Raw genomic sequence first — 221,086 nt, forward strand, 5'->3', positions numbered from 1 at the left:
CGGCCCAGGGCCAGCAGGGCGGTGTAGGCACGGGCCTCGTACTCGGTCAGCCCGAGCGCTTGCAGGTGGATCACGGCGCTCATTACGCCTCAGCATACGGGATGCGCTGGCTGCGGCGCCCACGCGCGGCCCGCCGGGTCAGGCGCCGCGCAGCCGTTCCATCAGGCGCAGGTACGCCTGCGCGGTGACCTGCACGTCCCCGAACGAGCGGTGGCGGCCGCCGGGCGCGAAGTTCAGGCCCAGCCGCTCGGCCAGGACCGTCAGGTTGTGCGCGCGTTCCTTCGGGAAGGCGCGTCGGGAGAGCTGCACGGTGCAGAGTTCCGCCTGCGGGTTCCAGTTCAGGCCGGCACGGGCGGCGTTGGCGCGCATGAACCCGGCGTCGAAGCCGATGTTGTGCGCCACGACCGGCCAACCGTTCACGAACTCCAGGAATTCGGGCAGGACCTCGGTGATGGTCGGGGAGGCGCGGACCATGTCGTTGCTGATGCCGTGGACCTGTTCGGCCCGCCAGGGGATCAGCATGGTGCCGCCGTCGGCGGTGGTGGGGCGCACCAGCGTCTCGTAGCGTTGCGTCTCGTCCACCTGTCCGTCCACGATGCGCACCGCGCCGATCTCGACGATGCCGTCCCGTTCCGGCGAGAGGCCCGTGGTTTCCAGGTCGAACACGACAACATTCACGCCCCGCAGGGTAGCGCGTGCGGGGCGCGGGCGGGGGCGGGTCAGCGGACCAGCAGGGGTTCGTACGCGGTCTTGACCGCGCCGTTCGCGAAGGTCAGCCGGGCGATGGTGTTCACGCTGGTCACGCGGCGACCCGGCACCTTCTTCACGGCGAGGCTGACGTTCAGGTCGATCGCGCGGCCCTGCTGGGTCAGGCGCGGGTCAAGCGGGCCGGGCGTGCGGCCCGGGAGCCACAGTTCCTTCTCGGGCAGGAGTTTCTTGACGTACTGACCGTTCTGGACGTACTCGATCTCGTACTGGAGTTCGGCCTTCACGACGGCGCTCTGCTCGCCCTTGGTGGTGACGCGCAGGGTACAGCGCGCAGCCTCGCCCATGGTCAGGTAACTGTTCGTGCCGCCCGCGCCCACGCAGGTGGTGAAGGCCCAGGTGTTCAGCTTGGTGGGGCCGCTGCTGATCGTGACCGGGGCGGGCGCGGTGCGGGCCAGGTAGGCGCGGTCGGCCTCGATGACGAAGCGGGTGTAGGCCTCGTCCCAGTCGCAGTAGAGCTGCGCGGTGCGGTCGTCGGGCGCGGTGGACAGGACCCGGTAGGTGCTGCCGTCCAGGGCGTAGCAGGGTTCGGGGCGTCCGGCGTTGGACACGAAGCCCAGCGCGGCGCGCTGCATGTCCCCGAACAGGCGGCGGTCGATCTCGCCGTTGACGGCCCCGTTCGCGGACAGCAGGCTGACGCTGGTCACGCGGCTGGCGGGGTCGCTGGATTCGCGCTGCACGCGCAGGACGTGGCTGCCCGTGGCGCGCAGGTCGTAGTCCCAGGTGCGGCCGTACGCGTCGGGGGCGGCGCAGCGCTGCTGCTGGCAGAAGGCCGACTGCTGGATCTGCGTGGGGCTCGCGGAGGTCGCCAGCCATCCGGCGGCGCTGGCGGGGGCGAGCAGCAGGGCGGGGAGGTACCGGAGGAGTCGGCGCATGTCCGCAGCGTAGGTGGTGGGGTCGGGCGGCGCTGCCTCAGGTGACCTTGAGTGCAGTGAGGGCCTGTGCTAGCAGTCCAGCTGGGGTGGTGGTCGCCGTGACGGGCAGGGTGAGGATGTCGTGCTCGCCCTGCTGAGGGGTCTCCAGCGTGGCGAGCTGCGAGGGAAGCAGGTCCGCCCCGGCGTAGTGCCCGGGCCGCTGGCGCAGGCGGGTGGCCAGCAGGGGTTCGGGGACGTCCAGGTACAGGAACCGGGTGCCGGGGGCGCGCAGCGCGTCGCGGTAGGTGCATTTCAGGGCCGAGCAGGCCAGCACCACGCGCCCCTGTGCGTCCAGTTCGGCGCGGAGCCGGGCCAGCCAGGGGGCGCGGTCAGCGTCGGTCAGACCATGCCCGGCGCGCATGCGTTCGCGGGCCTGGGGGATGTGGTAGTCGTCGCCGTCCAGGAAGGGGGCGCGCAGCGCGGCGCCCAGGGCGCGGCCCAGGGTGCTCTTCCCGCTGCCGGACACCCCCATGACGACCACGCGCAGGGGACTGTCGGAGGGGGTCACGTGCTCAGTGTAGGGGCGCAGGCCCCCAGGGCGACCAGGGCTTCTTCCTTGCCCTTGGCTTCCACCTCGATCCAGGGGACGTCATGGTACGCGCTGGGCACCTGATCGATCAGCCAGCTGTGGCGGCGGTCCTGCGGGCCGTCCAGGCCGTTGCTGAGGTGCACGACCTGCCACTCCGGCGGGGTCCAGGTGCGGCGGGCGGCCAGGACCCACTCGCGCACGCTGGGGTCTTCCTGATCGGGCAGGCGGTCGTGGACGACGTGATGATGTGCGTCGAAGATCAGCGGGGTGCCGGTGGCCTCGCAGACGGGCAGCAAGTCGCGGGGGCTGTAGGCACGCTCGTCGTTTTCCAGGCCCAGCCGCAGGCGGACCGCGTCGGGCAGGTCGGGAATGATCGCCTGGAGTTCCCGGGCGCGGCCGCCCTTGCCGCCGTGCAGGAGGAGGAGGTTCCAGGTGCTGCGCTCCAGGTTCAGGGCGTCCATGACCTGCGCGTGGGTGGTGATGGCGCGCAGGCTGCTCTCTCTGACCTCGGGGCGGTCGCTGTTCAGCACGATGAACTGCTCGGGGTGCATCAGGACGCGGATGCCGTGGTTCTGGAAGGCGTGCCCGGCGTCCCGCAGCTGCGGGGCGAGGTGTGCGAGCACCTGCGCGCCGGTGTCGTCCCCATCCAGGTCCAGCATGGGAAAGAGACTGGAACTCAGGCGGTACAGGCGGATGCCGCGCGCGGCGCAGTAGTCGGCGGCGCGGCGCACGCGGGCGACGTTGTCGGCGTACAGGTCGAGCAGCGTGCCGTACCGCTGCGCGGGGGGCAGGGCGCGGTAGCGGGTGAGGGTGATGGTCCGGAAGCGGATCTCGGGCCCGGTCGTCAGGCACACGAGGCCGTAGGCGGGGGTGGTCATTCGGTCCTGCGTTTCGCGGCCGCGCGGCAGCGGTCGGAGCAGTACTTGACGGTGTCCCAGTCGCGTTCCCACTTCTTGCGCCACGTGAAGGGCAGGCCACAGTGGGCGCAGGTTTTGCTGGGGCGCTGGCTGGGCGGGCGTCCGCCGCCAAAGGTGCGTTCCGGGCGAGGCATATCTCCCAGCATGGCGCGGTGGGGGCCGGGCTTCCGTAGCCGGGGGTGAAGTTCTCTTTACAGCGGGGCGCTATTCGTTCGGACGGAGAACGGACTCAGCGGGAAGGGGTTCCATGACTCGTTGGAGTCCCGTGACCGCAGAACGGCGTCTGCGGTGCCCCGGAGCCCCTTCGCGCTGTCCTGCATGACGTCGCGCCCTGTCCGCTCGTCAGGGCCGCCCTCACGCCTCACTTTCAGGGTGTGCCCATTCGTTCACGCGACGACCAGATTTGACGGTCTGGCGCGATAATCCAGGGATCAAAGGAATTCTTGACAGCGCTTTCAGATTGGCTTACGCTCCGGTCAATCCACCGTCCGCCGACCCCCACCTGCCGGGGTCCACCATGCCGTCCGGCCTGCACCGGTCGGTGACGTCTCCCCTGTCCTGCGCCCGACGCGCCAAGGAGATCCCATGCCCCGCTCCACCCTGCCCTTCCTGCTGCCCCTGACCCTGCTCCTCGGCGCGTGTAACCTCACGAACGCCAGCACCGCCACGCCCGTCTGGCAGGACGAATTCAGCGGCAACAGCCTCGACACCAGCCGCTGGGGCTACCAGATCGGCAACGGCTTCATGGCCGGCAGCGACTACGTGGCCGGGTGGGGCAACAACGAACTGGAGTACTACACCGACCGCGCCAGCAACGTCAGCGTGCAGGACGGCAACCTCGTGATCACCGCCCGCAAGGAGAAGATCACCGGCCCTGCCGGCAGCACCACCGGCACCTTCGACTGGACGTCCGGCCGCGTCCGTACCGCCGGGAAGTTCAGCCGCACCTACGGCAAGTTCGAGATCCGCGCGAAGTTCCCCAGAGGCAAGGGCTTCTGGCCCGCCATCTGGATGCTGCCCGAGGAACCCAGCCCCTACGCCAGCTGGGCCGCGAACGGTGAGATCGACATCGCCGAGGGCTGGGGCAGCAAACCCACCGAACTCGCGCAGACCATCCACTACGGCGGCGTGTGGCCCAACAACGTGTACTCCGGCACCACCGTGAACTTCCCGAACGGCGGCACGATGGACCAGTGGCACACGTACGCGGTCGAGTGGACGCCCGGCAAGATCCAGTGGTTCATCGACGGGACACTCACCAGCGAGAAGACCCAGTGGTGGAGCGCCAAGAACAATCCCCCCACCAGCGACGCCGACCTGAACGCGTGGCCCGCCCCCTTCGACCGCCCCTTCTACCTGCTGCTGAACCTCGCCGTGGGTGGCAACTTCGACGGGAACCCCGACGCGACCACCCCCGACCAGGGCCAGATGCTCGTGGATTACGTCCGTGTGTACGGCATGCAGAACGAGACCGGCAGCGCCGGACCGCACCCCGACATGACCTACCCCTGGACGCCGAAACCTGCCCGCCCGGCCCTGAGCGACGGGAACCTCGTGTACAACGGGTCCTTCGACTGGTCCGACACCGACCCGCGCGTGACGCCCGACACGACCAGCCTCAGCGGCGCGGCGAACAGCAAGTTCTGGACGCTGTACACCAGTGACGGGCAGGTCACCCTGAGCAACGACGCGGGGGCCCTGAAGGCCGACGTCACCAACGCGGGCAGCGTGAACTACGCCGTGCAGGTCCGCCAGGACGGCCTGAACATCGAGTCCGGCGGCAAGTACGAGGTCAGCTTCGACGCCTGGGCGCAGAGTGCCCGCCCCATGATGCTCAAGGTGGGCGGCGGGCAGGACCGCGGGTACGCCGCGTACTCCGGCGAGCAGCCCGTGCAGATCGGCACCACGAAGGAACGCAAGACCGTCACCTTCGACATGAAGGCCACCACCGACGCCGCCGCCCGCCTGGAATTCAACCTCGGGAACGCCGGGACCGGCCCGGTGTGGTTCGACAACGTGGTCGTGCGGCGCGTCGGAACGGCCGCCGGGGCGCGCCCACCCGCCGCGGACGGCAACCTGCTGTACAACGCCGCGTTCACGCAGGACGCCACCGCCACCGTTCCCGGCATCCCGGGCGTGCCCGGCAGCGCGTACTGGACCACCTGGAGCAACGTGCCCGAACGCCTCACCACGGGTATCAGTGGCAGCGTGATCACCCTGAACGTCAAGGACGTGGACCCCGCGAACAACTGGCACGTGCAGCTGAACCAGGCCGAGGTGCCCCTGACCGCCGGGAAGTCCTACACCCTGACCTTCAAGGGCAGGGCCAGCGACGCCCGCGAGGTCGCCGTGGTCATCGGCGAGAACGGCGGCAGCTACGCCCGCTACCTGGACGGCAAGGCCGCCCTGGGCGCCACCGAGCAGACCTTCACGTACACCTTCACGGCGCCCGTCACCAACATCGGCGCGCAGTTCCAGATCCTCGGCGCGGTCGGCGCGGCGGGCAGCAGTTACGGCCTGAGCTTCCGTGACTTCCGCCTCGTGCAGAACCCCTGACCTGAGGGGCTCTCCCCCACCCCGACTGCGCGCCGGGGTGGGGGACGTTCGTCGCGGGATCAGCCCGTGACGCGCTCGCGGCCCAGCGCGGCGTGCGCCTCGAGCAGCAGGGCCTCGGTCTCGTCCCAGCCGACGCAGGCGTCCGTGACGCTCAGGCCGGGGACCAGGGTGCTCAGGTCACTGGGGATGCCCTGCTTGCCGGGGCGGAGGTTGCTCTCGATCATCAGGCCGCGCACGGCGTCCTGCCCGGCGGCGCGCTGGTGCAGCACGTCGCGCCACACGAGGCTCTGGCGGGTGTGGTCCGAGCCGCTGTTGGCGTGCGAGCAGTCCACCATGACCGCCGGGGGCAGGCCTGCGGCGGTCATGAGTCCGGCGGCTTCCTTCACGAACTGCGGGGCGTAATTGGGGCCGCCGCGGCCGCCGCGCAGGATGACGTGCCCGTCGGGGTTGCCGAGCGTATGCACGATGCAGGCCTGGCCGTCGTCGTCGATGGTGAAGAACGCGTGCGAGGCGCGCGCGGCGACGATGGCGTCTACGGCGAGCTTGATGCCGCCGCCCGTGCCGTTCTTGAAGCCCATTGGGGCGGACACGGCGCTGCTCATGACGCGGTGCGTCTGGCTTTCGGTGGTGCGCGCGCCCAGGCAGGCCCAGGCGACCGCGTCGAACACGTACTGCGGCGCGAACGGGTCAAGCAGTTCCGTGGCGACCGGCAGGCCCAGTTCACTGACCTGCACCATGAGCTTGCGGGTGAGTTCCAGGCCCTTGTTGATGTCGTTGGCGCCGTTCATGTCCGGGTCGAGCAGGTAGCCGCGCCAGCCGACGGTGGTGCGGGGTTTGTCCACGTACACCCTCATGTGTACTTCCAGGCGGTCGTTCACGCGTTCCCGCAGCCCCGCGAGGCGGCGGGCGTAGTCGAGCGCCTGCTCGTGGTCGTGGATGGAGCAGGGGCCCACCACCACGAGCAGCCGGTCGTCGCGGCCATGCAGGATGTCCTGCGCGGCGCGGCGGCCCGCGAGCACGGTCGCCTCGGCCTGGGGGGTCAGGGGGTGCCGGGCCTTCAGGGCGCGGGGGGTGATCAGGGGCGTGAAGCCGCTCACGTTCAGGTTCTCGGTGCGGCCAGCGTGGATGGTGGGTTCGGGGTGCGTCATGGCGGGGCTCCTGGGGTGTAAGGCAGCGCCCGGTGGCTTGTGGGCTCACCGGGCGTCGGGGGGTGGAATGCAAACGCGACTAGGCCCGGTGGGAACCGAACCAATAAAAGAAGCCGCGCGTCGTCATGGGCCGCAGTGTAGGCCCCAGCAGCGTGCGGGCGCCGGCAGGCGGTCTAGGGCACATGCAGACAGGTCGTATGCATTGCGGGGCGCGCCTCACGACAGGTAGGGGCGCAGCGCCTCGTGGATGGCGGCCGCGTCGGGCAGCAGGTTGGGGTTGAGGTGCAGCACCGTCACGATGGCGCGCTGCGCGCCGGCGTCCTCGGTCGTGGGGGTGGGTGGGCGGCGGCGGTCCCGGCCGTACGCGCGGGAAGACAGGATCAGACCGGCGAACGGCACCCGCGTGCGCGGGTTGATGAGCGCGAAATCCACCTTCACCTGCGCCAGATGCTCCAGCGCGCCTCTGGGCCGCTCGGGGGTGATCGTGAAGGCCAGCACGTCCCGCAGCACGACCGGGCCCAGCACCTCGACCTTCTGGCCGCGCAGCGCCTCGCGCAGGTCCTGCTCGAAGCGGTCCTCTCGCCGGGAGCGCTCGGTGCGGGATGTTTTCACGTCTTGGACGTCGGGCTCTCCTCGTTTCAGGAATCGCAGCGGCATGTGTCATGGTACGCGCTGCCTGCCGGGATTCGCGGCATCCGCCCGTCAGGGGCAGTGCACCCGGGGTAGCAAGCGACCATGGGCCGCCGCACCCTGAAGGCCGCGTTCCGGCCCTCATGCTCGCGGCCGCCTGCGTTCACCTCTGGGCTCAGGCGTCGGCGATCTGACGCAGTTTCTCCACGCGGGCGGCCAGGTCGGGCAGGTCCAGGGCGCGCAGGGCCTTGGTGGTGCGGGTCAGTCCGGCGTCGTCCACGCGCCCCTGGTTCCACCCGGCGATCAGCATGGCGCAGCCCTGCAGGGCGTCGCTGACGGTCTCCTTGTGGAACATGGCGGCCAGGCTGCCGCCCTGGGCGGGCGCGGTCTGCTGCGCCTGGGCCTGGACATCCAGGACGACCTGCATGAACACCTGATCCAGGCGGGCGCGGTCGTTGGGGGAAACGGGGGTTCCGGTCATGGGGGGCAGTGTAGCCCGGGTGCGGCTTTCTTCATGTCGCCTCTCATGACTCGCGGGTGCGGCGCGCGGCTGCGTATCTTGGTGCATCTCTATGGACGCGGGGGGCTGGATAAGCAATGAGGTACGAGCCGGGCAGCAGGTTCTACGATGAGATGTTCACGGCACTCGGCGCGGCGCGCGCCCACTATCAGGGCGTCGAGACGTACCTGAACGCGCTGGGCGTGGAGGAATTCCGGCGGCGGCATCAGCTGCTGGATCTGGCCTTCCGCAATCAGGGCATCACGTTCACGGTGTACGGGGACGCGCAGGGCACCGAGCGGACGTTCCCGTTCGATCCGGTGCCGCGCATCATCCCGGCGAGCGAGTGGTCGCACATCGAGTCTGGCCTGACGCAGCGGGTACGGGCGCTGAATGCGTTCCTGGCGGACATCTACAGCGGCGCGCAGATTCTGGGGGACGGGGTGATCCCGGCAGAGCTGGTGTACACCTCGGCGCACTTCCGGCGTGAGGTGCATGGCGTGCTGCCGCCCGGCGGGGTGTTCACGCACGTGGTGGGCACGGACCTGATCCGCAACGAGCAGGGCGAGTACCTCGTGCTGGAGGACAACCTGCGCTCGCCGAGCGGCGTGTCGTACCTGCTGGCCAACCGGCAGGCGATGACCCGCGTGTACCCGGGCATGTTCGAGGGCCAGGGCGTGCGGCCCGTGCAGCACTACGCGTCGGCGCTGCTGAAGCTGCTGCTGGCCAGCAGCCCGCGCGAGAACGGTACGGTGGTCGTGCTGACGCCCGGCATGTACAACAGCGCGTACTTCGAGCATGCGTACCTCGCGCAGCAGATGGGCGTGGAACTCGTCGAGGGGCGCGACCTGTTCGTGGACGGCGGGCGGGTGTGGATGCGCACGACCGGCGGGCGGCGGCAGGTGGACGTGATCTACCGCCGCATCGACGACGATTTCCTCGATCCGCTGGCGTTCCGCCGGGACAGCGCGCTGGGCGTGGCGGGGCTGGTGGACGTGTACCGGCAGGGGCGCGTGGCGATCGCCAACGCCATCGGGACGGGCGTCGCGGACGACAAGGCGGTGTACGCGTACGTGCCGGACATGATCCGCTACTACCTGAACGAGACGCCGATCCTGAACAACGTGCCCACGTACCTGGGCTGGAACGCCGAGCACCTGGAGTTCATGCTGGCAAACGCGCAGGATCTGGTGTTCAAGTCGGTGGGCGAGGCCGGTGGGTACGGCATGCTGATCGGCCCGGCCGCCACACGCGAGGAGATCCAGGCGTACCTGGAGAAGGTGCGGCGTGATCCGCGCGACTTCATCGCGCAGCCCGTGGTGGGCCTGTCACGGCACCCGACCTTCTACCCGGACAGTGGCGGCTTCGAGGCGGCGCACGTGGACCTGCGGCCATACATCCTGTTCGGGCAGGACGTGACGATCGTGCCGGGCGGCCTGACGCGGGTGGCGCTGCGCCGGGGCAGTCTGGTCGTGAACAGCTCGCAGGGTGGGGGCAGCAAGGACACCTGGGTGCTCGATCACGACGGTCCGGCGGCGCCGCTGGGCATGACGCAGCTGCTGCACGGCGATACGTCGCCCGGGCAGGCGCCCTCGCAGTCCCAGAGCCAGTCGCAGTCGGGTGGCGGTCAATCCCAGACGCAATCCCAGTCTCAGTCGCAGTGGCAGGGGGGCTTCGGCGCGGTCCCGCTGGGCGGCGAGGTCTCGGCGCAGTCGCTGGCGCAGCTGGCGGACCACGCGGCGCTACACCGCGCGCAGGCGGCGGACGAGGCCCAGGTGGCCGCGTACAGCGAGAGCCAGCGCGCAGCGGACGCGCCGCCCCCTCCGGCCCTGGCTCCGGCAGACAGTCCGGGCCCGCATTCCTTCCAGCAGCAGCTGGAGAAGGATCAGCTGGGCGCTGACGGGGAGGACCGCTGATGCTGCTGCTCTCGCGACTGGCCGAGAACCTGTTCTGGATGGGCCGCTACATGGAACGCGCGGAGAACACCGCGCGGCTCCTGAGCGTGAACTACTACGCGACGCTGGAATCCGCGGGCAGCGCCCGGGAACACTGGCGGCCGCTGCTGGACCTCACGGGCGGCGAGGAGGCCCTGCGTGCCCGCTACGGGCGGGTGGACACCCGCAGCGTGGGGTCCTGGCTGGCCTTCGACCGGGAGAACCCGTCGAGTATCGCCAGCAGCCTCGCGTACGCCCGGTCGAACGCGCGGGGGCTGCGTGACCGGATTCCCAGCGAGATGTGGGAGGCCGTGAACCGCGCGTACCTGAACCTGTGTTTCGAGACCGGGGACGTCCTTGACCGCGACGGGCTGTTTGAGTTCTGCGTGGCGGCGCGCGACGCGTCTCAGTTCTTCTTCGGGATCGCGTTCGCCACCCTGCCGCGCGACGAGGGCTGGTCGTTCATGCGCGCCGGGCAGATGCTCGAACGGGCCGACAACACGCTGCGGGTGTTGCAGGGCCGCCTCACGCCCGAGGCGCTGCGCGGCGCGCTGGAACCGGCAGCGGCCATGCAGCTCGAGCAGCGCTGGGCACAGGTCCTCAAGGGGGCGAGTGCCTACGAGGCGTACCGCAAGCGGGTGCACGCCGGGATCGACCCGCGCCTGATCGCGGGCTTCCTGCTGCTCGACGAGTACTTCCCGCGCAGCGTGCGCTACAGCGCGCAGAACCTGCACGACGCGCTGGAGCAGATCGACCGCTGCCACCCGGGCGAGCATCCGGAGGTGCTGCGACTGTCACGCTGGCTGGTGGCGCGGCTGGAATTCGCAGACGTGGACGACATCCTGCTGCGGCGTCAGCCGGGCCTGCCGGACCTGCTCACGGACGTGAACGGTGTGGGCGCGGCGATCACCGCGGCGTACTTCGAGCAGGAATGAGCGGCGCGCCTGCATGGGGGGGTCGCGGTGCGGTGTGAGATCCGGCACGTGACCGAGTACCGCTACCCGAAAGCCGCGTGGGATTCGTTCAATCAGGTGCGTCTACATCCCACGCAGGAGGCGCGGCAGTCGGTGCGGTCCTTTCACCTGCACGTGGTGCCCCAGGCAGAGGTGACCTCCCACAAGGATTACTTCGGCGCGATCGTGCATCACGTGCACGTGCATGAGCAGCACACGCAGCTGCGGATCGAGGCGCAGGCGATGGTGGACACGCACGCCCTGCCTGACCCGGTCCCCACGCCGGTCGCCGCGCTGCGGGGCGCGCGCGGGCCGCTGACGGAGTTCCTGGTGCCGTGTCCACGCGTCCCTGCCGGGGCGTGGCCCGAGGTGTTCGGCGTGACACGCCCGGAGGACCGCGACGATCTGGGCGAGTACCTGCAGAATCTGAATTCATTCCTGTACTCGCAGTTCACGTACGATACCGGCGCCACGGAGGTGGACACCCCGCTGGCGGAGTTCGCGCAGCACGGGCGGGGCGTGTGCCAGGACTTCACGCACGCGATGCTGGGCGTGACGCGTCAGCTGGGCATCCCGTCGCGGTACGTGAGCGGCTACCTGTACAGCGGCGGCGAGATGCGCGGCGCCGAGGCCACGCACGCCTGGGTCGAATGCTTCGTGCCGGACTACGGGTGGCTGGGCCTGGACCCCACGAACAACTGCGTGGCGCGCGAGAAGCACATCAAGATCGGGCATGGCCGCGAGTACAGTGACGTCTCCCCGGTGCGCGGCACGTACTACGGCGGCGGCAGGGGCAGCATGTCCGTGGCGGTGTACGTGTACGGCGAGTCCTAGCAGGACAGGAAGGGAGGCGGGCCACCGGTCGCCGGTCGGCCCGCCCCTGTGCGGTGAAGGTCAGTTGCCGGTGACGGCGCGTCCCGCGAGGAAGATCCCGGTGATCACGGTGCCGATCATGCCGACCACGACCATCTGGGCGATCCAGGCCAGGACCAGCGTGACGATCGCCTGGGTCTGATCGCGCAGGTTCATGCTGCTCTGTACGGCCAGGAACCCGAAGTAGATCATGGCCAGCCCGATCACGAACATGGCCAGCCAGCCCAGGATGGGAATGATGCCGATCAGGGTGCTGACGATGCTCAGGGGCACATAGAACAGCGCGAAGGAGTACGCGACCTCGGGGTAGGTGCCAGTGCCCCGGAAGAGGTTCCGGCCGATCAGGTACACGCCGCCGGTGAAGGCCAGGAAGCCCATCGGGACGCCAATCAGGCGGCTCAGGAGCTGCCCGAAGAAGGTCACGTCACTGTGCAGGCCCGCGAACAGCGCGGCGATCACGGCCGACACCCCGGCGGCGATCATGACGTAGATCAGGGCGCCGGTGAGGCCGCCGCGACGCTCGAAGCGTTCGAAGGTGGCGGGGCCGGGGCGGCTCAGGACGGCGACGCTCTGGGCGAACATGTCCTGCACGCTGCTTTCGGGACCGCTGGTCACTGGGCTTCTCATGGCACGGAGTACGCCTGCCGCGCCAGCGAAGTTGCCCCATCACGCCTTCACCCTCTCTTCATCATCAGGTCGGGCGGGGGCACCTTTGCCCACGGCCCGGCATGTCACAATGCTGCGCGATGACGGAACCTTCCATTACCTCCGGCGAGCAGACCCACTCCGGCTTCGTGGCCATCGTGGGCAAGCCCAACGTCGGCAAAAGCACCCTCCTGAACGCCTTCCTGGGCACCAAGGTCGCCCCGACCAGCCCCCGGCCCCAGACCACGCGCCGCGGCGTGCGCGGGATTCACACCAGCGGCGACCGCCAGATCGTGTTCGTGGACACCCCGGGCCTGCACAAGCCCAAGGACGCGCTGGGCAAGTACATGAACCACGAGGTGCACAGCGCCCTGGCCGACGTGGACGCCGTCGTGTGGGTCGTGGACCTGCGCCACCCGCCCACAGACGAGGACCAGCTTGTCGCCCGGCAGGTGCGCGAGCTGCCCAAACCGCTGTTCCTGGTGGGCAACAAGACCGACGCCGCCAAGTACCCCGACGAGGCCATGAAGCTGTACCGCGCGCTGCTGGAAGGCCGCGACGCCGACCTGAGCGACACGATGCTCAGCGCGCAGAACAACCCGAACGCCGTGGCGACCCTGCGCGAGCAGCTGCTGGAGATCCTGCCCGAGAGCCCCTTCTTCTTCCCGGTGGGCCCGGCCAGCGACCAGAGCCGCGAGCAGTGGGCCGCCGAGATCATCCGCGAGGAAGCCATGAAGAAGCTGCGCGACGAACTGCCGTACGCGGTCGCCACGCGCGTGAACCGCTGGACGGAACGCGAGGACGGCCTGCAGCGCATCGAGGGCGAGATCGTCGTGGAGAAGAACGCGCACAAGGGCATGGTGATCGGCTCGGGCGGCAAGCAGCTGCGAGAGATCGGTCAGGCCGCCCGCAAGCAGCTGGAGGTCTTCCTGGACCGCAAGGTGTACCTGGGGCTGGAGGTCATCGTGATTCCCGGCTGGCGCGAGGACGTCGAGGCCCTGCGCGAACTCGGCTACGAGTAACCGCTGTACGCACAGCAGGCCGCCCCAGAACAGGGCGGCCTGTTTTCAGTGGTGATCCGGCGTGTCAGCTGGCCTGCGCGCACTGCGGGCACTGGCCGTACAGCGTGACCTCGTGCGCCTCGACGATGAACCCGCCGGGGTAGACGGTGCCGCTGGGCAGCGCGACCGGGCAGGTGTGCAGCGTGAACACGCGCTGGCAGCGGGTGCAGGCGAAGTGGTGGTGGTGACCTTTGCCACTGGCCTCGTAGCGGGTCTCGCCGTCCAGGGTGACGGGGTGGATGCGGCCCTGGTCGGTCAGGAGTTTCAGGGTGCGGTAGACCGTGGCGACGCCCAGAGCGGGCAGGTCCGTACGGGCGCGTTCGAGCACGTCACCGACGCCCAGGGGTCCCTCGGCGTCGTGCAGGACGCGGGTGATCACGTCGCGCTGTCGGGTGCTGCGTGAGACGGTCATACCTGCCAGTCTACCATTTTTTGATACAGCCGGATCAATAACCGTGGCGGGCGGGAGCCCTGACGACCTTGAGACCCCTACACGAAGCCGCCTGCCTGACAGCGTCAGGGCAGACGGCGCAGAGAACGGCGGGCAACCTTACTGCTCGGTATCACCCATGTTGGTGCTGGGCGGGTCGCTGGCGTCCATGGTCTGGGTCATGGCGACGTCCTGCTTGTCCAGGCCTTCCTTGCGGTAGTCGTTGGGGGCCTTGTTCTCGGCGTCCACGGCGGCGTCGATCTCCGCTTCGGGGTTGCTGCGGCCCATGAACTGCAGGTCCACGTTGCTGATCTCGTCCTCGGTCCTGATCTCGCGCTTGTCGTCGGTCATGGGGTCACGCTACCGCCCGGGCGTGGGGCGCGCCTGAACGCGCCCTTCATGTCGGCTGGAGATTCACCCGGGCGCCGCTCAGCTGCTCAGGGTCCTAGATGCTCAGGGTTTTGGCGCAGCGGTACAGGTCGCGGCTGACGTCCTTGCGTTTCTCCCAGGTGTCGGCCAGGGGCGTGAAGCTGGTCTCGTGGTTCTGGCGGCCCACCATGACGTCGCTTTTTCCTTCCATCAGGGCGTACACGGCGGCCTCGCCCAGGCGGCTGGCCAGGATGCGGTCCGATGAGACCGGGCTGCCGCCGCGCTGGATGTGGCCCAGGATGCTCACGCGGGTTTCCATGCCGGTGCCGTCCTGGATGGCCTGCGCGACGCCGGTGGCGCCGCCGGGGTAGCCCTCGGCGACGATGATGATGCTGCCCATCTTGCCCTTCTTCACCGAGGCCCTGACGATGTCCAGCACGCCCGCGACCTCCTTGGCGTCCTCGGGGATGAAGACCTCCTCGGCGCCGCCCGCGACCGCGACGTCCAGGGCAATGTGCCCGGCGTGGCGGCCCATGACCTCGATCACGAAGATGCGTTCGTGGCTGGCGCCGGTGTCGCGCAGTTTGTCCACGGCGTCCAGCGCGGTCTCCACCGCCGTGAAGTAGCCGATGGTGTGGTCAGTGCCGTACAGGTCGTTGTCGATGGTGCCGGGCAGGCCGATGACGGGAATGCCGTGTTCCTCCTGCAGGAAGTGCGCGCCGTGGAAGCTGCCGTCGCCGCCGATGACGATCAGGGCGTCCACGTCGTGGGCGCGCAGGTGCCGGGCGCCGCGGGCGCGGCCTTCGGGGGTGCGCCAGGTGTGGCTGCGCGCCGAGAGCAGGATGGTGCCGCCGCGCTGGAGGGTGTTGGCGACGTCGCGCGGGCCGAGGGTGATGAAGTCGCCGCGGTGCAGGCCGGAGAAGCCGCGCCGGACGCCGATGACCTCGATGCCCTGGGAGGTGGCGGTGCGCACGACGGCGCGGATGGCGGCGTTCATGCCGGGGGCGTCCCCGCCGCTGGTGAGGACGGCCACGCGCTTGATGCCGGCGGGGTTGGGGTGGGGGTCGCAGTGGGGTTCGGTCATGCTGGGCCTCGCTGTCAGTGGGGGTAGGGGTGGCACCGTGGAAGCACTTCCAGGCTGCCGCGCCGCCCTGCCCGGTGAGGCGAGGGCCGCGCGCCGGGGTCAGGCGTCCGAGGTCGCCTGGAGCGCCAGTGCATAAGCGTCATTCTTACGCAAACCCTCCCGGATGAGAAGATCACGTATATCCCGAGTGCTCAGGCCCTGCGCCGCCAGCTCCCGCGCGCGCGCCGCGTGATCCACCTCGGCGCCCACCGGCTCGCCTTCCGGGCGGCCCGCGACAACCACCACGATCTCGCCCCGCACGCCCGACTCGAAGCGCGCGGCCAGTTCGGCCAGGGTGCCGCGCACCGTCTCCTCGAAACGCTTGGTCAGCTCGCGGGTCACGCTCGTGGCCCGGTCCGGTCCGCAGGCGCCCTGCAGGTCGGCCAGGGTGGCGTGCAACCGGTGCGGACTCTCGTACAGCACGGTCGTCTCGGCGCGGGCCGCCACCGCCGAGAGCCGCTCCTTGCGGTCGCGGCCCGAACGGGGCAGGAAGCCCTCGAAGGTGAACCGCCCGGTCGGCAGGGCCGACAGCACCAGCGCCGGAACGAACGCCGTCGCGCCCGGCAGGGCCTCGACCGGCACGTCCGCCGCCAGCGCCGCCGCGACCAGTTCCGCGCCCGGGTCACTGATGCCGGGCGTACCCGCGTCGCTCACGTACGCCAGCCGCGCGTACCGTTCGAGCACCTGCGGCGCGCGGCCCATCGTGTGCGCGTCCAGCCGCACGAGCGGCTTCTTGATGCCCAGATGCGTCAGGAGCGCCCCGGTGCGGCGGGTGTCCTCGCAGGCCACGGCGTCGGCAGCCCGCAGGACCTCCAGCGCCCGCAGCGTGATGTCCCCCAGGTTCCCGACCGGGGTGGGCACCAGCCACACCCGCGCGCCGTCCGGGATCGTCACCGGGGCCGCGTCCGGCAGGTCGGCAGGCAGATCCTCCGGCAGGTCGCCGTTCAGATCATCGGGCGGCCCGCCGGGCAGGTCGAAGTCGGGGGTATCAGGAAACTCCGGCTCAGTCATCGCTGCCGAGTATGCCGCCCGGACCGGACTGCACCAGTCCCTCCATCGCCAGGCCCGGCGTGGGCTTGAGCCGCACCCGGACCTTGCGGGGACGCTTGAGGACGTTCGTGATGCGCGCGCGCAGCAGTTCACCCTCACCGACCGTCACGGTCACCACCGTGCCCTCCGGCAGGCGGCCACCCACGATCACCACGACGCCATTTTCGACCACGCCCTTGTAGGCCTTCATGCTTCCCTCCCCTGCGCGCGGTGACGCCGCCGCTCCGCCGCTGACAGCGCCTCGCGCAGCGCCACGATCTCGGACTCCCGCGCCCCGCCCAGGCGCGCGTAACGGTCGATGACCTCCGCCGCCTCGCGCCGCCGGTCCAGGCGCAGCAGCAGCGTACCCAGGTGCTCGCCGCCCACGAAGTACGCCCGGGGGTTCTGCGGATCGGCCGCCACCTGCGCCCGCGCCGCTTCCAGCAGCGACAGCCGCGCCCGGTGCCGGTTCACCTGCCACCGGACCGTGAACGTCGCCAGCCCGAAGGTCCCCAGCGCGCCCAGCAGCGACAGCGCGACCGCCTCCGGCACACCGACCTGCGCGGCCAGCTGCACCGTCAGCGGGAAGCAGAACGCCAGCACGACCAGCACCGCCAGGGTCGCCGCGTAGTTCACGCTGCCACCCCGGCCCGCCGGACCTTCACGCCACTCATGCGCCACAGTCTAGCGGCACGGGCGCCCGCCGCACCGTTCATCCGGTCATGAAGTCCGCTGCGGGCCGTCCTGGCGCACGCGGTGGTAGGGTGCGGGATGTGCGACTGCACCTGATCACCGTGGGGGAACCGAAGCTGGCGTACGCGCGCGCCGGGTGGGACGAGTACGAGAAGCGGCTGCGCCGGTACCACAAGGTGCAGGTGACGCGCGTGACCGGCAAGACCCAGGCGCTGGAGAGTGAGGCGGTGCGCCGCGCCGCCGGGCGGGCGCCACTGGTGCTGCTCGATCCGCGCGGGCGGCAGTTCACGTCCGAGGGTCTGAGCGCGTACCTGGACGCGCAGGGCGTGGCGGGCGTGGGCGAACTGGCCTTCGCGATCGGCGGGCCGGACGGACACACCGACGAGTTGCGGGCCGGGGCGCACCTGTTGTGGGGGCTGGGGCAGCTGACCCTGCCGCACGACCTGGCGATGGTGGTGCTCGCGGAGGCGCTGTACCGGGCCAGCACGATCAGTGCGGGCGAACCGTATCACCGGGGCTGACCCGACGGGCGCAGAGGGATGCTGAGCGCAGGGGGATGGGCGTAGGGTGGACGGCATGAGCGAGATGACCCCTGCCCCCGCCGAACAGTGGTTCGACACGCCCGAGTTGTGTGGGCGGCTGGTGACGCTGGAAGGCCTGCGCCCGGAACACGGCGCGGACCTGAGTGCCGGGGCGACCCCGGAGACCATCCGGTTCCTGGCGCGTGGCGGCCCCAAGGAGAACACCCCGCAGGCCTGGGCGGCGTACGTGGAGCGACTGAACGCCCTGCCGCGCCGCGTGAACTTCGCGGTGCGGTCTCGGGCGTCGGGGCGGGTCGTGGGCCGCATCAGTTACAGCGAGGTGAACGCCGCCGACCGCTGGGTGGAGGTCGGGACGATGCTGCTGCCCGGGGCGCAGGGCACCGGCGTGAACGCGGACGCGAAGGTGCTCGTCATGGACCGGGCGTTCGGGGTGCTGCGCGCGAACCGCGTGCACTTCAAGGTGGACGCCCTGAACGAGCGCAGCCTGCGGGCCATGCGCCGCCTGGGCGCCACCGAGGAGGGCGTGCTGCGCGCGTATCAGGTGCGCCCGGACGGGTCGGCGCGGGACTCGGTGATGTTCAGCGTCCTGCGCGGCGAGTGGCCGGAGGTGCGCGCGGGGCTGCTGGCGCGGCTCCCGGGGGATTCCCCCCGTTCGGGGGAGGGACGCGCTTCATGAGAAATTCAGCAAGTTTGTCATAAAGCCCCGGGTAGACTGCCGGGCGTGACCCGCCGACCAGCTGCCAATCTCGTTGCCGCGCTGGCCGCGCTGCTGAGCCCGGCGCAGGCCCTGATCGTCCCCCTGACCGGCTGGACGCCCGTGAACGGCGACGCGAACTTCTGGACGGACGCCAGCGGCGCCTGCCTGATGCGCGAGGAACGCTCCGGGCAGGCCTTCCCGACCTTCACGAGTGCCGAGGACGCCCGCGCGTTCGCGCTGAAACTCCAGGGCAGCCTGGGCCGCAGCGTCCGGTCGGTCGTGACGCAGCCCGTGGACCGCGCCGGCGCGTGGGGTGTCCTGGCGGCGTACGACTACCACGAGGCCGGAACAACGTACCGCATCAGCCAGCTGTACCTCAGTGACCGGGGTGTGCTGCGGACCGTGACGGGCAGCGCCGCCGCGAAGCACGCGGGCACCTGCGTGAACGAGATGCGCGACTTCATCCGCTTCCTGGCGAACTGACCTTCCTCGCGGGCGCCCGCCGTGCCTGCGGTACAACAGGGCATGATCACACCCGGATCTGCCCCGCACCTGCTGGCCCGCCTGGACCTCATTGCCGCTGGCCTGGAGGCCTCGGGGCGGGCGCTGGCGCTGCTGGGTCTGGGGTCAGTGGGGGCGGAACTGGACCGCGCGGACCGCTTCTCGGACCTGGATTTCTTCGTCGTGGCCCGCCCCGGTCAGGTGGAGGCGCTGCTGGACGACCTGTCGTGGCTGGGGGGCGGGCTGATTCAGGCGTTCCGGAACACGCCGGACGGCTTCAAGGTGCTGTTCGCAGGCGGGGTGTTCGGCGAGTTCGCGGTGTTCGACGAGGCGGCCCTGCGCGGCGCGGCGTTCGTGAACGCGCGGGTGGTGTGGCGCGCACCGGACGCCCCGGCGGACCTGCCACTGCATCCCCGCCCACAGGCAGCGCGCACGGAACCCCTGAGCGCGGCGCAGCGGGCGCACCACCTGGGTGAAGCACTGACGAACCTGCTGATCGGCGTGCGGCGCTTCCGGCGGGGCGAGCGGCTCTCGGCATGGCAGTTCACGCAGGTGTACGCGCTAGGGCACGCGCTGGCGCTGGCCGCCGACGCGACGACCCCGCAGCCGGGCTGGGCCGACGCGTTCGGACTGGAACGCCGCTTCGAGGTGCGGTTCCCGGCCGTGGCGGCGCGGCTGGACGCCTGCCTGCCGGGTCTGGTCGGCACGCCCGGCGCGGCCCTGGCGATCCTGGACCTGCTGGAGTCGCTGGACCTCATGGGCTGGCAGGAGGCCGCGGGGCTGGCCGCGCAGGTGCGGCAGGAGGCCCGGGAGGCGCTGGCGGACCGGACGGCCTGAGCCGTGCGTGGTAGGCTCCGCGGTTGAGATGTCGAGACTGAGTGCGTTCCGGGCGGTGCGGCCATGATGGTCGTCACGGCGCTGCTGTCATGGTTCCTGGTGGGCCTGTTCGTCCGTATGAGCAGGGCGCGTGGCTGGGGGCAGCGGGTGCGGCAGGATGGCCCGCAGACGCATCTGGTCAAGGAGGGCACGCCCACGGCGGGCGGCGTGCCTTTCGTGCTGGCCCTGAGCGTGGTGTTCCTGCCGCTGTACCTGACCGGGAACGCCGGGGGGCCGCGCGAGCTGGTCATCTGGCTGACGGCGCTGGCGATGGGCGTGATCGGCGGCGTGGACGACCTGCTGAAGATCCGGTCGCGCATGACCGGCAGGGGCCGCTCGGAGCTGCTGGCCCGCGAGAAGTTCCCGCTGCAGTTCCTGGTGGGGCTGGTCTTCGCGTACTTCGCGGCGCCGCTGGCGTCGCATGAGCTCGTGCCGGGGTTCGGGCCGGTGGGGGACGTGATCCTGCTGACGCTGGTCATGGTGGGCAGCGTGAACGCCTTCAACTTCACGGACGGGCTGGACGGGCTGCTGGGGGGCGTGGCGATCATCGTGCTGCTGCCGCTGCTGGCGCTGTCCCCGGTCAGTGCGCTGCTGGTCGCGGCGCTGCTGGGTTTCCTGTGGTTCAACGCGCACCCGGCGCGGGTGTTCATGGGCGACATGGGCAGTCACGCGATCGGGGCGGTCGCGGCCGGCGCGTACGTGCTGTACGCGGATGTGTGGCTGCTGCCCATCGCGGCGATCATCCCGGTCGTGGCGGTGCTCAGCGTGGTCATTCAGGTCGCGTCGTTCAAGCTGCGGGGCAAGCGGGTGTTCAAGATGTCCCCGATCCAGCATCACTTCGAGCACAAGGACATCGGCTGGCCCGAGACGCACGTCACCATGCGGTTCTGGATGGTGTCGGCGGTGGCGACGGCCCTGGTGTGGTGGCTGCTCGGCGGCAGACCTTAAGGCGGTCCGGGCGGGCGGGGTGAGGGGGCGACCTCTCCCCCGTCCGCCTGTCTGGTGGGGCGGGGCCGCTAGACTCGGGTGTGACCGAGTTTCACCCCCTGCACCTGCCTGACCTGCCTCGCCTGTTTGCGGCGCGCGCCGCGCTGCCCGCATTGGGCACGACCGTGTACCGCGCCGCGCACCTGACCGAGACGGGCGGACAGTTCACGCTGGACGTCGCCGGGGACGCCGGGGTGCTCAGCCTGTACGTGCCGCTGACCCCGCCGGACGAGGCGGCGCTGGCGGCGGCCTGCGGCGCGGCGGGCGGGCTGGCCGGGGTGTACCTGAAGCGGCGGCCCGTGGAGGCCCGGCACGCGGCGAACGTGGCCCGCGAGGACCTGTCCCCCCCGGACCCGGTGTGGGGCGAGGCGCGGCCAGAACTGACGGCGCTGGAGGCCGGGGTGCCGCTGCTGATCCGCCCGGGCGCGGACCTGAGCGTCGGGGTCTTCACCGACGCCCGCCCCGCGCGGGCCTGGGTGCGCGGGCACGCGGCGGGGCGGCGGGTGCTGAACACCTTCGCGTACACCTGCGGCTTCGGCCTGAGCGCCGCGCTGGGCGGGGCGGCGGTCGTGAAGAACGTGGACCTGTCCCGCAAGGTGCTGGCCTGGGGGCAGGAGAACTACGCCCAGAGCGGCCTGGACGCGCCGGACACCGACTTCCTGTTCGGGGACGTGTTCGAGTGGCTGTCGCGTCTGGAGCGCCGGGGGGACACCTTTGATCTGGTGGTGCTGGACCCGCCCAGCTTCGCGCGCGGGAAGGGAGGCGTGTGGCGTTCGGAACGGGACTACGCGCGCCTGATGACCCAGGCGGCGCGCGTCACGGCGCCGGGCGGGCAGGTGCTGGCGCTGCTGAATCACGCGGGCGTGAACGGCGCGGCGTTTGAGCGGATGGCGGCGGCGGGCCTGGAGGCGGCCGGGCGGCGCGGCGCGGTCCAGGAGCGGTTGGGCGCGGGCGAGGATTACCCGGGCGCGCGGCACCTGAAGGTGCACGCCTGGACCCTGGACTGAGGGGGTGGACTGTGCGGGCAGGGGGCATCACGCGGCGGCTTGTGCTCCGCCTCACTTCGTTTTCTAAAGCGGGCGCTATGCTGGGGGTATGACGCAAGCTGCTCAGAACGAAGCGCAGGTGCTCGTGCCCCTGACCACCCCCGAGGAAGTCGATCAGTTCCTCACCGAGTACCCGCTGGCCGCGGTGTTCAAGGCCGGCACCTGCCACAAGACCATGCAGGGCTTCGGGGTGCTGGAGACCTTCCTGCAGCGCCACGACCTGCCCGTGGGGTTCATCCGCGTGGTGGACTGGCGCCCCGCGAGCAACCACGTCGCGCAGCGCACCGGCATCGTGCACCACAGCCCGCAGCTGATCCTGTTCCGTGACGGTCAGCCGCAGTTCGAGGTGAACAACTGGGACATCACCCCGCAGGCGCTGGGCCCGGTGTTCGAGGCGCAGGTGCCGGTCCGCGAGGGCGTGGCGAGCGTGGCGACCGACGACAACGTCGAGCCCTATCGCCGCCTGATGCGCGCCTACCTGGACGGGCAGCTGAGCGACTGGGCCTTCCAGGATCAGTACGTGAACATGTTCCGCGACGACGCGAGCCTGCGCAGCCAGCGCGAGTTCGAGCTGCTCTCGCGCCTGTTCGGGGACCCGGACGCGTACCACGGCGGGCTGCATCAGCTGGGCGCCCCGCAGGGCCGCGGGGACCTGAAGGCCCGCGTGCAGGAACTCCTGACCGAACTGGGCTGATCTCCTACCGGCCCGGCCGGGTCCGTGGCGCCGCATCCTTCATGGTTGGAGGGTGCGGCGTGAGGTTTTTTACAGGTGTAAGCGGCACGTAAGAGCCGCCGGGGTGTCATGATGCGGTATCCCTTAAGGAGTCCTGCCGGAGCCCAGATCGCCACCTCATCCTGACCTCACCCGGAAGTCGAATGTCTGACCCAACCCTGCCTGCCTCGCTCCCGAAACTGATGCACCCTGTCGCCGTGCCACTTGACGCGGCGGTGTACAGCGCCATCAGCACCGACCACTACCCCTGGACCGACGTCACCGCCGATCTCGCCGCGCGCCAGAGCCAGGGCTTCACCGGCGTCTTTGACGCGTGGCAGGGCAACCGCTGGGCGCGGTTCCTGCTCAGCCAGGGCGCGCTGCTGGGCGGCTACACGCACGCCGGGCAGCCCGTCAGCTGGACGACCGTCATGCAGGGCCTCCCGCGCGCCCGCGTGAGCCTCACGGAACTCTCAGCGCGGCTGGTGGACCTGCTGTGGACCACCCGCGACGTCGAGGGCCGCGCCGCGCCCGCCGCGTGGCCGCACGCGCAGGCCGAACTGGAACGCAGCCAGTACCACGGCCTGGTCGTCAGCGGCGCGGCGTGCAGCTACTGGCTGTCCGGCCGTGTCCTGACCGGCAGCCTGCCCGACACCGGCGCCGGCGCGTGGCTGTTCACGCCGAACTCCGAGGCGAACCGCGCGGGCCTGATCAGCTTCTGGCAGGACCTGCTGGCCGTCACGAACCGCGCGCAGCCGCTCGACACGGCGTGGCAGGAGGTCACGATGCGCCTCGCGGACGACCACCCATGCCTGGACCCCTTCGCGCAGGACGTCCGGCTGCACCAGGGCCAGCTGAGCATCGAGGACGAGGTCCCCGTCGACGAGTTCCTGCCGGCCCTGAGTGCCGCGCTGCGCGGCGTGCTGGCGCGGCTGGGCCTGCGGCTCGTGGACCTGCCCATCACGAACCTGCGTGACCGGCCCGAGTGGGCCGCGTCGGGCCTGGAGCAGCGGTGAGCGCCCCGGTCTGGCCCGACGGGCTGCAGGACGGCACGCCGCTGCCGTTCAGCGTGTGGCGCGTCATGCATCACGTGGACGGCACCCGCGACGTCACCGAGGTCGCCCGACTGGCCGGCATGACCGTCCCGGACGTGCAGGAACGCCTGAACGCCGCCGCGGCGTGGGTGGCGCGCGCCGCGCAGCGTGACCTGCCGGTCAGTGACGAACTGGCCGAACGGATCATCCAGTGCCTGACCGGCGTGGTCGGCCCGGTGGCCGCCGTGATGGTCGACGAGGTGCTCGACGACCTGGGCGAGCAGGCCACCCTGAACGCCACCCTCTCCACACTGGCGCGGCAGCTCACGCCGGAACGCGTGCAGCTGTTCGCCCGTCTCCTGCGGGACCGGGGCGTGACGTGACGCGCGCCGCTCACCCGGCCTCCCGCCCGCCCCTCACCGCCCGGCTTGCCGGCGCACCGGCCCCTGGAGCACACCCATGAAGTACACGGTCCTCATCCGACAGCCTGTCCAAAGCGAACGCAAACCGGAACTGGAGCAGCAGCTCCGTGAACGGTTCGGCCTGAATGGCGAGCAGGCGCAGCGCCTCAGTGACCGCCGCACCGGCCGCCTGATGAAACCCACCGGGCGCGCCCGCGCCGAACTGCTGCTCGCCATGTTCCAGTCGGTCGGTGCCGACGTGACCCTCGAGGAGGTCCGCGAGGAGACCAGCGTCATCAGCGAACCTTTCCAGACGCTCTCGGCGCCCGTCCGGCCCGCCGCGCCTGCCCGTCCGGATGACGCGCCGCTCGCCCCGGACCGCGCCGAGGCGCCCCTGTCCGTGTCGGGCATCTGGCCGGACGTGGATCTGACGCCCCCCGGCGGCGCCCTCCCCGATCCGTTCGCTGCGCCGGGGCTGTCTGCCGGAGCCTTCAGGGCAGAGACAGCTGCAGGAAGTGCTCTGCCGAACGAGTTCATGCCAGCCGTCGCCTGGAACGCTCCTGCACCCGGCCTGACGCCATCCGCGCCGGGTGTGGGCAGCACCAACCCCTTCGCAGGCGACGCGGCCACTGCCCTGATGCCGCCCCCCACGCCCGCCGGGCTGCCCGAACCGGACCCGGACCCGTTCGCAACGGCGTTCGGCGCACCCCTCGTGCCGAGTGCGCCCGCCCGGGCGGCCGATCCGGCGGCGGACGTCTGGTCGGACTTCACGGGCGCCCTGACCCTGACCGACGCGGCGCCCGCCCCCAGCGCGCCCGAGGTGGCGGCCGTGCCCAGCGCCGCCGGGATGGACCCCATCGTGCCGGGCCTGCCGGACAGCGACGCCCCGAAACTGCGCCGCAGCAGCCTGCGGAACCGCATGACCATCGGCGCGCTGGTGCCGCTGGGCGTGTCCAGCCTGCTGACGCTGGGCGTGCTGGCCGTGACCCTGCCGGGGCTGCAGCAGAACCTCGTGCAGCGCAACGCGCAGGCGGTGGCGGTCGCGGTGGCGAGCAACATCGACCCGACGCGAGGCGCGCAGAACATCACCCCGCAGCTCGAGGCGCTCGTGAAGAACTCCAGCGTGGGCTTCGTGCAGGTCGAACTGCGCGACGGGTCGCGTTACTTCTCCAGTCAGGTGCCCAAGGTCAGCGATCTGCTGAACGCGCAGGTCAGCAACTGGCTGATCGAAAATCCCAACAGCGCCGTGTTCCGCGACCGGATCTCTCCCGCAACGCTGTACCGCGATCAGGCGAACGAGATGCGTGCCATGGGCGGCACCGCCAACGACGTCGAGAAGCTGGAAAAACAGGCGGCGGACCCGGCCAACCAGTCGGTCACGAACGTGAACTACATCGTGCAGCAGATCACGGTGAAGCAGGAGAACGGCCAGCGCGCCGTGAGCAGCGAGCGCGCCAGTGAAGCCGACGCCGAGAACGTGCTATACACCGTCGCGGTGGGCGTGGAGAACGGGCAGCCGCAGGCGGCGCTGCGCCGCACACTGTTCCTGGTGATGTTCGTGTCGCTGCTGGCCCTGGCCATTGCCGCGTACCTGGCGCTGCGGGCCGCGCGCGCCGTCGTGCAGCCCATCGAGGACCTCGTGCGGGTGGCCGACGCGATCAGCATGGGTGACCTGAGCCGCCCGGTGCGCGCCGAGCGCAACGACGAGATCGGTGACCTCGCGCAGGCCCTGGAACGCATGCGCCTGAGCCTGGATTCCGCGATGGACCGTCTGCGCCGCCGCCGCCGCAGCTGACCGTTCCAGGCCATTGACCCCTTCAGGGCACGAGCACGCCCCCCGTAGACTGGCTGCGGGGGGCGTGCTCGTGGGGGTTCAGGTCCGCTGGATCAGCGGGCTTCCATGCTGTGCTTCAGGTCACGGATCTGGTCGTGGCTGGCCTTGACCTTTGCGTACTGGCCTTCGACGAAGCTGCGCACGTCGGCGGGCAGTTCGGTTTCCTTCAGCACGTCCTGATAGTTCTCGACGGCGACGTCCTCGCCACGCTCGGCCTCGGCGACCACAGCGGTGTCGTCACGGCCGGTCAGGGCGTCACGGACGTTCAGCCAGGTGCGGTGCAGGGCCGCGCCGACACTGCCGCCCTCGCGGGGCTTGTCGCCCAGGCGGCCGATGTGGGCCTCGACCTCGCTGGCCATCTGGGCGCGCTGGGCGCTCCGCTCGGAGAACAGGCTCTTGAGGCTGGGGTCGGTGGCGTGCTCGGCAGCGTCGGCGAAGCCCTTCTGGCCGTCGCGCAGGGTCCCGAGGAGGTACTGGAGCTTGTCGAGAACGTTCTCGTTGGTCATGGTCATGGTGGTGCCTCCTGTGGATGGGGTCTGCCCGCGCCGCCACCCCGGACGGGGCCTGCTGGGCGGGCTGAAAGTCAGACGCCGTCAGGTTAGAAGCTCAGCGGGGCCTGAACCTGATAACTGCACCAAGGGGGCGTTCACGCAGGGTTGGGCGGCCCTTGGCCGAGTTCACATGCGGGCCTCGCGCCCCTGGCGAGTGCGGGCGCGGGTGTGCTGCACTGGACGGGATGACGCCCCGGGTGCTGCGGATGCAATGGCTGGACCTCTGTTTCATGCACTGGCCGGTGCCGCCCGCCGCCGTGCAGGCGACGCTGCCCAGGGGAGTGGAGGTCGACACCCGGGACGGTCAGGCGTATGTCGGGGTTGTGCCGTTCCGCATGGCGGACGTGGCCCCGCGCTTCGTGCCTGCCGTGCCGGGCCTGAGTGCCTTCCCGGAGCTGAACCTGCGCACCTACGTGACCGTGAACGGCGAACGCGGGGTGTGGTTCTACTCGCTGGACGTGACGCAGCCTCTGGCGGCGGCGCTGGCCCGCACGTTCTTCCACCTGCCCTACCGGCAGGCACACATGTGGGTGGACCGGCAGGGGGACGTCACGCGGTACGCCAGTGTCCGCACCGACCTGCGTGCCGGGCCCGGCGCGTTCGCGGGTGCCTACCGCCCGAGCGGGCCGCTCCTGTCCCCCGCACCGGACAGTCTGGAGGCCTGGCTGACCGACCGGCTGCGGCTGTTCAGCGCGTCGCCGGACGGGCGGATCTTCCAGGGCCGCATCCACCACGCCGCGTGGCCGCTGCGGCGCGCGCAGGCCGAGGTGCGGGTCAACACCCTGGGCGAGCGGTACGGCTTTGACCTGAGCAGAGGGCCGCACCTGTTGCACGCCGGGCGGCTGGACGTGACCGCGAGGTGGCTGGACCGCGTCCGGTGACGCGCCCAGACGGCGCCGCCCAGCGACCGAGGCCGGGCGGGAGCGTCCCCCATGCCGCCGCGGTCAGGTCCGGCCCGCCGCCTTCCACGTGGGGAAGACCCCCGCTGAGGCGGACCGGGGGAAGAGGTTGAGCAGGCCCGCATCCGGGCCATCCCTGATCCCACCTGCCGGGCTCCGGATCAATTCAGGTGCAGCGCGAAGGCCTCGCGCAGCCCCTCCTCGGCGGCGGCGCGGGCTACCTGCGGGGCGTGGTTCAGGGCCAGCACGGCGCGGTAGGTGCGCTGCGCGAGTTCCCGGTCACCCAGCGCGTCGCGCACCTGCCCCAGCCGCGCCAGGACCAGCCCGGCGAGGCTGCGTGGCTGCCCGTCGTCCAGAGCGTGCGCGGCGCGTTCCAGTCGCGTGCGCGCGCCGGGCAGGTCACCCACCGCGAGGTGAATGCTGGCGGCGGCGGCGTCCAGTTCCGCGCGGGGCGTGACCCGGTCGCCCGCCTCGCGGTCCAGGGCGGCCAGCAGGGCGTTCAGGTCGTCCTCCTCTCGCAGCTGCCACGCCCGGTCGGCCAGGGCGCGCACGCGGCTCACCTCGCCCGGCTGGAAGCCGGTCAGGTCGGGCAGGGCCGCGCCGGGCAGGCGGGCCAGCAGCGTGGGCAGGTCATCCAGGGGAATCAGGATCACGCCGGTCTGCCCGTCCAGGCGCGCGGCGAGGTCATCCAGGCGGCGCTGACGCCAGCGGGTGCCGGGCCCCTCGTCCAGCGCGGCGCGGACCTCCGCGCGGGTAGCCTCCACCTCGGCCAGGAACCCGCGGGACAGCAGGCGGGCCGGGTCCAGCGGCGCGGTGACGAGCGCAGCCAGCGCCTGTTCCGCCGCCTGCGCCCGGCGCCGCCGCTCGCGGCCCTGCGGGTACTGGTTCAGGAAACCCAGCAGTTGCTCATGTTCCGCGTCCGCCCAGGCCCAGTCGGGCAGCGGGAGGTCGTGAATGTCGATCCCGGCGGCAGGCAGCGCGTCCCGCAGCGGGTGATCCGCGTCCGGGCTGGACGCCCAGCGCACCTCGCGGGCCCCCAGGTGCGCGAGGAGTTCTGTGACGGTGCCCGCGTTGAACTGCGGATGCAGCCGCAGCAGGTCGCCCAGGTCCGGCAGGAGCAGCAGCGGGGCCGGGCGTGGGCCGGGCGTGGATTGAGGCATGCGCGCAGTCTAGAGCAGTTCTCCGAATTACGGCATCAGAAAAACAGACTTCTGATGCCTCGATTCCCCGTCTTGCTCGGCAAAATTCACTCGATCCGCTCGGCCATGAAGACAGCATCCTGATGGCAACTGCTGTAGAGCAGCGGGTCAGGGCACGGAACGCCTGCCCCCCGGTCTCGTCGGGAGGCCCGGCGGGGACAGCGGCGGGTTACGCGCTGGCGCCGTTGCGCTTGCGTCCGCCCACGCGGATGACGTCCTGCACGCCCTTCACCGTGAGGATCGCGCGGCGGATGCCCTCCAGGTCGCCGTGTCCGGCGACGTTCAGGCGCAGGTGGATCACGGCGATCTCCTCCTGCCCGACCACGGCCTCCACCTTGGTGGGGCTGCGTTTCTCGCGCGCCAGGACGCCCAGCACGTCCGCGAGCAGCCCGGCGCGGTCGGGCGCGATGACGTCCACGTCCACCAGGACGCTGCCCGGCGTGCCGGCCTCCCAGGAGGCAGCCACGCAGCGCTCCGGTTCGTCCTTCAGCAGGCGGATCATGTTCGGGCAGTCGATGCGGTGCACGCTCACGCCGCGGCCGCGCGTCAGGTACCCCATGACCTGATCGCCCCGGATCGGGGTGCAGCACTGGCTGAGCTTGGTGTTCGTGCTGAAGCCCTCGACGTACACGCCGCCCGGTTCGGGGGCCTTCGGGACGGGCGCGCGGCGGGCCGGACCAGACGCCTGTTCCTGCGCCAGCTGCGGCGACAGGACCTTACCCACGGCGCTGGGCGTGAGCTTCCCGGCGTGCAGCGCCAGGTACAGGTCGTCCGGGTTGCGGGAGCCCATGAGTTTCTGCGCGGCGTCCTCCAGCAGCTTGGTCCGCATGAGCTGCCGCACGGCCAGCTGCCGCTTACGCAGGTAGCGTTCGAGCAGGTCGTGCCCATGCTGGAGCGCCTCGCTGCGTTCCTGCGCGCGGAAGTGATGGCGGATCTTCGTGCGGGCCGAGCGGGTCACGGCGAAGTTCAGCCAGTCCTTGCTGGGGTGGCCGTTCTTGCTCGTGACGATCTCGACCATGTCGCCGTTGCCCAGCCGGTGCGACAGCGGCACGATGGAGCCGTTCACGCGCGCGCCCACGGTCGTCTCGCCGATGCGGGTGTGGATGTGGTACGCGAAGTCGATCGGGGTGCTGCCCGCCGGGAGGCTGATCGCCAGGCCCTTGGGCGTGAACACGCGCACCCGCTGCGACAGGATGTCCACCTTCACGGCGTCCATGTAGTCCGAGGCGTCGTTGATCTCGTTCTGGAGTTCGCGCAGCTGCGAGATCCAGTTCTCGCGGTCACGCTGCGCGAGCTGACTGCCCTGCTTGTACATCCAGTGCGCGGCGATGCCGAATTCCGCGACCTCGTGCATGCGCCGGGAGCGGATCTGCACCTCGATGGGCTGCCCGCTGGGGCTGATCACGGTGGTGTGCAGCGACTGGTACCCGTTGGGTTTGGGCACCGCGATGTAGTCCTTGAAGCGGCCCGGCAGGGGCGTCCAGACGCTGTGCACGATGCTCACCGTGTGGTAGCAGATGCGTTTCTCGCGGGTCTCCTCGGCGCGTTCACGGCGACGGTCGTCCGTGCCGGGCGGCACCACCAGGTCACGCGGCGTGAGGATCACGCGGATGGCGAGCAGGTCGAAGATCTGCTCCAGACCCTTGCCCTCGCGCTGCATCTTGTTGTGGATGCTCCACAGGTGCTTGCTGCGCCCCGCGATGTCGATGTCCGACACCCACTCCGGCAGCTCCAGATCGTCCGTCAGGGAATCCTGGAGCTGCTGCACGGCATTCTCGATGAGTGTCTGCCGCTCCTCCTGGCGGGTACGCAGCCGCGACTGGAGGTACGCGTATTCATCGGGATACAGGTACTGGAAGCTCAGGTCCTCGAGTTCCCACTTGATCTGCCCGATCCCCAGGCGGTGCGCGAGGGGCGCGAAGATGTCCATGGTCTCGCGCGCGATCCGCTGCTGCTTCTCGGGTTTCATGGACCCCAGCGTGCGCATGTTGTGCAGCCGGTCGGCGAGTTTCACCACGATGATGCGGATGTCGCCCGTCATGGCGATCAGCATCTGCCGGAGGTTCTCGGCCTGCACGTCCCGGCCGGACTCGCGCACCTCGGCCGTCTGGGAGCCCTGCTTGCTGAGCTTGCTGACCTTCGTCTCGCCCTCCACGATGCGGCGCACGTCCGGCCCGAAGTCCCGCTCGACAAGTTCGAAGGTCACGCCGTCCACGTCCTCGACGGTGTCGTGCAGCAGCCCGGCCATCAGGCTGTCGGTGTCCATGCCCAGCCGCGCCAGGATGACCGCCACCGCCACCGGGTGGGTGATGTACGGCTCGCCACTCTTGCGGTTCACGCCCGCGTGCGCGTCACGGGCGAACACGAAGGCCGCCTCCACCCGCTCCCGGTCCTCTGCGGGGCGGGACGCGATCAGCGCCCTGAGTTCTCCCATTCCATAGTCGCTGTCCGCTGCGCCTGCCTGCACGCCCCGCAGCATAGCGTCCCCCGCCCCCCCGAATCTGACGCGGCGCAGACACGCTGCGACCACACGGGCAGCAGAACACCCACCGGGGAGCCGGTGGGCGGAAAGTCACGTCAGGAAGAAGAGAGAGGACGCTTCACTGCCCGTCAGCGGCGCTCACGCACGCGCACGGGAACCGGAACCGGCTGAGGTTGAGGGCCGCCAGTCAGCACCTCGCGCAGCCAGTCGACGAATTCACGCAGGCCTTTCATGCCCCCAGTGTACTGACCTGACCCTGACAGTTATGGCACGGGCCTTACCATGACTTCACGCGCGGGTCGCGCAGCGGGTCCCCCCGTGGGGGACAGTTGCGCTCATCAGCCCTCATGCGCGCTCGACGCCCACAGGCACGGCCTCGGGCCACCGGACAGCGCGCAACGCGCCCCCACCTTGTCACGCGCGCGACCTGACCAGGATGGTCGCCGTGAACGCTGACAGCGGTGCGCAGCAGAGGGGCGCGGCCGACCGCACACCCCTCGACTGCGCACCCAGCCACCGTCAGGCGCAGGTGTCTGACCCGCTCGTCCACACGGAACTCCGTTGAGGCCACTCACCCAGGGCCGATCCTCAGCCGCGCCGCCCGGCGGCGCATACTGACCCGCATGAGCGCACCCCGCCCCGTCATCCTGGACCTCGACCCCGGCCACGACGACGCCGTGAACATCCTCCTGGCGCTGGCCAGCCCGGAACTGCACGTCCTGGGCCTGACCACCGTGTTCGGGAACGTGGGCCTGGACCGCACCACCCGCAACACCCTGATCACCCGCCAGATTGCCCGCTCCGACGTGCCGGTGTACGCCGGAGCGGACCGCCCGCTGGTGCAGGAGCGGATCAGCGCGGAGGCCGTGCACGGCGAGAGCGGCCTGGACGGCCCCCACCTGCCCATCCCCACGCGCGGCACGGAAGACGAGCACGCCACCGCGTTCATCATCCGCGCCGTCCGCGCCCACCCCGGCCAGATCACGCTGATCCCCACCGGACCCCTGACGAACGTCGCGCTGGCCTTCCGCCTCGCACCGGACATCATTCCACTGGTGCGGGAGGTCGTGTGGATGGGCGGCAGTACCGACACCGGCAACTGGACGCCCGCCGCCGAATTCAACGCCCTGGCCGACCCGCACGCCGCGCACGTCGTCTTCGGAAGCGGCGTGCCGCTGACCATGATCGGCCTGAACGCCTCCCACCAGGCCATCGCGCACCCCGCCCGCGTGGCCATGTTCCGCGACCTGGGCACCCCCACCGGCGCGTTCGTCGCGGACCTGCTCGCATTCTTCGCCGAACACCACCTAGAACGCTACGGCTGGGACGGCGGCGCGCTGCACGACCCGCTGACCGCCGCGTACCTGCTGCGCCCAGACCTGTTCACCGTGCAGCCCATGCACGTCCAGATCGACCTGAGCGGCGGCCCCAGCCACGGCCGCACCGTCGCCGACCTCTGGCACGTCACCGGGAACGCCCCCAACGCACAGGTCATGACCCACGTGAACGCCGACGGCTTCTTCCAGTTCCTGCGCGACCGCATCGCGACGTACCCGGCGTAACCCGGGCCTCTACCGCGCTGTGACGCGCTGCCAGCCGCGCACCCACGCGACCTCCAGCGTCTTCGGCCAGGGGCCGCGCCGCTCGCCGCCAGGCAGCAGGTGCGGGAGTTCATAGATGTTCAGCATGAGCTGCATGGGGTACGCGGGCGACTGCGCCGCGACGCCCATGACCTGCCCGTCCACGCGGAAGGTGACGTCGTGCGGTGTCCACTCCACGCTGTAGACGTGCAGGTCGGCGGGACTGCCGGGAATCAGGGCGTCCCGCATGTCCAGGGTGAGGGTGGGGTCGTGGATGGGTTTCACGCCAAAGTGCACTTGGAAGGCATCGGGGGTGCGCTCATGGCCGAACACCTCGCAGATGCAGATCTCGCCGGACTGCGCGGGGTCGCGTTCCACGCCGATCATCCAGAAGGCGCCCAGGTAGCCGGGGGGCAGGTCGGCGCGCAGGGCGACCTCGAACCGGCCGTACTGCGGGGTGTACAGCCACGTCTCGGGTTGCGCCTCCGTGACCCGCAGGCCCGGGTGGAAGCGGTGCTGGCCCACCGGACTGCCCAACGGCCCGGCGTGGCACCCGGTCTGGAGGCTGGACACGCGCAGCGCTCCGTCGAAGGCAGGATTCCACGGCGGCTGATCCCCGGTGATCTGGAGGTGCAGGCCCGTGCCCGGCAGGGCGTAGCGTGCAGCGGACGCCTCGCGGCTGGCCCACTGCGGCAGGTAGTACGGCAGCCAGCGCTCACGGTTGAGGTCCGGCGCGCTGAACTCATCCTCGAAGGTCAGGACGTATTCCGGCACGGTCACGTCAGCCCCAGTCCGTGCCGGAGCGCGTTCAGGGCGGAGTTCGTGAAGTCACGCGAGACCGCGGAGTCCGGCGCGAAGCGTTCGAAGGCGTGGTACGCGCCGGGCACCTCCACGTACTCGCAGGGCACCCCGGCGGCCTGAAGTCGCCGGGCGTAGTCCCGGTCTTCTTCGTGGAAGAGGTCGAGGGTGCCCACGCCGATCCACGCGGGTGGCAGACCCGACAGATCGGCGCGTCGGGCGGGGGCGGCGTACTCGGGGGCACCGTCCAGGCGCGGTGAGCGGCCCAGGTACGACGTCCAGCCCAGTACGTTCGACGCGGGCCGCCAGATGAACTCGCCCCGCCCGGCGTGATCGGCATTCAGGGTGGTGCGGTCGTCCAGCATGGGGTAGTACAGCAACTGGAACGCGGGCGTGACGTCGCCCCGGTCATGTGCCAGTTGCGCCAGCGCGGCAGCCAAACCTCCCCCGGCGCTGTCTCCCACCAGCGCGATGCGGGCCGGGTCGATGCCCAGCACCTCCGCGTCGCGGACCATCCAGGTCAGCGCCGAGTAGCAGTCCTCCAGCGGGCCAGGAAACGGCGTGCCCGGCGCGAGGCGGTACTCCACGCCTACGACCAGCACGCCGAGTTCCCGCGCGTACGCCGCGCTCTGCGGGTGGTACGCCGCGGCCGACCCGGTCACGTACCCGCCCCCGTGAATATTCAGGATGGCCGCCGCACCCGCCGGGAGGTTCGGTGGCCGGTACATGAACACCGTCACGTCCGGCGCACCGGGCGGGCCGGGAATGCGCCGCTCCTCCACGTCCACCCCGTCCGGCAGCGCGGGCGCCTCCGCGCGGGCCTGCACCGCCTGCATCAGCGCCACGACGCCCCGCGTGAAGGGCGGCGAACGGAAGCGCACGAACGGAGAGCGCAACGCCGGGTGCAGCCGGGCGTACGAGGCGGCGCGTCTGGTCGAGAGGACCCACGCGCCTAGCGCCAGCGCCGCCCCCACCCCCCACAGTCTTCCAGCTTTCATGGCTGATTGTCGCACCAGAACATCACGCGTCGGCTGACCAATCTGCGGGTGAACTATGCACGGTGAGGGTGACGTTCCAGAGCTGCCCGTCTTGAAGAGCGGCCAGAGCTCCGGAGGGGGCTTCCCAGAGCTGCCCGCCATCTTCCTCTTTCATCAGGGTCAAAGGAATTCCCTGTGCCGCGCACCACCCCAGGAGATCGCCGGAGAAGGGGTCGAAGTCACACCAGTTCACGAGGTCAGACAGACCGTGATGCGCACTGGTCAGCACCTCGATGCTGTCGAGACGGCCATCAATGAACCAGAACACCAGATTGTTGCGCTGAAGGTGCGACGCGCCTTTCCCGGTGCGCATCGCACTGAAAGGCACCCGGAAACGCTCCAGCACATGTTCCATCTGATCCTCGGGACGGAGGGGGAGTCTCTCTCTGGCCGTGAGCAGTGTTCGGAGAGAAATGGTGTTGAGGCGCGGCACCCCTCCATGCTGGGCGCCGCGCCTCGGATTGTCATCCGCGCTCTGGCGGACGTGGGGTTCAGTCCGCGAATCTCTTCAGCACGTCGCGGCTGATCACCAGGCGCTGCACCTCGTCGGTGCCCTCGCCGATGCGGGTGAGGCGGTTGTCGCGCCACATGCGTTCCACGGGGTACTCCTTGATGTAGCCGTACCCGCCGAGCATCTGGATGGCCTCGTCACAGGCCTCGACGCCGACGGTAGTGGCGAACAGTTTGGCGCGGGCAACGGGCACCGTGAAGTTCATACCCGCGTCCTTGAGGTCGGCGGCCTTGCGGATCAGGAGGCGCGCGGCGTCGAGTTTGGTGTCCATGTCGGCGAGGCGGAACGCGAGGTTCTGGTTGTGCCCGATGGGTTTGCCGAACTGTTCGCGCTGGTTGACGTAGCGGGCGGCGTACTCGAACGCGGCGCGGCCCAGGCCGAGGCCCATGGCGGCGATGCCGACGCGGCCCCCGTCGAGGACTCTCATGACGTCCTTGAAGGCGTTTCCGCGCTCGCCCAGCAGGGCGTCGGCGGGCAGGTGGATGTCCTCGAAGATCAGCTGCGCGGTGTCGCTGCTGCGCAGCCCGAGTTTGTCTTCCTTGCGGCCGATGCTGAAGCCCTGCACCTCGTCGCGGTTGAACACGAAGGCGCTGATGCCGTCGTTCTTGCCCTTGCCGGGGCGGGGGGCGTCGGTGCGGGCCAGGATGACGTACGTGCCGCCCACGCTGCCCTGCGTGATGAAGTTCTTGCTGCCGTTCAGGAGCCAGCTGCCGTCGGGCTGCTCCTTGGCGTTGCTCTGCATGCCGCCGCTGTCGCTGCCGCTGCCGGGTTCGGTAAGGCCCCACGCGCCCAGTTTCTCGGCGCTGGCCAGGGCGGGCAGGAACTTCTGCTTCTGCGCTTCGGTCCCGCCGATCAGGATGTGGCCCTGGCACAGGCTGTTGTGACTGGCGACCGTGAGGCACAGGCTGCCGTCCACCGCCGCGACCTCCTCGATGATCATCGCGAACGTCGCCGTGTCCAGCCCGGCCCCGCCGTACTCCTCGGGCGTCTGCGCGCCCATGATGCCCATCTCGCCCAGTTCCCGGACGATCTGCATGGGGAACTCGCTGGTCTGGTCCCGCTCGGCCGCGCCGGGCTCGACCTTGTTCTTCAGGAAGCTGCGCAGCGCGCTGATGATCGTGCGCTGGTCGTCATTCATGGGCTGCGTGTTCGGGTTGCTGACGTCGGGACGGTTCAGGGTACTGGTCATGGGAGTCTCCTTCGGAGGGGGTAATGGGTGATGGTTGATAGGTGATGGAGGAAGGGGGTGATCTTTCGACCATCAACCTTCAACCGTAGGCGGCTTCACACCTGGAAGACGCCGACGCGGAATTCGTCCTGGTGGGGGTTCTGCGCGCAGGCTTCGAGGGCGCGGATGAGGCGGTCGCGGGTGTCGTGGGGGGGGATGATCTCGTCGACCCAGAGGCGGGCGGCGGCGTAGCGGGGGTCGAGTTCAGTGTCGTATTTGCTCTTGACCTCGTCGTAGAGGCGCTGGAGTTCCTCGTCGTCGGGCTGGTGGCCGCTGCGTTTCAGGGCGGCGAGCTGGATGTCGAGCAGGGTCTTGGCGGCGGCGTTGCCGCTCATGACGGCGTATTTGGCGCTGGGCCACGCGAACAGGAAGCGGGGGGCGTAGGCCTTGCCGTTCATGGCGTAGTTCCCGGCCCCGAAGCTGCCGCCGGTGATGATGGTGATCTTGGGCACGACAGTGTTGCTCACGGCGTTCACGAGTTTCGCGCCGCGCCGGATGATGCCTTCCTGTTCGCTGTCGCGGCCGACCATGAAGCCGGTCACGTCGCTCAGGAACACGAGGGGCACGCCCGCCTGGTTGGCGTCCATGATGAAGCGGGCGGCCTTGTCGGCGCTGTCGCCGTAGATGACCCCGCCGACCTCGATGCGGGTGCGCAGGCCGGGTTCGCCGCCGCTCTTGAGTTTCTTCTTGATGACCGTGCGCTGGTTGGCGACGAACGCGACAGGGTACCCACCGGCGCGGGCGAAGCCGCACACGAGCGTCTCGCCGTACTCGGGTTTGAACTCGTGGAACTCGCCACTGTCGACCAGGGCGGTGATGAGGTCGCGCACGTCGTAGGTCCTGCTGCCGTCGAAACCGACGAGGTCGGTGAGGTCGCGTTCCGGGGCGGGCAGCGTCTCCTTGCGGCGTCTGGCGAACGGGGCGGGGTCACCCTGGGCGTACAGGTCGGCCAGCGCGCGGATGCGTTTCAGTGCGGCGGCGTCGTCGGGTTCCTTGTAGTCCACGGTGCCCGCGATAGAGGCGTGCATGCCCGCCCCGCCGAGGTCCTCGCTGTCCACGACCTGTCCGATGGCGGCCTTGACCAGTGCGGGCCCGGCGAGGTACAGCCCGGAGCCCTCGGTCATGATCAGGGTGTCGCACATGACGGGCAGGTACGCGCCGCCGGCCACGCAGTTGCCCATGATGGCGGCGATCTGCGGGATGCCGCGCGCGCTCATGCGGGCGTTGAGGTAGAACACGCGGCCGAAGTCGTCCTGGTCGGGAAAGATCTCGTCCTGCATGGGCAGGTATACGCCGGCGCTGTCCACGAGGTACACGACCGGCAGGTGGTTTTCCAGGGCGATGGTCTGCGCGCGGATGACCTTCTTCGCGGTGATGGGGAAGAACGCCCCGGCCTTCACGGTGGCGTCGTTGGCGATGATCATCCAGGGGCGGCCCTGGATCTGGCCGATGCCGGTGACGGTCCCGCCGGACGGGCAGCCGCCGACGTCCTGGTACATCTCCCAGCCGGCGAAGGTCATCAGTTCGTCGAAGGGCGTGCCGTCGTCGATGAGCTGGCGGATGCGTTCGCGGGCGGTCAGGCGGTTCTTGTCGTGCTGGCGCTGCTGGGCCTTGGCGCCGCCACCGGCGTGGACGGTCAGGCGGTCGGTGGCGAGGCGTTCCAGGGCGTCCTGCCACGCGCTACGGGTCGGGGGCGCCGGGGGGGCGCTGGTGTCGGGCTGGGTCATTGTTGCCCCAAGTCTAACAAACGCTCGTTAGGGATGTGTGGGATGCCCGGACCCGGTCGGCCCTCCCCCGCCACCCGCACCGCCGACCGGGTGTCAGACTGGGGGTCACCGTGACTGCTCCCTCTCCCCTGCCGCCCGGCCCCCGCACCTCGCCGCTGCGCTCCGCGCTGGACCTGCGCCGCGACCCGCTGGGCTACCTGCGCCACCTGCGCGCCGCGTACGGGGACGCCTTCCGCGTGCGGATCGGCCCGCGCGAGGTGCTGATGGTCACGCACCCGGACGCGGCGCGCGAGGTGCTCGTCACGCAGGCCGCGCGGTTCCGCAAGGGACGCGGCATCCAGAAGATGCAGGACTTCCTGGGCACGGGCCTCCTGACCGCCGAGGGGCAGACGTGGCGCACCCACCGCCGCCTGATGCAGCCCTCCTTTCACCGCGCGGCGCTGAGCGGCATGGCAGACGACATCGTGCAGGCGGCCCGGCCCACCCACACGGCCCTGCTGAAGGCCGCCGACTCCGGCGTGGGGCTGGAGGTGGGCGGCGAGATGCTGCGCGTCACGCTGCGCGCCGTGGCGTCGGTGCTGTTCGGCACCGGCCTGAGCGACGGGGAACTGGCCGTGGTGGAGGCCGAACTGCCGCCCCTGCTGGACCACACGGCCAGTCGCGTGCGCTCGGTGGTGGACCTGCCGCGCTGGCTCCCCACCCCGGCCGGGCAACGCTCGGCGGCCGCCAGCCGGGCACTGGACGCCATCGTGGCGCGCATCATCGCCGCGCGGCGGGCCGAGCAGGAGGCCGGCACCCCGGGGAACGACCTGCTGGGCCTGCTGCTGGCCGCCCGCGACGAGGAAGGCGGCGGCCTGAGTGACCGCGAACTGCGCGACGAGGTCATGACGCTGTTCCTGGCCGGACACGAGACGACCGCGAACACCCTGACGTTCCTGCTGCTGCTGCTGGCCCGCCACCCCGACGTGCAGGCCCGCGTGCAGGCCGAACTGCGCGGGGTGCTGGGTGACCGCGACCCCACCGCCGCCGACCTCCCGCGCCTGCCGCTGCTGAACGCCTGCATCCAGGAGACGCTGCGGCTGTACCCGCCCGCGTGGCTGGTGCCCCGGCAGGCGACCGCCCCGGTCCGCGTGGCGGGCTTCGACCTGCCGGAGGGCGCGGCGGTGTCGGTGTGCATCTACCTGCTGCAGCGGCACGCGGCGTACTGGCCCGACCCGCACACCTTCGTGCCGGACCGCTGGCTGCGCGGCGAACGCACCCCGGACGCGTTCATGCCGTTCGGACTGGGGCCGCGCATGTGCATCGGGAACAACCTCGCCCTGATGGAGGCCGGGCTGATCGCGGCGCTGCTGCTGCGGGACGTGCACGTGACCGTCCCGGACGGCGGCCCGACCGGCCTGCACGCGGGCGTGACCCTGCGCCCGGACGGCCCGGTGACCGCCGTATTCCACCGCTGAACGACGCTCGGCCCCGGCGACAGACCGGGGCCGGAGCTCAGACGGGACTCCATTGATTCCAGGTCCATCAGGGCCGCCCGGTGGCCCCCTCACCCTTCCGTCGCTCCGTTCCTCCCTCCCTCTCCCTCAGGGGGGGAGGGGACAGCGGAACGCGATCACGCGGGAAGCAAGTCATTTCTATCCCGTACCAGACGGGCTTACGCGTGGATGGGCGCGCCGGTCTTCGCCTGCAACTCGTCCAGCGTCACGCCCGGGGCGAGTTCCACCAGCTTCAGTCCGTCCGGCGTGACGTCCAGCACGCCCAGGTCCGTGATGATGCGGTTCACGACCGCCTGCCCGGTCAGCGGCAGGGTGCAGTCGGGGAGGATCTTGTGCGCGTCCCCCTTTGCGACGTGCTCCATCAAGACCACGACGCGCTGCACGCCCGCCACGAGGTCCATGGCGCCGCCCATGCCCTTGACCATCTTGCCGGGAATCATCCAGTTCGCCAGGTCACCCTTCTCGCTGACCTGCATGGCGCCCAGGATCGCCAGGTTCACGTGCCCGCCGCGGATCATGGCGAAACTGTCCGCGCTGGAGAAGAAGCTCGCGCCGGGCAGCGCCGTGACGGTCTGCTTCCCGGCGTTGATCAGGTCGGGGTCCACCTGCTCCTCGGTGGGGAACGGCCCGATGCCCAGCAGGCCGTTTTCACTTTGCAGCATGACGCTCACGCCGTCTGGGATGTGGTTGGCGACCAGGGTGGGCAGGCCGATGCCCAGGTTCACGTAGTAGCCGTCCTGCAGTTCACGGGCCGCGCGGGCGGCCATTTCGTCTCGGGTCCAGGGCATGGGTGACCTCCTTGAAGTCAGTGGGGGTGGGATTGTGAAAGTCAGGGGCAGCTTGCGGCGCGGGTTGCCGGGGTGTCAAGCCGCCGGGCCCGCTGGAATGGACACCTGTATCATGCCCGGCGCCCATCACAGGCCCGTTTCAGGTGGGGCTTCCGCTTCCCGCGCCCGGAGCGCCGCTCGCTGCCTCCAGCATCCGCCGGAGGATGACGTGGTGGTCCTCGAAGAACTGCCTCGGGCGAACCAGAGCGTGCGCGAGGGGCACCGGGCGGGTCCCCGCAGGCGGCGCGTCCGCGAGGACGGCGTGCGCGGTGGTGGGCACGCCCAGCGAGCGGGCCGGGTGGGCGAACGCGGCGGCCCCTGCGGGCAGCGCCTCCGGGGACAGGGGCGTGGCGGGGAGTGTCCACAATCCCGCGCCGACCGGGCCGGAACGGCGGGCGAGCCACACGTGTTCCGGTGTGACGTGCAGGTCGAGGCGTTCGTGGCGGGGCGTGCCGTCCCAGCCGGCCCGTTCGGCCTCCAGAGCGGTCCACTCGGTGCGCAGGCGGGTCAAAGTGCGGGTGCCCAGGAAGCGGGCCAGGAACGCGGCGACCGCCGGGGGCAGGTGGGCGGGCACCTCGCCCCGTTCCAGGAGGGCGCGGCGCACCGCCGTGGCGTTCAGCACGCTCTCCTGCACCATCACCGGTGGGCTGGGGTCGAGGGTCCAGTCGGGGAACCAGTGCAGGTAGCTGCTGCTGGCGTCCTTCTCGAAGCCGGTCAGGTGGATGGGGTCGTTCCCGGCCTCTGCCCGCGCGAGGTGCCGCACGTGCGCCGCCCAGCGGGTCGCGTCGAACTCGTCCGGGAGGGGCAGCAGGGTCACGCGGCCCGGCGGGACTCCCGACTCGCGCAGGGCGGCGCGGATCATCCCGGCCCGTTCGCGCGGCGTGAACGGATTGCGGGCGCTGCGGGCGAGGTTCGCGCTGCCCAGCAGCACCAGCAGCCGGCCGTGCCGGTCCAGGGCCGCGTGCATGGTGTGCAGGTGCCCGGCGTGCGACGGCTGGAAGCGGCCCACGTACACGACCAGCGGGCCGGTCACAGCCCGTGGCGGTCGCGCAGGCGGGCGATCAGCGTGTCGCGCCGCGCCTGCAGGGGGGCGCCCAGGCTCACGTGGTAGCGGTGCGGGTTCAGGAGGCGGCGGGTACCTTCGGGCAGCGCGGCGATGTCCGCGCGGGCACGGGACTGGAGGTCGGTCAGCGGTTCGGGTGGCTGTCGGCGCACGCCGCCGTCCATGACGACCACGCGCGGGTCAACCCAGGTCAGTCCGGCGGGCACGCGGCGTGACCCGAGGGGGTTGGTGGGGTCGCTGACGCGCTCGCCGGGCTGCGGCGCGGCGTCGTGCAGGCCCGTGATGACGTCCATGACCAGTCCGCCCTGCCCGGTGTAGGCGCGCCAGACGCGTTTGTCGCCGGGCACGCTGGCCTTGGTGGGGTCTCCGGTGAGTTTCATGCGGCCCTCGCCGTTCAGCGCGACGAGCTTGAACACGCCGCCCAGCGCGCCGCCCCCCTCGCCGCCGCCCGTGGCGAGCTGCGTGCCGACGCCGTACACGTCCACCCGGCCGCCGCCCTTGATGACGCTCTCGATCACGAATTCGGACAGGTCGTTGCTGGCGACGATCTGCACGTCGGGGAAGCCCGCCCCGTCCAGCGCGGCGCGCACCTGCGCGGACAGGTACGCGAGGTCCCCGCTGTCCAGCCGCACGCCGCGCAGCTCGTGCCCGGCTCCGCGCAGTTCCCGCGCGACGGTCAGGGCGTTCGGGAGGCCGCTGCGCAGCGTGTCGAAGGTGTCCAGCAGCAGCGTGGTGGCGTCCGGGTACAGCCGGGCGTACGCGCGGAAGGCGTCCAGTTCGGTCGGGAACGCCTCGACCCAGGCGTGCGCGTGCGTGCCGGTGGCGCGCAGGCCGTAGCGGGCGGCGGCCTCGACGTTGCTCGTGCCGGTCGCCCCACCGATCACGGCGGCGCGCGTGGCGCCCAGCGCGCCGTCCGGACCCTGCGCGCGGCGCGCGCCGAACTCCACGACCTCGCCCCCGTGCGGGCTGGCCTGCGCGGCGGACACCAGCCGCGCGGCCTTCGTGGCGATCAGGGTCTGGAAGTTCAGGACGTTCAGCAGTGCCGTCTCGATCAGCTGCGCCTCCCACAGCGGCCCGCGCACGGTCAGCAGCGGTTCGTGCGGGAAGACCACGCGGCCCTCCGGGAAGGCCGTGACCTGCCCGGTGAAGCGCCACTCGCGCAGGGCGCTCAGGAAGGCCGGGCGGAACAGCCCGGTGCCCTCCAGGTACGCGAGGTCCCGGTCCGTGAAGCGCAGGCCCTCCAGCGCACTCAGGGCGGGGTCCAGTCCGGCCCACACCGCGTACCCGCCCTGGAACGGCGCGCGTCGGAAGTACAGGTCGAAGATGGCGGTCTGGGTGTGCAGACCGGCCTCGTGGTACCCCTGCAGCATGGTCAGCTGGTACAGATCCGTGAACAGCGCCGAGCCGAGCGGGGACGCACCCATCATCCGTGTTCTCCTTCCGGGACCGCCTGCCCGCGCGGTTCCAGCCCGGTGGCCCACACGCACCCAGCCGAGATGATGAACGACGCGGCGAACACCGTCAGCGCCTGCCCGAGATTCCCGCTGAGCAGCAGGCCGCCCGCGACCGGGGAGATCAGGCTGCCCAGCCGCGCGGCGGCACTGACGGTGCCCATGCCGGTGGCGCGCAGGGTCGTGGGGAACACCTCGGCGGCGAAGGCGTACAGCGCGCCCCAGGTGCCCAGCAGCGAGAACGACAGCAGCCCCGAGGCCAGCAGCGTCCAGGCGGGCTCGCTGGAGAGCATGAACAGGTACGCGCCCGCCGCGCTGGCCAGCATGAACCCCACCAGGGTCACGCGGCGGCCCACCCACTCGATCAGCAGGCTGGACAGCAGGTACCCGGGAATCTGCGCCAGGGCCAGGATCATGGCCAGGCGGTATGCCTCGGGCAGATCCACGCCCTGCGTGCGGAGGTACGTGGGCAGCCACGAGAAGATCCCGTAGTAGCCCAGGCTCATGCCGAACCACGCCAGCGCCAGCAGCAGCGTCCGGTCGCGCAGCTGCGGAGCCAGCAGCGCCCCCCAGCGGGGCGGGCGGGCCGGGACGCGTCGGGGCGGGGCCAGCGGAAGCACAGGCGGGGCCTGACCGTTCAGCTCCGCCACGCGGATCAGCGCGGCGTGCGCGTCCTCCACCCGGCCGCGGGAGAGGAGCCAGCGCGGCGAGTCCGGCACGCCAGTGCGCACGAGCAGCCCCACCACGCCGGGCAGCGCGGCGATCAGCACGAGCAGCCGCCAGCCCTCCTGCGGGGGCAGCAGCTGCCCGAGCAGGTATGCCAGCGCGGCGATCAGCAGCGTCCCGATCGCCCAGAACCCCTCGGTGAGCACCAGGAAGCGGCCCCGGACGCGCCGGGGGACGAACTCGGCCATCAGGGCGTAATCGACGGCCATGGTCCCGCCGATCGCGAAGCCCGCCAGGACCCGCGCGGCCACCAGCACCCAGATGTTCGGCGCCATGGCCCCCACCAGCCCGAAGATCACGCCTGCCAGGACCGTGATCAGGAACACCGGGCGGCGGCCGTACACGTCCGCCTGACGGCCCCAGAAGGGCGCGCCGATCAGCATGCCCGCGAACGTCGCCGAGAGCAGCATGGTGGCGCCCAGCGCGCCGGGCGGCAGGCCGAAGGTGGCGTTCACGCCGGGCAGCGCGAAGCCCATCAGGAGGACCTCCATGGCGTCCGCCGCGAAGGTCAGGCCGCAGATGAGCAGCAGCCGGATCTGGAACGCCCCGACCCCCAGGCTCTCGATGACGGCGTCCACGGTGGTGGTGCCGGGCAGCGGCGCGGCGGGCACGTCGTCCGGGAGGTACAGTCGGGTGGGCCGCTCGGTCACCCGTTCAGTGTAGAGCGTTCCTGCCCGCGCCCGGGCGCCACCTGACAGCGGTTTCCAGTTCCAGTGAAGGGCCAGCACCCCGCCCCGCAACTTCACTTCCAACCGCTGTCTTTTTCAGGTGCTCGCTCTGCGGCGCAGCTCTTCAAGTCCGCTCGATTCAGAGACCTCCAGGGTCCCCCTCAGGATCTCTGAATTCTGCGTGAGCGCATCTGGGATACTGCGCGGCATGAGCATGCAGCAGGCCATCATCAGGGAACTGGAGGTCCGCCCGGTCATCGACCCGGCGCAGGAGGTCGAGCGGCGCGTGGCGTTCCTGTGCGCGTACCTGCGGGCCTCGGGCACGCGCGGGTTCGTGCTGGGCATCAGCGGCGGGCAGGACAGCACCCTGGCGGGGCGCCTGTGCCAGCTGGCCGCCGAGCGCCTGCGCGCCGACGGGACCGAGGCGACCTTCGTGGCGGTGCGCCTGCCATACGGCGTGCAGGCCGACGAGGCAGACGCGCAGCGCGCCCTGGCATTCATCCGACCCGACCGGAGCGTGACGGTGAACGTGAAGGGCGCCGTGGACGCCGCCTCGGGTGCCGCCGCTGCCGCGCTGACCGGGGCCGCGCTGACCGAGGCTGGGGCGGGCGGCGAACTGCGCGACTTCGTGCGGGGGAACATCAAGGCCCGCGAGCGGATGGTCGCCCAGTACGCGCTGGCCGGGCAGCTGAACCTGCTCGTGGTGGGCACCGACCACGCCGCGGAAGCCATCACGGGCTTTTTCACGAAGTACGGGGACGGCGGCGTGGACCTGACCCCCCTGACCGGCCTGAGCAAACGCCAGGGCGCGCAGCTGCTGGAATTCCTGGGCGCACCCCGCGAGACGTGGCAGAAGGTGCCCACCGCCGACCTGGAAGACGACCGCCCCGGCCTGCCCGACGAGGTCGCGCTGGGCCTGACGTACGCGCAGATCGACGATTACCTGGAAGGCAAGCCGGTCGCGCCGGAGGTGGCCGGGAAACTGGAGCGCCTGTACCGCGTCACCCGCCACAAGCGCGCTGTGCCGGTCACGCCCTTCGACGGGTGGTGGCAGGAGGCGTAGACGGACCGGAGGTCACGCGGGGTAGAGGCTCCCGCGTGACCTCCCAGGCAGCCGGACCTACCCGGCGCGGACGGTGCGCTGCTCGATGCGCTTCTCGGGCGCCGCGTTGAGCACGACGCGCTGCACGAAGATGCCGGGGGTGTCCACGTCGTCCGGATCGATCTGACCGATCTCGACGATCTCCTCGACCTCCGCGACCGTCACCCGGCCGCAGGTGGCGGCCATCGGGTTGAAGTTGCGGGCGGTCTTGCGGTACACGAGGTTCCCGGCGCGGTCGGCCTTCCAGGCCTTCACCAGCGCCACGTCGGCCACGATGCCGCGTTCGAGGATGAACGTCTGGCCGTCAAAGTCCTTGTGTTCCTTGCCCTCGGCGACCGTGGTGCCCACGCCGGTCTTCGTGTAGAAGCCGGGAATGCCCGCCCCACCGGCGCGCATGCGTTCGGCCAGCGTGCCCTGCGGCGTGAATTCCAGTTCGAGTTCCCCGGCGAGGTACTGGCGTTCGAATTCCTTGTTCTCGCCGACGTAGGAGCTGATCATCTTGCGGATCTGGCGGGTCTGGAGCAGCAGCCCCAGGCCCCAGCCGTCCACGCCCGCGTTGTTGCTGACGGCGGTCAGGTTGGTGGCGCCGCTGTCGCGCAGGGCCAGGATGAGCTGTTCGGGAATGCCGCACAGGCCGAAGCCCCCCACGGCGATGGTCTGGCCGTCGGCCACGATGTCTGCAAGCGCCGCGTGGGCGTCGGGGTACACCTTATTCATGTTGGCTCCAGTGTAGAACGAACGGTCGTTAGGACGCGGGGAGGGTGTCCAGGAATCCCTCCAGCAGCGCGCGGAAGGCCGCCGGGTCCTCCTGCGGGAAGCCGTGCCCGCGCCCGGGCAGGACGGTGGCGGCCGTCCCCAGCGCCGCCGCCTGCGCCCGCACGAGGTCCGGGGTGATCAGGGCGTCCAGCTCGCCGCCCAGGACCAGGGTCGGCAGCCCGGCCAGCCGCCCGGCCTCCACCTGCCAGTCGGCGAGCGCACGGGCGTTCCCGCTGTAGTGCGCGGCGGCCATGCTCGCCCCGTCGGTCAGCAGGTCCGCGAAGTTCGCGGGTCGCCCGGAGGGGAAGAGCGCGCCCAGGCTGGCTTCCATCAGAGCGGGCGTGGTGCGCAGCAGTTCCAGCACCGGGTAGTGCTCCTCGGGCGTGACCAGTCCGCTCAGGGGCGCGCTGGCCGCCAGCACCAGCCCCGACAGGGCCTGCGGCCCTCGCGCCGCGACCTCCAGCGCCACCGCGCCGCCCAGCGAGTGCCCCAGCAGCACCGGCCGCGTGACGCCCTGCCCCCCCAGCCAATCCTGCACCCAGTCCGCATACGCCCGGATGGAGACGGGGCCCGAATGCGGCGTGCCCGCGAAGCCCGGCAGGTCCGGGGCGAGCACCCGCCACCCGGCTGGCGGCGCGGCGAGCAGGTCCACCCACCAGCGGGACGAGGCGAAATTACCGTGCAGGGCCACCAGCGTTCGGGTCACGCCTCCATCAGACATGGCGCACCTCCGCCGCGTCCAGGGCGGGCGGCAGTGTCGACGTGCCCAGCAGGTCCCGCAGGGCGTCCTCGAAGGCGGCCGTGTCGGCCAGGCCGCCCAGGTGCCCGCGCGGCGAGTCGAATTCCAGATGGGTGTGCGCCACGCCCGCCGCCTGCGTCTGCGCGGCGAAATCGCGCATCTCGGCGGCGGGGAAGAACTGGTCGCCGCGCACGTTCACGCTCAGCAGCCGCGTGCCCTGCTCACGCCAGCGGCGGCACAGGTCGTCCAGCGGGGCCACCTCCAGCAGGTCGTGCGTCTGCACGGCCCGGCCGATGTCCAGCACGTGCCGCAGGTCGGCAGTCGCGGTGCGGGTGCGCAGGTAGGCGTCCACGTCCGTGTCCCGGAACAGCAGGTCCATGCCGTCCGCGCCCAGCCCGAAGAACGTGATCAGGCGCAGCGTCTCGTGCACCGCCGCGTCCGGGTCGCCCTGCGCCGCCGCGTGCAGCAGCGGGCCGAACACGCCGCGCAGCACCGGCCCCGCGACCGGGCTGCTCACGACGGCCGCCACGCGCGGCGCCAGCGCCGGGGTGCGCGCCGCCCACTGCAGGGCCTGCATCCCGCCGAAGCTGGGGCCCACCACCGCGTGCCAGTGCGGCGCGCCCAGCGCGCGCAGCAGCCCGCACTGCGCCCCGTGCAGGTCCGCCATCGTCCACGCCGGGAAGCGCGCGCCCCAGGGCCGCCCGTCCGGGTGGAGCGTGGCGGGGCCGGTCGTGACGACCTCCGGGTCGCGCACCTGCACGTTCCCCAGGCTGTTCAGGCACACCACGTAGAACCGGCCCGTGTCCAGCGCGCGGCCCGGGCCGATCAGCGCGTCCCACCAGCCGGGCGTGCCGTCGGGCTGCTCGCCAGCGGCGCGCATGGTGCCGGTGTAGTGATGACAGACCAGCACGGCGTTGTCCCGCGCGGCGTTCAGTTCACCCCAGGCCCGCCCGCCCAGGCGCAGCGGCACCGTCTGGCCCGCCACGGTCAGGTCACCTCTCAGTTCAAAGGCGCCAGGGGATTCTCCTGGCATCCACGTCCACGGACTGTCTCGCATCGCGGTTCAGGCTAGGCGCGGGGCGTCACGGGCCGGTTACACGCCCGGTCAGCGGCGGGTGTAACGCGCGTGTGACGACCCGGCCCTACACTGCGCAGCGAACATGAAAACACTCCTGATGACGGGCGTTCTGCTCGCGCTGTCTGGCGCGGGCGCAGTGAAGGTCGGCGTACTGCTTCCCCTGAGCGGGGCGGGCAGCGTGTCCGGCCAGGCCGCAAAAAACGGGTACCAGCTCGCCCTGGACGAGATCAACCGGGCGGGCGGCGTGCTCGGCAAGCCCCTGGAACTGGAATTCGCCGATGACGGCAGCGCCCCCGCCAAGGCCGTGCCGGAATTCGTGAAGCTCGTGACGGTCGAGAAGGTGGACTTCATGGCGGGCGGCGTGAGCAGCGCCACCAGCATCGCCATCAGCGGGCCCGCCAAGCAGTACAACACCTTCATGGCCTGGATCGGCGCGGCCGCCGTGCCCGTCGAGGACGCCTTCGCGGACCACCCGTACTTCTTCCACTACCACCCCTGGTCGTACTACAACTTCGAGGCGATCCTCGGGTACTTCAAGTACCTCAAGACGTACAAGAAGGCCAAGAACATCGCCATCGCGTACGAGGACGGCCCCTTCGGCAGCGCGGGCATCGACGCGACCGTGGACGCCTTCAAGAAGGCCGGGTTCACCGTCGTCATGACCGAGAAGTTCAAGACCGGCAGCGGCAACTTCGGTCCGCTGGTCAGCAAGGCCAAGGCCGCCAAGCCCGACATCCTGTACTGGGTCGGCTACGACACCGACGCCCTGCCGCTGGCGACCGAGATCAAGCAGCAGAACCTGCAGCTGGGCCTGCTGTACGGCACGCCCCCCAGCTGGCCCGTGGGCTTCGAGAAGAACAGCCTTTCGGACAACGTGGCGGGTCTGAGCCTGTGGCTGTCCACCAGCCCCACCAAGGACAGCCGCGCGTTCGTCGCCGCGTACAGGAAGAAGTACGGCACGGTCACCGACGAGTACTTCGCGCCGCTGGCGTACGTGAACCTCAAGACGCTGGCCGCCGCGATCAACCGCGCGGGCACGACCGACAAGGCCAAAGTCGCCGCCGAGATGGCCAGGACGAACGTGTCCACGCCGTTCGGGCAGCTGACCTTCAGCCCCAGTCTGAAAACCAAGTACCAGGGCTTTAAGGCCGGGAACTGGCTGCACTTCCAGTACCTCGGGGACGCGCGCGTGCCGGTCTTCCCGATCAAGTTCGCGCAGAAACCCATGGTGTACGGCAAGTAACGAGGTCACTCGCCCGGACGTCCGGGTTCTGAGCGGGGGTCGTCCTGTGTCGCCTTGGACGACTCCCGACCTGTTGGAGGAACGAGATGGACTTATTTGTGCAGACGCTGGTCAACGGCCTGCTCCAGAGTGGCCTGTACGCGCTCGTCGCGTCGGGGCTGGCGCTGGCGGTGGGCGTGGTCGGCATCGTGAATTTCGCGCACGGGGAATACCTGATGATCGGGGCGTTCCTGGCGTGGGCGGGCAGCGCCTTCCTGGGCGTGGACCCGCTCCTGAGCCTACCGGTGATCGCCGTCGCCGTGTTCGCCATCGGGGCGCTGACGTACCGCGTGAGCATCCGGCACGTGCTGCTCGCGCCGGAACTGAACCAGATGCTGCTGACCTTCGGGCTGGGCATCCTGCTCCAGAACCTCGCGCTGATGCTGCTGGGCGGCAACACCCGCACGGTCACCACGCCGTACCAGGCGAGCAGCCTGCAACTGGGTGACCTGAGCGTGGGCGGCCCGAAGGCACTGGCGTTCGGACTGGCGGCGCTGCTGCTGGGCGCGCTGTACGTGGTGCTGTACCGCACGACCCTGGGCCGCCAGATGCGCGCCGTGGCGCAGAACCGCCGGGGCGCGCAGCTGATCGGTATCAACGTGGACCGCGTGTACCTGATCGCGTTCGGCGTGAGCTGCGGCCTGGCGGCGGTGGCGGGCGTGCTGGTGAGCGTGCTGCTGTTCGCGTCCCCGACGGTGGGGCTGGTGTTCGCGCTGAAGGCCTTCGCGATCATCGTGATGGCGGGCCTGGGGAACCTGACGGGCGTGCTGTGGGCGTCGGTGCTGCTGGGCGTCAGCGAGGCGCTGGTGCAGACGTACGTGCCGGGCGGCGGCGGCTGGAGTGACGCGGTGTTCTTCCTGATGATCTTCGGGACGCTGGTGCTGCGCTCCTTCCGGGGGGCCAAATGAGCGCCCGTCAGGCCGAGGCAGGCGCACCCGTGCGTGCGAAGCCGCGCCGCGAGATCACGCCGGGCGCCGCGCTGCCCCTGCTGGGGTTCCTGCTGCTGGCGGCGCTGTTCCCGTTCCTGCCGCTGGGGAGCCGCGCGGAGTTCCTGTTGCAGATCGCGTTCTTCACGCTGGTGGCGGGCATCATGGCGCTGTCGTGGGACATCCTGGCGCGCAGCGGGCAGGTGAGCCTCGCGCACGCGGCGTTCTACGGGCTGGGCGCGTACGGGTACGCGCTGCTGCTGAAAGCGGGCCTGCCGTGGCTGCTGGCCATGCCGGTCGCGGCCCTTCTGGCGGGCGGCGTGAGCCTGATCCTGGGCGCGGTCACGATGCGCCTGAGCGGCATGTATTTCGCGATCGCCACGCTGGCGTTCACAGAGGTCGTCCGTACGATCATCCAGAACCTCCCCGAGAGCGTGGCGGGCGGCGCGACCGGCCTGCTCGTGCCCGCGCTGCTGGGCGGGAACAGCCGCGCGCAGTACTTCCTCGCGTGGGGCCTGCTGGCCTTCACGGTGCTCGTCAGTCTGGCCGTGCGCCTGACGCGGCTGCACTTCGCGTTCGCCGCGATCCGGCAGGGCGAGGAGACGGCGCGGGTGCTGGGCGTGAGCATCGTGCGCTTCAAGCTGCTGGCGTTCTTCATCAGTTCCTGCTTGGCGGCGCTGGCGGGCGTGCTGTACGCCGGGAAGACGTTCTTCATCAATCCGCTGGAGACGTTCAGCCTGGCGAACTCGATTGCGCCGCTGACCACCTCGATCTTCGGGGGGCTGTACACGACGCTGGGACCGGTGCTGGGCGCGACTGTGCTCCGCGTGGCCGAGGAACTGCTGCACAACAGCGTGAAGAACGGGTACCTCGTCGTGTACGGGCTGGTGCTGATGCTGAGCATCCTGTGGCTCCCACGCGGCCTGATGGGCCTGCGCCGCAACAAGAAACACGGAGGTGACCTGTGACGGCCACTGCAACCGGGGGCACCCTCTCCCCCGCCCCGCAGGGCGTGGAGGTGCTGCGCGCCGAGGGCCTCTCGAAGCGCTTCGGGGGTCTGAAGGCTGTGCAGGACGTGTCGTTCACGCACCATCAGGGTGAGATCCTGGCGGTGATCGGGCCGAACGGGGCGGGCAAGACGACGCTGCTGAACCTGCTGTCCGGCGTGTACCGCCCGTCGGCGGGACGGCTGCACCTGATGGGCCGCGACGTGACGGCACTGCCCATGGAGGCCCGCTGTCACGCCGGGCTGGGCCGCGCGTTCCAGATCGTGCGGCCCTTCCCGGAGATGACCGTGCACGAGAACGTCACGGTGGGCGCGCTGTTCGGGAAGCCCGGTCAGCGCCTGCCCGAGGCGCGCGAGCGGGCGTGGGCGCTGCTGGACCGCACCGGGCTGGCCGCGCACGCCGACAAGGCCGCGCACGAGCTGACGCTGCTGCAGGACAAGCGGCTGGAGGTGGCGCGCGCCCTGGCGACGAATCCCAGCGTGCTGCTGCTGGACGAGGTGATGGCGGGCCTGCGTCCCGGCGAGGCTCAGGAGGCGGTGGCTCTGGTGCGCGGCGTGCGCGAGAGCGGCGTGAGCGTCCTGTTCATCGAGCACATCATGCCGGTCGTGCGGGATCTGGCGGACCGGGTGGTCGTGATGGATCAGGGGCAGGTGCTCGCGCAGGGCACCTACCGCGAGGTGACGGCCGACCCGCGCGTGGTCAGCGCGTACCTGGGCACGGAAGAGGGACTGCACGCATGAAAAGAATTGCGGTGAGTCGGAGACGAACCCGACCGGAGGGAGAAGCAATGACGAACGGACTTCAGGAGATGGACGGACTTCCGGTGGTGTTCCGGAAGGTCGGGAATCGGATGAATCCGGTATGACCGACACACTGAATCGGACGGCCCCCGCAGCGAATGACGTGGGGCAGGAACTCAGGATCGAGGGTCTGGCCGCCGGGTACGGGAAGGTGCAGGTGCTGTGGGACGTCTCGCTGCACGCCGCGCCGGGCGAGTTCGTGGCGGTGATCGGCGCGAACGGGGCGGGCAAGACGACCACGCTGCGCGCCGTGAGTGGCGTCGTGAAGCCCAGCGCGGGCCGCATCACGCTGGGCGGCGTGGACATCACGCGGGCCGAACCGAGCCGCGTGGTGGCGCTGGGCCTGGGGCACGTCCCGGAGGGCCGCGAGCTGTTCCCGCACATGACGGTGCGCGAGAATCTGGACCTGGGCGCGGCCATGAGCGCCGCCGCCCGCGCGCGCGCCGCCGAGACGCTGGGCGAGGTGTACGCGCTGTTCCCCCGGTTGCAGGAACGCGCGGGACAGCTGGCGGGCACGCTGTCGGGTGGGGAGCAGCAGATGGTCGCGGTGGGCCGCGCGCTGATGGCCTGCCCCAGCGTGCTCGTGGTGGATGAACCCAGCCTGGGCCTGTCGCCGCTGATGACGCAGACGGTGTTCGAGGCGCTGAAGGCCGTGAACGCACAGGGCGTGACGGTCGTGCTGGTCGAGCAGAACGTGAATCTCAGCCTGAAGCTGGCGCACCGGGCGTACGTGCTGGAGAACGGGCAGGTCGTCAAGGAGGGCACGGGCGCGGCGCTGCTGGCCGACCCGGCCGTGCGCGAGGCCTACCTGGCGCTGTAGAGGTCGCGTCAGGGTGGAGGCCAGGGGGATCCACACCCCCGGGCCTCCATCCTGCTCTTCCGGGATTGCCCCGCACCAGGACGGCACTGTACGCTAGATTGCGGGACGTGACCCTTCACTGGCGGGACCTGACGTCCGCGCGGCGGACGCGGCTGCCTGCGGTGCGTGGCGCGGTGGCCCGTCCGCGCCTGCTCTCCGCGCTGGACGCCCGCGTGCTGCTGGTGACCGCACCGGCCGGGTACGGCAAGACGACGGCGCTGGCCGAAGCTGCCGCCGCGCGCCCGGGGCCGGTGGCGTGGCTGACGCTGGACAGTGACGACGCAGACCCGCTGGTCCTGGCCGCCAGCCTGTCGCTGGCGGTGCAGGCCCTGCCGGGTGGAGCGCGGCCCGGGGACGCGCTGGGCACGGGGGCGTCCCCGCGGCGGGTGGCGGGACTGGTGGCGGACGTGCTGGACGACTGCGGGGCGCTGCTGGTGCTGGACGAGGCGCAGAGCCTGTCCGGGACGCCAGGGGCGGACCTGCTCGCCGAACTGCTCGCGCCCGGCGAGGGCCGCGTGGCGCTGCTGTCGCGCACGGCGCTGGACCTGCCGGACCTGACGCGGCTGGAGGTCTCCGGGGACGCGGCGCGCCTGTCGGCGGCGGAGCTGGCGTTCACACCGGCCGAGATCGCCGCGCTGTTCGCGGCGCAGGGCCTGACCCTGTCGGGCGCGGAGATCCGCGCAGCGCACGCCGCGACCGAGGGCTGGCCGATCGCAGTGCGGTTCCTGACGCAGGCGGCGGCGCAGGGCCGCGTGACCCTGGCGGACCTCGCCGACCTGGAAGGCGGGGACGCGCCGCTGGGGACGCTGTTCACGTACCTCGCGCAGGAGGTGCTGGGACCGCTCGATCCGGCGCTGCGGGGCCTCCTGACGCGCAGCAGTGTGTTCGAGGAGCTGATCCCGGCGCTGCTGGAGGACGCGCTGAACGAGCCGCGCTCGCGGACGCTGCTGGAGACGCTGGCAGGCAGCGGCACGTTCCTGACCCGCGCCGGCGAGGACACGTACCGGGCGCATCCGCTGCTGCGCGCGCACCTGCGCGGCCTGCTGCCCCCGGCGGAGGCGCGGGAGATCGCGGGGCGCGGCGCGGCGTTCTTCGAGCGGACCGGGCGGCTGCGCCGCGCGCTGGCCGCGCACCTGCTGGCGGGGAACGTCGCGCGCGCGGCGACCCTGCTGGCCGGGCGGGGCGGCGCATGGCTGGCGCAGGGGCGGGTGACGCTGGTGGACCGCAGCCTCGCCCGGCTGCCGCGCTCGGACTGGATGCCCACCCTGCACGCCCTGGCCGGGGACGCGCTGAGGCTGGCGAGCCGTTACGACGAGGCCCGCGCCGAGTACGCCCTGGCGGAACCGCTGGAGCGCGCGCTGGGCGAGGTGCGACTTGCCCTGGACACCGTGCAGCCCGAGCAGGCCTGGAGCCCCCTGGACGCTGCGGCGGCGCTGATCGGCGAGGACCGGCAGGCCGAACTGCGCCGCCTGCGGGCCGAGAACCTGCTGAATGCCGGCCAGCTGGCCGAGGCGGTGGCACTGGAACCCGAACTGCGGGGTGGGGCGCGCTACGCGCTGCGCTCCGGGGATCTGGACGCGGCGCTGGCCCGGGCGCTGGCCCTGGCGGACGGCGAGACGGGCGGCGCGCGGGCCGCGCAGAACCACCGTGAGGGCCTGCTGCTGGCCAGTTTCCTGCACGCGGCGCGCGGCGAGGTTCAGGACGCCGGGGCGTGCGCCCGCCGGGGCCTGAGTGAGGGCGAGCGGCTGGAGAGTCCGTTCGTGCAGTCACTCGCCCTGGCGCGGCTGGGGCACGCGCAGCAGGCGGCGGGGGACTTCGCGGCGGCCCGCGAGAGTTACGACGCGGCGCTGCGGCAGGCGCAGCCGGTCACGGGGCGCCTGCGGGTCGAGCCGCTGATGGGCCTCGCGGCGCTGGCAGGCCGGGCGGGGGACGTGGACCGCGCGCAGGCCCTGACCGCCGAGGCGCGCGGGCAGACCGGCGGGGACAGTTACATGGCGGGGTTGCTGATCCTGACGTCCGCGCTGGGACTGGCGCAGGGCCCGCAGGCGGCGCAGGCCGTCCCGGGGTTGCAGGAGGCCGCCGCGCTGTTTCAGGCGTGCGGGGACGCCTTCGGGCAGGCGGCCGCGGCCCTGGCGCTGTTCGCGCTGGACGCCGGGCCCGCCGATCAGGCTGCGGGGGCGGTGGCGGCGTATCCGTTCCTGCTGGGGCTTCCCTCCCTGCTCGCGCCGGTGGCGACCCGCGCGGGCCGCGCGGCACTGCTGGCCCGGCTGGGCGAGGCGCACCCCGGCGCGCGCCCGGCGCTGACGGGAGCCGCCCGCCTCCTGGGGTACGCGGTCGTGCCGGACCCGGCCGACACCCCGGGGTTCGAGGTTCGCGTGCAGGTGCTGGGCCGCGTGGCCGTCACGCGTGAGGACGGCCGGGTACGCGAGTGGGGCCGCGCGAAGGCCCGGGACCTGCTGGCCCTGCTGGCCGTCCACCCGGCCGGCCTGCCGCGCGAGGCGGCGCAGGAGGCGCTGTTCCCCGACGCGGACCCGGGCGTGGGTGAGCGGAATTTCCGCGTGACCCTGCACGCCCTGGGGCAGGTGCTGGAGGAGGGTGCGCGCAGCGGCGTGTTCCTGGAACGCGGGGACTGGCTGCGCCTGCGGCCGGGCGCGGACCTGCACGTCGATCTGGCGGCCGCCTGGGCGCGGCTGGAGCAGGCGGCGGGCACCCCGGGCCGCCTGGACGCCCTGCTGGGGCTGCCCCCCGCGCTGGCGGACGTGGATCTGGAAGACGTGGCCCGCGAGGCCGAACGCTACGCGGCGGCCCTGCCCGAGGCGCTGGCGGCCGAGGCCGACGTGGCCCTGGCGCTGGCTCGCCCGGACCGGGCCGCGCTGGCCGCCGGGCGCGCCCTGAGCCTCGACCCGGCGCACGAACCGGCGGCGCGGGCGCTGATGCGCGCGCAGCACGCGCTGGGGCGCGGCGCGGCGGCCGGGCGGGTGTACGTGGCCCTCACGGCGGCGCTGGCGGACCTGGGCCTGAAACCCCTGCCGGAGACGCAGGTGCTCTGGCAGGCGCTGTCCGGCGCGCGGTCCTGACCGCTTCCCACGCTGACTGGCTCCCCGACGGCCGTAACCGCCGAGTGACGCCTGCGGCCTACACTCCGCGCATGACGCAGGACACCCAGAAGCAGGGCATGGAAGGCAGGGCCGCGCTCGTCACGGGCGGCACGAGCGGCATCGGGCTGGCGATCGCGCAGCGGCTCGCGCAGGACGGGCTGCGGGTGGCGGTGCTGGACCTGGACCGCCCGCAGGCGCGCGAGGTGGCGCAGGCGCACGGCCTCACGTTCATCGGGGCGGATCTGTCACGCCGGGCGGACTGCCGCCGCGCGGTGGATGAAACGGTGGCGGCGCTGGGTGGGCTGGACGTACTCGTGAACAACGCGGGCTTTCAGCACATCGACCCCATTGCCGCCTTCCCGGAGGACACCTGGGACGCGATGCTGCACGTGATGTTGACTGCGCCGTTCCTGCTGAGCAAGTACGCGTGGCCGCACCTGACGCGCTCGGGGCAGGGCCGGATCGTGAACGTGGCGAGCATTCACGGGCACGTGGCCAGCCCCTTCAAGAGTGCGTACATCAGCGCGAAGCACGGCCTGATCGGCCTGACCCGCACGGCGGCGCTGGAGGCCGGGGAGCAGGGCCTGACCGTGAACGCCATCTGCCCCGGGTACGTGCGCACGCCGCTGGTCGAGGGTCAGATTGCCGATCAGGCCCGCACGCGCGGCCTGACCGAGCAGGAGGTCGAGCAGAAGGTCATGCTGGAACCCGCCGCGATCAAGCGCCTGCTGAACCCGGAGGACATCGCCGCGCTGGCCAGCTACGTGGTCAGCCCGGCGGCGTGGGGCATGACGGGCGCGGTGCTGGACCTGGACCTGGGCTGGACCGCCCGGTAAGCGTGGGGGGCGGGGCGCCCGTTCAGGCTCTCCGAACCGTCCAGCCAAAGCGAATGGGGGACGGTTTCATCAACCATCCTCCATCACCCATCGACCTTTACCGGGGTTGGCTGCTGAGGACCATCACGTACGCGGTGCCGCGCGAACCCTGGACGACGGCGGCGCCGACGTGGGTGTAGCGGCCCTCGTTCATCCAGAAGCAGTGCACGGGGGATTGAAGCCACCAGCGGATCGCGCTTTCCGGGTTCTGGCTGCCGCCCATGAAGACGATCTCGGTGACGCTGACGGCGTTCACGCCGGTGCTGGCGGCGCGCACGCGGGGGGTGCTGCCGTTGGCGCCGGTGTGGGTGATGCGGCCGGTGGCGCTCATGTATCCGGCCTGCTGGCGGGCGGCGGCGGCCAGGGCGGGCGTGAAGGTCAGGCTGCCCGCGACGGGCCGCTGGCCGCTGCCGGGGCAGGTGACGCCCTGGGCACGCACCTGATTGAGGCGCGCGACGAGTTGACCCTCGGCGGAGGACTGGGCCGTGGCGGGAAGTCCCAGGGCCACCAGGGCCGCCAGGGCTCCCAGCGTGCGCTGGGCGGTCTGCATGAGCATCGTGAACCGATCTTAACCTGAACAGCAGATGAAGGAGATGGGAAAATCGGCATCGGCTCTCATGCACGGCCTGGGCTGTCGTCCTTCGAAAGGGTGAGGGGGCCACGAGCTGCCGCCCTGGCCCCCTCACCCTCCGGTTTCCTGTGGTTCTTACAGCAGGCCGCTGCGGCGCAGCAGGGCGTCCGCGTCGGGGTCGCGGCCCATGAACTCGCGGTACAGCTCGGCGGGGTCGGCGCTGTTGCCGCGGCTCAGGACGCTGTCCACGAAGGCGCGGCCCGTCTCGCGGTTGAAGATGCCTTCCTGCGCGAAGCGGCTAAACGCGTCGGCGTCGAGCACCTCGGCCCACTTGTAGCTGTAGTACCCGGCGCCGTAGCCGACGGGGCTGCTGAACAGGTGGTTGAACGCGGCGATCATCGCGTAGTGCTCGGGCAGCGGGGTGGGGTTGAAGGTGGCCATCAGGTCACGGGCGTACGTGACGTGGTCGGCGTCGCCTTCAGGGTCGAATTCGACGTGCAGGCTCAGGTCGGTCAGGCCGAAGGAGTACTGGCGCATGGCGGCGTTCGCGGCGCGGTAGTTGCGCGCGGCGATCATGCGGTCGAACAGCTCCTGGGGGATGGTCTCGCCGGTCTGGTAGTGGCGGGCGAACAGGTCGAGCGCGCCGCGTTCCATGACCCAGTTCTCCATGATCTGGCTGGGCAGTTCCACGAAGTCCCACGGAACGCTGGTGCCGCTCAGGCTGCGGACCTCCACGCGGCTCAGGGCGTGGTGCAGCAGGTGCCCGAACTCGTGGAAGACGGTCTCGACTTCACGGATGGACAGCAGGGCGGGGGTGTCGCCGTCGGGGGGGGTCATGTTGCCGCACATCAGGCCCAGGTGCGGCTCAACGCCGTGCTCGCGGGGGCCGCCGGTGATGAAGGCGTTCATCCAGGCCCCGGCGCGTTTGCTGTCGCGGGGGAACCAGTCGGTGTAGAAGCTCGCGACGTGCGTGCCAGCCTCGTCGTGGATGGTGTAGTAGCGCACCTCGGGGTGCCAGCCGGGGGCCTCGCTCTGGGCGACGGTGATGCCGAACACGTGGCGGGTGATCTCGAACAGGCCCGCCAGGACGCCGTCCATGGGGAAGTAGGGGCGCAGGGCTTCCTCGTCGAAGTCGTACTTGGCCTGCCGCTGCTTCTCGGCCCAGTACGAGACGTCCCAGGCGTCCAGTTCGGGGGCTTCGGCGCCGACCTGCTCGCGGTGGAAGGCACGCAGTTCGTCGTTCTCGCGTTCGAAGGCGGGGCGGGTGCGGGCGTCCAGATCGCGTTCGAAGGCCAGGGCGCGCGTGCCGCTGCCCGCCATGCGGTCTTGCAGCACGTAGTCGGCGAAGTCCCTGAAGCCCAGGAGCTGGGCCTTCTCGCGGCGGAGCTTGAGAATCTCGCGGATCAGGGGGCGGTTGTCGCGGCCCTCCTGCTGGCCCACGCGGCTGTTCGCGAGCCACAGGTCGCGGCGCAGCTCGCGGTCGTCGGCGTACGTCAGGACGGGCACGAGGACCGGGGCGTGCAGGGTCAGGCGGTGCCCGCCTTGGCCCTTGCTCTCCGCGTCGCGGCGGGTGGCGTCCTGCACGCGCTGCGGCACGCCCACCAGCCGTTCGGTGGGGACGTACATTTCGAAGGCGGCCGTCTCATCCAGGACGTTCTTGCTGAACTGGCTGGTCACCTCGGCGAGGCGGGTGTTCAGGGCCAGCAGGCGCGCCTGCTCCTCGCCCTGCAGGTCGGCGCCCTCGCGGCGGAACTCGTCGATGGTGAGTTTCAGGTGCCGGGCGCGCACGGGGTCGAGCGCGGCGGCCTCGGGCGTGGCGGCGAAGGCCTTCAGCGCCGCCCACAGGCCAGGGTGCAGGCTGAGTTTGGTGTAGAACTCGCTGGTCTTGGGCAGGATCGCCATCTTCGCGGCGTGCCATTCGGGGCTGCTGTTCACGCTGTCGAGATGGTGCACGATGGTGTTCACCGTGTCCAGCTGCTCGGTCAGGGTGTCCAGGTCCGCCATGAAGTTGGCAAAGCCGCGCTCGCCGCTGCGGGCAAGGTCCTCGAGTTTCGCCTGCGTCTGCGCCAGGAGGGTGTCCACGGCGGCCTCGGCGTGCTCGGGGCGGATCTGGTCGAAGGGGATGCGGAAGCCGACGTTCAGCAGCGGGTTGCTGACGCCGGTCGCCTCAGGTTGGGTTGCAGTCATCACCCCGGAGTATAGAGAGGGGCACTGAGGGCACCGTAAGCCATTTGACGTGCCCGGCCCGGATGGGCGCGTGCTGTAATCACGCATGGACGCGATCCTCCCCCACCTGCACGCCATCGCGGACGCCGATCTGGCCGCGCTGCGGACCCTGGCCCACCCGGACAGCCCCGTCAGCGTGGACGACCTGACCCGGCAGGCGGCCATCCGCCGCCCGGGCGAGCACCACACCCAGCAGGCCGCCTTCGAACGCGGCGAGGCGAAGGGGGCCGTCACGACGGGCGTGCCGCGCATGGACGCGCACGACGGCTGGCTGGACCTGACCCTCCACCCGCAGGAGGCCGGGGGGCCACTGGCGGACGCGCTGCTGGCCACCGGGCTGGGCGTGCTGCGCGCGGCGGGCGCGACCACCGCCGTGACCCGCGTGCGTGAGGACTGGTGGGAGCACGACTTCCTGCGGGCGCGCGGCTGGCAGGAGGCGGACCGCATGTGGCTCAGCACCCTCGACCTGCGTACCCTGGACTTCGGCGCGTTCGCCGCCGACGAGGCCCGCGCCCGCGCGAGCGGCGTGCGGATCGTCCCGCTCAGTGACCTGGGCGGCTGGGACGCGCATCAGCGTGAGCATTACGACCTGATTCACGCGCTGCTGACCGACGTGCCCAGCGCCCGCCCCGTGCAGGTCTGGCCGTTCGAGGTGTGGCTGGAGCGCATGCCGACCCTGCTGCCCGACACGAGCGGCATCATGATCGCCGTGGCCCCGGACGGGACGTGGGTGGGCACCAGTCAGCTGTCACAGCCCATCGCGAACCGCCCAGGCTTCGTCCACAACGGCCTGACCGGCGTCCGGTCCGAGTGGCGCGGGCATGGCCTGGGCCTCGCCCTGAAACTCGCCGCCGCCCGCGCTGCCCTGGCGCGGGGCTTCACGCACTCCCGCACCGGGAATCACGTCATCAACCGCCCCATGCTCGCCATCAACGAGCGCCTGGGCTTCGTGCGCGAGGCGGCGACGGTCACGCTGACGCGGGAAGTCGGAAGTCGGGAGTAGGACGTGGAAAGAGAGGGTGGGCGCATCACGGTCACGCGCCCACCCTCGTTCTTCTGACTCCTTCCCACTCACTCCGGACTGCTGCCCGCCTCCGGCTCCCCGCGCACGTTGGTCAGCAGCATCGCGTCGCCCAGCGAGTAGAAGCGGTACTCGCCGTTCAGGGCGGCGTCGTACGCGGCGCGGATGCGGTCCTCCCCGGCGAACGCGGCGACGAGCAGCAGGAGGGTGCTGCCCGGCAGGTGCAGGTTCGTGATGAGCAGGTCCGGCACGTTGACGGGACGGCCGGGGGTGATGAAGATCTGCGTGTCGTCCTCGCCGGGCTGCACCTGCGTGCCGTCCCAGGCGCTTTCCAGCGTGCGGACGGTGGTGGTGCCGACGGCGATGACGCGGCGGCCCTCGGCGCGGGCGGCATTGATGGCCTGCGCCGTGTCGGGGGTGACGTGCCAGCGTTCGGCGTGCATGACGTGGTCGGCGACGCTGCCGCTGATGGGCCGGAAGGTACCCGCGCCGACATGCAGGGTGACGTGTGCGGTCTGCACGCCCAGTTCGGCCAGCCGGACCAGCAGTTCGGGTGTGAAGTGCAGTCCGGCGGTGGGCGCGGCGACGCTGCCGGGCTCGCGGGCGTACACGGTCTGGTAGCGTTCGCGCCACGTCTCGTCACTGTCGCCCGCGTCGATGTACGGCGGGAGGGGCAGGCGTCCGATGTCGTCCAGGTGCGGCAGGATGTCGTGGTCGAAGCGCAGCAGCCGCGCGCCGTCCTCCAGTTCCCCGACGACCTGGGCGCGGTGCCCGCCCTCGTGCGCCAGGCCGCCCAGCCACAGCTCGTTCCCGGCGCGGCGGGCGGGTTTCAGGTACGCGCTCCAGACGTGACGGCCCAGTTCCGGCCTTTCCTCGGCGCGCAGCAGCATGACCTCCACGCTGCCGCCGCCGTGCCCGTGGGCGTCCACGGGTTTGCGGGCCATGACGCGCGCGGGGATGACCTTGCTCTGGTTGAACACCAGCAGGTCACCCGCGCGCAGGAACGCCGGCAGGTCGCGGAACACGCGGTGCTCGATTGCTTCGCCCACGATCATCAGGCGCGAGGCGTCGCGGGGTTCCGCACCGGTCTGCGCGACGCGGTCCTCGGGCAGGTGGAAGTTCAGGCGGTGCAGGACGGCGTCCGCCCCGGCGTGCGGCGTGGCGTCGGTCATCGGGGTTAGTCCTCGGTTTTCGGAGTGGCGGCGCGGGTCTGGCGGGCGGGCATCAGGCCCCCGTCGATGTCGGGCAGGTGCGTGAAGCGGTCGGCGGCGTCCACGAGTTTCTGCGCGGTGTGCTCACGGAACGCGATGACCTCCACGCGCTTGCCGCGCTCCTGCAGCACCTCCACGATGTCGGTGAAGTCCCCGTCGCCGCTGCCGAGCACCACGATGTCGAGGTGGTCCATCAGGCGCACCATGTCGGCCACGATGCCCATGTCCCAGTTGCCTTCGTAGATGGCCTTGCCGCCGTCCGTGACGTGGTGCAGCGTGAGGTTCATGCGCCGCACCTTGAAGCCCAGGGTGGACAGCTTGTAGATGAACGGGCGGGCGGTGGCCTCGTTCTCGCGTTCCACGGTGTAGCTGATGGCGTGCACGAGTTCGCGGTCCTCGGTGGCGCTCTTCAGGATCGTCTCGAAGTTCACGGTGCGTTCCATCAGGTCGCGGGCCGAGTGGTAGAGATTCTGCGTGTCGATGAACACCCCGACGCGGGGGCGGTGCACTACGTATTGCATGTGGATTCTCCTGTTGTGGTGGAAGCTGGGTGGGAAAAGGCGGACACGGAAAGGCACGAAAGGGAGGCAAAAGCTGACCCGGCGGGCGCAGCGCTGGCAGTGTAACACCCGCTGCCCCGTCCTCCGCTTCCGGGTGTCCCGTCAGGGGTAGACACGCCCCTGCCCTGCCCGGCTGGGGGCGGGTACGCTGGGCGCATGACGAGTGACGTGCAGAGTGAGGCCCTGGCGCAGGCGCGCGCGGCGTACGACGCGGTGAAAGCGAAGGGTCTGAAGCTGAACATGCAGCGCGGCCAGCCCGCCGACGCGGACTTCGACCTGAGTAACGGCCTGCTGACCGCGCTGGGTGAAACGGACACGCACCTGGACGGCCTGGACCTGCGCAACTACCCCGGTGGCGTGGCGGGCCTGCCGTCCGCGCGGGCGATGTTCGGCGCGTACCTGGACCTGAAGCCCGAAAACGTGATCGTGTGGAACAACGCCAGCCTGGAACTCCAGTGCTACGTGCTGACGTTCGCGCTGCTGCACGGTCCGCGCGGCGGGCAGCCCTGGGCGGGTCAGACACCGAAGATGATCGTCACGACGCCCGGCTACGACCGGCACTTCCTGCTGCTGCAGACGCTGGGCTTCGAGCTGCTGACCGTGGACATGCAGCCCGACGGCCCGGACGTGGACGCCATCGAGCGGCTGGCCGCAGCAGACGCGGGCGTGAAGGGCGTGCTGTTCGTGCCCACGTACTCGAACCCCGGCGGGGAGACGATCAGCGCCGACAAGGCCCGCCGGCTGGCCGGGGTGAAGGCGGCCGCGCCGGACTTCACGATCTTCGCGGACGACGCGTACCGCGCCCACCACCTCTTCCCCGACGCGGCGGGGCAGGACACGCCGGTGAACTTCGTGACGCTCGCGCGGGACGCCGGGTACCCGGACCGGGCGTTCGTGTTCGCCAGCACCAGCAAGATCACCTTCGCGGGCGCGGGGCTGGGCTTCGTGGGCAGCAGCGAGGACAACATCCGCTGGCTGTCGAAGTTCCTGAACGCGCAGAGCATCGGCCCGAACAAGGTCGAGCAGGCCCGGCACGTGAAGTTCCTCCAGGCATACCCCGGCGGGCTGGAGGGCCTGATGAATGACCACGCGGCCCTGATTGCCCCGAAGTTCCGCGCGGTGGACGAGGTGCTGCGCCAGGAGCTGGGGGACAGCGGCGAATTCGCCACCTGGACCAGCCCGCGCGGCGGGTACTTCATCAGCCTGGACACGGCGGCACCTGTCGCCTCTCGCGTGGTGCAGCTGGCTGACGAGGCGGGCGTGAGCCTCACCCCGGCGGGCGCCACGTACCCCGGCGGGCAGGACCCGCATGACCGCAACATCCGCCTCGCGCCGACCCGCCCGCCGGTCGAGGAGGTCTACGAGGCGATGCGTGCCGTGGCGACCTGCGTCCGGCTGGCCACCGAGGAGTACCGCGCCGCCCAGCGCTGAGACCAGGCCCGGCAGGGAGGGGGTGCCGTCAGCTACGGACGCGACTGACCGATCGATCAGCTTGACTTCATGAAGCTCCCCCCCGACCATGAGGGTAATGCCGAACCGTTACGCTGGTTCCCCCGACGACCGCGCCGCGCTGGACGCCTACGTGAAGTTGTGGCGCGCCGCGCACGCGGTCGAGGTGAACGCCAACCGTCATCTCTCCGACCACAACCTCACCATCAGCCAGTTCGGTGTCCTCGAAGCCCTCTACCACCTCGGGCCCCTCAGCCAGCGGCAGCTGGCCGACAAGATCCTGCGCTCCAGCGGAAACCTCACCATGGTCATCGACAACCTCGAACGCGACGGGCTGGTGCGCCGCGACCGGGATGAACTCGACCGCCGGATCATGCGGGTGTCCCTGACCGACGCGGGCCGTGACCTGATCGGGCGGGTGCTACCCCGGCACGTGCAGGGCATCCGCGAGGTGTTCAGCGCCATGAGTCCGGACGAGCTGGCGCAGCTCAGTGCGCTGACGCGCAAGCTGGGGTTAGCCGTGAGCGACGCGCCCGCCGCCGACCCCACCGACCGGCGCTCCCGGCGCGCCCGCCCGGGCAGCCGGTAACGGGCGCGCCGGGTCAGCTGACCTGGGTGCGGCGCAGGTCCGCGAGGTGCACGTCGTTGCGGCCCTGCTCCTTGACGCGGTACATGGCCAGGTCGGCGCGCTGCACCACGGCCGTGGGGTCCTCGCCGGACGTGGCAGTGGCCACCCCGAAGCACGCGGTGACGCCGTTCACGGTGCCGTAGCGGTGGTGGCGCAGGTCGGCGCGCAGCCGGTCGAGCATGGGCCGCAGGTGCTTGTCGCGCTGTTCGGGGAGGATCAGCAGGAATTCCTCGCCGCCCCAGCGGGCCGCGAGACTCCCCTCGGGCAGGTGGCGGCGGGTGATCTCGGCCACGCCGCGCAGCACGAGGTCACCCATGGCGTGGCCGTGCATGTCGTTCACGCGTTTGAAGTGATCCAGGTCGAACAGGATCAGGGTGTACGTCTCGTCCGTGCGGGTCAGGACAGACAGGCGTTCCTCCGCGGCGCGGCGGTTGGCGAGTCCAGTCAGCGGATCGGTGAGCGCGGCGGCCCGCGCGGCCTGGAACTGGCTGCGCTGCACGCCCAGCGTGGCCTGCATGAGGGTCAGCACGGCGCCCATCAGGAGGAACTGCACGCACGGGCCGATCAGGTGGGCGCGCATGGGGGCGGTCATCAGCGCCAGGTTCGCGGCGCACACCACCGTGGCGAGCAGCAGGATCACCCCGGCGGCGCGGGTGGCCTGTCTGGGCTCGTACACCAGGAACGCGGAGACGTAGATCACCGCAAACCAGTAGGTGTTCTCCATGAGCGCCTGTGACTGCCCGGTCAGGACCGAGAACTGATGGTTCAGGGCCAGCAGCACGTATGAGGCGGTCCCGAGGAACGTGACCTGCACGGCGGTGCCGACGGAGATCATGCTGTTCGTGAGCATGAGTTGCAGGGCCAGCAGCACGACAACCAGGGTGGGCAGCGCCCAGAGGTCCAGCGGGTCGAAGTGCGGGTACTGCGAGCCGAGCGCGGCGGCGCAGGCCAGGGCCCCCAGCCCGACCAGCCAGGTGAACATGCGCCGCTGGCTGAGCAGCCACGGGAACGTTTCGGTGGAGGATGCGGGTTTCTGCAAGGGTCAACCCCGGAATCAGGACAGGCAGTCAGGACGGGACGCTTGTGGTGCGTTGCGTTGCGGGCGCTTCCCCGCAGTGTACCCTGCCCGGCTCACGGGACGCACACACTCCGGGGAGGTGGGGTCAGCCGCGCAGTTCGTGATGCACGCGGCAGCGGGCCTCGTAGCTCTCCTCGGCGCCGACGAGCACCACGGGATCGTCGAAACGGGCAGGCTGGCCGCCGATCAGACGCTGCGAGCGGGTGGCGGGCGCGCCGCACACCGTGCAGATCGCCGTGAGTTTCTCGACGCTCTCGGCGCGGGCCAGCAGTTCAGGCATGAACCCGAACGGCTCGGCCCGGAAATCCTGATCCAGCCCGGCGAGAATCACGCGCACGCCCGCGTCGGCCAGTTCCAGCGCCAGCGGGATGATCGCGGCGTCCAGGAACTGCACCTCGTCAATGCCGACCACATCGGGCAGCGTGTCGCCCTGCGCATGCAGCAGGGTGCCCTCGCCACTCAGGTGCGCGCGGATGTCGGCCGCGTCCCGCACGGCCACGGCATTCACAGTCCGCCCGGCGTGACTGGCGACGGCCGTATCGTGGTAGCGGTCGTCCAGGGCGGGTTTGAACACGGAGACGCGCTGCCGGGCGATCACGGCGCGGGTCACGCGGCGGATGAGTTCCTCGCTCTTGCCGCTGAACATCGGGCCGACGATGACTTCTAGGTGACCGCCGTGGTAGGGGGACTTCAGCACGCCCGCGAGTATCGCAGATCAGCTGAAGACGTGGCGGCCCGCCTGCCGGGGCCACATGAGAAACCGCCCCGGCCACTGGGGCGGGGGCGGCGCAGGCGTGGGGCGCTTACTTCTTCTTGTTGCGGTAGCTGTCGCCGAAACGCTTGTTGAACTTGTCGACGCGGCCTTCGGTGTCCACGAAGCGCTCTTCGCCGGTCCAGAAGGGGTGCACGCCGCTCCAGACGTCCACGTGGATTTCGGGCTTGGTGCTCAGGGTTTCCATCACGACTTTGCCCTGGTAGATGATCTTGGTGGGAACGACTTTGGGGTGGATGTCTTTCTTCATGGGTGCCTCCTCCGCCACGTCTGCGCCCCGGTCTCCGGTGCATGTGCGTAGCGGGCAACCCTGTCAGTGTACCACGCACGCACCGTTCAGGGTGAGGAGGTAGTGCCGGCTACGCTCCTGGCCGCGCGGGCCAGCACGTTCGGCAGATGTTGGGTGGCGATCCAGCCCCTGTCCCAGCCGGGCCAGCTGTGCCCCAGCCGCAACTCCGGCAGCAGTTCGGGCGGGGTGCTCAGGCCGCGCGCGCCCACGACCGCGCCGACCACGCAGGCGACCGTGTCGCTGTCGTCACCGCCCAGCACGGCGGGCTCCACGCACGCCCACCAGTCCGCGCGGCGGGCGTGGGCGACGGCGGCCTCCAGGGTATCCAGCACGTACCCGCTCTGGGAGGTGACCGTGCCGTCCAGCCCTGAGCGCACGCGGGCGCGGACCTGCGCGCGGGCCTCACGCTCGCGGCCCCGGAAGGCGCGGTGGGCGTCCTGCGTGTGCAGCCCCAGCACCCCGGCCTCCACGAGCACGTCCCGCGCGTCCAGGCTGTCCATGACGCCCAGAGCCGCCTGCGCCGCCGCCGCGTAAGCCTGACCGTCCGCCAGGGCCTCCATGAACGCCGTCAGGAACACCGAAGCGTACACGCAGCGCGGGTCGGCGTGCGTCAGGGCCGTCAGGACGGCCGCCTCACGCGCCAGCGCGGCGCCCCGGTGCCCGAGCAGCCACGCGGCGGCCACGCGCATCAGGCCGCCGTTCCCGGCGCCGTCGAAGCCCCCGCGTTCCCAGGCCAGGGCGCCCCCGTCGAGCCGCTGCGGTTCCGTGAAGGTCAGTCTCAGGGCCTGCCGGGTCAGGCCGCCCACGTCGGGTGGCGCGGCGGCCAGCCACTCCCGGAACGCCGCGAGGACACCCGCATGCCCCTCGCCGCGCGCCGCGCCGAGCAGGGTCGCGACGACCATCTGGCTGTCGTCGGTGGCCTCGCCGGGCGCGAAACCGAACACGCTGCCCGGCTGGTACGCGCGGAAGGCAGCGCCGTAGCGCGCCTGGATCACGTCGGGGGATTTGAATTCCGTGGCGGCGCCCAGCGCGTCCGCCGCGCACAGGGACAGCAGCACGTCCAGAGGTTCAGGCATGTGCCAATTTTCGCACGCGTTCGCCCCCGGCGGGGGTGACCCCTCGCGCGAGGCGCGGCGCGCCCCTACACTGAAGGTCACCTATGGTACGCGGCGATCTGGCAGTCTTCCCCTTCCTGTCCGTCATGCAGATGTTCCTCACGAGCGGACGCGCCGGGCGGCTCAGCGTGGACCACATCCGTGGCGGGCAGCTGTGGCTGGAACGTGGCGAGATCACCCACGCCGAGGCCGGACGCCTGCGCGGCGAGCACGCCCTGCAGTTCATGGCCAGCCTGGACGCCGGGGTGTTCACCTTCGAGGTGGACCAGCCGCCCCCCACCCGCAGCATGAACCTGCGCCGCGACCCGGCCCTGCACCGGCTGCTGGAGGAGAACGCCGCGTGGGAACCGCTCCTGCGGACCTTCCCCGACTGGAACCGGCGTCTGCGTTTCACGGCGAAATGGACCGAGGCGCAGCCGGTCACCCGCACCCAGTACCGCATCCTGAACCTGATCGCCGACAGCGGCAACATCCGCACGCTGCTGGAACGCACCGCCACGCCCCCCCGACTGGTCCTGGAGACCCTCAAGCCGTTCCTGCTGGCCGAACTGATCGAGATCAGCTGACCGCCACCCCGCGGGCCGGGGTCGGTGAACACGTTCACGGGAAGGGGCGTTCCCCTGGCGCGGTGTTTTCACACACGGCCGGTCATTTGCGGCATGATGGGCTCACCGGAGGACCCATGAGCGCCATCTCTCGCCCCACCAGCCGAACCAGTGACGCCCTGTCTCCCCGTGACGAACCGGCGCGCGAGCCCGCGCGGCCCGCGCAACAGGCGCACCCGTCCTGGCAGTTCCACGATCAGTTCGACCTGTGGATCGAGTGGATGGAACGCGATTCCAGCGGCGTGTGGCACGCCGCGCAGCCCGTGACGCACCGCACGTTCCGCACGCGCGAGGACACCCTGAAACACGCCGAGCGCGTGATCCAGCGGGGCGAATTCCCCATGGAGCGCGCCATGCCCGTCACGCTGGTCCGCAACCGCCGCGAGGCGCTCCTCTCGGCGTTCCGCGAGGCGGAGGGCGACGGCGTCACCCTGATCCGCGACCTGACCTTCCCGGTCGGCGAGTACGGCCTCATGGTCCGCGTGACCCGCGAGCGGCAGGCGCAGCCCGTACGCGCCGCGTTCGCCAGCGCCGCCAACCCCCTGCGCAGCCTGATCGGGCAGCCCGTCAAGCTGACCGTCCTCATCGAGCACCCCTACGACGTTCTGAGCCGCGCGCAGGGCCCGCTGGACGTCAGCGACCGCGCCGCCCGCATCGGCGAGGACACGCAGCTGTTCAGCGCGTCGGCGCAGGTCAGCGGGCTCCCCTACCAGAGCGCCACGGTGACCGTCCCGCGCGGCCTGCTGAAAAAACCCCTGCTGTACCGCTTCGAACGCCTCCCCGAGGGCGGCGAGGGTTAGAACCTCGCCTCGCCCAGCGCGCTCAGGGGCACCTCGCCCCGGTAGAGGACGTGCGGGACGTCCATCCAGAGGATCGGGGGCGCGCCGCCGGGCAGGACGCGCAGGCGGGCCAGGGTCGCCGGGGGCGCCACTGAGGTCTCCCGCAGCGTCTGCGGCGTGAACGGCAGCTCGTCCGCCGGGTCCGGCGCGGGCTTCACACCGCCCGGCCAGGGGCGCACCAGCCGGACGCACGCCCGCAAGGGATCGAGGTGCGTGGCGTCCAGCGTCCAGAACCGCACCGGGGGAATCGCCCGCCCGCTCTGCCGCGCGGCGTCCAGCAGCGGCCCCGGATTCACCGGGGAGAAGAACAGCACGTCGGTCCACAGGCAGTCGAGCCGACCGACCCGCTCCCGCATCAGCGCCTCGCGGCCCACGTACTTGGCGGCTTCACGGGCGTACACGTCCGGGTGCAGCTCACGCAGGGTGCTCAGGGGCAGCAGGTGATCGCCGCGCACGTCCCGCACGGCGCGGTGATACAGGGTCATATGGACTCCGACTGAATGGTTTGCCAAAACCGTTCAGTTCGAGCGGACGCGAGTTGGAGCGGAACGGGTTCCGGGCGTGGAGTGGACAACCCGGCGTCCTTCCGGGTTGTCCACGAAACAGACGGAATCCGCATCAGTCCAGTCAGGGGCACGCCCCGCAGGATGCCCGGCCCGCCCGCACCCCGCCAATGCGCCAGCGTGCGGATTGAAATGCGCCGCCCCCGGCGCGTACACTCCCGGATGCAGTGACCGGGAGGAGTACCCGGGTCAGGCCCCCACAGGAAACCCGCCCCGCGACTGAGAGGGCAGGTGGACCGGCCCCCGGCGAACGTCACCCGCGAGCACGACGGCAGAAACCCCCTCACGCGGGGGGCGTAGAGCCTCCGGGTGCGCCCGATACAGCGCGCAGCGAGTGCCCCCCATGCAGGCGGGGAAACGCGGTGGTACCACGGGACATCCTCGTCTCGTCCGCATCCGGAAGTTCATCCGGCGGACGGGACGTTTTTCGTTTCCCTCCCCGGTCAGGAGGTGGGAAGGATGGTCACGTTCTACGACACGCAACAGGAGGCCCGGCGGGACGCAGCGGCGCGCGGCCTGCGGGAGAAGGTCGTGTGCCTCGTCACGCGCGCCGGTCCCGGCGGCCCGGCGCTGCTGGTGTTCGATCACGTTCCGGACGGCGGGGCGGGCGTGCAGGTCGTCGCGGGCGGGGTCGAAGCCGGGGAAACCCCGGCGCAGGCCGCCACGCGCGAACTGCACGAGGAGTCCGGCCTGAGCCTGAACCGTCCCACCTTCCTGACCTCCTATCTGTGGGAGGCGCAGCTGCCGGAGCGGTTCACGCGGCAGGTCTGCCACGCCTACACCCTGACCGCGCCCGCTGGTACGCCGGACACCTGGGATCACCTCGCCGAGGGCCGGTACGTGTTCCGGTTCCGCTGGGCGCCGCTGCACGCGCCCGGCCTGGACTGGGAGCTGGACGCCGCTCTCCCCCACCTCAACCAACTGCTGCACAAGGAGCTTCAAGCATGACTGACCCCCATACCCCCGACCAGACCAGCACCCCTGATCAGACGCCGGAGAACGACGCGTCCGTCCTCGCCAAGCAGTTCGACCCGAAGGCCGTCGAGCCCGGCTGGGCCGCGAAGTGGCGGAACGAGCCCTTCCGCGCGGACGCGACGAGCGGCAAGGAACCCTTTACGATCGTGATCCCGCCGCCGAACGTGACGGGGAACCTGCACCTGGGGCACGCGCTGGACAACACGCTGATCGACACGCTGATCCGCTACAAGCGCATGGCGGGCTTCGAGGCGCTGTACCTGCCGGGCATGGATCACGCGGGCATCAGCACTCAGGTGGTCGTGGAGCGGCAGCTGCGCGAGCAGGGCGTCAGCCGCCACGACCTGGGCCGCGAGAAATTCCTGGATCAGGTGTGGGAGTGGAAAGCCGAGTCCGGCGGGATGATCCTGGAGCAGCTGTCGCGCCTGGGCGTCAGCGCCGACTGGACGCGTGAGCGCTTCACGATGGACGAGGGCCTGTCGCGCGCCGTGCGCCACCAGTTCGTGAAGCTGTACCACGAGGGGTTCGCGTACCGCGGCGAGCGGATCGTGAACTGGGACCCGGCCAGTCAGACGACCCTGTCGGAACTGGAAATTGACCGCGAGGTGCGCAAGGGCAAGATGTACACCCTGTCGTACAGGCTGCGTGACCCGCAGGCGGCGGCCAGCAACGGTGAAGCGGGCGAGATCCGCATCGCGACCGTGCGGCCCGAGACGATCTTCGCGGATCAGGCGATCGCCGTTCACCCCCAGGACCCGCGTTTCGCGCATCTGGTTGGGCAGGAGGCCCGCATTCCCCTGACGGACCGGTATGTACCGATCATCGCGGACGAGGCGGTCGAGATGGAGTTCGGGGTGGGCGCGCTGAAGATCACGCCCGCGCACGACCCGACCGACTTCGAGGTGGGCGAGCGGCATGGTCTCGCGCGGCCCAGCGTGATCGACCTGCACGGCAACCTGACCCGTGACGAGCTGGTGCCCGCCGAGTTCCAGGGCCTGGAACGCTTCGCGGCCCGCAAGGCGGTCGTGAAGGCCCTGACCGAGGGCGGCGACCTGCTGGAGGAGAAGGACCACGACACCGCCATCGGCCTGTCGGAGCGGACGAAGGTGCCGGTCGAGCCGATCATCAGCGAGCAGTGGTACGTGAAGATGAAACCCTTTGCGGAGCAGGTCCTCGCGGGGCTGGAGCGGGGCGAGATGCAGCTCGTGCCCGAGCGGTACGCGAAGGTGAACCGCGACTGGCTGGAGAACATCCGCGACTGGAACATCAGCCGCCAGCTGTGGTGGGGGCACCAGATTCCCGCGTGGTACGACGAGCAGGGCAACCTCTACGTGCCGGACCCCGAGCAGCCCGACCTGGACTGCGATCAGGACCCCCGCTACGCGCACCTGACCCTGCGCCGCGACCCGGACGTGTTCGACACGTGGTTCAGCTCCAACCTGTGGCCGTTTAGCACTCTGGGCTGGCCCGACACGGACAGTGAGGACTTCCGGAAGTTCTACCCCACCCAGGTCCTCGTGACCGGGTACGACATCCTGTTCTTCTGGGTGGCGCGCATGCAGATGGCCGGGTACGGCCTGACCGGTCAGGCCCCCTTCAGCACCGTGATGCTGCACGGCCTGTACCTCGACGCGAAGGGCCAGAAGATGTCCAAGAGCAAGGGCAACGGCATCGATCCCCTGGAACTGTTCGACCAGTACGGCGTGGACGCCAGCCGCTTCGCGTTCAGCTTCCTGTCCACCGGCGGGCAGGACATCAAGCACGACCCCCGGCGCTTCGAGCAGGGCCGCAACTTTGCGAACAAGCTGTGGAACGCCGCGCGCTTCGCGATGCTGCGCCTCGGGGAGGCCCTCCCGAATCTCCAGACCAGCGGCCATGAGGCCGACGAGGCCCTGATCCAGTACGTGCAGGGCGCGCTGGACGACAGCGTGGGCGAGACGCTGCGCAGCCGCGACGCCCTGAGCGCCGTGCGCGCCCGCGCCGACCTGAGCCTGGCGGACCGCTGGATCCTGTCGCGCCTGAACGCCGTGACCGCCGAGGCCACCGCGCAGCTCGACGCGTTCGACATCGGCGCGGCCATCCGCACGCTGTACACCTTCACCTGGGACGAGTTCTGCGACTGGTACATCGAGGCCGCCAAACCCGCCCTGAGTGAGGGCAAGCTGTCCACGCTGGTGACGCTGAAGGCCACGCTGGAACACATCCTGAAACTGCTGCACCCCTTCATGCCGTTCGTGACGAGCGAACTGTACGGCGCGCTCGGCCACCGCCGGCAGCTGGCCGTGCACTCCTGGCCGCAGCCGGACGAGGCCCTGCACGACGCGGACGCCACCCGCGCCTTCGACGCCCTGCGCGCCGCGGTCGCCGCCGCCCGCAGCCTCAAGAGCGAACTGGGCCTCAGCCCCCAGGACCGCTTGAGCGTCGCCGTGGAGGGTGACCTCGCCGCGACCGTCCACGAGAACGCCCGCGTGGTCGAGAGCATCGCCCGCGTGAACCTGTCGGGCGACCTGGAGGGCCGCACGCTGAGCCTCGTCGAGCAGGGCGTCACCGTCCGCGCGCCGCTGGAAGGCACCGTGGACCTCAATGACTGGATCGGCAAGCAGAAAAAACGCCTCGCGGAGTTCGACAAGCAGATCAAGCAGGCGCAGGGCAAGCTGAGCAACGAGGGCTTCGTCGCCCGCGCCCCCGCCGAGGTCATCGAGGAGGAAAAACGCCGCGTGGCCGACTTCGGCACGCAGCGGGAACGCCTCACGCAGGTACTCGCGCAGTTCGAATAAATCAGGACACAGGGGGCGGGGCGCGGTGGGAAACCACGGCGCCCCACCTCTGCTTTCATCCCGGCGTGCGTTATGGACGGGCGTGTGCTCTGCTCTGGACATGAGGCGAGGTCGGTGGCTGGTGGGATTGGGGGTCGGACTGGTGCTGGGTCAGGCGCAGGCAGTCACGTTGACGGTCCGGACGCACTTCACTGGTCAAGACCTCGCGTGGGTGCGGGCGCAGAGCGCCGGGTACGCGCGGGCGACGGGCGTGCAGGTGCGGGTCACCTCGGTTGCGTTCGGGGACCTGATCGAACGCTGGGAGGGCGCGCGTGCCCGTCCGGACGTGGTGGTGGGCGTGCCGGACCACTGACTGCCCGGGCTGGCCGCGCAGACGGCGCCGCTGGCCGGGGACGACCTGGGAGATCCGGCGGGCGTGGCGGCCCTGACAGTGGGCGGGGTGGTGCGCGCCCGGCCGCTGATGGCAGACGCCGTGGCGCTGGTCGTGAACCGGGCGCTGGTGCCGGGCGGGATCGGCAGCTGGGCGGATCTGGAACGCGCCGCCGCGGCGGATGGGCCGGGCGTGGCACTCGGGCCCCACGATCCCTACCTTCAGGCGGGGCTATTCCAGGCGTTCGGCGTGAACCTGCTTGCTCCTGCACCGGACCCGGCAGCAGTCAGCCGCGCGGGGTGCGCGCTGCGCCGCGTCGGTGGCCAGGCGCGAGCCTGAACGAGGCGCAGGCCCTTGAGGCGTTCGGGCAGGGCCGTCTGGGTGCCGTCCTGACCGGGCCGTGGAATCATCTGCCGCTGGTGACTTCAGGCGTGACGTACAGCGTGCAGCCGCTGCCAGCCCTCCCTGGCGTGCCGCAATCGTGGCAGCCCATCGTCGGGTACCAGAGTGTCGCGGTGGATGCACGGACCAGCGCCGGCCGCGAGGCCGAGGCACTGGCCCTGCACCTGACCCGCCCGGACGCGCAGCTGGCCCTGTACAGGGCGGGAGGCCGCCTGCCCGCTCACCCGGCGGCGCAGGAGCAGCTGCGTGCCCAGGGGGATCCCTGGGGCTTCATTCAGGCCGTCCGGGCGGGCCGACCCGAGGCTGCCTTCGGGAACGACGGCTCAGCCTGGGACCGGGCGCAGGCGACGCTGGACGGCGCGCTGGGCCGCCAGGGTTGCCCCTGATCCGCGTGGCGTCCGGCGCACGGTGCCAGTCTGGCCTCTGCTCGACCCTGTGTGGGTGCCGCTGGGCGCGCGGCCCAGATGGCGCAGCAGGTCACGGCGCGTGTCCCGCTGCCCTGCTCTATGATGGGCGGCATGGCGTATACCATTCTCGTCGCGGACGACGAACCGGCCATCCGGACCATGTTGGAGGTCATTCTGTCCGCAGACGGGCACGACATTGTGGCGGTGCCGGACGGCAAGATGGCCCTGGAGTTTCTCAAGGAGCACACGCCGGACGCGATGCTGCTGGACGTGAAGATGCCGTTCATGGACGGGTTCGAGATCTGCTCGCGGGTGAAACGGATCAAGCGGCTGCGGGACACGCCGGTGCTGCTGCTGACCGGTTTCGACGACGATCAGACGCGTGATCACGCGAAGTTGGTGGGTGCGGATGACATCGTGTACAAGCCACTGTCGGGGAAGAACCTGCGGGGCCGCGTGAATCAGCTCATCGAGGCGCGACGGCGTTGACGGGCGCAGTCAATCTGCTGGGCTCAGGCGACCGGGGGCGGGCGTGATCGTCCTGCGGTTCCTGAAATTCCTGACGTCGTTCGTGCTGGCGGCGCTCGTGGCGGCACTGGGCGTGGCGACCACGTACGGCCTGAAGTGGGGGCGTGAACTGCCGGATTACCGCGAGCTGGATAACCTGACGCGGTCGCTGGGATCCGAGACGCGGATCTTCGCGCGGGACGGCGCGCCGCTGGGCAGCCTGATTCCGAAGGTGGGAGATCAGGCGATCAGCCGCACGATCGTCACGCTGAACGAGATCAGTCCGTTCATGTTGGGCGCGCTGATCAGCAACGAGGACCGGCGGTTCTTCGAGCATTACGGCCTGGACCCGTACGGGCTGGGACGGCAGGTGCAGCGCGTGGCGCGCGGGGACAGCGTGCAGGGCGGCAGTACCCTGACGAACCAGCTGGTGAAAAACACGCTGCTGCTCGACGAGTACCAGCAAGCCCGCACACCGGACCGCAAGTTCAAGGAATGGATCCTGAGCGTGCAGGTCGAGCGGTCCTTCACGAAGTCGGAGATCCTGCAGACGTACCTGAACACCATCTACTGGGGAGACGGCGGACCGGTGGAACTGTACGGAATCTACTCGGCGGCGCAGGCGTACTTCCGCACGACGCCGAAGGACCTGACGCTGGGGCAGGCGGCGTACCTGACGGTGCTCGTGCCGAATGCCGGGCGGTATTTCCGGTACGAGGAGGTCCGGCCCCTGATGCGGGTGCTGCTGTCACGCATGGTCGAGGACGGCTGGATCACGCAGGCGCAGATGGACGCCGCGTGGCGGGAGAAGGTGCAGCCGCGCGGGTGGCAGGTCACGTATGACGACGCCGGGAACGTGAAGTCCGCGAAACTGGTGGACCGCACCGCGAAGGAACTCAAGGCGGTCGTCACGACGCGCGCGCCGCACTTCACGCAGCAGGTCGAGCAGGAACTCGTGCGGCGCTTCGGGCGGGACGTGGTGTACGGCTCGGGTGGCCTGCGGGTGTACACGACGCTGGACCCGAAGGTGCAGTCGGCGGCGGAAACCGCGAGTCGGGAGGCGACGGGCCTGCCGCCGGGCGCGACGCTCGCCGCGACGGTCATCAACCCGTACAACGGGGAGGTGCTGGGCATGATCGGCCAGAAGCTGCGCGGCACCGAGCCGCCCGCCGCGTGGAACAACGCCGCGCAGGGGCAGCGGCAGATCGGGTCGACCATCAAGCCGCTGCTGTACACGACGGCGCTGTCCACCGGCCTGAGCCAGTCGCACCGCGAGGAGGACCGCCCCGTGTCGTTCCCCTGCACGGGCTGCAAGAACGGCGTGTACGAACCGAAGAACTTCGAGGGCGCGACCACCTACCGCGACATGACGATCCGCGAGGCGCTGGACCGCTCGCTGAACCTCGTGACGGTGCGGCTCGCGGACCGGATCGGCCTGCAGACGTTCTTCGGGAAGATCCGTGAGATCGGCCTGCAGACGAACGACGGGACCGGACTGGCGGCGGCGCTGGGCGCGGTCGAGACGACGCCCGTGAAGATGGCGGCGGCGTACGCGCCGTTCGTGAACGGCGGCCTGTACCGCACGCCCCGGTACATCACGCGCGTGACGGACGCGCGCGGCGCGGTGCTGTTCGACGTGAACAGTCAGCCCATGCAGGGCAAGCGGGTGTGGACGCCGCAGGTGGCGTGGCTGGGGCTGGACATGATCCGTGGGGTCGTGAATGACCTGAACGAGGCGCAGGGCGGCCTGGCGGGCCGCGCGAAGTTCGGGGAGTGGCCGGTGGCCGGAAAGACCGGCACGAGTAACGGCCCGAAGGACTTCTGGTTCGTGGGCACCACGCCGCTATACACCGGGTCGGTGTGGGTGGGGCGGCAGCAGGGCGGCGACATGCCGATCAACTACTACTCCGGGTACGTGAACGCCCCGATCTGGCGGCGCATGATGGAACTCGCGCATCAGGGGCAGGCGCTGCGGCAGTTCAGTGAACCGCCCGGCATCCAGTACGTGGACGCGCCGGACCAGCAGTTCCTGCCGAACGTGAAACTGGCCGTCCTGGACCCGAACTACCGGGACGCGGCGAACACCGAGGTGCAGGCGGACGCGCCGCCGCCCACGCTGTACCGCGAGACGACCTACCGCCCGGGGAGCGATCCGGATTCGGTGCTGGTCAGCCTGGACCGCACCACGAACCGTCTGGCGACCGAGTTCACGCCGCCGCAGAACATCGTGCAGCGCCGCGTGCAACTGGAGGACCTGCCCGGGTACGCTCCGGACGAGAGCCCGGCGCCCCTGCAGGACGAGCAGCCCGACCCGGAGGCCGTGAAGGCCGCCAAGGGCGTGACGGGCACGACGCAGTCGGTGCCGCCGGCCGCGCCGTAATCCGGCCCTGACCTCCGCGCTTCTCCCTTTGCCCCCCGCACCTGCCGGGGGGCGACCTGTTGAGGCCTCGCTCACCACGCCGTCATGCAGTCGGGCGGCGGGCGGGGCATGATGTCGGGCATGAGGTTGCGCCGCGCTCCCCTGTTGACCCTATTGCTGACCCTGGGCATCTCGACCGCCGAGGCGCGCGTGCGCCTGGGGGAACCACTGCCGCAGCATCCGTGGACGGCAGCCGCGCAGGAGGTCGTGGTCGTGTACAGCCACGACTGCGGGGACCTGGGCGACCTGTGGTCGGCGGTGCTGGCGGCGGGTCTGCCGGTGCGGGCCGTGAACGCCGAGGGGTTCCCCTCCCCCGCCCCGGCGGGCGTGCAGGCCTGGACGGGTGAGGCCGCGACGACCTTCGCGCGGCAGCTGCGCGTGGGGACGTACCCGACGGTGCTGCTGGTCCAGGACGGCCGGATCATGAACGCCTGGGAGGGCACCTTCAGCGGCAAGCTGGAGTGATGCGGACTCCGATTGAATGGTGTGCCAAAACCGTTTGATCCGAGCGGATGCGACTCGGAGAGCTGCCCCGCAGACATGGCGCAAAGAGGATTCCGGGCATGGAGCTGGCGATCCGGTGGTGTTCCGGGTGGAGGGCGAAACAGACGGAATCCGTATGAGGCGGCGCGGCGGGACAGGCGGCCTGAGCGTGTGCCGCTAGACTGCCGGGCATGACGAGTGCTTCCCCCTCCCTGACCGTGGCGTTCCTGGCGGGGCTGGTGTCGTTCCTGAGTCCGTGCGTGCTGCCGCTGGTGCCCAGTTACCTGGGTGTGCTGGGCGGTGAGCGGCAGCCGTGGTCGCGGGCGCTGGGGTTCATCCTGGGGTTCGGGCTGGTGTTCATCGCGTTGGGCGCGACGGCCAGCAGCCTGGGCGCGCTGATCGCGCCGCACAAGGCGCTGCTGGGACAGGTGTCGGCGGCGCTGATCATCTTCTTCGGGCTGGTGATGCTGGGCCTGATCCGCCTGCCGTTCCTGATGCGGGACACGCGCGCCCTGGCCAACGCCGGAGGGTACGGGCCGGTGGCGCTGGGCGCGGCGTTCGCGTTCGGCTGGAGTCCGTGCCTGGGCCCGACGCTGGGCAGCGTGCTGAGTCTTGCCGCGAGCAGCGCCAGCCTGGGCAGCGGCGTGACACTGCTCGCGGCGTACACGCTGGGACTGAGCGTGCCGTTCCTGCTGGCGGCGGCGCTGTGGCACCGCGTGAACCTGCGCCGCCTGAACCGCTTCGCGGGGGTGTTCGAGAAGGTCGGGGGCACGCTGCTGGTCGTGGTGGGAGTGATGATGCTGACCGGGCAGTTCACGCGGCTGGCGACGTTCTTCTTTGGCATCATGCCCGAGTGGCTGCGCCTGTGACGGAACCGGCGGCATTCGCGGTGCAACTGCGGGATGTGTGGCTGCGCCTGGGCCGCGAGGTGATCCTGCGGGGCGTGACGCTGGACGTCCCCGCCGGGCAGGGCGTGACGCTGCTGGGTGAGAACGGCGCCGGGAAGACCACGCTCCTGCGCCTGCTGAGTGCCGGACTGCGGCCCACGCGCGGCGAGGGGCGGGTGCTGGGCTTCGACCTGCGCGACAGCCGCGGCGTGCGCGACGCCATTCACCTCATGCCGGTGGACGGCGGGCTGTACCCGGACCTGACGGCAGCGGAGAACCTGGCGTTCGCGCTGCGCATGCACGCGCGGACCGGGGACGTGCCGGGCGCGCTGCGCCGCGTAGGGCTGGAGGGCGCGGCCACCCGGCGGGCGCGGTTCCTGTCGGCGGGAATGCGTAAGCGGCTGGCGCTGGCCCGCGCGCACCTGCTGGCCCGCCCGGTGACGCTGGTGGACGAACCCTTCGCGAACCTCGACGACGCGGGGCGGGCGCTGGTGCAGGAGCTGCTGCTGGAGTTGCGCGGGCAGGGCTGCTCGCTGCTGATCGCCGCGCACGAGCCTGCGCTGGCGCAGGTGGTCGCGCCGCGCACGCTGCGCCTGGCGGGCGGCCTGCTGCACGAGGAGGTGCCCGCGTGAAGGGCGCGCTGAGGCAGGCCCTGACGGTCGCCGCGAAGGACCTGCGCGTGGCGGGCCGCACGCGCGACACGCTGCTCGCCACGGCGTTCTTCGCGGGGATCGTGCTGCTGGTGCTGGGCTTCGCCCTGAGCGGCGGCGTGGTGTCCCGCGACGCCCGTCTGAGCGCGCCACTGGCCGCCGGGGCGATCTGGACGGCGCTGGCCCTCGCGGCGGCGGTGGGCGCGCAGCGGGCTTTCGCGCAGGAGCAGGAGGCGGGCGCGCTGGACCAGCTCCTGGCGTACCCCGGGCCGCACGGGGCGCTGTACCTGGGCAAGCTGCTGGGTGTGCTGCCGCCCCTGCTGCTGGTCGCGGCGGTGACCGTCCCGACCGGACTGGTGCTGTTCGGCGCGTCCGAGGCGGTCACGGCGGCGGGCCGCGCCCTGCCGTGGGCGGCGCTGGCGCTGACGACCGCACTGGGCGTGCTGGGCTTCGCGGCCGCCACGACCTTCTACGGCAGCATCACCGTGAACCTCCGCGCGCGCGAGGCGCTGCTGCCCGCCCTGGCCTTCCCCATCCTGGTCCCGGCGGTCCTGGCGACCGTGCAGGCCACCCGCCTGCTGCTGGAGGGCGGCTGGAGTCCCGAGGTCGGCACCTGGCTGACCTTCCTGACCGCCTTCGACCTGGGCACGGTCATCCTGGCGACCCTGCTGTTCCCGGCGGCCGTCGAGGGCTGAGCCGACGCCCCTAGCTGTAATGGCCCGGCAGCTGTTTCAGGGTGGCCCACTGCGCCTGATCGTGCCCGAAGATCACCAGCTGGACCTGTTCCCGGCCGGTGATCGCCAGCAGTTTATGGAGGCCCGGGAGGGCGCGGTCACCGTCGGGCAGGCTGCCCTGGGGTGGGTCGGGGGTGAATCCGGCGGCGAACGGGACGGCGTCCACGGTCAGCAGCACCGGACCGGTCTGCGGCAGGTGAAGGAGGACCGATTGGTGGCCGGTTACGTGGCCGCTCGTTTCGATCAGGTCCAGGCCAGGGAGCAGGGTGGTGTCGCCGTCCACGGGGTCCAGTCGTCCGGTGGGCTGGTCCCACTGGTCGCGCAGCGGGGCGAAGCGCGGGTTGGTCGCGGCGTCCTCGTGGTGGGCGCGCTGCACGACGTACCGGGCGTTCGGGAAGGCGGCGTGCCGTCCGGCGTGGTCGATGTCGTAGTGCGTGGAGATCACCGTGTCGATGTCTGGCGGGGTCAGCCCGATGCGCGCGAGCTGCTGCACGACGTCCTGCCCGTTCCGGAAGTCGGCAGCGTCCTCTGGAAGGTGTTCGGGCAGGCCCGTGTCGATCAGGATGTTGCGCCCGTCGGTGGTCTGCACGAGGTAGCACACGATGGGAATGTCGTAGTCGGGCATGGAGCCGACCTGCATGAGGTACAGGCGCTGGACAGTGGTGTCGTTCATGGACCGCTCCGGGAGGGCCTTCAGGGGGTGGTGAGCAGCGCGGCCTGGCCGTCGTGGTCGCCGGTGGTCTCCTGGGGGGTGTCGAGGCGGTTGCCGAGGTCCACGTTCGCGGCGCGGCGGTACAGGCCGGTGGCGCTCAGGCGCGCGGCGAGGTCCTCGCGGGTGGCGGTGAAGCTGTTGTAGGTGTGGCCGGGTCTGGGGAGCCAGCGCATGTCCTCCAGGCTGAAGGCGGCGCTGAACAGGTAGCTGCCCTGCACGGGGGCGGGGCCAAACACGCGGCCGTGGTGGTTGCTGACGTACCAGGGGCCGTCACTGAACGCCAGGCCCTTCCCGGTGGGGGGCAGTTGCGGGTACAGGCGCCCCGCGAGCTGGCCGCTGTAGCCGTCGCTGTGCATGTTCTTCGGGCCGTACCCGGCGGCGGTCATGGCGGCGTTCAGGCGGGCGGTGGCGGCCTCGGGCGTGGTGGAGGTCCGGTCGAGGATCAGGACGTTGATGGGTTCGCGCAGGGTGCGTCCACCGACCCGCTCGCCCAGCCAGGTGGCGGGCTCCAGGGTCTTGGTGATCATCCAGCGGCCCACGGGGCCCAGGTCCGGCAGGGTCACGGTGTCCCCTGGGCCGGGGCGGTACGTGGCGGGGTCGGGCAGGGGGGCGGTCTGGGCGGGGGCGCAGGCGGGCAGCAGGGCGCTCAGCGCGAGCAGCGCGGCAGGCAGGATTCTTGGCATGGGTGCGTGCAGGATAGCGTGGCGGGGACACTCGCACTTGCCGGTTCAGGGCGCGGGGCACGATGCTGCGGGCCGGAATTGATCGCTGCGCGGCTGGCCTCACGGTTCCCCGCCCGGCGTTGACGGCACAATAGGAGCGATATGAAAAGAGACGTCACGACGACCGTGCTGGGCGCGGCCAGCCTCCTGGGCCTGGCGGTGGTGCTGGGCCTGAGCCTGACCTCTCCGCTGGACGTGAATCAGGGATCGCTGGTGCGGCTGATGTTCGTGCATGTGCCCGAGGCGTGGCTGAGTTACCTCGCGTACGGCGGCACGGGTCTGTTCGGGCTGCTGTACCTGATCCAGCGCCGCCGTCACTGGGACCGGCTGGCGATGGCCAGCGGCGAGATCGGGCTGCTGTTCACGCTGGCGACCATCGTGGGCGGGATGCTGTGGGCCAAGCCGACCTGGGGGACGTACTGGGTGTGGGACGCCCGGCTGACGACCACGGCGCTGAGTCTGGTGGTGTACGGCGGGTACCTGCTGATCCGGTCGCTGATCGACGATCCGGAGCGCCGGGCGCGCGTGTCGGCGGTGGTGGGGATCGTGGGGACGCTGTACGTGCCCGTGAACTACATGGCGGTGGAGTGGTGGCGCGGCGTGCACCAGACGCAGACGCTGAAGCTGCTGGGGGGCGTGCGCTGGGACGCCGCGCCGGTCTACCTGCCGACGCTGCTGCTCAGCGTGGCGTCGTTCACGGTGCTGTACTTCTTCCTGCTGCGCCTGCGCGGCATCCTGGCGGCCCGTGAGGAGGCGCGTGAGGAACGCGAACTGACCGGCGTGACCGGCCGGGTGGAGGTGGCCCGTGGATAAGTACTTCTGGTACGTCCTGTTCTCGTACCTGGCGACGTTCAGCGTGCTGATCGGGTATCTGGTGTGGATGTGGGTGCGGCTGCGGGCCGTGCGTGGCGAGGACGCCAGCGAGGCCCCCCGTTGAGTGCGCCTGGCCCTGATGCCCCCACGCCCCTGACTCCGCTGCCGCGGGCGCGGCGGCGCAGGCGCAGCCCGCTGCCGGTGGTGCTGGGCGTGGCGGCCCTGGTGGGCCTGACAGCCACCATCGCCTTCGGGAACCTGAACAGATCGCTGGAGTACTTCGTGACGCCCAGCGAGTACCAGCAGCAGCAGGCGCAGCTGCAGGGCCGCCCGGTGCGGATCGGGGGGCTGGTGAAGGCCGTGCAGTATGAACCCCAGACGCTGGACCTGCGCTTCACGGTCACGGACGGCAGCGTCAGCTACCCGGTGCAGTACCGGGGCGCGGTGACGGACCTGTTCAAGGAGGACCAGGGGGTCGTGGTGCGCGGCGAGTTCCAGGGGAACACGTTCCACGCAACCGATCTCGTGGTGAAGCACAGCGAGGAATACAACGTCCCGAAGACGCAGGCCGAGCTGAAGGACATGATCAAGTCGGCCGACTGAGGCCGGGGGTGGACCGCGCCCGCGCGGCGCGGTGGGAGTGAATGTGCTGAACCTGATCTCATGGACGTCCAGTGCGTCCGGCGCGCTGGGGCAGCTGAGCCTGCTGGGCGCGCTGCTGTTCAGCGTCGCCGGGCTGCTGCTGGCGCTGCTGGGCGGCGCGCGGCGTGACCCGCGCGTCACGGAGGCCGCGCGCCGGGCCACCTGGGCGGTCTTCGCACTCGTCAGCGTAGGTACGCTGGTGCTGCTCGCGGCGCTGCTGCGGGACGATTTCACGGTGCGCTTCGTCGCGGAGCACTCCATGCGCGCCTCGCCGACCTGGGTGAAGGTCACGGGCCTGTGGGGCGCGCTGGAGGGCAGCATCCTGCTGTGGGCGTGGCTGCTGGCCGGGTACGCGTTCATCCTGAGCGTCACGCTGCGCCGCGACGCGCTGCGGCCCTGGGCGCTGGCGGCGATGTTCGCCAGTCTGGTGTTCTTCGTGGGCGTGTGCGCCACGGTCGCCTCGCCGTTCACGCCGGTGGCGACGCTGGTCGCCGATGGGCGCGGCCCGAACCCGGCGCTGCAGAACCACTGGATGATGGCGGTGCACCCGGTGCTGCTGTACCTGGGGTTCGTGGGCCTGAGCGTGCCGTTCGCGTACGCTGTCGCGGCGCTCGTGACCGGTCGCCTGTCGGACCACTGGGTGGTGGTCACGCGCCGCTGGACACTGGTCGCGTGGGCACTGCTGACGGCGGCGATCGTGGCGGGCGGCTGGTGGAGTTACGAGACGCTCGGCTGGGGCGGTTACTGGGCGTGGGACCCCGTGGAGAACGCCAGCTTCATTCCGTGGCTGCTGACCACGGCGTTCCTGCATTCCATCCAGATTCAGGAACGGCGGGGGCTGATGCGCTCGTGGAACGTGTGGCTGATCGTGCTGGCGTACGCGAGCACCGTGCTGGGCACCTTCCTGAACCGCAGCGGCATCGTGCAGAGCGTGCACGCTTTCGCGGGCGGCCCGGTGGGCCCAGTGTTCCTGGGGTTCCTGGCGTTCCTGCTGCTGGCCGGGACGCTGCTGGCCGCGTGGCGCGCGCCGCACCTGCGCGACGACAACGACCCGCCCGCCGCGCTGAGCCGCGAGGGCGCGTTCCTGGCCGGGAACTGGCTGTTCGTGGTGTTCGCGGTGATGGTGCTGGTGGGGACGCTGTTCCCCACCATCGTGGAGGCCGTGCAGGGCCGCCGGGACGCCAGCGTGGGCCCGGCGTTCTACAACGCGTTCGCCATTCCGCTGGGTCTGGGCCTGCTGCTGCTGATGGGTGTGGGGCCGCTGCTGCCCTGGCGCCGCGCGGACGGGCAGGGCCTGTGGCGGGCGCTGCGGCCCCTGCTGATCGCGGGGGTGGGCGCGGCGCTGCTGGCGCTGGCGCTGGGCGTGCGGCACCCCGGCGTGCTGGCGACGGTCGCCCTGAGCGCGTACAACCTGCTGGGCCTGGGCCTGCTGACCGCCCGCGCGGCCCGGCAGGCGGGTGGGCTGGGCCGCACCCTGCGTGCGCAGCCGCGCCGCTACGGGGCGTACCTGTCTCACGCGGGCCTGATCGTGCTGGCGCTGGGGCTGGCGTTCAGCGGCACGTACCGCCGAGACGCGCAGGTCACGCTGAACATGAACCAGCGTGTTCACCTGCTGAACGAGGACCTGACCCTGACCGGCCTGGAGAACGTCACCCGGCCCGACGGGCGGTCCATCGTGGCGCGCGTGCTGATCGACGGTCGGCCCTTCAGCGCCCGCCTGAACACGTACACGCAGGGAGGCGACACGCCCTTCCCCTCCCCGGCGGTGCGCTACGGCCTGACCGGTGACACGTACCTCGTGATGACCGGCGTGGACCCGGAGGGTCAGTGGGCCAGCGTGCGCCTGATCGAGTCGCCGCTGGTGTCGTGGATCTGGTGGGGCACGCTGCTCGTGTGCGTGGGGGCCGCGTTCACGCTCGTCACGCCGCGACGCGCGCCTCAGGCCGCCCCCGCGCGAATGGCGCCCGCCACCGACTGAGCCCCTCCTCCATTTCCTGCCTGACCTTCCCGGAGCTGTGATGACCGAATCCACCCCCTCTGCCCCGAAGTCCCCTGCCCCCCAGACGCCCGTGCCCCGCGCGCCGCTGTGGCGCCGCCTGCTGCCCCCGGCCATCGCGTTCGCGCTGGTCGCCGTGCTGGCGGTCGCTCTGCGCACCCCGGCCAGCAACGACCAGACCGGCGGGCCGCTGGTCGGCAAACCCGCCCCGGCGTTCACGCTGACCAGCCTGGACGACACGCCGCTGTCCCTGGCGAGCCTCAGGGGCCGACCCGTCGTCGTGAACTTCTGGGCGTCCTGGTGCGGTCCGTGCCGCGAGGAAGCGCCGATGTTCCGCGAGTTGAGTGCCCGCCAGAGCGGCGGGGACGGACTGGCGGTCGTGGGCATCCTGTTCAACGAGACGAACGAGGGCAGCGCCCGGCAGTTCATTCAGGAGTACGCGCTGGCGTACCCGAACCTGCGCGACCCCGGCATCAACACGGGCCTGGAGTACGGCGTGAGCGGCATTCCCGAGACGGTCTTCATCGACCGTGACGGCGTGGTGCAGCACATGGACCGCGGCGGCCTGACCCGCGAGCGCCTGAACGTGGGCCTGGAGAAGATCGGCGTGCCCGGCCTATGACGCGCGCGCTGCTGCTCACGGGCGCGCTGCTGGGCGCAACCGTCACGCTTGCCCAGACGGCGCCCACGGCGTCCCTGACCCCGGCGCAGGAGGCGCGGGCCCTTGCGATCGAGAAGAACCTGCGCTGCCCGCTGTGCGACACCGGGGAGTCCATCGCGGATTCGCGCAGCACCATCTCGGGCAAGATGCGCGACTCGGTGCGTGAACAGGTCGCGGCCGGAAAGGGCGACACGGACATCTACGTGTACTTCTCGCAGCGGTACGGGAATTTCGTGCTGCTCGACCCGCCCAAGTCGGGCCGGAACCTGCTGCTGTGGGGCGCGCCCCTGGCGGCGCTGGCAGTCGGCGGGGGGGTGCTGTGGGCGTTCCTGCGCCGCAGCCGCCCCGCGGCGACCCTGCCGGACGAGCCGCTGAACGACGCGGGCGGGTTCGACCCGTACCTCGCGCAGGTGCAGCGCGACACCCGCCGGGGCGGGGACTCATGACGGGCGCGGCGCTGCTGAACGTGCTGCTGCTGGCGCTCGTGGCGCTGGCGTGCGTGTGGCTGGTGACCGAGCCGCTGCGGGCGCGCACGCCGGACGATCCGGACGAGGCGGAACGCGCGCGCCTGGGGGCCGAACGGGACCGGCTGTACGCGGAACTCGCGGCCCTGAGCGACGAGTCCCGCCGCCCGGACCTGGAGCGGCGCGCGGCGCTCGCCCTGCGTGGGCTGGACGCCCTGCCGCCCGCCCCGCAGGGCCGCTCCGGCACCCGCACGCTGGCGCTGGGGCTGCTGGGCGGCGCGGCGCTGCTGACCGCAGTGGGCGCCGTGACGTTCGTGCCCCGCTGGCAGCTGGCCAGCCTGAGTGCGAACGAGGCTGAAAACGTGCAGGCCGTCCTGAAACTCCCGGGCCTGAAGGCGCAGGCGGAACGCAGCGGCACGAAGGAAGCGTACCTGGCCTGGGGCAAGGCGGCCTTCGATTCGAACACCTTCGATCAGGCGGTCACGGCCTACGGCAACGCCCTGAAACTCGACCCGCGTCAGCCGGAGGCGCTGCGCCGCCTGGGCATCCTGCTCCTGACGCGCGGCGAGCAGACCGGGCAGGCCATCAGCGCCGAGGACGCCCAGCGGGCCGCGCTGCTGATCCGCACCGGGGCGCAGCTGGCCCCGCAGGAGCCCGAATCGCAGCTGCTGCTGGGCTTCGCCCTGGCCCGGTTCGGCGAGGATCAGGCGGCGCTGGCGGCGCTGGAACGCTACCGCACGCTGGACCCGAAGGGCCGCGACGCGGACGACCTGATCACGGCGCTGCGCGCCCGCCTGAACACCAGTGACCCGGGCCTGCGCGTGTACGCCGCGAGCTGCGCGTCCTGCCACGGGCCGGGCGGGGGCGGCGGCACCGGACCCAGCCTGCGGGCGTCCACCCTGACCCGCGCGGCGCTGGCGCAGGTGATCACGCAGGGCAAGGGCGCCATGCCCGCCTACCCGGACCTGAAACCCGCCGACCTGGACGCGCTGCTGACGCTGCTGGAAGGCTGGCAGCAGGAGGGCCGGTGAGCGACCCCGCAACCCCTCCCCCACGGGCGCGCCGCGTGACGCGCCGGGCGCTGCTGGAACGCTGGTGGCTGCTCCCGGTCGCCGGAACCGTCGGCACTTTCGGCTACATGGGCTGGTACGCGACCCGCGTGACGCTGGGCAAACGCACGCCCGGCGAGCCCGCCTTCGGGGCCGCGCCGCCGCAGCGCGTGGCGACCCTGGCCGACCTGGGCACCGACTGGGCCGAGGTGACCTTCACGTACGCCGGGCGGCCCTGCACGCTGCTGCGCCTCCCCGCCGCCACTCGGGGGTCGCTGGCGGTGCCGGGGGGGCACCTGGCGGGCTTCTCGCGGGTGTGCACGCACCTGGGCTGCAACGTGAACCTCGTGCGGGACGCCGAGGTGCTGGCCTTCGCGTTCAACTACCGCGCGCCGGGCGGGCAGGAGCACCCGCAGCTGGGCTGCCGCTGTCACTACTCGGTGTTCGATCCCCTGAAGGCCGGTGAGGCGGTGTTCGGCAAGGCCCTCGCGCCGCTGCCCCGCGTGCGGCTGGAACGGCGCGGCGCGGACGTCTGGGCCACCGGGATCGAACCCGCACCCGAGTACACCGGATAATGCGCGGCATGACCGGACCGCTGACGTTCACGCAGGGTGACCTCCCGGCCGCCGCCGGGGTCGTAGCAGCCACGGCGCGGCATCAGGAGGCGCTGGGCCGGACCCTCTGGCCGCCCGAGAGCGTCACGCCCGAGCGGCTGGCGCGGCACTACCCGGCCCCGAGCTGGCACGTCGCGTGGCGGGAGGGCCGAGCGGTCGGCGCGTTCAGTCTGCTCGACGCGGACCCGCCCTTCTGGCCGGACGACCCGCCCGGCGAGGCGCTGTACCTGCACAAACTCGCCGTTCACCCCACCTGCCAGGGGCAGGGGCTGGCGCACACACTCCTGGAGCACGCTGTTCAGGTCACGCGCGAGTCGGGGCGGCCCTGGCTGAAGCTGGATACTGCCGCCAGCCGCCCCGCCCTGCGCCGCCTGTACGAGACCTTCGGCTTCGAGCCGGTGGACGAACGGGAGGTCTCCGGCTTTCGGGTGGTGCGCTACCGCCTGCCGGTGAACCGGGCCTGACGGGCCCAACAGTCTGGCGGGTCCGGACCTGCGACTCCCCCCCGGAAGTGGTCCGAACCCCGCCTGATCACAGGGTGCCACCCGGGGCATGATCACGGCATGATCAGACCCGCGCGCTGCCCAGCCCACGCCCCTCCTCCCCCTGCCGGGCAGGTCAGACAGGCAGGCCGCAGCCCGGGAGTGGCCTCGTGACCACCACGGTAGGATGACAGGGTCATGTCCCTGCCCCAGAACGACCTGCCCCTGATTGTCAGCGCCGGTGAGGCCCTGACCGACCTCGTGACTGCTGGCGGGAACGCCTGGCACGCCCACCCGGGCGGGGCCGGATGGAACGTCGCGCGGGCCTGCGCGTCCCTGGGGGTGCCCAGCGCGTTCGCAGGCGCGGTCGGGCAGGACAATTTCGGGGATGACCTGCGGCGCGCCTCGCAGGACGCCGGGCTGGACCTGCGTTTCCTGCAACGCGTGCCTGCCCCCACCCTGCTGGCGGTCGTGTACTCCGCGAACCCACCCGCGTACCGGTTCCTGGGTGAGAACAGCGCCGACCTGCACTTCGACCCCACCCTGCTGCCAGACGGCTGGCTGCGCGCGGCCCGCTGGCTGCACGTGGGCGGCATCAGCCTGAGCCGCTGGCCGCTGGCAGACACCCTGCTGGGCCTGATCGAATCGGCCCGCGCGGCGGGCGTGCGCATCAGCTTCGACCCGAACGCCCGCATCACGCACCGCCACCCGGACTACCCGGCGGTGTTCGAGCAGGTGGCCCGCCGCGCCGACCTGATGAAGTTCAGTGACGAGGACCTCGCGTTCTTCTTCCCCGGTCAGTCCGAGGATGACGTCATGCGGCGCCTGCGCGGCCTGAACGCGAAGGCCCCGATCGTGATCACGCGCGGCGCGCAGGGCGCGAGCCTGTACCACAGTGCGGGCCGCGCCGACCTCCCGGCCGCGCCCGTACAGGTCGTAGACACCGTCGGCGCCGGGGACGCCCTGTGTGCCGGGCTGCTCGTCAGCGCCACCGAGCACGCAGGCGCCCTGTGGAGCGAGCACCTGCGCGTGGGTCTGCGGGCCGCCGCCGCCGCCTGCGCGCACGCCGGGGCGTACGCGCCCACCCGCGCGGACCTCGGCCTCGGCTGAGCCCGGACAGGAGGGCGGGGCCGCTGTCCAGCACGCGGCCCCGCCCTCCTGTCGTTCCCCGGTCACACCACGAGGTGCGCCTCGTCATGCTCGGCCATCATGCGCAGGAACGCCTCGACGTACTGCGGGTCGAACTGCCGCCCGGCCTGCAGGCGGATCTCGCTGACGGCCCGGTCGCGGGTCCAGGCGGGCTTGTACGGGCGGGCGTTCGTCAGGGCGTCGAACACGTCCACGATCGTGAACAGCCGCGCGGTGTCGGGAATGTTCTGCCCGCGCAGGCCACTGGGGTACCCGGTGCCGTCCCAGCGTTCGTGATGGTACCGCACGAGATCTAGGGTCTCGGCGGGCAGGAAGTGCAGGTCCTGAAGCATGTCGTACCCGATGGTGGTGTGCGTCTGGATCACGCGCCGCTCGTCGGGGTCCAGCGCGCCGCGTTTGTGCAGCACGGCGTCGGGGATGGCCAGTTTACCCAGGTCGTGCAGGTACGCGCCCCAGCGCAGCGCCTTGACCTGATCCTCGTCCCACCCCAGGCGCCGCGCGAGGCGCACGCTGAGGTTCACGACGCGGCTGGTGTGCCCGCCGGTGTCGTCGTCGCGGTGTTCGAGCGCGGCGCCCAGCGAGCGCAGGGTCAGGTCGTTCGCGTCGCGCAGGTCGCGGATGGCGTTCCACTGGCCCAGCTGCGCGCCCAGCAGCCGCGCGAAGGACGCCACGACGCTCTTCTCGGCATCATCGAACGGTTCTGTGGTGTTGCGGGTGATGATCAGCACGCCCAGGTGATTCGACGCGCGGCCGTACACCGGCGCGACGTGGTAGTGGCGCCGCTGGGGTTTTTTCAGCAGCGTCAGCGCCTCCTCAGCGACCCAGTGGTCCGCCTGGACGCTGCGGCTGTTGTTGTCGCTGGGATGGATGGGCCGCTCCAGGAACGGCTCGAAGGCCCCCTTAGCGGCCAGGATGTGCGGGGTGCCCTGCCGGTACGCGACGAACGCGAGGTTCGGGGCGACCTGCAGGCGGTCCAGAATGCCGATCCCGGCGCGGATGATCGCGTCGGCGTCGCGGGCGTCCGCGAGGCGCTCGCTGCCCGCGTGCAGCGCGGCGATGGTGTTGCGCTGCCACGCGAGCTGACGGGCGGTGACCTGCTCCCGCACGATCCGGAAGCCCAGCCCACCCAGCACGAGCAGCGCGGCGAGCAGGTCCAGGGGTTCCAGGCGCGGGCCGCGCAGGAGGAGGGAGATCAGGAAAGTTCCCGCAAACGCACCCAGGGGCAGCAGCCGGGTCAGGCCAGACGCGCCGACAGTGGCGGCGGCCATCAGCAGGGCGGCGCCAGCCATCAGGGCGGTGTGGTGCTGCCAGGCGGCGTAGCCCAGCAGGGCAGCAGCACCGATCAGCACCAGGGTGGACCAGATGGGCGAGCGGGGCACCAAGTCAGCATATCACCGGGATGAAGACCCGTTAACCATGAAACGCTCCCCCCTGATGCGGGGCATGGCAGGGCGGTCCCGCAGCGTGAGGACTTCTGACAGCCTAATTCAGAGGGAGTGAGTGACACCCCCTCCTCTTGTAAATAGAGCGGACTCGCAGAGCTGCGGAACAGAGCGAGGATCTGATGAACCAGCAGTGTTCAGTACCACCCTGGGACTAGCTGCACGCCCCACGGCTCTTCGTCCAACCGGTGTCTCTCGTACGGATGCTCACTGTTTCGTTCACCACCCGGAACTTCACCGATCTGCCCATGCCACGCCCGGAACCCCTTTCGCTGCTCCTCTGCGGGGCAGCTCTGCAAGTTGCGTCCAACTGGACTGAACGGTTGCGGTTGGGCGTCTGGATCAGGCAGGCTGCAGCTGGATCTGACGGTTGCGGGCGTCCACATGCACGACGTGCGGTTCCAGCGTGCGGGCTTCCTCGTCGCTGTAGTTGCCGTACGCGGCGATGATCACGAGGTCGCCGGGGTTCACGAGGTGCGCGGCGGCGCCGTTGATGCCGATCACGCCGCTGCCGCGCGGGCCGCTCAGGGCGTAGGTGCTCAGGCGGTTGCCGTTGGTGATGTTGTAGATGTCCACCCGTTCGTTCACGAGGATGTCCGCCGCGTCGAGCAGGTCCTGGTCGATGGTGATGCTCCCGACGTAGTCGAGGTCGGCCTGGGTGACGGTGGCGCGGTGAATCTTGGCCCTGAACATGATGCGTTCCACGACCGGCCATTGTACGCGGTGCCGCGTCGCGCACCGGGCGGCGGGACACGGTCGCGTGGCCGCGGGGCCTATTCGGGCAGGGTGCCGTCCACGAACACGGTCTTCTGGTCGGTGTAGTGCACCTGTCCGGCGGGCGCCCCGCGTGGTTTCCAGACGTGCTTGATGCGGGTGTAGTCCACGGGCACGTTGCTGCTGCCGCGCGCCTTGCTGTTCGCGGCGGCCAGCCGGGCGGCGTACAGGATGTCCGGCAGGTCCAGGTCGCGCCCGCCGCCGCGGACCAGCACGTGACTGCCGGGGTAGCCCTGCGCGTGGAACCACCAGTCCATGCTGCGGCCGACGCGGTGGGTCAGGGTGGCGTTCTCCTTGTTGTTGCGGCCCACCAGCGCCTCCAGGCCGCTTGGCGTGGTGAAGCGCGTGCCGTAGGGACTCTTCTCGGGCCGCTCCTGCTGCACGCGGGTGTTCAGGGCTTCGAGGTCGGGCAGGTCGGCGGTGTCGAGGGCCTGCACGCGGGCCTCGGCCTCGGCCAGTTCGGCCCGCAGGGTGTCCTCCCGCTCGGCGAGGCGCAGGTACACCTCCTCGCGGCGGCGGGCGCGGGCGTAGCGTTTCTCGGCGTTCTGCACGGCGCTCAGCTGCGGTTCGAGGCTGACCGGCTGCTCGCCGCTCCCGTCGAAGGCGGGCAGGGTGACGCTGCTGGCGCCGGTGGGCACGGTGTGCGCGTAGGCCATGAGCAGGTCGGCCTCCTGCCGGTCGCGGGCAGCATCGGTGAGGCCCGCCTCGGCGCGGGTGACGTCCGCGAGCTGGTTGCGCAGGAGGGTCACGCGCTTGTCGAGCGGTTCACGCAGGGCCTTGCGCAGCGTGGCGGCCTTCTCGCCCCGCGCGGCCTCGCGCGCGCCGTCCTGCAGGGCGCCCTCGCTGACGGTCGGGTCGGCCACCAGGGACTGCACGGCTGCCAGGACGCGCGGCCACGCCTCGCCGGGCACCTCGGCGGGGCCCAGGTCTGCCCGGCGCGCGAGTTCCGCCCCCAGCAGCGGCCCCATGCCGTCGAGCTGCTCGCGCCAGCGCCCGACGGGCATGTGCCGGAGGGTCTGCGACTGTTCGGACGTCAGGGTGCGCGGGTCGAGTTTCTCGTAGGGCGGCGGCGGCGTGTAGCGCCCCCCGGTGCGGATGGTGCGGAAGCGGTTGCGGCTCCCGGTGATCTCACGGGCGGCCATGACGATGCGGCCCTCGAAGCCCTCGCCCTCGTCCAGCACGAGGAGGTTGGCGTTGCGGCCTGTCACCTCGAACAGCAGGCGGGTGGGCGGCTGGTCCACGAACCCGGTCTCTCCCGCGAAGTGCAGGGTGATCACCCGGTCGAGTTTCAGCTGCTCGGCACGCAGCAGGTCACCCCGCACCCGCGCCGCCAGGAACCGCTGGAAGGGACTGCGGGGGTCGCCGCGCAGCCGTTCGCGCGACAGGTACACGACGGGCTGCGGGGGGCGGTACGCGAGCACCAGGTTCGTCTGCCCGCCCAGGCGCGGCCCGTCGAGGAGCAGCGCGGCGGTCGTCTCGTCCGGGAAGGCCCAGCCCAGGGTACGCAGGGGCAGCTGGCCGCTCAGGTCGCGCAGCACGCGCGCCAGCATCAGGCCTTCCACGGGCGGCCTCCGGGGGGTGGGGGGAACGTCATCCGGGCATGCTAGCGCGCGGGCCGCCCCCGGCCATGATGCTGGGGACGGCCCGCGCGGGGCAGGTCAGGGGATTACCAGAAGTTGCCGATGCGGAAGTAGAACTTCCCGCTGCCGGTCTGCGGGCTGAACCCGTAGTCGAAGCGCAGGCTGGGCAGCAGCGCCCCGCCGATCCCGAGGTTCAGCTGCGCGCCGGCGCCGAAGCCGTATTTCAGGCTTGGGTCGGTGTTCGTGGCGCTGCCGCCCCAGGCGGTCCCGGCGTCGGCGAACAGCACGCCGTACAGGCCCTGCGCGATCCCGGCTTTCAGGCCGAAGTCGTAGCGGTACTCGGCGCTGGTGGTGACGTAGTTCGTGCCGAACAGTTCGCCGTCCTTCAGGCCGCGCAGCTGGAATGGGGTGTTGACGCTGCCGCCGCCGATGGCGTATCCGGTGCCCGCCGGGGCGGTGTCCAGGCCCAGGACGGTCCCGGCGTTGGCGCGCACGGCGAACACCTGCTGCTTGTTGCTGACGCCCAGGTCCTTCTCGATGGTGCGCCCGAAGCCGTAGTAGGTGCTGGCCCCGCCGTTCAGGGTGGTCCAGTTCAGGGGCGCGTCGCCCTGACGGCCGAAGGAGTACGCGGCGCCGACGCTGGCGCGCACGCCGCTGTCGGGGAACTCACCGTTGGTGGTGCTGTCGTAGTTCAGGCCGGTGGACAGGCGGGTCGTGAGGTTCGTCTCGGGCACCAGGGCCTTGGCTTCGGCCTCGGTGAAGGTGCGGGTCTGGTCGGTTCCGGCGGCGTCCTTGTACGTGACGGTGTTCTTGTCGCCGCTCTGGAGGGCTTCGAGGTAGTACGTCTTGTAGCTGACGCCCACGCCGACGTTCGCGGTGAGGTTCTTCGCGAGGCTCCGTCCGGCGCTGACGCTGAAGCTGGTGTCGCGGGTCGTGTAGTCCCAGCCGGTGTCGGTTCTGGCGGGCGTGTCGGTGTCCTTGGTGAACAGGGCGTTGTTCCCGAACACGGTGGTGCCCAGACCGAAGCTGAGGCTGGTGGGCGTCTTGCGGAAGTCCAGGAAGTCGATGTCCAGCCAGGGAATGGTGTAGTTGACACTCCCGACGAGGTTCTGTCCGGCCTCGTTCTGCTGGCCGCCCAGGCTGGCGACCAGGGAGTGCCCCAGACCGAAGACGTTGTTGTTGCTGTACCCGGCGTTGCCGCCGAAACCGCCGTTGAACTGGTCGTAGCTCAGCCCCAGTTCGACCGGAATGCCGGTCTTGGTCTCGGCGACGCCGAGGACGTAGGTGATGTTCTCGGGGTTCTGCGGGTCGGCGCGGACGCTCTCGGTGGTGACGCGCACGAAGCCCAGGCGGGCGATGCGGCCGATCGCGGCGTTCAGGTCGTTGCGGTTGAAGGCGCTGCCGGGGGCGGGCAGTTCGCGGGTGATCACGCGGTCCTTGGTGGTGTGCGCGCCCTGCCACTGCAGTTCGTACGCGGCGACCTTCACCTCGCGCACGGCGAAGGTCAGGGTACCGTCCTTGAAGGTGATCGCGTCGCGGGTGCTGATCTCATAACCCTGCTTGCGGTAGGCGTCACGCAGGGCCAGGAAGTCCTGCTGGGCCAGCTGCGGGGAGTACACGTCGCCGACCCTGGTCTTCAGGGCGGCCTGCAGGGTGGCGGTGGGGATCAGGGTGTTGCCCTGGATGGCGACCGCCTTGACCGGGCCGGTCTCGACGCCGGCGGAGCCGAACAGCACGGTGACCTGCGCGGGGTTCTGCGGGTTGGGCTGGATGGCGAAGCCCACGGGTTTGCCGGTCTGGTTGGAGAGGGTGCGGACGTCCGCCTGGAGCCTGGTCAGGTTGACCGGCTGTCCGGGCTGGGTCTGCAGGGTCACCTGGGGGTTGCCGAGGTCGTCGAGATTCACGGTGCTCACGCGCCCCTCGATGACCTTGACTTTCAGCACGCCGCTCTCGAGGGTGCTGCTGCCGACATCCACGCCGGCCTGGAGGTACCCGGCGTCGTCGTAGGCCTGCTGGAGCTGCTGCACGGCGCCGTAGTACGCGTCGGGCGTGAAGCGCTTGGCGTCGTAGAGGGGTTTGAAGATGGCGGTGACCTGCGTGGCGGGCAGCAGGGTGACGCCGTCGACTTCCACGCGGGTGACGGGAGCGGTCTCGTCCACGACGAAGTTCACGGTGACGGTGCCGTCGGTCTCGGTCTTCACGTCAGTGCTGATGCTGGGCGCGAAGGGGTAGCCTTCCTGCTGGAAGTTCTGCGCCAGGGCGGTCTTGGCTTCCTCAATGCGCTGGTTGTTCAGGGTGGCGCCGGGGGCGATGTTCAGGAGGTCGGCGACGCTCTTCTTGAAGCCCTCGGCGGGCAGGAAGCTCAGGCCGGTGATCGTGACGTCCTTGATGGTGGGGTTGGGGACGACGGTGATGACCAAGGTGTCCTTGCCGCCCACGCTGCGCAGTTCGGCGACGGCGCTCTTGAAGTAGCCGCTGGCCACGACTTCCTGCTCGACCTGGCGGAGGTTCACGCCGCTCAGGGGCGTGCCGGTCTGGGTGGTGAGGGTGGCGCGGATAAAGTTGGCCAGCAGGTCGCTGGTGCCGACCACGGTCACGTCCTGCACGGTGCCTGCGGTCTGGGCGACGGCGGGCGCGGCAAGAAGGACGGTCACGGCGAGCGTCAGGGGGTGTCGCATGCTTCTCCTAGTGTGGCACACCCGTGGACCTCGTCCCCGGGCGGCTGGTGCTGGCCGGCAGACGGTGGGTGCGCGCATCCGCTCACAGTTGCGGCGCTCAGCCTGAGAAGGGTGAAGATTGGGTGCGGATGACTTGCGGGCTGGGCGACGCGTGCTGTGCGCCGCGCGTGAGCAGGCCACGCCCATCATGAGTGTTCCGTGGCGGCGTCTGGCGCGGGGTGCGCTTTCCGCTTGAGCCGTGGGGGGGCGGCGGGTGAGAATGCGCGGGTGAAAGCATCATGCAAGCGGGTGAGGCGCGGCCGCGCCGGGGTTCACCCATGAGTCTGCCCGAGGTTCTGGCGGGCATCCGGGCAGCGGAGGCGGCCGCCGGGCGCCCGGCGGGCAGCGCGCGACTGGTGGCCGTGACGAAGGGCCAGGATCTGGACGCCATCGACCGGTGCGTCCTGGCGCACGGGGCGTTCCCGCTGGGTGAGGGCCGCGCGCAGGAACTGCGGGACAAGTCGGCGCTGCGTCCGGACCTGGAGTGGCATTTCATCGGGGCGCTGCAGCGGAACAAGGTGAAGTACCTGCGGCACGTGACGCTGGTGCATTCCGTCGAGGCGGCGTGGCAGGCCGAGGCGCTCGCGCAGGCGGCGCAGGGCTGGGGGCACGCGCCGGACGTGCTGCTGCAACTCCACAACGGCGAGGCGCAGAAGCACGGCATAGAGGCGCAGGCGTTGCCGGGTGTGCTGCGCGAGGTCCGGGCGACCGGCCTGGACGTGCGGGGGCTGATGGTCATGGCGCCCGACCTCGACGACCTGCCGCCTCCCGAGCGGGAGGCGCGGCTCGCGGCGCTGTTTACGGACGTGGCGCGGCGGGCGCATGATCTGGGTCTGTCAGAGTTGAGCATGGGCATGAGCGGGGATTACCCGCACGCCGTCGCGGCTGGAGCCACCCTGGTTCGGGTGGGAAGGAGTCTGTTCACGTGAAATTCACCCCTCTTGATGTGCGCCACCAGGAATTCCCGAACCGCATGGGCGGCTACGAGCGCAGCAGCGTGCGCGCCTTCCTGAACGACCTGGCTGATGATCTGGAAACGCAGCTCCAGCAGCATCAGCTGACGCTGGAACGCGTGGCGATGCTGGAGAAGGAACTGGAGGCGCAGCGGCAGAACGAGGACGAGATCCGCCGCGCAGTGATCGCCGCCGAACGCATCTCGCACGAGTTGCGGGAGAACGCGGCGCGTGAAGCGGAACTGATGGTCGCGCAGGCCACCACCGAGCGCGACGGGCTGCTGCGCGAATCCGAGTCGCGCCGCGCGGAACTGGAGTCCGGGCATCAGGCGCGCCTGTCGGCGCTGGAGGCGGCGTTCCGGGGTCGTTTCGCGGATCTGGAACGCGATCACCACACCCTGACGCTGGAGCGCGAGCGGGCGCAGGCCGAGCGGCTGGCGGAACTGGAGCGGTCGTTCAGCGAGCGGCACGCGGACCTGAACGCGCGCCTGACGGCGGCGCGGCAGGAGTACGCGCAGTTCCTGAGCGGGTACCGGGCGCTGGTGGCGTCCTTCGCGGAACTCTCGGCGCGCCACGCCGTGCCTGAGGAAGTGGGGCTCCCCTCGGCGCGCCTGACCGTCACCCCGGCGCACGAACAGCCCGTGCCGGGCCCCAGCGCGAACGACCCGGCTGTGCGCGCCGCGCAGCCGGAGCCTGGTTCATCGGAGGCGTCTCCACCGGAACGGCTGGCCGGTCACGCCCTGGTGATCTCCAGCCCGGTCCCGGCCGAACCCGAGGAGCGGCCCCTGCGGCTGGAGGCGCAGCAGTTCCTGTGAGCGCCCTGACCTCTGCGCTGCCCACCTTCGCGCTGCCCGTGGCGGACCCGGCGTTCGTCCGGGACCCGTACCCGCTGCTGGCGCGGCTGCGGGAGGAGACGCCGGTGTTCTTCGATCCGGGCATGAACCGGGTGGTGCTCACGCGGCACGCGGACATCAGCGCGGTGCTGCGCGACCGGCGCTTCGGGCGCAGCGCCCTGCACCGCTTCTCGCGCGACGAGCTGGGCTGGCCGCTGCCGGACCCCCGGCAGGCGAACTTCGATGCCTTCAACAGCAACCACCTGCTGGACAGCGAACCACCCAAGCACACGCGCCTGCGCTCGCTGGTGGGGCTGGCGTTCACGCCCAGGCGCGTGGAGGCCCTGTCGGAGCGGATCGAGGTGATCCTGGAGGCGCAGTTGCGCGACCTGGGGCGAGAGGGGCCGTTCGATCTGGTCGAGGGCTACGCCGAGCCGCTGCCCGTGACGGTCATCGCGGAACTGCTGGGCGTGCCGCACGAGCACCGCGCCCGGCTGCGGCCCTGGTCGGCGTCCATCGTGAAGTTGTACGAGCCGGCTCCCACGGTGGCCGATCAGGACGAGGCCGAGCAGGCCGTGCTGGATTTCAGCGCGCTGCTGCGGGAACTGGTCGCGCAGCGCCGCGCCCGCCCGCAGGACGACCTGATCACGGCGCTCGTGCAGGCCGAGGAGGACGGCGACCGCCTGACCGAGCAGGAACTCATCGACACCTGCATCCTGCTGCTGAACGCCGGGCACGAGGCGAGCGTGAACGGCCTGACGGCGGGCGTGCTGGCCCTGCAACGCGACCGTCGGCACTGGGAGGCCCTCGTGGCGCAGGCGTACGCGCCGGACAGCCTGACCGTGTTCCGCCGGGCCGTGGAGGAACTGCTGCGCTTCGACACGCCCCTGCCGATGTTCGAGCGGATCGTGCTGGAGCCCCTGACGCTGCACGGCGCGGAGCTGAAGCCCGGGGACCGCGTGAGCCTGCTGTACGCCAGCGGGAACCGCGACCCGGGGCGCTTCGACGCGCCGGACGAGCTGCGCCTGGACCGCGATCCGAACCCGCACCTGACCTTCGGGCTGGGCATCCACTACTGCCTGGGCGCGCCGCTGGCCCGGCTGGAACTCGCCCTGAGCCTGCGGGCGCTGTGCCGCGCCCTGCCGGACCTGCGCCTCGTGGACCCGCGGGAGCCGGGGCAGTACACCGGGGGCTTCGTGATCCGGGGGCTGGCGCGGCTGGACGTGCAGGCCGGGTGACCCTCGCTGGCCGGATCGGACCGGCAGAGGTCGCGGCGCACTGGCCAGTCGGGGATATCCTGACGGTCACCCCGCTGGGCGGCGGAAGCATCAACGCCGCCTGGCGCGTGCAGGCAGCGGCGGGCGCGTTCCACCTGAGGGTGTACCGTGATCCCCGCCGCGAGCGGGCGGAGGTCGAACACCGCGCCGTGCGGCTGGCCCGTACCTGCGGGGTGCCCACGCCGGACCTGCTCGTCACGCGTGGGGGCGGCACGCTGGCCCGGCTGGAGGACCGCTGGGCGGCGCTGTTCGAGGTGGCGCCCGGCGCGCCGGTTGCGCGTCACGCGCTGAGCCCGGAGCACGCGGCGGGCCTGGGGGTGCTGCTGGCGGGGCTGCACGCGCGCCTGCCAGAAGCCGTCCCATTCGACGTGCCGCCCCTCGCTCCCCCTGCGGGCGTGGCGGTGACGCTGGAGCGCCTACGGGTCATCGAGACGGCGATCCTGGCTCTCCCCCATCCGGACGCCACGGACGGCTGGGCGCTGGACCGCACCCGGCAGCGGCTCGCGCACCTGCGGACATCGCCGCTGCCGGAGGACCTGCCCACGCTGCCCCTGCGCTTCGTGCACGGCGACTTCCACGACGGGAACGTCTTCTTCCAGGGGGGTGTGCCCGTCTCAGTGATCGACTGGGAACAGCCGCGCCTCGCCCCCTGCGCGTGGGAGGTCGTGCGGGCGCTCCACCTCAGCCTGCGGCTCGACCCGGCGCTGGGCGGGGCGTTCCTGCGCGCCTACCGGGGGGACCGGCCCCTCCCGCCGGAGGAGCTGCAGCTGGGCGCCGCCCTGTACGGCACCCAGCAGGAGCGGAACGTATGGGTCTACGAGAGCGTGTACCTGCGCGGCAACCCCGGCCCCCGGGCGTTCATCCGTCCACCGCCGTACGTGCCATTCCCGCAGGCGTGGACGGCGTCGGGGCTGCGGTGAAGGCCCACCAGCCGGGATGGAGGTTGCCCGCGCGGGCCTCGGCGAACGCCTCCCCGGGGCGGGCCAGGACCAGCAGCGCCAGCACCCGCGCGGGGCTGCGCGGCACGCTGCGCTCCAGGGCCTTCGCGGCGGTCGCCTGACCCTTGCGGGCGTTCAGGCGCGCCTGGGTGTGGGCCAGCACCGCCAGCAGGTGCGCGTCGGCACTCTGTCCGGCGATCTCGGCGACCTTCAGGCCCTCGGCGAGGGTCCGCAGGGCCGCGTATGGGTCCGCCCCCTGCCCCTCCGCACGGAGGGTCACGGCGGCGATCAGGGCGGCGCTGTCGCCCTTCTGGCGGGCCAGGGTCCTCGCGGCCTCGGCCTGCTGCCCTGCGCCTGGGTAACCGTCCAGCGCGGCGGCGCGGGCAAGCAGGAGAAGCACGCGGGCGCCATCTGCCTCACCTGCCAGTTCGGCGCGTGCGGCGGCGCCGTCACCCAGGCGCAGGTGCGCGGCGGCGCGACGCAGCGGGTCACGGCTCCAGGCGAGCGCCGCGCGGGGCGCCCCCCAGTGCAGGGCCAGCGCGGCGGCCTCCTCGGTCTGCGCGGCGGTCAGGCCCGCCGGGAGGGGCAGGTCCGCCGCGCTGAAGGTGGGGGTGGGCAGGCTCAGGGCAGCGCGCAGGTCATCAAGCCGGTGGTCTGGCAGCGGGGCGGTCACGCCCGCCATTGTGCCAGTCGCCGCTGGATTACGCGCTCAGGGCAAGGTCCAGCCCCAGGAAGCGCCACAGGGAGCGTCTGGGCACGCGCAGCCCACTGGGGTGCTCGACGGCGCTCAGGCGGCCGTCGCGGATCCAGCGGCGCACCGTGCGTTCGTGCGTGCCGGTGAAGTCGGCGACCTCGCTGACCTTCAGGAGTTTGGGCATGTTCTGGTACTGGTCGTTCAGGGTCATGGTCGGACCTCCTTCAACGCAGCGGGGCCGCCCGCAGGCAGCCCCGTAACAGATTCGGTGTCTATGTCAGGACGCACGCAGCGCGCCGCAAGGTGTTCGGGAGCGCCGCCCGGCCCGCCGCGCAGGAGCGGCTGAGGCAGGAGGATGTGCAGCGGACGGTTCAACTTGCGTAGAACGTACCACACCGCCTGTCAGCGGGACGTCACAGATCTTGGGGGCTTCTTGAGGCCCCCTGAAGGGGGCGTTGAGGCAGTCCTCACCGCGCCGCGGCCGGCGTGGGAGGAACCACCTGACCACCCGGGACCGCACGTGGAAGGTGCGCCCGGCTGGACAGTCCCGGCATGTGGGCCGCGCGGCGTGCTCTACAGTCAGCGGCGATGAGCGTCCTGTCGCAGCTGTCCGGCACCCTGGTCAACGTCGTCACCGTCCTGCTGGGCACCGCCGTGGGGCTCGCGGTGGGCGGCCGGCTGCCCGAGCGCACGCAGCGCACGCTGCTACAGACGCTGAGTCTGGTGACGCTGTTCATCGGGCTGGACATGGCGGGCAGCCTGAACCGCGTGTCGGGCGGCGCGGTACCGGGCGTGATCCTGGCGCTGGTCAGTCTGGCGCTGGGCGCCGTGATCGGCGAGGCGCTGGGGATCGAGGAGAGCCTGGAACGCCTGGGCGAGACCCTGAAACGCCGCTTCCGGGGCGGGGGCCGCTTCACGGAGGGGTTCGTGGCGGCCAGCCTGCTGTTCTGCATCGGCCCGATGACCGTGATCGGTGGCCTGCAGAACGGCCTGACCGGGGACAGCGCCACGTACGTCCTGAAGGCGACGCTGGACGGCATCGCGGCGCTGGCCCTGGCGGGCGCGTACGGGATCGGGGTGGGGTTCGGCGCGCTGACGGTGCTGGTCGTGCAGGGCGGGATCAGCCTGCTGGCGGGCACCTTCGCCGCCGGGCTGCTGGGCGGCGCGGACCCGCAGCTCCTCAAGACCAACCCGTACGTCCTGCTGATTACGGGGGCGGGCGGCCTGACCATCGTCGGGATCAGCTGGAACCTCATGCTGGCCGGGCTGGGCTTCGATGACCGCCGCGTTAGGGTCGGGAGCCTGCTGCCCGCGCTGCTCATCGCCCCGCTGGCGCTGTGGCTCGCCACCCGCCTGGGCTGAGACGGCCCCGGAGAGCTGCGCAACAGAGCGACCAGGAGAACGCCGGATGCCGGTCGGGCAGGGCCGGGGGTCAGCCTGCGGCGCGGCGGACCTGGGCCTGCCACCACCCGCGGACCCACCCGCGGAACAGCGTGTAGTCGGTGCCCAGCAGGCGGCGCACCTTACGGTCCTTCTCGGCGTTCATGGCAGCCAGTTTCACGTTCAGGGCCCGCGCGCCCGGCCGGTCGAGCGTCCGGGCGGCCTGCGCGTAGGCGCGTTCGCTGCCCGCGAGGCGTTCCAGTTCCCGCACCTGCGCGACCGTCAGGTCCAGCGTGCGGATTAGCCGGTCCCGGTCGGCCCGGCCGGACGGCAGTACGAACAGCCGCGTCAGGACGGGCGAGCCGGGCCAGGGGTCCGACGCGGCCTGCGCGTGCACGGGCAGCAGCGCCAGAAAGAGCAGAAGGGGGCCGCGCATGCCTGCAGGCTAGGCGATGAGGTCCGCCCGTTCACCCCCCGGGGGCTCACGCTGTCCGCAACCGATTCTCATGTTGGGGCGCCGAGGGTCAGGTGGGCTTGAGCAGGTCTTCAGCGTGCCTTGCAGGACGCGTTTTTATCAGCAACCGGTCAGAGAGGCGGGGTACGGTGCGCCTCACCACAAGGAGGCACCACCATGCTGAAACGAACCCTGATCCTGAGTACGCTGCTGCTCGGCGCGGCCAGCGCCAGCCCCGCCAAGATCACCGCGCAGAGCATCATCGTGAACCCCGTCGAGACGAAACTGAACGTGGAAGTCTGGGTGAACAAGGACGCCAGCGGCAAGGCGAACCCCACCTACCGCAAGGGCGAGCCGATCAAGATCGCCGTGAAGACCAACCAGGACGCCTACGTCTACCTGTTCAACATCAACGCGAACGGCGTGGTGGACCTGTTCTTCCCGAACAACTTCGAGGAGAGCAACTTCGTGCAGGGTGGCGTGACCCGCGTGTTCCCGCAGCAGAACGCGAAGTACGGCCTGAACGTCGGCGGACCGAACGGTCAGGACCGCCTGCTGGCGCTGGCCAGCACCAGGGAACTGGACCTGACAGACATCGCGAAATTCGCAAAGGACCAGGGGTTCGCGCAGGTCAGCGTGAAGGGGCAGGAGAACCTCGCGCGGGCGCTGAGCATCGTCGTGAATCCGCTGCCCGCCGACGGCTGGACGACCGACGTGGTCACCTTCAAGGTGGGCGGCACGCCGGTCGCCAACCCCACGCCGGCCATGCCCGGCAGCACGACCGGTACCGTGACGATCACGCCCGGCCAGGGCCAGCAGCCTGCCCCGGCCCAGCCCACACCTGCTCAGCCGACCCCGGCGCAGCCCGCCCAGCCCACGGGGACCATCCAGCCCGGCGAGCGGCAGAACGGCACGCGCGACCAGGCCATGGTGGACGCCTACGCCCGCCTGAAGGGCGACGAGAGCCTCGGTCAGGCCACCACCTACGCCAGCGGCTGGGGCGACGGCCTGTGGCAGAAGTTCAAGGGTGTCGGGGCGTACGGAGACGCCATCCTGCTGCACGCGAACGGCAGCAGCCGCGCCTACGCCGTACACGGCATGCTGCTGGAACGGTACCTGGCGCTCGCCAAGGCCGAGAACGGCGGCACGCGCCCCCCCAGCCGCCTGGGCTGGGCCGCCGGGGATGAGAAGGTCATCCCGCAGAACAGTCTGGGCACCAGCGGCCTGTACGGCTTCTTCCAGAACGGCGCGCTGTACGGTACCGAGAAGTACGGCACGTTCTGGCTGAGCGGGAACGTTCTGAAGACCTATCAGGGTCTGGGCGGCAGCGGGTCCTTCCTGGGCTTCCCCACCCGCGACCAGTACACGGTCAGCGGCGCGTGGGCGGCGGACTTCGAGGGCGGCACCATTCGCACTGTGAACGGCGTGACGAAGGTCTACCGCAAGTAATCCAGCTGTTCAGTGGAGGGACGTCCCGTGTGGGCGTCCCTTCTTCTGGCGGGGGGTTCAGCTCGGCGCGGTGAGCGTCAGTCCGTAGGTGACGGCGCCCGGCGCGCGGCTCAGTTCCCGGAAGCCCAGGTGCTGGTAGAACCCCTGGGCGCGGGTATTGCTCTCCCCCACGCCCAGGTGCACGCCGCGCGCCCCGGCCCCGCGCAGGGCGTCCAGCAGGGTGGTCATCAGCGCCCGGCCCTGGCCGCCTCCCTGAGCGGCGGGCAGCAGGTCGATGTGGAGGTGCGCCGGGTACCCGGTCAGCACGGCCTGCGGCGCGCGGGGCGGCCAGTGAATCAGGTGCGCGATCCGCTCGTCAGGTGTGCGATCGGCGCGGGGGACCCCGGCCGGGTCGGGGTACAGCTCGCGCAGGGGCGGCCACCACTCGCGGTCCAGGGTCGCCTCGAAGGCGGCCGTGTCGGGGACGCCCAGGACGTAGCCCGTCACCTCGCCGCTCCCCTGGTCCTCCAGCACGAACGCGAAACCCGGCGCGTGCGTCAGGTACGGCCCGGCGTACACATGCCCCAGGATCAGGGGGTCGGTGTACAGGTGGGTGGCGTCCTGGCCGCTCGCGCCGGTTTCCAGGCAGATGCGGTACAGCGCGGCGCGGTCGGTCTCGCGGGCGGGGCGCAGGGTGAACATGTCCCACAGTGCAGCACACCGGGCCCGGCCTGGGCCTGCCGGGTGGTGCGAACCTGCCCCACACCCGCATTCTGTTCACAGCGGAATGTAGAATGGGGGCAATGATCGCCTACCTGTCCGGCACTGTCCGGGAAGTCCGAGAGAACAGCGCCGTCGTCGTTGCGGGCGGCGTCGGTTACGAGGTCCAGTGCCCCGTCAGCACCCTGGGGAAGCTGACCGTCGGCGAGACCGCCGAACTGAACACCCGCTTCATCGTGCGCGAGGACGCCCAGCTGCTGTTCGGCTTCCATGACGCCGACAGCGTCCGCGTGTTCGACCTGCTGACCAGCGTCAGCGGCGTGGGGCCCAAGCTGGCGCTGGCGCTGCTGTCCGCCATGCCCGTCAGCGCCCTGGCTGCCGGGTTGCTCGGCGGGGACGTGAAGCTGCTGTCCAGCGTCAGCGGGGTCGGGAAGAAAACCGCCGAGCGGCTCGTGCTGGAACTCCAGGGCAAGGTCCCCGAGCACCTCGCCGCGCCTGCTACGGGGGGCGGCGCGAAGGCCGCGCGGGTCACGAGCACCGCCGGACGCGACGCCGTGGACGCCCTGCTCGCCCTGGGCTTCCGCGAGGCGCAGGTGCGCGGCGTGGTCGCCGAACTTCTCGCCAGTGATCCTGATCTGAGTGCCGACAGCCTGATCCGCAAGAGCCTGGGCAAGCTGCGGTAGCACGCTGGCAGACAGCCTCCTCTCAGGGGTCGGCGCATGGGCCGCTCACCTGCGACCTGATGCAGCCCCGGCCGGGTCAGCCTGGCTGCGGCGTGGACGGTGCCGTCAGCGTCTGGATCAGCCGCGTCCCGAGTTCCGGGGGGAGCAGGCCCGGCAGGGTCAGCTCCTCGAACACGAAGCCGCTGAGGAGGAGGTACCCGGTCAGGAACTCCTCGTCGCCCTGCGTGAAGCCGTGCGCTTCACTGAACTGGCGGCTGAGGATCAGGTTCTCCTGCACGGTGGTGCGGAAGGTGGCCTGGAGGTCCGGGTATCGCCGGGCCAGCAGCCGCAGTTCCAGCAGCGCCAGGGTCGCGTCACGTTCCCGCTGCATGCGGTCCAGCAGGTGCTGGAGGACGGCGGCGTGCCGCGTCGGCTGCGGGTGCTCCAGCGCAGCCGCCAGGGTCTGCGGCTCCGGGCCCAGACGGTTCAGGACGTAGCGGGTGACCTCAAGCAGCAGGTCCGCCCGCGTACGGAAGTAGTTCGCGGCGGTGCCGACGGGCAGGGCAGCCGCCTCGTCCAGGTTGCGGTAGCTCAGCGCGCCTGAGCCCCGCTCGGCCAGGAGGGTGATGGCGGCGTCCAACAGGGCCGCGCGGCGGGCAGGATTCTGTCGCATCACCCATATGCTACACTTGTACCGGTATAACTGTCATTCACAGGAGGTGTGTATGTCACTGACCGCCCTGAGCATCACTGTCCTCAGCGCCGACCTGGTCGGCAGCGCCCGCTTCTACCGCCGTCACTTCGGGTTCACCCCCACCGCCGAACTTGACTGGTTCGTCAGCCTGCGGCACCCGGACCTGCCCGGCCTGCATCTCGACCTGCTGCGCCAGGGCCACCCGGCGGCCGGACCGGTCCTGAGTCGACAACGGACGTCCGGGGTCATGCTGGCCCTGATCGTCCCGGATGTCGAAGCGGACGCCCGCCGACTCGAACAGGCCGGACTGAGCTTCGTTCTGCCCGTCACCACCGAACCGTGGGGGCAGAAACGCGTGCAGCTTCACGCGCCCGACGGCGTGACCGTCGAACTGCTGGAATTCGTGCCGCCGGATCCGGCATGGCTGGCACAACAGTCTGCCACCCCCACCTGACCGCACCCGGCCCCCGGCCCTTCAGAGCCTGTGCATCACTGGGCCCCTGTCCCACCCCGAGCAGGACGGGCACGCGGTCAGCTGAGTGTCTGCAGTCCAGTCCGGCTACTTCCCGACGCAGAAGTTGCGGAACACGGCGTCCACCACGTCCTCCTGCACGTCCCGGCCGGTCAGTTCAGCCAGGGCGCGCAGGGCTTCTTCCAGTTCGTACCCGGCCAGATCGTCCGGGAGGGTTCGGGCCGCCTGGATGTGGGCCAGGGCGCGGCGGGCGGCGTCGGCCTGCCGCTCGGTGGTCAGCCACGCCTCGCCGCGCGCCGTGTCGCCCAGCAGCGCCACCTGGATGGCGCCCCGCAGCGCGGGAAGGCCGGACCCGGTCACGGCGCTGACGTCCAGCGCGGCCGGGTCGCTCCACGCGCCCGGCAGGTCGGCTTTCGTCCGCACGCGGATGACGCGGGCGCCGCTCAGGTCGGCGGGCAGGGCCTCGCGGGGGGCGCTGCCGTCCTCCAGCGCCAGCACCAGATCGGCGGCGCCCGCGAGGCTCAGCGCCTGCCGCACCCCGGCGGCCTCAATGGCGTCCCCGGTCTCGCGGATGCCCGCCGTGTCCACCAGCGTGACGGGCACCCCGGCGAGTTCCACGGCGGCCTCCAGGTAGTCGCGGGTGGTCCCGGCGATGGACGTGACGATGCTGCGCTCGTAGCCCAGCAGGGCGTTCAGGAGGCTGCTCTTGCCGGCGTTGGGCCGCCCGATCAGCGCCAACCGCGCGCCGCGCGTGGCGACCTGCCCGGCCCGCGCGGACGCCAGCAGGTCCCGCAGGTCCGACTCGGCCTGCGCCAGGGGGAGGGTGCGGTCCTCGTCCGGGACGCCCTCCTCGGGGTAGTCCAGCAGGGCCTGGATGGCCGCCAGGGTGCGCGTGACGCCGCGCGCGACGCCGTCCACGCGCTCGCCCAGCGCGCCACTGAGGCCCAGGGTGGCCTGCCGCCGGGCAGTGTCGGTCTGCGCCTCGATGAGGTTCAGGACCGCCTCGGCCTGCGCGAGGTCCAGGCGGCCACTCAGGTACGCGCGCAGCGTGAACTCGCCGGGCCGCGCGGGGCGCGCGCCGCAGTCCAGGGTGGCCTGGAGGACGCGAGCCAGGACGGCGGGACTGCCGTGCGTCTGAAGTTCCGCGACGTCCTCCCCGGTGTAGCTGCGCGGGCCCTTGAAGATCAGGCACAGGCCCTCGTCAAGCACCTCGCCCGAGGCGTCCAGCAGGTGGCCGAACAGGAAGCGGCCGCCGGGCGTGCGCGAGGGGGCGCGTCTGCCCCGGAACACCCGGTCGGCGACGCTCAGCGCGTGGGGGCCGCTGACGCGCACGATGCCCACGCCCGCGCTGCCGGGGGCGGTGGCGATGGCGGCGATGGTGTCTTGCAGGCCGGAGCGGGTCACGCGGGCAGGGTAGCGCACCGCAGCCTCCGGTCACCGTGCCCCCCAGACACCGTGCCCAGCGTCATCGGGCGACGTGATGCCCCGGCGTCCCCGGCCCGGTCGCATCGGCAGGGCGGATACCATGCGGGCGTGAGGATCAACCCGGAGCATCTCGTCACGTTCAGTGTCGTCGCGGAACTGGGGAGTGTCAGCCGCGCCGGGCAGGCCCTGAACCTCAGCCAGCCTGCCGTGAGCGGTCAGCTGCGCGCCCTGCAGGACCAGTTCGGGCAGCCGCTGTACGTCCGCCACGGGCGCGGCGTGGCCCTCACCGAGGCCGGCGAGCGGCTGCTTCCGCACGCGCAGGCGATCGCCCGCAACCTCGCGGAGGTCGCCGGGCAGATCAGCGGCGCGCGGCAACGCCCGGCGGCGGCGCTGCGGGTGGGTCTCTCCTTCGCCCTGAGCGAGCACTCAAGCGCCCTAGTCCGCCGGGCCCGCACGGCCAGGCTGCACCTGCGGGTCGTGGCGCGGCCCGCCGGAACGCTGATCGAGGAGGTCCGCGCCGGGCGGCTGGGCGCGGCGCTGATCGTCACGTCGCCGCAGCGGGCGGTGGACGACCTGGACCTGCACCGCGTCGGGGAGGACCAGCTGCGGCTGGTCACGCCGCCCGGCCATCCGCTGTCGGGGCTGGGGTACGTGGCGCCGCACGCGCTGCGTGGCGAGACGCTGCTGTGGTCCGCGCGGGGCAGCGGCGTGCGCCGTCAGGCCGAGCGGCTGCTGGACGGCGTGGGCGTCAGTGCGGCGCAGGGTCTGGAACTGGGGAGCCTGTGGGGGGTGCTCGCGGGCGTGCGGGGCGGGGACGGCGTGGCGATCATGCCCGCGGGGTTCGTCGCGCGGGACGTGCAGCTGGGCGCGGTCGCCAGCGTGGGCCTGGAAGCCCCGGCCGTGACGGTCGCGCACACGCTGGTCACGGCGCCCGCCGCGCTGCTGTCCGCGGAGGTCCGCGCGCTCGTGGCGCTGCTGCGGACCTCATGAGGCGCCGCCTTCATGGGGCGGCCGGGTTTCTCATGCGGGCGCTCTAGCATGCCCGGTATGCGTCTTTCCCTGCCCGTCACCCTGAGCCTCGCCCTGCTCGGCCCGGCGTCCCTGGCCCAGACGGCACCTGCACAGTCGGCCCCAGCACAGTCGGCACCTGCGGCGCCCGCCAAGGCCCCGGCTGCGTCGGCCACCACGAACCGGGCGGTCAGTGCCCTGGCGGTCGAGGTGGGCGCGGTCGTGAAGGGTCGCCTCCTGGACTGCCCGGACAGCCTGAAACTCAGTGTGAACGCCGTGTGCCTGTACGTACAGACGCCCGCCGCGACGCTGCGCCCCCTGGTGAAGGGCAAACTGGCCGCGCGCGCGGGGGACTGGAAGACCACCGGGAAGGCCAGCGTGCTGCTGATGAAGGACGCCCCGGCGAACTTCGTGATGCTCAGCGCCCTGAACGACAAGGAAACGCTGGTCGTCGTGGATGCCGCGCCCACCGCGAAGGCCGCCGCCGCGCCCGCCAAGGTGGCCGTGCCAGCCGGGGTGGTCAAGGGGCAGCCGTACGTGCTGGGCAGCGATCTGGTCGGCGTGGTGAAGGTCACCGCGCTGGGCGGCGGGAAGTACCGCCTGTCGAACGCCGACCAGGGCACCCTGACCGTCACGGTGGGCGTGCGCGCCGCGCAGACCGACGCGGGCGCGGTGGAACTGCCTCTGGCGCCTGCCACGGACGGCAGGAATCTGATCTTCCCGCTGGCGGGCCTGCGCGCGCTGGGCTGCACGACCACCCCGAACGGCGGCGTGCTGACCGTGGCGTGCGGGTCGGACAGCGTGGGCCTGAAACCCATCGTGTTCTGAGCGACCGCAGCGCGAAGGGGGGGGAGGCCAGCGGGTCTCCCCCCTTTCGCGCCGCGGACGGGACCTTCACGTGTTCTTAGGGGTGGAACCTTCCGGGCTGCCACCGCGTTCTGGTGGGCGGTAAGCTTCGGCACAAGCCCCACTTTCCCCAGGAGGAACCACCATGAGCATCCTTGACCGCCTGTCGCGCCTGCTGCGCGCGAACGTGAACGACCTGATCAGCAAGGCCGAGGACCCCGGCAAGATCATCGAGCAGGCCCTGCGTGACATGCGCGCCGCGTACGCCGAGGCGCGCAGCGAGGTGGCCGACGCCATGAGCCAGAACGCCAAACTGGAACGCGAGGCGAACACCAACCGGCGCATGGCCAGCGAGTACGAGAAGAAGGCCGAGGAGGCCCTGCGCGGCGGCAGCGAGGATCTGGCGCGCGAGGCGCTGCGCCGCTCGCAGAACGCCAAGGACCTCGCGGCGGGCTTCGAGGAGCAGTTGCAGGTGCAGTCGGGCACCGTCGAGCAGCTGAAAACCCAGCTGCGCGCGCTGGAAGCCAAGATCGACGAGATGGAAAGCAAGAAGTCCCTGCTGGCGGCCCGGCAGAAGACCGCGCAGGCCGGGGCGACCCTGGACCGCGTGTCGGGTTTCGACAAGGCGGGCGGCGCCATGGACGCCTTCGAGGAGATGGAACAGAAGGTCTCCGGCATGGAGGACCGCAACCGCGCCATGCAGGATCTGCGCAAGGAGAACGACTTCGACGCGCAGCTCAAGGACCTGGGGCGCACCCAGGCGCTTGACGACGCCATGGCGGCCCTGAAGGCCAAGGTACAGGGCGGAGGCGGCAGCAGCGGCAGCTGAACAGGTCACGGTGGGGCGCGCGGGCGAGAGCTGGTGCGCCCCTCTCCTATGACGCAGGGCAGTCCAGGGGTCGGAGGACGATGATGCGGACACGGATCGGCAAGGGACGCGCGGCGCTGCTGGCCGCGCTGCTGGGCACAGGCGGCTGGGCTGCCGGGCAGACTGCGGGCACGGTGGCCACGTCGCAGGGCCCGGTGCAGGGCGTCACGAAGGGCGCCGTCACGCAGTACCTGGGCCTGCCGTACGCCGCGCCGCCCACCGGGCCGAACCGCTGGCGGCCACCCCAGGCGGGACCCACCTGGACGGCGCCCCGAGCGGCCGATCAGCTGGGTTCCGCCTGCGCGCAGGTGATCTCGGCGCTGTTCGCCGGTCCGGGCGAACAGGTGGGGGACGTGAAGGGTCAGGAGGACTGCCTGTTCCTGAACGTGTACGTGCCGCAGGGCCGCGCGGGGCCGCTGCCCGTGATGGTCTGGATTCACGGTGGGGCGTTCGTGAACGGCTCGGGCGGCGCGTACGACGCGTCGGAACTCGCGCGGCGCGAGGGCGTGATCGTGGTCACCCTGAACTACCGCCTGGGGCCGCTGGGCTTCCTGGCACTGCCGGAACTGGACGCCGAGTCCACGGACGGCACGAGCGGCAATTACGGCTTCATGGATCAGCAGGCGGCGCTGCGCTGGGTGCAGGCGAACATCGCGGCGTTCGGGGGCGACCGGCAGAACGTCACCCTGTTCGGCGAGTCGGCCGGTGGGTACAGCATCTGCACGCACCTCGCGTCGCCCGGCTCGGCGGGCCTGTTCCAGAAGGCCGTGATCATGAGCGGATTGTGCGGCAGTCCGGGCAACACGGTCTCCGCGTCCGAGGCGGCGCAGCGGAACGTGGCGTACGCCGCGCGCCTGGGCTGCCGGAAGGACACGCTGGCGTGCCTGCGCACCCTGGACCCGGCGCGGCTGGCCAGCATCAAGGTGCCGGGCGTGCGCCCGCTGTCGAATCTGGTGTGGGCCCCGGTGTACGGGGGTGAGGTGCTGCCCCGTCCGCTGCTGGAGACCTTCCAGAACGGGGTGTTCAACAAGGTGCCGGTCGTGGCGGGCACCACCCGGGATGAGGGGCGCCTGTTCGTGAAGGTCGGGGTGCCCGAGGGCCGCACCATGTCGCTGCCGCTGTACTGGGGCGCGGCGGGGCTGCTGACCGGCGCGCCGAACGTGACCCGCGCGCTGCGCGAGTACCCGGGCCGGGGCGAGGGCACGCCCGCGCTGGCGTTCTCGAACCTGTTCACGGACGCGGTCTTCGCCTGCCCGGCCGTGAACGTGGCAGGCGCCCTGGCGCGCTTCGTGCCGGTGTACGCCTATGAGTTCGCCGATCCGCAGGCCGCGACCGAGATTCCCAGCCCGCCGGACCTGCCGGGGATGGGTTCGGCGCACTCGGCTGAGCTGGTGTACCTGTTCCGCACGCGGCTGCCGGGGCTGGGCAACCCGGCGGCATTCACGCCAGCGCAGGCCAGACTGGCGGACGCCTTCGCGGGGAGCTTCGGCGCCTTCGCGCGCACCCGGCAGCCGGGCTGGACGGCATACGACGCGGCGCGGGGCAACGTGCAGGTCTTCACGCCGTCGGGCAACGCGCCGAGCACGACGTTCGCGCAGGATCACAGGTGTGACTTCTGGAATGGCCTGAAGCTGCCGTGACGCCGTCACGGGGGAGGTGGCCGCGCGTATGCGTCGCGGCTCCCTCCCTCTTTGGGGGGACGTTCGTCAGGGGAACTTCGTGTTTGCTGACAGAATGAGGGCAATGAGGCGTTCTAAGCTTGGTGCCATGCCCGCCCCCCGTTTCCCACGTGCAGCCGTCCTGGCCGGTGCGCTGTGCGCCGCGCTGGGGTCGTGCGCCCCGCAGGCGACCACCCCCGGTACGGTGCAGAGCAGCACGCCGCTGACCCGCGCGTCGTTCTACCCGCAGGAGACCGGGCTGGCGTGGGCGTACCTCCCGGAGGGCGAGGTGGCAGGCGGCGCGCCGTACGTGGTGCAGAACCTCGGCCCGACGCTGTTCGGCGGGGAGGCGGTGAGTGCCACGCGCATGACCGGGCGCGGGGCGGACCAGACGTGGTACCGCGTGACCGACGCGCAGGGCGTGAAGCTGCTGGGTATCCGCAAGCCGGGCGTGACCGTGCGGCTGCAACCGGCGTGGCTGGAGTACCCCGCGCCGGACGCGTGGCGGGCGGGCCTGACGTGGCAGGGGCAGAGTCAGGTTTCGCTCGTCGCGGACGACGGGACCGTGAAGGGCAGCGGCACGCTGTCGTACTCTTACCTGGTGCAGGAACGCCGCACGGTGAGTACGCCGGGCGGGCGTTTCGACGTGTGGGTGGTGACGCGCCAGATCAGCGACACGGTGGGCGGGCTGTTCCCGGCCACGCAGCAGCTGTGGTTCACGCCTTTCGTGGGCGAGGTGCGCACGCCCGAGGGGCTGCTCCTGACAGAGCGGAACTTCGCCCCGCGTTCAGGAGGACAACCATGACCGATTCCGTGAAACCGTCCGGCACGCCGCTGCTAGACCGCGTGAGCAGCCCCGATGACCTCAAGACCCTCTCCCGTGAGCAGCTGCCCGCGCTGGCGCAGGAACTGCGGGACGAGATCACGCGGGTGTGCTCGGTGGGCGGGCTGCACCTCGCGTCGTCGCTGGGCGCGACCGACCTGATCGTGGCGCTGCACTACGTCCTGAACTCTCCGCGTGACCGGATCCTCTTCGACGTGGGGCATCAGGCGTACGCGCACAAGATGCTCACCGGCCGCCGCGACCAGATGGCGACCGTGAAGAAGGAGGGGGGCCTGTCGGGCTTCACGAAGATCAGCGAGTCTCCCCACGACGCGATCACGGTCGGGCACGCCAGCACCAGCCTGGCCAACGCGCTGGGCATGGCGATGGCCCGCGACGCGCTGGGCCAGGACTACAAGGTCGCCGCCGTGATCGGGGACGGCAGCCTGACGGGCGGCATGGCCTTGGCGGCGCTGAACACCATCGGAGACATGAACCGCAAGATGCTGATCGTCCTGAACGACAACGAGATGAGCATCAGCGAGAACGTCGGCGCGATGAACAAGTTCATGCGTGGCCTGCAGGTGCAGAAATGGTTCCAGGAGGGCGAGGGCGCCGGCAAGAAGGCCATGGAGGCCGTCAGCAAACCCCTGGCGAGCTTCATGAGCCGCGCCAAGAGCAGCACGCGGCACTTCTTCGACCCGGCCAGCGTGAACCCCTTCGCGGCGATGGGCGTGCGCTACGTGGGGCCGGTGGACGGCCACAACGTGCAGGAACTCGTGTGGCTCATGGAACGCCTCGTGGATCTGGACGGACCGACCATCCTGCACGTCGTCACGAAGAAGGGCAAGGGCCTCAGCTACGCCGAGGCCGACCCCATCTACTGGCACGGTCCGGGCAAGTTCGACCCCAGCACCGGCGAGTTCAGCGCCAGCAAAGCGTACTCGTGGAGCAACGCCTTCGGGGACGCCATGACCGAACTGGCCGCGCAGGACCCGCGCTCGTTCGTGATCACGCCTGCCATGCGCGAGGGCAGCGGACTCGTCGGGTACTCGAAGGCGCACCCGAACCGCTACCTGGACGTGGGGATCGCCGAGGAGGTCGCCGTGACCGCCGCCGCCGGGATGGCCCTTCAGGGCCTGCGCCCCGTCGTGGCGATCTACTCGTCGTTCCTGCAGCGCGCGTACGATCAGGTGCTGCACGACGTGGCCATCGAGCACCTGAACGTCACGTTCGCCATTGACCGCGCCGGGATCGTGGGCGCGGACGGCGCGACGCACAACGGCGTGTTCGACCTGAGCTTCCTGCGCTCGATTCCCGGCGTCCGCATTGGCCTGCCCAAGGACGCGGTAGAACTGCGCGGCATGCTGAAGTACGCGCAGACGCACGACGGCCCCTTCGCGGTCCGCTACCCGCGCGGCAACACCACGCCCGTTCCAGAGGGCACCTGGCCGGAACTGGAGTGGGGCACCTGGGAGCGCGTCAAGGACGGCACGGACGTGGTCATCCTGGCGGGCGGCAAGGGCCTGGAGTACGCGCAGAAGGCCGCCACCGGACTGGACGGCGTAGGCGTCGTGAACGCCCGCTTCGTCAAACCCTTGGATGAGGCGATGCTGCGCGACGTGGCCCGCAGCGCCCGCGCGATCATCACCGTCGAGGACAACACCGTGGTCGGCGGCTTCGGCAGCGCCGTGCTGGAATTCCTGAATGCCGAGCGGCTCAAGACCCCTGTGCGCGTCCTGGGCATCCCCGACGAATTCCAGGAACACGCGACCGTCGAGAGCGTCCACGCCCGCAGCGGCATCGACGCGCAGGCCATCCGCACCGTGCTGGCCGAACTCGGCGTCGACGTCCCGCTGGGCGTGTAACAGGTCAAAAGTTGATGGTTGATAGAGGGCTGCTCCCTTCTCTCAACCATCAACCTTTGACCATCTACCCCCTGACCTCGCCGCTGCCTTGCACGACCCACTTCGTGGTGGTCAGTTCGCGCAGGCCCATGGGGCCGCGGGCGTGGAGTTTCTGGGTGCTGATGGCGACCTCCGCGCCCAGGCCGAGTTGCCCGCCGTCGTTGAAGCGGGGGCTGGCGTTCACGATCACGGCGGCACTGTCCACGTCCTCGATGAACCGCTGCGCCTGCGCGGCGTCGCGGGTGAGGATCACATCGGTGTGGTTGCCTCGCGCGGCGATGAAGTCCAGCGCCTCCTCGAAGGAGGCCACAGTTTTCACGCTGGCGGTCAGGGCCAGGAATTCCGTGCCGTAGTCGGCGTCCGTGGCAGGTTCGGTGGTGATCCCCGCAGCACTCAGGGCCGCGTGGGCGGGCGGGTCGGCCCGCAGGGTCACGCCGTGCGTCTGGAGATCGCGGGCGATGTCCGGCAGGGCGTCCAGGGCCTCCTCGTGAATCAGGAGGGTGTCCAGGGCGTTGCAGGCGCTGGGTTTCTGCACCTTCGCGTTCCGCACGATCTCCAGGGCACGCGCGCGGTCCTCGGGGTTGCGGGTGAAACTGGGGTCCAGGTACACGTGCACCACGCCGATGCCGCCCACGATGACGGGCACGGTGGCATTCTCCACGCAGTAGCGGTGCAGTCCGGCCCCGCCACGCGGGATGATCGCGTCCACCAGATCATCCAGTTTCAGGAGTTCCAGCATGCGCTCGCGGGCCGGGTCGCGGATGACCTGCGCGGCGTCTGCCGGCAGACCCTGCTCTCGCAGCGCGGCGTGAATGACGTCCTCCAGCGCGGCGTTGCTGCGCACCGTCTCCTTGCCGCCGCGCAGGATCACGGCGTTCCCACTCATCAGGGCCAGCGCGGCGACGTCCACGGTCACGTTGGGTCGGCTCTCGTAGATGACGCCCAGCACACCCAGCGGCACGCGGCGGGTGCTCACGCGGATGCCGCTCGGCTGCACCTGCGCGGGGGTGGTCTCCCCCACCGGGTCGGGCAGGCGCGACACGGCCTCCACGTCCGCGGCGATGCCGTCCAGCAGGCGGGCGTCCAGGCGCAGGCGGGCCACCATCGGCTCGGGTAGCCCGGCCTCCAGCGCGGCCTGCACGTCCTGCGCGTTCGCGGCCAGGATGCCAGCAGCGTTGGCACGCAGTCCGGCGGCAATGGTGTGCAGCGCGGCCACCTTGCGCGCGGTGGGCAGCGACCGCAGCACGCGGGCGGCGGCACGGGCCCGCACGCCCATCTCCCGGACGCTCAGGTTGTGGGGGGACGACTCACTCATCCCGCCAGCGTAGCGCGCCCCTCCCGTCCGGCCCGGCGCGCGGTGCAGACTTCCGACAGCTTCTGCGTTCAGTGTGCGCTGGGTTGCCCACGGGCCTCACGGGCCTCCGGTAAGGTGGGGGGCATGACCACCGAGTTGCAAGCTGCCCCTACGCCCGCGCCCACGGCGCATTCGGAGGCGCTGTTCGCGCGCGCGCGGGCCGTCACGCCGGGCGGGGTGAACAGTCCGGTGCGGGCCTTCCGCAGCGTGGGCGGCACGCCGCGCTTCATCGCCCGCGCGGACGGCGCGTACCTGACCGACGCGGACGGCACGCGCCTGCTGGATTACATCGGGTCGTGGGGGCCGATGATCCTGGGGCACAACCACCCGGCGGTGCGGGGGGCGATCGCGGACGCGCTCCAGTACGGCACGAGTTTCGGCGCGCCCGGCGAGCGCGAGGTGCTGCTGGCGGAGCTGGTGACGCGCCTGACGGGCGTGGACCGCGTGCGTTTCGTGAGCAGCGGCACCGAGGCGACCATGAGCGCGCTGCGGCTGGCGCGGGGCGTGACGGGCCGGAAGTTCATCGTGAAGTTCCGCGGGAACTACCACGGGCACGCAGACGGCCTGCTCGTGGAGGCCGGGAGTGGCCTGCTGACGAACGCGGACGGGGCGCTGGGCGCGGCCGCCCCGAGCAGCGCGGGCGTGCCCGAGGAGTACGCGGGCCTGACGCTGGTGAGCGAGTACAACGATCCGGCGGCGCTGGACGCCCTGATGGCCGCGCGCGGGTCGGAGGTGGCGGCGGTGATCTTCGAGCCGGTGGTGGGGAACGCCGGGGTGCTGATTCCCACGCCGGAGTTCCTGGCGGCGCTGCACCGCGTGAAGACCCACGGGGCGCTGCTGATCGCGGACGAGGTCATGACCGGCTTCCGCCTGTCGCTGGGCGGCGCGACGGGCCTGCTGGGTCTGCGTCCGGACCTGATCTGCTGGGGCAAGATCATCGGTGGTGGCCTGCCGGTGGGCGCTTACGGGGGCCGCGCCGAGGTGATGGATTTCGTGTCGCCGCAGGGCCCGGTGTATCAGGCGGGGACGCTCAGCGGGAACCCGCTGGCGATGGCGGCGGGCCTCGCGACCCTGAGTGCGCTGGAGGCCGACCCGGACCTGTACGCGCGGCTCGGGGCGTACACCACCGCTCTGGCCGACGGCCTGCGCGACGCGGCGTCAGCGGCGGGCGTGCCGATCAGCATCAACCACATCGGCAGCATGCTGACCGCCTTCCACCTGGACGCACCGGACGGCAGCGTGCGGACGTACACGGACGCCGCCGCCAGTGACACGAAGGCCTTCGCCCGCTGGTTCCAGGGCATGCTGGGCCGGGGCGTGTACTGGGCACCCAGCCAGTTCGAGAGCATCTTCGTGAGCGGCGTGCACGGCGACGCGGAACTGAACGCGACACTGGATGCCGCGCGCGCCGCTTACGTGGATCTCGGCCGGGAGTTGGGCGCGTGACCCTGGTCACCCAGACGGCGCAGGTGCGGCAGATCCTCACCGAGCACAAGGTGATCGCCGTGGTGGGCTTCCACCATGACGCGATGAAACCCGCGTACTACGTGCCGGAGTACATGCACCGCCAGGGCTACACGATCATCCCGGTGAATCCGGCGCTGGCGGCGCGCGGCGAGAGCTACTTCGGGCAGAAAGCCGTGGCGACTCTCGCGGAGATCACGACCCCGGTGGACATCGTGGACGTGTTCCGCCGCAGCGACAAGGTACGCGAGCACCTGCCGGACATCCTGGCCATGCCGACCCCGCCGAAGGTCGTGTGGTTGCAGCTCGGCATCCGCGACGACGTGACCGCCCGTGACCTCGCGGCGCGCGGGATCGACGTCGTGCAGGACCGTTGCCTGCTCGCCGATCACCGGGCGCTGCTCTAACGCATGCCGGACGTGCTGATGGTCGGTGCGGGCCTGGGTGGGCTGGCGGCGGCGCGTGACCTGGGCGCGGCGGGACAGAGCGTCACGCTGCTGGACAAGGCGCGGGGCGTGTCGGGCCGCGCCGCCACCCGCCGCGTGACCCTCCCCGACGGGCGGGAGGCGCGGCTGGATCACGGGGCGCGGTTCTTCACCGCCCGGCACGACCGCACCCGCGCGCTGGCCGAGGCGGGGGTGCGGGAAGGCTGGAACGCCGAGTGGACGCGCGGCATTCCCCGCTGGGAAGAAGGAAACGTCCATGGCGGTGGCGACGGGCACCCCCGCTACGCACCCCCGCAGGGCCTCAGCACCCTGGGCCGCACCCTCGCACGCGGTCTGGAGGTCACCACGGGCGTGACGGTCACCAGCCTGGAACGCCGCCCGGACGGCTGGCGTGTCCACACCCGTGACGGTGCCACCTGGGAGGCGGGGACGCTCCTCCTGAACCTGCCCGCGCCGCAGCTGGCCCCACTCCTGGCGGACCTCGACCTGCGCGGCAGCGACTCCGAGGGCACCGCCGAACGGGTCGCCACCGTCGAATACGCGCCGTGCTGGGCCGCGGGCGTCGTGCTGGAGCGCGAGCTGGAGGCCAGCTGGCCCGCCCTGCGCGCCGATCATCCCGTGCTGGAGTGGCTGGCCCGCGAGCACACCAAACGCCCCGCCGGGCACCCGCCCGCGCTGACGCTGCACGCCACACCCGACTGGAGCCGCGCGAACATCGACCGCACCCCGGACGAGGTGCTGCCCGACCTGCTACGCGCCGCCGCCGAGATCACGGGCGAACTCTCCCCCGCCCTGCACACCTTCGCGCACCGCTGGCGCTACGCCATCCCCACCCGCCCCGCGCCCGGTCCCTGCCACTGGGATCCGGAATTACGCCTCGGCTGGTGCGGCGACTGGTTCACCCCCGACGAGCACGGCCCCCGCGTGGAAAACGCACTCCTCAGCGGCTGGACCCTCGCCCGCCGCGTCACGGGAACGTGAAGGGCCGAGAGTCAAAAGGTCTGAGGGTCCAAGGCTTCGACGATTGGACCCTCAGACCTTTTGACCCTTGGACGCTGTTCAGTCGGCGCTGACCGCTTCTCGTTCCTGCACGGGTTCGCCGAGCATGGCGTGGACGCTGGCGGTCCAGCCGTCGTCGCTGAGGGTGCGCCAGTGGTGCGCCCACTGCCAGCGGCGGTAGGCGTCGGCGGCGGCCTCCAGGGTGCCGGGGTTCAGCAGGGGGTTGGCGGGTGGGGCGCTGAGGTGGTGGCGGCTGAGGCTGCCTTCGAGTTCCGCGAGGGTCTTGGGGCCGAACGCGAAGGCGAGGCTGGCCGCGGGGCGCGTCCCGGTGGCGTACAGCCAGCCGCGCAGGGTGTCCTCGGGCGGCAGGGCGTACAGGATGAGTTCCCCGCCGGGGTGTGCATCAGCAGTGGTGACGAGGGTGAGGCCTGGGACGTTGTCGCGCAGGTACGCGGCGACGGGACCCTCGGCGTAGGCGCTGGCTCCGGCGCGCAGGTGTTCCATGGCGGCTTTGGGGTTCAGGCGCGGGGTGGGCCGTTCCGGGGTGGGGGCGTCGAGGTCGATGGTGCCGGGGGCGCGCAGGGCCTGCCCGTGGAATTCCAGTCGGGTCTGGCCGCGCCATTCGCTGCTGACGAGGTGCGCGCCCAGGTCGCGTTCTCCGGCGGCGTCATCGGTCTCGTCGAATTTGATGCCGCGCAGGCCCGCGACCTTGAACTGGAGGCTGTTGCCTTTCTTGCCGACCAGCCGGGTCTCGGTGAGGGGTTCGCGCAGGTGCCACAGCGGCAGGGCGTGCCCCTCGCCGAAGGGCTCGAAAGTGTGCGTCTCCTGAAGCAGGTCGAGGCTGGCGGCCAGCGCGGGCAGCGGCGCGTCCAGGCGGACCCGCGGGGCGGGGGTGGGGAACTGCCGGGCGTACGCGTGGATGCGGTCGCGGAAGGCGCCGAGGTTCGCGTCGTCAATGGCGAATCCGGCGGCGCCGGAGTGCCCGCCGTAGCGTTTCAGGAGGTCGTGGCTGTAGCGCAGGCCCTCGACGGCGCTGATGCCGGGTGTGGACCGCACCGAGCCCTTGCCCTGCGCGACAATGAACACAGGTTTGTGGTACGCGTCCACGAGTTTGCTGGCGACAATGCCCATGACGCCCGCGTGCCAGTCGGGGTGCGTGACGACCAGCGCGGGTTCGCCTGGATCGGCGAGGGTTAGAGCGTGCTGGAACATGTCGTCCTGGAGTTTGCGGCGTTCCTGGTTGCGGATTTCCAGGTATTCCGCGAGGCGGCTGGCGTCGTGCGCGCTGGGGGTGGTCAGCAGGTCCAGCGCCACGTCGGCCTCGCCGAGGCGTCCGGCGGCGTTGATGCGCGGCGCGAGGATGAACGCCACGTCCCGCGCGGTGGGGCGCTTCACGCGGCCCGAGTCGAGCAGCGCGCGCAGGCCCGGCAGGGTCGTGTCCTTCAGCGCGTCCAGTCCGGCGCGGACCAGGGCGCGGTTCTCCCCGATGAGAGGCGCGACGTCCGCGACGGTGCCCAGGGTCGCCAGGGCGCTCAGGGCGCGCGGTTCCGGCAGCCCAAGTTCCTCATGAACGGCCCAGAGGAGGTGGTACGCGACGCCCGCCCCGGTCAGGTTGTGCAGGTCGTGGTCGTAGCCGTCGGTCAGGCGCGGGTGGACGACCAGCGCGTCCGGGAAGTCGTCGCCCGGCGCGTGGTGGTCCGTGACGATGACCTGCACGCCCCGCGCGACCAGGGCCGCGACCTCCTCGACGTTCGTCACGCCGCAGTCCACGGTGACCAGCAGGTCGCAGGCGGCCGCGTGCTCCTCGACCTTGTCCGGGTGAACGCCGTACCCCTCGTTCAGTCGGTGCGGGATGAAGCCGTGCACGTTCGCACCCAGGTCCCGCAGGCCCAGGACCAGGGTGGCGGTGGCGCTCACGCCGTCCGCGTCGTAGTCCCCGTGGATGCGGATGCGCTGCTTCGCCTTGACGGCAGTCACGATCCGCCGGGCGGCCTCGCGCAGCGCCGGGTTCGGCGTCAGCGTCAGTGGCGGGTCCAGCAGCGCGGGCGTGAGGTGCCGCCCGGTGAGGACCTGGGCCAGTGGAGGCGACACTCGCCACTCCTGCATGACGCGCAGCAGCTCCTCGCGGCTGGCGGGCGGCGCGAGCACCCAGCGGGGTGCGGTCACGGGGTGACCTCGACGTCACCCGCGACCTCGGTGGGCATCACCGAACCGAGGCGCGCCTGGAGGGTCGCGGTCAGGCGGTCCTCAGCCTGCCGCCTCAGGCGGGCCTCGCGGCCGCGGCGCACCCGTTCCCGCCACAGGCCGGGCAGCAGCAGCAGCGTCGCGAACAACACCCCCAGCGCCAGGAAGATCGCCACGCCCGCCCCGACCGGCACGGTCAGTTCGCCGCTGCCGGTGGGCAGGGGCAGGCGAACCACGCCGGGGTTCTCCAGCGTGACCAGCGCGAGGTAGGCGGCAATGCCCAGCAGCAGCAGCACCTGAATGAACGAAACGAGCCGCATCACCGTGCAGTGTAGCCCGCATGCGTGAGGGGCACCGTGCCGCGCCCGCCATGTGAAAACCCCCGGCCGCGTGGCCGGGGGTCGCAACCCTGGAGGGGCGTGGGCTTAGAAGTAGAACTTCACGCCGGTCTTGATGCCGTTGCTCAGGCCATTGCTGGCGCTGCTGTCAAGTCCGGTCGCGTAACCCTTGTTGCTGGTGTAGTAGCGTCCGTTGTACTCGGCGAAGACGGCGATGCTGTCAGTCACATTGAAGTCAACGCCCGCAATGGCATTCACGTACACGTCGCTGGTGTTCTGGGCAGTGTTACCGCGCTGCTGGCCGCTGGTCAGACCCAGACCCGCACCGACGTATGGCGTGATGCGGCTGCCGGTGTTCAGTGCGTAGGTAGCGTTGGCGTCCACGCTCACAGCGTTCCAGCCAGCCTGGTAGTCCGCACTGATGCGGGCACCCACCGGGCCAACGACGTTATTCTTGCCGACCACAACGCCGCCGTTCAGGCAGTAATTCACGTTGCTAGCCCTGTTGCTCAGGTCCTTGCACTCGGAGCCACTGCCGGCCATCTTCGCACCGACATTCACACCAGCGTAAATGTCGCGGGCGGGCGCGGTGGTGGGGGTGGGTTCACCGATCACGACGGTGGTGCCGGTGCTGGGAGCGGGGGTGGTGACGGTGCCCGTGGTGCTGGTGCTGGCACCGGCAGGGCCCTGGGGGCCAGCGGGGCCGGCAGGACCCTGGGGGCCGGTGGGGCCTGCGGGGCCCTGGGGGCCGGCGGGGATGTTGCGGATGGCGGCTTCCAGCGCGTCGATGCGGGCGTTCAGCGCGGCGACGTCGGTGCTGGCGGTGCCGCTTCCCATGCCGTTGATCTTTGCCTCGAGGGCGTCGATGCGGGCCTGCTGGTCGGCGGTGAGCTTCTCGAGGTCGGTGACGCGGCTGGCGATGGCGGCCAGCTCAGTGCTGACTTCCTGCATGCCGTTGGCGATGGTGGTCATGTCGGTCGCGCCGAAGCCGCAGCCGCTCAGCGCGCCGGTCTGCAGGGCGCGGTAGAAGATGAGGGCAGCCTGGTAGCGGGTGAGGTTCTCGTTGCCGCGGAAGGTGCCGTCGGGGAAGCCCTGGATCAGACCGCACTGGACGATCTTGTCCACGGCGTCCTTGGCCCAGTGACCGGCGGGCACGTCGCTCAGGGTGACCTGGGCGGGGGCGGCGGTCGTGGTGGTGGTCTGGGCGCTGGCTGCGCCGAGGCTGAGGGCCAGGGTGGACGCGATGATCAGTGATTTGCGCATGTTGAGTTCTCCTTCGGTCTGAATCGGAAACGACAGCACAATGTGACGCGTTCCTCTGCGCTTCACGGTAGGCAGGGGGGGTGAGGTCTTTGTGAACAGCTCGCCGTGCTTGGCTCGACATGGAGGGGTTATATGAGTCGAATCTGACATTTCTCTTCAACGTGAGCGTCCCGTGACAGAACGGCACTCCGGGATGAGGGGCGCCGCATGCGTGCCCAGCGACCTAGACCGGCTGCGTCGTGAGAAACCTGTCGGAGTGGTCATGCCCGGCGTTCATGAGCTTTCGCTCACGGTCTGTAGGCGCTCCTGGCCGGTAGGCGTGGCGGGGCGGTCCCCCTATACTCCGGCGCATGAGTCAGATTCACGTTCGTGCCCAGCCCGGCGACGTTGCTCCTTATGTCCTGCTTCCCGGTGATCCCAACCGCGCGCGGCACATTGCCGAGACGTACCTGGAGGGCGCCCGCGAGTACACCAGTCACCGGCAGCTGCTGGGCTTCACGGGCACGTATCAGGGCGTGCGGGTCAGCGTGCAGACGACCGGGATGGGCTGCCCGAGCGCGGCGATCGTCGCGGAGGAACTCGCGCGGCTGGGCGCGCGGACGCTGATCCGCGTGGGCACGCTGGGCGGCGCGACCCCCAGCGTGGCGCCGGGTGATCTGGTGATCGCCACGGCGGCCGTGCCGAACGACGGCACCACCCGGCAGATGCTGGGCGGCGCGCCGTACGCACCTGCCGCGAGTTTCGAGGTCGTTGAGGCCAGCGTGCAGGCGGCCCGCGCCAGCGGCGCGCCGCACCACGTGGGGCTGGTCATGACCGAGGATGCCTTCTACGCCAGCACGCCCGAGCATGCGCGGCTGTGGGCGGGGCGGGGCGTGCTCGGCTTCGAGATGGAGGCCAGCGCCATCTTCCTGGTGGCGGCGCAGCGGGGTCTGCGCGCGGCGTGCCTGACGGCGTGCAGCAACGACATCGGCGATCCGCAACTGGTGCCGGATGACGTGCTGGCCGCCGGGGTGGACCGCATGGTGCGCGTGGCTCTGGACGCCATCGTGACGCTCGCCGCGCGCGACTGAGCATTCCTGCTGCGTGGGGGGCCGTCCACCTGGGCGGCTCCCTTTCTGTTTCGATCGCCTTTGTGCGGGGAGCGCGCTGTGGCAGGATACTTGCATGACCCAACTGGATGAATTCGAGTTCAACAACGTGCAGATTGACCAGCATGGCCCCATCGCGGTCCTGACCATCAACCGCCCCCGCGCGCTGAACGCCCTGAGTGCCGACACCCTCTCGGAGATCGCGCAGGCCGTGAACCTGATCGTGGAGGACGCCGAGGTGGGCGCGCTGATCATCACGGGCGCCGGGGACAAGGCGTTCGTGGCGGGCGCGGACATCAGCGAGTTCGAGAACCTCGAGGGTGTGTACGACGGCCGCGAGCTGTCCCTGGCCGGGCAGGACGTCATGCATCAGATCTCCTCGCTGCCCATTCCGGTGATTGCGGCTGTGAACGGCTTCGCGCTGGGCGGCGGGCTGGAACTGGCGCTGGCGTGCGACGTGCGCGTGGCCGCCACGACCGCCCGGCTGGGCCTGCCCGAGGTGTCTCTGGGCCTGATCCCGGGATTCGGTGGCACGCAGCGCCTCGCGCGGCTGGTCGGCGCGGGCCGCGCGCTGGACCTGATGCTCACGGCCCGTCAGGTGAAGGCCGACGAGGCGCTGAGCATGGGCCTCGTGAACTACGTCGCGGACGACGCCCTGACCAAGGCGCGCGAGGTGGCCGAACTGATGCTGAAGAACGCCCCGATCGCGCTGTCCCTCGTCAAGGAGGCGGTGCGCCGCGGGATGGACACCACCCTGGAGGCGGGCCTGGAGGTCGAGGCGGACCTGTTCGGCATGACGGTCGCCACGAAGGACTTCCGTGAGGGGGTGGACGCCTTCATGAACAAGCGCCGCGCGGAGTTCCAGGGTGAATGAGGACGGCATGGGGGGAGGCGAGCAGAAGTTCCGCCTGCAGGTCGAGGGCGGCAAGGTCAGCGACGTTGCGGGCCGTGAGGACAGCGACGCGCCCGCTGCGAAGACCCGCGTGGTCGAGTTCACCACCCCCCGTTCGAAACTGATCGAGGAGGCCAATCAGGCGATCCGCACCGACCTGCGCGACTACCCGCGTGCGCTCGCCGCGTACGACGCGCTGCGGGGCGACCCGGAGGCCCTGGCGCACTGGGACATGGCGAACTACATCACCATGCGCAAGCTGGGCTACAACGACCACGGGCGCGTGCACGCGTTCATCACGGGCGCGGCGGGCATGGCGATCACGGAACTCCTGCTTGAAGGTGGCGTGCGCACCGACATCATGGAGAGTGGCGTCGGGGACGCGGACGACGTGTTCCTGACCGTCATCCTGGGCACGATGCTGCACGACATCGGCAACCAGATTCACCGGGTGGGGCACGAGGCGCACGGCGTGGCGCTGGCCCTGCCGATCCTTGACCGGATCATGACGCCGCTGTACCCCGACCCGTTCAAGCGCGTGAAGGTGCGCTCGTTCATCCTGGGTGCCATCAACTGCCACGACCTGAACCCCGCGCCGCTGACCATGGAAGGCGGCATCGTGGCCGTCGCGGACGGGACGGACATCACCAAGGGCCGGGGCCGCAAGGCGTTCAGCCTGGGCAGCGTGGACATCCACTCGATCAGTGCGCTGGCGGTGGATCAGGTGGTCATCGAACGCGGGCGGGACAAGCCGGTCCTGATCAGCGTGACCATGAACAACTCCGGCGGGATCTTCCAAGTGGAGGAGATCCTGGCGCCCAAGGTGATCCGCACGCCCATGCGCCGCTTCGTGGACCTGCGCGCCACCACCCGCCCCGAGGGCGAGGAGCAGATCCTCTCGCGCGTGCGGCTGGACGGCGACCACTTCGTGATGGACCTCGAGAGCGGCGCGCAGGTCGAGGTCGAGGTGATGGACACGCAGAAGCAGGTGCAGCAGGCCGTCGCGAATAACCTGGGCATCAGCAGCGAGACCCGCTGAACCAACCCGAGAAGAGGGGACCCCGACCGTGTGGCCAGGGCCCCCTCTTCTGCGGCGGGTTACTTCTTCGCGCCGGGCAGCGGTGTCGTGCGGGCCGGGCCGCCGTCGATGCCGCCGCTGCGGTGGGTGCCCTCGCCGCCTGCTGCGCGGCCCTCCAGGTCGCTGTCCCCGTCGTTGTTCGGGGTGCCCTGGCGGTCCTCGAAGTCACTGCCGCCCAGCATGCCGTCCTGGAAGCCCGGCTGGTCGTTCGGGTTACTGCTGTCGGCACTGGCGGCCCCGCGCAGCAGGTCCTCGGTAGCCATCTTGTCGTTCAGCAGTTCGCCGGTGGTGCCGTCGTCCCGGATCTCGCCTTCTGGGGCGTACTCGCGCGTGTCGTCTCGTGTCATGTTCCGGAGGGTACGGGCTGCGGGCCCCTGCGCGGGTGGGGAAAGCGGGGGGACGACCTTCATGATCCCGCCCTGCGCGACGGCCGGTCAGCTGCGCGCGCCGTGACCATCCGAAACCGCCTATACTTGACTGTCTATGACGAAGGATCGCATCACCATGACCCAGCGCGGGTACGACAAACTGGTCGAAACCCTGCACTTCCTGAAAACCACCAAACGCGAGGAGATCTCCGAGAACATGGGCCGCGCCATCGAGGACGGCGACCTGCGCGAGAGCGCCGCGTACGACGAGGCCCGCATGCAGCAGAGCGAGAACGAGGCCCGCATCTCCGAACTGGAGCGGCAGCTGGAACGCGCCCTGATCATCGAGGAGGACGCCACGGGCGGCGCCGGGCTGGGCGCGAAGGTCCGCGTGCGCGACGCCAAGGGCAAGGAGCACCACTTCGAACTGGTCGGCACGTACGAGGTGGACGTCCTGAAAGGCAAGATCAGCGACGCCAGCCCCATCGGCAAGGCCCTCGCCGGACGCCGCGCCGGAGAGAAGGTCACCGTGCAGCTCCCGAAGGGCAGCGCCGAGTTCGAGATCCTCAGCGTCGACTACCAGTAAGCGGCGCGCCGGGCCACGCCTCCCCCCCTACCGGGTGAAGGGAGGCGTCCGCGTTTGTGGGTACACTGACCGCACCGCATGCACCGCCTGATCCGCCCCCTGCTGCCGCTGCTCGTGTGCGGCGCGGCCCACGCCTCGCCTGCGTGGGTGGTGCCCGTCACGAAACTGTACCCGGTCCCCAACCAGACCAGCGCGCCGGTCCGCACCCTCAATGCCCGCACGGCGCTGAACCTGAACCGCTGTTACGCCCTGTGGTGCGACGTGCAGTTCGGCGCGACGCGCGGGTGGGTGCTGCGGGCCGCCGTGAACACCGCCGGCGACTGCCGCCGCCTCGTGCCGCTGGGCCTGAAGGACCTGCGGCGCACCGAGGCCGCGTACCACACCAACCGCGACCCGAACCGCGACGGCGTCGCGTGCGACGCGCTGGACCGCCCCCTGCTGGGACGCTGACCCCCTCGTATGGACTCCGGTGAACAGGTTGGGAAATCCTGTCAACCCGAGCGGATGTGCCTCGTAGAGCTGCGTAGCACAGGAGACGCAACGCGGGTTCCGGTCGTGGAGTGGGCAACCCGGTGAAGTTCCAGGTTGTCACCGAAACAGACGAAATCCGTATCACACGCCGCCCACACCGGACCTTGAGGGGGCGTTGAGGTACGTCCCACACTGCCAAAAGCACTACAAACAGCGCGGGGTCGCGCCGCGACACTGTGCGCGTTGCACCTGCTCCAATGACGCCCGGCGCGGTCAAACCCCGGGCCTCTGGCGGACCGTGCAACCTGATCCTCCATCCCCGCCCCTGCCCCGGCAGGGGTGTTTCCGTGTTGGTCGGCGCCGAATGAGGCCACAGGGGTAAGCGGGTACGCAGCGGGCGCCCCGGTCATGTTCCGGGCCGCAGGTGCCGGGGCGGGCGCGGCCCTGTACACTGTCAGGGTTGCCGCGCCGTGCCAAGTGGCGCGTGGAAGGAGTCTGTATGGGTCTTGCTATTGGTATCGTCGGTCTGCCCAACGTGGGCAAAAGCACGCTGTTCAACGCCATCACGCGCGCCGGGGCGCTCGCCGCGAACTACCCGTTCGCGACGATCGAGCCGAACGTGGGTCGCGTGACCGTCCCGGACGAGCGTCTCGCCGCGCTGAGCCGGGTGTTCACGAAGGGTGAGCGCGTCCCGCCGATCATCCCGACGTTCGTGGAGTTCGTGGACATTGCGGGCCTCGTGAAGGGTGCCAGCAAGGGCGAGGGCCTGGGGAACCAGTTCCTGGCGAACATCCGCGAGGTGGACGCCATCGCGCACGTCGTGCGCTGCTTCGAGGACGGGAACGTCATTCACGTCGCGGGCCGCGTGGACCCCATCGACGACATCGAGACGATCAACACCGAACTGATCCTCGCGGACCTGGGCGGCCTGGAAAAACGCCTCCAGAACCTCCAGAAGAAGGCCAAGGGGAACGACAAGGACGCAAAAGAGCAGGCGGATCTGGCCGAGCAGATCATCGCCGTGCTGGCCGAGGGCAAACCCGCCCGCGCCGGGACGTACGACGCGCCCATCCCCAAGGAGTTCGGGCTGATCACCACCAAACCCGTGATCTACGTCGCGAACGTCGGCGAGGACAACCTGACCGAGGACAACGAGTACGTGCAGAAGGTCCGCGAGTACGCCGCCGCCGAGGGCGCGCAGGTCGTGAAGATCAGCGCGCAGATCGAGGGTGAACTGGCCGAGATGCCCGAGGACGAGGCCCGCGCGTTCCTGGAGGAACTGGGCGTGCAGGAGAGCGGCCTGGACCAGCTGGTCACGGTCGGGTACGACACGCTGGGCCTGATCACGTTCATCACGAGCGGCGAGAAGGAAGTGCGCGCCTGGACGATCCGCCGCGGCGAGAAGGCCCCGGAGGCCGCCGGGGAGATCCACAGCGACCTGGAACGCGGCTTCATCCGCGCCGAGGTCATTGAGTGGGACAAGATGGTCGAGGCCGGCGGCTGGGCGAACGCCAAGAGCAAGGGCTGGGTGCGGACCGAAGGCAAGGAGTATGTCATGAAGGACGGCGACATCATGAACGTCCTGCACAACATGTGATCCCTCCGGTGGAACGGTCTGCGAGGACCGTTTCACCCGAGCGGATGCGAGCAGGAGTCGGGGGGGTTCCGGGCGTGGAGTGGGCAGATCGGTGGTGTTCCGATCTGCCCACGCAACAGACGGAATCCGCTTGCAGGCTGTGTGGAGGGGCGCCGGAGACCGAACCTCCGGCCCCCTCCTGCTTTATTGTCCTGGGGTGAGGCGGTCGGCTTCGCGCACGGTGACGTAGGGGATGAGGCCCTGGGCGCGGGCCTGGGCGTACGTGCGGGTGGTCAGGGCGGGCTGGTCGGCGTAGTCCACGGTGAACACGGGTTTCCCGGCGGCCTTCCACAGGGCGTAGTCGGCAAGCAGCGTGTCGCGGCGGACGGCCTCGGTGGGCTGGTTGGTGGCGTAGACGAAGGTTTCCTCGCTGCCCAGGGCGTCCACGCAGGCGGCGTAGCGGGGGTCGCGGATGAGTTCGGCGGCGTTCTGCGGCACGATCAGGAACCCGTCGCGGCGAGCGCGGGCATGCGCGGCGAGGCGGCACACCCACGCGACCATCTCGGCGCGGGCGGCGGGCCATTCCGGGTGCTGTTCGTAGGCGTCGATCAGGTCCAGGTACGCGCCGTGGAAGCCCTGGTCGATGACGCGGTCCAGTTCCCGCAGCGTCAGCGCCTGCCAGTCGGCGTCCCAGTAGGCCACGTCGTAGTTGCCGGGCCAGTCGGGCTGTTCGCTCAGCAGCCAGGCGGGGGTGCCGGGGCGCCAGCCGGGCTGCCAGTACGGGCGGTACGCCTCGGCGGCCCCGACGCTCAGGTAGCCCAGAAGGACGTGCGCGCGGGCGGCCTGCGCGACCTCCGGGGCGGGCCAGGGGCGGGTGTCGTCGTCCAGGGTGTCCACGACGATCACGTCGAACGAGGAGGCGGCCACGCGCGTCAGGCGGTCGGCGCCGTACCCGGTCAGCTGGTAGCCCCAGGTGCGGGCAGCGGTCAGCGGCATGGGCGCGGGCGTGACGGGCGCCCCGGCTCCGGGTGGGTTCTGTCCGGCCTGCGCGGGCGGGGAGGCGCAGGCGGACAGCAGGAGAAGCGCGGGCCACATGCAAGCCGGGAGCGTCATGCCGGGACCGCGCCCGGGTCCGGGTGGGCGTCCGGGTTCAGCAGGGCGTTCAGGGCGTCCGTGAAGGTGTGCCGCAGCCTGAAGCCGCTGGCGTGCAGGCGTTCCAGGCTGGCCTGCTGCCACGGCACGTCGCCACTGCGGGGGCTGCCGGGGGCGTCCTCCAGCACCTCGCCGTCGTAGCCGAGTTGCGTGGCGAGGCCGGTCACGATGTCGCGTACGGGCCGGGCCTCGCCGCTGCCGACGTTCACGGCGCCGCCCAGCGCCCCCTGCGGGAGAGCCGTCAGGGCGTGGGTGACGGCGCGGGCGACGTCGCGGGCATCCACGAAGTCCCGGTACGCGCCCAGCGGCCCGAAGCGCACGCTGCGCTGCCCGGCGGCCCGCGCGGCGCGCAGGGTGGCGGCGGCGCGGCCCGGCAGGGTTCCCTCGCCCAGCCCGGCGCCCAGTGGGTTCGTGAGGCGCAGCGCGGCCGCCTGCACCCGCCCGGCCCGCACGGCCTCCTCGATCAGGGCGGTGCCCGCCAGTTTGCTCGCCCCGTAGGGGCTGAGGGGCCGGGCGGGGTCGTCCTCGCGGCTGGCGTGCCCGTGCGGTGTGCGGCCATACTCGGCGGCGGAGGACAGGTGCACCAGGGGCAGGTCGGCGCGCGTGGCGGCGTCCAGCGCGCGCGCGACGAGCAGCACGTTCGCGCGGGTCAGGTCCGGGAGTGTGCCGGCGGTGAGGCCTGCCGCGTTCACGATGGCCTGCGCGCCGCGCGTCAGGCTATCCCAGGTGGCCTCCGGGGCGTCCGTCAGCGCCGCGCCGGACGCCGCACGGACGGTCCAGCCCTCGGCGCGCAGCTGCGCCGCGACGTGACGGCCCAGGAAGCCGCTCGCCCCGATCAGGAGGGCGGTGCGGGGGGTGGGGGATTCGGTCATGCACAACCTCCGAACTGGGAGAGGCGGGCCGGGCGGGGTGTGAAAAATCATACACCACCTCACCCGCCCGGCCCCGCTCAGCCGCGCAGGTCGTCCAGGGTCGCGTACCCGCCCACGAACAGCGCCACCCGCAGCTCGTGGATGAAGTTCGCCAGCCACGCCTCGGCGGCGTCGGCGCTGTGCAGCGCGGGCTCCAGCAGCGGGCGGGCCACCGCGACCACCTCGGCACCCAGGCACAGGGCGCGCGCGGCGTCCAGGCCGGTACGGATGCCGCCCGACGCGATCAGCGGCACACCCGGCGCGGCCAGTCGCGCGTCCCGCAGCGCCTGCGCGGTCGGCACACCCAGGTCGCACAGGTCCGGCGTGCGGACCTCCCCGTGATGCACGAGCTGCTCCACCCGCGCCCAGCTCGTGCCGCCCGCGCCCGCCACGTCCAGCGCCGCGAACCCCAGCGGGGCTGCCAGCGCCGCTGACGCGGCGTCCAGCCCGTGCCCGACCTCCTTGAGGATCACCGGGAAGTCCAGCGCCGGGATCACCTCCGCCAGTCGGTCGCGCAGGCCCGCCCAGCGGGTATCCCCGCCCGGTTGCAGCGCCTCCTGCAGTGGATTGACGTGAATGGCCAGCGCGTCCGCCCCGACCTCCCGCACCGCGCGCCGCGCCTGCTCCGGGCCGTAGCCCAGCAGGAACTGCGCGCCGCCCAGGTTCCCGATCAGGGGAATGTCCGGCGCGACGTTCCGCACCTGAAAGGACGCGGCCGACTCCGGGCGTTCCAGCATCACGCGCTGCGAGCCGAGCATCATGCCGATCCCCAGCCGCTGCGCCGCCACGGCGAGGTTGCGGTTGATGCGGCCCGCCGCCTCGGCCCCACCGGTCATCGCACCGATCAGGACCGGCGCGGCCAGCGGACGGCCCAGAAACGACGTGCGCAGGTCCACGTCCTCCAGGTTGCGCTCGGGCAGCGCCCGGTACGGCCACACCACGTCCTCCAGTCCGGTCGTCTGCCGCGCGTACTGACTGTCGGGCCGCAGGCACGCCTCGATGTGCCGCAGTTTGCGGGTCTGAATGGCAGTCGGTTCGGGCGTACTCACGCCGCCCAGCGTACCCGGCGCCCGGCGCCCGGGACTGTCGCGCGGCACGCCGAGCGCACAGGTGTTGACAGATCCGGAAACGGGAGATACTATTCCTGAGCACTGAACGCGGCAACGCGAAGAAAGAGCGAAAAGAAGAACCAGAGTAACGCAGGGTAGAGCAGTCTGGTAGCTCGTCGGGCTCATAACCCGGAGGTCGCAGGTTCAAATCCTGTCCCTGCAACCAAACGCCCCCACTTCGGTGGGGGTTTCTTCTGTTGTGCCTACCACACGGGACGGCCGCCCCGGGAACGAACGCGCCGCGTGTGGCGTACTGAGGCGCGTGAGTCTCGCGTTCCTGATCTTCCTCGTCGCGTGGGTGATCGGCATGATCGGCACCTTCGTGCCCGCCCTGCCCGCCACCGCCATCATCTTCATCGGCAGTGTCGCCGCCACCCTGGTGGACGGCTTTCAGCCCTGGCCGGACCTACCGTTCCTGATCACCTTCGGGGTCATCACGGTCCTGATCGGCATGATCGACAACGTCGCCTCCGCCTGGGGCGCCCGCAAGTACGGCGGCAGCAAACAGGCTGTGTGGGGCGCCATCATCGGCGGGATCGTGGGCATCCTGCCGATCATTCCCTTCGGCCTGATCGTCGGGCCGCTGCTGGGCGCCCTGACCGCCGAACTGCTGATCGTGCGCAAGGCGCCCATGGACGCGCTGCGCAGCGCCTGGGGCACCCTGATCGGCCTGCTCGCCGGGATCGCCGCGAAGGTCGTCCTGCACCTCCTGATCGGCCTGTACGAACTGTGGCGCCTGTGGGACCCTGCCAAGAGCGTGTTCTGAGAGCATCCCCCCTCTTCCCCGCCCCGCCCACCCGCGGGGCGGTTTTCTTTCAGCGGGCCAGGAGCACGGGGGTGAGCGCGATGAAGCCCACCGCCAGCGCGGGCAGCAGCGGCAACAGCGCGCCCAGCGCCGCGCGGCCCGAGTGGCCCGTCAGTTCGCGGAACGCGACGAACGCCAGCCCGGACTGCACCAGCGGCGCCACCAGCGTGACCACCAGCAGCAGGAACGCCGCCGAGGTCGTCTTCAGGCCCGCCAGCCCCAGCCGCTGCGCCGCGTTCGGGTCCTTCCCCACCGCTGCCAGCGCGTCGGCGGCCGGGCGCCAAGCGCCCTCCGGAATCAGGAAGCTCAGGACGATCACGAGCACGTACAGCGGCGGCAGCAGCGCGAAGGTCGCGCCGAACACCTCCGCCGGGCGACCCGCGCGGCCCGCACCCAGCAGACCCAGGCCCCACATCAACCCGAACGTGAACATGGACAGGAATGCCCCGCCGATCACGTTCAGCGCGTGCGATGCGAGCGGGGACGCGCCGCCCGCCACCTCGGCCGCGAGGTTCACCGCCGGGCGCACCAGCGCCGCGTACGCCCCGCCGGACAGCACCGCCGCGACCGCCACCACACCCAGGTACCGCCACGCGAGCGGCTCGGTCGGCGCGAGCGCACGGGCGAACAGGCGCGGCCCGGCCAGGATCGAGGCGGGCAGCGGCGCCTCGGGAACAGGGGCGGGAGGGGCAGTCGGGCGGGAACGGGCCATCCGCAGCATGCTACCCGCTGACCGGGGCGGGTGCCGGAGTCGGATGCCCTGCCGGTCCGCCCGTCAACCTCCGCCTGTCATACGGATTCCGTCTGTTTCGTTCACAACCCGGAACCACACCGGGTTGCCAACTCCACGCCCGGAACCCGCTTTGCTCCTTCTCGCATCCGCTCGGGTTGAAAGTTTTTGCAAACCTTTCAACCGGAGCCCTTATCAGCCGTTGCGGGCGCGCCACCACGCCCACGCCAGCACGACCAGCGCGACGTACACCAGCACGATCAGCGCCGCGCCCACCGCGCTGCGGGCCAGTTTCTGCGGGTGTGCCGCCGCCTCGCGCCGCGCGTCCGCGAGCACCTCTGGCGGAATCAATCGCAGCGCCACCCACAACCCCGCCGGGACGAGCAGCAGGTCGTCCAGCTGCCCCAGCACCGGGATGAAGTCCGGGATCAGGTCGATGGGGCTCAGCGCGTACGCGAGGACCAGCAGCGCCCACGCCCGCGCGTACCAGGGCGTGCGCGGGTCGCGCGCCGCGAGGCTCAGGGCGAGCAGTTCCGCCTTCAGGTGCCGCGCGAACGCCCGCAGCCGCGCCCACAGGCCAGCACGGGCCGGGTCGGTCATCGCAGCGCGCCGCGCAGGTCCGTGAGCCACTGCGCCACGCCTGGCAGGGTCAGCGCCCCCGCACTCAGGCCGAACAGCAGCATGATCACGAACGCGCCGCTCAGCCAGGGGCCGGGCGCGCTGCGCTCCTGCGGGTCCGCCTTCGGGGTCAGCCACAGGTGCAGCACGACGAGCACCACCGTCCCGAACAGCGCCGCACCCCCGGCCAGCGGCAGGCGCAGCGCCTCGTTCTTCAGCAGTTCGGTCGCCCGCTCCGGGTCGGACGGGAGGCGCCCGGCGAGCAGCGTGCCCAGTCCCACCGCGAGGGTGTTGTTCAGCGCGTGCACGATCACGCCGTTCCACAGGCTGCCCGTGTGCTGCACCACCCTCGCCAGCACGTACGCGAGCGGAATGATCCCCACGATGCTGGCGGGCACCCCGTGCGCCAGCGAGAACACCAGCGTGCTCGTGACCGCCGCCACCGTGAACCCCGCCGCCCGCTCGTGCCCGCGCATCAGCAGGCCCCGGAATGCGACCTCCTCCGCGAAGGGGATCAGGAGGCCCGCCGCGAGCAGCAGCACCCACACGTCCGCCCCCTGACTCAGGAACTGCGGCACCGCGTTCGCGGACGACGGCACCAGCGTCACGAACGCCAGCACGAACGCCCGCGACGCCAGGAACGCCAGCGCGAACGCCGCCAGCGCCACGCCCCATGCGGGCGGCGTCCGCCAGCGCGAATCCCGCAGCAGCGCATTCATCGTGTCCCGGAACGCCGTGAACGCCACGAGCACCACCACCGCGAACGCCCCCAGCAGCGCCAGCCCCAGCGGCGCCCCCACGCCCATCAGCAGCGCCGATACCACGTTCTGCACCAGCAGCAGCGTCAGCGCCGCCCGGTTCCCGCTGACCGCCCGCACCCCGGCGGGCACAGCAGGTGGAACGGGCGGCACACTGGGCGCGACAGGCTCTGGAACGGTCATGCCCCCGAGCCTACCGCGCCCACCCCGCACAGGGCGTCAACGGAAAGTTGAGAGGTGGGAAGTGGGAAGAGCGTGTCCGCGAACTGCGCCCCCATGTCAAGTGTCAAGCCCTCACCGCGCCCCGTCTCCCCTACGCCGTCAGCACGCGGATCGCACCGGCCAGCGCCTCGTCATCCACCTGATGGTGCAGCACGAACCGGACGCTGTCCGGGCCCAGCGCGTTGCACAGGACGCCCTGCTCGGTCCAGCGGGCGGCGTGCGCGGCGGCGTCCGGCACGGCGGCGTAGATGATGTTCGTCTGCACGGCGCTCAGGTTCACGTCGAAGCCCGCGTTCACGAGGGCGTGGGCCAGTTCACGGGTGCGGCGGTGATCCTCCGCCAGCCGCGCGGGGCCCTCGCGCAGGGCCACCAGCGCCGCCGCCGCCAGCACGCCCGCCTGCCGCATGCCGCCGCCCATCATCTTGCGGTAGCGGTGCGCCTGCCGCATCTGGGCCGCGCTGCCGACGAGCACACTGCCCACCGGGGCGCCCAGGCCCTTGGACAGGCACACGCTGACCGTGTCGAACAGGCCCGTCACGTCCCGCAGCGGCACATCCAACGCCACCGCCGCGTTCACCACCCGCGCGCCGTCCAGATGCAGCGGCAGCCCCTCCTCGGTCGCCACCGCGCGAATTCCCGCCAGGACATCCAGCGGGATCACGGTGCCGCCCGCCTTGTTGTGCGTGTTCTCCAGGCTGATCAGCCCGCTGGGCGACTGGTGGATGCTGCGGCGGATCGCGGCGCGCACGTCCTCCGGGGCGGGCACGCCCAGCGGCGCAGGCACGAAGCGCGGCACCACGCCACTGAACGTCGCCATCATGCCCAGTTCCCACTCGTAGATGTGCGAGCCCTCCGCGCAGATGACCTCCTCGCCCCGCCGGGTGTGCAGCGCGATCGCCACCTGATTCGTCATGGTGCCCGACGGCATGAACAGCCCCGCCTCGTGCCCGGTCAGGCGCGCCACCTCCGCCTGCAACTCGTTCACGGTCGGGTCCTCGCCATACACGTCGTCGCCCACCGGCGCCTGCGCCATCGCCTCGCGCATGGCAGGCGTGGGCGTCGTGACGGTATCGGAACGCAGATCGGCAATCAGGCGGGCGGGGTCAGTCATGCCCCGGATGCTACGCCCCGCCGCACCCAAAGTGGGACGCGCACCAGGACAGGAGGTGGTATGCCTGGACGATGCGCCCCTGGCTGCTCCTCCTGCCGCTGCTGGTCGCCTGTCACGCCCCGGCTGGCACCCTCCCGCCGGAACTGGCGCGGCTGGCCGGTCGGGACGCCTGGGTGTACGGCGGCGGCCCGCTGCGCTGCGTCCGGGGGAACGGCACCACCGAGTACACCGTGCCGCTGAGCACCCCGGTCCGGGTCACGCAGGTCGAGCAGACCGGCCCGCGCGAGGTTGAAATCGGCGTGAAAGGACACGTCCGCGAGCAAAGAACGCCGCAGGCCATCATCCTCACCCTCGAACCGCAGGACCCGGTGGAACCCATCTCAGGCAGCAGCGGGAACGGGCCTCTCCCCCGCTGGTGGCAGGGACTGGAGGTGAAGTCCTGCACGACGTTCCGTGTCGCCTTCGTGGACGAGACGCACCTGAACCGCACGCTGAGCTTCACGCCTCCACCAGGTGACGTGCAGCGCCTCAGCAGCCAGCCCCGCGCCTCCAGCGTCGGGCTGAGCGCCACGCAACTCCTGTGGCTGCGCGGCCCGCCCGACGAACCCCTGACCGACGTGGAGACCCTGCGGCGCGCCCCCACCTGGACGGTCATCGGCGGAGTGCCCTACGGAGATCAGGTCACCACCTTCCACAACGGCCGCGTCGTCCGGGAGACCTTCCCGGGCATGGGACCCTGAACGGCTCCGCTACGCCCCGGCGAGTTCGCCCTGCCGCGCCTCGATGATCTTCTTCGCGAGGGGTTCCGGGACGGGCTGGTACCCGTGGGGTTTGAGGCTGAACGCGCCGCGGTCGCCGGTCAGGGAGCGCAGGTCGGCGCTGTAGGTCTGGAGTTCCGCCTGGGGGACGAGGGCGGTGACGACGATGACGGTCCCTTCGGGGTCCATGCCCTGCACGCGGGCGCGGCGGGTCTGGAGGTCGCTGATGAGGTCCCCGGTGAACGAGGCGGGCGCGCGGACGCGCAGTTGCATGATGGGTTCCAGCAGGCCCGGGCGGGCGCCCGTGACGGCGTTTTTCAGGGCGAGGCTTCCGGCGGTGCGGAAGGCGATGTCGCTGCTGTCCACGTCGTGGTAGCTGCCGTCGAGGACGGTGACGTGCACGTCCTGCATGGGGTACCCGGCGAGTGCGCCGCGCTGCATGGCGTCCTGCACGCCCTTCTCGATGCTGGGGATGTACTTGCTGGGAATGGCGCCGCCCACGACGGCGGACCGGAACGCGAAGCCTGGGCCGGGCTCGATGCGGATGCGGCAGTCGCCGTACTGGCCGTGCCCGCCGCTCTGTTTCTTGTGTTTGCCCTGCGCTTCGGCGGGGGCGTGGATGGTCTCGCGGTACGGGATGCGGGGTGGGGTGGTGGTCACGGTGACGCCCTGCGCGGCCAGTTTCTCCACGGCGATGCCCAGGTGCATGTCGCCCATGCCGGACAGCAACTGCTCGCCCGTCTGCGGTTCGCGGGCGTAGTGGAGGGTGGGGTCCTCCTCGCGCAGCTTGGCGAGGGCCGCGCCGAGTTTGTCCTCGTCCTGGCGGGTGGCGGGGTGAATGGCGACGGTGTGGACGGGGTCGGGCAGCCACAGCGGGTCGTACGTGATGGGCCGGGCGGGGTCGGCGAGGGTGTCCCCGGCGTGCAGGTCCGGGAGTTTCGTCAGCACGCCGATGCTTCCGGCGGGCAGTTCGGGCACCTCGGTGAGGTCCTTGCCGTTCGGGACGTACAGGTGCATGGGGCGCACGTCCAGGTCCTGCGAGGTGTTGCGCAGCGTGTCGCCGGGGCGCAGAGTGCCGCTCCACACGCGGACGTACGCGACCTTCCCCACGAACGGGTCGATGGACACCCGCCACACCCGCGCGCTCAGGGGGGCGTCCGGGGTGGGCTCGCGGGTCTGGCCGTCCACGCCGGTCAGCGGGCCGCGTTCACGGGCGCTGCGCAGGCCCCGCACCATCAGGTGCAGCAGCGCGTCCAGGCCCACGCCGGTCACGGCACTGACGGGCAGCACCGGGTAGAGGGTGCCCGCGTGAACGGCCCGCAGGTACGCCGCCTCCAGCTCGTCGTCCCCGATGGGTTCGCCCTCCAGGTAGCGGCCCATCAGGTCGTCGTCCGTCTCCACGATGGCGTCGAGCAGTGCGTCCCGCGCCTCGCGCAGCGCGCCGGTCAGGGTGGGGGGCAGCTCCTGCGGGGGGCTCACCTCGCCGGTCAGGACGTTCACCACGCCCCGGAAGTCTGGCCCCTCCCCCACCGGCAGGAACGTCGCCGCGACCGGCCCCTTCAGGCTGGCCCGCACGTCGGCGAGCACCGTGAAGAAATCCGCCCGGTCCCGGTCCATGCGGTTGACGACCACCACGCGCGGCATGCCGAAACGGTCGGCGGTCGCCCAGGCCCGCTCGGTGCCGACCTCCACGCCGCCCACCGCGCTGACGAGCACGAGCACGCTGTCTGCCGCGCGGATGCCGCCGCGGATCTCCCGCACGAAATCCGCGAAGCCCGGCGTGTCCAGCACCGTCACGTCCGTGCCCTCGTGGGTCAGGCGCAGCACCCCGGTCTGGATCGAGAAGCCGTGCGCCTTCTCCGCGTCCGTGTGGTCGCTGCGGGTCGTGCCGTCCTCCACGCGGCCCATGCGCGAAATGACCCCGCTGCGGTGCAGCAGGGCCTCGGCCAGCGTCGTCTTTCCGGTGCCGCTGTGCGCGGCCAGACTCACGATGCGGTGAGGCACGAAAGATCACCATTCCTTTCCCGGAGACCCCCGGGACGGGCAGCAGCGACCGGCGAACGCACGCGGGCAACAGGGATTGTGGTGCGGCCAGTGTACACCCGGTCAGCGGGCCACCCCCGGCCTCCCCTGCCGCGCCGCCGGGTATCCTGCGCCCCATGAGTGAGGGTTCCGCTGAGGCGCAGGGTGACGTGCTGGTCACGCCGGACGGGTCGCGCACCGCCCTGAACGCCCGGTTCGGCGAGGCGTACGGGTCGCGGCACGGCGCGGCGTCGCAGGCGCGGCATGTGTTCGTGGAGGGCACCGGCACGCACGAGCACCCCGCCCCGCGCGTGCTGGAGGTGGGCTTCGGAGTGGGCGTGAACGCCCGCGCGACCCTGGCCCGCTGCGCGGCGCGCGGCGTGCCGCTGGTGTACCACGCGTTCGAGTTCGACCCGGCCCCCCGCGCCCTGCTGCGGGACGTGGCACGGGGCGGGGAGGCCGAGGCTCACCCCGCGTGGCGGGCGCTGCTGGACGCGTGGCCCGAATCGGGCGGCGGCAGCGGTGAGATCGAGGTCACGGCGGGCGGCGCGACCCTGCGCGTCACGTTCGCTGACGTCCTGACCGCCGACCTGCCCGGCGGCTGGGCGACCGCGCTGTACCTGGACGGCTTCTCGCCGAGCCGCAATCCAGACGTGTGGACGCCGGAATTCACCGCGCGGCTGGCCCACACCCTCGCGCCGGGGGGCGTGCTGGGCACGTACAGCGCCGCCGGGCACGTGCGCCGCTCGCTGGAGGCCGCCGGGCTGCGCGTGGACCGCCGCCCCGGCGCGCCCGGCAAACGCGAGTGCCTGCGCGCGATCCGGGAAATGGGCAGTGGGCAGTGGGCAGTGGAGGAAGGCACGCCTTGAACGTCATCGTGATCGGGGCGGGCATCGCCGGGGCGTCGGTCGCCTATTTCCTGGGCCGGGCGGGCGCGCAGGTCACGGTCGTGGATGCGGGCGCGCACCGCGCGAGCGACGTGCCCAGCGCCCTGATCAACCCGGTGCGCGGCCAGTCGGGCGGCGTGGACGCCCGCGCGCTGGACGGCATGCGCTTCACGTGGACGCTCCTGCGCGACCTCAAGGCAGCGGGGCACGCGGTCCCGCACGCGCAGTTGGGCGTGCTGCGGCCCATCCCGGACGACCGCGCCCGCGCCCGCTTCGAACGGAACCTCCCCGCCGCGCTGAATCACGCGTGGCTGAGCTCGGCAGACGCGCCGGAACCCCTGGCGCCCGGCTGGGGGCACGTCCTGCACCTCCCAGACGGCGGGTGGGTGGACGGCCCCGCCTTCACCCGCGCCCTCGTGCAGGCGTCTGGCGCGCAGGTCGTCACCGGACGCGCGCAGGACTGGACGGCCCGCACCGTCACCCTGGCAGGCGGGGACACCCTGAGCGGGGACGCCGTGGTGTTCTGCGGGGGTTCGGTCGGCGTCACGTGGCGCGGCGAGGCCGCCACGCACCGGCGCGGCACCCTCCTGACCCTCGACCGGGCCGTCACGCGCGTGCCCCTCAGCTTCGGCGCGTACCTTGCCCCGGACGCGCGCGGCGGGGTGCTCGGCGCGACCTTCGAGACCCCCTCCCCCACCTGGACGCCGGATGGGTTGCCCCTGGCGTCGCTGGGGTGGCTGCTCGGCAAGGGCGCCGCCCTGACCGACCTGCGCGGCGCGCGCGTCACCGGGCACTGGACCGGTACGCGCCTCTCCGGCCTGAACGCCGGACCGCAGGGGGGCGGCACGTGGTGGCTGACTGGTCTGAGCAGCAAGGGCTTCCTGCTCGGGCCCCTGCTCGCGGCTGAACTGGCCAGCGAATTGATGAGCGCGGCCCGGCCCGGCTGACGCTCAGGGCCCGAGGGGAGCCGGTGGATGGGTTGAGCCGTTCCCCTCAGTGGGTTTGCAGCTCCCGCTCACAGCGGTTTCCAGTTCCACCCTGGGGGCAGGAGCACGCCCCAGGGCTCCACGTTCAACCGCTGTCCTTCTCAGCTGCTCGCTCCGCTCGATTCAGAGGTCTCGGGAACCCCGTCAAGACCTCTGAATGCTGCCGTCAGTTCGCCAAGACGTTGCGGCGGAAGCGTTCGAGGATGGCGAGGCCGACAGCGCCACTTTTTTCCGGGTGGAACTGCGTGGCGTGGAGGTTGCCGTGGCTGAACGCGGCCCAGAAGGGCACGCCGTACTCGGTGATCGCCCCGGCGTCCACGTCCACGGTCAGGGGCACGTAGTAGGAGTGCACGAAGTACGCATACGCCGGGCACGCGAGGTCATTCAGCAGGGGGCTGTCGCCGACCTTGTCGAGGCTGTTCCAGCCCATCTGCGGCACCTTGCGCTGCGCGTCACCCTGGAAGCGCAGGACGGTGCCGGGGATGAGGCCGAGGCCCTGCACGCCGGGCGCTTCCTCGCTGCCCTCGAGGAGCATCTGCATGCCGACGCAGATGCCCAGGATGGGCGTGCCGCCCCGCGCAGCGTCGAGGACGGGCTGGCGGAAGCCGCTGGTGTCGAAGGCGTCCATGACCTGCCGGAAATGCCCCTGTCCGGGCACGACCAGCGCGCGGGCGCCGGGCACGTCGGCGGGGTCGCTGCTGACGCGCACGGTCATGCCTGCGCGTTCGAGGGCCTTGGCGGCGCTGCGGACGTTCCCGGCGCCGTAGTCGAGCAGCAGGACCTCGGGGCGGCCCTCGGTGATAGGTGCGCTCACAGGCTGCCCTTGGTGCTGGGCATGGTCTGGGAGGTGACCTGCACGGCGTCCCGCAGGGCGCGCGCGACGGCTTTCACGATGGCCTCGATGACGTGGTGCGCCTCGCGGCCCGCGAGGAGGCGGACGTGCAGGGTGATGCCCGCGTGGTTGCACAGGCCGCGCAGGAATTCGCGCAGGTGGTAGTGGGTCATGCCGCCCGCGTCGCCCCAGACGTTCAGCGTCTCGGGTTCGAAGGCGAGGTGCGCGCGGCCCGACAGGTCGAGGACGACGTGTGCGAGCGTTTCGTCCATGGGGACGAAGGCGCTGCCGTACCGTTCGATGCCCTTGCGGTCCCCGAGGGCCTGCCTGAGGGCCTGCCCGAGGGTGATGCCGGTGTCCTCGATCAGGTGGTGCGGTTCGATGTGCAGGTCGCCCGCAGCGCGCACCGTCAGGCCGATGCGGGCGTGGCGGGCCAGGGCGTCAAGCATGTGGTCCAGGAAGCCGTGCCCGGTCTGGGGGTGCTCGTAGCTGGTCGTGTCGAGGTCGAGCGTGACGGTGATGTCCGTTTCGCTGGTGGTTCGGGTGACGGTGGCCGTGCGGCTCATGCCCAGCATGCTAGGGGACGCGGAGGGGTGCGTGTGTGGCCTTGTCGATGGAAGGGGCGTGGTGGGACGGATCGGTCGGGGGAGATGAGACGCGGTGAGCCCTGTGCTGTCCGCTCATGGCTCAGAGCTGAGATCCGTGCTGGATGGGCTGTCACGCCGACTTGCTCCTCTGTCCAACCAGCCGGTTATTCTGTCTTGACCGTAATTCCATTCTGTTATAAACTAAACGCATGAAACTGAGCGATGTTCAGAAACGACTTCAGGCCCCGTTTCCCGCTCACATGGTGGCGTGGAAACCAGCGGCCTTCAACCGGGACCGCAGCCGCGCGCTGATGCTGGCGCACATCGACGCCCGCGCGGTGCAGGACCGCCTGGACGCCATCTGCCCCGACGCCTGGAGTTTCGAGATCGAGGTTGTCCCCGGCACCCGCCAGCCCACCGTGAAGGGCCGCCTGACCGTCCTGGGCGTCACCCGCGAGGACATCGGCGAGGCCCCCGAGGGCGACCTGGGCACCCTCAAAGCAGCCAGCAGCGACGCCCTGAAACGCTGCGCCGTGCACTTCGGCATCGGCCGGTACCTTTACGACCTGCCCAAGACCTGGGCCGACTGGGACGACGCCAAGCGCGCGCCCACGCAGACGCCTGAACTGCCCGACTGGGCCCGCCCGGACCACGAGCGCACGCCCGGCGGCGCGCACCTGATGCAGGCCATGGAGCAGCTGCGCTACGAACTGCCCGAGGATCTGGACCTTCAACGCGAGGTGTACAAGCACCTGAAGGCCGCGCTGGGCAGCCTGCACCCCGCCCCGCCGCAGCCCACGCCCCAGCACCCTGGACGGGCCGCGTGATCCGCCGCGACCGGGACGAGAACGCCCACGCGCAACCCGGTCGTCTGCTGACCGCGATCCTCAGCGTGCTGCTGCTGATGCTGCTGGGCGGCACCCTCGCCCGCCTGCTGTAACCCCCGACCTGAACATCGCCCGACCGCCCGCGCACCTGCTGCCGGGCGGGCTTTCCATCCACGCCCCGCGCACTGTCACCACTGCGGTACGCACATTCCGCACAGCGCCCCGCCTACGCTGAGCCCATGACGTGGAACCCCGACCAGTACCACCTCTTCCGCGAGGCCCGCAGCGCCCCCGTCCGCGACCTGCACGCCCTGATCCCCGATCAGGCCTACGACAGCGTCATCGACCTGGGCTGCGGCACGGGCGAACACACCCTCACGCTCGCGCGGCGCTTCCCACAGGCGCAGGTCACCGGCCTCGACCAGAGCGCCGAGATGCTGGAGCGGGCCCAGGCGCAGCAGGCCCCCAACCTCCGATTTCAGCAGGGCGACCTGGGCAGCCTGGACGACACGTACGACCTGATCCACGCGAACGCCTCGCTGCAGTGGGTGCCGGACCACCCCGCGCTGCTCGCGCACCTGTGGACCCACCTGCGCCCCGGCGGCGTACTGGCCGCGCAGGTGCCCGCCAATCACGACCACCCCAGTCACCGCCTCCTGACCGACACCGCGCTGGACTTTCAGGACGAACTGGGCGGGTACGCCCGCTTCGGCACCGCGCACGGCGCGTCCCCGGTCCTTCCCCCTGCCCACTACGCGGAACTGCTCGACGAACTGGGCGGCGTGGATATCACCGCCCTCAGCAAGGTCTACCCCGTCCTGCTGAGCGGCGCGGACGGTCTGATCGACTGGACGAGAGGCACTGCCCTCGTCCCGTACCTCAGCCGCCTGACCGACGACGGGCAGCAGCGCTTCCTGGCTGCCTACCGCGAACGCCTCCACGCCGCCTATCCCGGCGGGCGCGTGTACTACGCCTTCACCCGCACGCTGTTCACCGCGCGCCGGCCCGCCTGAGCGTCAGTTCAGGAAATCGGCGGGATCGGGTTCCTGCTGCGCCATCTGCGGCGTGAGCAGCATCAGGACGTGCATGATCTTGCCGCGCTTGTCCTTCACCTTGCCGTCCATCAGGTACAGGCCTCTGAACATGCCGTCCCCGAGCGTGTACAGGTTGGCCGTCTGACCGTCCCTCTTCGCGGCCCGCACGAACTTCAGGCTGCGCGCTCCGAAGAACTCACCGGGCTGCCCCTGCGGTTCGACCAGCATGACCGCCCAGTGGTTGGTGCTGAGCTTCGGCATGTAGATGAACATCAGCCCCTGCACGGGCACGCCCCGTGGCGCAACCCAGGCGCGCATAACCATCTCGCCCATCACGTTCGTGTCCATCAGGGGGGTCTGCCCCGACTGCCCCGAGGCGATGCTCCAGACCGCCTTCGAGTAGTCGGCGGCCTGGGACGCTCCGGTCAGGGTGAGCAGGCTCAGGGCACAGGTGAGAACGGCGCGGCGCATGAGGGGCAGCATGGCAGCGCGCCGCGCCGGACGTTGCCTCAGGTGCGGGCGCGTCGGGGGGAGGACACCCCCGTCACACGCCGCGTTTCTTGGTGCCTTTCATGGGGGCGTGCGTCCAGGGATCGTCCGGCCAGGGGTGTTTGGGGTAGCGGCCGCGCAGGTCCTTGCGGACCTCGAAGTACGAGGAGTTCCAGAACGACCTCAGGTCCTGCGTGACCTGCACGGGCCGCCCGGCGGGCGAGAGCAGGTGCAGCAGCACGGGCGTGCGGCCCTCGTTCACGGCGGGCGTGTCGGCCAGGCCGAACAGTTCCTGCAACTTCACGGCCAGGATGGGGGCCTCGCCGGGGCGGTACGTGAGGCGGATGCGGCTGCCGGTGGGGACGGTCAGGTGGGTGGGCGCCAGTTCGTCCAGCCGGGCTGGGAGGGGCCAGGGCAGCTGCGCCTGCAGGGCCGGGAGGAGGTTCATGCGCCCCAGGTCGTCGCGGCTGCGCACGCTGTCCAGGTGCGGGCCCAGCCAGTCCTCCAGGGTGCCGAGCAGCGCGGCGTCGCTCAGGTCCGGCCAGTCTTCCTCAGGCCTCCAGAACCGCACGGATTCCACGCGGTCGCGCAGTGCCTGCGCGTCGGGGCTGAAGGTCAGGAGGTGCAGGCCCTCGTCCCGGATCGCAGCGGCCAGAGCGTCCACGCGGGCGGCGGCCGGCAGGTCCCGCAGGGGCCGCGTTTCAAGGACAAGCGCGCCGAAACGCCGTTCCCGCTGCGCGACGAGGGTGCCGGTGCGGGTGTCCCAGCGCACGGCGTCCACCCACGCGGCCCCGGCGTCCAGCGCAGCCGCATCAAGGGGGGCGGCCAGGAAGATCCGGCCCTCCGCCTGCGCGGCGTCGAGGTGCGCGACGGCCAGGGCGCGCGCTCCGGCCAGGGCGTCCCCCTCGGGCAGCGCGGCGCCCTGCCCGCCCGCGAGCAGGAAGCGGCCCCGGCGCTGGCCGCTGGTCTCCTCGCGGGCCAGCGCGGCGCGTTCCGGGTACGCGCGGGCGACCAGCGCGCCCACCGCGAACGGGTCGGGGTCCCGGTCGTCGGCGCGGACCTTCAGGAGGGTGCGCCACTGGCGGGACAGCCGCTCGGTCCGCTCCAGCACGGCAACATCTCCTCCGCCCCCGTCCTTGCGGCGCCAGGAGCGCAGGGCACGCACCCGGTCGGTCAGGTCCGCGCCGGACCCGTTGGGCAGGGGGTCGCGTTCCTCCAGCAGCGCCGCCACGTCCGCCGCCAGCGCGGGGTCACCCGGCGCGGTCAGGAGGTGCGCCACGCGCGGGTGCGTGGGGAAGTCCAGCAGGCGCGCGCCCTCCGGCGTCACGCGGCCCACGTCATCCAGCGCGCCCAGGTCCCGCAGCACGCCCCGCGCGGTCTGCACGCGGCGTTCCGGGGGCACGTCCAGCCAGTGGAGGGTCGCGGGGTCGGTCACGCCCCACTGCGCGAGTTCCAGCGTCAGTGGCGCGAGGTCCGAGTCCAGCACCTCCGGCGGACGCGCGGCGGGCAGCAGCGGCTGCGTCCGTTCACTCCAGAGGCGGTACGCGACGCCGGGCGCGGTGCGGCCCGCGCGGCCCGCGCGCTGCGTGGCGGCGTCGCGCGTGACGCGGCCCGTGACCATGCGGGTCAGGCCGGTCGCCGGGTCGAACGCTTGCGTGCGGCTCAGGCCGCCGTCCACCACGACGCGCACGCCGTCGATGGTCAGGGACGTCTCGGCGATGCTGGTCGCCAGGACCACCTTGCGCCGCCCATCCGGGTCGGGACGCAGCGCGCGCGCCTGCTCGCGCACCGGCAGGTCGCCGTACAGGGGCAGCACCACGGCGTCCACGTCAGGCAGCAGCGCGGCCGCCGCGCGGATCTCGCGCACGCCGGGCAGGAACGCCAGCACGTCCCCCGGTTCGGCGTCCAGCGCGGCGCGCACCTGCCGCGCCACCAGCTCCTCCACGCGCCCCACCGGGTCGGTGGGCAGGTACCGGACCTCCACCGGGTAGGCCCGGCCCGCGCTCTCGACCAGGGGCGCGCCCAGCCGTCCGGGCAGCGCCGGGTCCAGCGTGGCACTCATGACCAGCACCCGCAGGTCGTCCCGCAGCGCGCCCTGCACCTCGCGCAGCAGCGCCAGCGCCAGATCGGCGTTCAGGCTGCGCTCATGGAACTCGTCCAGGATCACCAGCCCCACGCCGGACAGTTCCGGGTCGCGTTGCAGGCGGCGGGTCAGGATGCCCTCGGTGACGACCTCCAGCCGCGTCGCGGCCGACACGCGCGAATCGAAACGCACGCGGTACCCGACCGTGCCGCCGACCTCCTCGCCCAGGCCCTCGGCCAGCCTGGACGCCACCGCGCGGGCCGCGACCCGCCGGGGCTGGAGCATCACGACGCCCTGCCCGGCCAGCCACGGCTCGTCCAGCAGCGCCAGCGGCAACCCCGTACTCTTGCCCGCGCCCGGCGGGGCCTGCACGACCACCAGGGGATGCGCCGCGAGCGCCGCGCGCACCTCCCCCGTGACCTCCTCGATCGGCAACTTCACGCCCCGCATGGTACGCGCGGGGCGCAAGGACAGGCGCAGTGCGCCTCAGCGGGTCGTGATGCGGTCCACCTCGGCCAGCTCCTCGGGCGTGAGGATCCAGCTGGCCGCGCCCACGTTCGCGTCGATCTGCTCGGGTTTCGTGGCCCCGGCGATCACGCTGCTCGTCACGTCGAACGACAGCAGCCAGCTGAACGCGAGGTCCAGCAGCGTGTGCCCCCGCCCTTCCGCGAAGGCGCGCAGGTCCTCCACGACCGCCCAGTTCCGTTCGGTCAGGTAGCGGTCCTGGGCGCCCTGGCTGCCGGTGATGCGCGCCCCGGCGGGCAGGTCGGCCCCGGCGCGGTACTTGCCGGTCAGGAGGCCGCTGGCCAGCGGGAAGTACGGCAGCAGGCCCAGGTTCAGGTCGCGCATGGCGGGAATCAGGTCAGTTTCGACGTCCCGCACGAGCAGGCTGTGCTCGTCCTGGCAGGACGTGAAGTGCGCCCAGCCGTGCTGCCGGGCCAGGGCGTCGGCGGCGCGCACGTCGGCGGCGGGCATGTTGCTTACGCCTATGGCGCGCACGAGGCCCTCCTGCACCAGGTCGTTCAGGGTGCCCAGCGTGTCCTCGATGGGCGTCTGCGGGTCCGGGGTGTGCAGCTGGTACAGGTCCAGATGATCGGTCCCGAGGCGGCGCAGGCTGGCGTGCAGCGCCTCGCGGATGTACGCGGGCCGCGCGCCCCCCTTCCCGTCACCCATGTCCATGCCGAACTTGCTGGCCAGGACGATGTTCGCCCGCTCGGCGCCCAGCGCGCGGCCCAGCAGCTCCTCGCTGCCGCCGCGGTTGCCGTAGATGTCGGCGGTATCGAACAGCGTGATCCCGGCGTCCAGCGCGCGGCGCACCACGGCCGTCGTGCCCGCCTGATCCAGCCGTCCCCCGAAGTTGTTGCAGCCCAGCCCGACGACCGACACGGTCAGGCCGCTGTGTCCCAGCGTTCGCATTTGCATGCGTGCAGCCTACGCCTGCCGACATGAGCTGCACCCAAGGGTGGACGACCAACCAGGACCGCGTGAGGCATGCTGGGGGTATGCGCGCCCCACCAACCCGGCCTCCCTCCGCCCCGCGCGCCACCAGTCTGGGCCGCGCCGCCGGGATCACCGCCGCCCTGATCGCGGGCCTGTGGGTGCAGGAGAGCGCCGATCAGCTGGTGTTCCAGGGGCAGCTGGACCAGTTCGGCATCGAGCCGCGCTCGCCGGGTACGTTCTGGCACGTCCTGACCGCGCCGTTCCTGCACGTGGACTTCGGGCACCTGATCGCGAACACCGTGCCGCTGGCCGTCCTGACGTTCATGAGCGCCCTGCGCGGCGTGGCGCGGTTCCTGGCGGCGCTGCTGCTGATCGTCCTGATCGGCGGCGGACTGGTGTGGCTGCTCGGCCGGGGCGGCAGCGTGCATCTGGGCGCCAGTGAACTGGTGTTCGGGCTGCTCGCGTACCTGCTGGGGGTGGGCTGGTGGGAACGCACCCCTCTGGCCATCGGCGTGGCCGTGGCGGCCTTCCTGCTGTACGGCGGTATCCTCTGGGGCGTGCTCCCGGCGAACCCGGCGGTGTCGTGGGAGGCGCACCTGTTCGGCTTCGTGGGCGGCCTGATCGCCGCGGCGATCCTCCACCAGAAACGGCCCCCGGCGCGCCCCACGTCCAGCTTCCCGCGCTGACCCGCAGGACATTCTCACCTGGGGGCCGGGCTATGCTCGGCGCGATGCGAGCCCACCCCCACACCCAGCGCCCTGCCCCGATCCGGGTGGACCGCTGGGTGCTGGCGCTGCTCGCGGTGCTGGCGTCGCTGGCGCACCTGACCCGCAGCCCAGGGGCAGGCGGGCTGGGCCTGCCCCTGGGCACGCTGACCCAGGTGACCACCAGAGCCGGACACGTGCACGAGGCTGCGGCGGAGGCCAGGGTCCACGTGCATGTGGCGGGCGTCCCCTGCGACCCACCTGCTCCCCGGACGGCGGAGCCGGGTGCCTCGCACGCCGACAGGCACGCCCTGACGGACGCCGCACCGAACGCCCCGCCGCACCACGCGCACGGCGACACCCACTGCCCGTTCTGCCTGACGGCCGGCTTCGCGCTGGCCGCCGCCTACGGGCCCCGCGTCGGCCCACGGGCCCAGCGGGCCTCCCACGTGACCACCCGCACTGCCGGGCCGGTCACGTTTGCGCTGCGGCATGCGGACGCCCGCGCGCCACCGCTGGCCTGACCTCAGCCGCCACTGGAGTCCCCTGCCCGACCGGGCGCTGGGGTCCCGGCCCGGCGCTCCTCGCGGCCCGAGCCCTGTGGCCTGTGCCCCGTGCCCCCTGCGCCTTTCACCTTGCGACGACCGCGCCCGCGTGGCCTGCGGCGTCCCCTGATCAACCCTGGAGTTCACACATGTTCAACCTGAAAGCTGTCCTGCCCCTGGCCGCCGCCCTGTTCCTGTCTGTCGCGGGGGCGCACGCCACCGTCCGCACCGAGACCGGCCTGACCGAATCCGCCGCCGGGAAAAGCGAGACGTACCGCCTGAACGTCCCCACCGAGAAGGAGATCGCCACCACCCAGATCCGCCTCGTGGTGCCCGCCGGGGTCGTGATCAGCCGCTTCCAGGTCACGCCCGGGTTCACGCGCACCGTGAAGAAGGACGCGGCTGGCCTCGTGACCGAGGTCGTCTGGAAGGGCCGCGTGGCGCCCATGGAGTACGCCCGCTTCTTCTTCCAGGCGAAGAACCCGGCCGCGGCGGGTGAGGTCGTCTGGAAGGTCTACCAGACGTACAGCGACGGCAGCGTCGTCGCGTGGGACGACACGAACCCCGCCGAAGGACCGGCCAGCAGGACCACCGTCAAGTAACCGTTCTCTGGGGGGAGGTCCACTTCCCCCCTCTGCCCCTGCCCCACCCTGGAGGTTGTCCCGTGAAGAAGATCCTGCCCCTGCTGACTGCCCTGACCCTGTCCGTGGCTGCGGCCCACACCGCCGTGTCGGGCGTGACCCCGGCCCTGAACGCGGCCGTGACCGCTCCGAAGACCGTGACCCTGGCGTTCAGCGAACCTGTCGAACTGCGTTTCTCGACGTTCCGCGTGATGGCGGTCCCGGCGGGCGTGACGGTGGCCGAGGCCGCGCGGCGCGCCCTGGCCGAGAAGCCCGACTCGGTGATGCTGGCGAATCAGCCTGTCAGGTTGAGCGGCGCGGCGGCCCGGCTGGCCCTGACCCTGAAGCCGCGGCTGAAACCCGGTCACTACGTGATCGCCTGGAAGATCCTCTCAGAGGACGGGCATCCTGTGACGGGCAGCAGTACCTTCCGGGTCCGCTGAGCCCAGCCATCCCTGCGTTCGGGGGTGATTCCGTGCAGCCCGTCCAGCACGGAATCGCTTCCAGTTCGGTGGTCGGGCGTGCAGTCCGTCACGCTGCGGGTGACGCCTGCGGGAACCCCGCGCGGCCCCGCGCCGACGTGACTGGCCTTACACTGAACAGGTTATGGCGAAATATCGCATCTGCTTGATTGAAGGCGACGGGATCGGCCACGAAGTGATCCCCGCGACCCGCCGCGTCCTCGACGCCGCCGGCTTCGACGCTGAGTACGTCCACGCCGAGGCCGGGTACGAGTACTACCTCGACCACGGCACCAGCGTCCCCCAGGCGACGTACGACGCCGTCGAGAACACCCACGCGACCCTGTTCGGCGCGGCCACCAGCCCCAGCGGCGAGAAACCCGCCGGGTTCTTCGGCGCGATCCGTCACCTGCGCCAGAAGTACGGCCTGTACGCCAACGTGCGCCCCACCAAGACCCGCCCCGTGCCCGGCGCGTACGAGAACGTCGACCTCGTGATCGTCCGCGAGAACACCCAGGGCCTGTACGTCGAGCAGGAGCGCCGCTACGGCGACACCGCCATTGCCGACACGGTCATCACGAAAGACGCCAGCGACCGCATCGGCAAGTTCGCCGCGGACCTCGCCATGAAGCGTGGCAAGCGTCTGACGGTCGTGCACAAGGCCAACGTGCTGCCCGTCACGCAGGGCCTGTTCCTGAACACCATTCTCGACCACGCCAAGACGGTGGACGGCCTCAGCACCAGCACCATGATCGTGGACAACGCCGCCATGCAGCTCGTGCGCAACCCCCAGCAGTTCGACGTGATGGTCATGACGAACATGTTCGGTGACATCCTCTCCGACCTCGCCGCCGGTCTGGTCGGCGGCCTGGGCATCGCCGCGAGCGGGAACGTCGGCGACAAGTTCGGCATCTTCGAGTCGGTGCACGGCTCGGCACCCGACATCGCCGGTCAGGGCATCAGCAACCCCACCGCGACCATCCTCGCGGCCGTCCTGATGCTCGACCACATCGGCGACCACGAGACGGCCCGCCGCCTCGACAACGCCGTGAACAAGGTTCTCGTCGAGGGCCCCCGCACCCGCGACCTCGGCGGCACCGCCGGGACCGAGGAGTTCACGAACGCCGTCATCGCCGCCCTGGCGTAAACGCGTACACGGGAGAGGGCCGGACACGCTGTGTGTCCGGCCCTCTCTTTGTGCCCTTACAGTTTGACGATCATCTTGCCGGTGTTCTGGCCCCGCAGCAGGCCCATGAACGCGGCGGGCGTCCCATCGATGCCCTCGACGACGGTCTCGTCGAATTTCAGTTCGCCGCTGGCGATCCAGCCGCCGACTTCCTGCGCGAAGGTGTCGAACAGGTCGTAGTGGGGCGTGACGAGGAAACCGCGCAGCGTGAGCTGCTTGCCGATGATCTGCACGAGGTTGCGGGGCGCGGGGGTGGGTTCGGTGGCGTTGTACATGCTGATCATGCCGCAGAGGGCGGCGCGGCCCTGCACACGCATGCTGCCGATGGCGGCCTCCAGGTGCTCGCCGCCGACGTTGTCGAAGTAGACGTCGATCCCGTCGGGCGCGGCGGCTTTCAACCCCTCGGCGACCGGACCGCCTTTGTAGTTGAAGGCCGCGTCGAAGCGCAGGTCATCCACGAGGTGACGGACCTTATCGGCGCTGCCCGCGCTGCCAATCACGCGCGAGGCGCCCTTCAGGCGGGCGATCTGCCCGACGGCGCTGCCCACGGCTCCGGCGGCGCCCGACACGAACACCACGTCGCCAGCCCTGAATTCCGCCACGCGCAGCAGGCCCGCGTATGCGGTCAGGCCGGGCATGCCCAGCACGCCCAGGTACGCGCTGAAGGGCACGCCGGGCAGTTCCGGCAGCACCTTCACGCGCCTGGCGTCGATGTTGGCGTGGGTGCGCCAGCCCTGGTCGTGGAGGACGTGCGCGCCGACCGGTACGCTGGCGTCCTCGCTGTGCGTGACGACGCCCACCGCGCCGCCGGTCATGGTCTCGCCGATGGCGAAGGGCGCGGCGTAGCTCTTGGTGTCGTTCATGCGGCCCCGCATGTACGGATCGACCGTCAGGTAGAGGTTGCGGACCTGGATCTGCCCGGCGGCGGGCGCGGCCAGCGTCAGGTCCACGAGGTTGAAGTCGCTGTCCCTGGGGGCGCCGACGGGACGGGCGGCGAGTTGCACTTCGCGTGAGGTCGTCATGCGGGCCACTGTGCGCCCTCATGAGAGGGCCGGATGGTAAGCACGGTGACGTTGAAATGGTCACGGCACCCCGGACACCCGGCCCCGAGCCCCTGACTTACTCGTCCAGTGCGCGTTCGAAGTCGCCCAGCAGGTCGCCGATGTCCTCGATGCCGATGCTCAGGCGCAGCAGGTTCGGGGTGATGCCCAGGCGGCGGCGTTCCGCTTCGGGCAGGGGGCGGTGCGAGGTGCCCCACGGCCACGACAGCGTGGTGACGACGTCCGCCAGGGACGGGGCGAGCGGGATCCGCCCGGCGAGGGCCTTCACGAAGCGCGGGGCGTCCTCGATGTCGGCGCTGAGCATCCCGCCGAAGCCCTGCGGGAAGAGGTCCATGGCGAGGTGGAACTGCGGGTGGTCGCTGAGGCCCGGGTGGTACACGGCCTTCACGCGCGGGTGGTTCACGAGGACGTCCGCGATGGCCTGCGCGTTGCCGCTGTGGGCGCGCATGCGCAGGCCGAGCGTCTTGAGGCCCTGCATGGTCATCCACGCGTCGAAGGCGCTGATGGTGCCGCCCAGGCGCAGCAGGCGCGTGCGGGCCAGCGCCACGAGTTCCGCCGAGGCGCACAGCACGCCCCCGAACGCCGTGGAGTGCCCGCTGAGGTACTTGCTGACCGAGTGCGTGACCAGATCGGCGCCGTGCTCGGCGGGGCGGAACATGGCGGGACTGGCGAAGGTGTTGTCCACGCTCAGCAGCGCGCCGCGCTCGTGGGCCAGGCGGGCCAGGGCGGGCACGTCCGGCACGGTCAGCAGCGGATTCGTGAGGCTCTCGACGTGCACGACGCGGGTGTTCTCACGGAAGGCGGCCTCGACCTCGGTCAGGTCGCAGGCGTCCACGAAGGACACCTCGATGCCCAGGCGGGGGAATTCCTCGGCCAGCAGCGCGTACGTCACGCCGTACACGCGGGCGTCCGTGATCACGTGATCCCCGGCCTTCAGGACGCCCAGCAGCGCCGCGCTGATCGCCGCCATGCCGCTCCCGGCGACCAGCGCCGCCTCGGTGCCCTCCAGGGTCGCCAGGGCGCGTTCCAGCGTCGCGGCGTTCGGGGTGCCGTTGCGGTAGTAGAACGCGGCGGGTTCCGCGCCGCTCATGGCCCGGTCGAGGTCGTCCAGGTCCGCGAAGGCGTACACGGTGCTCTGGTAGATCGGCTCGACCAGCGCGGGCGCGCGGTTGGGGCGCGCTTCCTCGCCCGCGCGGGCGGCCAGGGTGGTCAGGTCGTAGGTGGGGGCGGGCTTGGGGTCGCTCACCCGCTCATTCTAGGGAGGTGAGCCGCCCCTCCCCTTCTGCTGCTTACTGCTTACTCCCCGCCGGCCCAGAGGCCCTGGCGTTTCAGGGCGGCGACGAGGCCGGGTTCGCGTTTTTCCATGCCGCCTCCCTGCCCGAAGTACATGGTCAGGAGGCGCGCCCAGTCGCCGGGCTGGCCACCCCGGGCGGCGATGGGGTTCATGACCTCGGTGGCGTGGCGGATCTCCTCGTCGGTGCCGTCGTGGTACGTGTCGGTGTGAATGACCAGCGGGCGCGGCACGCGGGGGCGGTACGGGGCGTGCTCGGCGGGGCGGCCGATGGTGAGCGCGGCGAAGGGCAGGACACCCTGCGGGAGCTTCAGTTCGTCGATGATGCCCTCCAGGCCATTCAGCACGCCGCCGATCCAGCAGCCCTGGTACCCGAGCATCTCGGCGGCGGTCAGGAGGTTGGTCCCGGCCATGACGGCGTCCCCGATGCCGAAGTGCACGGCGATGGCGGGCCACGTGCCACCCTGCTGCCCGGCCACCTCCAGCACCCGCTGAACGCGGCGCACGTCGGCACACACGACAAAGGCCTCGCTGGCGGTGGCGATGTGCGCGTTCGTGGTGAGGTCCGCCACGCGGGCGCGCAGTTCGGGTCGGGTGAGGCGGATCAGGGAGTACAGTTGCGCGGTCGCGTCGGTCGGGGCGCGCTGCGCGGCGTGCAGGATGACGTCCAGGTGCTCTGAGGGCATCGGCAGGGGCGTGCCGTCCTCGTGGGTCTCGTACTGGCGGACGGTGCGGTGCGCGTCGTAGAACGCGCGGACGTCCTCGGGGCGGCGGTGGCGGTCATCGGTCATGCGGGGCAGCATACCCGCCGCCACGCCGGGGCAAGTGCGGGAGGTGCGACAGAACGCCGCCCTCCCCGCGCGGGGAGGCGGAGGGTGGTCGCCGGGGGTGCGGCCGTGGTGAGCGGCCGTGGCTAGCGGCTGGCCTGCCACGCGAGCAGTACGGTCAGCACGGCGCCGACGCCCATGACGGTCAGGGCCTGCACGCGGGTCTTGTTCAGGTACAGCAGGATGCCCAGGCCGGTCAGGGAGATCACGGTCAGGAACACGCCGCTCAGGTCGATGACCCACTTCCAGGCGGGACTGGCGTCGCGTCCCTTGTGCAGGTCGTTCAGGACGGCCACCGCACCCTGTTCCAGGATGGTGGTCTCGTACGCGCCGGTCCTGACGTCGATGACGGTGTCGGCGCTGTAGCCGGGCGCCAGGAAGGAAATGTCGGCCTGCTGGTCGTCCGCGCGGGGATCGCTGGCGCGGCCCCTGAGGCCCTGCTGGGCGCGCAGTTCCTCCGCGACGGTCAGCCAGTCGGGTTGCCCATTCGTGATCCAGCCGCTCGGGAGGGTGCCGGTCACGGTCCGGTTGACGTCCTGGGTGCCGAACACCCAGTCCGGATGATTCAGGGTGATGCCGGTCAGGCTGAAGAACAGCACGACGAGCAGGCTGATCATGCTGGTGTACGTGTGCGCCCAGCGCAGCCAGACGTTCGTGCGGGCCTTCAACGTGCGGCGGCGCGGGGCGGGGCGGGCGGCTCTCTCCCCTGCGCCCTGCACCTCAGGCTTTGCTGAGAGCGACACTGGCCGCCTCGATGTCGTTGTCGGCGCTCAGGGTCTTCTTGAAGGCCGCCGTACCCACCGTGATCTTCTCGCGCACCAGCGAGTACGGGCCGTGTTCGCGGGCGGCTTCCACGCACACGTGGTACGTGCCCTGCGTGGCCAGGGCGCCCCTGTCGGTCTTGCCGTCCCACGCGACCGCGTACGTGCCGGGGTTACGGGTGGCGCTGCTGACCGTGGTCAGGAGGTCGGCGTTGCCCCGGGACCAGCGGCGCAGTTCGCTCAGCCAGCGGGGGTTCATGCGGGACTGCTGCACCCACACGGTCAGGTTCCGGACAGTATTCCCGGCCTCGTCCTCGATCCACACGGCGACGTAGGGGCGTTTCACGCGTCCGCTGGCCTTCGTGGCGACCGTGAAGGTCACGTCCAGGCTCATGCCCGTGGGCCACTTCTTCGTGGTGGCAGCGGCGGCCTGGGCAGGCGTGAGGCGGGAGACGGTCAGGGCGGCAGCGGTCAGGCCGAGACGGTGCAGGAAGCGGCGGCGCGTGTGGGTCATGGGATGGATCCTCCTGCGGGCAGGGTGCCGCCACCCCGTTAGCGGGCGGTTAACAGGAGCCGCGCGCCCCGCGACGGCCCACGCGTGAGGTTCACGCCGCGCCACCCGGGCGACGCGTGCCGCTGCCCGTCGGCGGTGACGATCAGCGCATCGCACTCGGGCAAGCCCGCGAGCAGGTGCAGGCCCGCGCGGACATCCAGCACACTGAGGATGGTGGCCAGCGCGTCGGCCGTCACGCACTCCGGCGCGGTGACGGTCACGCCCGGCACGTCCTGCACCGGCTGCCCCGAGCGGGGGTCCATGACGTGCGAGTAGTGCGTGCCGTTCAGTGTGAAGCCCCGGTGCGCCTGCCCACTCGTGGCGAGCGCCCCGCCGCGTACCTGCACCCGCGCGGTGGGCGGCGCGTCATCCCGCGCGGTGAAGGGATCGGCGACCTGCACGTTCACGCGGGCCGGGCCGGTCACGCGCAGGTCCCCCCCGACGTTGATCAGGACACTGCGCACGCCCACGCAGCGGGACGCGACGAGCGCGGCGCGGTCCACGACGTACCCCTTGGCCAGCGCGTTCAGGCCCAGTGGGCCTGCCGCGTGCAGGGTGGCGCTGCCGTCCGCGTGCAGCGTCCACGGCGCGGCGCGCAGGGCACTCACCTGCCGTTCCAGCGCCGCCGGGCTGGGCCGCTGCCCGGTCGCGGCGGCCTGCTGCCACAGTTGCCCCAGCGCGTCCGCACCCGGATGGAACGCCCCGCCGCTCAGGGCGCGCCAGTGGTCTGCGAGACGCAGCACATGCAGCAGTTCCAGGCTCAGCGGGACGTGAGCGTCGCCGGGCCGGGCCTGCCAGCGGCACAGTTCACTGCCCGGATCGAAGCGGTTGAAGATCCGCGTCAGGCGGTCGATCTCGGCCAGGGCGGCCTGTTCGGCAGCCTCGGCCTGCGCGGCCGTGCGGGCCACCACCTGCACCTCGACCTCGGTGCCCAGCAGGCGCTCGTAGGTGGAGTGCAGCCGGTGGGGGGGCCGCAGGACGTGGCGCAGGATTGTGGGGATCACGCCCCGTATGATGCACCGATTTTGTGACGGCTGCGTTAAAACCTGTCCGGCCGCGTCGAGTGAGCAGCACCCACCACCCCTGACCTGCTGGTCAGGCGGGCTGGCGGCTGGCCACGTTGAAGATCAGCGCGATGATCAGCAGGTCCAGCGCCCAGCTGACCGGGCGGCGCAGCCGCGGGTCGCGGCGGGCACGCAGGAGTTGCACCCCCAGCCGCGCGAGCAGCAGCCCCCCGATCAGGTACGGACTGGGCGCCGCGCCGCCCGCGAGCAGCGGCCAGAGCAGCAGCGCGGCCAGCGCCGCCAGCAGCAGGAAACTCACGGCGGTCAGGGCGTCCGGGGCGGGGCGGGGGCCCGGCTGGTCAGGCGTGGGGTCGGGCGGGGTCATCACGCGCTGCATTCAAGCACAGGCCACCCCACCCGACTGTCCCCCACGCACGGGCCGAAGGGTCAGGGGGTCTATCCACCAGCACAGGTGCTCGCCGTTTCGACAGAAATCAGGGCGATCCACGGAGGCCCAGCCGTCCCGTCGACCGCCCTGAACTCCCGTGCTCAGCGCTCGTCGCTGACGGTCGTCTCTCCGGTGGGGGCGAGCACCAGCACGCTGTTCGGGGGCAGATTCAGGCGCAGGTGATGGGTCTGCCCGTGCCAGCCTTCCTCCCTGGCGGTCAGGTCGGGCTGCTGCGTGCCGAAGCCGCCGAACTCGCCGTCGTCGGTGGAGAGCAGCAGGCGGTACGCGCCGCCCTGCGGCACCCCGACCGGGTACACGTCGCGGTACACCGGGGTCAGGTTCGCCACCACGACACTCCACGCGCCGCCCACCGGGTCGCGGCGGATGAAGGCGTACACGCTGTTCTCGACGTCGTCGGCGTTCACCCACAGCATGCCCTCTTCCTTCGTGTCGGCCACGTGCCAGTCGGGGCGGGTGCGGTACAGGCCGTTCAGGCGCCGCACGAGGTTCAGCACACCCCGGTGGTCCGGGTGGTCCGCCAGGTGCCAGGGCAGGCTGACGTCGTGGTTCCACTCGGTGGGCTGCGCGAACTCCTGCCCCATGAACAGCAGTTTCTTGCCGGGCGTGGCCCACATCAGCGCCAGGAACGCGCGGTAGCCGGCGCGCTGCGCGTACCAGTCGCCGGGCATCTTCATGACCATGCTCTTCTTCAGGTGCACGACCTCGTCGTGGCTGATCGCCAGGACGTAGTTCTCGCTCGTGCGGTACACGTTGAAGAACGTCAGCGCGTGGTGGTGGTGCTTGCGCCACAGCGGGTCCTGCTCGAAGTACCCCAGGTTGTCGTTCATCCAGCCCATCGCCCACTTGTAGTCGAAGCCCAGGCCGAACGGACTCGGGGTGGTCACGCCGGGGAACGAGGTGCTCTCCTCCGCGACGATCATGCAGCCCGGCGCCATGTGGTGCACGACCTCGTTCAGGCGCTTGAGGAACGCGATCGCCTCGAGGTTCTCGCGGCCCCCGTGCACGTTCGGAATCCACTCGGTGCGGGAGAAGTCGAGGTAGAGCATGCTGGCGACCGCGTCCACCCGCAGGCCGTCCACGTGGAAGTCCTGCAGCCACTTGAGGGCCGAGCCGATCAGGAACATCACGACCTCGTTGCGGCCGTAGTCGAAGATGTACGTGTTCCAGTCCTGATGGAAGCCCTTGCGGGGGTCGGCGTACTCGAACAGCGGGGTGCCGTCGAACTTCGCGAGGCCCGCGCTGTCGGTCGGGAAGTGCCCCGGCACCCAGTCGAGGATCACGCCGATGCCCAGGCCGTGCAGGTGATTCACGAGGTACTTGAAGTCCTCCGGGCTGCCCATGCGGCTCGTCGGGGCGTAGTACCCGGTCACCTGATACCCCCACGAGCCGTCGAAGGGGTGCTCCATGACGCCCAGCAGTTCGACGTGCGTGTACCCCAGGAACTGCACGTACTCGCCCAGCCGGTGCGCGAGGTCGCGGTAGTTCATGAACCACCCGTCGTCCCGGCGGGCCCAGGAGGGCAGGTGCACCTCGTAGATGCTGACGGGCTGCTCGAAGCCCGCGCTGCGGTGCGCCATCCAGCCGTCGTCGGACCACGTGAACGGCTGGTCCCACACGATGCTGGCGGTCGCGGGGCGCACCTCGAAGAACGACCCGTACGGGTCCATCTTGTCCTCGGTGCGGCCGTCGGGGCCGGTCACGCGGAACTTGTAGCGCTGACCGTTGCGGGCCGCCGGGACGAACACGCCCCAGAACCCGAAGTCGAGGCGCTGCATGGCGTTGTCGAAGCCGTTGTAGCCGTTGAAGTCCCCCACGACACTGACGTGATGCGCGTTGGGGGCCCACACGCCGAAGCGCACGCCGTCCACGCCTTCCTGCGTCACGACATGCGCGCCCAGCAGGTGATCGGGGCGGACCAGATCCGCCGTGACCAGTTTCTGCAGGTGCCCGTGATCCAGCGGAAGCGGTTCATTCATGAAGGTCAGTCTAGCCGCGCCCCCCGCCGCCCGCCGAACCCGGAACAGAACATGAAGGAAACGCTCAGGGCCGCCCGTGGCCGTCACGTTCGCCGTGGCCAGGGGTCCGCGCCGCCTATGCTGCCCCCGTGACTGTCGCCGCATCCACCCCGCCAGACCAAATTCTCCCGGCCCTGGCTGCCCTGCTGGGTTGCGGCCCCGACGACCTGTGCCCCCTGCTGCCGCAACTGATCGCCGCGTGGCTGGCAGAGGACGGGTCGGGCGCGATTGCCCTGCGCCGCACCCCCCGCGCAGACCTGGAGGTGCTGGGCGGCGCGCACCCCGGCCCCCGACAGGCCCAGGTCGCCCTGACCCTCCTGCGCGCCGCCATGACGTCCGGCGCGACCCTGAGCGCCTACGCGGACGACGCCCTGCTGCCCGAGGACGTTCTGCGCACTCTCGGCTGGCGGCGTGCCGGGCAGTACGCCGAGTGGCGCGGCGCGCTTCCCACCCAGGACGCCACGGTGCCGGCGGGGGTGCGTCTCCTTTCGCTGGCGGACGTGCCCGACCTGACCGTCCGGCGGCAGGCGCAGGCCACGTACGCCGACCGGCTGGGGCACACGCTCGTCAGCGCCGCCGACCTCATCCCGGACGCGCACGGGTCGGACGACACCGTGGGCCACGTTGCGGTGGACGCCTCGGGTCAGGGCGTCGGCATCTGCCGCGCGTGGCTGGACGGCGACACGCTGACGGTGGGCAGTCCCGGCGTCCACCCGGCGCTGCGCCACACCACCCTGCGTCACGCCCTGCTGCGCGCCACCGGCGACGCCGCCCGCGAACGCGGCGCCCGGGGGCTGATCATGCAGGCCTGGGGCGACACCCCCGCCGAAACCCAGGCCGACGCGGGGCTGGGTCTGACCGCCGTAGAGGTGACCCCCATCCACCTCTCCCGGTAAGCAGGGAGGCGGCCCACTCATCGCGAACCGCCCCGCCCGAAGTCCACTCCGGTCATACGGATTCCGTCTGTTTCGTTAACAGATCGGAACACCACCGATCTGCCAACTCCACGCCCGGAACCCGTTTTCCTCCTACTCGCGTCCGCTCGGATTGAATGGCTTGCCAAGCCGTTCAATCGGAGTGTTTACACCTTGACGATCCAGCCCTCGGGCGCCTCGCGGTCGCCGGACTGGATGCCGACCAGTTCGTCGTACAGGCGGCGCGTGACCGGCCCGACCTCGGTTTCGCTGTGGAACACGTGGAAGGTGTCGCCGTGCTGGATGCCGCCGATGGGCGTGATGACGGCCGCCGTGCCGCACGCGCCCGCCTCGGCGTACTCGTCCAGGCGGTCGATGTACACGTCCCCCTCGACGACGTTCAGGCCCAGACGGTGCTCGGCCAGCCACAGCAGGCTGTACTTCGTGATGCTGGGCAGGATGCTGGGCGACTTGGGCGTGATGAACGTCGCGCCGTCTTTGGTGATGGCGAAGAAGTTCGCCGCGCCGACCTCCTCGATCTTCGTGTGGGTCGCCGGGTCGAGGTAGATCGCGTCCGCGAAATGGCGGTCCTTGGCCTGCGCGCCGGGCATGAGGCTCGCGGCGTAGTTCCCGCCGACCTTCGCGGCGCCCGTGCCGTGCGGCGCGGCGCGGTCGTACTCGCTGGTCATGAAGTTGTGCGGGGTCAGGCCACCTTTGAAGTACGCGCCGACGGGAATGCAGAACACGCCGAAGATGAATTCCGGGGCGCTGCGCACGCCGATGTTGTCCCCGACGCCGATCACGTAGGGGCGCAGGTACAGCGCGCCGCCACTGCCGTAGGGGGGCAGCCAGCGCTCGTTGGCCTGCACGACCTGACGGCACGCCTCGATGAACTGCTCGGTGCTGACCTCCGGCATCAGGAGGCGGCGGCAGCTGGCCTGCATGCGCGCCGCGTTCTGATCCGGGCGGAAGAGGTTGATGCTGCCGTCCGCCGCACGGTACGCCTTCAGGCCCTCGAAGCACTGCTGACCGTAGTGCAGCGCCGTACTGCCCTCGCTGATGTGCAGCACGTTGTCCAGCGTCAACGTCCCGGCGTCCCACGCGCCGTCCCGCCAGTGCGACAGGTAACGCTCGTCAGTGCGGACGTAACTGAATCCCAGTGTGTTCCAGTCGAGATCCACGGGCGGGCGGGCAGTCTGGGTGCTCATGACGCCCATTGTGGCGCACCTCGCGCATGGGGAGTCAAGACTGCCGGACGCGCCCCCACGGCACCGCTAGGCAGTTCTCAGAATGACGGCATCAGAGAAAAAGACTTCTGACGCCTCCATTCTCTGCTTCGCAGCTGTTCCGGTCCGTCCTGCTCAGCAAAATTCACTCGCTCCGCTCAGCCATTAAGACTGCATCTTGAGAGCAAATGCTCTACAGCTCCACCGGCCCGTGCGGCGTGTCCAGCGTGGCGCGCAGCTCGACCTGCGGGGCCTCCACGACCTCCACCTCACCCTGGAAACGCAGGGCGTCCAGCGCCGCGCGCAGCCCGTCCGGTTCGGGCGAACCCAGCCGCAGGCCCGACAGGCGCACCCCCACGTCCGGCAGGCGCGTGGGCGGCGGCGGCGTCAACCAGTGAATCAGGGACGGCGCGGCCCCGCCCCCCGGCAGTGAACCGTCCGGCGGGACGGTCAGCACCCAGCGGTTCTCCCCGCGCGACAGCGGCAGCGCGTCCGGCCCGGCCGGCACCTGCGGCACCTGCGCCACCCAGTGCACCAGTGCCGGACCGTGCGACAGCCGCTCCTGCATGCCCGGCGTGTCCAGCGCGAACCAGCGCGCCCGCGCGGGCGGCGGCGCGTCCGGGTTCACGGCGATCACCTCCAGGTACGCGTCCGGCCCCAGCGACAGCAGCAGGTTGTGCGTGCCGAACAGCTCGTGCTCGCCGCCCGGCTGGAGCGGCACGCGCAGGCGACCCTCCAGCCAGTCCCGCCCCTCCTGCAGCGAACGGGCCGCCACCACCAGATGATCCAGACGCGCCGACATACCCGCCAGCCTACCCGACCTCAGCGGCGGCTGATGGAACCACTGGACACCGTTGCACTGCCCTTCGGCTTCCACTCCACCCTGAAATAGGCCCCCGATGCTGGCGCGGCCCCCGACACGTACTGAAATACGTTCAGCGTGCCCAGGTCACCCGCCGCCCCTGCGACATTCAGGCCGCCCTGCACGTTGTACTTGGGCAGTGGAGGCGTGTACTGCACGAACATGTTCGCGTTCCCCTTCAACGTCCCGCTCAGTGTGACCGCCTGACCGTCCAGCGTCCCGCTGCCGGTCACGGTGACCTGCTGCGCGTCCACGTACGTTGCGGTGAAATTCAGGTCCAGCGGCACCTCTGCCGTCTCCGCTGATGCCCGGACGCTGCCCACCCAGTGCCCCGAGAGCATCCGGGGGTCCTGGCCGACACTGATCGCCGGCGGCGTCTCCCCACACGCCGCCAGAAGGAACCCCAGACCCGCCACCACCGTCGTCACGCGTTTCATGAGCCCTCAGCGTAACGGGCCATGGCTACCCCGGCGTGCAGATGTGACCGGACATTACCCACCGCGTGGGCGGCTCATGCCGACCGGGTCGTTCAGGACGATCGCAGCCGCCTTCTCGCCGCTTTCCATGGCACCCTGAATGCCGCTCATGGCGGTGGCCTCGCTGGCGATGATCACGCCCGGCAGGGACGTCGCGTGACCGGGCAGCACGGCGGCGTACTCGGGTGGCTGCGGGTACTGCGCGTGACGGATGCGTTCCACGAGCAGGGTGCGCAGCGCCTGCACCTGCGCGGGCGGGTACCAGCGGCCCAGTTCGCCGCGCACGCGGGCGTCCAGCGCGTCGTCGTCCAGGTCCGGTTCGCCCAGGACCGTCACAGTCAGCAGGTGCCCGCCTGCCGGGGCGCGGCCCGGCACGGCGTTGCTCAGCCAGTGGGCATTGTTGATGAAGCCCTCCTCGGCGTTCAGCAGCAGGCGCGCCTCCCGGTCGATCTGCTCGGCGCTGGCGTAGTACAGGTACGTGCTGCTCACGCTGCCGCGCGCCACGTCCGCACCCGTCAGGCGGGCCGCGGTGCCCGGATCGGTCGACACGATCACCTGCCGCGCCTCCAGCTCCCCCGCCACCGAATGCACCGTCACATGCCCAGCGTGCGTCCTCAGCCGCTGCACGGGGACGTTCAGACTCACCTCCAGCCCCTGTGCGAGTTGCTCCGTCAGCGCCCCCATGCCCGCGCGGGGCAGCGCCGCGCCGCCATCCATCAGCATCCGGAAGTAGTACCGGAACAGCCGCGCACTCGTGCCCAGGCTGCGGTCCAGGAAGATCCCCCCGAAGAACGGCCGGAAGAACGCATCCAGCGCGCCCTCGCTGAACCCCTGCCGCCGCAGGTACCCTTCCGTGGACTCGTCCGGCCCGCGTAGCAACTCCGGCGGCGCAGGCGCCCGCAACCGCACCGCCAGCGCCGCCACCCGAGCCTTGTCCGCCACGCCCAGTGACCGCGCCGCCAGCGTCCCCGGCAGCGCCGCCAGGTCCCCGAACGGACTCCCCAGGGTCTCCCGTTTCTCTCCCCGCACCACGACCGCGCCCGGCGGGATCGCCACCAGATCCAGCGCCCCCAGGTTCACGTGCCGCCGCACCGCCGGATACGCCGGGAACAACACCTGATACCCCGCATCCAGCACGAACCCACCCACAGACCGCGACCGCACGCGCCCCCCCACCTCCGGCGCGGCCTCCAGCACCCGCACCCGCTCCCCCGCCCGGGACAGCACCCGCGCTGCCGTCAGACCCGCCAACCCCGCACCCACCACCACCACGTCATACATGCGCGCAGGCTAACAAGCCCCCACCCACCGCAACTGAATCCATGGACGGAAAGTGAAGGGGGAGGGGGTTGTGGGGAGTGGGTTGTCGGAAGTGGGGAGTGGGTTGGGTACCGGGGGGCGGGCACGCGGGTCTGCGGGCTGTGAGGAACTGCGAGGGCGGGCGCGGCCCGCCACCCCCCACCTGGCCTCCCCCTCAAGGGGGGAGGAGAAAGGACAGAGTCGATCAGCCGCCCGCACCTGCCTGCCCGGCCAGCCGCCGCAGATCACCCCGAGCCGTCGGACGCGCAGCGTCCGGGCCTTCCAACTTCACGGCAGGATGGCGTCGAGGCCGGACCCGTCACCGCTCGATAACCGCATAACGCACGAGTAGAACCTCTTGCCCAGTGCAACGTAGGTCCCCCCTGCCCTCTGCTGCGCAGCTCTGCGAGTCTGGGTAGGGGGTTGGGGGGTGGGTTACGCCGTTCAGCTCTCAGTGTCGGAGTCAGGCACGACGCGCGCGGGTGGCATGCCCTGCGTTTCGGACAGTTTGATCAGCCACGCGAACAGCTGGATGAAGGCGAGGGCGAGGGCGGGGAGTCCGGCGAGCATCATGATCCAGCCGCTGAGCTGCTGGTTCTGGAGGGGGGTGTAGTTCCAGAGGCACAGGGCGTTCACGTAGGGGGTGTAGAGGACGCGGGGGCTGTAGAGCCAGACGCTGGCGACGCCCATCATGGGGAGGGCGGCGAGGAGGCCGAACCAGCCGCGTGAGCCGATGTCGGCGGGTTGCACGGTGGGGAGGGGGCGGAGGATGACGCTCCAGACGAGTAGGCTGCTCAGGAGGTACAGGCCCGGGAGGAGGGTAGCGGCGGTGTTGCTGACGACGCTGGCGTTGAAGCCAGCGGGGACGTTCCAGTAGATGATGACGGCGGTCCAGAGGGCCAGGGCCACCCAGGGGTCGAGGAGGAGGTTGAGGATCCTGCCGGGGCCGCGCCGGGGGTCGGGGCGCAGGCGCGGCAAGCCGAGGATGAGGAGGGGTGGGACGACCTCGGCGAGGACCATGAGGCGGGTCATGTAGAGGGCCATGCTGCTCTGGGTGAGGGTCGCGGCGCGGCTCTGGGTGGTGATGAGCAGCAGGAGGACGCCGAGGGTGAAGAGGGCGGCCTTCCAGGCGGGCCAGTCCTGGCCGCGGCCTTCGCGGTGCGCGCGGGTGTAGCCCCAGGCGTACGCGGCGGCGAGGAGCAGGGTGGGGATCAGGAAGAGGGGGTCGGGGCTGGGGCTGAGCAGGTCGGCCAGGGTGGGGTTGAGCGTGGAGGGCGTGGCGCTCATTGGGTCTCCATGACGTGTTGCAGGTCCGCCTGGACGCGGGCGACCTGGGGAAGCTGGGTGTAGTCCCACAGGACGCGCAGGTTGCCCTGGGCGTCGATGAGGTAGGTGGCGGTGGTGTGGTTGATCTGGTAGTCGGCGCCCCTGACGTCGGCCTTCTGGTAGCCGACGCCGTACGCCTGGGCGACTGTCGCCAGTTGCGGTTCGGGGATGTGCACGCCGACGCCTGCCTTGCCGAAGTAGGAGGCGTACTCGTTCAGGCGCCCCGGGGTGTCGCGGGCGGGGTCGACGCTGACGAGCAGGATGCGGAAGCGGGCCTTCTGGTCGTCGGGGAGGGCATCGCGGACCTTGTTCAGGTACGAGAGGGTCAGGGGGCAGATGCTGGCGCAGTGCGTGAACCCGAAGAACACGGCGGTGACCTGTCCCTGCCCGGGCGTGAACGTGAACGCGTGGGGTGGGGCGGTGGGGGTGTCACTGACGGTGCCGGTGAAGCCCGTCGCGGCGGTGCCCTGCGGGTACGCGGTGCCGAAGAACGGGTAGGGGCTGCGCAGGCGCGCAGCACCCCAGGCGCCCAGCAGGAGCAGGGTCACGGCGGCAACGGCGAGGATCGCGGACACGTACCAGGGCCGCGCGGGGGGCGCGCTGGTAGTCTCGGGGCTGATCGACTCGGGGGTGTGGGCGGGTTCACTGGTCATCGGGGGTTCACCGTCATGGTTTCACCACGGGCGCCTGGATGGTCAGGGTGCGGCCCTCGTCGTCGGTCAGGGTGACGGGTATGGTCTGCCCGGGCTGGAGGGGCTCTTTCAGGTGCATGAGCATCAGGTGGTCGCCGGTGTCGCTGAGGGTCAGCGTGCCGCCCGCCGGGAGGGTGAGGGTGTCGGTCATGCTCATGCCGGTCATGTTGTCCTGGGTGCGGGTGACCATCAGCATGGCGTGCCCGGCGGCGGGGCTGCTCACGCCCGTGATGCGGACCTCCGCGTCCCAGGTGCTGCGGAGGGTGGCGAACACGCTCGTCTCGCGGATACCGGGGGGCACGGCGACCACGCGGGCGTCCGTGACGGTGGCGGGCAAGGTACCGCTGACCGGAGTGGCCTGGGCTGGATTCTGGGTCGCAGTGTCGGTCCGGGGGCGCAGCAGGGCGGCGGACAGCGCGGCGGCGAGGATCAGCAGCGCGGCGATCAGGAGGGGCCGGGCGGGTCCGGCGCGGCGGGTTGAGGTCATGGTCGCTCCTTCATGGCGGGGCGTGCCCGGCGCGGGCAGCCGTCAGGGTGCAGTGTAGGCGCGTGCCCGGGGGGGCATTGTCCCCACCGCACCGCTGCGGGCCCGGCGGCGCTCACGACGCGCGTGGAACCCGTTCCAAAAAAGGCGTATCCTGAGTGCCAAATCATGCGTAAACCCACCATTCAGGATGTAGCCCGGCACGCCGGGGTCGGGGTCGGCACCGTCTCGCGGGTGCTGAACAATCACGTGGCCGTCAAGGGCGCCACGCGCGAGAGCGTCCTCAAGGCCATCGCGGATCTGGAATACACCCCCAACCCGCACGCCCGGCGCATCGCGGGGGGGCGCAGTTACACCATCAGCGTCCTGCTGCCCGTCCTGACCACCGAATTCTACGTGCGCCTCCTCGACGGCCTGGAAACGGCGTTCCAGGAAGCCCGGTACGACGTGGCGATCTTCCCGCTGCTGGACCGCTCCCGATTAGAACGCTACCTGGGCTCGCACACGCTGGCCTATCAGGCGGACGGGCTGGTCATGGCGACGTACAACCTCACGCAGATGTTCCACGAGCGGCGCCTGCGTACCCAGCAGCCCACCGTCCTCGTGGACGCCTTTGCGGACAACGTGGATTCCTCGTTCATGGACAACGTCGCGGGCGGGCGCATGGCGGGCGAGTACGCCGCGCAGTTCACGGGTGACCTGTACGCCGTGTGGGTCGAGACCGAACTGGATCAGCTGTTCACCACCCGCGTGTTCGAGGACCGCCGCAGCGGCTTCATGAACGCGCTGGACACCGCCGGGCGCACCATCCGCGCCGAATACACCAGTTCCTTCGATTCCCTCGCGGCGCGCAACACCGCCGCCACCGTCCTCGATCAGGCGCAGGAGGCCGGGCTGCCCTGCACCGTGTTCGCGTCGGCGGACATGCTCGCCGGCGCGCTGCTGGACGAGGTGCGCCTGCGCGGCCTGAAGATCGGGCAGGACGTGCGCGTGATCGGCTTCGACGACCAGCCCTGGGCCGCCGAACGCGGCCTGACCACCCTGCACCAGCCGGTCGAGAGCATGGGCTACGAGGCCGCGCAACTCCTGCTGTCACGCCTGAACGGCTACAAAGGCCCCGCCCGCGCCCGCCGCTTCGAACCCCGCCTGATCATCCGCGGCAGCGCGTAAGGGGGCAGCGTGGTGTGGGTCGTGGGCGGTCGCCTGCGGCCCGCTTTCTTTGAAGCCTCCATCCTCTAGAATCTCGGGGTTATGCCGCGCGTCTTTTCAGGGATTCAGCCCACAGGTGAACCGCACATCGGGAACTACTTCGGGGCCATGCGCAACTACGTGCGGCTGGGCGAGGAGTTCGGGAAGAACAGCATCTACTGCGTGGTGGACCTGCACGCCATCACCAACCCCGCCGCCTCCGATCCCAGGCTGCTCGCGCAGCGGACCTTCGAGATGGCGGTCGCGAACTTCGCGGTGGGACTGGACCCCAGCAAGGTGACGTTCTTCGTGCAGTCGCACGTGCCCGAGCATCAGGAACTGTCGTGGATCTTCACGACCCTGACCCCGGTCGGCGAGCTGGAACGCATGACGCAGTACAAGGACAAGTCCGCGCAACTCGAGAGTGTCCCGGCAGGCCTGCTGATGTACCCCGCCCTGATGGCCGCCGATATCCTGCTGTACAAGGCCGATACCGTGCCCGTCGGTGAGGACCAGACGCAGCACATCGAACTGACGCGCGAGATCGCCCGGAAGTTCAACCACGCCTTCGGCGAGACGTTCCCTGAACCCAGGGCCGTGTACAACAAGGACGCGCTGCGCATCCCCGGCGTGGACGGCAACGGCAAGATGGGCAAGAGCAAGGGCGAGACGAGCACCATCGGCATCCTGGAACCGCTGGAGTCCATCTGGCAGAAACTGCGCGTGGCGCCCACCGACCCGGCCCGTGTGCGCCGCACCGACCCCGGCGACCCCGAGAAGTGCCTGATCTTCGACTACCACAAGCTGTTCAGCGACCTGGACACCATTCAGACCGTGGACGCCGGGTGCCGCAGCGCCGGAATCGGCTGCATCGACTGCAAGAAGATGCTCATGACCGGCATTACCGCGCACCTCACGCCCATCCAGGAGCGGGCCGAGACGCTGAAGGCCGACCCGGACTTCGTGCGTGACGCCCTGGCTCAGGGGGCGCGCGAGGCCCGCGCGATCGCGCAGCCGATCATGGCGGAAGTCCGCGAGAAAGTCGGCTTCCTGACCCTGTAAACCCCACCGACTGTCGACCCCTGCCGTGACTGCCGCGCCTGCGCTGCCCACTCCCACCCCGCCGCCCCCGGCCGGGGTGGGCTTCAGCGTGGCGCTGCCCGCGTTCAGCGGCACCCTGGCCGAACTGGCCTCCGCGCTGCGCACTGGCCGCGTCCAGCCCGGCGAGGTGCCCCTCCTGACCCTCACGCGCGACGTGCTGGCCTGGGCGCAGGCGGTCACGGGCGGCCCGCTGAATGACGCGCATCCGGACCTGCTGCCCACCCTGGCGGCGGTCATCGCGCTGAAGGCCCGTCTGCTGCTGCCGCAACCCGAACCCGAGGAGGCAGAGGCGGGCGGCGACTGGTACGAGCCGCTGGACGACGTGCTGGACGGCGTGGAGGCCCTGGCGGAACTGGGCGCCCTGGTGGACTTCCTGGCCGCGCGCCGCCGCGAACGCGAGGGCCTGATTCCCGCCCGCGCCGTGCCCGTGACCCTCCCGCGCCGCGAACGGCCCCGCAACCCGCAGGGCAGCCTCGCCAAGCTCGTGAAGGCCGCGCAGAACGCCGTGCGGCAGGTCGAGGTGCCCCTCTTGGCCCGCGACCGCCTCTCGCTGGCCGACGCGCTGGGCGCGCTGCGCGCCTTCGGAAGGCGCCTGCGGACCTTCACCTTTCGGGGCATTCCCACGCAGGACTGGGGCGAGCAGACCACCTACTTCGCCGCCCTGCTCGAAGGCGTGAAGGAAGGGAACTTCAGCGTCGAGCAGACCGACACGTACGGCGACATACAGGTGCAGTCCCACCTCGCGCAGGACTGACCGCCGCTGAAACAGGGGGAGAGGCCGGTGCGACCTCTCCCCCACGCTTTTAGGTGCGCGCGAACTCGACGGCCGCCTGCACCTGTTCGTCCGTGGGGCGGACGCCGGTGTACAGCACGAACTGCTCCAGCGCCTGCAACGCCACGACCTCCAGTCCGGTCACGACGGGCCTCCCCTGCCGCCGGGCCTCCACGATCAGGGGCGTCTCGCTGGGCAGGGCGACCACGTCGAACACCGTGCCCGCCCGCGCGATCTGCTCCGGCGTGAAGGCCAGCGTGTGTTCGTCCGCGCCGCCCGCCATGCCCAGCGGCGTGACGTTCACGAGCAGGTCACCGTCCTGCACGTCAGGTACCGTGGGCTGCCAGTCCCAGCCGCAGCGCGCCGCGAGGTCCCGCCCGGCGGCCTCGTTGCGGGCGACGATCACGCCACGCATGAAGCCCGCGTCGCGCAGGGCGCTCGCCACGGCCTTGCCCATGCCGCCGCTGCCGCGCAGCACCACCCGCGCGTCCGGGTTCAGCGCGTGCCGTTCGATCAGGAGCTGAACGGCGGTGTAATCGGTGTTGAAGGCCTTCAGGTGCCCGCCGTCGTTCACGATGGTGTTCACCGACCCGATGGCCGCCGCCGAGGCGTCCAGTTCGTCCAGCAGCGGAATCACGGCCTCCTTGAACGGCATGCTGACCGCGCAGCCGCGCACGCCCAGCGCCCGGATGCCCGCCACGACGCCCGCGATGTCCTGCACGCCAAACGCCTTGTACACGAAATCCAGACCCAGCGCCGCGTACAGGTGATTGTGGAAGCGCGTCCCGAAGTTGCTCGGCCGCGCCGAGACGCTCATGCACAGCGTCGTGCCCCGGTTGATGTCCAGCTTGCTCGCGCCTGTCACGACTGCCCCGCTCCGGCGACTGCGCTGCGTGCCCTGCGCTCCGCTCCGGTCACTCCACTCCGTCTCCGTCGTCTCATTCCTGCTCCTTCCAGTCGGCTCCGGGTCATCCGGAGCGGAATCACAGTCCCAGCATCAGGTTCAGGTTCTGCACCGCCGCGCCGCCCGCGCCCTTCCCGAGGTTGTCCAGCCGCGCGACCAGCAGTGCCCGCTCGCCGTCGGCGGACGGGTACACGAACAGTTCCAGGTCGTTCGTGCCGTTCAGGGTCTGCGGGTCCAGAATCTCCGGGTTGCCCTGCATGTCGAACACCCGCACGAACCGCTGCCCGGCGTAGTGCGCCGCCAGCGCCGCGTGCAGCGCGTCCGGGGTGGTGCCCAGCTCGCGCAGGTGCAGCGGGATGGTCACGGTCATACCCTGCGCCCACGCACCCACGTTCGGCGTGAAGACCGGCGTGCGGCTCAGGCCGCCGTAGCGCATCGTCTCGGGAATGTGCTTGTGCCCCAGCCCCAGCGCGTAACTCAGGAACTCGCCCTTCATTGGGTGATCCTCGCCCTTCTCGTGCGCGTCCACCAGCGCCCGGCCCCCACCGGTGTAGCCGCTGTACCCCTGAATACTGACCGGGAAGTCCGCCGGGATCAGGCCCGCGCCCGTCAGCGGCGCCAGCAGCGAGATCGCCCCGGTGCTGTAACAGCCGGGGTTCGCCACGAAGCGCGCCGCACGGATCGCGTCCGCCTGCCCCGCATTCAACTCCGGGAAGCCGAACACCCACGCGGGGTTCACCCGGTGCGCCGTGCTCGCATCCAGCAGGCGCGCCGCCGGGTTCGTCGTCAGCGTGACTGCCTCGCGCGCCGCGTCGTCATGCAGGCACAGGATCGACACGTCCGCCGCGTTCAGTAACTCCGCCCGCGCGTCCGCATCCTTGCGCCGCGCCGGGTCGATGCTCAGCAACTCGATATCCGCCCGGCCCTGAAGCCGCTGCCGGATCTGCAGACCGGTCGTTCCGGCCTCACCGTCGATAAATACCTTGGGGACTGTCATGCTTGATTCTCCATCAGGGACTGAGTGACCTGCGCGTGCAGGCGTTCGAATGTCATAGCCAGGGACGTGCCGGGCTTCAGGTGCGTCCAGAGGTCCGGGGTCATGGGCACGATACGGATCACGCCGTGCCCGCCTCGCCCGATCACCTCTGGCTCGAGGGTTTCCCACCACGCGTACGCATTCCACCGGCTCTCCGGCGCGATGGAAGCTGAAGACGCTGCCGTCCATCGCGCCCACGTTGTCCCCGAAGCGCCGGTAGATGAATGACGTCGTCCGGTCCTCCGGCAGGTGAACGCGGGCGAGCAGGAAGGGGGCGTCTGTCAGAGTCACGCGGTCCACTCGGCGGCCAGGACCGCGTACAGGGCATCGTCGGTCCATTCCCCCCGGTGCCGGTAGCTCTGGAGGCTGGTGCCCTCGTGCCGGAAGCCCAGGCGGGTCAGCAGCGCCGCGACCGCCGTGTTGCGCGGGTCGATGCTGGCGTGGACGCGGTGCAGGCCCAGGTCCGCGAACGCGTGGGTGACCAGGACGTGCAGGGCCTCGCGAGCGTACCCGTGCCCCTGGGCGTGGCGGGCGAGGGTCATGCCGAGTTCCGCCTGCGGCCCCTGCGTGTTCAGGCCCACGTCCCCCACGAGTTCACCGCCGGTCAGCGTGACGGCGCGCTGCACCCAGCCGGGCGAGCCCAGCGGCGCGTCCGACACGAGCCCCGCCACGGAGTCCGGCGTGGCGGGCAGCGGCCAGCCCTGATACCGGGCGACCTCCGGATCGTTCCGGTACGCCAGGACACGCGGCAGGTCGTCCGGCGTCAGGGGCCGGAGGGTCAGACGGGACGTGTGCAGGATGGTCATGGGCTCAGCGTGCCAGAGAAACGGGCGGGCGCGCATCCGCGTGACGGCAGATGCGCGCCGCCCCAGTGGTTTACCAGCGGGGTTTGAGGTCACCCATGAGGTGGTACATCAGGGCTTTCTGCGCGTGCAGGCGGTTTTCGGCCTGATCGAACACGCGGCTCTTGGGGTGTTCGGTGGCTTCGGGGACGGTTTCCTCGCCGTAGTGGGCGGGCAGGCAGTGCAGGAAGATGCCGTCGGGGGCGAGGGTGTCGAGCATCTCGGGGGTGACCTGGTAGCCCTGGAAGGCGCGGCGGCGGATGTCGGCTTCGGCCTCCTGGCCCATGCTGATCCACACGTCGGTGTACAGGACGTCGGCGCCCTGCACGGCGGCGAGGTCGTTCGTGAGGGTGATGTTCACGCCGGCGCGGACGGCGTCCATGAGGACTCCGGCGTTCGGTTCGTAGCCGACGGGGGTGACGACGGTGACGTCGGTGCCGGTCAGGATGCCCATGTGGATGTGGCTGTTGGCGAGGTTGTTCCCGTCGCCGATGTACACGACGCGGCGGCCGCGCAGGTCGGTGCCGAATTCTTCCTCGATGGTCTGGTAGTCCGCGAGGAGCTGCGCGGGGTGCAGCATGTCGCTCAGGCCGTTGATGACGGGGATGCTGGCGTGCTGCGCGAGTTCCTGGAGGGTCTGCTGAAGGTACACCCGGCCCATGACGGCGTCCACCCAGCGTTCCAGGTTGCGGGCGACGTCGCTGACGCGTTCGCGGGTGCCGAGGCCGATCTCGGTGTTCGAGAGGGTGATGGCGTGCCCGCCGAGCTGGTACATGCCGACGTCGAAGGTGGTGCGGGTGCGCAGGGACGCCTTCTCGAACACCAGCGCGATGCTGAGGCCCGCCAGGGGTTTCACCGCGCGCCACTCGCCGCGTTTCATGGAGTGCGCGGTGTCCAGGACGGCGCGCAGTTCAGTGGCGGTCATGTCGAGGTTGCTCAGGAAGTCCCGCCCGGCCATGACGGGTTTCGGGAGGGTGTCCGGGGTGAGCAGCACGGGCGCGGCGGACGCCACCGGGGTTGCATCTTTTTTCGTGACAGCCTTGCGCACCGCTCCGGTCTTCTTCGGGGCAGCGCTGGCCTGGGCCTGGGTTTTCTTCGAGCGGGCGACCTTCGTCATAGGCGAGGAGTATACCTGCTTCCCGTCAGCGCAGGATCACTCCCCGCGAATCGCGCATGAATATGCATTCTGGATGACTGGACATGCACAGCGGGGAGCTGCGCGAGGGCGTGACGGCCACCCTCGCGCGGCTCCCCATCCCTCTTACTTCGTTTCGGTCAGGCTGTAGCTGCCGCTGCCGCTGTAGGCGTACACGCGCCAGCGGTACGTGCCACTGGCGGCGGCGTAGGTGATGGCCTCGGTGCTGGTACTGCCCTCGCTGGCGGCCACCTGACTCCAGGTGCTGCCGGAGAGTTTCTGCAGGTACAGGTCGAAGTCGGTGCCCGTGGGTCCGCTCAGGTTGCCCTTCAGCGTGCCGCCCGCGTACGTGAAGCCGGTCGTGGACGGCTGGTACGAGTTCCCGCTGGCCGCGACCGTGCCGGTGTACGTGGTGGTGCCCGTGGTCGTGCCGACCGTGACGAACAGCGCGGAGACGGGGCCGTACGTCCCGCTGTTGTTCCTCGCGCGGACGTACACGGTGTGCTTCCCGGCGCTGAGGCCCGTGGTGGACACGCTGGCCTGCACGCTCTCGGTGGCGGCGTTGAAGGTGCCGTCCGCAGCGGTCATGGCGCGGGCCGTGCCGCCGGCCCAGGGGGGCGTGTCGATGAAGTACTCCGCGCCGGTGATGGTGCGGGTGGGTTCCGCGCCGTTGCTCGTGTTGAAACGGGTGTTCGTGGCGCTGGCGCTCAGGGTGAAGCTGGCGCCCGTGGCGACGCTGGCGGGCGCGCTGACGCTGACACTGTCGGGACCGCTGCCGAGCTGGTATGGCGCGCGGGCCACGCGCAGGGCGTACAGCAGCGCCGCCTGGTTCTGTGGGAGGGTGGTGCCGGTGAAGGTGCTGCACGGCTCGAAGAACGCCGTGCCGAGTTCGATGGTGTACGACGCGACCCCCAGTTCGCCGTACGCGAAGTCGTCAGTGGTGCCGCTGGTGGGGTACAGGCCAACCGCCTGCTCGGGCGTGTACCCGTTGAAATACGCGAGCTTGCGGCCCAGTGACTGTAGCGCCGCGCCGTTCGGAGTGACGGTGGTGGTGTCTCCCCAGGGCCACAGGACCAGCTTGGAGTAGCTGTGCACGTCGACGTACACGCCGGGCGTGCTGGCGGGTGCCGCGTCGGTGCGGGCGGGGCCGCGGTTGTCCGCGAAGGCCGCCTTGATCAGGGTCTGGAGGTTCTGCGTCTCGATTTCACTGGCGGCGGCGGTGCCCTTGTACGTCTCGTTGCAGGGGTCGGCGCTGGACCCGCCGGTGCCCCAGGCGTAGTTGAAGTTGCGGTTCAGGTCCACGCCGTACAGGCCGTTGCTGCACGGCTGGGTGTCGTTCACGTTCTTGCGCCACGACGCGCCGGCCTCGGCTTTCTTGCGGCCGTCGGGGTTGCTCTGGAGGACCAGCCAGACTTCCTGGGTGTCGAGCATCCAGGTGACGTCGGCGTCCTTGCCGTAGTTGGCGAGCAGGTACTCCGCGAAGCGCGTGGCGAGTTCGGCGGGGGTGTACTCGCGCGCGTGGATGGACGCGGTGATCAGCAGTCGGGGCTTGGTGCCGGTGGTGCTCCTGTTCGTGAGTTTCAGGACGTTCATGTCGTACCCGCCGCGCCCCTTGCTCTTCAGCCACGAGGACCCGAAGCTGCTCCAGCTGGCGAGGTTCGGGTACTGCGTGACCAGATTCTGCGCGCTGGCGTAGGTTTCCTCGACGGTGCGGTAGCAGGAGTAGCCGCTGATGCTCAGGGCGCCCAGGGGGGCTTTCAGGGAGGCGCTGTGGCGTTCGGTCTGCGCGCGGTCGATCTTCACGGTCCAGCCGCGGGTCATGCCGGTCACGCGCAGCCGCTCGAAGTCGGCCTGCCCCACGTCGAGCAGCACGTAGCCGTCTTCGGGGCTGCCGCCGACCGGCTCGAAGGTCTTGACGATGTCCAGCCAGTCGCGCTGCGTTTTGAAGTCGATGCGGGACACGACGACCGGGTACTGCTGGAAGGTGCTGCACTCGTCGGCGGTGGCGACCAGGGTGCCGGTGCCGGGGGCGGGGCTGGCCTGGGGGGCGGTGGGGGTCTGCGAGCAGGACGCGAGCAGCAGGGCGGCGCTGAGCAGGGAGACGGACAGACCTTTATGCATGGAGCCTCCATCGGCGGGCGTCCCGTCCGGAGTGTCTGCCGGCAGGTGTTCGCCTGGGTTGTGTGGTGCTGCGCTACTCTAACACCCCCCTGGCGCGCAAGCGAAAGTTCCACTGTCCACCATTGAGGAACGTCACGGCCCGGCCGGGCGTACACTCCCGCGCAATGAACGCCCCCGCGACCCTGCCGCCCCTGAACGCCCGCGCGCTGCTGCTGGCGCTGCTGATCACGGGCATCTGGGGCGTGAACTTCATCGTGATCAAGTGGAGTGTCGCGGGGGCCCCCCCGCTGCTGGTCGCCGCGCTGCGCTTCGCCGTGGCCGCGTTGCCCGCCGTGTTCTTCGTGCCGCGCCCGCAGCTGCCCGCCCGGCTGCTGTGGGGGTACGGGCTGCTGGTGGGCGTCGTGCAGTTCGGCCTGCTGTACCTCGCCATTCAGCTGGGCATGAGTGCGGGCCTGGGCTCGCTGCTCATGCAGATGCAGGCGTTCTTCACCGCGATCCTGGCCGCGCGGCTGCTCGGCGAACGCATCCAGCCCTGGCAGGCCGCCGGGATGACGGCCGCCTTCGGCGGCATGGCGCTGATCGGCGCACTGTCCGGCGGGGACCTACCCCTGGTCAGTCTCGGCCTGACGCTGCTGGCGGCGCTGGGCTGGGCAGGCAGCAACCTCGTGGTGCGGGCGTCGGGCGGCGCGAACATGCTGTCCCTGGTCGTCTGGAGCGCCCTGATTCCCCCCATTCCCCTGACGCTGCTGGCGGGCCTGACCGGCGGCTGGGACGCCGTGGGCCACACCCTGACGCACAGCGGGTGGGGGTTCTGGGCGGCCATCGTGTTCATGGGCCTGGGCAACACCGTGCTGGGCTTCGGGCTGTGGTCCGTGCTGATCCAGCGGCACGGCGCGGCGCGGGTGGCGCCCCTGTCGCTGCTGGTCCCGGTGTTCGGCCTGATCGCCAGCGCCCTGGCCTACCACGAGGCCTTCCCGCCCGGCAAGGCCATCGGCGCGCTGCTGGTTTTCGCGGGTCTGACCCTGCACGTGTTCGGGGGCCGCTGGTGGCCCCGGTCCGGGCAGCGCACCCCAGCCTGAACGGGCAGCGGCGTAGGCCACCCGGCGCATGGCACGCCGCGCCCGGCACCCGTTAGGCTGCGCGGCATGTTGAGGGCACGGGTGCTGGGCGGGCCGGCAGAGGACAACGCGCTGTGGGTCGTGGCGGACAGCGGGCAGGGGCAGACGCGCCTGCTGCTGGACTGCGGCGCGCGCGTGCTGGACACGCTGCCGTTCGCGGAGGTGCAGGCCACCGATCACCTGCTGCTGTCGCACCTGCACATGGATCACGTGGGCGGCTTCGACGACTTCTTCCGCGCCACCTTCGACCGGCCCGCGCCCACGCACGCCTGGGGGCCGCCCGGCACGGCCCGCATCCTCGGGCACCGCTTCCAGGGGTTCTGGTGGAACCACGCGCCCGAGCTGCGCGGGCAGTGGGTGGTGCATGACGTGCACGACACGCACGTGCAGGCCTTCCGCTTCGAGGCACAGGAGGCCTTCGCCGTGGCGCACGACGCGGGCAGTCGCCCGCACGACGGCACCATCCTCACCACCCCGGAAGTCAGCGTGCAGGCCATTCCACTGGAACACCACGGCCGTAGCCTGGGTTTCGTCCTGCGGGAACCCGACCGGGAACGCGTGAACACCGCCGCCCTGGCGGGACTGGGCCTGCGCCCCGGCCCCTGGCTGGCTGCATTGAAAGGCGGCGCGACCGGCGAACTGGAGGTGAACGGCCAGCCGCACGACGCCGCTGGCCTCCGCGCCGCACTGATGGCCCGCGAGACCGGGGAGAGCCTCGCGTACCTCACGGACTTCCTGCTGGGCGCCGCGCAGCAGGCCCGCCTCGCTCCCCTCCTGCGCGGCGTGCAGACGCTGTACGCCGAGGCGCAGTACGCCCCCGAGGACCACGACCTCGCCGCCCGGCACGAGCACACCACCGTCACGCAGGTCGCCGCCCTGGCCCACGCGGCGGGCGTGCCCGCGCTGACGCTGCTACACCTGAGCCGCCGCTACCGACCCGAACAGTGGTCCGCCATGCTGAGTGCCGCGCAGGCCATCCACCCCGCCACGCGTTTCCCGGACGGCTGGCTGGACGCGTGAGACGGCCGGTTCGTGCGCCGGAACGCACCTTCTCCCCTATCCTGCCCGGGTGACCCCCTCTCTCACCGCGCCACGCTCCCCACATGTCACGGCGCTGTGGGGCTCGGTGACCGCTTTCTGCCTGCTGCCCCTGTTCACACCGGACCGCCCGCTGACCCCAGTCCTGCTGGCCGCCCTGCTGCCCTTCACGCTCCGGTTGACCCGCTGGATGACCGCATGGCATTCCGGTCACGAGGCGACGCCGCACGCCCGGGCGCTGAACGTCTGGGCGCCGCGCTGGCGTGGACGTCCTGGGCCTTCCGTTCCGTGATTCGCCGGCCAGCCGGCACGCCCACGGACGCGACGCTGACGCGCTGGAACTGGTCCCTGCGGAGCTGGCAGGTGGCCCTGCTCGTGAATCTGATCTGGACTGCACTGCGGGCGCCGCTGAATCCACAGCTGCTTCAGCCGGTCGCGCTGATGCTCGCAGCGGAACTCCTGCACCGTTCCGTGCAGGGCCGCGCCCGCTGACCGCGCCCTGCCGTACCCTGTGGGCATGACTGCTGCGCTGTTCGATTCGCACATGCACACGCCCCTGTGCGGGCACGCCACGGGGGCGCCGCGCGAGTACGCGCAGGCGGCGCTGGACGCCGGACTGGCGGGCATCTGCTTCACGGATCACATGCCGATGCCCGCGTGGTACGACGCGCCGTGGCGGATGCGCCGCGACCAGCTGACGCAGTACGTGGCGGACGTGCAGGACGCCCAGACGGAGTTCGCGGGGCGGCTGGAGATCCGTCTGGGCCTGGAAGCCGACTTCCATCCCGGCACGGAACGCTACGTGGAGGAGGTGCTGGGCGCGCACCCGTGGGATTACGTGATCGGCAGCGTCCATTACATCGGCGCGTGGGGCTTCGACAACCCGGAATTCGTCGCGGAGTACGACAGCCGCGACCTCGCGGGTCTGTACCGTGACTACTACGCGCTGGCCGAGGGCGCCGCGAAATCGGGTCTGTTCGACAGTATCGGGCACCTGGACCTGCCCAAGAAGTTCGGGCACCGCGACCCCGACGGGTACGCCGCGCTGCACGCGCTGGACGTCATCGCCGAACGCGGCCTCGCGCTGGATTTCAACACCGCCGGGTGGCGCAAACCCATCGCCGAAGCGTATCCCGCCCCGGACCTGACGCGCGCCGCCGCCGAACGCGGCATCCCCTTCGTCCTCGGCAGCGACGCGCACAAACCCGAGGAAGTCGGGCACCGCTTCACCGACGCCATCAAGCAGATTCACGACGTCGGCGGGCGAATCGTCACGTACGCCGGGCGCGTCCGCCACGGATAACGCATGAACTCCTGGCTCCCCTTGACTTGCAAAGCTCCGCAGGAGAGGGGACCTGGCCGCGCAGCGGACTGAGGGGTTCACACGGAGGCTGTGAGCTCTGAGCAGACCCGCACTGAGGGTGTTCCTCATGGCTCAGAGCCAGCACCCCTCGCCCGCTACTCTGGGGGGATGGAAGTCACGAAGAAGTCCCTGGCGGGGGTGCTGAAGACGACGGCGGATCTGCTCGATCTGCTGGGTGTGGGGGATGATCCGTTCCGGGCGCAGGCGTTCCGGAGTGCGGCGCGCAGCCTGGAGGCCTCGCTGGACGAGGTGGACGCCCTGGTGGCGCGCGGTTTTGCGGGCGTGCCGAAGGTAGGGAAGGCGATTGCGCTGGACCTGATGGGGTTCGTGGAGTCGGGGGTGTTCGGGCCGCTGGAGGACGCCGCGAGCCTGATTCCGGCGGGCGTGCTGAGTCTGTTCCGGGTGCGGGGGCTGGGGCCCAAGAAGATCCGCGCGCTGTGGGATGCGGGAATCGATTCGCTGGAGGGGCTGCGTGAGGCGTGCCGGGATGGGCGGGTGGCGGCCCTGAAGGGCTTCGGGGCGAAGAGTGCGGCGTCGTTCCTGGCGGCGGTGGAGTTCGCCCTGAGCGCGCAGGAGCGGCAGCACCTGAGTACGGCCACCGAGGTCGCGGAGGGGTTATGCCGCGTGCTGGAGGGTCTGGAGGCGCGTCTGGCGGGGGATGTTCGCCGGGGACTGGACACGGTGCGGGTGGCGCGCGTGACCGTCACCGCCGACCCCGGGGAGGTCGTGGCGCGGCTGGCGGGCGTGGTCGAGGGGCTGGAGCGCGTCGGGCAGAAACCGCTGTTCGCCGGGCGGGTGGACGGTGTACCGGTCGAGGTGGCCTTCGCGCCGCGTGCGGGCGTGCGGGGCGCGCTGGACCTGATGATGGGCGGCGCCGCGGCGTACCGCGAGGCGCTGCGTGCCGAGGCGGCCGGTCGGGGCTTCGACCTGAGCGGACACGGCCTGATCCGGGCGGGCGAGGTGCTGGACACGCCCACCGAGGCGGACGTGATGCAGGCGCTGGACCTGCCGCTGCGTCCCGCCGAGTACCGCGAGCCCGAGCATGACGGCGTGTGGGAAACCCTCCCCCACCCGGATGAACTGGTGACGGTCGCGGACCTGCGCGGGATGCTGCACACGCACTCGACGTGGTCGGACGGCGCAGCGAGCATCGCGGACATGGCGGCCGCGACCGTGCGGCTGGGGCACGAATTCCTGGGCACCGGGGACCACTCGCGCGCCGCGCATTACGCGAACGGCCTGAGCATCGAACGCCTCCAGGCGCAACTGAAGGAGATCAGGGAGTTGCAGTCAGCAGGCGTGCCGCTCGTGGCGGGCGCCGAGGTGGACATCCTCGAAGACGGGAGCCTCGACTACCCGGACGATGTGCTGGCCGAACTGGATTACGTGGTCGCCAGCGTCCACAGCCTCTTCACGCTGCCCGCCGAACGGCAGACCAAGCGGCTGGTGCAGGCCGCCCGGCACCCCCTCGTGACGATCCTGGGGCACCCGACGGGCCGTCTGCTGCTGCGCCGCCCGGGCTACGCCCTGGACCTGGGCGCCGTGATGGCCGCCTGCGCCGAGCGCGGCACCGTGGTGGAAATCAACGCGAACGCGTACCGCCTGGACCTCGACTGGCGCGTGGCGCTGGCGTGGCGAGACCACGTGCGGTTCGCCATCAACACCGACGCGCACGTCCCCGCCGGACTCGCCGACGCCCGCTACGGCGTGATGGTCGCCCGCAAGGCGGGCCTGACCCCGGCGCACGTGGTGAACACCCTGGACCGCGACGCGTTCCTGGCGTTCGTGCGGGCACAGCGGGCAGGGCGCTGAACCTCGCCCGGCTGACCTCGGGTTACGCGGTGCGCTGGCGCGAGCGGGGGAGGTAACCGGGGGGCGTGTCGCCCTCGCCCGCGAAGAGGCTGGTGGTCAGGTAGCGCGCGCCGGTGTCGCAGGCGATGGTGGCGACGCGCCTGCCGGGGCCCAGGCGCCGGGCGACCTCCAGGGTGGCCCAGGCCATGGCGCCGCTGCTCATGCCGACGAACACGCCTTCCTCCTGTGCCAGCCTGCGGGCCAGGGGGTAGGCGTCCTCCTCCCACACGTCGATGACGTCGTCGATGACGCTGCGGTCGAGGTTGTCCGGGATGAAGCCGGGGCCCATGCCCTGGAAGCCGTGGGTGCCCATCTCGCCGCCGGTGAGGACGTTGCTGCGGGCGGGTTCGCACGCGATGATCTGCACGGCCGGGTTCATGCGCCTGAGGTACCGGCCGACGCCGCTGATGGTGCCGCCGGTGCCACTGCCGTACACGAACGCGTCGATGCGGCCCTGCATCTGCTCCCACAGTTCGGGGCCGGTCGTGCGTTCGTGCACGGCGGGGTTGGCGGGATTCCCGAACTGGTTCATCATGACCGCGCCGCGCTCCTGCACGACCCTCTCGGCTTCCTCGATGGCGGCCAGCATGCGGCGGGTGGGGTCGGTGAGGATCAGTTCGGCGCCGTACGCGACCAGGGTGCGTTTGCGTTCCTCGCTCATGCTGGCGGGCATGCACAGGATCAGTTTGTATCCCTTGGCCGCGGCGACCTGCGCCAACCCGATGCCGGTGTTGCCGCTGGTGGGTTCCACGATGGTGCCGCCGGGTTTCAGGACGCCGCGCCGCTCGGCGTCCTCGATGAGGCCCAGCGCGGTGCGGTCCTTGATGCTGCCGCCGGGGTTCTGACCTTCGAGTTTCACGAACACGTCGGCCATGTCGGGCTCGACGACGCGCGTCAGTTGCAGGAGGGGGGTGTGCCCGATGAGGGACTCGATCATGGCGTTCAGGATAGGCGCTGCCGGGCCGGGCGGTGGTGGCGGCGCAGACAGGTCACGGACAGAACGCATCCGCCCGCGCCGGGGTGGGCGGGACGGATGCGCGTGGGGTGGGGGCCTTCAGCTCAGGCGGTCGTCGGGGGCGACCGGGAGGGTCGCTGGGCGGCGCTCGTCGGCGGCGCCGGGCGTGGGCTGAGCGCTGGCCTGGGCGGGGTGCACCGGGTCGGGCTGGGTGTCCAGCGCGGCCTCACCGGTCGCGTCGGGGCGGCTGGCCAGCGGGTCGAGATCCGGGGTGTCCTTGTTGACGCTATCCACCAGGATGTCCAGCACGTCGCCGTCGCGCGCGGCCTGCACGGCCTTGTGCGTGACGATCTCGCCAACGTTCAGGATGATGCTGTCGTCCGGCGCGAGAATCACGCGGGTGACGGGGCGGCCCAGCGCGTCGCGGATCTTCTGCTCCTGCGCGTCCTGCTGGCGCTGGTCGATGGCCTGTTCGGCCTGCTCGCGTTTGTCGCCCAGCCAGTTCTTGGCGCGGTCGAGGAGGTTCCCGGCGCTCTCGCTGACGCTGCCCAGCCCCTGGCTGACGGCGCTGGTGGTGGTCACGCCAGGGCGGGCGCCGCCGGTGGTGGCGTCGATCAGGGCCTGGTGCGCGCCGACGTGACGGGCGCGGTCCAGGATCGCAGGCGTGACGATCTGGCCCTGCGCGGCCACGAGGCTGCCGCCGGGGGCGCGCACGTCGGTCTTCACGCGGCGGCCGATGGTCGCCTCGGGGCTGTTCGGATCAAGCTGCTGGCGCTGACGCAGGCCCTCCACGCCGTCCTGGATGGCGCCACCGGTCGCGGCGGCGGTCAGGGCGGCGAGACGGCCGGTCTGCTCGGCGCGGTCAGCCTGGAAGCTGGTGATGGTCGCCCCGGCGGGCACGATGACCTCACCCGCGTCGGTGGTGATCTCGCTGCGGGCGGTCTTGCCGATCACGTAGGTCTTCTGGCGTTCGGCGGTGGCGTCCTTGACGTCCTCGTAGGACTCCTGCACGCGGTCACGGGCACTGCCGTAGGCGCCTGCGATCACGCCGCCGGTCGCGGCGGTGGCGAGCGCGGCGAGCTTCCCGGCAGCCTCGGCGTCATCGGCGTGCGCGGCGGTGATGGTCTCGCCCTTGGCGACGATCAGGTGGCCGTCCACGGCGGTGATGTCGCCCCCGGCGGTCTTGCCGACCACGTACTCCTTCTGGCGTTCGCGGGTCGCCTCGGCGATGTTCTCGTAGGCGCCCTTCACGCCGTCCGCAGCGTTGCCGTAAGCGTCCTTGATGCCCTCGGCGGCGTTCTGGTAGGCGCCGCTGAGGCTCTCACCGGCGCTGCTGAGCGCGCCCTTCAGGCCGCCGTCCTCCTGTTCCTGCATGGCCTGCGCGACGCTGATGGGCACGATGGCCGTGTCGGTGCCGATCTGCACGCTCTCGGGCGCGGGCACGAAGGTCCGGCCGCTGCTCAGGTCGGCGAACAGGCCGCCGGTGGCCTCGTAGCCCTCGACCCGGCCGGTGTGCTCGTCGAAGAACACGTCGGCGATGCGGCCCAGGTTCTGCCCGTCGGTGGTCAGGAGGGTCAGGCCGATCAGGCTGGCCTTGCTGTCCAGCGCCTCTTTCAGGCGGCCGTCCTCGCGGGTGGTGGTGACGTCGTCGGCGCTGCCGATCATGATGGCGTCCTCGCCGACACTGCGGATGCGCTCGAAGGGCACGACCTTCGCGGCGCTGAACCAGCCGCCCTCGTCGACGAGCAGGCCCAGCACCTGGTTGGCCTGGTGGTCGAAGATCACGTCGTGCACGCGGTCAATCTTCTCGCCGGTGCTGACCGCGACGATGCTGCGGTTCAGGATGTCTTTGCCTTTGATCATGAGGTCTCCAGAGGTGGGCGTCAGAAGCCCAGGTTGAGCAGGCCCTGCGGCTTGAGGTACAGGAAGTACGCCAGCAGGAACAGGACGATGAGCAGGACGAGGATGAGCAGGATGCGTCCGCCGCTGCCTCCGGGTTTGCCTTTCAGTCGGGTCATGGTGCCTCCAAGGGCGAGTCTAGGAAGTGGGGCGTGACGTTCCGTGGGGAAGCACTGACGCTGGCTTGACTGAACCTTGCGGCCCTCTTTAGGCGGCAGGGGGGCTAGCCTGTGCGCCATGAGTGCTTCCCCTGCTGCCCTGCCGTTCCTGCGCGCACCCGGCGCGCCGCCCACCGCCTCCGAGCGTTCCCTGGCGGAGTTGCCGCTGACCGTGCTGGTGGGCGTGACCGGGGTGGGCAAGAGTACGGCGCTGGCGGCCCTGACGGGCTCGGACGCCGGCATGCGGGTCCTGCCGAACCGGCGTGAGGTGACGGACGCCGTGATGATCCTGCCCGCGACGGGTGGTGTGCCCGTACGGGACCGCGAGGCCCGCTTCCGGCTGACGGCGGCGTACCGGCAGAGCCATCCGGGTGGAATGGCGCAGGCGCTGGGCTCCCTGCTGGCGGACGTGAGCCACTGGGGCGAGGCGCCGGTGTTCGACGGGCTGCGCGGCCTGGAGGAGGTGCAGTACGCGGCGGCCACGTTCCCCGCGTGGCGCTTCGTGGCGCTGGGCGCGCCGGACGCGGTGCGGGTGAGGCGGCTGCTGGGCCGCGCGGACGCCTTCGATCAGGTGGGGACGGGTGGGGGCGGCGCGCTGCGCGAGGACCTGGCGGGACTGACCGGCGTGGAGGCAGTGTTCACCCCGGCCGAACTGGATGACCTGGCCGCGCTGCCGCAGGCGGGGTTCGCCCCGGCGGACGTGCTGGCGAAGGTGAAGATCGTGGTGTCCGAACGCCGCAACTACGACCCGGCGGCGGCCGAGGCGTTCTTGCGGACCCTGCCGCCCGCGCGGGCGCTGGTGCTGGCCACCGTGACGCTGGACCCGGCGGGCGTGGCGGCGGCGGTCCAGGCCTGGGCGGGGGGTGCGGTGTGAGCGCCCCGACCGTCGCGCGGCTGGAGGGCATTCCCTTCCGGCTGCCGCTCACGTCCGCGCTGGCGTGGGGGGCGCACTCGGCCCTGAGTGCCGCCGAGCACCTGCTGGTGCGCGTGACCCTCTCGGACGGGACGGTGGGGCAGGCGGAGGCCACGCCGCGCCCCACCATCTACGGCGAGACGACCGCGAGCGTGCTGGGCATCCTCGCGCATCTGGAAGCGGGCCTGCGGGGACTGGCGATCACGGACGAGGTGAGCCTGAACCGGGTGCGGAACAGTGTGGTGAACAACCACACGGCGCGTGGCGCGCTGGACATGGCGCTGCACGACGCCCGCGCCCGCGCGCAGGGCCTGACGCTGTTCGACACGCTGCTGGGCCCGAACACGCGGGTGCGCCCCAGTTTCATCCTGGGCATCGCCCCCCCGGAGGAGATGCTGGCCGAGGCGCGGCGCGTGGTGGCCTCGGGCGTGCGCTGCCTGAAGGTGAAGGTGGGCCGCGAGCACGAGCGGGACCTGCGGGTGATCCGCGATTTGCGCGCCGAGTTCGGCCCGGACGTGCTGCTGTACGCCGACAGCAACGAGACGCTGACGCCGCAGTCGGCCCCGGCGGCGCTGGACGCCATGCGCGAGGCGGGGCTGATGTACGTCGAGGAGCCGCTGCCTGCCCGGAACCTGCGGGCGCGGGCCGAGTTGCACGCGCAGGGGCGACTGCCGGTCGTGGCTGACGACTCGTGCTTCACGCCCGCGGACCTGGAACGCGAACTGGACTTCGACACCTTTGACGTGCTGAACGTGAAGACTGCCCGCAACGGCTTCACGGACGGCCTGCAGATGCTGCGCCGGGCGGCAGCGGCCGGGAAGCGCGGCATGGTGGGTTCGCAGGCCAGCACGGGGCTGGGTACCGTTCACGCGGCGCTGCTGTCCACCCAGGCCGAGGTGACCGAGCCGTGCGAACTGAGTTTCGTGCTGAAGCTGCAAGACGACCTGCTGGACGGTCCGGTCGTGTTCAGGGACGGCTGGCTGGATGTTCCTTCCATGAGAGAACGGTGCGTCGATGAAGCGAAACTGAGCCGGTACCGACTTGCATGAAGAACCTGTCCAGGCAGTTCCAGCCGCGAAATCCCCGGGGTCTCACCTGAAGGGACCGCCGGGTCATATGCCTGTCATGGTTGCCCTTCAATAATGAGGTATGCCTCAAGAGATGCTTAACGCTCTGCTGCTCCCGCTGCTCTTCAGCATGGCGGGCGGCACCTTCGTGTTCCTGCGCCGCCCGGACCAGCGCGCCCGCGGCCTGCTGGTCATGATCCTCTTCCAGCTCGTCGGCGCCGCCGGGAACGTCATGCAGTCCAGCCCCGAACTGTACGCACTGCTGTGCGTGCACGCACTGGTCGTGCTGGTGCTGATGACCCGGCACCTGCAGGCGCCGAAGGCGTCCACCCAGCCCAGCGGCGACTGATCCACCACATGTGAACGGTGCAGGGCGGCCCACACGCAAGCGGGGCCGCCCTGCACCGTTCAGACGCCGCCCCCGGCCGCACCGTGAGGACCGCCGCAGCCGGGGGCGGCGCAGGCGGGTACACTCGGGCGCATGACGCGCCGCGACCTTGACTCGCGCACCCAGACGCTGGAACGCACGCACACGCAGCGGCCCCGCCTGTTCCGGGTGCTGCTGCTCAACGACGACTACACGCCCATGGAATTCGTGGTGATGGTGCTGCAGCGCTACTTCCGCAAGGCGGAGCAGGAGGCGGAACTGATCATGCTGGCCGTGCATCACAAGGGGCAGGGCGTGGCGGGCGTGTACACCCGCGACGTGGCGGAGACGAAGGTCGCGCAGGTCATGAATCACGCGCGCCGCGACGGGCACCCCCTGCGGGTCGTGGCGGAACCGGAGCCGGACGCATGATCGGCGATCACCTGCAGGTCACGATCGGCCGCGCGGCAGACTACGCGCGCGAGGCGGGGCATGAACTGGTCACGCTGGAGCACCTGCTGCTGGCCCTGACGCACGACCCGGAGGCGCGCGAGGCGCTGCTGGCCGTAGGCGTGGACGTGGAGCGGCTGCGTGAGGATCTTCAGGCGCTGCTGGCGGAGTTCGAGGTGGTGCCGGACGCCGAGCCGGACTTCACGCTGGGCGTGCACCGGGTCGTGGAGGGCGCAGTGTTGCAGCTGCACGCCAGCGGCAAGGGGCACGAGGTCGCGGACGGCGCGCGGGTGCTCGTGGAGCTGCTGGAGGCACCGGACAGTCCGGCGCGGGCGGCACTGGAGGCGCGGGGGGCGTCGCGGCTGGATGTGCTGAGTTTCGTGTCGCACGGCGCGGCGAAGGTGCCGGGCCGCGAGCGGGAGCGGCGCGTGGCGGGCGTGGACGGCCCGGCCCCCGAGGCGCCGGAAGCGGAGGCCGATCCGCTGGAGGCCTACGCCGCCGACCTGACGGCGCAGGCGCGCGCCGGGGCGTTCGATCCGGTGATCGGGCGCGTGGCGGAACTGGAGCGGGTGGTGCATGTGCTGGCGCGGCGCGGGAAGAACAACCCGGTGCTGGTGGGCGAGCCGGGCGTGGGCAAGACCGCGCTGGCCGAGGGCCTTGCGCAGCGGATCGTGGACGGGCAGGCGCCGGGCTTCCTGCGGGGCGCGTCGGTCTATGCGCTGGACCTGGGGGCGCTGCTGGCCGGCACCCGCTACCGGGGTGATTTCGAGGCGCGGCTGAAAGCGGTCCTCGCCGCGCTGGACGGGCAGAACGCGGTGCTGTTCATTGACGAACTGCACACCCTGGTGGGTGCCGGGGCGACCGAGGGCGGCAGCGTGGACGCCGCGAACCTCCTCAAGCCGGCACTCGCGCGGGGCAAGCTGCGGGTGCTGGGGGCGACCACCCCGGCGGAACTGCGGCACCTGGAGAAGGACCGGGCGCTGTGGCGCCGCTTCCAGACGGTCGAGGTGCCCGAGCCGTCCGAGGAGGACGCCCTGCTGATCGTGCAGGGCCTCGTGCCCCGCTACGAGGCGCACCACGGGGTGACGTTCACGCCGGGTGCGCTGGACGCGGCGGTGCGGCTGTCGGTGCGGCACCTGCGCGACCGGTTCCTGCCGGACAAGGCCATCGACGTGCTGGACGAGGCGGGGGCGGCCCGCAGCAGCGCCGGGCGGGGCGGCACCATCGACGTGCCGGATGTCGAGGGCACGGTGGCCCGTATGGCGCGCGTGCCTCTGGGCGCCGTGAAGGCCGAGGAGGTCACGTCCCTGGCGACGCTGGAGGCGGACCTCAGGGCGCGAGTGTTCGGGCAGGACGCGGCGGTGGGTGCCGTGGCGAGCGCCGTGAAACTGGCCCGCGCGGGACTGCGCGACCCGAACCGGCCGCAGGGGGCGTTCCTGTTCGCCGGGCCGACCGGGGTGGGCAAGACCGAACTGGCCCGCGCGCTGGCCGAGCGGCTGGGCATCCACCTGGCGCGGTTCGACATGAGCGAATACCAGGAGGCGCACACGGTCGCGCGCCTGATCGGGGCGCCCCCCGGGTACGTGGGCTTCGATCAGGGCGGCCTGCTCACCGACGCGGTGGCGAAGCATCCGCACGCGGTGCTGCTGCTGGACGAGATCGAGAAGGCCCACCCGGACGTGTACAACGTGTTCCTGCAGCTCATGGATCACGGGACGCTGACCGACCACACCGGGAAAAAGGTGGACGGGCGCGGCCTGATCCTGGTGTTCACCACGAACGCCGGGGCGGCCGACGCGTCGCGGCCCGCGCTGGGCTTCGGCCGCACGGACCGCGCGGGCGAGGAGGCGCAGGCCGTGAAGCGCACGTTTACGCCGGAGTTCCGCAACCGCCTGGACGGCGTGCTGCACTTCGCGCCGCTGTCGCCGGAGGTGATGGGCGGCGTGGTGGACAAGTTCGTGCGGGAGTTGCAGGTGCAGCTGGAGGAACGCGGCGTGACCCTGACTGTGACCCCGGCGGCGCGCGCGCGACTGGCGGCACTGGGCTATGACCCGCTGATGGGCGCGCGGCCCCTGTCACGCGTGATCGAGGCGCAGCTCAAGCGGCCACTGGCGGACCTGATGCTGTTCGGCCGCCTGAAGGGTGGGGGGCGCGTGAGGATCGGCGTCAAGCAAGACGAATTCACCTTCACTTAATTTCACGTGCTGGACGTAAAGATTCCCTGGGATTGTCCTCACATGAGAACCGCCGGAAATCGGGAAGATGGCAGTCATGAAACCCACCCTGCTGGCCCTCCTGACCGCTGCCCTCCTCGCCTCCTGCGCGCCGAAGACTGAAACCACGACCACGGCCGATGGCACCGCCGTCGAGACCACCACCGACACGACCGGCGTGGACAACCCCGTTGCCGAGGGTGAAGGCGCCACCGACAACGCCTCTGATCCCGGTGTCGACAGCACCCTGACCAACAACGACGATGCCAGCACGGGCGAAGAGATCGACATGGCCGTGGGCGACGGCCTGGAAGGCACCGTGACCGACTTCGACGGCACCGCGCAGACCTTCACCCTGAACGAGAACGACGCCAACTACGCCGTGACCATCACCCCCGAAACCGTCTTCGAAGGTGCGGCCACCACCGCCGAGGAGTTCTTCGGTACTGACCGTGCCGACGCCAGCGTCGCGGTCGAAGGTGAAATTGACGAGGCCGCCAGCACGCTGACCGCCAACAAGATCACCCTCAACTAAACGGTCTTGCAGTCACGCGCCGGGTTCCTTCGGGAGCCCGGTTGTGCTGTGCCGTTCCCCTGGATCAATGACCGACGTCCTCATCCGCCCGGCACACGCCTTCGACGCGGCGTTCTGTGTGCCGCTCATCCAGGCCACCATCGGCCGGATCGGACACGCGCTGGCTGGCACGACCGATGATGTGGCGGCCGCGCGGACCATGCTGGGCTTCTACCCGCTGCGCGGCAACCGCCTGAGTTTCGAGCATCAGCTCATCGCACAGGCACCGTCCGGGGAGCCGCTGGGCGTGATCCTCGCGTACCCCGGCGATCACGCCGAGGCGCTGGACGACCCCTTCCGCGAGCGGCTGCGCGCCCTGGGCCTGCCGGGCCACGTGGAGTCCGAGGGCACATCCGGCGAGCTGTACGTGGACACCCTGGCCGTCACGGAGACCGCGCGGGGACGTGGCATCGGGGGGCGTCTGCTGGACGCGGCCGCCACGCGGGCTGCGGCGCTGGGCCTGGACCGGGTGGGCCTCCTGGTTGAGGACGGCAACCCAGCGGCGCGGCTGTACGTCCGGCAGAATTTCCGCCCGGCGGGGCGGCGCCACCTGGCGGGCGGCGTGTACAGGTATCTGGTGCGCGACCTGACCTGAATGTCCCCCTTAGGGTTGATCCGTTTGGGGCGTGGCGGGCGGTATGCTCCGCGCGTGCGTACTCCGGTTGTCGTTGGTCTGGTCGTCCTGGCGGGCGTGGGGGCGGTCCTGTCGCCTGCCGCGCCGTTTCTCGCGCGGTACGGCACGCTGCCGCGCAAGGCCGACGGGCCGGTGAATCTGGTGCTGGCGGGCGTGGACGTGGAATACAACGACCGGGTCAAGGTCTGGCCCTATCCGCCCGTGGCGGATCCGTACGTGGGCCGGACGGACACGATCATGCTGGCGCAGGCGTGGCCGGACGGACGGGTGAACCTGCTCAGCATTCCACGGGACTCATGGGTGAACGTCCCGGAGTCCGGGTGGGGCAAGATCAACGGCGCGAACCGCAGCGGCGGTCCCGAGGGCCTGATGCACGCCGTGCAGGACCTGACGGGCCTGCCGGTGGACGGCTACGCGCTGCTCAGCCTGAACGCCGTGCCCGCCCTGACGGACGCGGCGGGCGGCGTCACGGTGGATGTGGGGCAGGCCATGAAATACGACGACAATGCCGGGAACCTGCACATCGACCTGAAGCCCGGGCGGCAGCGCCTGAACGGCGAGCAGATGGTGGGCTTCCTGCGCTTCCGGCACGACAACCTGGGCGATATCGGGCGGATCGGGCGGCAGCAGCAGTTCGTGTCCGCGCTGGGCGCGCAGGTGCGCAACCCGCTGAACGTGTGGCGGCTCCCGCTGATGGTCGCGGCGGTGGATCGCAACATGAAGTCGAACCTGACCCGCGAACAGGTGGGAGCGCTGATGGGCGCGGGGCTCAGCGGCATGCAGGTGAAAACGCATCAGGTGCCGGGGGACTTCGGACGTCGGGGCGGCCTGAGCATCTGGGAGGTGGACCGCGCCGCACTGGGCACGCTGATCGCGAAGAACTTCCGTGACCCGAACGATCCGCGGTCGCTGGGCGTGGCGGTCGTGAACACCGACGCCCCGGACGGCAGCGCCCGCCGCCTGAAGGAGCGGCTGGAGGGCCTGGGGTACGCGAACGTCTGGATCGTGAACGAAACGCGCGGCCCCGCGAAGACCACCGCGTCCGGCGAGGCGGCGGCGCGGGTGCTGCGCGACGTGGGGTTCGGGACGGTCAGCGATCAGCCGCTGGCGTCCGGTGCGGACGTGACCGTGCGCCTGGGCTCGGACACGCCTGCACCCTGAAGTAGGGAGTGGAGGGGACAGCCTTTCCCACCCCCCTACTCTCCACTTCCCATTGCCCCACTTGATCTGAAACGATTCAGACCGTACTGTGCTGGGCATGACCCCCTCCCTGACCGGCGAGCTGAAGTGGTGGCAGAGCGGCATCATCTACCAGATCTACCCGCGTTCCTTCCAAGACGACAGCGGCGACGGCGTGGGCGACCTGCGCGGCATCACCCGCCGCCTGCCCTACGTGGCCAGCCTGGGCGTGAAGGCCGTGTGGCTCTCCCCCATCTTCCGGAGCCCCATGCGCGACTTCGGCTACGACGTCGCCGACTACTGCGACATCGACCCGCTGTTCGGCACCCTGGAGGACTTCGACGCCTTCGTGGCCGAGGCGCACCGCCTGGACCTGAAGGTCATGCTGGACTACGTGCCCAACCACTCGTCCAGTGACCACGCGTGGTTCCAGGAGGCACTGACGGGCAAGGGCAGCGCGAAACGCGACTGGTACGTGTGGCGCGACCCGGCCCCCAGCGGCGGCGTGCCGAACAACTGGAAGTCCTTCTTCGGCGGGCCCGCCTGGACGCTGGACGAGGCCAGCGGGCAGTACTACCTGCACCAGTTCCTGCCCAGCCAGCCGGACCTGAACTGGCGCAACCCGGCGGTCAGGGAGGCGATGTTCGACGCGCTGCGCTTCTGGATGCGCCGCGGCGTGGACGGCTTCCGCGTGGACGTCATCTGGCTGCTGGCCGAGGACGACCGCTACCTGGACGAACCCGAGAACCCCGACTGGCAGCCCGGGCAGCCCGAACACTGGAGCCTCCTGCACCCCTACACGCAGGACCAGCCCGAGACGCACGAGTACATCCGCGAGATGCGCGCCGTGCTGGACGAGTTCGACGACCGCATGATGGTCGGCGAGATCTACCTGCCGGTCGAGCAGCTCCTGCCGTACTCCGGCACGGAGGACGCGCGGATGGTGCACCTCCCGTTCAACTTCCACCTGATCCTGATGCCCTGGCAGGCACAGGACGTGCGGCGCTTCACGGACAGCTACGACGCGGCGAGCCTCGCGGCGGGCGCGTGGCCGAACTGGGTGCTCGGCAACCACGACCAACACCGCTTCCGCAGCCGCCTGGGCGACGCGCAGTACCGCGTGGCGCAGACCCTGCTGCTGACCCTGCGCGGCACCCCCACCGTGTACTACGGCGACGAGATCGGCATGCGCGACGTCGAGATTCCCGCCGACCGCATCGTGGACCCCGCCGCGCTGCAACAGCCCGACAGCCCCGAGGCGGGCCGCGACCCGGAGCGCACCCCCATGCAGTGGGACGCTTCCGTAAACGCGGGCTTCAGCGCGGACGGCACGACCCCCTGGCTGCCCATCGCCGACGACTTCGCCACCCTGAACGTCGCCGCGCAGGAGGGCGATCCGGCCAGCGACCTGAACTACTTCCGCGCCCTGACCCGCCTGCGCCAAGAGCACCCCGCGCTGATCGGCGGCACATACCGCAGCGTGGACGCCCCAGACGACGTGTTCGCCTTCATCCGCCAGGACGACAGCGGCACCCTGACCGTCCTGCTGAACTTCGGCGCGCAGACCCACGACCTGGGCGACCTCGCCCGCGGCCAGACACTCCTGAGCAGCCTGGGCGACCAGCCCGCGAGCGGCGCGGCCCTGCGCCCGAACGAAGCCCGCATCCTGCGCGGCTGACCCCTGCCTGTCCCCGCGCGCCCGGCCCCTCCCCTCTATGGGGTGCCGGACGGGCGGGGGTGAATGTTCACGCCCGGCCCACCGGGCCCGTTCAGGCACTCGTACAGGTAGAGGGTCACGCGCCCATTCTTCAGGCCCAGCAGTTCGCCCCGCACCTTCCAGATCTGCGCGGTGACCGGCGTCACGCTGACGAAGCGGTTGGACGGTCCCTCTGCCCCGTACAGCTTGGCGAGATTCCAGCGCGCATGAGCCACGCACGCCCGCGTGACTGCCTTCGGCTCTGGCAGCGGGGCGTCCGGGGGAAGGGTCACCGCAGGGGGCAGCGCCATTCTCCCGTCGCGCGCCATTCGCAGGCCTACCCCGATCGTCACGGCCAGCAGGACGCACGCCAGCACCAGTCCGGTCCTCTGCATCGTCGTCATTCCAGCCCCCTCCAGTTCCCACGTCCAGCGTTAGGTCGCGCGGCGGGCCTGCATAACCTTCAGCAGCACGGGCACGATGCTGATCACGACGAAGCCCCCCACGATGAGCAGGATGTAGCGGTCAAGGTGGGGGATGCGGTCGCCCAAGAAGTACCCCAGGGCGGGGACGCTGACGCCCCACAGGATCGCGCCGACGATGTTGTACAGCGTGAACGGCGCCAGGGGCATGCGGCTCACGCCGGCCATGGTGGGCACCAGGGTCCGCACGACCGGCACGAAGCGGGCCAGGACGACAGCCAGCCAGCCGTACCGCGCGAAGAACAGTTCGGCGCGGGTCACATACTCGGGTCTGAAGTACCGGGCGTCCTGACTGGCGAACACGCGCGGCCCGACCTTCCCGCCGATGAAGTACCCGGCGACGCAGCCCAGGACCGCGCCCGCCACAACGGCCGCCATGATCCCCCCGAGGCTCAGGGCGCCCCCGGCGGCGAGCACCCCGGCGGCGAGCAGCAGGGTGTCACCCGGCAGGAAGAACCCCAGCAGCAGTCCGGTCTCGGCGAAGACGATGGCGAACAGGCCCGCGTAGGACGCGGAGAGGATCAGGCTGGTCAGGTCGTGCATACCCGCGCAGGCTACCGTGCCGCCGGACACGGGCGCGTCACCCGCAGGGTGGAGGCCCGTTCGCGAAGGGTCAGCGGGCGCGGAGGTTGGTGGTGTTCCCGGCGGTGTCGGTGACCACGATGTCCGCCCAGATGCCGGTCGTCTCGGCGTAGAACTCGACGCTGGCGCCGGGAGTGATGTTCAGGCGGTTGCCGTCCACGCTGACCTGCGCGACACGGACGTTGTCGCTGGCGACGCCGGACACGCGGATGACGTTCCCGCTGCGTTCGAAGCGGGTGACCTTCACGGTGGGCCGCGTGGGGTCCACGCTGACCGGCAGCACCAGTTTCGCCTCGTTCCCGGCGGCGTCGCGGGCGGTGATGGCGTACTGCCCGGTGGGCGTGGACAGCACCGCCTGGAACTGGAAGCGAGCGATCTTGCGGCTGCCGGGCTGGATGGGAATGCTCTTGCCGTCCACCTGGATGTCCGTGACGCCCGTGTCGTCCAGGACGTAGCCCTGCACCAGGAACCCGTTGGCGTTGCGGGTGGCGCCGGTGTCGGTGACGCTGATGCGCGGCGTGAAGTTGTCGGTGGTGCGGGCGCAGCTGCCCAGCGTGAGGATCAGGCTGGCTCCCAGCAGGGCGAGGATCGGGGAGCGGCGCATACAGGGCAGAGTATACCCGCCGCGTGCGCGGGCCTGGACCGGGTCGCGGCCCGGCAGGAACGGGGAGGTCAGACGGGGATGACGGTGGGCGGCGCGGGTGGCGCTTAGAATGCCGGGCGTGAATTCGTCCGCCTCATCATCCGCTGCCGCTGCCGGCCCCGGGCCGCGCGTGTCGGCGTTCATTCCGGAGGGCACGCGCGACGTGCTGCCGCCCGAGTGGGCGCAGCGTGAAGCGATCCGCGCGCAGCTGTCCGGCCTGTTCTCCCGCTGGGGGTACCGTGGCGTGGAGGTTCCCGCCCTGGAGTACGCCAGCGCGCACCATCCGCAGGACGCCGTGGCGTTCAAACTGATCGACTCGGGCGGGCAGGTGCTGTCGCTGCGCAGCGAGTTCACGACCGCCGTGGGCCGCCTGGTCCGTACCCGGTACCCGCAGGGGCCATTCCCGCTGCGGTTGCAGTACTCGGGGCGGTTGTGGCTGCGCGCGCAGAACAGCGAACTGGGGCGCCTGCGGGAGTTCAATCAGCTGGGCGTGGAACTGATCGGCGTGGAGACCGCGCAGGCGGACGCGGAACTGCTGCACCTGGCGGCGGCGGCGATGCGGGAAGTGGGGGTGGGCGCGGCGCTGGAGGTCGGGTATCCGGGCTTCGTGGACGCCGTGCTGGAGGACGCCGGGCTGCACGGCGCGGCGCGGGCGGCGCTGCACGACGCGATCGACCGCAAGAGTGGCGCGGACGTGGACCTGCTGTGCGGCCAGTTCGGGCTGGGCGGCGACACGCGCCGCACCCTGCACGCCCTGACGGACCTGTACGGCGGTCCCGAGGTGCTGGACGCCGCGCAGGGGCTGGCGCGCGGCACGCGCGCGCAGGAGGCGGTCGCGCACCTGCGCCGCGTGGCCGCGCTGTACGCGGGGCCGCTGCTGTTCGACCTGGGCGTCAGCCGCCGCTACGACTACTACACCGGGCTGACGTTCCGCGCGTACGCGCCGGGCCTGAACCAGCCGGTGCTGGGCGGGGGTCGCTACGCGCTGGAGGGGGGCCTGCCGGGCGCGGGCTTCGCGCTGGGCCTGGAACGCCTGATGCGCGCCCTGGCCGGCGACCTGCCTCCCGAACCGGAGCTGGTGCTGGCCCTGGATCTCGCGGCGGCCGACGCGGCGCGCGCGCAGGGCCTGCACGCGGAACTCGCCTGGACGGACGACCGGACCGAGCTGCGGGCGTTTAGCACGGCGCGCGGCATCCACCGCTGGGCCAGCAGTCAGGGCGGCACACTGACCTTCCAGCCCGCCACGGAGGTGACGCAGTGACCCCCGCCCCCACCCGTGACCCCGGTCACCTGACCCTGGCGCTGCCCAAGGGCCGCATCCTCGAAGACGCCATCGCGCTGCTGTCGCAGGCGGGCCTGCCGCTGACCATGCCCGAGAAATCCCGCGCGCTGCGCCACGAGTTCCCCGGCGTGACCGTACTGGAGCTGCGTAACCAGGACGTGCCGGTGTACGTGGACCTGGGCGTCGCGGACGCCGGGATCGTCGGGAAGGACGTGCTGATCGAGTCGGGCCGCACCGTGTACGAACCGGTGGACCTGAAATTTGCCGGGTGCCGCCTCTCCCTGATCCGCGAGGTCGGCGCGGACGGGGACATCGCGCGGGTCGGCACGAAGTACCCCCGCGCGGCCCGCGCGTACCTGAACGCGCGCGGCATTCCCGCCGAGATCGTCAAGCTCAGCGGGAACATCGAACTGGCGTGCCTGACGGGCCTCGCGGACGCCGTGGTGGACCTCGTGCAGACGGGCAGCACCCTGCGCGCGAACAACTTGGAGGAGGTGGACGTGCTGTTCCACTCGACCGCGCGGCTGGTCGTGAACCGCGCGGCCCTCAAGACCCGCCGCGAGCGCCTGCGGCCCCTGATCGAGCGGCTGCGCGAACTCACCTCGCAGTAAGTGGGGAGTAGGGAGTGGGAAGTGGAGCAGCACCGCATCCACTCCCCAAATGCCTACTTCGTGGCGTTCAGGGCGCGTTCCATGCGGGTCAGCGCCTCGGTCAGCAGCTCGCGGCTGGTGGCGAAGTTCAGGCGGATGAAGCCCTGGTACTGCGGCTTGTGGCCCTCGTGCGCGAAGACCGGGCCGTCGTGAATGGCGACCCGCGCGTCCTCCAGCAGGAAGGTCTGGATGTCCCCGGCGCGCGGGTGGGCGCGCAGGTCCAGCCACGCGAGGTACGTCGCCTCGGGGACGTGGAAGCGCACCCAGGGGAGTCGCTCGCGCAGGAACGCCGCCATGAAGTCGCGGTTCTCCCGCAGGTACTGGGCGGTCTCGGCCAGCCAGGGGCCCCCCTCGGCCAGAGCGGCGCGCCACATGGTGATGCTCAGGGCGCTCTCGTGACCCATCAGTCCGCCCGCCGCGCCGCGCACGCGGGTCAGCAGCTGGGCGCTGTGGCTGATCATCGCGCCGATGCCCAGCCCGGCCGTGTTGAAGGCCTTGCACGGTCCGGTCAGGGTGATGGTGCGGCTCTGCACGCGCGGGTCGGCGGCGAACGATTCGAACGGCCCGGCCGTGAAGCGCAGGTCGGCGTGCAGCTCGTCACTCATGACGAACAGGTCGCGCGCCAGCACGAGGTCGCGCAGTTTCTGCAGTTCCTCGGCGGTCCAGACGCGGCCGGTGGGGTTGTGCGGGTGACACAGCAGCAGCAGGCGCGACCCGCGCGACGCGGCGTCCATCGCCGCCCAGTTGATCTCGAAGCCGTGCTCGCCGTCGCGCAGCGGCACGCCCGCCACGCGGCGGCCCAGTTCGGTGATCGCCATGTGGAACGGGTGGTAGATGGGCGTCATGGTCACGACCGGTTCGCCCGGCGTGGTCAGGGCGTGCACGGCGGCGTAGATGCCCGGCACGACGCCCGGCAGGAACGTCAGGTTCTCGGCGGTCAGGCCCTCCAGGCCCTGCGCGGCCAGCTTCGGCAGCAGGGCGTCTTTCAGGCGGGTGTCGCCGCGCAGCTGCGCGTACCCCAGGCCCGCGTCCAGCCGCTCGTGCAGGGCCCGCATGATGGGCGGCGCGACCGGGAAGTCCATGTCCGCCACCCACATGGGAATGACGTCTTCCGGGTACAGCGTCCATTTCAGCGAGTCGGGGTGACGCAGGGCGCTGACGTCCAGGGTGTCGCGAGGGTTCCGGGCAGGGTCCGTCATGAGGTCGAGCATACCCCCCGCCCATGAGGAGGCCGGAAGCGGGCGGCGAGGCGCAGGGAGTGGGGCAGGACCGCTGCCCCGCTCATGCAGTCCCCGGCGCCCGGAACGCGGAGGACCGGCCCACTCCCCATGCCCGACTTCCCCCACTGCGCCCCGGTCAGGGCTAGACTGCACCCCATGCTGGCGATCATTGGCGCGATGGACGAAGAAATCGAGTTGCTTCTGGCGGATCTCATGGCCCGGGAGGATCTGTCGTTCCCCGGCGTGACGCTGCACCGGGGCGCGCTGGACGGCGTGCCGGTGCTGCTCACGCGCGGCGGGATCGGGAAGGTGAACGCCGCGATGACCACGACGTACCTGTTGATGCAGGGCGCGACCCGCGTGATCTTCACGGGCGTGGCGGGCGGCGTGCACCCCGAACTGCGCGTCGGGGACATCGTGGTGAGCACCGACTGCGTGCAGCACGACGTGGACGTGACGGCCCTGGGCTACGCGGCGGGCACCGTGCCGGGCGAACTGCCGGCGTGGCCGGCGGATGACACGCTGCGGCTGGTGGCGCTGGAGGCCGCGCGGGACGTGGAGGGCATCCGCGTGCTGGACGGCCGCGTGGCGAGCGGCGATCAGTTCATCGCCTCTAGGGAGGGCGTGACGCGCCTGTGGACGGCCTTCGGTGCGGCCTGCGCCGAGATGGAGGGCGCGGCGGTCGCGCAGGTGTGCGCGAAGGCGGGCGTGCCGTTCGTGGTGATCCGTTCGGTCAGCGACACGGCCGACCACGACGCGAAGGTGGATTACCGTGAGTTCATGCCGCTGGTGGCCCGCCACGCCAAGCAGGTCGTGCGCGGGATGCTCGCGCGCCTGAGCGCCCAGGCGGGCTGAGCCCGTGACGTCCGGGTCGGTCCCGGCGCGCCTGCCGGCCCCGGCCCGCTTCGTGCTGGGGCTGGGCCTGCTGCTGGCGTTCGCGGCGGCCGGTCAGGCCCTGACGGGCGCGCTGGGGCTGCCGCTGCCGGGGTCGGTGGTGGGGCTGGTGCTGCTGTGGGCGGCGCTGGGCCTGAAACTGGTGCGGCTGCACTGGATCACGGACGCCGCCGACGGCCTGCTGGGCGTGCTGGGCCTGCTGTTCATTCCCGCCACCGCAGGCTTCCTGCAATTCCTGGGGGCGGGCGCGGCGTGGGGCCTGTGGCTGCTGGTCATGACGGCGGGGCTGCTCGTGGGAGCGGGCGCGGCGGGCCTGATCGCGTCGCGCCTGCTGCGACCGGAGGACGCTTGATCTGGATCATGCTCACGCTGCTGGCCTTCGCGGCGGGCGTGCTGGCGCAGCTGCGGCTGCGGTCGCCACTGGCGAACCCGACCCTGATCGGCACGCTGCTCGTCGCGGCGGCACTGCTGCTCACGCGGGTGCCGTACGACACGTACCTGCACGACGTGCAGCCGCTCTCGGCGCTGCTCACGCCCGCCGTGGTCGCGCTGGCCGTACCGCTGTACCGCCTGCGGGCGCTGCTGGCCCGGCAGTGGCGGGCGCTGCTGCTCGGCGGCCTGAGCGGCACGGCGCTGGGCGTCACGGTGGACACGCTGCTCGCCCGCGCACTGCACCTCTCCCCCGACGCGCAGCGGGCCCTGCACACCGCGCCCGCCACCAGCCCCGTCGCGCTGCAACTCGCGCCATTCACGCACGCGCCCCCCGCGCTGGCCGCCACGCTGGCGGTGCTGTCCGGCCTGATCGGCGCACTGATCCTCCCCACCATCCTGAGCACCCTGCGCGTCCGGCACCCCCTGGCGCGCGGCATCGCCATCGGGTCCGTCGCGCACGGCATCGGGACCGCGCGCGCGCGCGAGGAAGGCGAGTGGGCGGGGGCGGCCGCCTCCATCGGCATGGGGCTCGCCGCGCTGACCGTCACGCTGATCGTCGCGGTGATTGGGGGAAGTGGGCAGTAGGGAGTGGGAAGTGGGTCGCTCGCGTCCCACCAGCCGAAGGGCCGCTGCGCCGAAGGTCCGTGACCGAACTGCACCGCCCCCTCTCCACTTCTCATTCACCCCGGCCTGCCTCTGCGCCTTGACCTTCGCCCGCGCAGCCGGGATGCTGGGGGGGATGGCGCGCAAGGTGAATCCCATTCAGGACCGGGCGCGGCGGGCGGCGCTGGAGAAGGCGGCGTACCTCGCGATCTACGAGCGGGGGTACGCGGGCGTCACGCTGGCGGACATCGCCGCGCACGCCGGGGTCAGCCGGGGCACGCTGGTGTACCACTTCGGGAGCCGCGCGGGCCTGCTCGCGGCCGTTATGCGGCGGTTCTCGCGGACGATCGCGGTGGCGACCCGGCGCGCGGTGCGGCTCTCGGACACGCCCGAGGGGAAGCTGAGGGCGTACGTGGACAACCAGTTCTACGGGCTGGTGAACACCCGGCGGTTCTACACGGTGTCCCTGGATTTCCTGGCCGCCGCCACGCGCGACGCGGACCTGATGACCATGCAGCGGGCGTTCCTGGCCGAGTCGCTGGCGGTGGATCTGGAACTGGCCCGGCTGGTGGGCTCAGCCGGTGCGGAGGGCCGGGCGCGGCTGCTGCGGGCCATCGTCGAGGGCCTCAGCGTGCGCTTCCTGGCCGACCCGGACCCGGATCTGGCGGTGTACCGCGCGGACTGCATGACGGGCCTGCGGGCGGTGCTCGGCTGGCCGCCGGACGACGCCCCGTAGTTACACGGATTCCGTTTCGCTCGTGCTCGCTCCGCTCTGGTTGAAAGGTTTGCAGAATCTTTCAACCAGAGTCCGTATTACACGTTCACGCCGTCCAGGGTGGCGATGCCGTGTTTCAGGGCGTACAGGGCGGCCTGGGTGCGGCTGTCCAGGCCGAGTTTGCTGAGCAGACGCGACACGTGGGTCTTGACGGTGGCCTCGCTGACGCCCTGGTCGGTGGCGATGTCGCGGTTGCTGTACCCGTGCGCGAGAAGTTGCAGCACGATGGTTTCCTTGGGCGTGAGGCTCTCGCGCATCTCGCCGCCGCGGAAGTCCCGGACGAGGCGTTTGGCAGCCTCGGGGTGCAGGCGGACCTCGCCGCGCGCGGCGGCGTGGATGGCGTCGGCCAGCGTGTCGGAACTGGCGTCCTTGAGCATGTAGCTGATCGCGCCCGCCTCGATGGCGCCGTTCACCTTGTGTTCCTCCAGGGTGCTGGTCAGGGCGATGACCTCGGTGTCGGGGTGCTGGCGTTTGAGGGTGCGGGTGGCGGTGATGCCGTCCATGACGGGCATCATCAGGTCCATGATGACCACGTCGGGGTGCAGGGTGGCGGCGGCCTGGAGGGCTTCCTCGCCGTTGGCGGCCTCGCCGATCACGTCGATCAGGGGGTCGAGGCCGAGGAAGAGACGCAGGCCCTGGCGGACGACGGCGTGGTCGTCGACGAGCAGCACGCGGACGGGAGCGGGCGCAGTGGCGGGTTCGGGGGTGGGGTCGTGGGTCATGTGGGGTCTCCGGGTAGGGGTCTATCGGCGGGTCAGGGCGCGGCTGGAGCTGGAGGGCGGGTCAGGGGCGCGGTCGGGGTCGGTGGTGGTGACGGTACTGCTCCCGGCGTCCACGAACACGTCCAGCGCGGGCGTGGGGCTGGGGGGACGGCCCTCCGGGAAGGTCTGGGTGTCGCGGTCGGGGTAGCGGACGCGGGCGGTCAGGGTGGGCGGGAGGATCAGGGTGACGTGTCCGCTCTGGCTGCGCACGTCGAGATTGCCGCGCGTGCGGGCGGTGGCGGAGATGCGGATGTCACCGCTGCCGGTGGTGACGGTGCCGCGCCCGGTGAGGACCGGGAGGGTCAGGCGCACGCGGCCGCTGTCGGTGCCGACACCCAGGGTCTGGGTGGTCAGGCTGCCCAGGTCGAGGCGCTGGTCGCCGCTGCCGGTGTTCACGCGCAGCGCGTCGGTGAGGCTGCCGCGCGGGGCGGTCAGGGTGACGGCGCCGCTGCGGCTGACGGCGCTGACGGCCCCGGCCTCGCGGGCGGGGAGGGTCAGGGTCTGGTCGCCGCTGTCGCTGCGGACGGTCAGGGCGCGCAGGCGCAGCGGCGTGAGGCTCAGGTTCTGGTCACCACTGGCGGTGCTCGTGCTGAGCGTGACGGGCAGGTCGCGGCTGACCCCGACCTCCAGGCGGTGCTGCACACCCTCGGGGCCGCTGATGACCACGCCGCGTTCGCGCAGGGGCTGCACGTTCAGCCTCAGGGCGGCGGTGATGGCGCGGCCCTGGCGGGTCACGTCGGCCTGCACGGGGTTACGGGCGCGGTGGTGCGCGCGGCCGCGCAGGGCGTAGGGACTCCCGGCGTTCAGGGCGGTGATGGTCAGGTCGGTGCGGTCCCCGCCGACGGTCAGGGCGGCGCTGCTGGCGAGGTCCAGCGGGAGCGGGCCGTCCAGCTGCACGCTGATGGGCGTGTCCTGCACGCTCATGCCGGGCGTCAGGGTGCGGCCGCTGCCCTGCCACACGAGCAGGCCGCCCACGCCCGCCAGGAGCAGCCCGGCCGCCATGCGCCGCAGGGTGGGCGCCAGGGGGCGCGAGGCGGGCAGGCTGGTCACGCGCTCTCCTCCGGCCGGGTGGCGGGGAGGGTCAGGGTGACGCGGGTCCCCTGGCCGGGGCCGCTGAGGACTTCCAGGGTGCCGCCGGCCCCGGCGGCGCGTTCGCGCATGCTGCGCTGCCCGAGCGTGCCGCGGCCCTGGGCGGTCACGTCGAAGCCGCGCCCGTCGTCGCGGACGCTCAGGGTGACGTGCGTGGCGTCCTGGGTGACGCTCAGCCACACCTGACCCGCGCGGGCGTGCTTGACGGTGTTGTGCAGCGCCTCCTGCGCCACGCGGTACGCGGCGGCCTGCGCGTCGGGGCTCAGGGCGGGTTCCTCGCGCAGGTCGGCGTGGACGGTCAGGCCGTGGCGGGCTTCGAGCGCGTGGGCGTGCTGGGTCAGCGCGGCGATCAGGCCGCCTTCCTCCAGCGCGTCGGGGCGCAGGCTGAACAGCAGCGCCTTCATCTCCGACACGCCGCCCTCGGCGAGGCGGATGGTGTACTCCAGGCTCTGGCGGGTGCGGTCCGGGTCGCGTTCCAGGGTGGCGCGGGCGGTCTTGGCGCCCAGCGTGATGCCGTACAGCGCCTGCGCGACGCTGTCGTGCAGTTCACGGGCCAGCCGGGCGCGTTCCTGCTCCCCGGCGCGCGCGCCCGCCCGTTCGATCAGCTGCGTGGCGTGCAGCGCGGTCCCGGCGTGGTCGGCAATGGACAGCAGGAACGCCAGTTCGTCCGCGCCGGGCCGGGTGCCCGGGGCGTACAGGGCGCGCAGGGTCCCGCCGTCTGCCCCGGCACTGGCGGGCAGCGTGACGGGCAACGCCGCCAGGGCCGCCCCGCCGCTCAGGGCCGTCAGGCTGGCCTCGCCGGGCGCCGGCGGGCGGGTCAGCGGGCCGCTCAGCGCCGCGAGGTCCGGTGGGCCGAAACCCGCGTCCAGGGCGCGCAGCGTGCCGTCCGGGGCGACCAGCGCGACCGCGTCTGCGGTGCTGGCCGCCCGCGCCTGCGTGGTCAGGTCACGCAGCGTGGCGGGCAGGTCGTCGCCCAGCGCGACCCTCCCGGCGGCGCGGCGCAGGGCGATCACCTCGCGCCGCGCCGCCTCGGCGGGGTCGCGGGCGAGCAGGGCGGCGCCCAGGCGGGTCCACATGCGGCCCATCAGGTTCACGACGCCCGCCGTGACGAGCAGTGCGCCCGCGCCGGTCAGCATCAGGCCCGCCACGGCGACCGGGCCGGGCTCCAGCGTCCACTCGTTCCACACGAGCGGGACGCTCTTGTCCATCAGCCACACCGGGGCGCCCAGGCCCAGCACGACCGCCGCGAGCAGCGTCGCGAGCACCACCCAGCAGATCACGCCCAGCGGCAGCTGGATCACGTGGAACAGCAGCGTGCGGTACGTGGCGGGGTCGCCCAGCGTGGCGCCCAGCCACCCGAGCAGCCCGCCGGGCCGCAGCGCGGGGGCGGGCCGCGCGAAGCGCACGCCCAGCACGCCCATCAGGGTGCGCTGCGCGTCCCCGAGGCCCACGACCAGCCACAGCGCCCCGATCAGGAACAGCGCCCCGATCAGGACCGGCAGGCTCAGCACGCCCACGAGCACGGCGGCCGTCAGCAGCGCCGCCACGAGCGTCCCGGCGGGCACGCTGAGCAGCACGTACGCGGCGGCGCGGTACGTGGCGGGGTCCAGCAGTTCCGCCAGCGCGTGCCGGGGGGCGGGGCGGGCGGGTCGGGTCGGGCCTCCCTGATCCATCACCCTTATCATGCCGCGCAGCGTAGCGGTCCGCAGCGGCGCGTGGCGTCCCCCGAAAGGCGCACGGGCACGCCCGCGCCCCCCACTGGCCTAGGCCTGGGCGGTCAGGGCCGCGTGCTGGGCGGGCCAGTCGCGCCGCCACGCCTCGAAGGCCGCCGGGGGCAGGGGCGGCGCGAACAGGTAGCCCTGCATGGCGGCGCAGCCCAGGTCCAGCAGGGCCCGGACCTGGGCAGGCTGCTCGACACCCTCGGCGATCACCTGCAGGTTCAGGGCGCGGCCCAGCCCGATGATGGCGGTGATCAGCGCGGTCGCCTGCGGGCCGCTGCGGCCGGGCGCGAGGAACGACCGGTCGATCTTCAGGGTGGTCACAGGGAACTCGTGCAGGTAGCTGAGGCTGGAGTACCCGGTGCCGAAATCGTCGATGCTGACCTGCACGCCCTGGGCGCGCAGGACGCCCAGGTTGCGCTGCACGTGCTCGACGTGGCGCATCAGGAGCGTCTCGGTGACCTCCAGTTCCAGCAGGTGCGCACTCAGGGCGCTGGCGCGCAGTTCGGCCTGCACGGTGTCCACGAAGGTGGGGTCGGCGAACTGCGCCGCGCTGATGTTCACGGACACCGCCAGCGGCTGCCCGGCGTCCGCCCAGCGGCGCGCCTGCGCGCAGGCCTCGCGCAGCACCCAGCGGCCCAGCGGGACGATCAGTCCGGTCTCCTCGGCGACCGGGATGAACGTGGCGGGGGACACCGGGCCGTCCGGACTGTTCCAGCGCAGCAGGGCCTCGGCGCCGAGCAGTTCGCCGCTGGCGGGATTCACCTTCGGCTGGTACGCCAGCCAGAACTGCCCGGCGTCCAGCGCGGCGCGCAGGTCGTGCCGCAGCTGCTGCTGCCGCTGGATCTCGCCGTGCAGCGCGCGGGAGTAAAAGTGGTGGCGGTTGCGCCCCTCGGCCTTGGCGCGGTACATGGCGGCGTCGGCGTGCTTGAGCAGCTCGTCGGGGTCCGCGCCGTCCTGCGGGTACAGGGCCGCGCCCAGGCTGAGCGTGACGTGCGCCGCCTGCCCGTCCAGGTCGTACGGCGCGGTGACGGCCGCCATGAGTTTGCCGATCACGGTCTGCACGTGCGCGGCGCTGCTCACCTCGGGCAGCAGGATGATGAACTCGTCCCCGCCCTGGCGGCTGACGGTGTCCGAGGCGCGCAGGGTGCCGGTCAGGCGGCGGGCCACCTCGCGCAGCAGCTGGTCCCCGGCGTGGTGCCCGAGCGTGTCGTTCACCTCCTTGAAGTGGTCGAGGTCCAGAAAGAGCACCGCGAACGCCGCGCCCCGGCGGTGGGCCAGGGTGGTCGCCTGCGCGATCCGGTCGCGCAGCAGCACGCGGTTGGGCAGGTCGGTCAGCGTGTCGTGCTGCGCGAGGTGACTCATGCGCAGCGCCATGGCGCGGGTCTGCGTCACGTCATGGAAGACGATCACGGCGCCCAGCAGTTCCCCACTGTCACTGAGGATCGGCGCGGCGGAATCCTCGACGCTGTGCAGCGCCCCGCTGCGTGCACGCAGCGCCGTCCCGCCCGCCATGGCCATGATCTCGCGCCGGTGCAGCGCGGCCCGCAGGGGGTTCGGGGCGCCCCTCAGGGTCGTCTCGTCCAGCAGCGGCATGACCGTCTCGATGGGCTGCCCGGCGGCCTGCGCCTCGGTCCAGCCGGTCATGCGCTGCGCGACCGGGTTCAGGAACGTGACGTGCCCGTGCGGGTCGGTGGTGATCACGCTGTCGCCGATGCTGGCCAGCGTCACGCGCGCCAGTTCCCGCTGCTCGCGCAGCGCCTGCTCGGCCACACGCCGGGCGGTGACGTCGGTGCCCAGGGCGAAGAAGCCCCGGACCTCTGTGCCCTGCACATCGGGGACGTAGCGCAGTTCGGTGTGCCGCTCCCGACCCGCCGCGTCCGTGATGGTCCGGTCGAAGACCTGCGGCTCGCCGCGCAGGACTGCGTCCATGAACGGGCGGTTCAGTCGGTACGAGTCCGCGCCGATCACGTCCCGGATGTGCCGCCCGCGCATCTGCTGCGGGGTCTTCCCGAACCAGTCCAGATACGCGCGGTTCCCGAAGCGGTTGCGCAGCCCGGCGTCCCAGTAGCCGATCATGGCGGGCAGGTTGTCCAGCAGCACCTGCATGTCCCGCTGCGCCTGCACCCGCTCGGTCACGTCCGACAGCGTGCCGGTCACGCGCGTGATGACGCTTCCGTCACGGCCCGTGACGCGGCCCCGCAGGGCCAGCCAGCGCTCGACACCGTCCGCGCCACGCTGGCGGAACTCCAGATTGATGACGTCGGCCTTGCCCTGCGCGTGCCGGCGGTAGGCGCGCAGCAGCCGGGGCCGCTCGCCGGGCGGCAGGGCCCGCCACCAGGCGCGCAGGGTCCGACCACCCAGCGGCACGCCGCCCAGCAGCAGGCAGCGGTCGGTGCAGTCCAGGGTGCCCAGCGGCGGCCGCCAGTCCCAGATGCCGTCCTGCGTGGCGTCCACCGCCAGGTGCAGCCGCTCGGTCAGGTCCTGCATGGCCGTGACGTCCTGCACCTGCAACAGCAGCGCGCCCGGTTCGCCCGACGTACCCGCCAGCAGAGAGACCTTGGCCTGCGCCTGCACGACACTGCCGTCGCGCCGCAGGTAGCGGCGGCGCCGCTCGAACCCGTCCTGCTTGCCGCTCAGGGTCCGCTGCACCTGCATGTCGTCGTCGGGCCGGTCGGCGGGGTGCGTCACGTCCCGCGCGGCGCAGCCGAGCAGGTCGGCGCGCGGGACGTCCAGCAGGTCGCACAGCGCGTCGTTGACATCCAGGAAGGAGCCGTCCGTGCCCAGCAGCGCCATTCCGATGGGTGCGCGGCGGAATACGGCGGCCAGCAGCTGCGCGCGCTGCTCAGGCATGATCGGACGGGTCAGGTATGAGGGGAGACATGTGGGGAACGGCCGGAGTCTACCGCACGCCGTGGCGCACGGTCAGCAGGCTCACCCGACAGGCCCATACGGAGAAAACCCCGCCGAAGCGAGGTTTTTTCTGTGTGGTGGGCGGTATAGGATTTGAACCTACGACCCTTCGCGTGTGAAGCGAATGCTCTACCGCTGAGCTAACCGCCCGGTATTGTGGTGGGCCCTGCCGGATTTGAACCGGCAACCAATCGGTTATGAGCCGACTGCTCTGACCGTTGAGCTAAGAGCCCGCAGAGCTTTTCTTGGCTGCCCTCGTTCAGGGCGAGGGGAAGTGTACCAATGGGCCAGGGGCTTGTCAAACCCCCCGCCCCGCCTTGCCTGAGTGACGCGCGTGTGGGGGCGCGGCGGGCGGGTAGAGTGCGGGGCATGCGTGTCGTGCATGTGGCGTCCGAGGTGTTCCCGTTCTCGCGGTCCGGTGGGCTGGGCGACGTGCTGGGTGCGCTGCCGGCGCAGCAGGCGCGGCTGGGCGCGGCGGTGACGGTGGTATCGCCGTGGTACGCGGATATCGCGCAGCCCGTGCGGGAGGTCTGGCGCGGGGCGCTGGACGCGCCGGGGTCGGTGCCGCTGGCGGACGTGCGGGTGGGAGAACTGGTGCAGGGCGGCGTGCAGTTCGTGTTCGTGGGGCTGGGCGCGTTCGACCGGCCTGGGCTGTACTTCCCGGATGACGTGTGGCGCTTCACGCAGTTCGCGCGCGCGGTACTGCCCGCGCTGGAGCGCGTGGGCGTCACGCCGGACGTTCTGCACGCGCACGACTGGCAGGCGGGACTGGTGGTGGCCCTGGGGCGCCTGGCGGGGCTGCGGGCGGTGTTCAGCGTGCACAACCTCCAGTACCAGGGGCGCTGGAACCTGATCGACGGGGCGGGCTGGACGGGCCTGCCGGACTGGGCGTTCACGCATGAGGGCCTGGAGTTCCACGGAGACGTGAATCTGATGAAGGCGGGGCTGGTGTTCGCGTCGCAGGTGACGACGGTCAGCCCGACGTACGCGCAGGAGATCACCACGCCCGAGTACGGCGAGGGCCTGGAGGGCCTGCTGGTGCGCCTGACGCACGAGGGGCGCCTGAGCGGCATCCTGAACGGCCTGGATCAGGACCGCTGGGACCCGCGGACGGACGCGGACATCACGCCGTTCGCGGACGTGGCGGGCAAGGCGGCGTGCGGGGTGGCGCTGCGCGCGGAGTTCGGGCTGGACGACGCGCCGATCCTGGGGGTGGTCAGTCGTCTGGCCGAGCAGAAGGGCATGGACCTGCTCATCGGGGCGCTGCCCGAACTGACGCGCGACTGGAACGTGGTGGTGCTGGGCGGCGGGGACCCGCGCCTGGAGGCGGGGCTGCGCGAGTGGGACGCTCACCCGCGGGTGGCGTTCGCGCAGGGCATGAACGAGCCGCTGGCGCACCGCATCTACGCGGGCGCGGACGCCTTCGCGATGCCCAGCCGTTTCGAGCCGTGCGGCCTGTCGCAGATGATCGCCATGCGCTACGGCACACTGCCCGTGGTGCGCGAGACGGGCGGGCTGGTGGACACCGTCCCGCACGAGGTGGGCTTCCGTTTCGCCGGGGCGACCCCGCAGGCGCTGACCCGGGCCTGTGCCGAGGCGCGACTGACCTTCGACGACCGTGCGGAGTGGACAGCCCGCGCCGCCGAGGCGATGAGTCTGGATTTCAGCTGGGACGGCCCGACCCGCGAGTACCTGGGCCTGTACGCCCGCGTCCTGAGCGTCCCGCCGCGCCCCGTGGCGGGCCTGGAGGGCCTGTGACCGTGCCGGACGGGAAGGTCCACGTCGAGCGCCTGTCCGGCGAGGGTCTGACGACCGCGCTGGCCGCGTTGTACGACGCGCCGCCCGAAGCGGTCGCGTGGATGGCGGACGTGTGCACGGCGGCGTGGGTGGCGTTCGAGGTGCAGTCCGGCGAGGACGGCGAGCCGCGCGAGGTGGTCCTGGGTGCCGCCGGGACGCGGCCCAGCCCGGCGCACGGCGCGGAACTGCTCGGCGGCGTGTTCAGCGGGCCGCTGCGCGAAGGCGCGGCGCTGGCCCTGGCGGACGCCGCGCGCGCCGAGGTGGGCCGCGCGTACGTGTTCGCCGACGGGCACCTGTTCCCGCCCGAGCCGTTCCTGACGCTGGGCTGGCGCGAGACGGGCGCGTACCGCCGCCTGGAGGGCCGCGTGCCCTACCGGCACGTCACCCCGCCGGACGGGGCGTCCCTGCTGGCCCTGGCCGACACGCCCCACGCGGCGCGGCTGGAGGCGCTGCGCACCTACGAGGACCGCATCGGGCACCACGCGGTGCACGAGGACGCCGCGCGGGACGGCGCGGGCGATTTCGACGCGCACGTCAGCGTGATCGCGCTGGACGACCAGGGGCGCGGGATCGGCGTGTGCCGCGCCGCCATCGAGGATGGGCAGGGCCGCGTGGACGCTCCGGGCGTGCATCCGCTGTGGCGGCACACGGCGCTGCGCTCGGCGCTGCTGAACGAGGTGAACACCCACCTGCGCGCGCGCGGCGTCACGCAGCTCAGCATGGATTCCTGGGGGGACACGCCCGAGGACCTCGCGCACGACCTGAAGTGGGGCCTGCACGTCGTGGACGAGACGCCACTGCTCAGCTCGCCCTGACCTGCGCGCTGAACGTGGGCGGCGGCGCGGTCGAATTGCGCCGCTGCGGTACCATCGGGGGTGTGAATCTCGCGGTGGTGCTCGTTTCTCCTAAAACTCCTGGCAATATCGGTTCGGCGGCGCGCGCCATGCTGAACATGGGGGCGCGGGACCTGCGGCTCGTCGCGCCGCGCTGCGATCACCTCGATTCCGGCGCGGTGGCGATGGCGGTCCACGCAGCGGACCTGCTGCGCGAGGCGAAGGTGTATCCGACGCTGCGCGAGGCGCTGGCCGACCGGGACCTGAGCGTGGGCACCACGGCCCGCCTGCGCGCGGATCTGGCTCCGCCGCAGCACCCGGCGTACGTGCGCCCGCTGGTGCGCGCGGCGGCGGCGCCCGCGCTGGTGTTCGGCCCGGAGGAGACCGGGCTGATCAACAGTGACCTGGAGCAGTGTCAGCTGGCGGTGCGCATCCCGACCGGGGATTACGCGAGCCTGAACCTCGCGCAGGCGGTGCTGCTGGTCTGCTACGAGTTCCTGCAGGGGCAGGAGGAACTGCCCGAGCGGCAGCGCAAGACCGCCACGCGCGAGGAGATGGAGGCCCTGTACGGGCACCTGCGCGAGACGATGACCCTGATCGGGTACACGGACGCGGTGCGGGCGCGGCACACGCTGCGGCTGTGGCGGGCGACGCTGGACCGGGCACTGATGAGCAGCGCCGAGAGCCGCCTGTTCCGCGGGCTGCTGCGCCAGGTGCAGTGGAAGGTGGAGGACGCCGCCGCGCGCGGCACGACCGCCCCCCGGCAGGCGCCCGCACCGGACGCCCCAGAGCTGGACCTCCAGGCCACGGACGACCTGCCGGGCAGCTGAGTCCGCCCGGGACGGCTCGCCCGGCGGGTGGGGCCTAGACTGGGGGTATGACGGACGCTCCTGCGCCGCGCCAGCCTGCTCCTGACGCCCTGACCCCTGATCTCTCGCCCCTGCCGGACGGGCTGCCGGACGCCCTGCCGGAGACGCTGGACGGCGCGCCGGTGCGGGGGCCGCGGGGGTTCCGGCTGTCGGACCGGGTGCGGGTGGTGCGCAACGTCCTGCCGCCGCTGATCGTGCTGGTGGTGGGCGTGGTGGAGTTCCTGATCTCTCTGCTGCCCGGCGCGGCGCTGGAGCTGTGGGCGCACCTGCTGTTCTACGGACTGGTGGGGCCGGCGGTGACGTACTTCAGCGTGGAGTGGATCGCGGAGGGTACCCGCGCGCGCGAGCGGGCCGAGCGGCAGCTGCTGGACCTGTACGGCGAGCTGCGGGTGTCGCACGCGCGGCTGGGCGCGGTGCAGGAACTCATGCGGGACCTGTCGGACGCGGCGGACATGGGCGCGGTGCTGGACGTCGCGGCGCGCGGCGCGGTGCGCGTGACGGGGGCGCAGCGGGCGACGCTGACGGTGCCGGGCGGCCTGAGCGGCACGGCCAGCGCCGAGGGGGAGAGCGGCGGGGCGGCGGGGCCGCTGCATCCGCTGAAGGTGCCGGTGCCGGGCGGCGGGGCGCTGGCCCTGCACTTCCAGGAGCCGCCCCCGGCGGACGCCGAGGCGCTGGCGCAGGCGCTGGCCTCGGAGGTCGCGCGGGGTGTGGAGGCGGTGCGGCAGCGGACGCTGGACCTGATGACGCTGTACTCGGTGGATCAGAGCATCCGCGCCGAGCGCAACATGCGCCGCCTGCTGGGCCGCGTGACGCACGCCATGGCGGGCCGCGTGGGGGCCGGGGCGCGCGCAGTGGTCCTGAGCGATCAGGACGGTGTACTGCGGCTGGAGTACGCGCAGGACGCGCACGGCGAGCGCCGCGGCGGGGTGGCCCCGGCGTTCGCGCAGCGGGTCGCGCACGCGGAGGCCGCCCTGAAGGCCACGGACGAGGAGGCCAGCGAGGTGTTCCCGGAGGCCCGCAGCGTGCTGGGCCTGCCCATGCGGGATGAGGAGGGACTGGTGGGTGTGCTGCTGCTGGGCGACCCGGACCCGAACGCCTTCGATGACGCGCGGGTGTCGCTGCTGGCGCTGATGGCGGGGCAGGCGACGCTGGCGGTCCGCAACGCGCGGGCGTACCTGTACTCGGAGGAACTGGCGATCAGTGACGAGCGCGCCCGGATCGCGCGGGAGATTCACGACGGGGTGGCGCAGTCGCTGGCGTTCGCGGCGCTGAAGCTGGACGTGGTGGCCCGGCAGATCCACACTGACCCCCCGAAGGCGGAGGCGGAGGTGCGCGCCGCGACGACGCTGCTGCGCGAGCAGATCCGCGAGGTGCGCCGCTCGATCTTCGCGCTGCGGCCCATCGACCTGGAACGCTACGGACTGCTGGAGACGGTGCGCCGCTACGTGCTGGATTTCGGCGAGCAGAACAATCTGCGGGTGCATCTGAACGTCAGTGGGGACGTGCACCTCGCGCCGGGGGACGAGGCGGTCGTGTTCCGGATCCTGCAGGAGAGCCTGAACAACGTCGCCAAGCACGCCCGCGCGCAGGAAGTCAAGGTGACGCTGCACGGCGCGGAGGGGGTGACGCTGCGCGTGCAGGACGACGGGGCGGGCTTCGACCCGGACGCCATCACGGGCCGCGTGAGCAGCGCGGGCGGCCTGGGCCTGTTACAGATGCGCGAGCGGATCGAGGCGCGCGGCGGCCTGTACCGCGTGCTGTCCAGCCCCGGGCACGGCACCCTGGTCGAGGCGGAACTCCCGCAGGGGTGAGCGCGGGGGTGAAGTTCCGCACACTTAAGGTCCGGCGTGGCAGGCGGCTGTGACGCCCTCCCGTCTACCCTGCGGCATGACCTTCGCAGATACATCCTTCGAGGCGCGCACCTGGGCGCTGATGGGCCTGCTGTCCCGCGCGGACGGGAGCGTCATGACCCTCGCCGAGTACGAGGACGTCTGGGACGAGCTGATGAGTGCCGTCGAGGCGCGCGGCCTGCGGTTCTCGGGCCGCGCGATGCCGCTGGACCTGGATCATCTGTCCCCACAGGCCGTCCGCGCGGCCATGCACCCGCAGGACCGCGACGTGAACGAACCCCTGTGATCAGGGCCTGTCCTAGGGACTCCGGTTGAAAGGTTGGCAAAAACGTTCAACCCGAGTGGACTCGGAGAGCTGCGCAGCAGAGCAAGCAGGAGAAAACCGGGTTCCGGGTGTGGAGTTGGCAACCCGGTGTCCTTCCGGGTGGTGAACGCAACAGACGGAGTCCGTATCAGCCGGGCAGCTGGATGAATTCCAGGATGGTGCCGTCCGCGTTGTGCAGGTACGCCAGTCGCGCGCCGACCGGGCCGGGTCCCTCGGTGACGACCGCCACCTGACCCCGGACCTGCCAGCCCCAGGGGGCGCTGTCGCGGATCAGCGCGCCGAGGTCCGCGACGCGGAACGCGAGGTGCCAGGAGCCGATGTCGGCCGGGCTGGGCCGGTACGTGGCGCGGCCCCCTGGCGCGAGCGGCTGGTACAGTTCGACGGTCTGGCCGTGCAGGGCGAGCATCGCGAGGCGGCTGCGCAGGCCGGGCACGCCGGTTTCCTGTTCGGGGAGGGGACCGCCCACCTCGGTGATGCCGAGCAGGGTGAAGCCCAGGACCTGCTGCCAGTAGCCGAGTTCGTGGGTCAGGTCGCTGACGGCGATGGCCGTGTGGACGGGCCCGAGGACATGGCCGCTCATGGCCGGGGCAGGACGGCGCGGATCTTCGCTTCCATGCCGGTCATCACGCTGGGGTGGCGCAACGCGGCGACCAGGGCTCGGGTGGCGTGATGTTCGCTGCCGCTCAGGCCGTCCTGGAGGTGCGCGTGGACGGCGGGGTGCAGGTACCCGCGTGGCCACAGCAGGTCGCGCAGCAGGTCGGCGGCCGGCAGGTGCCCCAGGGACTGTCCGGCGCGGGTCAGGTGCAGGGTGGCGTGCCCGTGGGTGTCGCAGGTCAGCTGGGCGTGGACGGGGTGCCCGGCGTGGCGGGTGACGTGTTCCAGCGTCTGCTGAAAGGCGTTCACGAGGTTCAGGGCGAGGCTGCGGCCCAGCAGGGTCAGGCGGGCGGGGTCGTGGGTGGTGACGTGCAGGGTCTGCGTGAGCTGCCGGGCGAGGCGGTCACCTTCGGTCATCAGGGCGGCGTGGGGGTCTGGGGTCATGGGGTCTCTGGGTGGGGGAAGAGGCCGGACGCTGTCTGGACAGCTGGGCGTCCGGGGCGGGGGCATCGGGGGGCGGGCGGCGCGGCGGCGCACTGGAAGCAGTGGGATAACGGTGGGGACCTGTAGGCGACCAGGCAGGGCTGAGACGGTGTTTTCGCTCTGTCCAGGGGGCGACCAGGGACCGGTGGGGTTCTCAGGTGAGTCGGGGGCGGCGCTCAGCAGATAAAGAGAGGCTTAGTGTAAGCTCATCGGGTATGAACGTCATTGGCAAGGTCACTGTGCTGCCTCAGCTGCCGCCCAGCATCGCGCGGCTGTCTGAACTGGCTTACAACCTCTACTGGTCGTGGACGCCTCACGCTCAGGCGCTGTACGAGGAACTCGACGCTCCAAATTGGGAGCGCTTCCAACACAACCCGGTCCGCCAGCTGCTCGAGGTGCCCCAGGCCCGCCTGGAACAGGCCGCCGCCGACCCCGCGTACCTCGCGCGCTACGCGAAGGTCATGGCCGACTTCGACGCCTACATGGGCAAGCAGGACACCTGGGCCGCGAAGAACGCCGCCGGCATGAAGCCGGTCGCGTACTTCAGCATGGAGTACGCCTTCCACGAGTCCCTGCCCATCTACTCCGGCGGTCTGGGCGTCCTCGCGGGCGACCACTGCAAGAGCGCCTCGGACCTCGGGATTCCCTTCACGGCGGTCGGCATGCTGTTCCACCAGGGCTATTTCCGGCAGCTGTTCGACAAGGACGGCTGGCAGAACGAGGCCTACGACGAACTCGACCTGACCACCCTGCCCATCACGCCCGCCCTGACCGAGAAGGGTGAAGAGGCGCGCGTGAAGGTCCGCATCGGCGAGCGCGACGTGCACGTCCGCATCTGGAACCTGAACGTGGGCCGCATCAAGGTGCTGCTGCTCGACACCAACGTCCCCGAGAACAGCGAGGACGACCGCAAGCTCACGGCGCGCCTGTACGGCGGCAACCAGGAACTGCGCGTGCAGCAGTACGTCCTGCTGGGCGTCGCGGGCATCCGCGCGCTGCGCGTCCTGAACGTCCCCGGCGACGTGTACCACATGAACGAGGGCCACGCCGCGCTGCTGGGCCTGGAACGCACCCGCGAGTACGTGGCGCGCGGCCTGGACTTCAAGACCGCCCTGGAAACGGTCGCCAGCTCGACGCTGTTCACCACGCACACGCCCGTCGCCGCCGGGAACGACGCCTTCGCGTACGACCTGATGGACCGCTACATCGGCGCGTGGCCCGCGCAGCTGGCCACCAGCCGCGACGAACTGTACCGGCTGGCCGAGCACGAGCAGATGTGGGACGGCCACCCGGTCCCGACCTTCTCCATGACGGTGTTCGCGCTGAACATGAGCCGCGCGGCGAACGGCGTGTCCGAACTGCACGGCGAGGTCAGCCGCGACATGTGGAAGTTCCTGTACCCCGGCGCACAGACCGAGGAGGTGCCGATCGGGCACGTCACGAACGGCGCGCACAACCTCACCTTCACGTCCCAGGCGATGCGGGACCTTCTGGGCACCGTGCTGCCCGCCGACTGGACCGAGCGACTGGAAGACGAGCAGATGTGGGAAGCCGTCGAGAAGCTGACGGATCAGCAGCTGCAGGACGTGCAGCGCGACATGAAGCGCGACATGATCACCTTCGTGCGCGGCCGCATGCGCGAGCAGATGCTGCGCAACGGGGCGTCGGCCGCCGACGTGGCCGCCACCGACACCCTCCTCGACGAGAACACCCTGACCATCGGCTTCGCGCGCCGCTTCGCGACGTACAAGCGCGCCACGCTGCTGTTCCGCGACAAGGCCCGCCTGAGCCGCATCGTGAACCACCCCGAGCGCCCCGTGCAGTTCGTGTTCGCCGGGAAGGCCCACCCCGCCGACAACCCCGGCAAATCCTTCATCCAGGAGATCTACAAGATCAGCCAGGAACCCGAGTTCCGCGGCAAGATCGTCATCCTGGAGAACTACGACATGCACGTCGCGCGTCACCTCGTGCAGGGCGTGGACATCTGGCTGAACAACCCCCGCCGCCCCCTGGAGGCCTCCGGCACCAGCGGCATGAAGGCCAGCTTCAACGGCAGCCCCAACCTGTCCATCCTCGACGGCTGGTGGCGCGAAGGCTTTGATGGCACGAACGGCTGGCCGATCGGTGAGGAACGCGAGTACGCCGACCTGAACGTCCAGGACGACGCGGACGCCTTCAGCATGTACCACACGCTGGAAACCGACATCACCCCCCGCTACTACGGCGGCCTGAGCGGCCAGCCCACCTGGGCGTCCACGGTGCGCCGCGCCATCCAGACGGTCAGCCCGCGCTTCTCCATGCAGCGTCAGGTGATCGACTACGTGCAGAAGTACTACCGGCCCATCGCCGAGCGCGGCGCGACACTCGCCAGCGGCAACAGCACCCGCGCCCGCGAGATCGCCGCGTGGAAGGGCTGGGTGCGCCAGCAGTGGCCCTACACCACCCTGACCGCCCAGGCGCAGCTGCCCGCCACCGCCCGCCCCGGCCAGAGCGTCCCCGTGACCGCGCAGGTGAACCCCGCCGGGATCAACCTGGACGAACTGCGCGTCGAGGCCGTCCTGAACCGCGGCGGTCACCTGACCCACGTGCCCCTGGTCAGCCGCGGCGGCGGCACGTACAGCGCCGAGATTCCCCTGAAGGACAGCGGCCTGTACTCGGTGGGCGTGCGGATGCTGCCCGTCATCGACGGGCTGAGCAACGACCTGGAAGCGGGCCTGATCAAGTGGGCCTGACCGGCGGTCAGGTCGCCACGACCTGACCCGAGTGGAACGAGAAGCCGATCCGAGCGGCGGTCTGCAGTGGAGGTGGTGGGGTGCGTTCCCCCATCACCGGAACGGAAGACCGCCGCCTGAGTCCCTGCTGAGCCCTGCCCCCTCCCCGACCGGGAGGGGGTTTTTCGCTGTCTGCACGCTCCCTGACGCGGTGACAGGCTCGCCGCAGCGGCGCCCGGTACGCTCAGGCATGAGCGAGCAACTGGAACGCGGGAAACGCAAACGCGCGCAGGTCATGGGGCAGGAGTACGTGGACCGGGCGTTCACTGGGGATCCCGAGGCGTTCGGCGCGGACTACCAGCGCTTCCTGACCGAGTACGCCTGGGGCGCCGCGTGGGGCCGCGGGAACCTGACCGACCGCGAGCGGCACATGGTCACCCTGGGCATCCTGGCGGCGCTGGGTCGCGAGCGGGAGTTCGAGGGGCACGTCCGCGCGACCCGCAACACGGGTGTCAGCGAACGTGACCTGAGTGACGTGCTGCATCAGGTGGCGATCTACGCGGGCGTCCCGGCGGGCCTGAGCGGGTTCACGATGGCCAGGCGGGTGCTGGAGGAGCAGGAGTAGGCATTCCGGCAGGGCAGACACCCGCCCCCGGCGGACGTGCGTGGGGTGATCTAATGCCCGCCATGTCCCGTGCCCTCCCCTGCCCCGTCCCCGCCAGTCAGCGAGTCGTTCCCATGGGACGCCGGTCTTGACCAGCCCGGCCATCCCGGCGCGGCCCAGCCTGCCGCCCGTGCCGTCCCTGCTGCTGGCGATGCTGAGCATTCAGGGTGGCGCGGCCTTCGCGAAGACGCTGTTCCCGACGCTGGGCACGGCGGGCACCAGCGCGGTGCGCGTGACGCTGGCTGCCGCTGTCCTGATGCTCGTGTTCCGCCCGGCGCTGCACCGCCTGACGTGGGCTCAGTGGCGCGCGATCCTGCCGTACGGCGCGGCGCTGGGTCTGATGAATCTCGCGTTCTACGAGTCGCTGCGGCTGCTGCCGCTGGGGCTGGCGGTCACGCTGGAGTTCGTGGGGCCGCTGCTGCTGGCGCTGGCGCTGTCGCGCCGCCCGCTGGACGTGGCGTGGGTGGCGCTGGCCGGGCTGGGCATCGTGCTGATCTCCCCCATCGGCGGTGGGGGGGCCGCGAACGTCCCGCTGCTGGGCATCGTGCTGGCCCTCGCGGCGGGCGGCATGTGGGCGCTGTACATCCTCGCGGGGGGGGCGGTGGGCCGCCGGGTGCCGGGCACGACCGGCGTGGTCGCGGGCATGATCGTCGCCGCGCTGATCATTCTGCCGTTCGGTGTCGCGCAGGCCGGCCCGGCGCTGCTCACCCCGCACGCGCTGCTGCTGGGCCTGGGCGTCGCGGTGCTCTCCAGCGCCCTGCCGTACACGCTGGAGATGCGGGCCCTGCGCGCCATTCCCGCCCGCATCTTCGGCGTGATGATGAGCGTCGAACCGGCCCTGGCGGCCCTGAGCGGCCTGCTGTTCCTCGGTGAGCGCCTCACGGCCGTGCAGTGGGCGGCGATGGCCTGCGTGATCGCCGCCAGCGCGGGCATCAACCTGACCGGTAAGGCGGGCGCGCACAGCGAACCGGAACCGGTGAATTAGGGAGTCACACGAACAGGCCCGCCAGCTGGAACGCTGCGCGGGCCTTCTGTTGCAGGCGGGCCGTCACCCCGCTGCCCCGGGTTACCAGTTCGCCTGGGTGGTGGTGGTGTCCCCGCCGCTGCCGGTCATCAGGAGGCCCAGCTGGGTCTCGGTGGCGTTCGCGGCGTTCACCTCACCGACAATCCTGCCCTCGTACATCACCAGAATGCGGTCGGCGAGGTTCATGACCTCCCCGAGGTCGGCGCTGACGAGCAGCACGGCGAGGCCCTGGTCGCGCGCCTCGACGATGCGGGAGTGGATGAACTCGATCGCACCGATGTCCACGCCGCGGGTGGGCTGGCTGGCGACGAGGATCTTGGGGCCCTTGCGCATCTCGCGCGCGACGATGATCTTCTGCGCGTTCCCGCCGGAGTAGCTCCCGGCGGGCAGGGTGGCGCTGCGGGGGCGGACGTCGTACTGCTCGCTGAGGGAGCGGGCATTCTCGTCGATGACGTCCTGCTTGAGGATGCCCAGCGGCCCGGCGAAGGGCGCGCGGTCGTGCTCACCCAGGATGAAGTTCTCGGCGGTGGTCATCTCCAGCACGAGGCCGCGTTCGTTGCGGTCCTCGGGGACGTGGGACAGGCCGCTGGCCTCGACCTCGCGCACGCCGCGCGCGTTCTTGCCGAGGTACGTGATCTGGCCCTGGTACGTCTGGAGGCCGGTGATCGCCTCGACCAGTTCGCTCTGGCCGTTGCCCTCGACGCCCGCAATGCCGACGATCTCACCGGCACGCACCTGGAAGCTCACGCCGTCCACGGCGTTGCGGTGTTCGCCCCTGACGACGACGTTCTGCACGTCCAGCGCGACCTGTCCCGGCTGGGCGGCGGCCTTGTTGACCTTCAGGGTGACGTCGCGGCCCACCATCATGCGGGCCAGGATCTCGGTGGTGGCGCCCTGGGTGGGGATCGAGCCGATCATCTTGCCGTCGCGGATGACGCTGATGGTGTCGCTGATCTGCAGCACCTCGTGCAGCTTGTGGCTGATGAACACGACGGCGTTGCCGCTCCTGGCGTACTGGTTGACCAGGAAGTCGAACAGTTCGTCGGTTTCGCTGGGGGTCAGCACGGCGGTGGGTTCGTCGAGAATCAGGATGCGCGCGCCGCGGTACAGGGTCTTGAGGATCTCGACCTTCTGCTGGAGGCCGACGGGCAGTTCACCGACGATGGCGTCGGGGTTCAGGTCGAAGTTGAACTGCTTGATGAGTTCCGCGACGCGCCCCCGGGCCGCGCCGTAGTTGATGCTGCCGCCGCTGGTGGGTTCCATGCCCAGGATGACGTTCTCGGTGACGGTTAGGGTCTCGACGAGCATGAAGTGCTGGAAGACCATGCCGATGCCGCGCTTGATGGCCTCGCTGGGGTCGGTGAGGTTCACGACCTCGCCGTCCACGACGATCTCGCCGCTGGTGGGGGGCTGGATGCCGTACACGATTTTCATCAGGGTGCTCTTGCCTGCGCCGTTCTCGCCGCACAGGGCGTGGACGCTGCCCCACTTGACCTGCATGGAGATGTTGTCGTTGGCGAGCACGAGGGGGAAGCGTTTGGTGATGCCGCGCAACTCCAGCGCGTTCGGGGAGTTGTGCTGAACCGCGCGCAGAACGTCGGCCTGTGGAACAGTCATAACGTTCAGTCTAGCCGTCATGGGCTCGTCTGGACAGACCCCGGGGTGTGCCGGTGGACGTGAGGGCACCGCGCGGATGAGGCATGATGAGGGCATCATGGAAACGCTGTGGTTGATGATCACGAACCTGGGTCGTGACGAGGTCTTTATCGTCGTGCTGGCGCTGTTCACGTGGCTGGTGCGGCCGCAGGGCGGGCGGGAGCTGGGCGTGGGGTTCGCGCTGAGTTACCTGCTGAACTCCGCGCTGAAGTACGGCCTGAACCTCCCCAGGCCCTTCACGAATGATCCGTCGCTGGCCTCAGAAGCCGCGCGGGCCACGGCGGGCGGGCCGGGCCTGCCGAGCGGGCACGCGCAGATGAGCGCGACGCTGTGGCTGGGGATCGCGGCGCAGCTGCGCTCGACGGGGTTCACGGTGTTCGCCGTGCTGCTCGTGGCGCTGATCTGCGCGTCGCGCCTGCTGCTGAACGTGCACTACCCCAGTGACGTGGTGGTGGGGCTGCTGCTGGGCATTGGATTCGCGCTGCTGGCCGCGCGGGTGCACTTCCCGCAGGCGGGGGCGCTGCGCTGGGGCATTCCGGCGGCGCTGCTGGTCGTCGCGG

224 protein-coding genes and 3 tRNA genes (2 of these 227 cut by a window edge) are annotated in these 221,086 nt (G+C 71.2%); 120 read left to right on the forward strand and 107 right to left on the reverse strand.

Features of this window, described 5'->3' with window-relative positions; genetic code table 11:
- The 6 genes in view from SY84_RS03295 to SY84_RS17055 are tightly spaced (at most 55 nt apart) and all read right to left on the reverse strand, a layout consistent with a single transcriptional unit that may run on beyond the window.
- Window positions 1-83: the 5' end (the start) of a TrmB family transcriptional regulator gene (locus SY84_RS03295; RefSeq protein WP_046842813.1), read on the reverse strand. 589 nt of this gene lie to the left of the window's left edge; 83 of the gene's 672 nt are visible here — the first part of the coding sequence; its start codon is at window positions 81-83; its stop codon lies beyond the left edge, outside the window.
- A 55-nt stretch (window positions 84-138) separates the two neighbouring features.
- A complete protein-coding gene (locus tag SY84_RS03300) occupies window positions 139-678 on the reverse strand; it encodes a PolC-type DNA polymerase III (protein ID WP_046842814.1) in 540 nt (179 codons plus the stop codon).
- Window positions 679-719: 41 nt separating this feature from the next.
- Complete coding sequence (locus SY84_RS03305; RefSeq protein WP_046842815.1) at window positions 720-1,640, reverse strand: hypothetical protein; 921 nt, start codon at window positions 1,638-1,640, stop codon at window positions 720-722.
- Window positions 1,641-1,677: 37 nt separating this feature from the next.
- Complete coding sequence (locus tag SY84_RS03310) at window positions 1,678-2,187, reverse strand: gluconokinase (protein ID WP_245621394.1); 510 nt, start codon at window positions 2,185-2,187, stop codon at window positions 1,678-1,680.
- Window positions 2,184-3,086: a UV DNA damage repair endonuclease UvsE gene (uvsE, locus tag SY84_RS03315; protein WP_046842816.1), complete on the reverse strand. Its 903-nt coding sequence runs from the start codon at window positions 3,084-3,086 to the stop codon at window positions 2,184-2,186. Before uvsE ends, SY84_RS03310 begins: the two co-directional genes overlap by 4 nt.
- Entirely contained in the window at window positions 3,083-3,259 is a 177-nt protein-coding gene (locus tag SY84_RS17055) for a DUF2256 domain-containing protein (RefSeq protein ID WP_046842817.1), read from the reverse strand. The genes uvsE and SY84_RS17055 overlap by 4 nt, the downstream gene beginning before the upstream one ends.
- A 451-nt stretch (window positions 3,260-3,710) precedes the next feature.
- Here SY84_RS17055 and SY84_RS03325 point away from each other — a divergent pair, with 451 nt between their 5' ends.
- On the forward strand, window positions 3,711-5,681 hold the full coding sequence (locus SY84_RS03325) for a family 16 glycosylhydrolase (protein ID WP_052751027.1): 1,971 nt from the start codon (window positions 3,711-3,713) through the stop codon (window positions 5,679-5,681).
- A gap of 59 nt (window positions 5,682-5,740) precedes the next feature.
- On the opposite strand, the gene SY84_RS03330 is transcribed toward SY84_RS03325, so the two are convergent.
- From SY84_RS03330 to SY84_RS03340, 3 genes are all read right to left on the reverse strand, one after another.
- The gene (locus tag SY84_RS03330; protein WP_046842818.1) at window positions 5,741-6,829 is read right to left on the reverse strand and encodes a 3-deoxy-7-phosphoheptulonate synthase; all 1,089 of its coding nucleotides are present in this window, start codon (window positions 6,827-6,829) and stop codon (window positions 5,741-5,743) included.
- A 216-nt stretch (window positions 6,830-7,045) separates the two neighbouring features.
- Complete coding sequence (locus tag SY84_RS03335) at window positions 7,046-7,486, reverse strand: hypothetical protein (protein WP_046842819.1); 441 nt, start codon at window positions 7,484-7,486, stop codon at window positions 7,046-7,048.
- 148 nt (window positions 7,487-7,634) lie between these two features.
- On the reverse strand, window positions 7,635-7,940 hold the full coding sequence (locus SY84_RS03340; protein WP_046842820.1) for a hypothetical protein: 306 nt from the start codon (window positions 7,938-7,940) through the stop codon (window positions 7,635-7,637).
- A 116-nt stretch (window positions 7,941-8,056) separates the two neighbouring features.
- On the opposite strand from SY84_RS03340, the gene SY84_RS03345 reads away from it, so the two are divergent.
- From SY84_RS03345 to SY84_RS03355, 3 genes are read left to right on the forward strand one after another with little or no spacing between them, the layout of a single operon-like run.
- Entirely contained in the window at window positions 8,057-9,874 is a 1,818-nt protein-coding gene (locus tag SY84_RS03345; RefSeq protein WP_046842821.1) for a circularly permuted type 2 ATP-grasp protein, read from the forward strand.
- Window positions 9,874-10,827 (forward strand): alpha-E domain-containing protein, encoded by a 954-nt coding sequence (locus SY84_RS03350; RefSeq protein WP_046842822.1) that lies wholly within the window; start codon window positions 9,874-9,876, stop codon window positions 10,825-10,827. Before SY84_RS03345 ends, SY84_RS03350 begins: the two co-directional genes overlap by 1 nt.
- Before the next feature lie 48 nt (window positions 10,828-10,875).
- Window positions 10,876-11,679: a transglutaminase family protein gene (locus tag SY84_RS03355; RefSeq protein ID WP_245621395.1), complete on the forward strand. Its 804-nt coding sequence runs from the start codon at window positions 10,876-10,878 to the stop codon at window positions 11,677-11,679.
- Window positions 11,680-11,739: 60 nt separating this feature from the next.
- On the opposite strand, the gene SY84_RS03360 is transcribed toward SY84_RS03355, so the two are convergent.
- A complete protein-coding gene (locus SY84_RS03360) occupies window positions 11,740-12,345 on the reverse strand; it encodes a Yip1 family protein (protein WP_046842824.1) in 606 nt (201 codons plus the stop codon).
- A 119-nt stretch (window positions 12,346-12,464) separates the two neighbouring features.
- On the opposite strand from SY84_RS03360, the gene era reads away from it, so the two are divergent.
- Entirely contained in the window at window positions 12,465-13,385 is a 921-nt protein-coding gene (gene era, locus SY84_RS03365) for a GTPase Era (protein ID WP_046842825.1), read from the forward strand.
- A 64-nt stretch (window positions 13,386-13,449) separates the two neighbouring features.
- On the opposite strand, the gene SY84_RS03370 is transcribed toward era, so the two are convergent.
- The 6 genes from SY84_RS03370 to SY84_RS03395 form a co-directional block, all read right to left on the reverse strand.
- Window positions 13,450-13,836 (reverse strand): Fur family transcriptional regulator, encoded by a 387-nt coding sequence (locus tag SY84_RS03370; RefSeq protein ID WP_046842826.1) that lies wholly within the window; start codon window positions 13,834-13,836, stop codon window positions 13,450-13,452.
- 138 nt (window positions 13,837-13,974) lie between these two features.
- A complete protein-coding gene (locus SY84_RS03375; protein WP_046842827.1) occupies window positions 13,975-14,205 on the reverse strand; it encodes a hypothetical protein in 231 nt (76 codons plus the stop codon).
- Between the two features lie 94 nt (window positions 14,206-14,299).
- Window positions 14,300-15,307 (reverse strand): 6-phosphofructokinase, encoded by a 1,008-nt coding sequence (gene pfkA, locus SY84_RS03380; RefSeq protein WP_046842828.1) that lies wholly within the window; start codon window positions 15,305-15,307, stop codon window positions 14,300-14,302.
- Between the two features lie 99 nt (window positions 15,308-15,406).
- The gene (rsmI, locus tag SY84_RS03385; protein WP_081424494.1) at window positions 15,407-16,357 is read right to left on the reverse strand and encodes a 16S rRNA (cytidine(1402)-2'-O)-methyltransferase; all 951 of its coding nucleotides are present in this window, start codon (window positions 16,355-16,357) and stop codon (window positions 15,407-15,409) included.
- Window positions 16,350-16,586 carry a hypothetical protein gene (locus tag SY84_RS03390; protein WP_046842829.1) on the reverse strand — a complete coding sequence of 79 codons (237 nt, stop codon included), beginning with the start codon at window positions 16,584-16,586 and terminating at the stop codon, window positions 16,350-16,352. The genes rsmI and SY84_RS03390 overlap by 8 nt, the downstream gene beginning before the upstream one ends.
- The gene (locus SY84_RS03395) at window positions 16,583-17,011 is read right to left on the reverse strand and encodes a hypothetical protein (RefSeq protein ID WP_046844901.1); all 429 of its coding nucleotides are present in this window, start codon (window positions 17,009-17,011) and stop codon (window positions 16,583-16,585) included. Before SY84_RS03395 ends, SY84_RS03390 begins: the two co-directional genes overlap by 4 nt.
- A 137-nt stretch (window positions 17,012-17,148) precedes the next feature.
- Here SY84_RS03395 and SY84_RS03400 point away from each other — a divergent pair, with 137 nt between their 5' ends.
- From SY84_RS03400 to SY84_RS03445, 10 genes are all read left to right on the forward strand, one after another.
- The gene (locus SY84_RS03400; RefSeq protein ID WP_046842830.1) at window positions 17,149-17,589 is read left to right on the forward strand and encodes a 23S rRNA (pseudouridine(1915)-N(3))-methyltransferase RlmH; all 441 of its coding nucleotides are present in this window, start codon (window positions 17,149-17,151) and stop codon (window positions 17,587-17,589) included.
- 55 nt (window positions 17,590-17,644) lie between these two features.
- The gene (locus tag SY84_RS03405) at window positions 17,645-18,286 is read left to right on the forward strand and encodes a GNAT family N-acetyltransferase (RefSeq protein ID WP_046842831.1); all 642 of its coding nucleotides are present in this window, start codon (window positions 17,645-17,647) and stop codon (window positions 18,284-18,286) included.
- A gap of 45 nt (window positions 18,287-18,331) precedes the next feature.
- The gene (locus SY84_RS03410) at window positions 18,332-18,790 is read left to right on the forward strand and encodes a hypothetical protein (protein ID WP_046842832.1); all 459 of its coding nucleotides are present in this window, start codon (window positions 18,332-18,334) and stop codon (window positions 18,788-18,790) included.
- Window positions 18,791-18,832: 42 nt separating this feature from the next.
- Window positions 18,833-19,645: a hypothetical protein gene (locus SY84_RS03415; RefSeq protein ID WP_046842833.1), complete on the forward strand. Its 813-nt coding sequence runs from the start codon at window positions 18,833-18,835 to the stop codon at window positions 19,643-19,645.
- A gap of 63 nt (window positions 19,646-19,708) precedes the next feature.
- A complete protein-coding gene (locus SY84_RS03420; protein WP_046842834.1) occupies window positions 19,709-20,632 on the forward strand; it encodes a phospho-N-acetylmuramoyl-pentapeptide-transferase in 924 nt (307 codons plus the stop codon).
- 80 nt (window positions 20,633-20,712) lie between these two features.
- Entirely contained in the window at window positions 20,713-21,678 is a 966-nt protein-coding gene (locus tag SY84_RS03425) for a class I SAM-dependent rRNA methyltransferase (RefSeq protein ID WP_245621396.1), read from the forward strand.
- A gap of 88 nt (window positions 21,679-21,766) precedes the next feature.
- Window positions 21,767-22,411: a monothiol bacilliredoxin BrxC family protein gene (locus tag SY84_RS03430; protein ID WP_046842835.1), complete on the forward strand. Its 645-nt coding sequence runs from the start codon at window positions 21,767-21,769 to the stop codon at window positions 22,409-22,411.
- 236 nt (window positions 22,412-22,647) lie between these two features.
- A complete protein-coding gene (locus tag SY84_RS03435; RefSeq protein ID WP_245621397.1) occupies window positions 22,648-23,445 on the forward strand; it encodes a hypothetical protein in 798 nt (265 codons plus the stop codon).
- The gene (locus SY84_RS03440; protein ID WP_168927149.1) at window positions 23,442-23,846 is read left to right on the forward strand and encodes a hypothetical protein; all 405 of its coding nucleotides are present in this window, start codon (window positions 23,442-23,444) and stop codon (window positions 23,844-23,846) included. The genes SY84_RS03435 and SY84_RS03440 overlap by 4 nt, the downstream gene beginning before the upstream one ends.
- Before the next feature lie 76 nt (window positions 23,847-23,922).
- Window positions 23,923-25,659 carry a HAMP domain-containing protein gene (locus SY84_RS03445; protein WP_046842838.1) on the forward strand — a complete coding sequence of 579 codons (1,737 nt, stop codon included), beginning with the start codon at window positions 23,923-23,925 and terminating at the stop codon, window positions 25,657-25,659.
- A 92-nt stretch (window positions 25,660-25,751) separates the two neighbouring features.
- On the opposite strand, the gene SY84_RS03450 is transcribed toward SY84_RS03445, so the two are convergent.
- Window positions 25,752-26,210: a PA2169 family four-helix-bundle protein gene (locus tag SY84_RS03450; protein ID WP_052751028.1), complete on the reverse strand. Its 459-nt coding sequence runs from the start codon at window positions 26,208-26,210 to the stop codon at window positions 25,752-25,754.
- A 224-nt stretch (window positions 26,211-26,434) separates the two neighbouring features.
- Here SY84_RS03450 and SY84_RS03455 point away from each other — a divergent pair, with 224 nt between their 5' ends.
- Window positions 26,435-27,130: a YqjF family protein gene (locus SY84_RS03455; RefSeq protein WP_046842840.1), complete on the forward strand. Its 696-nt coding sequence runs from the start codon at window positions 26,435-26,437 to the stop codon at window positions 27,128-27,130.
- 179 nt (window positions 27,131-27,309) lie between these two features.
- On the opposite strand, the gene SY84_RS03460 is transcribed toward SY84_RS03455, so the two are convergent.
- Together SY84_RS03460 and SY84_RS03465 are read right to left on the reverse strand one after the other, a co-directional pair.
- Window positions 27,310-28,308 carry a hypothetical protein gene (locus SY84_RS03460; RefSeq protein WP_046842841.1) on the reverse strand — a complete coding sequence of 333 codons (999 nt, stop codon included), beginning with the start codon at window positions 28,306-28,308 and terminating at the stop codon, window positions 27,310-27,312.
- A 208-nt stretch (window positions 28,309-28,516) separates the two neighbouring features.
- Window positions 28,517-30,781, reverse strand: coding sequence for a RelA/SpoT family protein (locus SY84_RS03465; protein WP_046844903.1), 2,265 nt, complete (start codon window positions 30,779-30,781; stop codon window positions 28,517-28,519).
- Window positions 30,782-31,452: 671 nt separating this feature from the next.
- On the opposite strand from SY84_RS03465, the gene SY84_RS03470 reads away from it, so the two are divergent.
- Window positions 31,453-32,391: a nucleoside hydrolase gene (locus SY84_RS03470; protein WP_046842842.1), complete on the forward strand. Its 939-nt coding sequence runs from the start codon at window positions 31,453-31,455 to the stop codon at window positions 32,389-32,391.
- A gap of 9 nt (window positions 32,392-32,400) precedes the next feature.
- On the opposite strand, the gene SY84_RS03475 is transcribed toward SY84_RS03470, so the two are convergent.
- The 5 genes from SY84_RS03475 to SY84_RS03495 all read right to left on the reverse strand — a co-directional run bounded on the left by SY84_RS03475 (window position 32,401) and on the right by SY84_RS03495 (window position 37,710).
- Window positions 32,401-33,189, reverse strand: a complete 789-nt coding sequence (locus SY84_RS03475) for a glycoside hydrolase family 16 protein (protein ID WP_046842843.1) — start codon at window positions 33,187-33,189, stop codon at window positions 32,401-32,403.
- Window positions 33,186-34,205 carry an alpha/beta hydrolase gene (locus SY84_RS03480; protein WP_081424495.1) on the reverse strand — a complete coding sequence of 340 codons (1,020 nt, stop codon included), beginning with the start codon at window positions 34,203-34,205 and terminating at the stop codon, window positions 33,186-33,188. Before SY84_RS03480 ends, SY84_RS03475 begins: the two co-directional genes overlap by 4 nt.
- Window positions 34,206-34,227: 22 nt before the next feature.
- Window positions 34,228-34,599 (reverse strand): hypothetical protein, encoded by a 372-nt coding sequence (locus SY84_RS03485; RefSeq protein ID WP_046842845.1) that lies wholly within the window; start codon window positions 34,597-34,599, stop codon window positions 34,228-34,230.
- A 136-nt stretch (window positions 34,600-34,735) separates the two neighbouring features.
- The gene (locus SY84_RS03490; protein WP_046842846.1) at window positions 34,736-35,944 is read right to left on the reverse strand and encodes an acyl-CoA dehydrogenase family protein; all 1,209 of its coding nucleotides are present in this window, start codon (window positions 35,942-35,944) and stop codon (window positions 34,736-34,738) included.
- A gap of 95 nt (window positions 35,945-36,039) precedes the next feature.
- On the reverse strand, window positions 36,040-37,710 hold the full coding sequence (locus SY84_RS03495) for an acyl-CoA carboxylase subunit beta (RefSeq protein WP_046842847.1): 1,671 nt from the start codon (window positions 37,708-37,710) through the stop codon (window positions 36,040-36,042).
- A 110-nt stretch (window positions 37,711-37,820) separates the two neighbouring features.
- Between SY84_RS03495 and SY84_RS03500 the strand changes: the two genes are divergently transcribed.
- Window positions 37,821-39,167, forward strand: a complete 1,347-nt coding sequence (locus SY84_RS03500) for a cytochrome P450 (protein ID WP_052751029.1) — start codon at window positions 37,821-37,823, stop codon at window positions 39,165-39,167.
- A gap of 197 nt (window positions 39,168-39,364) precedes the next feature.
- On the opposite strand, the gene SY84_RS03505 is transcribed toward SY84_RS03500, so the two are convergent.
- From SY84_RS03505 to SY84_RS03520, 4 genes are all read right to left on the reverse strand, one after another.
- A complete protein-coding gene (locus SY84_RS03505) occupies window positions 39,365-39,994 on the reverse strand; it encodes a CoA transferase subunit B (RefSeq protein WP_046842848.1) in 630 nt (209 codons plus the stop codon).
- Between the two features lie 139 nt (window positions 39,995-40,133).
- Window positions 40,134-41,066, reverse strand: coding sequence for an adenylyltransferase/cytidyltransferase family protein (locus SY84_RS03510; protein ID WP_046842849.1), 933 nt, complete (start codon window positions 41,064-41,066; stop codon window positions 40,134-40,136).
- A complete protein-coding gene (locus SY84_RS03515; protein WP_046842850.1) occupies window positions 41,063-42,523 on the reverse strand; it encodes a nicotinate phosphoribosyltransferase in 1,461 nt (486 codons plus the stop codon). Before SY84_RS03515 ends, SY84_RS03510 begins: the two co-directional genes overlap by 4 nt.
- Window positions 42,520-43,923: an MFS transporter gene (locus SY84_RS03520; protein WP_245621398.1), complete on the reverse strand. Its 1,404-nt coding sequence runs from the start codon at window positions 43,921-43,923 to the stop codon at window positions 42,520-42,522. The genes SY84_RS03515 and SY84_RS03520 overlap by 4 nt, the downstream gene beginning before the upstream one ends.
- Before the next feature lie 226 nt (window positions 43,924-44,149).
- On the opposite strand from SY84_RS03520, the gene nadE reads away from it, so the two are divergent.
- Window positions 44,150-45,004, forward strand: a complete 855-nt coding sequence (nadE, locus tag SY84_RS03525) for an ammonia-dependent NAD(+) synthetase (RefSeq protein ID WP_046842851.1) — start codon at window positions 44,150-44,152, stop codon at window positions 45,002-45,004.
- A gap of 57 nt (window positions 45,005-45,061) precedes the next feature.
- On the opposite strand, the gene SY84_RS03530 is transcribed toward nadE, so the two are convergent.
- The 3 genes from SY84_RS03530 to SY84_RS03540 are packed head-to-tail and all read right to left on the reverse strand — an operon-like array spanning window position 45,062 to window position 47,595.
- Complete coding sequence (locus SY84_RS03530; RefSeq protein WP_046842852.1) at window positions 45,062-45,760, reverse strand: CoA transferase subunit A; 699 nt, start codon at window positions 45,758-45,760, stop codon at window positions 45,062-45,064.
- Window positions 45,761-45,788: 28 nt separating this feature from the next.
- Window positions 45,789-46,505 carry an alpha/beta fold hydrolase gene (locus SY84_RS03535; RefSeq protein ID WP_052751030.1) on the reverse strand — a complete coding sequence of 239 codons (717 nt, stop codon included), beginning with the start codon at window positions 46,503-46,505 and terminating at the stop codon, window positions 45,789-45,791.
- Window positions 46,506-46,512: 7 nt separating this feature from the next.
- Window positions 46,513-47,595: an alpha/beta fold hydrolase gene (locus tag SY84_RS03540; RefSeq protein WP_046842854.1), complete on the reverse strand. Its 1,083-nt coding sequence runs from the start codon at window positions 47,593-47,595 to the stop codon at window positions 46,513-46,515.
- Between the two features lie 103 nt (window positions 47,596-47,698).
- On the opposite strand from SY84_RS03540, the gene SY84_RS03545 reads away from it, so the two are divergent.
- From SY84_RS03545 to SY84_RS03575, 7 genes are all read left to right on the forward strand, one after another.
- Window positions 47,699-48,859 (forward strand): ABC transporter substrate-binding protein, encoded by a 1,161-nt coding sequence (locus SY84_RS03545; protein ID WP_046842855.1) that lies wholly within the window; start codon window positions 47,699-47,701, stop codon window positions 48,857-48,859.
- 86 nt (window positions 48,860-48,945) lie between these two features.
- On the forward strand, window positions 48,946-49,806 hold the full coding sequence (locus SY84_RS03550) for a branched-chain amino acid ABC transporter permease (RefSeq protein WP_046842856.1): 861 nt from the start codon (window positions 48,946-48,948) through the stop codon (window positions 49,804-49,806).
- Window positions 49,803-50,792 (forward strand): branched-chain amino acid ABC transporter permease, encoded by a 990-nt coding sequence (locus SY84_RS03555; RefSeq protein WP_081424496.1) that lies wholly within the window; start codon window positions 49,803-49,805, stop codon window positions 50,790-50,792. Before SY84_RS03550 ends, SY84_RS03555 begins: the two co-directional genes overlap by 4 nt.
- Window positions 50,789-51,571, forward strand: coding sequence for an ABC transporter ATP-binding protein (locus tag SY84_RS03560; RefSeq protein WP_245621399.1), 783 nt, complete (start codon window positions 50,789-50,791; stop codon window positions 51,569-51,571). The genes SY84_RS03555 and SY84_RS03560 overlap by 4 nt, the downstream gene beginning before the upstream one ends.
- A gap of 121 nt (window positions 51,572-51,692) precedes the next feature.
- Entirely contained in the window at window positions 51,693-52,451 is a 759-nt protein-coding gene (locus SY84_RS03565; RefSeq protein ID WP_046842857.1) for an ABC transporter ATP-binding protein, read from the forward strand.
- A gap of 107 nt (window positions 52,452-52,558) precedes the next feature.
- Window positions 52,559-55,567 carry a BTAD domain-containing putative transcriptional regulator gene (locus SY84_RS03570; RefSeq protein WP_157882880.1) on the forward strand — a complete coding sequence of 1,003 codons (3,009 nt, stop codon included), beginning with the start codon at window positions 52,559-52,561 and terminating at the stop codon, window positions 55,565-55,567.
- A gap of 71 nt (window positions 55,568-55,638) precedes the next feature.
- Window positions 55,639-56,424: a 3-hydroxybutyrate dehydrogenase gene (locus tag SY84_RS03575; RefSeq protein ID WP_046842858.1), complete on the forward strand. Its 786-nt coding sequence runs from the start codon at window positions 55,639-55,641 to the stop codon at window positions 56,422-56,424.
- A 97-nt stretch (window positions 56,425-56,521) separates the two neighbouring features.
- Here the strand turns inward: SY84_RS03575 and SY84_RS03580 are convergent, their stop codons facing one another.
- Together SY84_RS03580 and SY84_RS03585 are read right to left on the reverse strand one after the other, a co-directional pair.
- Complete coding sequence (locus SY84_RS03580; protein ID WP_046844909.1) at window positions 56,522-57,013, reverse strand: CAP domain-containing protein; 492 nt, start codon at window positions 57,011-57,013, stop codon at window positions 56,522-56,524.
- A 156-nt stretch (window positions 57,014-57,169) separates the two neighbouring features.
- Window positions 57,170-59,221 (reverse strand): M3 family metallopeptidase, encoded by a 2,052-nt coding sequence (locus SY84_RS03585; protein WP_046842859.1) that lies wholly within the window; start codon window positions 59,219-59,221, stop codon window positions 57,170-57,172.
- Between the two features lie 85 nt (window positions 59,222-59,306).
- On the opposite strand from SY84_RS03585, the gene SY84_RS03590 reads away from it, so the two are divergent.
- Window positions 59,307-60,263 carry a hypothetical protein gene (locus SY84_RS03590; RefSeq protein WP_046842860.1) on the forward strand — a complete coding sequence of 319 codons (957 nt, stop codon included), beginning with the start codon at window positions 59,307-59,309 and terminating at the stop codon, window positions 60,261-60,263.
- A 68-nt stretch (window positions 60,264-60,331) separates the two neighbouring features.
- Here the strand turns inward: SY84_RS03590 and queA are convergent, their stop codons facing one another.
- Both queA and SY84_RS03600 read right to left on the reverse strand, forming a co-directional pair.
- Window positions 60,332-61,453, reverse strand: coding sequence for a tRNA preQ1(34) S-adenosylmethionine ribosyltransferase-isomerase QueA (gene queA, locus SY84_RS03595; protein ID WP_046842861.1), 1,122 nt, complete (start codon window positions 61,451-61,453; stop codon window positions 60,332-60,334).
- 5 nt (window positions 61,454-61,458) lie between these two features.
- On the reverse strand, window positions 61,459-62,013 hold the full coding sequence (locus SY84_RS03600; RefSeq protein ID WP_046842862.1) for an NYN domain-containing protein: 555 nt from the start codon (window positions 62,011-62,013) through the stop codon (window positions 61,459-61,461).
- A gap of 195 nt (window positions 62,014-62,208) precedes the next feature.
- On the opposite strand from SY84_RS03600, the gene SY84_RS03605 reads away from it, so the two are divergent.
- Together SY84_RS03605 and SY84_RS03610 are read left to right on the forward strand one after the other, a co-directional pair.
- A complete protein-coding gene (locus tag SY84_RS03605) occupies window positions 62,209-63,483 on the forward strand; it encodes an aminopeptidase (protein WP_046842863.1) in 1,275 nt (424 codons plus the stop codon).
- Between the two features lie 97 nt (window positions 63,484-63,580).
- Window positions 63,581-64,090, forward strand: coding sequence for a MarR family winged helix-turn-helix transcriptional regulator (locus SY84_RS03610; RefSeq protein WP_046842864.1), 510 nt, complete (start codon window positions 63,581-63,583; stop codon window positions 64,088-64,090).
- Window positions 64,091-64,103: 13 nt separating this feature from the next.
- On the opposite strand, the gene SY84_RS03615 is transcribed toward SY84_RS03610, so the two are convergent.
- From SY84_RS03615 to SY84_RS03630, 4 genes are all read right to left on the reverse strand, one after another.
- Complete coding sequence (locus SY84_RS03615; RefSeq protein ID WP_081424652.1) at window positions 64,104-65,111, reverse strand: GGDEF domain-containing protein; 1,008 nt, start codon at window positions 65,109-65,111, stop codon at window positions 64,104-64,106.
- A gap of 181 nt (window positions 65,112-65,292) precedes the next feature.
- Window positions 65,293-65,904 carry a thymidine kinase gene (locus SY84_RS03620; RefSeq protein ID WP_046842866.1) on the reverse strand — a complete coding sequence of 204 codons (612 nt, stop codon included), beginning with the start codon at window positions 65,902-65,904 and terminating at the stop codon, window positions 65,293-65,295.
- A gap of 106 nt (window positions 65,905-66,010) precedes the next feature.
- Complete coding sequence (rpmE, locus tag SY84_RS03625; RefSeq protein WP_046844910.1) at window positions 66,011-66,229, reverse strand: 50S ribosomal protein L31; 219 nt, start codon at window positions 66,227-66,229, stop codon at window positions 66,011-66,013.
- Window positions 66,230-66,315: 86 nt separating this feature from the next.
- Window positions 66,316-67,344 (reverse strand): ADP-ribosylglycohydrolase family protein, encoded by a 1,029-nt coding sequence (locus tag SY84_RS03630; RefSeq protein ID WP_046842867.1) that lies wholly within the window; start codon window positions 67,342-67,344, stop codon window positions 66,316-66,318.
- 83 nt (window positions 67,345-67,427) lie between these two features.
- Here SY84_RS03630 and SY84_RS03635 point away from each other — a divergent pair, with 83 nt between their 5' ends.
- Together SY84_RS03635 and SY84_RS03640 are read left to right on the forward strand one after the other, a co-directional pair.
- On the forward strand, window positions 67,428-67,949 hold the full coding sequence (locus tag SY84_RS03635; RefSeq protein WP_046842868.1) for a DUF4388 domain-containing protein: 522 nt from the start codon (window positions 67,428-67,430) through the stop codon (window positions 67,947-67,949).
- Window positions 67,950-68,065: 116 nt separating this feature from the next.
- Complete coding sequence (locus tag SY84_RS03640) at window positions 68,066-68,788, forward strand: hypothetical protein (RefSeq protein ID WP_229755627.1); 723 nt, start codon at window positions 68,066-68,068, stop codon at window positions 68,786-68,788.
- On the opposite strand, the gene SY84_RS03645 is transcribed toward SY84_RS03640, so the two are convergent.
- Window positions 68,785-69,312, reverse strand: coding sequence for a hypothetical protein (locus tag SY84_RS03645; RefSeq protein WP_046842869.1), 528 nt, complete (start codon window positions 69,310-69,312; stop codon window positions 68,785-68,787). The genes SY84_RS03640 and SY84_RS03645 overlap by 4 nt on opposite strands.
- A 537-nt stretch (window positions 69,313-69,849) precedes the next feature.
- Here SY84_RS03645 and SY84_RS03650 point away from each other — a divergent pair.
- The 11 genes from SY84_RS03650 to SY84_RS03700 all read left to right on the forward strand — a co-directional run bounded on the left by SY84_RS03650 (window position 69,850) and on the right by SY84_RS03700 (window position 79,962).
- Window positions 69,850-70,338 carry an NUDIX hydrolase gene (locus SY84_RS03650; protein WP_052751031.1) on the forward strand — a complete coding sequence of 163 codons (489 nt, stop codon included), beginning with the start codon at window positions 69,850-69,852 and terminating at the stop codon, window positions 70,336-70,338.
- Window positions 70,335-73,142 carry a valine--tRNA ligase gene (locus tag SY84_RS03655; protein WP_046842870.1) on the forward strand — a complete coding sequence of 936 codons (2,808 nt, stop codon included), beginning with the start codon at window positions 70,335-70,337 and terminating at the stop codon, window positions 73,140-73,142. Before SY84_RS03650 ends, SY84_RS03655 begins: the two co-directional genes overlap by 4 nt.
- 100 nt (window positions 73,143-73,242) lie before the next feature.
- A complete protein-coding gene (locus SY84_RS03660) occupies window positions 73,243-73,494 on the forward strand; it encodes a hypothetical protein (RefSeq protein WP_046842871.1) in 252 nt (83 codons plus the stop codon).
- Window positions 73,495-73,557: 63 nt separating this feature from the next.
- A complete protein-coding gene (locus tag SY84_RS03665; protein WP_157882881.1) occupies window positions 73,558-73,851 on the forward strand; it encodes a hypothetical protein in 294 nt (97 codons plus the stop codon).
- Window positions 73,812-74,300, forward strand: coding sequence for an extracellular solute-binding protein (locus tag SY84_RS03670; protein WP_046842873.1), 489 nt, complete (start codon window positions 73,812-73,814; stop codon window positions 74,298-74,300). Before SY84_RS03665 ends, SY84_RS03670 begins: the two co-directional genes overlap by 40 nt.
- Window positions 74,301-74,423: 123 nt before the next feature.
- Entirely contained in the window at window positions 74,424-74,810 is a 387-nt protein-coding gene (locus tag SY84_RS03675; protein ID WP_046844913.1) for a response regulator, read from the forward strand.
- A gap of 46 nt (window positions 74,811-74,856) precedes the next feature.
- Window positions 74,857-77,208, forward strand: a complete 2,352-nt coding sequence (locus tag SY84_RS03680; protein ID WP_046844914.1) for a transglycosylase domain-containing protein — start codon at window positions 74,857-74,859, stop codon at window positions 77,206-77,208.
- 120 nt (window positions 77,209-77,328) lie between these two features.
- Complete coding sequence (locus SY84_RS03685) at window positions 77,329-77,712, forward strand: penicillin-binding protein (protein WP_419177409.1); 384 nt, start codon at window positions 77,329-77,331, stop codon at window positions 77,710-77,712.
- A 209-nt stretch (window positions 77,713-77,921) separates the two neighbouring features.
- Window positions 77,922-78,599, forward strand: a complete 678-nt coding sequence (locus SY84_RS03690) for a cytochrome c biogenesis CcdA family protein (protein ID WP_046842874.1) — start codon at window positions 77,922-77,924, stop codon at window positions 78,597-78,599.
- Window positions 78,584-79,249 carry an ABC transporter ATP-binding protein gene (locus tag SY84_RS03695; protein WP_046842875.1) on the forward strand — a complete coding sequence of 222 codons (666 nt, stop codon included), beginning with the start codon at window positions 78,584-78,586 and terminating at the stop codon, window positions 79,247-79,249. Before SY84_RS03690 ends, SY84_RS03695 begins: the two co-directional genes overlap by 16 nt.
- On the forward strand, window positions 79,246-79,962 hold the full coding sequence (locus SY84_RS03700) for a heme exporter protein CcmB (protein ID WP_245621400.1): 717 nt from the start codon (window positions 79,246-79,248) through the stop codon (window positions 79,960-79,962). The genes SY84_RS03695 and SY84_RS03700 overlap by 4 nt, the downstream gene beginning before the upstream one ends.
- Before the next feature lie 10 nt (window positions 79,963-79,972).
- Here SY84_RS03700 and SY84_RS03705 read toward each other — a convergent pair whose 3' ends face one another.
- Both SY84_RS03705 and SY84_RS03710 read right to left on the reverse strand, forming a co-directional pair.
- Entirely contained in the window at window positions 79,973-80,674 is a 702-nt protein-coding gene (locus SY84_RS03705; RefSeq protein WP_046842876.1) for an N-acyl homoserine lactonase family protein, read from the reverse strand.
- A 20-nt stretch (window positions 80,675-80,694) separates the two neighbouring features.
- Window positions 80,695-81,396, reverse strand: a complete 702-nt coding sequence (locus SY84_RS03710; protein WP_046842877.1) for a hypothetical protein — start codon at window positions 81,394-81,396, stop codon at window positions 80,695-80,697.
- A gap of 141 nt (window positions 81,397-81,537) precedes the next feature.
- Between SY84_RS03710 and ccsA the strand changes: the two genes are divergently transcribed.
- From ccsA to SY84_RS03755, 10 genes are all read left to right on the forward strand, one after another.
- Window positions 81,538-82,248, forward strand: coding sequence for a cytochrome c biogenesis protein CcsA (gene ccsA, locus SY84_RS03715; protein ID WP_046842878.1), 711 nt, complete (start codon window positions 81,538-81,540; stop codon window positions 82,246-82,248).
- A complete protein-coding gene (locus SY84_RS16980; protein WP_256444636.1) occupies window positions 82,241-82,372 on the forward strand; it encodes a hypothetical protein in 132 nt (43 codons plus the stop codon). Before ccsA ends, SY84_RS16980 begins: the two co-directional genes overlap by 8 nt.
- Complete coding sequence (ccmE, locus tag SY84_RS03720; protein WP_081424498.1) at window positions 82,369-82,851, forward strand: cytochrome c maturation protein CcmE; 483 nt, start codon at window positions 82,369-82,371, stop codon at window positions 82,849-82,851. The genes SY84_RS16980 and ccmE overlap by 4 nt, the downstream gene beginning before the upstream one ends.
- 43 nt (window positions 82,852-82,894) lie before the next feature.
- Window positions 82,895-84,868 carry a heme lyase CcmF/NrfE family subunit gene (locus SY84_RS03725; RefSeq protein WP_046842879.1) on the forward strand — a complete coding sequence of 658 codons (1,974 nt, stop codon included), beginning with the start codon at window positions 82,895-82,897 and terminating at the stop codon, window positions 84,866-84,868.
- Window positions 84,869-84,908: 40 nt separating this feature from the next.
- Window positions 84,909-85,508, forward strand: coding sequence for a TlpA family protein disulfide reductase (locus tag SY84_RS03730; RefSeq protein ID WP_046842880.1), 600 nt, complete (start codon window positions 84,909-84,911; stop codon window positions 85,506-85,508).
- Window positions 85,505-85,993, forward strand: a complete 489-nt coding sequence (locus SY84_RS03735; protein WP_046842881.1) for a cytochrome c-type biogenesis protein — start codon at window positions 85,505-85,507, stop codon at window positions 85,991-85,993. Before SY84_RS03730 ends, SY84_RS03735 begins: the two co-directional genes overlap by 4 nt.
- On the forward strand, window positions 85,990-87,042 hold the full coding sequence (locus SY84_RS03740; protein ID WP_046842882.1) for a c-type cytochrome: 1,053 nt from the start codon (window positions 85,990-85,992) through the stop codon (window positions 87,040-87,042). The genes SY84_RS03735 and SY84_RS03740 overlap by 4 nt, the downstream gene beginning before the upstream one ends.
- Window positions 87,039-87,635 (forward strand): Rieske 2Fe-2S domain-containing protein, encoded by a 597-nt coding sequence (locus tag SY84_RS03745; RefSeq protein ID WP_046842883.1) that lies wholly within the window; start codon window positions 87,039-87,041, stop codon window positions 87,633-87,635. Before SY84_RS03740 ends, SY84_RS03745 begins: the two co-directional genes overlap by 4 nt.
- A gap of 8 nt (window positions 87,636-87,643) precedes the next feature.
- The gene (locus SY84_RS03750; RefSeq protein WP_046844918.1) at window positions 87,644-88,138 is read left to right on the forward strand and encodes a GNAT family N-acetyltransferase; all 495 of its coding nucleotides are present in this window, start codon (window positions 87,644-87,646) and stop codon (window positions 88,136-88,138) included.
- A 216-nt stretch (window positions 88,139-88,354) separates the two neighbouring features.
- Window positions 88,355-89,266, forward strand: a complete 912-nt coding sequence (locus SY84_RS03755) for a carbohydrate kinase family protein (RefSeq protein WP_046842884.1) — start codon at window positions 88,355-88,357, stop codon at window positions 89,264-89,266.
- Between the two features lie 62 nt (window positions 89,267-89,328).
- On the opposite strand, the gene SY84_RS03760 is transcribed toward SY84_RS03755, so the two are convergent.
- The 4 genes from SY84_RS03760 to SY84_RS03775 form a co-directional block, all read right to left on the reverse strand.
- The gene (locus SY84_RS03760) at window positions 89,329-90,684 is read right to left on the reverse strand and encodes an HD-GYP domain-containing protein (protein ID WP_308420056.1); all 1,356 of its coding nucleotides are present in this window, start codon (window positions 90,682-90,684) and stop codon (window positions 89,329-89,331) included.
- A 405-nt stretch (window positions 90,685-91,089) separates the two neighbouring features.
- Window positions 91,090-91,452: an aspartate 1-decarboxylase gene (gene panD, locus SY84_RS03765; protein WP_081424499.1), complete on the reverse strand. Its 363-nt coding sequence runs from the start codon at window positions 91,450-91,452 to the stop codon at window positions 91,090-91,092.
- A 68-nt stretch (window positions 91,453-91,520) separates the two neighbouring features.
- Window positions 91,521-93,083, reverse strand: coding sequence for an Rqc2 family fibronectin-binding protein (locus tag SY84_RS03770; protein ID WP_046842885.1), 1,563 nt, complete (start codon window positions 93,081-93,083; stop codon window positions 91,521-91,523).
- 104 nt (window positions 93,084-93,187) lie between these two features.
- Window positions 93,188-95,779, reverse strand: a complete 2,592-nt coding sequence (locus tag SY84_RS03775) for a BamA/OMP85 family outer membrane protein (RefSeq protein ID WP_046842886.1) — start codon at window positions 95,777-95,779, stop codon at window positions 93,188-93,190.
- Window positions 95,780-96,096: 317 nt separating this feature from the next.
- Between SY84_RS03775 and SY84_RS03780 the strand changes: the two genes are divergently transcribed.
- From SY84_RS03780 to SY84_RS03795, 4 genes are read left to right on the forward strand one after another with little or no spacing between them, the layout of a single operon-like run.
- Entirely contained in the window at window positions 96,097-96,747 is a 651-nt protein-coding gene (locus SY84_RS03780; RefSeq protein ID WP_046842887.1) for an alanine racemase, read from the forward strand.
- Window positions 96,744-97,586 carry a DivIVA domain-containing protein gene (locus SY84_RS15765; protein WP_081424500.1) on the forward strand — a complete coding sequence of 281 codons (843 nt, stop codon included), beginning with the start codon at window positions 96,744-96,746 and terminating at the stop codon, window positions 97,584-97,586. The genes SY84_RS03780 and SY84_RS15765 overlap by 4 nt, the downstream gene beginning before the upstream one ends.
- Window positions 97,583-98,842 (forward strand): cytochrome P450, encoded by a 1,260-nt coding sequence (locus SY84_RS03790; protein WP_245621401.1) that lies wholly within the window; start codon window positions 97,583-97,585, stop codon window positions 98,840-98,842. Before SY84_RS15765 ends, SY84_RS03790 begins: the two co-directional genes overlap by 4 nt.
- A complete protein-coding gene (locus tag SY84_RS03795) occupies window positions 98,839-99,801 on the forward strand; it encodes a phosphotransferase enzyme family protein (RefSeq protein WP_046842888.1) in 963 nt (320 codons plus the stop codon). The genes SY84_RS03790 and SY84_RS03795 overlap by 4 nt, the downstream gene beginning before the upstream one ends.
- On the opposite strand, the gene SY84_RS03800 is transcribed toward SY84_RS03795, so the two are convergent.
- Together SY84_RS03800 and SY84_RS03805 are read right to left on the reverse strand one after the other, a co-directional pair.
- Window positions 99,740-100,501 (reverse strand): hypothetical protein, encoded by a 762-nt coding sequence (locus tag SY84_RS03800; RefSeq protein WP_419177410.1) that lies wholly within the window; start codon window positions 100,499-100,501, stop codon window positions 99,740-99,742. The genes SY84_RS03795 and SY84_RS03800 overlap by 62 nt on opposite strands.
- Before the next feature lie 19 nt (window positions 100,502-100,520).
- Entirely contained in the window at window positions 100,521-100,724 is a 204-nt protein-coding gene (locus SY84_RS03805; protein ID WP_046842889.1) for a helix-turn-helix domain-containing protein, read from the reverse strand.
- A gap of 377 nt (window positions 100,725-101,101) precedes the next feature.
- Here SY84_RS03805 and SY84_RS03810 point away from each other — a divergent pair, with 377 nt between their 5' ends.
- Complete coding sequence (locus tag SY84_RS03810; protein WP_046842890.1) at window positions 101,102-101,875, forward strand: DUF554 domain-containing protein; 774 nt, start codon at window positions 101,102-101,104, stop codon at window positions 101,873-101,875.
- Between the two features lie 70 nt (window positions 101,876-101,945).
- On the opposite strand, the gene SY84_RS03815 is transcribed toward SY84_RS03810, so the two are convergent.
- The gene (locus SY84_RS03815; RefSeq protein ID WP_046842891.1) at window positions 101,946-102,329 is read right to left on the reverse strand and encodes a hypothetical protein; all 384 of its coding nucleotides are present in this window, start codon (window positions 102,327-102,329) and stop codon (window positions 101,946-101,948) included.
- A gap of 195 nt (window positions 102,330-102,524) precedes the next feature.
- Between SY84_RS03815 and SY84_RS03820 the strand changes: the two genes are divergently transcribed.
- Window positions 102,525-103,796, forward strand: a complete 1,272-nt coding sequence (locus SY84_RS03820; RefSeq protein WP_046842892.1) for a DUF4384 domain-containing protein — start codon at window positions 102,525-102,527, stop codon at window positions 103,794-103,796.
- Window positions 103,797-103,853: 57 nt separating this feature from the next.
- Here the strand turns inward: SY84_RS03820 and SY84_RS03825 are convergent, their stop codons facing one another.
- The gene (locus tag SY84_RS03825) at window positions 103,854-104,477 is read right to left on the reverse strand and encodes a GNAT family N-acetyltransferase (protein WP_046842893.1); all 624 of its coding nucleotides are present in this window, start codon (window positions 104,475-104,477) and stop codon (window positions 103,854-103,856) included.
- A gap of 101 nt (window positions 104,478-104,578) precedes the next feature.
- Here SY84_RS03825 and ruvA point away from each other — a divergent pair, with 101 nt between their 5' ends.
- Window positions 104,579-105,178, forward strand: coding sequence for a Holliday junction branch migration protein RuvA (gene ruvA, locus SY84_RS03830; protein ID WP_046842894.1), 600 nt, complete (start codon window positions 104,579-104,581; stop codon window positions 105,176-105,178).
- A 76-nt stretch (window positions 105,179-105,254) separates the two neighbouring features.
- Here ruvA and SY84_RS16985 read toward each other — a convergent pair whose 3' ends face one another.
- A complete protein-coding gene (locus tag SY84_RS16985) occupies window positions 105,255-105,830 on the reverse strand; it encodes a TetR/AcrR family transcriptional regulator (RefSeq protein WP_046842895.1) in 576 nt (191 codons plus the stop codon).
- Window positions 105,831-105,882: 52 nt separating this feature from the next.
- Between SY84_RS16985 and SY84_RS03840 the strand changes: the two genes are divergently transcribed.
- Window positions 105,883-106,305: a VOC family protein gene (locus tag SY84_RS03840; RefSeq protein ID WP_046842896.1), complete on the forward strand. Its 423-nt coding sequence runs from the start codon at window positions 105,883-105,885 to the stop codon at window positions 106,303-106,305.
- A gap of 105 nt (window positions 106,306-106,410) precedes the next feature.
- Here SY84_RS03840 and mnmE read toward each other — a convergent pair whose 3' ends face one another.
- Window positions 106,411-107,727 carry a tRNA uridine-5-carboxymethylaminomethyl(34) synthesis GTPase MnmE gene (gene mnmE / locus SY84_RS03845; protein WP_046842897.1) on the reverse strand — a complete coding sequence of 439 codons (1,317 nt, stop codon included), beginning with the start codon at window positions 107,725-107,727 and terminating at the stop codon, window positions 106,411-106,413.
- A gap of 129 nt (window positions 107,728-107,856) precedes the next feature.
- On the opposite strand from mnmE, the gene SY84_RS03850 reads away from it, so the two are divergent.
- The 6 genes from SY84_RS03850 to dxs all read left to right on the forward strand — a co-directional run bounded on the left by SY84_RS03850 (window position 107,857) and on the right by dxs (window position 114,819).
- Complete coding sequence (locus tag SY84_RS03850) at window positions 107,857-108,738, forward strand: LysR family transcriptional regulator (protein WP_046842898.1); 882 nt, start codon at window positions 107,857-107,859, stop codon at window positions 108,736-108,738.
- 57 nt (window positions 108,739-108,795) lie between these two features.
- Entirely contained in the window at window positions 108,796-109,584 is a 789-nt protein-coding gene (locus tag SY84_RS03855; RefSeq protein ID WP_046842899.1) for a hypothetical protein, read from the forward strand.
- Between the two features lie 163 nt (window positions 109,585-109,747).
- Complete coding sequence (locus SY84_RS03860) at window positions 109,748-110,431, forward strand: PspA/IM30 family protein (protein WP_046842900.1); 684 nt, start codon at window positions 109,748-109,750, stop codon at window positions 110,429-110,431.
- A gap of 80 nt (window positions 110,432-110,511) precedes the next feature.
- Window positions 110,512-112,110 carry a carboxylesterase/lipase family protein gene (locus tag SY84_RS03865; protein WP_052751032.1) on the forward strand — a complete coding sequence of 533 codons (1,599 nt, stop codon included), beginning with the start codon at window positions 110,512-110,514 and terminating at the stop codon, window positions 112,108-112,110.
- 127 nt (window positions 112,111-112,237) lie between these two features.
- Window positions 112,238-112,933, forward strand: coding sequence for a hypothetical protein (locus tag SY84_RS03870; RefSeq protein ID WP_046842901.1), 696 nt, complete (start codon window positions 112,238-112,240; stop codon window positions 112,931-112,933).
- Window positions 112,930-114,819 (forward strand): 1-deoxy-D-xylulose-5-phosphate synthase, encoded by a 1,890-nt coding sequence (gene dxs, locus SY84_RS03875; protein WP_046842902.1) that lies wholly within the window; start codon window positions 112,930-112,932, stop codon window positions 114,817-114,819. Before SY84_RS03870 ends, dxs begins: the two co-directional genes overlap by 4 nt.
- A 64-nt stretch (window positions 114,820-114,883) precedes the next feature.
- Here dxs and SY84_RS03880 read toward each other — a convergent pair whose 3' ends face one another.
- Window positions 114,884-116,173, reverse strand: coding sequence for a glutamate-5-semialdehyde dehydrogenase (locus tag SY84_RS03880; protein WP_046842903.1), 1,290 nt, complete (start codon window positions 116,171-116,173; stop codon window positions 114,884-114,886).
- A gap of 123 nt (window positions 116,174-116,296) precedes the next feature.
- On the opposite strand from SY84_RS03880, the gene hemL reads away from it, so the two are divergent.
- Genes hemL through SY84_RS03895 form a run of 3 tightly spaced genes read left to right on the forward strand, consistent with a single transcriptional unit; the run spans window position 116,297 to window position 119,103 of the window.
- Complete coding sequence (gene hemL / locus SY84_RS03885; RefSeq protein ID WP_046842904.1) at window positions 116,297-117,658, forward strand: glutamate-1-semialdehyde 2,1-aminomutase; 1,362 nt, start codon at window positions 116,297-116,299, stop codon at window positions 117,656-117,658.
- Window positions 117,655-118,083, forward strand: a complete 429-nt coding sequence (locus tag SY84_RS03890) for a CoA-binding protein (RefSeq protein ID WP_046842905.1) — start codon at window positions 117,655-117,657, stop codon at window positions 118,081-118,083. Before hemL ends, SY84_RS03890 begins: the two co-directional genes overlap by 4 nt.
- Before the next feature lie 3 nt (window positions 118,084-118,086).
- Entirely contained in the window at window positions 118,087-119,103 is a 1,017-nt protein-coding gene (locus SY84_RS03895) for an NAD(P)/FAD-dependent oxidoreductase (protein WP_046842906.1), read from the forward strand.
- Between the two features lie 78 nt (window positions 119,104-119,181).
- On the opposite strand, the gene recJ is transcribed toward SY84_RS03895, so the two are convergent.
- From recJ to SY84_RS03910, 3 genes are all read right to left on the reverse strand, one after another.
- Window positions 119,182-121,227, reverse strand: coding sequence for a single-stranded-DNA-specific exonuclease RecJ (gene recJ / locus SY84_RS03900; RefSeq protein WP_081424656.1), 2,046 nt, complete (start codon window positions 121,225-121,227; stop codon window positions 119,182-119,184).
- 56 nt (window positions 121,228-121,283) lie between these two features.
- Entirely contained in the window at window positions 121,284-121,625 is a 342-nt protein-coding gene (locus SY84_RS03905; protein ID WP_046842908.1) for a hypothetical protein, read from the reverse strand.
- A 105-nt stretch (window positions 121,626-121,730) separates the two neighbouring features.
- Entirely contained in the window at window positions 121,731-122,906 is a 1,176-nt protein-coding gene (locus SY84_RS03910; RefSeq protein ID WP_046844925.1) for an S-layer homology domain-containing protein, read from the reverse strand.
- Window positions 122,907-123,256: 350 nt separating this feature from the next.
- Here SY84_RS03910 and SY84_RS03915 point away from each other — a divergent pair, with 350 nt between their 5' ends.
- The 3 genes from SY84_RS03915 (at window position 123,257) to SY84_RS03925 (ending at window position 125,925) form a co-directional block, all read left to right on the forward strand.
- On the forward strand, window positions 123,257-123,976 hold the full coding sequence (locus tag SY84_RS03915) for a purine-nucleoside phosphorylase (protein ID WP_046842909.1): 720 nt from the start codon (window positions 123,257-123,259) through the stop codon (window positions 123,974-123,976).
- A 94-nt stretch (window positions 123,977-124,070) separates the two neighbouring features.
- Window positions 124,071-124,868 carry an enoyl-CoA hydratase/isomerase family protein gene (locus SY84_RS03920; RefSeq protein WP_046842910.1) on the forward strand — a complete coding sequence of 266 codons (798 nt, stop codon included), beginning with the start codon at window positions 124,071-124,073 and terminating at the stop codon, window positions 124,866-124,868.
- A 7-nt stretch (window positions 124,869-124,875) separates the two neighbouring features.
- Window positions 124,876-125,925 (forward strand): phosphohydrolase, encoded by a 1,050-nt coding sequence (locus SY84_RS03925; protein WP_046842911.1) that lies wholly within the window; start codon window positions 124,876-124,878, stop codon window positions 125,923-125,925.
- Between the two features lie 59 nt (window positions 125,926-125,984).
- On the opposite strand, the gene SY84_RS03930 is transcribed toward SY84_RS03925, so the two are convergent.
- Window positions 125,985-126,311 (reverse strand): hypothetical protein, encoded by a 327-nt coding sequence (locus SY84_RS03930; protein ID WP_046842912.1) that lies wholly within the window; start codon window positions 126,309-126,311, stop codon window positions 125,985-125,987.
- A 136-nt stretch (window positions 126,312-126,447) separates the two neighbouring features.
- On the opposite strand from SY84_RS03930, the gene greA reads away from it, so the two are divergent.
- The 3 genes from greA (at window position 126,448) to ychF (ending at window position 128,986) form a co-directional block, all read left to right on the forward strand.
- Window positions 126,448-126,918 (forward strand): transcription elongation factor GreA, encoded by a 471-nt coding sequence (gene greA / locus SY84_RS03935; RefSeq protein WP_046842913.1) that lies wholly within the window; start codon window positions 126,448-126,450, stop codon window positions 126,916-126,918.
- 78 nt (window positions 126,919-126,996) lie between these two features.
- Window positions 126,997-127,368 carry a hypothetical protein gene (locus SY84_RS03940; RefSeq protein ID WP_046842914.1) on the forward strand — a complete coding sequence of 124 codons (372 nt, stop codon included), beginning with the start codon at window positions 126,997-126,999 and terminating at the stop codon, window positions 127,366-127,368.
- Window positions 127,369-127,888: 520 nt separating this feature from the next.
- Window positions 127,889-128,986 (forward strand): redox-regulated ATPase YchF, encoded by a 1,098-nt coding sequence (gene ychF, locus SY84_RS03945; RefSeq protein WP_046844926.1) that lies wholly within the window; start codon window positions 127,889-127,891, stop codon window positions 128,984-128,986.
- Window positions 128,987-129,169: 183 nt separating this feature from the next.
- Here the strand turns inward: ychF and SY84_RS03950 are convergent, their stop codons facing one another.
- From SY84_RS03950 to fni, 3 genes are all read right to left on the reverse strand, one after another.
- A complete protein-coding gene (locus SY84_RS03950) occupies window positions 129,170-130,060 on the reverse strand; it encodes an MJ1477/TM1410 family putative glycoside hydrolase (RefSeq protein WP_046842915.1) in 891 nt (296 codons plus the stop codon).
- Between the two features lie 14 nt (window positions 130,061-130,074).
- Window positions 130,075-130,989, reverse strand: coding sequence for an NAD-dependent epimerase/dehydratase family protein (locus SY84_RS03955; RefSeq protein WP_046842916.1), 915 nt, complete (start codon window positions 130,987-130,989; stop codon window positions 130,075-130,077).
- 77 nt (window positions 130,990-131,066) lie between these two features.
- Window positions 131,067-132,077, reverse strand: a complete 1,011-nt coding sequence (gene fni / locus SY84_RS03960) for a type 2 isopentenyl-diphosphate Delta-isomerase (RefSeq protein ID WP_046842917.1) — start codon at window positions 132,075-132,077, stop codon at window positions 131,067-131,069.
- 149 nt (window positions 132,078-132,226) lie between these two features.
- Between fni and SY84_RS03965 the strand changes: the two genes are divergently transcribed.
- Together SY84_RS03965 and SY84_RS03970 are read left to right on the forward strand one after the other, a co-directional pair.
- Window positions 132,227-132,303, forward strand: a tRNA-Met gene (locus SY84_RS03965).
- A gap of 96 nt (window positions 132,304-132,399) precedes the next feature.
- Entirely contained in the window at window positions 132,400-132,903 is a 504-nt protein-coding gene (locus SY84_RS03970; protein ID WP_046842918.1) for a DUF456 domain-containing protein, read from the forward strand.
- A 49-nt stretch (window positions 132,904-132,952) separates the two neighbouring features.
- On the opposite strand, the gene SY84_RS03975 is transcribed toward SY84_RS03970, so the two are convergent.
- From SY84_RS03975 to SY84_RS03990, 4 genes are all read right to left on the reverse strand, one after another.
- Entirely contained in the window at window positions 132,953-133,654 is a 702-nt protein-coding gene (locus SY84_RS03975) for a hypothetical protein (protein WP_046842919.1), read from the reverse strand.
- Window positions 133,655-133,867: 213 nt separating this feature from the next.
- Window positions 133,868-134,272 (reverse strand): YkvA family protein, encoded by a 405-nt coding sequence (locus SY84_RS03980; RefSeq protein WP_046842920.1) that lies wholly within the window; start codon window positions 134,270-134,272, stop codon window positions 133,868-133,870.
- A complete protein-coding gene (locus tag SY84_RS03985) occupies window positions 134,269-135,231 on the reverse strand; it encodes a CPBP family intramembrane glutamic endopeptidase (protein WP_046842921.1) in 963 nt (320 codons plus the stop codon). Before SY84_RS03985 ends, SY84_RS03980 begins: the two co-directional genes overlap by 4 nt.
- A gap of 130 nt (window positions 135,232-135,361) precedes the next feature.
- Complete coding sequence (locus tag SY84_RS03990) at window positions 135,362-136,381, reverse strand: threonine aldolase family protein (protein ID WP_046842922.1); 1,020 nt, start codon at window positions 136,379-136,381, stop codon at window positions 135,362-135,364.
- A gap of 71 nt (window positions 136,382-136,452) precedes the next feature.
- On the opposite strand from SY84_RS03990, the gene SY84_RS03995 reads away from it, so the two are divergent.
- Window positions 136,453-137,121 carry a hypothetical protein gene (locus SY84_RS03995; protein WP_046842923.1) on the forward strand — a complete coding sequence of 223 codons (669 nt, stop codon included), beginning with the start codon at window positions 136,453-136,455 and terminating at the stop codon, window positions 137,119-137,121.
- A gap of 9 nt (window positions 137,122-137,130) precedes the next feature.
- On the opposite strand, the gene SY84_RS04000 is transcribed toward SY84_RS03995, so the two are convergent.
- On the reverse strand, window positions 137,131-139,143 hold the full coding sequence (locus tag SY84_RS04000) for an elongation factor G (protein WP_046842924.1): 2,013 nt from the start codon (window positions 139,141-139,143) through the stop codon (window positions 137,131-137,133).
- A gap of 155 nt (window positions 139,144-139,298) precedes the next feature.
- Here SY84_RS04000 and mnmD point away from each other — a divergent pair, with 155 nt between their 5' ends.
- Window positions 139,299-140,030, forward strand: coding sequence for a tRNA (5-methylaminomethyl-2-thiouridine)(34)-methyltransferase MnmD (gene mnmD / locus SY84_RS04005; RefSeq protein ID WP_046842925.1), 732 nt, complete (start codon window positions 139,299-139,301; stop codon window positions 140,028-140,030).
- Window positions 140,027-140,995, forward strand: coding sequence for an NAD(P)/FAD-dependent oxidoreductase (locus SY84_RS04010; RefSeq protein WP_245621403.1), 969 nt, complete (start codon window positions 140,027-140,029; stop codon window positions 140,993-140,995). The genes mnmD and SY84_RS04010 overlap by 4 nt, the downstream gene beginning before the upstream one ends.
- 205 nt (window positions 140,996-141,200) lie before the next feature.
- Here the strand turns inward: SY84_RS04010 and hisH are convergent, their stop codons facing one another.
- The gene (gene hisH, locus SY84_RS04015) at window positions 141,201-141,848 is read right to left on the reverse strand and encodes an imidazole glycerol phosphate synthase subunit HisH (protein WP_046842926.1); all 648 of its coding nucleotides are present in this window, start codon (window positions 141,846-141,848) and stop codon (window positions 141,201-141,203) included.
- A complete protein-coding gene (hisB, locus tag SY84_RS04020) occupies window positions 141,845-142,432 on the reverse strand; it encodes an imidazoleglycerol-phosphate dehydratase HisB (protein ID WP_046842927.1) in 588 nt (195 codons plus the stop codon). The genes hisH and hisB overlap by 4 nt, the downstream gene beginning before the upstream one ends.
- 230 nt (window positions 142,433-142,662) lie before the next feature.
- On the opposite strand from hisB, the gene ddrA reads away from it, so the two are divergent.
- On the forward strand, window positions 142,663-143,280 hold the full coding sequence (ddrA, locus tag SY84_RS04025) for a single-stranded DNA-binding protein DdrA (RefSeq protein WP_046842928.1): 618 nt from the start codon (window positions 142,663-142,665) through the stop codon (window positions 143,278-143,280).
- Between the two features lie 239 nt (window positions 143,281-143,519).
- On the forward strand, window positions 143,520-144,293 hold the full coding sequence (locus SY84_RS04030; RefSeq protein WP_046842929.1) for a methyltransferase domain-containing protein: 774 nt from the start codon (window positions 143,520-143,522) through the stop codon (window positions 144,291-144,293).
- Between the two features lie 3 nt (window positions 144,294-144,296).
- Here SY84_RS04030 and SY84_RS04035 read toward each other — a convergent pair whose 3' ends face one another.
- The 3 genes from SY84_RS04035 to SY84_RS04045 form a co-directional block, all read right to left on the reverse strand.
- Entirely contained in the window at window positions 144,297-144,785 is a 489-nt protein-coding gene (locus tag SY84_RS04035) for a hypothetical protein (RefSeq protein WP_046842930.1), read from the reverse strand.
- A 73-nt stretch (window positions 144,786-144,858) separates the two neighbouring features.
- Window positions 144,859-147,327 (reverse strand): ATP-dependent helicase HrpB, encoded by a 2,469-nt coding sequence (gene hrpB / locus SY84_RS04040; RefSeq protein WP_157882884.1) that lies wholly within the window; start codon window positions 147,325-147,327, stop codon window positions 144,859-144,861.
- Between the two features lie 45 nt (window positions 147,328-147,372).
- Complete coding sequence (locus SY84_RS04045) at window positions 147,373-148,308, reverse strand: aldo/keto reductase (protein ID WP_046842932.1); 936 nt, start codon at window positions 148,306-148,308, stop codon at window positions 147,373-147,375.
- A gap of 80 nt (window positions 148,309-148,388) precedes the next feature.
- On the opposite strand from SY84_RS04045, the gene SY84_RS04050 reads away from it, so the two are divergent.
- From SY84_RS04050 to SY84_RS04070, 5 genes are all read left to right on the forward strand, one after another.
- Complete coding sequence (locus SY84_RS04050) at window positions 148,389-149,012, forward strand: rhomboid family intramembrane serine protease (protein WP_046842933.1); 624 nt, start codon at window positions 148,389-148,391, stop codon at window positions 149,010-149,012.
- A gap of 44 nt (window positions 149,013-149,056) precedes the next feature.
- Window positions 149,057-149,554 carry a hypothetical protein gene (locus tag SY84_RS04055; protein ID WP_046842934.1) on the forward strand — a complete coding sequence of 166 codons (498 nt, stop codon included), beginning with the start codon at window positions 149,057-149,059 and terminating at the stop codon, window positions 149,552-149,554.
- A gap of 170 nt (window positions 149,555-149,724) precedes the next feature.
- Window positions 149,725-150,177 (forward strand): DUF1775 domain-containing protein, encoded by a 453-nt coding sequence (locus SY84_RS04060; RefSeq protein ID WP_046842935.1) that lies wholly within the window; start codon window positions 149,725-149,727, stop codon window positions 150,175-150,177.
- A 62-nt stretch (window positions 150,178-150,239) separates the two neighbouring features.
- On the forward strand, window positions 150,240-150,638 hold the full coding sequence (locus SY84_RS04065) for a copper resistance CopC family protein (protein ID WP_046842936.1): 399 nt from the start codon (window positions 150,240-150,242) through the stop codon (window positions 150,636-150,638).
- Window positions 150,639-150,801: 163 nt separating this feature from the next.
- Window positions 150,802-151,803, forward strand: a complete 1,002-nt coding sequence (locus SY84_RS04070) for an isocitrate/isopropylmalate dehydrogenase family protein (protein WP_046842937.1) — start codon at window positions 150,802-150,804, stop codon at window positions 151,801-151,803.
- A gap of 56 nt (window positions 151,804-151,859) precedes the next feature.
- On the opposite strand, the gene SY84_RS04075 is transcribed toward SY84_RS04070, so the two are convergent.
- The 8 genes from SY84_RS04075 to SY84_RS04110 all read right to left on the reverse strand — a co-directional run bounded on the left by SY84_RS04075 (window position 151,860) and on the right by SY84_RS04110 (window position 159,784).
- Window positions 151,860-152,864, reverse strand: a complete 1,005-nt coding sequence (locus SY84_RS04075) for an NADP-dependent oxidoreductase (RefSeq protein WP_046842938.1) — start codon at window positions 152,862-152,864, stop codon at window positions 151,860-151,862.
- 97 nt (window positions 152,865-152,961) lie between these two features.
- Entirely contained in the window at window positions 152,962-154,149 is a 1,188-nt protein-coding gene (locus SY84_RS04080; RefSeq protein ID WP_052751034.1) for a trans-sulfuration enzyme family protein, read from the reverse strand.
- A gap of 50 nt (window positions 154,150-154,199) precedes the next feature.
- On the reverse strand, window positions 154,200-154,985 hold the full coding sequence (locus SY84_RS04085) for a nitroreductase family protein (RefSeq protein WP_046842939.1): 786 nt from the start codon (window positions 154,983-154,985) through the stop codon (window positions 154,200-154,202).
- 122 nt (window positions 154,986-155,107) lie between these two features.
- Window positions 155,108-155,764, reverse strand: a complete 657-nt coding sequence (locus SY84_RS04090; protein ID WP_245621404.1) for a PepSY-associated TM helix domain-containing protein — start codon at window positions 155,762-155,764, stop codon at window positions 155,108-155,110.
- On the reverse strand, window positions 155,742-156,296 hold the full coding sequence (locus SY84_RS04095) for a DUF2271 domain-containing protein (protein ID WP_052751035.1): 555 nt from the start codon (window positions 156,294-156,296) through the stop codon (window positions 155,742-155,744). Before SY84_RS04095 ends, SY84_RS04090 begins: the two co-directional genes overlap by 23 nt.
- A 38-nt stretch (window positions 156,297-156,334) precedes the next feature.
- A complete protein-coding gene (locus tag SY84_RS04100; RefSeq protein ID WP_046842941.1) occupies window positions 156,335-157,339 on the reverse strand; it encodes an FAD:protein FMN transferase in 1,005 nt (334 codons plus the stop codon).
- Window positions 157,340-157,430: 91 nt separating this feature from the next.
- Window positions 157,431-157,724: a hypothetical protein gene (locus SY84_RS04105; RefSeq protein ID WP_046844930.1), complete on the reverse strand. Its 294-nt coding sequence runs from the start codon at window positions 157,722-157,724 to the stop codon at window positions 157,431-157,433.
- Window positions 157,725-157,888: 164 nt separating this feature from the next.
- Complete coding sequence (locus SY84_RS04110; RefSeq protein ID WP_046842942.1) at window positions 157,889-159,784, reverse strand: 1,4-alpha-glucan branching enzyme; 1,896 nt, start codon at window positions 159,782-159,784, stop codon at window positions 157,889-157,891.
- A 128-nt stretch (window positions 159,785-159,912) separates the two neighbouring features.
- On the opposite strand from SY84_RS04110, the gene SY84_RS04115 reads away from it, so the two are divergent.
- Window positions 159,913-160,719 carry a hypothetical protein gene (locus SY84_RS04115; protein ID WP_052751036.1) on the forward strand — a complete coding sequence of 269 codons (807 nt, stop codon included), beginning with the start codon at window positions 159,913-159,915 and terminating at the stop codon, window positions 160,717-160,719.
- A gap of 185 nt (window positions 160,720-160,904) precedes the next feature.
- Here SY84_RS04115 and SY84_RS04120 read toward each other — a convergent pair whose 3' ends face one another.
- The 7 genes from SY84_RS04120 to SY84_RS04150 form a co-directional block, all read right to left on the reverse strand.
- Window positions 160,905-161,945 carry a branched-chain amino acid aminotransferase gene (locus SY84_RS04120; protein ID WP_046842943.1) on the reverse strand — a complete coding sequence of 347 codons (1,041 nt, stop codon included), beginning with the start codon at window positions 161,943-161,945 and terminating at the stop codon, window positions 160,905-160,907.
- A gap of 211 nt (window positions 161,946-162,156) precedes the next feature.
- Complete coding sequence (locus tag SY84_RS04125; protein ID WP_046842944.1) at window positions 162,157-162,765, reverse strand: VOC family protein; 609 nt, start codon at window positions 162,763-162,765, stop codon at window positions 162,157-162,159.
- 20 nt (window positions 162,766-162,785) lie between these two features.
- Entirely contained in the window at window positions 162,786-163,262 is a 477-nt protein-coding gene (locus SY84_RS04130) for a hypothetical protein (protein ID WP_046842945.1), read from the reverse strand.
- 54 nt (window positions 163,263-163,316) lie between these two features.
- A complete protein-coding gene (locus SY84_RS04135) occupies window positions 163,317-164,582 on the reverse strand; it encodes an NAD(P)/FAD-dependent oxidoreductase (protein WP_046842946.1) in 1,266 nt (421 codons plus the stop codon).
- A 462-nt stretch (window positions 164,583-165,044) separates the two neighbouring features.
- Window positions 165,045-165,887 (reverse strand): cytochrome c oxidase assembly protein, encoded by an 843-nt coding sequence (locus tag SY84_RS04140; RefSeq protein WP_046842947.1) that lies wholly within the window; start codon window positions 165,885-165,887, stop codon window positions 165,045-165,047.
- Window positions 165,884-166,579: an SCO family protein gene (locus SY84_RS04145; protein WP_046842948.1), complete on the reverse strand. Its 696-nt coding sequence runs from the start codon at window positions 166,577-166,579 to the stop codon at window positions 165,884-165,886. Before SY84_RS04145 ends, SY84_RS04140 begins: the two co-directional genes overlap by 4 nt.
- A gap of 13 nt (window positions 166,580-166,592) precedes the next feature.
- Window positions 166,593-167,105, reverse strand: coding sequence for a copper chaperone PCu(A)C (locus SY84_RS04150; RefSeq protein ID WP_046842949.1), 513 nt, complete (start codon window positions 167,103-167,105; stop codon window positions 166,593-166,595).
- 165 nt (window positions 167,106-167,270) lie between these two features.
- On the opposite strand from SY84_RS04150, the gene SY84_RS04155 reads away from it, so the two are divergent.
- The 3 genes from SY84_RS04155 to SY84_RS04165 all read left to right on the forward strand — a co-directional run bounded on the left by SY84_RS04155 (window position 167,271) and on the right by SY84_RS04165 (window position 170,145).
- Complete coding sequence (locus SY84_RS04155; protein WP_046842950.1) at window positions 167,271-168,272, forward strand: LacI family DNA-binding transcriptional regulator; 1,002 nt, start codon at window positions 167,271-167,273, stop codon at window positions 168,270-168,272.
- 81 nt (window positions 168,273-168,353) lie between these two features.
- Window positions 168,354-169,352, forward strand: coding sequence for a tryptophan--tRNA ligase (trpS, locus tag SY84_RS04160; protein WP_046842951.1), 999 nt, complete (start codon window positions 168,354-168,356; stop codon window positions 169,350-169,352).
- 25 nt (window positions 169,353-169,377) lie between these two features.
- Window positions 169,378-170,145, forward strand: coding sequence for a segregation and condensation protein A (locus tag SY84_RS04165; protein WP_245621405.1), 768 nt, complete (start codon window positions 169,378-169,380; stop codon window positions 170,143-170,145).
- A 49-nt stretch (window positions 170,146-170,194) separates the two neighbouring features.
- Here the strand turns inward: SY84_RS04165 and SY84_RS04170 are convergent, their stop codons facing one another.
- From SY84_RS04170 to SY84_RS04190, 6 genes are all read right to left on the reverse strand, one after another.
- On the reverse strand, window positions 170,195-171,028 hold the full coding sequence (locus tag SY84_RS04170) for a shikimate 5-dehydrogenase (RefSeq protein WP_245621406.1): 834 nt from the start codon (window positions 171,026-171,028) through the stop codon (window positions 170,195-170,197).
- 118 nt (window positions 171,029-171,146) lie between these two features.
- On the reverse strand, window positions 171,147-172,064 hold the full coding sequence (gene argC / locus SY84_RS04175) for an N-acetyl-gamma-glutamyl-phosphate reductase (protein WP_046842953.1): 918 nt from the start codon (window positions 172,062-172,064) through the stop codon (window positions 171,147-171,149).
- Window positions 172,061-172,186 carry a hypothetical protein gene (locus tag SY84_RS16990; RefSeq protein WP_281174743.1) on the reverse strand — a complete coding sequence of 42 codons (126 nt, stop codon included), beginning with the start codon at window positions 172,184-172,186 and terminating at the stop codon, window positions 172,061-172,063. The genes argC and SY84_RS16990 overlap by 4 nt, the downstream gene beginning before the upstream one ends.
- Before the next feature lie 204 nt (window positions 172,187-172,390).
- On the reverse strand, window positions 172,391-172,909 hold the full coding sequence (locus SY84_RS04180; protein WP_046842954.1) for a GNAT family N-acetyltransferase: 519 nt from the start codon (window positions 172,907-172,909) through the stop codon (window positions 172,391-172,393).
- Between the two features lie 70 nt (window positions 172,910-172,979).
- On the reverse strand, window positions 172,980-173,903 hold the full coding sequence (gene argF / locus SY84_RS04185; RefSeq protein WP_162200803.1) for an ornithine carbamoyltransferase: 924 nt from the start codon (window positions 173,901-173,903) through the stop codon (window positions 172,980-172,982).
- A 303-nt stretch (window positions 173,904-174,206) separates the two neighbouring features.
- Window positions 174,207-176,201, reverse strand: a complete 1,995-nt coding sequence (locus SY84_RS04190; protein WP_046842956.1) for a M14 family zinc carboxypeptidase — start codon at window positions 176,199-176,201, stop codon at window positions 174,207-174,209.
- Between the two features lie 191 nt (window positions 176,202-176,392).
- Between SY84_RS04190 and SY84_RS04195 the strand changes: the two genes are divergently transcribed.
- The 5 genes from SY84_RS04195 (at window position 176,393) to SY84_RS04215 (ending at window position 181,532) form a co-directional block, all read left to right on the forward strand.
- The gene (locus SY84_RS04195) at window positions 176,393-177,280 is read left to right on the forward strand and encodes an EamA family transporter (RefSeq protein ID WP_419177422.1); all 888 of its coding nucleotides are present in this window, start codon (window positions 176,393-176,395) and stop codon (window positions 177,278-177,280) included.
- Window positions 177,281-177,346: 66 nt separating this feature from the next.
- On the forward strand, window positions 177,347-178,339 hold the full coding sequence (locus tag SY84_RS04200; RefSeq protein WP_046842958.1) for an MBL fold metallo-hydrolase: 993 nt from the start codon (window positions 177,347-177,349) through the stop codon (window positions 178,337-178,339).
- Between the two features lie 216 nt (window positions 178,340-178,555).
- Window positions 178,556-178,849, forward strand: coding sequence for a hypothetical protein (locus SY84_RS04205; RefSeq protein WP_046842959.1), 294 nt, complete (start codon window positions 178,556-178,558; stop codon window positions 178,847-178,849).
- A gap of 25 nt (window positions 178,850-178,874) precedes the next feature.
- Complete coding sequence (locus SY84_RS04210; protein ID WP_046842960.1) at window positions 178,875-179,660, forward strand: histidinol-phosphatase HisJ family protein; 786 nt, start codon at window positions 178,875-178,877, stop codon at window positions 179,658-179,660.
- A 168-nt stretch (window positions 179,661-179,828) separates the two neighbouring features.
- Window positions 179,829-181,532: a helix-hairpin-helix domain-containing protein gene (locus tag SY84_RS04215; protein ID WP_046842961.1), complete on the forward strand. Its 1,704-nt coding sequence runs from the start codon at window positions 179,829-179,831 to the stop codon at window positions 181,530-181,532.
- 22 nt (window positions 181,533-181,554) lie between these two features.
- On the opposite strand, the gene cysK is transcribed toward SY84_RS04215, so the two are convergent.
- The 3 genes from cysK to SY84_RS16995 all read right to left on the reverse strand — a co-directional run bounded on the left by cysK (window position 181,555) and on the right by SY84_RS16995 (window position 184,544).
- Window positions 181,555-182,508, reverse strand: coding sequence for a cysteine synthase A (cysK, locus tag SY84_RS04220; RefSeq protein WP_046842962.1), 954 nt, complete (start codon window positions 182,506-182,508; stop codon window positions 181,555-181,557).
- 117 nt (window positions 182,509-182,625) lie between these two features.
- Complete coding sequence (locus tag SY84_RS04225; RefSeq protein WP_081424505.1) at window positions 182,626-184,389, reverse strand: PRC-barrel domain-containing protein; 1,764 nt, start codon at window positions 184,387-184,389, stop codon at window positions 182,626-182,628.
- Window positions 184,390-184,409: 20 nt separating this feature from the next.
- The gene (locus SY84_RS16995) at window positions 184,410-184,544 is read right to left on the reverse strand and encodes a hypothetical protein (protein ID WP_256444635.1); all 135 of its coding nucleotides are present in this window, start codon (window positions 184,542-184,544) and stop codon (window positions 184,410-184,412) included.
- 118 nt (window positions 184,545-184,662) lie between these two features.
- On the opposite strand from SY84_RS16995, the gene SY84_RS04230 reads away from it, so the two are divergent.
- The 9 genes from SY84_RS04230 to SY84_RS04270 all read left to right on the forward strand — a co-directional run bounded on the left by SY84_RS04230 (window position 184,663) and on the right by SY84_RS04270 (window position 193,658).
- Window positions 184,663-185,457, forward strand: coding sequence for a hypothetical protein (locus SY84_RS04230; protein ID WP_046842963.1), 795 nt, complete (start codon window positions 184,663-184,665; stop codon window positions 185,455-185,457).
- On the forward strand, window positions 185,454-186,545 hold the full coding sequence (locus SY84_RS04235) for an enolase C-terminal domain-like protein (RefSeq protein ID WP_046842964.1): 1,092 nt from the start codon (window positions 185,454-185,456) through the stop codon (window positions 186,543-186,545). Before SY84_RS04230 ends, SY84_RS04235 begins: the two co-directional genes overlap by 4 nt.
- 112 nt (window positions 186,546-186,657) lie before the next feature.
- A complete protein-coding gene (locus tag SY84_RS04240; RefSeq protein WP_229755641.1) occupies window positions 186,658-186,912 on the forward strand; it encodes a hypothetical protein in 255 nt (84 codons plus the stop codon).
- A gap of 132 nt (window positions 186,913-187,044) precedes the next feature.
- Window positions 187,045-187,362 carry an ATP-dependent Clp protease adapter ClpS gene (gene clpS, locus SY84_RS04245; RefSeq protein ID WP_046842966.1) on the forward strand — a complete coding sequence of 106 codons (318 nt, stop codon included), beginning with the start codon at window positions 187,045-187,047 and terminating at the stop codon, window positions 187,360-187,362.
- Window positions 187,359-189,575, forward strand: a complete 2,217-nt coding sequence (locus SY84_RS04250; RefSeq protein WP_046842967.1) for an AAA family ATPase — start codon at window positions 187,359-187,361, stop codon at window positions 189,573-189,575. Before clpS ends, SY84_RS04250 begins: the two co-directional genes overlap by 4 nt.
- Before the next feature lie 76 nt (window positions 189,576-189,651).
- Window positions 189,652-190,128 carry a hypothetical protein gene (locus SY84_RS04255; RefSeq protein WP_046842968.1) on the forward strand — a complete coding sequence of 159 codons (477 nt, stop codon included), beginning with the start codon at window positions 189,652-189,654 and terminating at the stop codon, window positions 190,126-190,128.
- Window positions 190,129-190,195: 67 nt separating this feature from the next.
- Window positions 190,196-190,762: a GNAT family N-acetyltransferase gene (locus SY84_RS04260; RefSeq protein WP_046842969.1), complete on the forward strand. Its 567-nt coding sequence runs from the start codon at window positions 190,196-190,198 to the stop codon at window positions 190,760-190,762.
- A 54-nt stretch (window positions 190,763-190,816) separates the two neighbouring features.
- Entirely contained in the window at window positions 190,817-191,962 is a 1,146-nt protein-coding gene (locus tag SY84_RS04265; RefSeq protein WP_046842970.1) for an LCP family protein, read from the forward strand.
- A gap of 97 nt (window positions 191,963-192,059) precedes the next feature.
- Window positions 192,060-193,658 (forward strand): alpha-amylase family glycosyl hydrolase, encoded by a 1,599-nt coding sequence (locus SY84_RS04270; RefSeq protein WP_046842971.1) that lies wholly within the window; start codon window positions 192,060-192,062, stop codon window positions 193,656-193,658.
- Window positions 193,659-193,693: 35 nt separating this feature from the next.
- On the opposite strand, the gene SY84_RS04275 is transcribed toward SY84_RS04270, so the two are convergent.
- From SY84_RS04275 to SY84_RS04285, 3 genes are all read right to left on the reverse strand, one after another.
- Window positions 193,694-194,080, reverse strand: a complete 387-nt coding sequence (locus SY84_RS04275; protein WP_157882888.1) for a hypothetical protein — start codon at window positions 194,078-194,080, stop codon at window positions 193,694-193,696.
- Between the two features lie 30 nt (window positions 194,081-194,110).
- A complete protein-coding gene (locus tag SY84_RS04280) occupies window positions 194,111-194,701 on the reverse strand; it encodes a DedA family protein (protein ID WP_046842973.1) in 591 nt (196 codons plus the stop codon).
- Between the two features lie 70 nt (window positions 194,702-194,771).
- Complete coding sequence (locus SY84_RS04285) at window positions 194,772-195,344, reverse strand: hypothetical protein (protein ID WP_046842974.1); 573 nt, start codon at window positions 195,342-195,344, stop codon at window positions 194,772-194,774.
- 118 nt (window positions 195,345-195,462) lie between these two features.
- Here SY84_RS04285 and SY84_RS04290 point away from each other — a divergent pair, with 118 nt between their 5' ends.
- Window positions 195,463-196,644, forward strand: a complete 1,182-nt coding sequence (locus tag SY84_RS04290; protein WP_245621407.1) for an ATP phosphoribosyltransferase regulatory subunit — start codon at window positions 195,463-195,465, stop codon at window positions 196,642-196,644.
- Window positions 196,641-197,276 (forward strand): ATP phosphoribosyltransferase, encoded by a 636-nt coding sequence (hisG, locus tag SY84_RS04295; RefSeq protein WP_046842976.1) that lies wholly within the window; start codon window positions 196,641-196,643, stop codon window positions 197,274-197,276. Before SY84_RS04290 ends, hisG begins: the two co-directional genes overlap by 4 nt.
- Window positions 197,277-197,329: 53 nt before the next feature.
- Here hisG and SY84_RS04300 read toward each other — a convergent pair whose 3' ends face one another.
- Window positions 197,330-198,514, reverse strand: a complete 1,185-nt coding sequence (locus SY84_RS04300; protein ID WP_046842977.1) for a MalY/PatB family protein — start codon at window positions 198,512-198,514, stop codon at window positions 197,330-197,332.
- Window positions 198,515-198,691: 177 nt separating this feature from the next.
- On the opposite strand from SY84_RS04300, the gene SY84_RS04305 reads away from it, so the two are divergent.
- The 4 genes from SY84_RS04305 to SY84_RS04320 all read left to right on the forward strand — a co-directional run bounded on the left by SY84_RS04305 (window position 198,692) and on the right by SY84_RS04320 (window position 201,200).
- A complete protein-coding gene (locus SY84_RS04305) occupies window positions 198,692-199,390 on the forward strand; it encodes a 5'-methylthioadenosine/adenosylhomocysteine nucleosidase (protein ID WP_046842978.1) in 699 nt (232 codons plus the stop codon).
- Window positions 199,391-199,394: 4 nt separating this feature from the next.
- Window positions 199,395-199,781: a CidA/LrgA family protein gene (locus SY84_RS04310; protein WP_046842979.1), complete on the forward strand. Its 387-nt coding sequence runs from the start codon at window positions 199,395-199,397 to the stop codon at window positions 199,779-199,781.
- Window positions 199,778-200,446 carry an LrgB family protein gene (locus SY84_RS04315; protein WP_046842980.1) on the forward strand — a complete coding sequence of 223 codons (669 nt, stop codon included), beginning with the start codon at window positions 199,778-199,780 and terminating at the stop codon, window positions 200,444-200,446. The genes SY84_RS04310 and SY84_RS04315 overlap by 4 nt, the downstream gene beginning before the upstream one ends.
- Before the next feature lie 154 nt (window positions 200,447-200,600).
- Entirely contained in the window at window positions 200,601-201,200 is a 600-nt protein-coding gene (locus SY84_RS04320; RefSeq protein WP_046842981.1) for a TetR/AcrR family transcriptional regulator, read from the forward strand.
- Window positions 201,201-201,277: 77 nt separating this feature from the next.
- Here SY84_RS04320 and SY84_RS04325 read toward each other — a convergent pair whose 3' ends face one another.
- The 6 genes from SY84_RS04325 to SY84_RS04350 all read right to left on the reverse strand — a co-directional run bounded on the left by SY84_RS04325 (window position 201,278) and on the right by SY84_RS04350 (window position 207,953).
- Entirely contained in the window at window positions 201,278-201,961 is a 684-nt protein-coding gene (locus SY84_RS04325) for a response regulator (RefSeq protein ID WP_046842982.1), read from the reverse strand.
- 21 nt (window positions 201,962-201,982) lie between these two features.
- Complete coding sequence (locus SY84_RS04330; protein ID WP_245621408.1) at window positions 201,983-203,050, reverse strand: DUF4097 family beta strand repeat-containing protein; 1,068 nt, start codon at window positions 203,048-203,050, stop codon at window positions 201,983-201,985.
- Window positions 203,047-204,762 (reverse strand): sensor histidine kinase, encoded by a 1,716-nt coding sequence (locus tag SY84_RS04335; protein WP_046842983.1) that lies wholly within the window; start codon window positions 204,760-204,762, stop codon window positions 203,047-203,049. The genes SY84_RS04330 and SY84_RS04335 overlap by 4 nt, the downstream gene beginning before the upstream one ends.
- Before the next feature lie 90 nt (window positions 204,763-204,852).
- Window positions 204,853-207,660 (reverse strand): EAL and GGDEF domain-containing protein, encoded by a 2,808-nt coding sequence (locus SY84_RS15770; RefSeq protein ID WP_052751037.1) that lies wholly within the window; start codon window positions 207,658-207,660, stop codon window positions 204,853-204,855.
- Between the two features lie 135 nt (window positions 207,661-207,795).
- Window positions 207,796-207,870, reverse strand: a tRNA-Val gene (locus SY84_RS04345).
- 7 nt (window positions 207,871-207,877) lie between these two features.
- Window positions 207,878-207,953, reverse strand: a tRNA-Ile gene (locus tag SY84_RS04350).
- Between the two features lie 136 nt (window positions 207,954-208,089).
- Here SY84_RS04350 and SY84_RS04355 point away from each other — a divergent pair.
- From SY84_RS04355 to SY84_RS04375, 5 genes are all read left to right on the forward strand, one after another.
- Window positions 208,090-209,478 (forward strand): glycogen synthase, encoded by a 1,389-nt coding sequence (locus SY84_RS04355; protein WP_046842984.1) that lies wholly within the window; start codon window positions 208,090-208,092, stop codon window positions 209,476-209,478.
- Window positions 209,475-210,332 carry a hypothetical protein gene (locus SY84_RS04360; protein WP_245621409.1) on the forward strand — a complete coding sequence of 286 codons (858 nt, stop codon included), beginning with the start codon at window positions 209,475-209,477 and terminating at the stop codon, window positions 210,330-210,332. The genes SY84_RS04355 and SY84_RS04360 overlap by 4 nt, the downstream gene beginning before the upstream one ends.
- A 62-nt stretch (window positions 210,333-210,394) precedes the next feature.
- Window positions 210,395-211,180, forward strand: a complete 786-nt coding sequence (locus SY84_RS04365; RefSeq protein WP_046842985.1) for an RNA methyltransferase — start codon at window positions 210,395-210,397, stop codon at window positions 211,178-211,180.
- Window positions 211,181-211,227: 47 nt separating this feature from the next.
- Complete coding sequence (locus SY84_RS04370; protein ID WP_081424507.1) at window positions 211,228-213,030, forward strand: GAF domain-containing sensor histidine kinase; 1,803 nt, start codon at window positions 211,228-211,230, stop codon at window positions 213,028-213,030.
- Between the two features lie 76 nt (window positions 213,031-213,106).
- Window positions 213,107-213,355 carry a hypothetical protein gene (locus SY84_RS04375; protein ID WP_046842986.1) on the forward strand — a complete coding sequence of 83 codons (249 nt, stop codon included), beginning with the start codon at window positions 213,107-213,109 and terminating at the stop codon, window positions 213,353-213,355.
- Between the two features lie 166 nt (window positions 213,356-213,521).
- Here SY84_RS04375 and SY84_RS04380 read toward each other — a convergent pair whose 3' ends face one another.
- The gene (locus SY84_RS04380; protein WP_046842987.1) at window positions 213,522-213,974 is read right to left on the reverse strand and encodes a VOC family protein; all 453 of its coding nucleotides are present in this window, start codon (window positions 213,972-213,974) and stop codon (window positions 213,522-213,524) included.
- Complete coding sequence (locus SY84_RS04385; protein ID WP_046842988.1) at window positions 213,971-214,432, reverse strand: hypothetical protein; 462 nt, start codon at window positions 214,430-214,432, stop codon at window positions 213,971-213,973. The genes SY84_RS04380 and SY84_RS04385 overlap by 4 nt, the downstream gene beginning before the upstream one ends.
- A 254-nt stretch (window positions 214,433-214,686) precedes the next feature.
- Between SY84_RS04385 and glgP the strand changes: the two genes are divergently transcribed.
- The 3 genes from glgP (at window position 214,687) to SY84_RS04400 (ending at window position 218,831) form a co-directional block, all read left to right on the forward strand.
- Window positions 214,687-217,203, forward strand: a complete 2,517-nt coding sequence (gene glgP / locus SY84_RS04390) for an alpha-glucan family phosphorylase (RefSeq protein ID WP_046842989.1) — start codon at window positions 214,687-214,689, stop codon at window positions 217,201-217,203.
- Between the two features lie 229 nt (window positions 217,204-217,432).
- Window positions 217,433-217,807 carry a carboxymuconolactone decarboxylase family protein gene (locus tag SY84_RS04395; protein WP_046842990.1) on the forward strand — a complete coding sequence of 125 codons (375 nt, stop codon included), beginning with the start codon at window positions 217,433-217,435 and terminating at the stop codon, window positions 217,805-217,807.
- A 190-nt stretch (window positions 217,808-217,997) separates the two neighbouring features.
- Window positions 217,998-218,831 carry an EamA family transporter gene (locus SY84_RS04400; RefSeq protein ID WP_046844938.1) on the forward strand — a complete coding sequence of 278 codons (834 nt, stop codon included), beginning with the start codon at window positions 217,998-218,000 and terminating at the stop codon, window positions 218,829-218,831.
- An 81-nt stretch (window positions 218,832-218,912) separates the two neighbouring features.
- Here SY84_RS04400 and SY84_RS04405 read toward each other — a convergent pair whose 3' ends face one another.
- Complete coding sequence (locus SY84_RS04405) at window positions 218,913-220,487, reverse strand: ABC transporter ATP-binding protein (protein WP_046842991.1); 1,575 nt, start codon at window positions 220,485-220,487, stop codon at window positions 218,913-218,915.
- A 97-nt stretch (window positions 220,488-220,584) separates the two neighbouring features.
- Here SY84_RS04405 and SY84_RS04410 point away from each other — a divergent pair, with 97 nt between their 5' ends.
- On the forward strand, window positions 220,585-221,086 hold the 5' portion of the coding sequence (locus SY84_RS04410) for a phosphatase PAP2 family protein (RefSeq protein ID WP_046842992.1). Its footprint extends 323 nt past the window's final position; the window shows 502 of its 825 coding nt (coding positions 1-502); it begins with the start codon at window positions 220,585-220,587; its stop codon lies beyond the right edge, outside the window.

Source organism: Deinococcus soli (ex Cha et al. 2016), from assembly GCF_001007995.1.
Classification (GTDB): Bacteria; Deinococcota; Deinococci; order Deinococcales; family Deinococcaceae; genus Deinococcus; species Deinococcus soli.

Excerpts from the sequence above, each read along its gene's own strand:
- SY84_RS03305 (WP_046842815.1), bottom strand. The coding sequence starts at position 1,640 with ATGCGCCGACTCCTCCGGTACCTCCCCGCCCTGCTGCTCGCCCCCGCC.
- uvsE (WP_046842816.1), bottom strand. The coding sequence starts at position 3,086 with ATGACCACCCCCGCCTACGGCCTCGTGTGCCTGACGACCGGGCCCGAG.
- SY84_RS17055 (WP_046842817.1), bottom strand. The coding sequence starts at position 3,259 with ATGCCTCGCCCGGAACGCACCTTTGGCGGCGGACGCCCGCCCAGCCAG.
- SY84_RS03325 (WP_052751027.1), top strand. The coding sequence starts at position 3,711 with ATGCCCCGCTCCACCCTGCCCTTCCTGCTGCCCCTGACCCTGCTCCTC.
- SY84_RS03330 (WP_046842818.1), bottom strand. The coding sequence starts at position 6,829 with ATGACGCACCCCGAACCCACCATCCACGCTGGCCGCACCGAGAACCTG.
- SY84_RS03335 (WP_046842819.1), bottom strand. The coding sequence starts at position 7,486 with ATGCCGCTGCGATTCCTGAAACGAGGAGAGCCCGACGTCCAAGACGTG.
- SY84_RS03340 (WP_046842820.1), bottom strand. The coding sequence starts at position 7,940 with ATGACCGGAACCCCCGTTTCCCCCAACGACCGCGCCCGCCTGGATCAG.
- SY84_RS03345 (WP_046842821.1), top strand. The coding sequence starts at position 8,057 with ATGAGGTACGAGCCGGGCAGCAGGTTCTACGATGAGATGTTCACGGCA.
- SY84_RS03350 (WP_046842822.1), top strand. The coding sequence starts at position 9,874 with ATGCTGCTGCTCTCGCGACTGGCCGAGAACCTGTTCTGGATGGGCCGC.
- SY84_RS03360 (WP_046842824.1), bottom strand. The coding sequence starts at position 12,345 with ATGAGAAGCCCAGTGACCAGCGGTCCCGAAAGCAGCGTGCAGGACATG.
- era (WP_046842825.1), top strand. The coding sequence starts at position 12,465 with ATGACGGAACCTTCCATTACCTCCGGCGAGCAGACCCACTCCGGCTTC.
- SY84_RS03370 (WP_046842826.1), bottom strand. The coding sequence starts at position 13,836 with ATGACCGTCTCACGCAGCACCCGACAGCGCGACGTGATCACCCGCGTC.
- SY84_RS03375 (WP_046842827.1), bottom strand. The coding sequence starts at position 14,205 with ATGACCGACGACAAGCGCGAGATCAGGACCGAGGACGAGATCAGCAAC.
- pfkA (WP_046842828.1), bottom strand. The coding sequence starts at position 15,307 with ATGACCGAACCCCACTGCGACCCCCACCCCAACCCCGCCGGCATCAAG.
- rsmI (WP_081424494.1), bottom strand. The coding sequence starts at position 16,357 with ATGACTGAGCCGGAGTTTCCTGATACCCCCGACTTCGACCTGCCCGGC.
- SY84_RS03390 (WP_046842829.1), bottom strand. The coding sequence starts at position 16,586 with ATGAAGGCCTACAAGGGCGTGGTCGAAAATGGCGTCGTGGTGATCGTG.
- SY84_RS03405 (WP_046842831.1), top strand. The coding sequence starts at position 17,645 with ATGAGCGAGATGACCCCTGCCCCCGCCGAACAGTGGTTCGACACGCCC.
- SY84_RS03415 (WP_046842833.1), top strand. The coding sequence starts at position 18,833 with ATGATCACACCCGGATCTGCCCCGCACCTGCTGGCCCGCCTGGACCTC.
- SY84_RS03420 (WP_046842834.1), top strand. The coding sequence starts at position 19,709 with ATGATGGTCGTCACGGCGCTGCTGTCATGGTTCCTGGTGGGCCTGTTC.
- SY84_RS03430 (WP_046842835.1), top strand. The coding sequence starts at position 21,767 with ATGACGCAAGCTGCTCAGAACGAAGCGCAGGTGCTCGTGCCCCTGACC.
- SY84_RS03445 (WP_046842838.1), top strand. The coding sequence starts at position 23,923 with ATGAAGTACACGGTCCTCATCCGACAGCCTGTCCAAAGCGAACGCAAA.
- SY84_RS03450 (WP_052751028.1), bottom strand. The coding sequence starts at position 26,210 with ATGACCATGACCAACGAGAACGTTCTCGACAAGCTCCAGTACCTCCTC.
- SY84_RS03455 (WP_046842840.1), top strand. The coding sequence starts at position 26,435 with ATGACGCCCCGGGTGCTGCGGATGCAATGGCTGGACCTCTGTTTCATG.
- SY84_RS03460 (WP_046842841.1), bottom strand. The coding sequence starts at position 28,308 with ATGCCTCAATCCACGCCCGGCCCACGCCCGGCCCCGCTGCTGCTCCTG.
- SY84_RS03465 (WP_046844903.1), bottom strand. The coding sequence starts at position 30,781 with ATGGGAGAACTCAGGGCGCTGATCGCGTCCCGCCCCGCAGAGGACCGG.
- SY84_RS03470 (WP_046842842.1), top strand. The coding sequence starts at position 31,453 with ATGAGCGCACCCCGCCCCGTCATCCTGGACCTCGACCCCGGCCACGAC.
- SY84_RS03480 (WP_081424495.1), bottom strand. The coding sequence starts at position 34,205 with ATGAAAGCTGGAAGACTGTGGGGGGTGGGGGCGGCGCTGGCGCTAGGC.
- SY84_RS03485 (WP_046842845.1), bottom strand. The coding sequence starts at position 34,599 with ATGGAACATGTGCTGGAGCGTTTCCGGGTGCCTTTCAGTGCGATGCGC.
- SY84_RS03490 (WP_046842846.1), bottom strand. The coding sequence starts at position 35,944 with ATGACCAGTACCCTGAACCGTCCCGACGTCAGCAACCCGAACACGCAG.
- SY84_RS03495 (WP_046842847.1), bottom strand. The coding sequence starts at position 37,710 with ATGACCCAGCCCGACACCAGCGCCCCCCCGGCGCCCCCGACCCGTAGC.
- SY84_RS03505 (WP_046842848.1), bottom strand. The coding sequence starts at position 39,994 with ATGCCCTGGACCCGAGACGAAATGGCCGCCCGCGCGGCCCGTGAACTG.
- SY84_RS03515 (WP_046842850.1), bottom strand. The coding sequence starts at position 42,523 with ATGATGGGTGCGTCCCCGCTCGGCTCGGCGCTGTTCACGGATCTGTAC.
- nadE (WP_046842851.1), top strand. The coding sequence starts at position 44,150 with ATGAGCATGCAGCAGGCCATCATCAGGGAACTGGAGGTCCGCCCGGTC.
- SY84_RS03530 (WP_046842852.1), bottom strand. The coding sequence starts at position 45,760 with ATGAATAAGGTGTACCCCGACGCCCACGCGGCGCTTGCAGACATCGTG.
- SY84_RS03540 (WP_046842854.1), bottom strand. The coding sequence starts at position 47,595 with ATGCGAGACAGTCCGTGGACGTGGATGCCAGGAGAATCCCCTGGCGCC.
- SY84_RS03545 (WP_046842855.1), top strand. The coding sequence starts at position 47,699 with ATGAAAACACTCCTGATGACGGGCGTTCTGCTCGCGCTGTCTGGCGCG.
- SY84_RS03550 (WP_046842856.1), top strand. The coding sequence starts at position 48,946 with ATGGACTTATTTGTGCAGACGCTGGTCAACGGCCTGCTCCAGAGTGGC.
- SY84_RS03555 (WP_081424496.1), top strand. The coding sequence starts at position 49,803 with ATGAGCGCCCGTCAGGCCGAGGCAGGCGCACCCGTGCGTGCGAAGCCG.
- SY84_RS03565 (WP_046842857.1), top strand. The coding sequence starts at position 51,693 with ATGACCGACACACTGAATCGGACGGCCCCCGCAGCGAATGACGTGGGG.
- SY84_RS03575 (WP_046842858.1), top strand. The coding sequence starts at position 55,639 with ATGACGCAGGACACCCAGAAGCAGGGCATGGAAGGCAGGGCCGCGCTC.
- SY84_RS03580 (WP_046844909.1), bottom strand. The coding sequence starts at position 57,013 with ATGCAGACCGCCCAGCGCACGCTGGGAGCCCTGGCGGCCCTGGTGGCC.
- SY84_RS03585 (WP_046842859.1), bottom strand. The coding sequence starts at position 59,221 with ATGACTGCAACCCAACCTGAGGCGACCGGCGTCAGCAACCCGCTGCTG.
- SY84_RS03590 (WP_046842860.1), top strand. The coding sequence starts at position 59,307 with ATGGACGCGATCCTCCCCCACCTGCACGCCATCGCGGACGCCGATCTG.
- queA (WP_046842861.1), bottom strand. The coding sequence starts at position 61,453 with ATGACCGACGCCACGCCGCACGCCGGGGCGGACGCCGTCCTGCACCGC.
- SY84_RS03600 (WP_046842862.1), bottom strand. The coding sequence starts at position 62,013 with ATGCAATACGTAGTGCACCGCCCCCGCGTCGGGGTGTTCATCGACACG.
- SY84_RS03605 (WP_046842863.1), top strand. The coding sequence starts at position 62,209 with ATGACGAGTGACGTGCAGAGTGAGGCCCTGGCGCAGGCGCGCGCGGCG.
- SY84_RS03610 (WP_046842864.1), top strand. The coding sequence starts at position 63,581 with ATGCCGAACCGTTACGCTGGTTCCCCCGACGACCGCGCCGCGCTGGAC.
- SY84_RS03615 (WP_081424652.1), bottom strand. The coding sequence starts at position 65,111 with ATGTTCACCTGGCTGGTCGGGCTGGGGGCCCTGGCCTGCGCCGCCGCG.
- rpmE (WP_046844910.1), bottom strand. The coding sequence starts at position 66,229 with ATGAAGAAAGACATCCACCCCAAAGTCGTTCCCACCAAGATCATCTAC.
- SY84_RS03630 (WP_046842867.1), bottom strand. The coding sequence starts at position 67,344 with ATGCCTGAACCTCTGGACGTGCTGCTGTCCCTGTGCGCGGCGGACGCG.
- SY84_RS03635 (WP_046842868.1), top strand. The coding sequence starts at position 67,428 with ATGGTACGCGGCGATCTGGCAGTCTTCCCCTTCCTGTCCGTCATGCAG.
- SY84_RS03640 (WP_229755627.1), top strand. The coding sequence starts at position 68,066 with ATGAGCGCCATCTCTCGCCCCACCAGCCGAACCAGTGACGCCCTGTCT.
- SY84_RS03645 (WP_046842869.1), bottom strand. The coding sequence starts at position 69,312 with ATGACCCTGTATCACCGCGCCGTGCGGGACGTGCGCGGCGATCACCTG.
- SY84_RS03650 (WP_052751031.1), top strand. The coding sequence starts at position 69,850 with ATGGTCACGTTCTACGACACGCAACAGGAGGCCCGGCGGGACGCAGCG.
- SY84_RS03655 (WP_046842870.1), top strand. The coding sequence starts at position 70,335 with ATGACTGACCCCCATACCCCCGACCAGACCAGCACCCCTGATCAGACG.
- SY84_RS03660 (WP_046842871.1), top strand. The coding sequence starts at position 73,243 with ATGAGGCGAGGTCGGTGGCTGGTGGGATTGGGGGTCGGACTGGTGCTG.
- SY84_RS03675 (WP_046844913.1), top strand. The coding sequence starts at position 74,424 with ATGGGCGGCATGGCGTATACCATTCTCGTCGCGGACGACGAACCGGCC.
- SY84_RS03685 (WP_419177409.1), top strand. The coding sequence starts at position 77,329 with ATGAGGTTGCGCCGCGCTCCCCTGTTGACCCTATTGCTGACCCTGGGC.
- SY84_RS03690 (WP_046842874.1), top strand. The coding sequence starts at position 77,922 with ATGACGAGTGCTTCCCCCTCCCTGACCGTGGCGTTCCTGGCGGGGCTG.
- SY84_RS03705 (WP_046842876.1), bottom strand. The coding sequence starts at position 80,674 with ATGAACGACACCACTGTCCAGCGCCTGTACCTCATGCAGGTCGGCTCC.
- SY84_RS03710 (WP_046842877.1), bottom strand. The coding sequence starts at position 81,396 with ATGCCAAGAATCCTGCCTGCCGCGCTGCTCGCGCTGAGCGCCCTGCTG.
- ccsA (WP_046842878.1), top strand. The coding sequence starts at position 81,538 with ATGAAAAGAGACGTCACGACGACCGTGCTGGGCGCGGCCAGCCTCCTG.
- SY84_RS03730 (WP_046842880.1), top strand. The coding sequence starts at position 84,909 with ATGACCGAATCCACCCCCTCTGCCCCGAAGTCCCCTGCCCCCCAGACG.
- SY84_RS03735 (WP_046842881.1), top strand. The coding sequence starts at position 85,505 with ATGACGCGCGCGCTGCTGCTCACGGGCGCGCTGCTGGGCGCAACCGTC.
- SY84_RS03740 (WP_046842882.1), top strand. The coding sequence starts at position 85,990 with ATGACGGGCGCGGCGCTGCTGAACGTGCTGCTGCTGGCGCTCGTGGCG.
- SY84_RS03750 (WP_046844918.1), top strand. The coding sequence starts at position 87,644 with ATGACCGGACCGCTGACGTTCACGCAGGGTGACCTCCCGGCCGCCGCC.
- SY84_RS03755 (WP_046842884.1), top strand. The coding sequence starts at position 88,355 with ATGTCCCTGCCCCAGAACGACCTGCCCCTGATTGTCAGCGCCGGTGAG.
- SY84_RS03775 (WP_046842886.1), bottom strand. The coding sequence starts at position 95,779 with ATGCGACACCCCCTGACGCTCGCCGTGACCGTCCTTCTTGCCGCGCCC.
- SY84_RS03780 (WP_046842887.1), top strand. The coding sequence starts at position 96,097 with ATGAGTCTGCCCGAGGTTCTGGCGGGCATCCGGGCAGCGGAGGCGGCC.
- SY84_RS03800 (WP_419177410.1), bottom strand. The coding sequence starts at position 100,501 with ATGGCGGGCGTGACCGCCCCGCTGCCAGACCACCGGCTTGATGACCTG.
- SY84_RS03805 (WP_046842889.1), bottom strand. The coding sequence starts at position 100,724 with ATGACCCTGAACGACCAGTACCAGAACATGCCCAAACTCCTGAAGGTC.
- SY84_RS03810 (WP_046842890.1), top strand. The coding sequence starts at position 101,102 with ATGAGCGTCCTGTCGCAGCTGTCCGGCACCCTGGTCAACGTCGTCACC.
- SY84_RS03815 (WP_046842891.1), bottom strand. The coding sequence starts at position 102,329 with ATGCGCGGCCCCCTTCTGCTCTTTCTGGCGCTGCTGCCCGTGCACGCG.
- SY84_RS03820 (WP_046842892.1), top strand. The coding sequence starts at position 102,525 with ATGCTGAAACGAACCCTGATCCTGAGTACGCTGCTGCTCGGCGCGGCC.
- SY84_RS03825 (WP_046842893.1), bottom strand. The coding sequence starts at position 104,477 with ATGTTCACCCTGCGCCCCGCCCGCGAGACCGACCGCGCCGCGCTGTAC.
- ruvA (WP_046842894.1), top strand. The coding sequence starts at position 104,579 with ATGATCGCCTACCTGTCCGGCACTGTCCGGGAAGTCCGAGAGAACAGC.
- SY84_RS16985 (WP_046842895.1), bottom strand. The coding sequence starts at position 105,830 with ATGCGACAGAATCCTGCCCGCCGCGCGGCCCTGTTGGACGCCGCCATC.
- SY84_RS03840 (WP_046842896.1), top strand. The coding sequence starts at position 105,883 with ATGTCACTGACCGCCCTGAGCATCACTGTCCTCAGCGCCGACCTGGTC.
- SY84_RS03855 (WP_046842899.1), top strand. The coding sequence starts at position 108,796 with ATGCGTCTTTCCCTGCCCGTCACCCTGAGCCTCGCCCTGCTCGGCCCG.
- SY84_RS03860 (WP_046842900.1), top strand. The coding sequence starts at position 109,748 with ATGAGCATCCTTGACCGCCTGTCGCGCCTGCTGCGCGCGAACGTGAAC.
- SY84_RS03865 (WP_052751032.1), top strand. The coding sequence starts at position 110,512 with ATGATGCGGACACGGATCGGCAAGGGACGCGCGGCGCTGCTGGCCGCG.
- SY84_RS03870 (WP_046842901.1), top strand. The coding sequence starts at position 112,238 with ATGCCCGCCCCCCGTTTCCCACGTGCAGCCGTCCTGGCCGGTGCGCTG.
- dxs (WP_046842902.1), top strand. The coding sequence starts at position 112,930 with ATGACCGATTCCGTGAAACCGTCCGGCACGCCGCTGCTAGACCGCGTG.
- SY84_RS03880 (WP_046842903.1), bottom strand. The coding sequence starts at position 116,173 with ATGAGTGAGTCGTCCCCCCACAACCTGAGCGTCCGGGAGATGGGCGTG.
- hemL (WP_046842904.1), top strand. The coding sequence starts at position 116,297 with ATGACCACCGAGTTGCAAGCTGCCCCTACGCCCGCGCCCACGGCGCAT.
- SY84_RS03895 (WP_046842906.1), top strand. The coding sequence starts at position 118,087 with ATGCCGGACGTGCTGATGGTCGGTGCGGGCCTGGGTGGGCTGGCGGCG.
- recJ (WP_081424656.1), bottom strand. The coding sequence starts at position 121,227 with ATGCAGGAGTGGCGAGTGTCGCCTCCACTGGCCCAGGTCCTCACCGGG.
- SY84_RS03905 (WP_046842908.1), bottom strand. The coding sequence starts at position 121,625 with ATGCGGCTCGTTTCGTTCATTCAGGTGCTGCTGCTGCTGGGCATTGCC.
- SY84_RS03910 (WP_046844925.1), bottom strand. The coding sequence starts at position 122,906 with ATGCGCAAATCACTGATCATCGCGTCCACCCTGGCCCTCAGCCTCGGC.
- SY84_RS03915 (WP_046842909.1), top strand. The coding sequence starts at position 123,257 with ATGAGTCAGATTCACGTTCGTGCCCAGCCCGGCGACGTTGCTCCTTAT.
- SY84_RS03920 (WP_046842910.1), top strand. The coding sequence starts at position 124,071 with ATGACCCAACTGGATGAATTCGAGTTCAACAACGTGCAGATTGACCAG.
- SY84_RS03925 (WP_046842911.1), top strand. The coding sequence starts at position 124,876 with ATGGGGGGAGGCGAGCAGAAGTTCCGCCTGCAGGTCGAGGGCGGCAAG.
- SY84_RS03930 (WP_046842912.1), bottom strand. The coding sequence starts at position 126,311 with ATGACACGAGACGACACGCGCGAGTACGCCCCAGAAGGCGAGATCCGG.
- greA (WP_046842913.1), top strand. The coding sequence starts at position 126,448 with ATGACGAAGGATCGCATCACCATGACCCAGCGCGGGTACGACAAACTG.
- SY84_RS03940 (WP_046842914.1), top strand. The coding sequence starts at position 126,997 with ATGCACCGCCTGATCCGCCCCCTGCTGCCGCTGCTCGTGTGCGGCGCG.
- ychF (WP_046844926.1), top strand. The coding sequence starts at position 127,889 with ATGGGTCTTGCTATTGGTATCGTCGGTCTGCCCAACGTGGGCAAAAGC.
- SY84_RS03950 (WP_046842915.1), bottom strand. The coding sequence starts at position 130,060 with ATGTGGCCCGCGCTTCTCCTGCTGTCCGCCTGCGCCTCCCCGCCCGCG.
- SY84_RS03955 (WP_046842916.1), bottom strand. The coding sequence starts at position 130,989 with ATGACCGAATCCCCCACCCCCCGCACCGCCCTCCTGATCGGGGCGAGC.
- SY84_RS03975 (WP_046842919.1), bottom strand. The coding sequence starts at position 133,654 with ATGGCCCGTTCCCGCCCGACTGCCCCTCCCGCCCCTGTTCCCGAGGCG.
- SY84_RS03980 (WP_046842920.1), bottom strand. The coding sequence starts at position 134,272 with ATGACCGACCCGGCCCGTGCTGGCCTGTGGGCGCGGCTGCGGGCGTTC.
- SY84_RS03985 (WP_046842921.1), bottom strand. The coding sequence starts at position 135,231 with ATGACCGTTCCAGAGCCTGTCGCGCCCAGTGTGCCGCCCGTTCCACCT.
- SY84_RS03990 (WP_046842922.1), bottom strand. The coding sequence starts at position 136,381 with ATGACTGACCCCGCCCGCCTGATTGCCGATCTGCGTTCCGATACCGTC.
- SY84_RS03995 (WP_046842923.1), top strand. The coding sequence starts at position 136,453 with ATGCGCCCCTGGCTGCTCCTCCTGCCGCTGCTGGTCGCCTGTCACGCC.
- mnmD (WP_046842925.1), top strand. The coding sequence starts at position 139,299 with ATGAGTGAGGGTTCCGCTGAGGCGCAGGGTGACGTGCTGGTCACGCCG.
- hisB (WP_046842927.1), bottom strand. The coding sequence starts at position 142,432 with ATGAGCCGCACGGCCACCGTCACCCGAACCACCAGCGAAACGGACATC.
- ddrA (WP_046842928.1), top strand. The coding sequence starts at position 142,663 with ATGAAACTGAGCGATGTTCAGAAACGACTTCAGGCCCCGTTTCCCGCT.
- SY84_RS04030 (WP_046842929.1), top strand. The coding sequence starts at position 143,520 with ATGACGTGGAACCCCGACCAGTACCACCTCTTCCGCGAGGCCCGCAGC.
- SY84_RS04035 (WP_046842930.1), bottom strand. The coding sequence starts at position 144,785 with ATGCGCCGCGCCGTTCTCACCTGTGCCCTGAGCCTGCTCACCCTGACC.
- SY84_RS04045 (WP_046842932.1), bottom strand. The coding sequence starts at position 148,308 with ATGCAAATGCGAACGCTGGGACACAGCGGCCTGACCGTGTCGGTCGTC.
- SY84_RS04050 (WP_046842933.1), top strand. The coding sequence starts at position 148,389 with ATGCGCGCCCCACCAACCCGGCCTCCCTCCGCCCCGCGCGCCACCAGT.
- SY84_RS04055 (WP_046842934.1), top strand. The coding sequence starts at position 149,057 with ATGCGAGCCCACCCCCACACCCAGCGCCCTGCCCCGATCCGGGTGGAC.
- SY84_RS04060 (WP_046842935.1), top strand. The coding sequence starts at position 149,725 with ATGTTCAACCTGAAAGCTGTCCTGCCCCTGGCCGCCGCCCTGTTCCTG.
- SY84_RS04070 (WP_046842937.1), top strand. The coding sequence starts at position 150,802 with ATGGCGAAATATCGCATCTGCTTGATTGAAGGCGACGGGATCGGCCAC.
- SY84_RS04075 (WP_046842938.1), bottom strand. The coding sequence starts at position 152,864 with ATGACGACCTCACGCGAAGTGCAACTCGCCGCCCGTCCCGTCGGCGCC.
- SY84_RS04085 (WP_046842939.1), bottom strand. The coding sequence starts at position 154,985 with ATGACCGATGACCGCCACCGCCGCCCCGAGGACGTCCGCGCGTTCTAC.
- SY84_RS04095 (WP_052751035.1), bottom strand. The coding sequence starts at position 156,296 with ATGACCCACACGCGCCGCCGCTTCCTGCACCGTCTCGGCCTGACCGCT.
- SY84_RS04105 (WP_046844930.1), bottom strand. The coding sequence starts at position 157,724 with ATGACCCCGCCCGACCCCACGCCTGACCAGCCGGGCCCCCGCCCCGCC.
- SY84_RS04110 (WP_046842942.1), bottom strand. The coding sequence starts at position 159,784 with ATGAATGAACCGCTTCCGCTGGATCACGGGCACCTGCAGAAACTGGTC.
- SY84_RS04120 (WP_046842943.1), bottom strand. The coding sequence starts at position 161,945 with ATGAGCACCCAGACTGCCCGCCCGCCCGTGGATCTCGACTGGAACACA.
- SY84_RS04125 (WP_046842944.1), bottom strand. The coding sequence starts at position 162,765 with ATGTCGGCGCGTCTGGATCATCTGGTGGTGGCGGCCCGTTCGCTGCAG.
- SY84_RS04130 (WP_046842945.1), bottom strand. The coding sequence starts at position 163,262 with ATGAAACGCGTGACGACGGTGGTGGCGGGTCTGGGGTTCCTTCTGGCG.
- SY84_RS04135 (WP_046842946.1), bottom strand. The coding sequence starts at position 164,582 with ATGTATGACGTGGTGGTGGTGGGTGCGGGGTTGGCGGGTCTGACGGCA.
- SY84_RS04140 (WP_046842947.1), bottom strand. The coding sequence starts at position 165,887 with ATGAGCGCCACGCCCTCCACGCTCAACCCCACCCTGGCCGACCTGCTC.
- SY84_RS04145 (WP_046842948.1), bottom strand. The coding sequence starts at position 166,579 with ATGACCAGTGAACCCGCCCACACCCCCGAGTCGATCAGCCCCGAGACT.
- SY84_RS04150 (WP_046842949.1), bottom strand. The coding sequence starts at position 167,105 with ATGACCTCAACCCGCCGCGCCGGACCCGCCCGGCCCCTCCTGATCGCC.
- SY84_RS04155 (WP_046842950.1), top strand. The coding sequence starts at position 167,271 with ATGCGTAAACCCACCATTCAGGATGTAGCCCGGCACGCCGGGGTCGGG.
- trpS (WP_046842951.1), top strand. The coding sequence starts at position 168,354 with ATGCCGCGCGTCTTTTCAGGGATTCAGCCCACAGGTGAACCGCACATC.
- argC (WP_046842953.1), bottom strand. The coding sequence starts at position 172,064 with ATGACAGTCCCCAAGGTATTTATCGACGGTGAGGCCGGAACGACCGGT.
- SY84_RS04180 (WP_046842954.1), bottom strand. The coding sequence starts at position 172,909 with ATGACCATCCTGCACACGTCCCGTCTGACCCTCCGGCCCCTGACGCCG.
- argF (WP_162200803.1), bottom strand. The coding sequence starts at position 173,903 with ATGGCCGGGCGGGACTTCCTGAGCAACCTCGACATGACCGCCACTGAA.
- SY84_RS04190 (WP_046842956.1), bottom strand. The coding sequence starts at position 176,201 with ATGCATAAAGGTCTGTCCGTCTCCCTGCTCAGCGCCGCCCTGCTGCTC.
- SY84_RS04200 (WP_046842958.1), top strand. The coding sequence starts at position 177,347 with ATGTTGAGGGCACGGGTGCTGGGCGGGCCGGCAGAGGACAACGCGCTG.
- SY84_RS04205 (WP_046842959.1), top strand. The coding sequence starts at position 178,556 with ATGGCATTCCGGTCACGAGGCGACGCCGCACGCCCGGGCGCTGAACGT.
- SY84_RS04210 (WP_046842960.1), top strand. The coding sequence starts at position 178,875 with ATGACTGCTGCGCTGTTCGATTCGCACATGCACACGCCCCTGTGCGGG.
- SY84_RS04215 (WP_046842961.1), top strand. The coding sequence starts at position 179,829 with ATGGAAGTCACGAAGAAGTCCCTGGCGGGGGTGCTGAAGACGACGGCG.
- cysK (WP_046842962.1), bottom strand. The coding sequence starts at position 182,508 with ATGATCGAGTCCCTCATCGGGCACACCCCCCTCCTGCAACTGACGCGC.
- SY84_RS04225 (WP_081424505.1), bottom strand. The coding sequence starts at position 184,389 with ATGATCAAAGGCAAAGACATCCTGAACCGCAGCATCGTCGCGGTCAGC.
- SY84_RS16995 (WP_256444635.1), bottom strand. The coding sequence starts at position 184,544 with ATGACCCGACTGAAAGGCAAACCCGGAGGCAGCGGCGGACGCATCCTG.
- SY84_RS04230 (WP_046842963.1), top strand. The coding sequence starts at position 184,663 with ATGAGTGCTTCCCCTGCTGCCCTGCCGTTCCTGCGCGCACCCGGCGCG.
- SY84_RS04240 (WP_229755641.1), top strand. The coding sequence starts at position 186,658 with ATGCTTAACGCTCTGCTGCTCCCGCTGCTCTTCAGCATGGCGGGCGGC.
- clpS (WP_046842966.1), top strand. The coding sequence starts at position 187,045 with ATGACGCGCCGCGACCTTGACTCGCGCACCCAGACGCTGGAACGCACG.
- SY84_RS04250 (WP_046842967.1), top strand. The coding sequence starts at position 187,359 with ATGATCGGCGATCACCTGCAGGTCACGATCGGCCGCGCGGCAGACTAC.
- SY84_RS04255 (WP_046842968.1), top strand. The coding sequence starts at position 189,652 with ATGAAACCCACCCTGCTGGCCCTCCTGACCGCTGCCCTCCTCGCCTCC.
- SY84_RS04260 (WP_046842969.1), top strand. The coding sequence starts at position 190,196 with ATGACCGACGTCCTCATCCGCCCGGCACACGCCTTCGACGCGGCGTTC.
- SY84_RS04270 (WP_046842971.1), top strand. The coding sequence starts at position 192,060 with ATGACCCCCTCCCTGACCGGCGAGCTGAAGTGGTGGCAGAGCGGCATC.
- SY84_RS04275 (WP_157882888.1), bottom strand. The coding sequence starts at position 194,080 with ATGACGACGATGCAGAGGACCGGACTGGTGCTGGCGTGCGTCCTGCTG.
- SY84_RS04280 (WP_046842973.1), bottom strand. The coding sequence starts at position 194,701 with ATGCACGACCTGACCAGCCTGATCCTCTCCGCGTCCTACGCGGGCCTG.
- SY84_RS04285 (WP_046842974.1), bottom strand. The coding sequence starts at position 195,344 with ATGCGCCGCTCCCCGATCCTCGCCCTGCTGGGAGCCAGCCTGATCCTC.
- SY84_RS04300 (WP_046842977.1), bottom strand. The coding sequence starts at position 198,514 with ATGACGGACCCTGCCCGGAACCCTCGCGACACCCTGGACGTCAGCGCC.
- SY84_RS04305 (WP_046842978.1), top strand. The coding sequence starts at position 198,692 with ATGCTGGCGATCATTGGCGCGATGGACGAAGAAATCGAGTTGCTTCTG.
- SY84_RS04320 (WP_046842981.1), top strand. The coding sequence starts at position 200,601 with ATGGCGCGCAAGGTGAATCCCATTCAGGACCGGGCGCGGCGGGCGGCG.
- SY84_RS04325 (WP_046842982.1), bottom strand. The coding sequence starts at position 201,961 with ATGACCCACGACCCCACCCCCGAACCCGCCACTGCGCCCGCTCCCGTC.
- SY84_RS04335 (WP_046842983.1), bottom strand. The coding sequence starts at position 204,762 with ATGGATCAGGGAGGCCCGACCCGACCCGCCCGCCCCGCCCCCCGGCAC.
- SY84_RS15770 (WP_052751037.1), bottom strand. The coding sequence starts at position 207,660 with ATGCCTGAGCAGCGCGCGCAGCTGCTGGCCGCCGTATTCCGCCGCGCA.
- SY84_RS04355 (WP_046842984.1), top strand. The coding sequence starts at position 208,090 with ATGCGTGTCGTGCATGTGGCGTCCGAGGTGTTCCCGTTCTCGCGGTCC.
- SY84_RS04370 (WP_081424507.1), top strand. The coding sequence starts at position 211,228 with ATGACGGACGCTCCTGCGCCGCGCCAGCCTGCTCCTGACGCCCTGACC.
- SY84_RS04375 (WP_046842986.1), top strand. The coding sequence starts at position 213,107 with ATGACCTTCGCAGATACATCCTTCGAGGCGCGCACCTGGGCGCTGATG.
- SY84_RS04380 (WP_046842987.1), bottom strand. The coding sequence starts at position 213,974 with ATGAGCGGCCATGTCCTCGGGCCCGTCCACACGGCCATCGCCGTCAGC.
- SY84_RS04385 (WP_046842988.1), bottom strand. The coding sequence starts at position 214,432 with ATGACCCCAGACCCCCACGCCGCCCTGATGACCGAAGGTGACCGCCTC.
- glgP (WP_046842989.1), top strand. The coding sequence starts at position 214,687 with ATGAACGTCATTGGCAAGGTCACTGTGCTGCCTCAGCTGCCGCCCAGC.
- SY84_RS04395 (WP_046842990.1), top strand. The coding sequence starts at position 217,433 with ATGAGCGAGCAACTGGAACGCGGGAAACGCAAACGCGCGCAGGTCATG.
- SY84_RS04400 (WP_046844938.1), top strand. The coding sequence starts at position 217,998 with ATGCTGAGCATTCAGGGTGGCGCGGCCTTCGCGAAGACGCTGTTCCCG.
- SY84_RS04405 (WP_046842991.1), bottom strand. The coding sequence starts at position 220,487 with ATGACTGTTCCACAGGCCGACGTTCTGCGCGCGGTTCAGCACAACTCC.